Origin of the sequence: Rhizobium nepotum 39/7 (assembly GCF_000949865.1) — a bacterium.
Classification (GTDB): domain Bacteria; phylum Pseudomonadota; class Alphaproteobacteria; order Rhizobiales; family Rhizobiaceae; genus Agrobacterium; species Agrobacterium nepotum.
Genome location: NZ_JWJH01000009.1, coordinates 1 through 212,269 on the forward strand (window position 1 = coordinate 1; position 212,269 = coordinate 212,269).

General features: G+C 59.3%; 206 protein-coding genes, 7 pseudogenes and 1 riboswitch. Of the genes and pseudogenes, 83 read left to right on the forward strand and 130 right to left on the reverse strand.

All coding sequences use genetic code 11. From position 1 onward, the window contains the following. The 5 genes and pseudogenes from istB to RS75_RS10860 form a co-directional block, all read right to left on the reverse strand. Nucleotides 1-733: IS21-like element helper ATPase IstB (gene istB, locus RS75_RS10840; RefSeq protein ID WP_045020245.1), on the reverse strand; the 733-nt coding region annotated here is incomplete at its 3' end. 5 nt (nt 734-738) lie between these two features. Next, nucleotides 739-2,232: pseudogene (gene istA / locus RS75_RS10845) on the reverse strand (IS21 family transposase); the annotation flags it as partial. A gap of 70 nt (nt 2,233-2,302) precedes the next feature. Continuing rightward, entirely contained in the window at nt 2,303-2,719 is a 417-nt protein-coding gene (locus tag RS75_RS10850; RefSeq protein WP_045020250.1) for a hypothetical protein, read from the reverse strand. A gap of 405 nt (nt 2,720-3,124) precedes the next feature. Then, nucleotides 3,125-3,748 carry a pyridoxamine 5'-phosphate oxidase family protein gene (locus RS75_RS10855; RefSeq protein WP_045020252.1) on the reverse strand — a complete coding sequence of 208 codons (624 nt, stop codon included), beginning with the start codon at nt 3,746-3,748 and terminating at the stop codon, nt 3,125-3,127. A 120-nt stretch (nt 3,749-3,868) separates the two neighbouring features. Further along, on the reverse strand, nt 3,869-4,855 hold the full coding sequence (locus RS75_RS10860; RefSeq protein WP_045020253.1) for an MBL fold metallo-hydrolase: 987 nt from the start codon (nt 4,853-4,855) through the stop codon (nt 3,869-3,871). 133 nt (nt 4,856-4,988) lie between these two features. On the opposite strand from RS75_RS10860, the gene RS75_RS10865 reads away from it, so the two are divergent. Further along, nucleotides 4,989-5,885 (forward strand): LysR family transcriptional regulator, encoded by an 897-nt coding sequence (locus RS75_RS10865; RefSeq protein WP_234704246.1) that lies wholly within the window; start codon nt 4,989-4,991, stop codon nt 5,883-5,885. A gap of 361 nt (nt 5,886-6,246) precedes the next feature. On the opposite strand, the gene RS75_RS10870 is transcribed toward RS75_RS10865, so the two are convergent. From RS75_RS10870 to RS75_RS10980, 23 genes are all read right to left on the reverse strand, one after another. Continuing rightward, nucleotides 6,247-7,701: an NAD-dependent succinate-semialdehyde dehydrogenase gene (locus RS75_RS10870; RefSeq protein ID WP_045020255.1), complete on the reverse strand. Its 1,455-nt coding sequence runs from the start codon at nt 7,699-7,701 to the stop codon at nt 6,247-6,249. Nucleotides 7,702-7,711: 10 nt separating this feature from the next. Continuing rightward, the gene (locus RS75_RS10875) at nt 7,712-8,794 is read right to left on the reverse strand and encodes an ABC transporter ATP-binding protein (RefSeq protein WP_045020257.1); all 1,083 of its coding nucleotides are present in this window, start codon (nt 8,792-8,794) and stop codon (nt 7,712-7,714) included. Beyond that, nucleotides 8,791-9,591, reverse strand: coding sequence for an ABC transporter permease (locus RS75_RS10880; RefSeq protein ID WP_013761889.1), 801 nt, complete (start codon nt 9,589-9,591; stop codon nt 8,791-8,793). Before RS75_RS10880 ends, RS75_RS10875 begins: the two co-directional genes overlap by 4 nt. Nucleotide 9,592: 1 nt before the next feature. After that, nucleotides 9,593-10,420 (reverse strand): ABC transporter permease, encoded by an 828-nt coding sequence (locus tag RS75_RS10885; protein ID WP_407691534.1) that lies wholly within the window; start codon nt 10,418-10,420, stop codon nt 9,593-9,595. Between the two features lie 109 nt (nt 10,421-10,529). After that, nucleotides 10,530-11,540: an ABC transporter substrate-binding protein gene (locus RS75_RS10890; RefSeq protein WP_045020263.1), complete on the reverse strand. Its 1,011-nt coding sequence runs from the start codon at nt 11,538-11,540 to the stop codon at nt 10,530-10,532. 55 nt (nt 11,541-11,595) lie between these two features. Continuing rightward, the gene (locus RS75_RS10895; RefSeq protein ID WP_045020265.1) at nt 11,596-11,910 is read right to left on the reverse strand and encodes an NIPSNAP family protein; all 315 of its coding nucleotides are present in this window, start codon (nt 11,908-11,910) and stop codon (nt 11,596-11,598) included. 4 nt (nt 11,911-11,914) lie between these two features. After that, nucleotides 11,915-13,381: an aldehyde dehydrogenase gene (locus tag RS75_RS10900; protein ID WP_045020574.1), complete on the reverse strand. Its 1,467-nt coding sequence runs from the start codon at nt 13,379-13,381 to the stop codon at nt 11,915-11,917. 4 nt (nt 13,382-13,385) lie between these two features. Continuing rightward, nucleotides 13,386-14,426: an LLM class flavin-dependent oxidoreductase gene (locus RS75_RS10905; protein ID WP_045020268.1), complete on the reverse strand. Its 1,041-nt coding sequence runs from the start codon at nt 14,424-14,426 to the stop codon at nt 13,386-13,388. Further along, the gene (locus RS75_RS10910; RefSeq protein WP_045020271.1) at nt 14,423-15,361 is read right to left on the reverse strand and encodes a flavin reductase family protein; all 939 of its coding nucleotides are present in this window, start codon (nt 15,359-15,361) and stop codon (nt 14,423-14,425) included. The genes RS75_RS10905 and RS75_RS10910 overlap by 4 nt, the downstream gene beginning before the upstream one ends. Then, nucleotides 15,358-16,203, reverse strand: coding sequence for an alpha/beta fold hydrolase (locus RS75_RS10915; protein ID WP_045020273.1), 846 nt, complete (start codon nt 16,201-16,203; stop codon nt 15,358-15,360). The genes RS75_RS10910 and RS75_RS10915 overlap by 4 nt, the downstream gene beginning before the upstream one ends. Nucleotides 16,204-16,214: 11 nt before the next feature. Beyond that, nucleotides 16,215-16,817, reverse strand: coding sequence for an amino acid synthesis family protein (locus RS75_RS10920; protein ID WP_045020276.1), 603 nt, complete (start codon nt 16,815-16,817; stop codon nt 16,215-16,217). A 118-nt stretch (nt 16,818-16,935) separates the two neighbouring features. Beyond that, entirely contained in the window at nt 16,936-18,114 is a 1,179-nt protein-coding gene (locus RS75_RS10925; protein ID WP_045020278.1) for an iron-containing alcohol dehydrogenase, read from the reverse strand. A gap of 97 nt (nt 18,115-18,211) precedes the next feature. Then, entirely contained in the window at nt 18,212-18,943 is a 732-nt protein-coding gene (locus RS75_RS10930) for an amino acid ABC transporter ATP-binding protein (protein WP_084686795.1), read from the reverse strand. A 29-nt stretch (nt 18,944-18,972) separates the two neighbouring features. Next, the gene (locus RS75_RS10935) at nt 18,973-19,662 is read right to left on the reverse strand and encodes an amino acid ABC transporter permease (protein WP_045020282.1); all 690 of its coding nucleotides are present in this window, start codon (nt 19,660-19,662) and stop codon (nt 18,973-18,975) included. Between the two features lie 76 nt (nt 19,663-19,738). Further along, entirely contained in the window at nt 19,739-20,599 is an 861-nt protein-coding gene (locus RS75_RS10940; protein WP_052679671.1) for a transporter substrate-binding domain-containing protein, read from the reverse strand. A 183-nt stretch (nt 20,600-20,782) separates the two neighbouring features. Next, on the reverse strand, nt 20,783-21,478 hold the full coding sequence (locus RS75_RS10945) for a GntR family transcriptional regulator (protein WP_045020285.1): 696 nt from the start codon (nt 21,476-21,478) through the stop codon (nt 20,783-20,785). 144 nt (nt 21,479-21,622) lie between these two features. Then, the gene (purU, locus tag RS75_RS10950) at nt 21,623-22,507 is read right to left on the reverse strand and encodes a formyltetrahydrofolate deformylase (protein WP_045020286.1); all 885 of its coding nucleotides are present in this window, start codon (nt 22,505-22,507) and stop codon (nt 21,623-21,625) included. A gap of 91 nt (nt 22,508-22,598) precedes the next feature. Further along, nucleotides 22,599-23,906, reverse strand: a complete 1,308-nt coding sequence (gene glnT / locus RS75_RS10955; protein ID WP_045020288.1) for a type III glutamate--ammonia ligase — start codon at nt 23,904-23,906, stop codon at nt 22,599-22,601. Nucleotides 23,907-23,992: 86 nt separating this feature from the next. Next, nucleotides 23,993-25,321: an FMN-binding glutamate synthase family protein gene (locus RS75_RS10960; RefSeq protein WP_045020290.1), complete on the reverse strand. Its 1,329-nt coding sequence runs from the start codon at nt 25,319-25,321 to the stop codon at nt 23,993-23,995. Between the two features lie 16 nt (nt 25,322-25,337). Continuing rightward, on the reverse strand, nt 25,338-26,024 hold the full coding sequence (locus RS75_RS10965) for a GltB/FmdC/FwdC-like GXGXG domain-containing protein (RefSeq protein WP_045020578.1): 687 nt from the start codon (nt 26,022-26,024) through the stop codon (nt 25,338-25,340). Nucleotides 26,025-26,059: 35 nt separating this feature from the next. Beyond that, nucleotides 26,060-26,965, reverse strand: a complete 906-nt coding sequence (locus RS75_RS10970; RefSeq protein ID WP_045020292.1) for a class II glutamine amidotransferase — start codon at nt 26,963-26,965, stop codon at nt 26,060-26,062. A gap of 95 nt (nt 26,966-27,060) precedes the next feature. Then, the gene (locus tag RS75_RS10975) at nt 27,061-27,726 is read right to left on the reverse strand and encodes a helix-turn-helix domain-containing protein (protein ID WP_045020295.1); all 666 of its coding nucleotides are present in this window, start codon (nt 27,724-27,726) and stop codon (nt 27,061-27,063) included. 48 nt (nt 27,727-27,774) lie between these two features. Continuing rightward, nucleotides 27,775-28,749 carry a GlxA family transcriptional regulator gene (locus RS75_RS10980; protein ID WP_045020297.1) on the reverse strand — a complete coding sequence of 325 codons (975 nt, stop codon included), beginning with the start codon at nt 28,747-28,749 and terminating at the stop codon, nt 27,775-27,777. Between the two features lie 90 nt (nt 28,750-28,839). Between RS75_RS10980 and RS75_RS10985 the strand changes: the two genes are divergently transcribed. Genes RS75_RS10985 through soxG form a run of 4 tightly spaced genes read left to right on the forward strand, consistent with a single transcriptional unit; the run spans nt 28,840 to nt 33,876 of the window. Continuing rightward, nucleotides 28,840-30,090: a sarcosine oxidase subunit beta family protein gene (locus RS75_RS10985; protein WP_045020299.1), complete on the forward strand. Its 1,251-nt coding sequence runs from the start codon at nt 28,840-28,842 to the stop codon at nt 30,088-30,090. A gap of 24 nt (nt 30,091-30,114) precedes the next feature. Next, nucleotides 30,115-30,390, forward strand: a complete 276-nt coding sequence (locus RS75_RS10990) for a sarcosine oxidase subunit delta family protein (RefSeq protein ID WP_045020301.1) — start codon at nt 30,115-30,117, stop codon at nt 30,388-30,390. Next, nucleotides 30,387-33,350 (forward strand): sarcosine oxidase subunit alpha, encoded by a 2,964-nt coding sequence (locus RS75_RS10995; RefSeq protein ID WP_045020302.1) that lies wholly within the window; start codon nt 30,387-30,389, stop codon nt 33,348-33,350. Before RS75_RS10990 ends, RS75_RS10995 begins: the two co-directional genes overlap by 4 nt. After that, complete coding sequence (soxG, locus tag RS75_RS11000) at nt 33,343-33,876, forward strand: sarcosine oxidase subunit gamma family protein (protein WP_045020304.1); 534 nt, start codon at nt 33,343-33,345, stop codon at nt 33,874-33,876. Before RS75_RS10995 ends, soxG begins: the two co-directional genes overlap by 8 nt. A gap of 220 nt (nt 33,877-34,096) precedes the next feature. Here soxG and RS75_RS11005 read toward each other — a convergent pair whose 3' ends face one another. Both RS75_RS11005 and RS75_RS11010 read right to left on the reverse strand, forming a co-directional pair. Further along, the gene (locus RS75_RS11005; protein WP_045020580.1) at nt 34,097-34,699 is read right to left on the reverse strand and encodes a class I SAM-dependent DNA methyltransferase; all 603 of its coding nucleotides are present in this window, start codon (nt 34,697-34,699) and stop codon (nt 34,097-34,099) included. 245 nt (nt 34,700-34,944) lie between these two features. Further along, complete coding sequence (locus RS75_RS11010; protein WP_045020306.1) at nt 34,945-36,324, reverse strand: enoyl ACP reductase FabMG family protein; 1,380 nt, start codon at nt 36,322-36,324, stop codon at nt 34,945-34,947. Nucleotides 36,325-36,666: 342 nt separating this feature from the next. Between RS75_RS11010 and RS75_RS11015 the strand changes: the two genes are divergently transcribed. The 3 genes and pseudogenes from RS75_RS11015 to RS75_RS27075 form a co-directional block, all read left to right on the forward strand. Beyond that, nucleotides 36,667-36,975: a type II toxin-antitoxin system TacA family antitoxin gene (locus tag RS75_RS11015; protein WP_045020308.1), complete on the forward strand. Its 309-nt coding sequence runs from the start codon at nt 36,667-36,669 to the stop codon at nt 36,973-36,975. Between the two features lie 152 nt (nt 36,976-37,127). After that, nucleotides 37,128-37,514, forward strand: a complete 387-nt coding sequence (locus tag RS75_RS11020) for a GNAT family N-acetyltransferase (RefSeq protein ID WP_234704247.1) — start codon at nt 37,128-37,130, stop codon at nt 37,512-37,514. Between the two features lie 64 nt (nt 37,515-37,578). Continuing rightward, nucleotides 37,579-37,737: pseudogene (locus RS75_RS27075) on the forward strand (AraC family transcriptional regulator); the annotation flags it as partial. 13 nt (nt 37,738-37,750) lie between these two features. Here the strand turns inward: RS75_RS27075 and RS75_RS11025 are convergent. Further along, entirely contained in the window at nt 37,751-38,515 is a 765-nt protein-coding gene (locus tag RS75_RS11025; protein WP_045020309.1) for a helix-turn-helix domain-containing protein, read from the reverse strand. A 91-nt stretch (nt 38,516-38,606) separates the two neighbouring features. Here RS75_RS11025 and RS75_RS11030 point away from each other — a divergent pair, with 91 nt between their 5' ends. Beyond that, nucleotides 38,607-39,323 (forward strand): class I SAM-dependent methyltransferase, encoded by a 717-nt coding sequence (locus tag RS75_RS11030; RefSeq protein WP_045020310.1) that lies wholly within the window; start codon nt 38,607-38,609, stop codon nt 39,321-39,323. On the opposite strand, the gene RS75_RS27435 is transcribed toward RS75_RS11030, so the two are convergent. Further along, a complete protein-coding gene (locus tag RS75_RS27435) occupies nt 39,225-40,049 on the reverse strand; it encodes an alpha/beta fold hydrolase (RefSeq protein ID WP_084686775.1) in 825 nt (274 codons plus the stop codon). The genes RS75_RS11030 and RS75_RS27435 overlap by 99 nt on opposite strands. Nucleotides 40,050-40,207: 158 nt before the next feature. Continuing rightward, a riboswitch (FMN riboswitch) is annotated at nt 40,208-40,357 on the forward strand. A gap of 119 nt (nt 40,358-40,476) precedes the next feature. Here RS75_RS27435 and ribB point away from each other — a divergent pair. Further along, complete coding sequence (ribB, locus tag RS75_RS11035) at nt 40,477-41,118, forward strand: 3,4-dihydroxy-2-butanone-4-phosphate synthase (RefSeq protein ID WP_045020311.1); 642 nt, start codon at nt 40,477-40,479, stop codon at nt 41,116-41,118. A 206-nt stretch (nt 41,119-41,324) separates the two neighbouring features. Here the strand turns inward: ribB and RS75_RS11040 are convergent, their stop codons facing one another. The 4 genes from RS75_RS11040 to RS75_RS11055 form a co-directional block, all read right to left on the reverse strand. Then, nucleotides 41,325-42,113, reverse strand: coding sequence for an SDR family oxidoreductase (locus tag RS75_RS11040; RefSeq protein ID WP_045020312.1), 789 nt, complete (start codon nt 42,111-42,113; stop codon nt 41,325-41,327). Nucleotides 42,114-42,127: 14 nt separating this feature from the next. Continuing rightward, a complete protein-coding gene (locus RS75_RS11045) occupies nt 42,128-43,606 on the reverse strand; it encodes a sugar ABC transporter ATP-binding protein (RefSeq protein ID WP_045020313.1) in 1,479 nt (492 codons plus the stop codon). A gap of 120 nt (nt 43,607-43,726) precedes the next feature. After that, nucleotides 43,727-44,656: a sugar ABC transporter substrate-binding protein gene (locus RS75_RS11050; protein WP_045020314.1), complete on the reverse strand. Its 930-nt coding sequence runs from the start codon at nt 44,654-44,656 to the stop codon at nt 43,727-43,729. A gap of 127 nt (nt 44,657-44,783) precedes the next feature. Continuing rightward, nucleotides 44,784-45,764: an ABC transporter permease gene (locus tag RS75_RS11055; RefSeq protein WP_045020315.1), complete on the reverse strand. Its 981-nt coding sequence runs from the start codon at nt 45,762-45,764 to the stop codon at nt 44,784-44,786. Nucleotides 45,765-45,995: 231 nt separating this feature from the next. Between RS75_RS11055 and RS75_RS11060 the strand changes: the two genes are divergently transcribed. The 5 genes from RS75_RS11060 to RS75_RS11080 all read left to right on the forward strand — a co-directional run bounded on the left by RS75_RS11060 (nt 45,996) and on the right by RS75_RS11080 (nt 51,165). Continuing rightward, the gene (locus RS75_RS11060) at nt 45,996-46,805 is read left to right on the forward strand and encodes a transketolase (RefSeq protein WP_045020316.1); all 810 of its coding nucleotides are present in this window, start codon (nt 45,996-45,998) and stop codon (nt 46,803-46,805) included. Further along, the gene (locus tag RS75_RS11065) at nt 46,805-47,761 is read left to right on the forward strand and encodes a transketolase family protein (protein WP_045020317.1); all 957 of its coding nucleotides are present in this window, start codon (nt 46,805-46,807) and stop codon (nt 47,759-47,761) included. Before RS75_RS11060 ends, RS75_RS11065 begins: the two co-directional genes overlap by 1 nt. A 146-nt stretch (nt 47,762-47,907) precedes the next feature. Then, nucleotides 47,908-49,377: an FGGY family carbohydrate kinase gene (locus tag RS75_RS11070; RefSeq protein ID WP_045020318.1), complete on the forward strand. Its 1,470-nt coding sequence runs from the start codon at nt 47,908-47,910 to the stop codon at nt 49,375-49,377. Nucleotides 49,378-49,397: 20 nt separating this feature from the next. Beyond that, the gene (locus tag RS75_RS11075) at nt 49,398-50,351 is read left to right on the forward strand and encodes a sugar-binding transcriptional regulator (RefSeq protein WP_045020319.1); all 954 of its coding nucleotides are present in this window, start codon (nt 49,398-49,400) and stop codon (nt 50,349-50,351) included. A 28-nt stretch (nt 50,352-50,379) separates the two neighbouring features. After that, entirely contained in the window at nt 50,380-51,165 is a 786-nt protein-coding gene (locus RS75_RS11080) for an SDR family oxidoreductase (RefSeq protein ID WP_045020320.1), read from the forward strand. A 90-nt stretch (nt 51,166-51,255) separates the two neighbouring features. On the opposite strand, the gene RS75_RS27305 is transcribed toward RS75_RS11080, so the two are convergent. After that, nucleotides 51,256-51,384: a hypothetical protein gene (locus tag RS75_RS27305; protein WP_267884611.1), complete on the reverse strand. Its 129-nt coding sequence runs from the start codon at nt 51,382-51,384 to the stop codon at nt 51,256-51,258. A 372-nt stretch (nt 51,385-51,756) separates the two neighbouring features. Then, nucleotides 51,757-52,911, reverse strand: a complete 1,155-nt coding sequence (locus RS75_RS11085; RefSeq protein WP_052679672.1) for a multidrug effflux MFS transporter — start codon at nt 52,909-52,911, stop codon at nt 51,757-51,759. Between the two features lie 128 nt (nt 52,912-53,039). On the opposite strand from RS75_RS11085, the gene RS75_RS11090 reads away from it, so the two are divergent. From RS75_RS11090 to RS75_RS27310, 3 genes are all read left to right on the forward strand, one after another. Beyond that, nucleotides 53,040-53,924, forward strand: a complete 885-nt coding sequence (locus RS75_RS11090) for a LysR family transcriptional regulator (protein WP_045020321.1) — start codon at nt 53,040-53,042, stop codon at nt 53,922-53,924. A gap of 146 nt (nt 53,925-54,070) precedes the next feature. Then, complete coding sequence (locus RS75_RS11095; protein ID WP_045020322.1) at nt 54,071-54,610, forward strand: NADPH-dependent FMN reductase; 540 nt, start codon at nt 54,071-54,073, stop codon at nt 54,608-54,610. A 181-nt stretch (nt 54,611-54,791) separates the two neighbouring features. Continuing rightward, complete coding sequence (locus tag RS75_RS27310) at nt 54,792-54,923, forward strand: hypothetical protein (RefSeq protein ID WP_267884612.1); 132 nt, start codon at nt 54,792-54,794, stop codon at nt 54,921-54,923. 272 nt (nt 54,924-55,195) lie between these two features. Here the strand turns inward: RS75_RS27310 and RS75_RS11100 are convergent, their stop codons facing one another. Continuing rightward, a complete protein-coding gene (locus RS75_RS11100; RefSeq protein ID WP_045020323.1) occupies nt 55,196-56,095 on the reverse strand; it encodes a LysR substrate-binding domain-containing protein in 900 nt (299 codons plus the stop codon). 167 nt (nt 56,096-56,262) lie between these two features. On the opposite strand from RS75_RS11100, the gene RS75_RS11105 reads away from it, so the two are divergent. Both RS75_RS11105 and RS75_RS11115 read left to right on the forward strand, forming a co-directional pair. Further along, on the forward strand, nt 56,263-56,808 hold the full coding sequence (locus RS75_RS11105) for a hypothetical protein (RefSeq protein WP_045020583.1): 546 nt from the start codon (nt 56,263-56,265) through the stop codon (nt 56,806-56,808). 352 nt (nt 56,809-57,160) lie between these two features. Then, a complete protein-coding gene (locus RS75_RS11115) occupies nt 57,161-58,000 on the forward strand; it encodes an MBL fold metallo-hydrolase (RefSeq protein WP_045020324.1) in 840 nt (279 codons plus the stop codon). 155 nt (nt 58,001-58,155) lie between these two features. Here the strand turns inward: RS75_RS11115 and RS75_RS26775 are convergent, their stop codons facing one another. Together RS75_RS26775 and RS75_RS25580 are read right to left on the reverse strand one after the other, a co-directional pair. Continuing rightward, nucleotides 58,156-58,539, reverse strand: a complete 384-nt coding sequence (locus RS75_RS26775; protein WP_045020325.1) for a hypothetical protein — start codon at nt 58,537-58,539, stop codon at nt 58,156-58,158. 10 nt (nt 58,540-58,549) lie between these two features. After that, nucleotides 58,550-58,997 (reverse strand): annotated as a pseudogene (locus RS75_RS25580) (MFS transporter); the annotation flags it as partial. Between the two features lie 398 nt (nt 58,998-59,395). Between RS75_RS25580 and RS75_RS25585 the strand changes: the two are divergent. Then, nucleotides 59,396-60,165, forward strand: a protein-coding gene (locus RS75_RS25585) for an IS5 family transposase (RefSeq protein ID WP_152643122.1) whose coding sequence is annotated in 2 segments (ribosomal slippage) — nt 59,396-59,707 and nt 59,710-60,165 — 768 coding nt in all. Because the reading frame shifts where the segments join, the coding sequence is not laid out codon by codon here. Between the two features lie 25 nt (nt 60,166-60,190). On the opposite strand, the gene RS75_RS11135 is transcribed toward RS75_RS25585, so the two are convergent. Continuing rightward, nucleotides 60,191-60,841, reverse strand: coding sequence for a LysE family translocator (locus RS75_RS11135; RefSeq protein WP_045020328.1), 651 nt, complete (start codon nt 60,839-60,841; stop codon nt 60,191-60,193). A gap of 123 nt (nt 60,842-60,964) precedes the next feature. Here RS75_RS11135 and RS75_RS26245 point away from each other — a divergent pair. From RS75_RS26245 to eutC, 12 genes and pseudogenes are all read left to right on the forward strand, one after another. Next, nucleotides 60,965-61,093, forward strand: a pseudogene (locus RS75_RS26245) (IS5/IS1182 family transposase); the annotation flags it as partial. Between the two features lie 238 nt (nt 61,094-61,331). After that, nucleotides 61,332-62,915, forward strand: coding sequence for an ABC transporter substrate-binding protein (locus RS75_RS11140; RefSeq protein ID WP_045020329.1), 1,584 nt, complete (start codon nt 61,332-61,334; stop codon nt 62,913-62,915). Nucleotides 62,916-62,986: 71 nt separating this feature from the next. Further along, on the forward strand, nt 62,987-63,967 hold the full coding sequence (locus RS75_RS11145) for an ABC transporter permease (protein ID WP_045020330.1): 981 nt from the start codon (nt 62,987-62,989) through the stop codon (nt 63,965-63,967). Then, nucleotides 63,967-64,884 (forward strand): ABC transporter permease, encoded by a 918-nt coding sequence (locus tag RS75_RS11150; protein WP_045020331.1) that lies wholly within the window; start codon nt 63,967-63,969, stop codon nt 64,882-64,884. The genes RS75_RS11145 and RS75_RS11150 overlap by 1 nt, the downstream gene beginning before the upstream one ends. Beyond that, the gene (locus RS75_RS11155) at nt 64,884-66,719 is read left to right on the forward strand and encodes a dipeptide ABC transporter ATP-binding protein (protein WP_084686783.1); all 1,836 of its coding nucleotides are present in this window, start codon (nt 64,884-64,886) and stop codon (nt 66,717-66,719) included. The genes RS75_RS11150 and RS75_RS11155 overlap by 1 nt, the downstream gene beginning before the upstream one ends. Before the next feature lie 56 nt (nt 66,720-66,775). Further along, on the forward strand, nt 66,776-67,537 hold the full coding sequence (locus tag RS75_RS11160) for a DeoR/GlpR family DNA-binding transcription regulator (protein ID WP_045020585.1): 762 nt from the start codon (nt 66,776-66,778) through the stop codon (nt 67,535-67,537). Then, nucleotides 67,530-68,819, forward strand: a complete 1,290-nt coding sequence (locus tag RS75_RS11165) for a Zn-dependent hydrolase (protein ID WP_045020332.1) — start codon at nt 67,530-67,532, stop codon at nt 68,817-68,819. The genes RS75_RS11160 and RS75_RS11165 overlap by 8 nt, the downstream gene beginning before the upstream one ends. Then, a complete protein-coding gene (locus tag RS75_RS11170) occupies nt 68,816-69,781 on the forward strand; it encodes a phosphotransferase (protein WP_045020333.1) in 966 nt (321 codons plus the stop codon). The genes RS75_RS11165 and RS75_RS11170 overlap by 4 nt, the downstream gene beginning before the upstream one ends. Before the next feature lie 48 nt (nt 69,782-69,829). Then, complete coding sequence (locus RS75_RS11175) at nt 69,830-70,765, forward strand: choline/ethanolamine kinase family protein (RefSeq protein WP_045020334.1); 936 nt, start codon at nt 69,830-69,832, stop codon at nt 70,763-70,765. After that, a complete protein-coding gene (gene hisN / locus RS75_RS11180) occupies nt 70,765-71,553 on the forward strand; it encodes a histidinol-phosphatase (protein WP_045020335.1) in 789 nt (262 codons plus the stop codon). The genes RS75_RS11175 and hisN overlap by 1 nt, the downstream gene beginning before the upstream one ends. Before the next feature lie 7 nt (nt 71,554-71,560). Further along, nucleotides 71,561-72,952 carry an ethanolamine ammonia-lyase subunit EutB gene (locus RS75_RS11185; RefSeq protein ID WP_045020337.1) on the forward strand — a complete coding sequence of 464 codons (1,392 nt, stop codon included), beginning with the start codon at nt 71,561-71,563 and terminating at the stop codon, nt 72,950-72,952. Between the two features lies 1 nt (nt 72,953). Beyond that, entirely contained in the window at nt 72,954-73,784 is an 831-nt protein-coding gene (gene eutC / locus RS75_RS11190) for an ethanolamine ammonia-lyase subunit EutC (protein ID WP_045020338.1), read from the forward strand. A 518-nt stretch (nt 73,785-74,302) separates the two neighbouring features. Here eutC and RS75_RS11195 read toward each other — a convergent pair. Further along, nucleotides 74,303-74,860: a TetR/AcrR family transcriptional regulator gene (locus RS75_RS11195; RefSeq protein ID WP_045020586.1), complete on the reverse strand. Its 558-nt coding sequence runs from the start codon at nt 74,858-74,860 to the stop codon at nt 74,303-74,305. A gap of 172 nt (nt 74,861-75,032) precedes the next feature. Here RS75_RS11195 and RS75_RS27440 point away from each other — a divergent pair. Together RS75_RS27440 and RS75_RS11205 are read left to right on the forward strand one after the other, a co-directional pair. Then, nucleotides 75,033-75,281, forward strand: a pseudogene (locus tag RS75_RS27440) (alpha/beta hydrolase); the annotation flags it as partial. Nucleotides 75,282-75,395: 114 nt separating this feature from the next. Next, nucleotides 75,396-76,145 (forward strand): SDR family oxidoreductase, encoded by a 750-nt coding sequence (locus RS75_RS11205; protein WP_045020341.1) that lies wholly within the window; start codon nt 75,396-75,398, stop codon nt 76,143-76,145. 193 nt (nt 76,146-76,338) lie between these two features. On the opposite strand, the gene RS75_RS25595 is transcribed toward RS75_RS11205, so the two are convergent. The 3 genes and pseudogenes from RS75_RS25595 to RS75_RS11215 all read right to left on the reverse strand — a co-directional run bounded on the left by RS75_RS25595 (nt 76,339) and on the right by RS75_RS11215 (nt 79,040). Then, nucleotides 76,339-76,716 (reverse strand): hemagglutinin repeat-containing protein, encoded by a 378-nt coding sequence (locus RS75_RS25595; protein WP_324607183.1) that lies wholly within the window; start codon nt 76,714-76,716, stop codon nt 76,339-76,341. A 52-nt stretch (nt 76,717-76,768) separates the two neighbouring features. Beyond that, nucleotides 76,769-78,682 (reverse strand): Ti-type conjugative transfer system protein TraG, encoded by a 1,914-nt coding sequence (traG, locus tag RS75_RS11210; RefSeq protein ID WP_200893627.1) that lies wholly within the window; start codon nt 78,680-78,682, stop codon nt 76,769-76,771. Between the two features lie 50 nt (nt 78,683-78,732). Beyond that, nucleotides 78,733-79,040, reverse strand: a pseudogene (locus tag RS75_RS11215) (TraC family protein). A 27-nt stretch (nt 79,041-79,067) separates the two neighbouring features. On the opposite strand from RS75_RS11215, the pseudogene RS75_RS25600 reads away from it, so the two are divergent. Next, nucleotides 79,068-79,714, forward strand: a pseudogene (locus RS75_RS25600) (AAA family ATPase). Here RS75_RS25600 and RS75_RS11225 read toward each other — a convergent pair. Next, nucleotides 79,671-80,666, reverse strand: a complete 996-nt coding sequence (locus tag RS75_RS11225; protein WP_234704249.1) for an aromatic alcohol reductase — start codon at nt 80,664-80,666, stop codon at nt 79,671-79,673. The pseudogene RS75_RS25600 and the gene RS75_RS11225 sit on opposite strands and share 44 nt — an antisense overlap. 24 nt (nt 80,667-80,690) lie before the next feature. Here RS75_RS11225 and RS75_RS11230 point away from each other — a divergent pair, with 24 nt between their 5' ends. Both RS75_RS11230 and RS75_RS11235 read left to right on the forward strand, forming a co-directional pair. Next, nucleotides 80,691-81,137 carry a winged helix-turn-helix transcriptional regulator gene (locus tag RS75_RS11230; RefSeq protein WP_234704250.1) on the forward strand — a complete coding sequence of 149 codons (447 nt, stop codon included), beginning with the start codon at nt 80,691-80,693 and terminating at the stop codon, nt 81,135-81,137. Nucleotides 81,138-81,489: 352 nt separating this feature from the next. After that, nucleotides 81,490-81,777: a hypothetical protein gene (locus RS75_RS11235; RefSeq protein WP_045020349.1), complete on the forward strand. Its 288-nt coding sequence runs from the start codon at nt 81,490-81,492 to the stop codon at nt 81,775-81,777. Here the strand turns inward: RS75_RS11235 and RS75_RS27080 are convergent. From RS75_RS27080 to RS75_RS11255, 5 genes are all read right to left on the reverse strand, one after another. Next, the gene (locus tag RS75_RS27080) at nt 81,771-82,103 is read right to left on the reverse strand and encodes a DUF72 domain-containing protein (protein WP_234704251.1); all 333 of its coding nucleotides are present in this window, start codon (nt 82,101-82,103) and stop codon (nt 81,771-81,773) included. The two genes, RS75_RS11235 and RS75_RS27080, sit on opposite strands and share 7 nt — an antisense overlap. Continuing rightward, nucleotides 82,022-82,378: a DUF72 domain-containing protein gene (locus RS75_RS27085; protein ID WP_234704252.1), complete on the reverse strand. Its 357-nt coding sequence runs from the start codon at nt 82,376-82,378 to the stop codon at nt 82,022-82,024. Before RS75_RS27085 ends, RS75_RS27080 begins: the two co-directional genes overlap by 82 nt. Nucleotides 82,379-82,539: 161 nt before the next feature. Continuing rightward, nucleotides 82,540-83,235 (reverse strand): superoxide dismutase, encoded by a 696-nt coding sequence (locus RS75_RS11245; protein ID WP_045020351.1) that lies wholly within the window; start codon nt 83,233-83,235, stop codon nt 82,540-82,542. Nucleotides 83,236-83,362: 127 nt separating this feature from the next. After that, complete coding sequence (locus RS75_RS25100) at nt 83,363-83,689, reverse strand: GCG_CRPN prefix-to-repeats domain-containing protein (RefSeq protein WP_052679674.1); 327 nt, start codon at nt 83,687-83,689, stop codon at nt 83,363-83,365. Nucleotides 83,690-83,852: 163 nt separating this feature from the next. Further along, a complete protein-coding gene (locus tag RS75_RS11255) occupies nt 83,853-84,242 on the reverse strand; it encodes a winged helix-turn-helix transcriptional regulator (RefSeq protein WP_045020357.1) in 390 nt (129 codons plus the stop codon). A 167-nt stretch (nt 84,243-84,409) separates the two neighbouring features. Here RS75_RS11255 and RS75_RS11260 point away from each other — a divergent pair, with 167 nt between their 5' ends. After that, nucleotides 84,410-84,808, forward strand: a complete 399-nt coding sequence (locus RS75_RS11260) for a DoxX family protein (protein WP_045020359.1) — start codon at nt 84,410-84,412, stop codon at nt 84,806-84,808. Between the two features lie 20 nt (nt 84,809-84,828). After that, nucleotides 84,829-85,575: an SDR family NAD(P)-dependent oxidoreductase gene (locus RS75_RS11265; RefSeq protein ID WP_045020589.1), complete on the forward strand. Its 747-nt coding sequence runs from the start codon at nt 84,829-84,831 to the stop codon at nt 85,573-85,575. 94 nt (nt 85,576-85,669) lie between these two features. On the opposite strand, the gene RS75_RS11270 is transcribed toward RS75_RS11265, so the two are convergent. Both RS75_RS11270 and RS75_RS11275 read right to left on the reverse strand, forming a co-directional pair. Beyond that, on the reverse strand, nt 85,670-88,780 hold the full coding sequence (locus RS75_RS11270; RefSeq protein ID WP_045020361.1) for an efflux RND transporter permease subunit: 3,111 nt from the start codon (nt 88,778-88,780) through the stop codon (nt 85,670-85,672). Beyond that, nucleotides 88,780-89,892: an efflux RND transporter periplasmic adaptor subunit gene (locus RS75_RS11275; RefSeq protein ID WP_045020363.1), complete on the reverse strand. Its 1,113-nt coding sequence runs from the start codon at nt 89,890-89,892 to the stop codon at nt 88,780-88,782. The genes RS75_RS11270 and RS75_RS11275 overlap by 1 nt, the downstream gene beginning before the upstream one ends. A gap of 98 nt (nt 89,893-89,990) precedes the next feature. On the opposite strand from RS75_RS11275, the gene RS75_RS11280 reads away from it, so the two are divergent. Both RS75_RS11280 and fabF read left to right on the forward strand, forming a co-directional pair. Next, nucleotides 89,991-90,578, forward strand: coding sequence for a TetR/AcrR family transcriptional regulator (locus RS75_RS11280; protein WP_045020590.1), 588 nt, complete (start codon nt 89,991-89,993; stop codon nt 90,576-90,578). A gap of 126 nt (nt 90,579-90,704) precedes the next feature. Beyond that, on the forward strand, nt 90,705-91,985 hold the full coding sequence (gene fabF / locus RS75_RS11285) for a beta-ketoacyl-ACP synthase II (RefSeq protein WP_045020365.1): 1,281 nt from the start codon (nt 90,705-90,707) through the stop codon (nt 91,983-91,985). 310 nt (nt 91,986-92,295) lie between these two features. Here fabF and RS75_RS11290 read toward each other — a convergent pair whose 3' ends face one another. After that, nucleotides 92,296-93,483: an MFS transporter gene (locus tag RS75_RS11290; RefSeq protein WP_045020367.1), complete on the reverse strand. Its 1,188-nt coding sequence runs from the start codon at nt 93,481-93,483 to the stop codon at nt 92,296-92,298. After that, on the reverse strand, nt 93,480-93,818 hold the full coding sequence (locus RS75_RS11295; protein ID WP_045020369.1) for an antibiotic biosynthesis monooxygenase: 339 nt from the start codon (nt 93,816-93,818) through the stop codon (nt 93,480-93,482). Before RS75_RS11295 ends, RS75_RS11290 begins: the two co-directional genes overlap by 4 nt. 106 nt (nt 93,819-93,924) lie before the next feature. Between RS75_RS11295 and RS75_RS11300 the strand changes: the two genes are divergently transcribed. Then, nucleotides 93,925-94,812, forward strand: a complete 888-nt coding sequence (locus RS75_RS11300) for a LysR family transcriptional regulator (protein ID WP_045020371.1) — start codon at nt 93,925-93,927, stop codon at nt 94,810-94,812. Between the two features lie 174 nt (nt 94,813-94,986). Here the strand turns inward: RS75_RS11300 and RS75_RS11305 are convergent, their stop codons facing one another. The 9 genes from RS75_RS11305 to ampC form a co-directional block, all read right to left on the reverse strand. Next, nucleotides 94,987-95,394, reverse strand: coding sequence for a low affinity iron permease family protein (locus RS75_RS11305; RefSeq protein WP_045020374.1), 408 nt, complete (start codon nt 95,392-95,394; stop codon nt 94,987-94,989). Between the two features lie 301 nt (nt 95,395-95,695). After that, nucleotides 95,696-95,878, reverse strand: a complete 183-nt coding sequence (locus RS75_RS11310; protein ID WP_045020376.1) for a hypothetical protein — start codon at nt 95,876-95,878, stop codon at nt 95,696-95,698. A gap of 119 nt (nt 95,879-95,997) precedes the next feature. Continuing rightward, nucleotides 95,998-97,809, reverse strand: a complete 1,812-nt coding sequence (locus RS75_RS11315; protein ID WP_045020378.1) for an ABC transporter ATP-binding protein — start codon at nt 97,807-97,809, stop codon at nt 95,998-96,000. Between the two features lie 4 nt (nt 97,810-97,813). Next, a complete protein-coding gene (locus RS75_RS11320) occupies nt 97,814-99,598 on the reverse strand; it encodes a gamma-glutamyltransferase family protein (protein ID WP_045020380.1) in 1,785 nt (594 codons plus the stop codon). A 22-nt stretch (nt 99,599-99,620) separates the two neighbouring features. Further along, complete coding sequence (locus tag RS75_RS11325; RefSeq protein ID WP_045020383.1) at nt 99,621-100,493, reverse strand: ABC transporter permease; 873 nt, start codon at nt 100,491-100,493, stop codon at nt 99,621-99,623. An 11-nt stretch (nt 100,494-100,504) separates the two neighbouring features. Then, nucleotides 100,505-101,452: an ABC transporter permease gene (locus tag RS75_RS11330; RefSeq protein WP_045020384.1), complete on the reverse strand. Its 948-nt coding sequence runs from the start codon at nt 101,450-101,452 to the stop codon at nt 100,505-100,507. Between the two features lie 67 nt (nt 101,453-101,519). Then, nucleotides 101,520-103,028, reverse strand: a complete 1,509-nt coding sequence (locus RS75_RS11335) for an ABC transporter substrate-binding protein (RefSeq protein WP_045020386.1) — start codon at nt 103,026-103,028, stop codon at nt 101,520-101,522. A gap of 91 nt (nt 103,029-103,119) precedes the next feature. Further along, on the reverse strand, nt 103,120-103,893 hold the full coding sequence (locus RS75_RS11340; protein WP_045020591.1) for a FadR/GntR family transcriptional regulator: 774 nt from the start codon (nt 103,891-103,893) through the stop codon (nt 103,120-103,122). 249 nt (nt 103,894-104,142) lie between these two features. Next, nucleotides 104,143-105,300, reverse strand: a complete 1,158-nt coding sequence (ampC, locus tag RS75_RS11345; RefSeq protein ID WP_045020388.1) for a class C beta-lactamase — start codon at nt 105,298-105,300, stop codon at nt 104,143-104,145. 133 nt (nt 105,301-105,433) lie between these two features. On the opposite strand from ampC, the gene gcvA reads away from it, so the two are divergent. After that, nucleotides 105,434-106,324, forward strand: coding sequence for a transcriptional regulator GcvA (gene gcvA, locus RS75_RS11350; RefSeq protein WP_045020390.1), 891 nt, complete (start codon nt 105,434-105,436; stop codon nt 106,322-106,324). On the opposite strand, the gene chrA is transcribed toward gcvA, so the two are convergent. The 22 genes from chrA to RS75_RS11460 all read right to left on the reverse strand — a co-directional run bounded on the left by chrA (nt 106,319) and on the right by RS75_RS11460 (nt 129,103). After that, entirely contained in the window at nt 106,319-107,548 is a 1,230-nt protein-coding gene (chrA, locus tag RS75_RS11355; RefSeq protein ID WP_045020392.1) for a chromate efflux transporter, read from the reverse strand. The two genes, gcvA and chrA, sit on opposite strands and share 6 nt — an antisense overlap. Before the next feature lie 172 nt (nt 107,549-107,720). Continuing rightward, the gene (locus tag RS75_RS11360; RefSeq protein WP_045020394.1) at nt 107,721-108,944 is read right to left on the reverse strand and encodes a DUF1501 domain-containing protein; all 1,224 of its coding nucleotides are present in this window, start codon (nt 108,942-108,944) and stop codon (nt 107,721-107,723) included. A 2-nt stretch (nt 108,945-108,946) separates the two neighbouring features. Further along, nucleotides 108,947-110,452 carry a DUF1800 domain-containing protein gene (locus RS75_RS11365; protein ID WP_234704253.1) on the reverse strand — a complete coding sequence of 502 codons (1,506 nt, stop codon included), beginning with the start codon at nt 110,450-110,452 and terminating at the stop codon, nt 108,947-108,949. A 76-nt stretch (nt 110,453-110,528) separates the two neighbouring features. Beyond that, entirely contained in the window at nt 110,529-110,978 is a 450-nt protein-coding gene (locus tag RS75_RS11370; RefSeq protein WP_045020398.1) for a periplasmic heavy metal sensor, read from the reverse strand. Continuing rightward, nucleotides 110,975-111,388: a hypothetical protein gene (locus RS75_RS11375; protein ID WP_234704254.1), complete on the reverse strand. Its 414-nt coding sequence runs from the start codon at nt 111,386-111,388 to the stop codon at nt 110,975-110,977. Before RS75_RS11375 ends, RS75_RS11370 begins: the two co-directional genes overlap by 4 nt. 20 nt (nt 111,389-111,408) lie before the next feature. Then, nucleotides 111,409-111,954 (reverse strand): RNA polymerase sigma factor, encoded by a 546-nt coding sequence (locus RS75_RS11380; RefSeq protein WP_045020402.1) that lies wholly within the window; start codon nt 111,952-111,954, stop codon nt 111,409-111,411. Between the two features lie 205 nt (nt 111,955-112,159). Next, entirely contained in the window at nt 112,160-112,918 is a 759-nt protein-coding gene (locus RS75_RS11385) for an aspartate/glutamate racemase family protein (RefSeq protein WP_045020403.1), read from the reverse strand. A 12-nt stretch (nt 112,919-112,930) separates the two neighbouring features. After that, nucleotides 112,931-113,749 (reverse strand): ABC transporter permease, encoded by an 819-nt coding sequence (locus tag RS75_RS11390; RefSeq protein ID WP_045020405.1) that lies wholly within the window; start codon nt 113,747-113,749, stop codon nt 112,931-112,933. 3 nt (nt 113,750-113,752) lie between these two features. Continuing rightward, complete coding sequence (locus RS75_RS11395; RefSeq protein ID WP_045020407.1) at nt 113,753-114,664, reverse strand: ABC transporter permease; 912 nt, start codon at nt 114,662-114,664, stop codon at nt 113,753-113,755. A 240-nt stretch (nt 114,665-114,904) separates the two neighbouring features. Continuing rightward, the gene (locus RS75_RS11400; protein WP_045020409.1) at nt 114,905-116,194 is read right to left on the reverse strand and encodes an ABC transporter substrate-binding protein; all 1,290 of its coding nucleotides are present in this window, start codon (nt 116,192-116,194) and stop codon (nt 114,905-114,907) included. A gap of 30 nt (nt 116,195-116,224) precedes the next feature. Beyond that, nucleotides 116,225-117,310: an ABC transporter ATP-binding protein gene (locus tag RS75_RS11405; RefSeq protein WP_045020411.1), complete on the reverse strand. Its 1,086-nt coding sequence runs from the start codon at nt 117,308-117,310 to the stop codon at nt 116,225-116,227. Nucleotides 117,311-117,520: 210 nt separating this feature from the next. Beyond that, a complete protein-coding gene (locus tag RS75_RS11410; RefSeq protein WP_045020413.1) occupies nt 117,521-118,246 on the reverse strand; it encodes an amino acid ABC transporter ATP-binding protein in 726 nt (241 codons plus the stop codon). After that, a complete protein-coding gene (locus RS75_RS11415) occupies nt 118,224-118,883 on the reverse strand; it encodes an amino acid ABC transporter permease (RefSeq protein WP_045020415.1) in 660 nt (219 codons plus the stop codon). The genes RS75_RS11410 and RS75_RS11415 overlap by 23 nt, the downstream gene beginning before the upstream one ends. After that, nucleotides 118,880-119,551: an amino acid ABC transporter permease gene (locus RS75_RS11420; RefSeq protein ID WP_045020416.1), complete on the reverse strand. Its 672-nt coding sequence runs from the start codon at nt 119,549-119,551 to the stop codon at nt 118,880-118,882. Before RS75_RS11420 ends, RS75_RS11415 begins: the two co-directional genes overlap by 4 nt. 72 nt (nt 119,552-119,623) lie before the next feature. Further along, the gene (locus tag RS75_RS11425; protein ID WP_045020417.1) at nt 119,624-120,409 is read right to left on the reverse strand and encodes a transporter substrate-binding domain-containing protein; all 786 of its coding nucleotides are present in this window, start codon (nt 120,407-120,409) and stop codon (nt 119,624-119,626) included. Nucleotides 120,410-120,412: 3 nt separating this feature from the next. Further along, complete coding sequence (locus tag RS75_RS11430) at nt 120,413-121,159, reverse strand: GntR family transcriptional regulator (RefSeq protein ID WP_045020418.1); 747 nt, start codon at nt 121,157-121,159, stop codon at nt 120,413-120,415. Between the two features lie 166 nt (nt 121,160-121,325). Further along, the gene (locus RS75_RS11435) at nt 121,326-122,306 is read right to left on the reverse strand and encodes a 3'-5' exonuclease (protein WP_045020419.1); all 981 of its coding nucleotides are present in this window, start codon (nt 122,304-122,306) and stop codon (nt 121,326-121,328) included. A gap of 208 nt (nt 122,307-122,514) precedes the next feature. Then, nucleotides 122,515-124,314 (reverse strand): NAD(P)/FAD-dependent oxidoreductase, encoded by a 1,800-nt coding sequence (locus RS75_RS11440; protein WP_045020420.1) that lies wholly within the window; start codon nt 124,312-124,314, stop codon nt 122,515-122,517. A gap of 66 nt (nt 124,315-124,380) precedes the next feature. Further along, complete coding sequence (locus RS75_RS11445; RefSeq protein WP_045020421.1) at nt 124,381-125,454, reverse strand: 2,3-butanediol dehydrogenase; 1,074 nt, start codon at nt 125,452-125,454, stop codon at nt 124,381-124,383. 189 nt (nt 125,455-125,643) lie between these two features. Continuing rightward, nucleotides 125,644-127,515: a sigma-54-dependent Fis family transcriptional regulator gene (locus RS75_RS11450; protein ID WP_045020422.1), complete on the reverse strand. Its 1,872-nt coding sequence runs from the start codon at nt 127,513-127,515 to the stop codon at nt 125,644-125,646. Nucleotides 127,516-127,617: 102 nt separating this feature from the next. Then, the gene (locus RS75_RS11455) at nt 127,618-128,031 is read right to left on the reverse strand and encodes a hypothetical protein (protein ID WP_045020424.1); all 414 of its coding nucleotides are present in this window, start codon (nt 128,029-128,031) and stop codon (nt 127,618-127,620) included. A 154-nt stretch (nt 128,032-128,185) separates the two neighbouring features. Beyond that, nucleotides 128,186-129,103, reverse strand: a complete 918-nt coding sequence (locus RS75_RS11460) for a transglycosylase SLT domain-containing protein (RefSeq protein ID WP_234704256.1) — start codon at nt 129,101-129,103, stop codon at nt 128,186-128,188. A gap of 180 nt (nt 129,104-129,283) precedes the next feature. Between RS75_RS11460 and RS75_RS11465 the strand changes: the two genes are divergently transcribed. From RS75_RS11465 to RS75_RS11505, 9 genes are all read left to right on the forward strand, one after another. Continuing rightward, nucleotides 129,284-129,757: a VOC family protein gene (locus RS75_RS11465; RefSeq protein ID WP_045020426.1), complete on the forward strand. Its 474-nt coding sequence runs from the start codon at nt 129,284-129,286 to the stop codon at nt 129,755-129,757. 260 nt (nt 129,758-130,017) lie between these two features. Beyond that, on the forward strand, nt 130,018-131,361 hold the full coding sequence (locus tag RS75_RS11470) for an extracellular solute-binding protein (protein WP_045020428.1): 1,344 nt from the start codon (nt 130,018-130,020) through the stop codon (nt 131,359-131,361). Nucleotides 131,362-131,437: 76 nt separating this feature from the next. Beyond that, nucleotides 131,438-132,328 carry a carbohydrate ABC transporter permease gene (locus RS75_RS11475; protein ID WP_045020429.1) on the forward strand — a complete coding sequence of 297 codons (891 nt, stop codon included), beginning with the start codon at nt 131,438-131,440 and terminating at the stop codon, nt 132,326-132,328. A gap of 10 nt (nt 132,329-132,338) precedes the next feature. Then, entirely contained in the window at nt 132,339-133,226 is an 888-nt protein-coding gene (locus tag RS75_RS11480; protein WP_045020432.1) for an ABC transporter permease subunit, read from the forward strand. 34 nt (nt 133,227-133,260) lie between these two features. Next, nucleotides 133,261-134,382, forward strand: a complete 1,122-nt coding sequence (locus RS75_RS11485) for a sn-glycerol-3-phosphate import ATP-binding protein UgpC (protein WP_045020434.1) — start codon at nt 133,261-133,263, stop codon at nt 134,380-134,382. A 468-nt stretch (nt 134,383-134,850) separates the two neighbouring features. Continuing rightward, on the forward strand, nt 134,851-136,176 hold the full coding sequence (locus RS75_RS11490) for an LLM class flavin-dependent oxidoreductase (RefSeq protein ID WP_045020436.1): 1,326 nt from the start codon (nt 134,851-134,853) through the stop codon (nt 136,174-136,176). Nucleotides 136,177-136,328: 152 nt separating this feature from the next. Continuing rightward, complete coding sequence (locus RS75_RS11495; RefSeq protein WP_045020438.1) at nt 136,329-137,324, forward strand: aliphatic sulfonate ABC transporter substrate-binding protein; 996 nt, start codon at nt 136,329-136,331, stop codon at nt 137,322-137,324. Then, complete coding sequence (locus RS75_RS11500) at nt 137,321-138,190, forward strand: ABC transporter permease (RefSeq protein WP_045020441.1); 870 nt, start codon at nt 137,321-137,323, stop codon at nt 138,188-138,190. The genes RS75_RS11495 and RS75_RS11500 overlap by 4 nt, the downstream gene beginning before the upstream one ends. Beyond that, nucleotides 138,187-138,921: an ABC transporter ATP-binding protein gene (locus RS75_RS11505; RefSeq protein ID WP_045020444.1), complete on the forward strand. Its 735-nt coding sequence runs from the start codon at nt 138,187-138,189 to the stop codon at nt 138,919-138,921. The genes RS75_RS11500 and RS75_RS11505 overlap by 4 nt, the downstream gene beginning before the upstream one ends. On the opposite strand, the gene RS75_RS11510 is transcribed toward RS75_RS11505, so the two are convergent. The 7 genes from RS75_RS11510 to RS75_RS11540 all read right to left on the reverse strand — a co-directional run bounded on the left by RS75_RS11510 (nt 138,922) and on the right by RS75_RS11540 (nt 147,157). Further along, entirely contained in the window at nt 138,922-139,749 is an 828-nt protein-coding gene (locus tag RS75_RS11510) for a carbohydrate ABC transporter permease (protein ID WP_045020445.1), read from the reverse strand. It lies immediately after the preceding gene. After that, on the reverse strand, nt 139,746-140,630 hold the full coding sequence (locus tag RS75_RS11515; RefSeq protein ID WP_045020447.1) for a carbohydrate ABC transporter permease: 885 nt from the start codon (nt 140,628-140,630) through the stop codon (nt 139,746-139,748). Before RS75_RS11515 ends, RS75_RS11510 begins: the two co-directional genes overlap by 4 nt. A gap of 71 nt (nt 140,631-140,701) precedes the next feature. After that, nucleotides 140,702-141,976: an extracellular solute-binding protein gene (locus RS75_RS11520; protein ID WP_045020449.1), complete on the reverse strand. Its 1,275-nt coding sequence runs from the start codon at nt 141,974-141,976 to the stop codon at nt 140,702-140,704. Between the two features lie 74 nt (nt 141,977-142,050). After that, nucleotides 142,051-143,124 (reverse strand): ABC transporter ATP-binding protein, encoded by a 1,074-nt coding sequence (locus RS75_RS11525; RefSeq protein ID WP_045020451.1) that lies wholly within the window; start codon nt 143,122-143,124, stop codon nt 142,051-142,053. Nucleotides 143,125-143,131: 7 nt separating this feature from the next. Beyond that, a complete protein-coding gene (gene arfA, locus RS75_RS11530; RefSeq protein ID WP_045020453.1) occupies nt 143,132-144,643 on the reverse strand; it encodes an arabinosylfuranosidase ArfA in 1,512 nt (503 codons plus the stop codon). Between the two features lie 121 nt (nt 144,644-144,764). Next, nucleotides 144,765-145,694, reverse strand: coding sequence for an ArsR/SmtB family transcription factor (locus RS75_RS11535; RefSeq protein ID WP_045020455.1), 930 nt, complete (start codon nt 145,692-145,694; stop codon nt 144,765-144,767). A gap of 170 nt (nt 145,695-145,864) precedes the next feature. Beyond that, the gene (locus RS75_RS11540; RefSeq protein WP_045020457.1) at nt 145,865-147,157 is read right to left on the reverse strand and encodes an ABC transporter substrate-binding protein; all 1,293 of its coding nucleotides are present in this window, start codon (nt 147,155-147,157) and stop codon (nt 145,865-145,867) included. Between the two features lie 112 nt (nt 147,158-147,269). On the opposite strand from RS75_RS11540, the gene RS75_RS11545 reads away from it, so the two are divergent. From RS75_RS11545 to RS75_RS11560, 4 genes are read left to right on the forward strand one after another with little or no spacing between them, the layout of a single operon-like run. Beyond that, nucleotides 147,270-148,334 (forward strand): LacI family DNA-binding transcriptional regulator, encoded by a 1,065-nt coding sequence (locus RS75_RS11545; protein WP_045020459.1) that lies wholly within the window; start codon nt 147,270-147,272, stop codon nt 148,332-148,334. Then, nucleotides 148,327-150,204: a DUF2264 domain-containing protein gene (locus RS75_RS11550; protein WP_045020461.1), complete on the forward strand. Its 1,878-nt coding sequence runs from the start codon at nt 148,327-148,329 to the stop codon at nt 150,202-150,204. The genes RS75_RS11545 and RS75_RS11550 overlap by 8 nt, the downstream gene beginning before the upstream one ends. Next, nucleotides 150,201-151,217 carry a hydroxyacid dehydrogenase gene (locus RS75_RS11555; RefSeq protein WP_045020468.1) on the forward strand — a complete coding sequence of 339 codons (1,017 nt, stop codon included), beginning with the start codon at nt 150,201-150,203 and terminating at the stop codon, nt 151,215-151,217. Before RS75_RS11550 ends, RS75_RS11555 begins: the two co-directional genes overlap by 4 nt. After that, the gene (locus RS75_RS11560; protein WP_045020470.1) at nt 151,214-152,014 is read left to right on the forward strand and encodes a sugar phosphate isomerase/epimerase family protein; all 801 of its coding nucleotides are present in this window, start codon (nt 151,214-151,216) and stop codon (nt 152,012-152,014) included. The genes RS75_RS11555 and RS75_RS11560 overlap by 4 nt, the downstream gene beginning before the upstream one ends. 228 nt (nt 152,015-152,242) lie before the next feature. Here RS75_RS11560 and RS75_RS11565 read toward each other — a convergent pair whose 3' ends face one another. The 4 genes from RS75_RS11565 to RS75_RS11580 all read right to left on the reverse strand — a co-directional run bounded on the left by RS75_RS11565 (nt 152,243) and on the right by RS75_RS11580 (nt 156,520). Then, nucleotides 152,243-153,319, reverse strand: coding sequence for an ABC transporter ATP-binding protein (locus RS75_RS11565; RefSeq protein ID WP_045020473.1), 1,077 nt, complete (start codon nt 153,317-153,319; stop codon nt 152,243-152,245). A gap of 83 nt (nt 153,320-153,402) precedes the next feature. Continuing rightward, nucleotides 153,403-154,278, reverse strand: coding sequence for a carbohydrate ABC transporter permease (locus RS75_RS11570; RefSeq protein WP_045020474.1), 876 nt, complete (start codon nt 154,276-154,278; stop codon nt 153,403-153,405). After that, complete coding sequence (locus RS75_RS11575; protein ID WP_045020476.1) at nt 154,271-155,224, reverse strand: carbohydrate ABC transporter permease; 954 nt, start codon at nt 155,222-155,224, stop codon at nt 154,271-154,273. Before RS75_RS11575 ends, RS75_RS11570 begins: the two co-directional genes overlap by 8 nt. Before the next feature lie 6 nt (nt 155,225-155,230). Beyond that, on the reverse strand, nt 155,231-156,520 hold the full coding sequence (locus RS75_RS11580; protein ID WP_045020478.1) for an ABC transporter substrate-binding protein: 1,290 nt from the start codon (nt 156,518-156,520) through the stop codon (nt 155,231-155,233). Nucleotides 156,521-156,638: 118 nt separating this feature from the next. Between RS75_RS11580 and RS75_RS11585 the strand changes: the two genes are divergently transcribed. The 13 genes from RS75_RS11585 (at nt 156,639) to RS75_RS11640 (ending at nt 165,376) form a co-directional block, all read left to right on the forward strand. Continuing rightward, a complete protein-coding gene (locus RS75_RS11585) occupies nt 156,639-157,337 on the forward strand; it encodes a TetR/AcrR family transcriptional regulator (RefSeq protein WP_045020480.1) in 699 nt (232 codons plus the stop codon). A 246-nt stretch (nt 157,338-157,583) separates the two neighbouring features. Then, nucleotides 157,584-158,726 (forward strand): Gfo/Idh/MocA family protein, encoded by a 1,143-nt coding sequence (locus tag RS75_RS11590; RefSeq protein ID WP_045020481.1) that lies wholly within the window; start codon nt 157,584-157,586, stop codon nt 158,724-158,726. 10 nt (nt 158,727-158,736) lie between these two features. After that, a complete protein-coding gene (locus RS75_RS11595) occupies nt 158,737-159,900 on the forward strand; it encodes a dihydrodipicolinate synthase family protein (protein WP_045020593.1) in 1,164 nt (387 codons plus the stop codon). A 43-nt stretch (nt 159,901-159,943) separates the two neighbouring features. After that, nucleotides 159,944-160,765, forward strand: coding sequence for a sugar phosphate isomerase/epimerase family protein (locus RS75_RS11600; RefSeq protein WP_045020595.1), 822 nt, complete (start codon nt 159,944-159,946; stop codon nt 160,763-160,765). Nucleotides 160,766-160,785: 20 nt separating this feature from the next. Then, complete coding sequence (locus tag RS75_RS11605; RefSeq protein WP_045020483.1) at nt 160,786-162,021, forward strand: Gfo/Idh/MocA family protein; 1,236 nt, start codon at nt 160,786-160,788, stop codon at nt 162,019-162,021. 386 nt (nt 162,022-162,407) lie between these two features. Then, complete coding sequence (locus tag RS75_RS11610) at nt 162,408-162,617, forward strand: cold-shock protein (RefSeq protein ID WP_003517872.1); 210 nt, start codon at nt 162,408-162,410, stop codon at nt 162,615-162,617. A 110-nt stretch (nt 162,618-162,727) separates the two neighbouring features. After that, nucleotides 162,728-163,018 carry a hypothetical protein gene (locus tag RS75_RS11615; protein ID WP_045020485.1) on the forward strand — a complete coding sequence of 97 codons (291 nt, stop codon included), beginning with the start codon at nt 162,728-162,730 and terminating at the stop codon, nt 163,016-163,018. Nucleotides 163,019-163,044: 26 nt separating this feature from the next. Continuing rightward, nucleotides 163,045-163,281, forward strand: coding sequence for a 30S ribosomal protein S21 (gene rpsU, locus RS75_RS11620; protein ID WP_003517876.1), 237 nt, complete (start codon nt 163,045-163,047; stop codon nt 163,279-163,281). Nucleotides 163,282-163,315: 34 nt separating this feature from the next. After that, complete coding sequence (locus RS75_RS11625; protein ID WP_045020486.1) at nt 163,316-163,531, forward strand: hypothetical protein; 216 nt, start codon at nt 163,316-163,318, stop codon at nt 163,529-163,531. Between the two features lie 148 nt (nt 163,532-163,679). Further along, nucleotides 163,680-163,955, forward strand: coding sequence for a hypothetical protein (locus RS75_RS11630; RefSeq protein ID WP_045020487.1), 276 nt, complete (start codon nt 163,680-163,682; stop codon nt 163,953-163,955). An 87-nt stretch (nt 163,956-164,042) separates the two neighbouring features. Beyond that, entirely contained in the window at nt 164,043-164,180 is a 138-nt protein-coding gene (locus RS75_RS26880; RefSeq protein ID WP_167341582.1) for a hypothetical protein, read from the forward strand. Nucleotides 164,181-164,761: 581 nt separating this feature from the next. After that, nucleotides 164,762-165,052, forward strand: coding sequence for a hypothetical protein (locus RS75_RS11635; protein ID WP_045020495.1), 291 nt, complete (start codon nt 164,762-164,764; stop codon nt 165,050-165,052). A 12-nt stretch (nt 165,053-165,064) separates the two neighbouring features. Continuing rightward, the gene (locus RS75_RS11640) at nt 165,065-165,376 is read left to right on the forward strand and encodes a hypothetical protein (RefSeq protein WP_045020498.1); all 312 of its coding nucleotides are present in this window, start codon (nt 165,065-165,067) and stop codon (nt 165,374-165,376) included. A 267-nt stretch (nt 165,377-165,643) separates the two neighbouring features. Here RS75_RS11640 and RS75_RS11645 read toward each other — a convergent pair whose 3' ends face one another. Next, nucleotides 165,644-166,741, reverse strand: coding sequence for an acyltransferase family protein (locus RS75_RS11645; protein WP_045020500.1), 1,098 nt, complete (start codon nt 166,739-166,741; stop codon nt 165,644-165,646). Between the two features lie 308 nt (nt 166,742-167,049). Between RS75_RS11645 and RS75_RS11650 the strand changes: the two genes are divergently transcribed. Continuing rightward, nucleotides 167,050-167,286 carry an acyl carrier protein gene (locus tag RS75_RS11650; protein WP_045020597.1) on the forward strand — a complete coding sequence of 79 codons (237 nt, stop codon included), beginning with the start codon at nt 167,050-167,052 and terminating at the stop codon, nt 167,284-167,286. 83 nt (nt 167,287-167,369) lie between these two features. Here the strand turns inward: RS75_RS11650 and RS75_RS11655 are convergent, their stop codons facing one another. The 6 genes from RS75_RS11655 to RS75_RS11680 all read right to left on the reverse strand — a co-directional run bounded on the left by RS75_RS11655 (nt 167,370) and on the right by RS75_RS11680 (nt 174,324). Then, nucleotides 167,370-168,464, reverse strand: a complete 1,095-nt coding sequence (locus tag RS75_RS11655; protein ID WP_045020502.1) for a glycoside hydrolase family 88/105 protein — start codon at nt 168,462-168,464, stop codon at nt 167,370-167,372. An 8-nt stretch (nt 168,465-168,472) separates the two neighbouring features. Beyond that, on the reverse strand, nt 168,473-170,026 hold the full coding sequence (pglA, locus tag RS75_RS11660; RefSeq protein ID WP_084686791.1) for a polygalacturonase PglA: 1,554 nt from the start codon (nt 170,024-170,026) through the stop codon (nt 168,473-168,475). A gap of 111 nt (nt 170,027-170,137) precedes the next feature. Next, nucleotides 170,138-171,406, reverse strand: coding sequence for an ABC transporter substrate-binding protein (locus RS75_RS11665; RefSeq protein ID WP_045020504.1), 1,269 nt, complete (start codon nt 171,404-171,406; stop codon nt 170,138-170,140). Nucleotides 171,407-171,449: 43 nt separating this feature from the next. Further along, entirely contained in the window at nt 171,450-172,550 is a 1,101-nt protein-coding gene (locus tag RS75_RS11670; protein WP_045020506.1) for an ABC transporter ATP-binding protein, read from the reverse strand. A gap of 3 nt (nt 172,551-172,553) precedes the next feature. Beyond that, a complete protein-coding gene (locus RS75_RS11675; RefSeq protein WP_045020508.1) occupies nt 172,554-173,438 on the reverse strand; it encodes a carbohydrate ABC transporter permease in 885 nt (294 codons plus the stop codon). A gap of 4 nt (nt 173,439-173,442) precedes the next feature. Beyond that, a complete protein-coding gene (locus RS75_RS11680; protein ID WP_045020511.1) occupies nt 173,443-174,324 on the reverse strand; it encodes a carbohydrate ABC transporter permease in 882 nt (293 codons plus the stop codon). 213 nt (nt 174,325-174,537) lie between these two features. Here RS75_RS11680 and RS75_RS11685 point away from each other — a divergent pair, with 213 nt between their 5' ends. Next, complete coding sequence (locus RS75_RS11685; protein WP_045020514.1) at nt 174,538-175,494, forward strand: helix-turn-helix domain-containing protein; 957 nt, start codon at nt 174,538-174,540, stop codon at nt 175,492-175,494. A gap of 8 nt (nt 175,495-175,502) precedes the next feature. Here the strand turns inward: RS75_RS11685 and RS75_RS11690 are convergent, their stop codons facing one another. From RS75_RS11690 to kduI, 8 genes are all read right to left on the reverse strand, one after another. Next, a complete protein-coding gene (locus tag RS75_RS11690; RefSeq protein WP_045020516.1) occupies nt 175,503-176,783 on the reverse strand; it encodes a TRAP transporter large permease in 1,281 nt (426 codons plus the stop codon). After that, nucleotides 176,784-177,305 (reverse strand): TRAP transporter small permease, encoded by a 522-nt coding sequence (locus tag RS75_RS11695; protein ID WP_045020518.1) that lies wholly within the window; start codon nt 177,303-177,305, stop codon nt 176,784-176,786. It lies immediately after the preceding gene. Between the two features lie 76 nt (nt 177,306-177,381). Next, nucleotides 177,382-178,359: a TRAP transporter substrate-binding protein gene (locus RS75_RS11700; protein WP_045020520.1), complete on the reverse strand. Its 978-nt coding sequence runs from the start codon at nt 178,357-178,359 to the stop codon at nt 177,382-177,384. Between the two features lie 142 nt (nt 178,360-178,501). After that, nucleotides 178,502-179,380, reverse strand: coding sequence for an amidohydrolase family protein (locus tag RS75_RS11705; protein ID WP_084686793.1), 879 nt, complete (start codon nt 179,378-179,380; stop codon nt 178,502-178,504). Beyond that, on the reverse strand, nt 179,377-180,513 hold the full coding sequence (locus tag RS75_RS11710; RefSeq protein WP_045020521.1) for a mandelate racemase/muconate lactonizing enzyme family protein: 1,137 nt from the start codon (nt 180,511-180,513) through the stop codon (nt 179,377-179,379). The genes RS75_RS11705 and RS75_RS11710 overlap by 4 nt, the downstream gene beginning before the upstream one ends. A 34-nt stretch (nt 180,514-180,547) precedes the next feature. Next, entirely contained in the window at nt 180,548-181,459 is a 912-nt protein-coding gene (gene kdgD, locus RS75_RS11715; protein ID WP_045020601.1) for a 5-dehydro-4-deoxyglucarate dehydratase, read from the reverse strand. A gap of 113 nt (nt 181,460-181,572) precedes the next feature. After that, nucleotides 181,573-182,316, reverse strand: coding sequence for a 2-dehydro-3-deoxy-D-gluconate 5-dehydrogenase KduD (kduD, locus tag RS75_RS11720; protein WP_045020523.1), 744 nt, complete (start codon nt 182,314-182,316; stop codon nt 181,573-181,575). Further along, nucleotides 182,313-183,137, reverse strand: coding sequence for a 5-dehydro-4-deoxy-D-glucuronate isomerase (gene kduI / locus RS75_RS11725; protein ID WP_045020526.1), 825 nt, complete (start codon nt 183,135-183,137; stop codon nt 182,313-182,315). Before kduI ends, kduD begins: the two co-directional genes overlap by 4 nt. Before the next feature lie 178 nt (nt 183,138-183,315). Between kduI and RS75_RS11730 the strand changes: the two genes are divergently transcribed. From RS75_RS11730 to RS75_RS11740, 3 genes are all read left to right on the forward strand, one after another. Further along, a complete protein-coding gene (locus tag RS75_RS11730; RefSeq protein ID WP_045020528.1) occupies nt 183,316-184,113 on the forward strand; it encodes an NAD-dependent epimerase/dehydratase family protein in 798 nt (265 codons plus the stop codon). Between the two features lie 134 nt (nt 184,114-184,247). Further along, nucleotides 184,248-184,985 carry a FadR/GntR family transcriptional regulator gene (locus tag RS75_RS11735; protein ID WP_045020603.1) on the forward strand — a complete coding sequence of 246 codons (738 nt, stop codon included), beginning with the start codon at nt 184,248-184,250 and terminating at the stop codon, nt 184,983-184,985. 39 nt (nt 184,986-185,024) lie between these two features. After that, complete coding sequence (locus tag RS75_RS11740) at nt 185,025-185,342, forward strand: cupin domain-containing protein (protein WP_045020530.1); 318 nt, start codon at nt 185,025-185,027, stop codon at nt 185,340-185,342. Nucleotides 185,343-185,354: 12 nt separating this feature from the next. Here RS75_RS11740 and RS75_RS11745 read toward each other — a convergent pair whose 3' ends face one another. The 6 genes from RS75_RS11745 to RS75_RS11770 form a co-directional block, all read right to left on the reverse strand. Further along, entirely contained in the window at nt 185,355-186,587 is a 1,233-nt protein-coding gene (locus RS75_RS11745; protein ID WP_045020532.1) for a M24 family metallopeptidase, read from the reverse strand. A gap of 335 nt (nt 186,588-186,922) precedes the next feature. Continuing rightward, on the reverse strand, nt 186,923-188,926 hold the full coding sequence (locus RS75_RS11750; protein ID WP_045020605.1) for an aldo/keto reductase: 2,004 nt from the start codon (nt 188,924-188,926) through the stop codon (nt 186,923-186,925). Between the two features lie 66 nt (nt 188,927-188,992). Continuing rightward, a complete protein-coding gene (locus RS75_RS11755) occupies nt 188,993-190,078 on the reverse strand; it encodes an ABC transporter ATP-binding protein (RefSeq protein ID WP_045020534.1) in 1,086 nt (361 codons plus the stop codon). A 10-nt stretch (nt 190,079-190,088) separates the two neighbouring features. Beyond that, nucleotides 190,089-190,925, reverse strand: a complete 837-nt coding sequence (locus RS75_RS11760) for a carbohydrate ABC transporter permease (RefSeq protein WP_045020536.1) — start codon at nt 190,923-190,925, stop codon at nt 190,089-190,091. Beyond that, nucleotides 190,922-191,782 (reverse strand): carbohydrate ABC transporter permease, encoded by an 861-nt coding sequence (locus RS75_RS11765; protein WP_045020538.1) that lies wholly within the window; start codon nt 191,780-191,782, stop codon nt 190,922-190,924. Before RS75_RS11765 ends, RS75_RS11760 begins: the two co-directional genes overlap by 4 nt. Nucleotides 191,783-192,043: 261 nt before the next feature. After that, nucleotides 192,044-193,315, reverse strand: a complete 1,272-nt coding sequence (locus RS75_RS11770; RefSeq protein ID WP_045020540.1) for an ABC transporter substrate-binding protein — start codon at nt 193,313-193,315, stop codon at nt 192,044-192,046. 86 nt (nt 193,316-193,401) lie between these two features. Here RS75_RS11770 and RS75_RS11775 point away from each other — a divergent pair, with 86 nt between their 5' ends. Further along, nucleotides 193,402-194,298 carry a helix-turn-helix domain-containing protein gene (locus RS75_RS11775; RefSeq protein ID WP_200893629.1) on the forward strand — a complete coding sequence of 299 codons (897 nt, stop codon included), beginning with the start codon at nt 193,402-193,404 and terminating at the stop codon, nt 194,296-194,298. Here the strand turns inward: RS75_RS11775 and RS75_RS11780 are convergent. After that, the gene (locus tag RS75_RS11780) at nt 194,295-195,149 is read right to left on the reverse strand and encodes an AraC family transcriptional regulator (RefSeq protein WP_045020607.1); all 855 of its coding nucleotides are present in this window, start codon (nt 195,147-195,149) and stop codon (nt 194,295-194,297) included. The genes RS75_RS11775 and RS75_RS11780 overlap by 4 nt on opposite strands. Before the next feature lie 123 nt (nt 195,150-195,272). Between RS75_RS11780 and RS75_RS11785 the strand changes: the two genes are divergently transcribed. Together RS75_RS11785 and RS75_RS11790 are read left to right on the forward strand one after the other, a co-directional pair. Continuing rightward, nucleotides 195,273-196,469: an MFS transporter gene (locus tag RS75_RS11785; protein ID WP_045020549.1), complete on the forward strand. Its 1,197-nt coding sequence runs from the start codon at nt 195,273-195,275 to the stop codon at nt 196,467-196,469. Nucleotides 196,470-196,559: 90 nt separating this feature from the next. Continuing rightward, nucleotides 196,560-197,456 (forward strand): LysR substrate-binding domain-containing protein, encoded by an 897-nt coding sequence (locus tag RS75_RS11790; protein ID WP_045020550.1) that lies wholly within the window; start codon nt 196,560-196,562, stop codon nt 197,454-197,456. Between the two features lie 25 nt (nt 197,457-197,481). Here the strand turns inward: RS75_RS11790 and RS75_RS11795 are convergent, their stop codons facing one another. The 10 genes from RS75_RS11795 to RS75_RS11840 all read right to left on the reverse strand — a co-directional run bounded on the left by RS75_RS11795 (nt 197,482) and on the right by RS75_RS11840 (nt 207,753). Beyond that, nucleotides 197,482-198,762, reverse strand: coding sequence for a TRAP transporter large permease (locus tag RS75_RS11795; RefSeq protein ID WP_045020551.1), 1,281 nt, complete (start codon nt 198,760-198,762; stop codon nt 197,482-197,484). Nucleotides 198,763-198,765: 3 nt separating this feature from the next. After that, nucleotides 198,766-199,317, reverse strand: coding sequence for a TRAP transporter small permease (locus tag RS75_RS11800; RefSeq protein WP_045020552.1), 552 nt, complete (start codon nt 199,315-199,317; stop codon nt 198,766-198,768). 141 nt (nt 199,318-199,458) lie between these two features. Then, nucleotides 199,459-200,454: a DctP family TRAP transporter solute-binding subunit gene (locus RS75_RS11805; RefSeq protein WP_045020554.1), complete on the reverse strand. Its 996-nt coding sequence runs from the start codon at nt 200,452-200,454 to the stop codon at nt 199,459-199,461. 21 nt (nt 200,455-200,475) lie between these two features. Next, nucleotides 200,476-201,399 carry an NAD(P)-dependent oxidoreductase gene (locus RS75_RS11810; RefSeq protein ID WP_152643124.1) on the reverse strand — a complete coding sequence of 308 codons (924 nt, stop codon included), beginning with the start codon at nt 201,397-201,399 and terminating at the stop codon, nt 200,476-200,478. After that, a complete protein-coding gene (locus RS75_RS11815) occupies nt 201,390-201,692 on the reverse strand; it encodes a putative quinol monooxygenase (RefSeq protein WP_045020612.1) in 303 nt (100 codons plus the stop codon). The genes RS75_RS11810 and RS75_RS11815 overlap by 10 nt, the downstream gene beginning before the upstream one ends. A gap of 17 nt (nt 201,693-201,709) precedes the next feature. Further along, nucleotides 201,710-203,068 carry an NAD(P)H-dependent oxidoreductase gene (locus tag RS75_RS11820; protein ID WP_045020555.1) on the reverse strand — a complete coding sequence of 453 codons (1,359 nt, stop codon included), beginning with the start codon at nt 203,066-203,068 and terminating at the stop codon, nt 201,710-201,712. 263 nt (nt 203,069-203,331) lie between these two features. After that, complete coding sequence (locus tag RS75_RS11825; RefSeq protein ID WP_045020557.1) at nt 203,332-204,345, reverse strand: LacI family DNA-binding transcriptional regulator; 1,014 nt, start codon at nt 204,343-204,345, stop codon at nt 203,332-203,334. 116 nt (nt 204,346-204,461) lie between these two features. Continuing rightward, entirely contained in the window at nt 204,462-205,472 is a 1,011-nt protein-coding gene (locus RS75_RS11830; protein ID WP_045020614.1) for a D-altritol 5-dehydrogenase, read from the reverse strand. Nucleotides 205,473-205,488: 16 nt separating this feature from the next. Then, nucleotides 205,489-206,259, reverse strand: coding sequence for a galactitol 2-dehydrogenase (locus RS75_RS11835; protein WP_045020558.1), 771 nt, complete (start codon nt 206,257-206,259; stop codon nt 205,489-205,491). A gap of 180 nt (nt 206,260-206,439) precedes the next feature. Further along, entirely contained in the window at nt 206,440-207,753 is a 1,314-nt protein-coding gene (locus tag RS75_RS11840; RefSeq protein ID WP_045020560.1) for an ABC transporter substrate-binding protein, read from the reverse strand. Nucleotides 207,754-208,063: 310 nt separating this feature from the next. Between RS75_RS11840 and RS75_RS11850 the strand changes: the two genes are divergently transcribed. From RS75_RS11850 to RS75_RS26255, 5 genes are all read left to right on the forward strand, one after another. Continuing rightward, nucleotides 208,064-209,071: a tagatose kinase gene (locus RS75_RS11850; protein ID WP_045020562.1), complete on the forward strand. Its 1,008-nt coding sequence runs from the start codon at nt 208,064-208,066 to the stop codon at nt 209,069-209,071. Beyond that, nucleotides 209,068-210,345 carry a D-tagatose-bisphosphate aldolase, class II, non-catalytic subunit gene (locus RS75_RS11855; protein WP_045020565.1) on the forward strand — a complete coding sequence of 426 codons (1,278 nt, stop codon included), beginning with the start codon at nt 209,068-209,070 and terminating at the stop codon, nt 210,343-210,345. The genes RS75_RS11850 and RS75_RS11855 overlap by 4 nt, the downstream gene beginning before the upstream one ends. Before the next feature lie 71 nt (nt 210,346-210,416). Next, complete coding sequence (locus RS75_RS11860) at nt 210,417-211,289, forward strand: carbohydrate ABC transporter permease (protein WP_045020567.1); 873 nt, start codon at nt 210,417-210,419, stop codon at nt 211,287-211,289. Nucleotides 211,290-211,301: 12 nt separating this feature from the next. Continuing rightward, on the forward strand, nt 211,302-212,126 hold the full coding sequence (locus tag RS75_RS11865) for a carbohydrate ABC transporter permease (RefSeq protein WP_045020568.1): 825 nt from the start codon (nt 211,302-211,304) through the stop codon (nt 212,124-212,126). 12 nt (nt 212,127-212,138) lie between these two features. Continuing rightward, the coding region (locus tag RS75_RS26255; protein ID WP_152643125.1) for an ATP-binding cassette domain-containing protein at nt 212,139-212,269 on the forward strand (131 nt) is incomplete at its 3' end.

The following is a 212,269-nucleotide window of genomic DNA, read 5'->3' on the forward strand; positions in this document are numbered from 1 at the left end:
AGCTTTGAGAGCGGTTCTTGAAGCGCCAGGATGCATTTCCGGTTTCGACGATCTCGCAGTGATGTGTCAGGCGGTCGAGGAGTGCCGTCGTCATCTTGGCGTCACCAAACACCGACGGCCATTCGCCGAAGGCAAGGTTCGTCGTGACGATGATCGATGTGCGTTCGTAGAGCTTGCTGATCAGATGGAAGAGGAGCTGGCCCCCGGCCTGAGCGAACGGCAGATAGCCGAGTTCATCAAGAATGATGAAGTCGAGGCGCGTGAGGTAATCGGCCATCCGGCCCTGCTTGCCGTTCCGGCTTTCCGTTTCCAGTCGGTTGACCAGATCGACGACGTTAAAGAAGCGTCCGCGCGTTCCGTTGCGGATAAGCGCACGCGCAATTGCAATGGCCAGATGGCTTTTGCCCGTTCCTGTGCCGCCGACGAGGACGATATTGCGCTGATCGGCGACGAAGGTGCCGGTGGCCAAATCCCGAACCAGAGATTCATTGATGGGCGTATCGGCAAAATCGAAGTCATCGATGTCCTTGGCCAGCGGCAACTTGGCGATGGTGAGCTGGTAGCGAATGGACCGGGCCTGCTTCTCGGCGATCTCCGACTGCAGGAGGTCCCCAACGATCTGGGGCGGTTCGTGCTGACGCTTGATACCGTTGCCCATGACCTCGTCGTAGGCGCTGCGCATTCCATAGAGCTTCAGCGTGCTCATCAGTTCGAGAACCTGCGTGCGTTCCATCAACTTGCCCTCCTGAGCCTGTCGTAACGGGCGCAGTCGGCGACCGGCTCATGGGTCAGCCGCAGCGCATCCGGGATTTGCAGGGTTGCGGCTGGAGCCGGATCGCGGCTTCGCGCCAGAATGTTGATGATCACCGACGCGGAGCAGACGCCGTGATCGAGAGCCTCCTGACAGGCCGTCTCGACAGCCGTCAGCCCGTCAACGGGCACGCATGCAAGGATGGTGACCATTTGCCGATCACCATCATCGGCGTTCTTTAGCCGCTTGCGGACCTTCTCCATCGCGGCTGGCAGAGCCCAGTCTCTAAATGGCGCGCCGTTACGCAAAGCACCGGGTTTGCGAGCCAGAACAGGGACATAATGCCAGGGATTATAGGTGGTCTCGCCCCGTCCAAAGCAACGCTCGTGCTCACCGACACTGATCCCATCCTGCTTTATGACGATCCGGTCGGCATAGGCATGAACCTCGACGGGGCGGCCAACGGCAGTCGATAGAACCGAGTATTTGTTGTTATCGAAACGGACGGTGCATGTCTTCGACACCGAGGCCGGAACGCTGTGGAAACCATCGAATGGGCCGACGTAGCGCACGAGGCTTCTGCGTTCGGCTTCGAACATCTGCCAGATGGTCCGTCCCGTCTGTTCGGGATGGCTATGGGCCTTGGCATAGGCAACGCATTTATCGACCAGCCAGGCATTCAGTTCCTCCAGACTCTTGACCCTGAGGCGTGGCGTAAAGAAGCGCTCGCGCACCAGCCCGACCTGGTTCTCGACCTGCCCCTTCTCCCAGCCTGATGCTGGCGTGCAAGCAACCGGCTGGACGAGATAATGGCTGCACATCTGCAGGAAACGGCGATTGTAGAGCCGCTCCTTGCCGACAAACACGGCCTCGACCGCCGTCTTCATGTTGTCGTAGATGCCGCGTGTGCAGGTGCCGCGGAAGAAGGCGAAAGCCTTGTCATGCGCGTCAAAAACCATCTCCTGGCTCTCACGCATATAGGCTCTCGCAAACATCATACGGCTGTGGCAGAGGCGGACATGAGCGACCTTCACGGTCGTCGTCACCCCGTTGATCAGGACGATCTCGTGGCTCCAGTCGAACTGATAAGCCTCGCCGGGTGCATAGTAGAGCGGAACGTAAGCCTCGGATGTGACCGTTCCACGTGCCTTGGCCCAGGACCTGGCGTAACGACGGACAGTATCGTAGCTACCATCATAGCCAAGCGCCCGGACCTCCTCGTAAATCCGGATCAGCGTCAGCCGTTCGCGAGACGCCTTGCCTTCGTTCGCAATCAGGAACCGCTCGACATCGCCTCTCCAGGCTCCGATCCGGGGCAACGGCTGATGCTCGCGCTTGTAGGTAAACTCGGTGACATCGGAGCGCACAATTTTGCGGACCGTGTTCCGCGAAACATTCAGCTCTCTGGCGATCTTCTTTACCGACCAACCCTGAACATGGAAGGCTCGCCGGACACGCGCAATCGTATCCACTCTCTTCAACTCCCCACTCCATCCGCTCAAAAGCCGGATGGTCTGATGAAATCAGCGAGGGGTCAAAATTGGATAAGTATCACCCCGCCAGTGGGGTCAACATTCCATGCTTAAACACAGCTAACGGGAGCAATTGATATGCGTCCAGGCGTATGCCGGCACGGAAAGGTGCCTGAAAGAGCTTGCGATCCGCCGCAGATGAGGTTCTCCACTCCGTTGCTCGGAGAAACGCGCCGAGGCGCTCAGGACTCTCAAACTTGGTTTGGAACAGCGCGGACCAGTCGTTGGGATCGATTACCTGTTGATCAACCTCGGACGACAGTGTGACCCGAAGCGCTTCGCCTTGTGCATCGTCTTCAACGGATATGAGGTCCACAAAACGTATCGACCCAATCTTTCCGCTCTGCTCGACCACCCAGTTTTTGGAACGAATGCGGACAAAAGTGCCGGGCAATATGTCTTTGTGAGAGTCCAGAATGGTCGTTGTGTTGCTCAAGTCTAGCTCCAGATACTTTTCCGTTGTCGGAACCGACTGTTCTCAGCCGATTCAGGCACCACGGTTTTTAACGGAACTTTTCACAAATGGCTTACGATAACTTAAACGTGCCGCGACTTCGTTTCGCAACTCCAGGAGAGTTCAATGGCTACTTTCGATTGTCATTTTTCGATTCCACTGCAAACGGCGTGATCAGGAGTAAAGGGGAGAAGACGTTGGGAAAGAATGGAACGCCGTTTGCGGAAGGAAGTGAAGCTATATCTCGAAGCCCTTGCGACCACTAGAAGATTGTGGAGTAACAACGGTCTGCCGATCTCGGTTAAGGTGACGGTTCAGAAGAATCGGCGGTGAAGGCGACTGCGCTTCCGAACGTAAAAGGCGGAAGGGGTGATCGTTGAGCTTCGGTCATCTTTCAGGGTTCTCCAACCGTGCGCGCAATGTCGCGTTTTCGGTTTCCAATCTTTGCAATTGTTCACGAAGAGGAGCGACAGCCTGTTCAACCTGCTGTTCGGTGTAGCGCGGGATGATGTGCTGTGGGCAATTCCAATCGAACGCCTCAAGCCGAAGCCTGAAGATCCGTTCCGCCCTTCCTTTGTAGGTCGGGTCGGACACCAGTTCCGTGAGTTCCTGGTCCGCATCAAGCGCCAGTCGCTCCACATAAGCGTAAATTTTGAGCCGTGCCCGTCGCACATAATCCATCAAGAAAAGGCAGGCCCGATCGTTAGCGGCAAAATTGCCGGCGCTGATGTACTGGCGATTGCCCCGGTAGTCGGCAAAGGCCAGTGTTCGGTGATCAACGACCTTAAGGAAGCCCGTTTTTCCTCCACGGTGTTGAACGTATGGCCAACCCGTTTCGGAAACCGATGCGATATAGAAGCTGTCGCGTGAGGCGATGAAGGCGATCTCGCCTTCGGTGAGGATATCTGAAGGGCGGTTGTCAGCCCCCAGCCATAGCTGCTCCACCCCCATGTTCGCCTGAGCGGCTCTGACGCTCGGCGTCACGGCAACCTCAAGGAAATGATATGGCATCAATAATCCCCTTGTTCGGGCAAGCTCGCATCGTTGTCTTACGGTGCGAGCCGGATCTATCTTTGTCCAGCCCGATTTAGTGCTTGGCAAATTTATCCTTCAGATCGCTGAGCGTGGACATCAGTCCTGCATGGCCCAATCCGCGACCTGCCAACGCATCTCCCCACGATCGGCAACGATACGGCCAAGGCCGGGAAAAGGCATATGCGTGGCAGCGATGAGCGCGCCCTCCGACGCGGCAAGCGGAAAGAAGCGATCGCGCATGGCTTTCGCAGCGGCACGATCCTGCTCAAACAGGAAGAACACATTGGTCGCAGCAGGATGCACGACCGGAAAAATCATATCCGAAACCATGATCAGGCTCTTCCCGCCATCCTCGATCCGCACGCCGATATGGCCGGGCGTATGGCCGGTCAGGTCGACGATTGAAACGCCCCGCATGATCTCGCGCTCTCCATCGATCGCCTGGAGCCTCGGGTATAACCGCACGACTTCCTCGGCCATTCTGAAGCTGGTCTGCAGATATTCAGGGGCGCCGTTGCGCTTGGCTGGATCGGTCCAGTGGGTGACGTCGCGACGATCGATATAGAGATCGGCCTCGGGATAGTTGTTCTTGCCTCCCAGAACAAGTCCGCCCATGTGGTCCTGGTGCATATGCGTTACAATGACCGCGTCGATCTTGTCGGGCTGCAGACCGAGCAGGGCGAGTGCCTGTGGTAAGTGCCCGGTCTGCCCGATCGAACCTGCCGCACCGGCATCGATCAGGATGCGGCGCTCGCCATCGTCGACGAGATACTGGTTAAAGAGGAACCGAACCCCGCTCGGCCGCGCGGTCAACTGTGCGCTTGCAGCCCTCTCAACCTCGGGTGCCGAGCGTCCCGGAAAGTAGTCATACGGCATGTCTGCATACCCATCCGTCAGCGCCGTAACGGTGAACCGGCCAATGCGGATCTGTGCCAACGGGTTCACTACAACAGGCGTCCTGTCAGCGTTCTGCGTCGCCGCACGGGCGAGAGAGCCGCCGAGCAGGCCTCCACCGAGGAGGCTTCCCCCGACGAGGCCGAGAGGCAAAGCGCTGGCAAAGGCGCGACGTGAAATTTGAGGCATGACATCTTCCTCTGGATCATTAGCACGATGGGGCTTTGGCAAGCCCCTTGACGACGCGAAGGCTATGACATCCACAAACAACAGGGTATCTTGGCATTGTGGAAACATTCCTCTCATTTTATGGAAGGCTTCGATGGATCGTTTTGACGCGATGACGGTGCTATTGGCGGTAGTCGACGCTGGCAGCCTATCTGCCGGGGCACGGCGGTTGAGTGCGCCGCTAGCCACGGTCAGCCGCAAAGTGGCGGATCTGGAAAAGCATCTTGGCGTTCGCCTGGTCGTGCGCACCCGTCGCGGTCTGGCCTTGACCGAGGAGGGGCGCGCCTTCGTTGCCGCGTCACGTCGAATCCTCGATGAGCTGGACGCGGCCGAACGGCAGGCCAGCGGCGACTATGGAGCGCTGCGTGGCGGGCTGCACGTTACCGCGCCGATTGCCTTCGGCGAGCGCCATCTCCTGCCTATTGCGCTCGAATTCCTCAGGGAGCAACCCGATATCAACCTGCGGCTGACCCTGACTGATCAGCAGCTAAGTCTGGCGGATGAGCACGTCGATGTTGCCCTACGGATCGGGCACCTCCCGGACAGCGCGATTATCGCAACAAAGGTTGGCGCCGTACGCCGGGTGATCTGCGCAAGCCCCGACTATCTCGCCCGCCGAGGAGTGCCACGTCAGCCGGAAGATCTCGGCCCGCATGATGGCATAAGCTTCCAGGGGTTCGCGACCGCCCCGGAATCGCGATATCGCCGGGACGGCGTGGCCTTCGCTGTCGAGCCGCGCCTCAAACTCGCGGTCAACACCACAGAGGCTGCCATACAGGCCGCATTAGCTGGCATCGGCATTATTCGCGTGCTTTCTTACCAGATCGACGAACATTTGCACTCTGGCGCTCTGCAGGAATTGTTGGCGGAGTTCGCACCGGAACCGCTGCCAGTAAATGTTCTTCACGGACCAGCAGATCCGCTGCCACTGAAGGTCCGGCGCTTCCTTGACTGGATCGGCCCTCGCCTGCGCGCTCGAATGGCAACCTAGCGTTCCGCCTGTCAGACGCATCTTGATGGCGGTCAGGCTGAGTGGTAGTCGATCGTCCTGCATTGACGACCTTTCGCCCTTGCCGACTGGAACGGACATCTGTCACCGGCTAGTTGATTTCCGCTTTGGCGCACAGGCGATGAGACGCGGCGGCCAGGCCGATATCCGCATGCAGGCGGGCCGAGGATTTGCCTCTATGATCGGTATGACAGCGCGTTGCCGCCGGAACTGCCGAGCGCAGATGAAGGACACCTTGCCATGGGCAGCCACACGAAACCTGCTAGATCGCTGCAGGCGTTCTCAAGGTTCATCGCCACGTGCTCGTGGGCTGCTGGCGTAACGGGCATCTCCAGACCCGCTCTCAACCGACCCCGCCAATGCAGACATATTTGAGTTCGGTATATTCCTCGATACCGTGACGTGACCCCTCCCGGCCAAGACCCGACATCTTGACGCCGCCGAACGGCGCTTCAGCAGTGGAAATCGCCCCCGTATTGACGCCAACCATGCCGTACTCAAGCGCTTCGGCAACCCGGAATACACGAGAGAGATTACCCGCATAAAAATAGGATGCCAGACCAAAATCGGTATTGTTGGCCTGCGCGATCACATCCGCCTCATTCTCAAAGCGGAAAAGCGGAGCGAGCGGCCCAAAGGTCTCCTCACGCGCCACCTGCATGGTGGCATCGACGTTGCGCAGGATCGTCGGCTCGAAGAAATTCCCACCGAGTGTATGTCTCTTGCCGCCCGCAGCGATTTCGGCGCCTTTAGAAAGCGCATCGGCAATGTGCGCCTCTATTTTCGCAACGGCGTTTCCGTCGATGAGGGGCCCGAGAACACTTTCCTCCTCAAGCCCGTTGCCAACCTTCAATTGTGAGACGGCAAGCGTGAATTTTTCAGAAAAGGTATCATAGACGCCGCTCTGCACATAAAGACGGTTGGCGCAGACGCAGGTCTGGCCATTATTGCGGAACTTGGCGAGGAGCGCGCCTTCCACGGCCGCATCGAGATCGGCATCGTCAAAGACGATAAACGGCGCGTTGCCGCCGAGTTCCAGCCCCAGTTTCTTGATAGTTGGCGCGCATTGCCGGTAAAGATGTTCTCCCGTGCGCGTCGAGCCGGTGAAAGTCAGAAGGCGAATATCAGGACTTGCCGTCAGCGCGCCGCCGATTTCCACGGCGGGGCCAGTGAGGATGCTGAAAAGCTCAAGCGGCAGGCCGGCGCGCTCGGCAAGGATGGCAAGCGCGATCGCCGAAAACGGCGTTTGCGGCGCGGGTTTCAACACCACCGCGCAGCCGGCGGCCAGTGCCGGGGCGACCTTGCGGGTGATCATGGCATTGGGGAAGTTCCAAGGCGTGATGGCCGCGACGACACCGACCGGCTGGCGAAGAACGAGTATACGTTTGTCTGCCTGGTGGCCCGGTAACGTCTCGCCATTGATGCGGCGCGCCTCTTCGGCAAACCATTCGATGAAGCTTGCTCCATAAGCGATCTCGCCTTTGGCCTCGGCAAGCGGTTTTCCCTGCTCCAGCGTCAGGATCATGCCGAGATCGTCACGGTTTTCCATGACAAGCCGGAACCAGTATTTCAGGATGTTCGCGCGCTCAACGGCGACGCGGTTTGCCCAGGCCTTCTGCGCAATCACGGCTGCGGCAATAGCTTCCTGTGCTTCCGCGGCACCAAGTTCGGGAACCCGTCCGACGATCTCCCCCGTAGCCGGATTGCGGATCGTCGCCATTTCGCGGCCATCGCAATCGACCCAACGGCCGGCCACTGGCACTTTCTCACCAAAGAGCGTGGGATCATTCAGATGCATATTCCACCCCTCAACAGAAAACCTGCGCTGACGCGGGATCGAAGGCCAGATGCACGAGATCACCACGGCTGAGGCCCGAAATCGCGTCATGGCCAAATGGCAGACGCACGGCAAAGGGCTCTCCCGAACCTGTATGGGCCACGACATGGACGTTGTTGCCGAGGAAGGTGATGTCGCTGACGGTGGCCTGAAAACCGACAGAGGAGCCGGGCTTGTTGCGGCTAAGCTGCAAACGCTCCGGACGCAGCATCAGCGCCGCCTTTTTTCCCGGTGCAGCTTCACCATGAACTGGAATATGGTCGAAGACGATATTCTGCCCGAGCGAAACCGTCGCCTTGCCACCCGAGGAGGCGAGGAGATCGCACGCGATGAAGTCGCTGTCACCAATGAATTCGGCCACGAAGCGGGTGGTAGGGTGAGCGTAAAGCTCTGGTCCCGTACCGATCTGGTCAATCACGCCTTTTGAAAACACCGCGATCCGGTCGGAGAGACGCAAGGCCTCTTCCTGATCGTGGGTGACGTAGAGGATCGTCACTTCCGTCTGCTGGTGGATGCGACGGATTTCGAACTGGATTTCTTCCCTGAGTTTCTTGTCGAGCGCCGAGAGCGGCTCGTCCATCAGAAGAACCGGCGGATCATAGGCGAGCGCCCTCGCAAGCGCCACGCGCTGCTGCTGACCGCCCGACATCTGCGTTGGCTTTCTGTCCTCGAAACCTTCGAGACGAACGAGCCTCAGCATCTCCTTCACCTTCGCATCGATTTCCGCCTTGCTTCTGCGGCGCACTTTCAGCGGAAAGGCGATATTCTCGCCAACAGACAGATGCGGAAACAGGGTGTAACGCTGAAAAACCATGCCGATATTGCGCTGGTGCGACGGCGTGGAGAGCAGGCTTTCGCCGTTCAGCAGGATGTCGCCCGCCGTCGGCTGTTCGAAACCGGCCAGAATGTAGAGCGTCGTGCTCTTGCCAGACCCGGATGGCCCGAGAAATGTCATGAACTCGCCCGGCTGCACCTCGATATTGACGTCCTGAACGGCGACCACCGGTCCGTATTGCTTGCGGATACCGCGAATTTGCAGGAGCGGTTTGGTCATGTTTTCAGTCCTTTTCGCACAGCCGCGACAAGCAGCATGAGAATGATGGTCACCGCGATGAGAAGCGTCGATGCGGCGGCGATCACCGGCGTCAGATCCTGCCGCAACGTCGCCCAGATTTTCACCGGCAGCGTCTGCAACGTCGGGCTTGCCATGAAGATCGCCAGCACCACCTCATCCCAGGAGGTGAGGAAAGAAAAAATCGCGGCTGAGAACAGGCCGTGGCTGATGGCCGGCAACGTGATGCGGATTTTGGCCTGCAGCGGGCTCGCGCCGCATAGCACTGCCGCATCTTCAATGGATTTGTCGAAACCCTCAAGCGCGCTGGTCAACGCCAGAATGGAGAACGGCAGTGCCACGACAAGATGGGCGATGACGAAGCCGGTGGTGGTGCCCGCAAGGCCGAGCTTCAGGAAAAAAGCATAAAGCGCCACCGCAAGCACCACGACGGGCAGGATCATCGGCGTCATGAACAACGCCCGCAGGCCCTCGCGCCCGATGAAACGCCCACGCACCAGACCAAATGACGCCACGAGGCCGATCAGCACCGACAGAACTGTCACCATCACGGCGATGCGCAGGCTTGTCCAGGCGGCATCCAGCCACCTCGGATCAGCGAAGAAATCCGCATACCATTTCAGCGTCCAGCCGGGTGGCGGAAAGATCAGCCATTGCGACGAGCCGAAGGACAAAGCAGCGATGAAGACAATCGGCAGGATTAGGAATGCCGCCGTCAGCACGGTGATGAAAAGGAGCAACCACTTCCATGCGCCAAGACTGTTGTAGTTCAAAAGCATATCAGCGCCCCCCTGCCCCGGCCGCGCCGAAGAATTTCAGCTGGACTGCGTAAAGCGTCAGCGTCACCACCAGAAGCACCAGTGCCGCTGCCCCGCCCATGCCCCAGTTGACGAGCGACTGCACGAATTGCGCGATAAGCTCGGCCAGCATCATGTTCGCCGTGCCGCCGAGCAGTGCCGGCGTGACGAAATAGCCAAGCGACATGACGAACACCATCAGCGCGCCGGAGATCATACCCGGAGCGGCAAGCGGAATGAGAACACGGGTCAGCGCCTGAAAGCGGGTTGCCCCGCACAGCGCCGCCGCCTGGAGAACGGCGGGATCGATCTTGCGGATGACGCCATAGAGCGGAATGATGATGAATGGCAGCATGATATAGGTCATGCCGATCGTGACGCCGGTCAGGTTGTTGACCAGTGCAAGCGGCTTGTCGATGATGCCAAGGCCCATCAGCGTCTTGTTGACGACACCCGTCCGCTGCAACAGCACCATCCACGCATAGGTGCGTGCCAGAAGGTTGGTCCACATGGACAGGAGCAATATTGCAAAGACGATGGAGGCAAGCCGCGACGGCATGATGGCAAGCGCCCACGCGACAGGAAAACCGATGACCAGCGTTACGAGCGTGACCAGCGCCGACACCGCGAAGGTATTGAAGAAAATCTTCAGGTAGGTGGAGCTGCCCAGCAATGCGGCGTAATTTCCGAAGCCCGGCACCGGCTCGGTAACGCTGCGCGACAGCAGGATGATAACCGGCACGACGAAGAACAGGGCAAGCAGAACGAATGCCGGCAGGGTGGCGGCAAAATTGCCGGGCCGGAAGGGCATCCGCACCTTCCTCTTCGGGCTTTCTGTTTCATCGGTAAGCGAGACCATGCCCAAACCTCCCCGGAGGTGAAAAATTGCGCGGGCGCTTTTGGCTGCCCGCGCGGTTGCCTTACCTGGCCTGCCAGGCGTACCAGCGCTCACCGATCTCGTCGCGATGTTGCGCCCAGTAGCTCATGTCTGCATTGACCTGGCTTGCCGTCTGCTGGTCAGGCAGGGCCTTGGACGTTTCCGGATCCATCAACTTTGCGGATTCGACGTTGACCGGGGCATAACCGGTGGCAGACGCCATATCCGCCTGCGCCTGAGCGGAGGTCGCAAGAGCGATGAACTTCATCGCCGCGTCCCTGTTCTTCGTTCCCTTGGGAACGACGAGGGAATCCGCTGCCGTGATGTTCTGCTCCCAGGAGGTCTCCACCTTCACGCCGCTTTTCTCAAGCGCCGTCATGCGGCCGTTCCACACGCTGCCGAAGGGTGCTTCCGCAGAAGCGATCAACTGCTGCGATTGCGCGCCGCCAGACCACCAGATGATATCGGATTTGATCGTGTCCAGCTTCTTGAAGGCGCGGTCGAGATCGAGGGGGTACAGCTTGTCGGCGGCAACACCATCGGCCAGCAGGGCTGCTTCGATCACACCCGGTGCGGACCATTTGTAGAAGGTGCGCTTGCCGGGAAACTTTGCCGTATCGAAAAGGTCGGCCCAGCTCTTCGGGCAAGCGGCCACGGCATCGACATTGCAGCCGATGACAAAGGAATAATAAAAGCTGCCGACGGAATAGTCCGTGACGAAACGGGGGTCGAGCTTCGTTTTGTCTATGACGGCGAAATCAAGCTTCTCCAGCAGGCCCTTCGGTCCGGCCTGCGCGGCGTAGTCACCCTCGACGTCGACCACATCCCATGTCACGCCGTTCGCTTCGACCATGGCTTTGAGCTTGCCATAGTCCGTCGGGCCGTCCTGAAGCACGTTGATGCCGGTCGCCACCATGAATTTTTCGGCCCAGGCCGCCTTCTGCGCGTCCTGCGTGGTTCCTCCCCAGCTGGAAAAAACCAGATCATTCGCCTGCGCGGATGCGCCTAGGGCAAAAATTGCAGCGCATGTCATCAATACCAGTTTCGATCTCATGTTCCCTTACTCCGTTTTAGAGCTTGTTGTTGGCATGCACTTCGCGCCGGTACATTCACTTCAGCGGTGAAAAACGCGCCGGCTTCATGATCTTGTTTTCGGCGACTTCGATGAGGTCGCGGATTTTCGGCAGGAAGGATAACCAGCGCGGATCGGCCATCAGCTTGGCGCGCCGCTCCTCGCGGTCATCCAGACTGGAAAAGGCCCAGATATGGACGATTTCGTTGATCGGGCCGATCTCAGAAAAGAAGTAACCCACCAGCTCGCCGAGATGGCTTTTCTGGATTTCGATGCCTTCCTCCTCGACCACCCCAAGGTAGGCGGGAATAGCCCCGTTCTTCAGTCGGTAGGTGCGGATTTCGTAAAACATCGGTTCACCGCATCACGAAAGGATCGGGGATCGGGTCGTCGGAGGTGCGCAGCCATATGGTCTTGGTGCGCGTATAATCGAGCGCTGCCGCAAGCCCGCCTTCGCGGCCATCGCCCGACAGGCCAAAGCCGCCGAAGGGCGCAATCGGCGAGACGGCGCGATAGGTGTTCACCCAAACCACGCCAGCGCGGATCGCCTTCATCAGCCGATGGGCGCGCGTCAGGTTCTGCGTGAAGACGCCCGAGGCAAGGCCATAGACCGTGTCATTGGCCAGTGTGATCGCTTCCGCCTCGGTTTCGAAGGAAACGACCGAAAGGACCGGGCCGAAGAATTCCTTTTCCATGGAGGGCGAGCGAATGCCGTCACAATCGAGAATGGTCGGCTGGTAGAAATAACCAGGACCATCCACCGCCACGCCACCCGTCACCACCTTCGCACCGGCTTCTTCGGAAGCAGAGACCAGAGAGACGATGTGTTTGCGCTGCCGCTCGGTCGCGAGCGGCCCCACTTCCGTTGCCATATCCAGCGGCGAGCCGATGCGGATCGCCTCGGCTTTCGCCTTCAAAATCCCGAGGAAACGATCCTTCACGCTTCTCTCGACAATCAGCCGTGATCCGGCAACACAGCTTTGACCGGTCGCGGCGAAAATTCCCGCAACCTGCGCATTGGCGGCGCTTTCGAGATCGGCGTCAGCAAAGACGAGGATCGGTGATTTGCCACCGAGCTCGAGCGACGTGGAGGCAAGGTTTTCAGCCGAGTTGCGGACGATGTGACGCGCCGTCTCAGGTCCGCCGGTAAAGGCGATATGGGCCACCTTCGGGTGTGTGGTGAGTGCCGTGCCGCAGGACGCGCCGAAACCAGTGACGATATTGACGACGCCAGCAGGAAAACCTGCCTCCTGCACCAGCCGGGCGAACTCCAAAAGCGGCGCCGGTCCGTCTTCCGAGGCCTTGATGACGATGGTGCAACCGGCAGCAAGCGCCGGGCCGATTTTAACTGCTGCCAGAAAAAGCTGGCTGTTCCACGGGACGATCGCGGCCACCACACCCACAGGTTCGCGCCGCAGCCAGACATCCATGTCCGGTTTGTCGATCGGCAGGTAAGCGCCTTCGATCTTGTCAGCCAGGCCCGCATAGTAACGGTAATAGTCCGCGACATAGGTAACCTGGGCCGAGGTCTCGCGGATGATCTTGCCGGTGTCGCGGGTTTCGAGTTCGGCAAGCGTCTTTGCATTTTCGGCAACCAGATCGGCAAGCCGATAGAGCAGCTTGCCGCGCTGCGTCGCCGTCAGTTTCGACCAGGCGGCATCGTCATAAAGCGCCCGGTGTGCGGCCTCGACGGCGCGACCGATATCCGCTTCGCGGCTTTCCGGCATTTCTGCCCAAGCTTCACCGGTTGCCGGGTCGAGGCTCGAAAATCTCGCCTCGCCATCCTCGAAGCGCCCGTCGATATAACATTGGAAACGGCGCATCATCTTACTCCTTGAAAGCCGGCATGACATCGGAAAGGAAGCGTTCCAGCGAGGCCTTCTTTCGCTCGAAGCTCATGCCGGTATCGATCCAGAAGGAATATTCGTCATAGCCCATGGCCTCGTAGGCCTTAAGCCGGGCAATGACTCCATCGGCATCGCCGACAACGTTATTCTTGCGCATGACATCACCGGAAAGCGTGGCGTTTGCTGCAATATCCTCCGGCGGAATGCGCTCGATCAGCCCCTGATGAACAGGCTTTTCGTTTTTGAACCATGCGAAGAAGTAGTTGTAATAGACGCTCATCTCATGAGCTGCGTGGGCAATATCGGCTTCATCGGAGCCGACATAGGTGTGGCGCAGCAGCATGATTTTCGGCCGCTGTTTATCCGGATTTTTCGCGCAGGCATCGTTGAAGCGGCCCATCAGGGTTTCCACCTCGTCATCGCCTTGCCACAACGGTGTCACCTGAACGTTGCAATCATTGGCGACAGCGAATTCGTGCGAATTCGGATCGCGCGCCGCCACCCAGATGGGCGGGAAAGGCTGCTGCAGCGGTTTGGGAGCCGAGGTGGTGGCCGGAAACTTGAAAAATTCCCCGTCATGGGCGTAGTCGCCCGCCCACACGCCTTTGACGGCGGGAATGAGTTCACGCATCCGCTGGCCGGCGCCCCAGGCATCAAGGCCGGGAAGCAGCCGCTCATATTCGAACGAATAGGCGCCGCGCGCGATGCCGATATCGAGGCGGCCATCACAGATCAGATCCGTCATCGCCGCTTCACCGGCAAGCTTGATCGGGTGCCAGAACGGCGCGATCACCGTTCCCGTACCCAGACGTGCCGTCTTCGTGCGGCGCGCGAGATCGGCGATCGTCACGAAGGGGTTGGGCGCAATGGTGAAATCCATGCCGTGATGTTCGCCGGTCCAGATGGCATGCATGCCACCGCGATCAGCGATTTCGCAGAGCGTCACGAACTCCTCGTAGAGCGTCTTGTGGTCCTGCGAGGCGTCCAGCCGCTCCATGTGAACGAAGAGGGAAAATTTCATGGGTTTGGCCCCTTCATGGAGATGGGATGAACCTTGCCGGCGGTCTCGTTGCCGACATAGACGCCGAAATTGCCGATGGAGCTTTCCAGCGCGAAACGATTGACGATATCCGCCGTCGCGCCGGAATCGAATTTTGCCGAAGCCAGCGCGCCGGGCAACAGAAAACGGCCCTCGCGCGGCGCTTCATCGCCATCGGCAAGCGCGTGATAGACGACGTACTGGCGCCCATCCGTCTTGTTCTCATAAACCGAGTAGAGAAAGCCGGTTTTGACGGAGAGACCGGTCAGTTCTTCGAGACGCGATGTCAGCGCCGCGACCGGATCGCCGCTTGCCATGACACAGCCGGGAAGCGACAGCACGTCGTCGCCAACGAGGTAAATCTCACCACGCCGTTCCAGAACGGCGCCCACGACGATATCGCCCTCTGCCGCTGCCGACACCGCCTTTCCAGCCAGCATCGGCGTGAAATAACCGCCACGTGCATAACCGAGACCGTTCAGGCCGCTATTGTCGAAAGCCTCGATACGGCCAAGCAGAATGACATGATCACCCGCCTCGATAACCTCCTGCATCGTGCATTCAAACCAGGCCGCGACATCGGCAAAGACCGGCGAGCCCTGTGGCGCATCCGACCAGCTGGCGGTGGCGAAACGGTCTTCGACCGGCCGGGCGAAGGTGTTGGAAAGGTCTTTCTGGCTTTCCGACAGAATATTGACAGCAAAGTTTTTGGTACCGGTCATCGTCGCGAAATTGCGCGAGGTGCGGGCAAGGCAGATCAGCAGCAACGGCGGATCGAGCGAAACAGAGGTGAAGGAGTTGGCGGTAAAACCGATAGGCTTTCCCGTGTCGTCCCGTGTGGTCACGATCGTTACTCCCGTCACGAAAGCGCCGAATGCATCGCGCAAGGCGCGCGGATCAAGGGTTGCAACAGTCATTGCGGCTCCTCCTCTAAAGCCAGCCATTCGGCCATCATTGCATTGACGGTTTCAGGCGCGGTCAGATTGACCATATGCCGGTGCGCCTCAACGATGCGGGCGTAACCGCGCGGTGTGATCGCCGCCATCTGCTCGGCCATCAAAGGCGTCGAGTTGGGGTCGTCCGAACCAGTCAGGAAAAGAGCTGGACAGGTGACCGAGGGCCACCGATCCGCATAGGTTTCGTCCCCGCCCGCAAATGCGGTATAGGCAACCGCGTAACCTTCGGGATCGACCATTTCCAGCCAGTCCCGCGTCAACTCCCGCGCCTGCTGGCTCTTTGGATCGTCGCCGAACCAGCGTAGCAAAGGGCCTTCCTTGTCCACGCCGGCGGTCCGGATGGCAGCCGCGCGTGCAAGAACCGCAGCCTTCGCGGCCGGATCACGGCGATAAACGCCGTTCAGATAACCGACGCGCGCAATTCGATCTCCAAAGGTTGCCGCAGCACCGCCGGAAATCAGCGCACCCATGGAATGCCCGGCCACATTGGCACGCGCGATCCGCATATCGTCAAGAAACCGGCCGAACCAGCCGACAAAATCCTTGAGCGTGCTGCCCGCCGGCAGACGTGCACTGCCGCCATGCCCCGGCATATCTACCGCGATGACACGGTGCGTCCTGGAAAAGATTTCGATCTGCGGCTTCCAGGCTTCCAGCCGCATTCCCACGCCGTGGATGAGGATCAGGTCTTCACCCGCGCCTGCCTCGAAATAGGCCGTCCGGCCCTCGGTCACCTTGCGAGGGAGCGCGGCAGCACCTGCCTTTGCAGCATGGACCCGTGACGTGGTGGCGGCCTCCTGCATTTCTATCACCCTCAAACGCCGGCCGGGTTGGCGACATCCTGACCGAGATCCTTCAGATCCTGATACCGGTCGCCGATGCGGTGATGAGGCCTGCCGCCAACGGAAGCACCGAGCGCGACGACGATCTCGTCGGCAGCTGGGGCATCGGGAACGGAGGTCTGGATGGTCAGGTAATGCGAACGGCGGCCTTCATCGTTCTTGTCCATCAGCGGGATCATGATAGGCGCATTGCCGGGACCGCGCGTATTACAGAAGGCCAGATAGGACTTGGCACCCACAGCCTGACGATAGTGATTACCGAAACGCAGCGTGTGAATGAGCGCGGACGCATGTTCGATCTCACCATCCAGTCCGACGACCGCCGCCTTGCCATAGGCTTCCACCGCTTCCCCGGAACCGACGGCATCAAGGATCATCTTCGTCAGCAACTCGCCCAGCACCGGCGCCCCGGCATGGATTTCCGGTTTGAGATCATCCACGAAGCCTTTTCCAGCCCAGGGATTTTTCACGACCGCAATTGCAGTGAACAGCTTCAAAGGTGTCGCTGCAGCCTTGCCTCCTTCAATCAACGTCGTTTCGACCTGCAACAGGGTCTTGCGGATCTGGATGGACATAGGCGTTCTCTCCGATAAATATGATGTCTTATGGTATGCCATAATAGGATACTGTCAAGTGGTGGAAATCTGTGGCTTGAAGTCACGTAAAATGGCAATTCTTACAGGGCGTTATGGCTCAGGACTCTTCCGTCCGGCCGTCAAAGGCCAGTTCGTAAAGGCGCGTCATTTCAGCTGTCGTCGGAACCCGTGGGTTATTTGCCGGCGTGCCGGAGGCAAGGCCTTGCCGCACCATTTCCGGCAGGAGATCGAGATAGCGGGTTCTATCGATGCCGAATTCCTGCGGGGTCGGCACCTTCAGCCGCCTGTTCAGGCCGATAAAAGCTTCAACCAGCTTTGCACCAGCAATCTGGTCGCTGTCCGTCGAACTTGCGCAACCAAGTGCGCGGGCAGCGGCGGCATACTGCGGCAGAGCGGAATTCAACGAAAACTGCGTGACCAGCGGCAGCACCATCGCATTCGACATACCGTGCGGAACATGGAAAAAGGCGCCGATCGGCCGGCTGAGGCCATGGATCAACGCGGTCGATGTGTTGGAAACAGCAAGACCCGCATGGGTCGCCCCGAGCATCATTGCTTCACGCGCTTCGCGGTTCTGCGGGTCGTTCGCCACTTTTTCGAGATTTGCACCGATCAGTTTCAGCGCGGAAAGCGCCAACGCCTCGGAATGGGCATTACCGTTGCGGTTGACCAGCGCCTCCAGCGCATGGGTCAGCGCATCTATGCCGGTATCGACCGTGACGCGGTAAGGGCAGGTCAGCGTCAGCTCGTAGTCGATGATGGCCGCAACGGGCAAAGCGGCGGTGCCGAGGATAAGCATTTTTTCGCTGGCAGCCGTATCCGTCACGACGGCGGCGCGCGTCACTTCCGATCCGGTTCCGGCGGTTGTGGGTATGGCAATCACCGGCATGACGGCGAAATCCACGATCCTCGGAACTTTCAGCACCCGCAGCTCTTCGCCACTGGTTGCGACGATGGCGCCTGCCTTCGCCGTATCCATGGCGCTGCCTCCGCCGAGTGCGACAAGACCGTCATGGCCGCCATCGGAAATGCATTTCACCAGGGTGGCAACGGATATGTCCGTCGGGTCTTCCACGACATCCGTAAAAATGGCGGCATCGATGCCCTCGCCGCCAAGCGCCCGCAAAAGCGCATCCGCATGGCCAAGTTTCTGCATGACGGGATCGCAGACGAGCAGAGGGCGTTTGACCCCCAGAGATTTCAGTACCGAAGGCAATCGGAAACGGCTGCCACCGCCGATGAGCATTTCGCGAGGCATCAGGACACGGTTTATCATTGCGGTTCTCCGCCACTATCATTCTGCATTGTTAGGAACGGCCGAAGGCACACGATCTGAAGCGGGATTTTGTCGTCCCACTACGGTCAACGTAACCTTAATGAGCCAGGATTTTCGACAGGAACGAGCGGGCGCGATCCGTCTTCGGATTGGTGAAGAAGCTGTCACCCTCGCCGATCTCGACGATCTCGCCGCCATCCATGAAGACGATGCGGTCCGCAACCTTGCGGGCAAATCCCATTTCATGCGTCACCACCATCATCGTCATGCCCTCTTGCGCGAGCGAGACCATGACGTCGAGCACCTCGTTGATCATTTCCGGATCAAGCGCGGATGTCGGCTCGTCAAAAAGCATGGCGACCGGATCCATCACCAGCGCGCGGGCGATTGCGACACGCTGCTGCTGACCGCCGGAAAGTTGGCCCGGGTATTTCTTGGCATGCGCTGTCAGCCCTACCCGTTCGAGAAGCGCATTGGCTTTGACCAGCGCCTCCGCCGGGGAGCGGCCGAGGACCTTCTCCTGCCCGATGCACAGGTTTTCGAGGATCGTCATATGCGGGAAGAGTTCGAAATGCTGGAACACCATGCCCACTTTGGAGCGCAGCTTCGGCATATCGGTCTTGGGGTTGGTCACCTCAACCCCGTTGACGGTGATGATGCCGTTGCCGATCGTCTCCAGCGCATTGACGCACTTGATCAGCGTCGATTTGCCCGAACCGGACGGCCCGCAGATCACGACAACTTCGCCCTTGGCGACATTCAGGCTGCAATTGGTCAGAACCTGGAAGGTCGGGCCGTACCATTTATTGACGGATTGAAGTTCGATCATGCTGGTTGCCTGAGACATGGGACTTCTCCTTAGTGTACGTCGGTCGACATCGGGCCGTAGGCCTTGCCGAACCGTTTCTCGATACGGCGCTGGATGAGTTCCCATGCGGTCGTCATGGCGAGGTAATAAAGGGCCGCGACCATGAAGAGCTCCAGAACGAGAAACTTTTCCTGGATGAGGACCTGCGTGCGACGCAGCAGTTCCTCCATGGAAATGATGGAGGCGATCGACGTTGTCTTCAGCACGCCATTCACGGAATTGCCAAGCGGCGGAATGATGATGCGGAAGGCCTGCGGCGCAACGATGTAGCGCATCACCTGCGCCTCGGTCATGCCAATGGCGCGCGCCGCATTGATCTGGCCTTTCGGAACCGCTGCTATACCTGCCCGGACGATTTCCGAAAGATAAGCGGCTTCGCAGAGCGAAAGGCCGATCAGGGTGGACTGGAGAACCGTCAGCTTGATGCCGAGCTGCGGCAAGCCGGTATAAATGATGATGAGCTGCACCAGCAGCGGCGTGCCGCGAAAGATCCAGATGTAGAAATAGGCCGGCCCGGAGAGGAACCGGTATTTCGACATGCGCATCACCGCGATGACGAAACCCAGCGCAAGACCCGCCGTCATGGCAAAAATCGTGAGGCCGAGCGTGACCATAGCCCCCTCGAAAAGATAATAATTCGTCAGGTATTCGAAGAAACCTTCCCAGTTCCAACCCTTCACGTCTTTCTCCAATTCATGCGGGAATGGTCGCGGCGAGAACTCTCCCGCCGCGCTGACAGTTCAGATCGAGTGGATTTCAGCCTTCCGGGCCAAGAACGGCGAGATCACCGGGCGAGATGCTCACACCATAACCACCCATCAGCTTTTCAAGCGAACCATCGGCCTTCATCTCCTTCAGAGCAGCAGAGACGGCAGTGGCGACGTCCTTGCTTCCAAAGGAAAGTGAACCGGGCGTGGGATACATGCCGGAAAGTGCATGCGTGAACTCACCGCGATCCTGGTACTGCTTGGCGACAGGATCGATGGAGACTGCCGCCTGAACCTGGCCTGCCCGCAGCGCCTGATAGACGGTCGCGTAATTGTCGAACAGATTGATGGTCATCGGCGCAAGACCGCGTTTCTTGAAGTCCTCGTTCAATTCCTTGATCTTGCGCTCGGCATAGCCACCGATATCGGTGCTGACGGCCTTGCCGGCCAGATCATCCACCTTGGTGATGGGCTCGGACGCGCCGACGGCCGTTGAAATGCTGATGGCAAGATTTTCATAGGGGATCATGAACAGGATCTTGCGACGCTCTACCGTCACGAACAGGCCGGCATTGATCATGTCCCAGCGGCCGCCCTGCAGGCCCGGCACCATGGTCGCATATTCAGTGCTGATATATTCTGGCTTCAGGCAGAGGCGCTTGGCGATTTCATAACCCAGCTCGACACGAAGGCCTTTGAGTACACCCTGTTGGTCGGCATAAGCCATGGGCGGCAATGTCGGGCTGGTCGCCATCACGAGATGGCCAGGCTTGATGAGGTGATCGTTCGATATTTTCGGCGTGCAGTCCTGAGCAACGGCGGCACCGGCAAGAAGAGTGATGGCAACGCCCGCCAGAGAGGTTTTGGCGCGCACGGCTATGCATTTCCGGGAAATCGGATTCCAGTTCATATTAAGCTCCGCTCTTTATATTATTTATTATGGCATACCATCACACCAAACGGATTGCCCTGTCAATAAGCGGTTATTTGTTTTTCTAAATTATTGTAAAACAACAACAAAATCAAAAATCGACTGCTTGCGGCCACCAACTGGGCAACCGCAAGACAAACAATATGGAGCGCCAAAAAACCGTTAATCAGCCGTTTTTTGCGCGGTGAGAACGGCTTCGGCGATGGCACATGCGCTGGTGACATGATCGAGAGCGGCTTTATAAGCGGCGTCCCCATCACCTTTCCGGATCGCATCGACGATCTTTTTCATCTGCGCGGGACCTTCGGTGTCACGGCTTTTCGTCTTGATCGTCATGGAGCGAAGATGGTTGATCCGCACCGTCAGCAAATTGACAACGCCCCAGGCGATATGTCGGTCGATCTTGCTGAACAGCGTCTGGTAAAAAGACGAGGTATGCGCGAGAACACTGGGCATATCCCTGGCGACGTAACTTTCGCGAATATGTTCGAGTGAAACCTCAAGCGCCTCGACAATGGCGGGATCGCGACGTTCCGCACAAAGGCGCGCCGCCATTCCCTCCAGCGCACCGCGGATTTCGTAGATCTGCTTGGCCTCGGCGAGATCGAGCAGCGCAACCATCGGCCCCTTGTTCGGCAAATTCGCCACCAGCCCCTCGGACTCCAGATGCCGCAGGACTTCGCGTACGATAGTGCGGGAAACGCCCAGCTGGGCGCAGAGATCGCGCTCCACCAGGCGGTCTCCCGGACGGAAGTAACCGTTCACGATGGCGTCGCGCACCTTGTCGAGCGCAAGCTCCCTCAGCGTCTTGGTCGGACGCTCAACGCGAATGGCATTTCCCTGCAAAGCACCGGTCATGGTATCACCTCGTTTGGCACATCCCGCTTCCGCTCGCCGTGCGTGAAAACAGGTTCTGGCTCTTTATATTATGGCGTACCAACTTATTTAGCCGCGCACCATGTTTATGGCAACAGCGCGCGGACGGCTTGTCGCAATGGCGCGTCACCCCATTCGTTCCGATGCATAGGCGCCCGGGCCTGGCGGGAAGACCACGGTACGGTTACCGTTGATGAAGGTACGGTGGTGGATATGGGCATGGATGGCGCGTGCCAATACCTGCGCCTCGACATCCCGGCCGAGCGAAACATAATCTTCGGCGCTCTGGGCATGGGTAATACGTACAATATCCTGCTCGATGATCGGACCTTCGTCGAGATCGGCGGTGACATAGTGGGCCGTCGCACCGATCAGCTTCACGCCACGCTGATAGGCCTGCTTGTAAGGGTTGGCGCCCTTGAAGGACGGCAGGAAAGAATGGTGGATGTTGATGATCTTCCCCGACATCGTCTCGCACATCCTGTCGGAAAGCACCTGCATATAACGCGCGAGCACGATCAGTTCGGTTCCGGTGCTTTCGGCAATATCCATAATCCGGGCTTCAGCCCGCGGCTTGTTTTCCTTCGTCACCGGAATGTGGTGAAAGGGGATGTCGTGATTGACGACAACCTTCTGGTAGTCGAAATGATTGGAGACAACGCCGACAATATCAATCGGCAAGGCCCCGATGCGCCAGCGATAGAGCAGATCGTTCAGGCAATGGCCGAAGCGCGAGACCATCAGCAGGACCTTCATCCGCTCGGACTGATCGTGCAGCGCCACTTCCATGCCGAATTTCTGCGAGATCGGCATCAGTCCGGCCATCAACTCGTCGCGCTTGGCTCCCTCTTCGGAAATAAAGCCCACGCGCATGAAGAAACGGCCCGTACCGAGGTCATCGAACTGCGAACTATCGACGATGTTGCAACCTCTTTCAGCGAGAAAGCCTGAAAGGGCAGCGACGATGCCACGGGTGGACTTGCAGGTTACGGTCAGGACGAAGTTCGTCATCCGGCACTCTCTCTGTCATCGATATTGGAAAAACCCCGCGCTGTTTGACGAACGCGGGGAAAAGCCGCGAGGGCGGCGGGGAAACCCGAACTCAAACGTCGAGCGTGGTCTGGTGCTCCCAGGCGGTGAATTGCGCGCAATAGGCGCTCCACTCGCCCTGTTTGAGCTTCAGATAGGCCTTTGAGAACTCCATGCCCAATGCCTGCTGCAATTCCTCATCCTTCTCGTATTCGCGCAGCGCATCGAGAAGATTGAGCGGCAGTTTCGGCGCATTCGTCACGGTATGACCTTCGCGATACATGTCGATATCGTAATGCGGACCAGGATCAGCCTGCGAGCGGACACCCGAGAGGCCGGCCGCAATGATGATGGCCTGCAGCAGGTAGGGGTTCACGGCGCCATCCGGCAGACGCAGTTCGAAACGCCCCGGCCCTGGCACGCGCACCATGTGGGTGCGGTTGTTCCCGGTCCAGGTGACCGTGTTCGGCGCCCAGGTCGCACCCGAGATGGTCCGCGGTGCATTGATACGCTTGTAGGAGTTGACCGTCGGGTTGGTGACGGCCGCAAGAGCGGAAGCGTGTTTCATGATACCGCCCAGAAACGTCTTGCCCTTTGCGGAGAGCCCGAAAGGCATTGCCTTGTCGGCAAACGCGTTGACCTTGCCCTCCAGGTCCCAGACCGAAATATGGGCATGGCAGCCGTTGCCGGTCAGCCCCTTGAAAGGCTTCGGCATGAAGGTAGCGCGCAGCCCGTGCTTTTCAGCAACCGACTTCACCATGAACTTGAAGAAAGAATGCTTGTCGGCCGTCTGAAGCGCATCGTCATATTCCCAGTTCATCTCAAACTGGCCGTTCGCGTCCTCATGGTCGTTCTGATAGGGCTTCCAGCCCAATTCCAGCATGTAATCGCAAATCTCGGCGATCACGTCGTAGCGGCGCATCACCGCCTGCTGGTCGTAGCACGGCTTTTCCGCCGTATCGTATTCGTCGGAGATTTTCGCGCCGTCCGGCGAAATCAGGAAAAATTCCGGCTCTACGCCGGTTTTGACCCGCAGCCCCTCTCCGGCCGCTTCCGCAATGAGCTTTTTCAAGACCACGCGCGGCGCCTGTTCCACCGGCTGGTCTTCCATGACGCAATCGGCAGCAACCCAGGCTACATCCTTTTTCCATGGAAGCTGGATGACCGACGAGGCGTCGGGCATGGCGAAAAGATCCGGATGGGCCGGCGTCAGATCGAACCACGTGGCGAAACCGGCAAAACCCGCCCCGCCCTTCTGCATATCTGCAATGGCTTCTGCGGGGACCAGCTTGGCGCGCTGGCCACCGAAGAGATCGGTATAGCTGATCATGAAATATTTGACGCCTTTTTCGGCAGCAAATTTGGAGAGGTCCAGTGTCACGTCATTCCCCTTTTTTTGGTATCAGACACTTCATCAAAAAAGACGGACACATCCTCCCAAATGCGTCCGTCCGTTCTTCGTGTTTTTTAAAAGCTGCCCTTCCCCGGAAACCAGTTTGTTCCCGCCAGCGGAACTTGCGCCATCGCGGCGGCCTCCATCGTCAGCGCAACCAGATCTTCCGGCTCCAGATTGTGGAGATGGTTCTTGCCGCAGGCGCGCGCGATGGTTTGCGCCTCCAGCGTCATGACCTTGAGATAGTTGGCAAGGCGGCGCCCGGCGGCGACTGGATCGAGACGCGCGGCAAGTTCCGGGTCTTGCGTTGTGATGCCGGCGGGGTCTTTGCCCTCATGCCAGTCATCATAAGCGCCGGCCGTGGTGCCGAGCTTCCGGTATTCGTCTTCCCAATGCGGATCATTGTCGCCAAGCGCCACCAGAGCCGCCGTTCCGATGGCGACCGCATCGGCACCAAGCGCCAGCGCCTTGGCGACATCCGCACCCGAACGAATGCCGCCGGAGACGATCAACTGCACCTTACGGTGCATGCCGAGATCCTGCAGCGCCTGCACGGCGGGGCGAATGCAGGCAAGCGTGGGCATGCCGACATTTTCGATGAAGACATCCTGCGTCGCCGCCGTACCGCCCTGCATGCCATCAAGCACCACCACATCGGCACCGGCCTTCACCGCCAGCGCAGTGTCGTAATAGGGGCGTGCGCCGCCAACCTTGATGTAGATCGGCTTTTCCCAATCGGTGATTTCGCGCAGTTCGAGGATCTTGATTTCCAGATCGTCCGGACCGGTCCAGTCTGGATGGCGGCAGGCGGAACGCTGATCGATGCCCTTCGGCAGGTTGCGCATATTGGCGACACGATCGGAAATCTTCTGGCCGAGCAGCATGCCTCCGCCGCCCGGTTTTGCGCCCTGGCCGACAACGACCTCAATAGCATCCGCGCGGCGCAAATCCTTCGGGTTCATGCCGTAACGCGATGGCAGATACTGGTAGACCAGTGTCTGGCTGTGGCCGCGCTCCTCATCCGTCATGCCGCCGTCGCCCGTCGTGGTGGATGTGCCGGCAATCGTCGCGCCACGGCCAAGCGCCTCCTTGGCATTGCCGGAAAGCGCGCCGAAGCTCATCCCGGCAATGGTGATCGGCGTTTTCAATGTGATCGGCTTCCTGGCGAAGCGCGTGCCGAGTGTCACGGTCGTATCGCATTTCTCGCGGTAACCTTCGAGCGGGTAACGCGAGATAGACGCACCGAGAAACAGCAGGTCATCAAAATGCGGGACCTTCCGTTTGGTGCCCGCACCGCGAATGTCATAGATGCCGGTCGCCGCCGCGCGGCGGATTTCCGCCAGCGTGTGGTCATCGAAGGTCGCGGATTTACGCGGCGGGGTGAAGGGGTTGTGATAGCTCATCGGAATATCCCTCGCCTCAATACGCGTCGGCGTTGTCGATGTTGAAATTGTAGAGCGTGCGGGCCGAACCGTAGCGTTTGAACTCGCTTGGGCTGACATCGGAGACGCCGGCTTTTTCAAGAAGTTCGGCAAGCTTCTCCAGATGTTCGGGCCGCATTTCCTTCTCGATGCAATCGGCACCCAGGCTTTTGACCGAGCCGCGCACGAAAAGCTTCGCTTCATAGAGGGAGTCACCCAGCGCATCACCCGCATCACCGCAGACAACGAGGTGGCCGGACTGGCCCATAAAAGCGGACATGTGGCCGATATTCCCCTTCACGACGATATCGATGCCCTTCATGGAAATGCCGCAACGGGAAGCGGCATTGCCCTTGATGACCAGAAGCCCGCCGCGACCGGTGGCACCTGCATATTGCGAAGCGTCACCCTCGATGACGACGGTGCCGGACATCATGTTTTCTGCAACACCTGGGCCCGCTGAACCGTGGACGGTGACGGTGCCGCCATCATTCATGCCGGCACAATAATAACCGACCGAGCCGCGAACATCGACGATGACGGAGCTGTCGATACCGACTGCGACGGCGTGGTGGCCGCGCGGATTGACGACTTCGAATTCGGTGTCGTTTGCGCCCGAGGAAAGGCCGTGGAGCGCGCTGTTGAGTTCACGCAAAGGCGTGTGGGAGAGATCGAAAACTGGCATGGATATGACTTTCGCAATATGCGCCGATGACGGTTTCACGCGGCCTTTTCATGGTCCCAGAAATAGACGGTCGCCGGCTCCGGCTCCCAGACGCGGGCATTTTCGATACCGGGCAGATTGACGAGCGCGCGGTATTCGGAGCCGAAAGCGACATATTGATCGGTCTCGGCCATCACCGCCGGCTTGCAGGCGATGGGATCACGCACCACGCCAAAGCCGGATTTCGTGCCCACGACGAAGGTGAAGAACCCGTCGAGATCATCGAGTGCACCGGTCAGCGCCTCGCCCAGATCCTTGCCCTTGGCCATCTCAGCCGTGAGATAGGCAGCGGCCACTTCCGAGTCGTTCTGGGTTTCGAAGGTCATGCCCTCGCGCACCAGTTCCCGACGTAGATTGTTGTGGTTGGAGAGCGAACCGTTGTGTACCAGGCACTGGTCGGCACCGGTGGAAAAGGGGTGCGCGCCAAGCGTCGTCACAGCCGATTCCGTTGCCATGCGAGTATGGCCGATGCCGTGGCTGCCCGCCATGGAGCGCACGCCAAAACGGGCGACGACATCTTTCGGCAGGCCGGTTTCCTTGTAGATTTCAACGCTGTCGCCGGAGCCCATCACCCGTACATTGGGACGAATGGCAGCAAGGACCGAGCGAATTTCCGTGAGCTTTTCCGATGGAATATCCAAGACCGCATGGGTGCTTTTCACCACAACCGAGGCTTCAACGCCATTTTCCTTCAGCGCTTCGGCGAGGCCCGAAAAATCAGCCGTGGGATCGGCCGACTGGATGGTCACTTTTGCCCGGCCATCGGCAGCGCCTCCATAGATCGCGATGCCAGCGGAATCCGGTCCACGATCCGTCATGGTCACGAGCATGTCCGAAAGCAGCTCACCCAGCTGCGATTCAAGGCTTTTGTCTTTCAGGAATAGTCCAACAATGCCGCACATCGACAGGCACCTCCATTCGTTTCTGAATGAAGAGCTAGCATATGGAATTCCGTTCCGTCAACTATCAGGAATATTTTTTTCTTCTAAGGCAACTTTTAATCGTTGTTCTGCCGCCGTTGCGGATAGGAAATGATCGACAGATAACGCGCGGGAAGCTTCACCAGTTCTTCCGGCCCATGCGGCGCGTCGGCATCGAAAAACAGGCTGTCGCCGGTCTGCATGGTGAAAAGCTGCTCTCCGTGGCGATAAACCACCTCGCCTTCCAGCATGTAGAGAAACTCCATTCCCTCGTGCTGGAAAGTCGGGAATACATCCGAATCTCTAGTCAGGGTGATGAGATAGGGCTCGACGGTGACGCCGCTGGTATTGTTGTCGATATGGCCAAGCAGGCTGTATTGATGGCCGGCGCGAGTGCCTCTGCGGTCGATGTTCACGCCTTGGCCCGCTTTGACGAAGGTTGCGCTGCGCGGCTCTTCGAAGCCGCGAAAGAAGGCCGTGATCGGCACGCCCAAAGCCTTTGACAGCGTCTGCAGCGTGGTGAGTGATGGGGAGATATTACCGTTTTCGATTTTCGAAAGCATGCCAACGGAAACGCCGGTGGCCGATGCGAGATCGGTGACCGTGATGCCGAGTTTCTTGCGATAGGCCCGCACTTCATGCCCTATCGCCATTTCCAGATTATTGACCCTCGGCTCGCGAACGGCATGCGGGTCCTGCGACAGGAACTGCGCTTGTTCGGTCTTGGTGGTGTCCTTTGCCATGGGTCCTCCGGCAATATCGTGTTTTCTCTTCCTTACAGGAAAACTATCTTAACTCGGAGGAAATTTTTGCCGCGCCGCATTCGGCGTGTGGCCAAAACGCGCCTTGAAGCTTCCCGAAAAATGACCAGCGCTGGAAAAGCCCGTGGCGAAGGCAACTTCCGCGATGGATAGTGGACTTTGCTCGAGCAGGCGGCGCGCGTGATCGAGGCGGATCGCACGGTAGGTTTCGAGAAACGTCGTTTTGAGATGGGTCGCGAAAAGCCGATCGAGATGCCGCGCGCTTGTCCCCGCCAGTTTCGCCATGGTTCCCCGGTCGAGCGGGCTTTCGATGGTCGTTTCCATTTTCTCCAGCACGGTCAGCAAAGCCGGGTGGTTGATGCCGTAGCGTTCCGCCAAGGAGCCGCGTTGCGGCGCGCCGGGTTCGGCGACGGCCGTGTGCAGATACCAGTCGCTGACACGTCTTGCGAAATGAGCTCCCATCCTTTGCGAAATCATCGCATGCATCATGTCCAGCGGCGCCACGCCGCCGGCGCAGGTGATGCGGTCGCCATCGAAAACAAACCGCGCCTGCCGGGGCGTGAGATGGCCAAAGGCTTCTCTTAATACCGGCGCGTGTTCCCAATGGATGGTGAAATTGCGGTTGTCCAGCAATCCGGCCGCCGCCAGCACATACGCGCCGCTGGAAATGCCCCCTATCCTCACACCCTGCCGCGCCAACCGTCGCAACGTCCCGAAAGAGCTCTCCGCAACCGCCCAGTCCTGCGGTCCGCCGCCAGCGCAGACGAAGATCGTATGGCATCGCTCGCCCGCGTCGGCGAGTGCCTCGCAGTTGACAGTTATGCCGGAAGAGCTTCCCACGGCCTCGCCATTGAGGGACAGGGGAACGACCTCGTAGAGATCGGTTCCGGCGATCAGATTGGCGGCCCGCAGCGGTTCTGCTGCCGAGGCGTAAGACATCAGCGCGAAATTCGGAACAAGGACAAAACCGATGTGCTGGACGTTTTTCTGCTCAATAGTGATCATGTCCCTTTTCTATATCAAAACGTCTCTTTCTTGCAATTCTATATTGGATGACGCAGTTAAACTCCTGCGATATCGTTCGAGGTACGCCAGATGCGTTATTCCGCTTTTTCCATTTTCATGAACGGCCTTTTCGGCAACAAGGCGTGGAAGCCTGCGTGGCGGGATGTGTCGCCGAAACCGCATTACGACATCATCATCGTTGGCGGCGGCGGGCACGGGCTGGCGACGGCCTATTACCTCGCCAAGGAATTCGGCGTCACCAATATCGCGGTGCTGGAGAAAAACTATATCGGCTCCGGCAATGTCGGCCGCAATACAACGATTATCCGCTCCAACTATCTGCTGCCGGGCAACAACCCCTTCTACGAGCTTTCGATGAAGCTGTGGGAAGGGCTGGAGCAGGATTTCAACTTCAATGCCATGGTCTCTCAGCGTGGCGTGTTGAACCTCTTCCATTCGGATGCGCAGCGCGACGCCTATACCCGGCGCGGCAACGCCATGCGACTGCACGGTGTTGATGCCGAATTGCTGGACCGCACCTCGGTAAAGGCAATGTTGCCATTTCTCGATTTCGACAATGCCCGTTTTCCCGTTCAGGGCGGCCTGCTGCAAAGGCGCGGCGGCACCGTCCGTCACGATGCTGTGGCCTGGGGTTATGCGCGCGGCGCCGATCAACGCGGCGTCGATATTATCCAGGGCTGTGAAGTGACCGGCATTCGCCGCGAAGGCGGCAAGGTCGTAGGCGTCGAAACCAGCAGGGGCTTCATAGGCTGCGGCAAGCTGGCGTTGGCGGCGGCCGGCAATTCCTCACAGGTTGCCGGCATGGCCGGGCTGAAGCTGCCGATCGAAAGCCATGTCTTGCAGGCCTTCGTTTCAGAAGGGCTGAAACCCTTCATCGACGGTGTCGTCACCTTCGGGGCGGGCCATTTTTACGTCTCGCAATCGGATAAGGGGGGCCTCGTCTTTGGTGGCGATATTGACGGTTACAATTCCTATGCCCAGCGCGGCAATCTGGCGATAGTGGAACATGTCGCCGAAGCCGGCAAGGCAATGATACCGGCGCTTTCCCGCGTCAGGGTTCTGCGCTCCTGGGGCGGCATCATGGACATGTCGATGGATGGCTCGCCGATTATCGACAAAACGCCGATCGACAATCTCTATCTGAATGCCGGCTGGTGTTACGGCGGGTTCAAGGCAACACCAGCCTCCGGCTTCTGCTTCGCCCATCTTCTCGCACGTGGCACGCCGCAGGAAACGGCAGCGGCCTTCCGGCTGGACCGTTTCCGGCGCGGTTATCTTATCGATGAAAAGGGCCAGGGCGCCCAGCCCAACCTTCACTAATCCGGCGGACCAAGGACATCTGAAATGGCTAGTCTCGTGCCCTGCCCGCATTGCGGGCCAAGACCCAGGGAAGAATTCACCATCAAGGGCGCGGCCCTTCAGCGACCGACGGCAGATGCCGACGCCGCGGAATGGTTCGATTATGTCTATCTGCGCGACAATCCGCGCGGAGCCTATGAGGAATATTGGCATCACACATCCGGTTGTCGCCGCTGGCTGGTCGTCACGCGCGACACGGTCACCCACGAGATATCCACATGCCGCGACGCAGCCGGGAAAAAGGAAGTGACAGGCGCATGACGTCCAACCGCTTGAAAACCGGCGGCCTGATCGACCGCTCGCAACCGCTTTCCTTCAGCTTCGACGGCAAGCCGATGGTGGGTTTTAAGGGCGACAGCCTCGCCTCTGCCCTGCTCGCCAATGGCCAGAAACTCGTCGGCCGCAGTTTCAAATACCATCGCCCGCGCGGCATATTGACGGCGGGCGCAGCAGAGCCGAACGCCTTGGTGACCATTGGCAGCGGCGGCCGCACGGAGCCGAATACCCGCGCCACCATGCAGGAGCTTTATGCCGGGCTGGAGGCGAAAAGCCAGAACCGCTGGCCATCCCTCGATTTCGATATCGGCGCGCTGACCGGTCTCCTCTCGCCCTTCCTCGGCGCGGGTTTTTACTACAAGACCTTCATGTGGCCCGCCGCCTTCTGGGAAAAGATCTATGAGCCTTTCATCCGCAAGGCGGCCGGCCTCGGCAAGGCAAGCTATGAGGCAGACCCGGACACCTATGACAAATGCTGGGCGCACTGCGATCTGCTGGTGATCGGTTCGGGCGCGGCAGGCCTTGCCGCAGCCCTTACCGCAGGACGCAGCGGGGCGCGCGTCATCATTCTCGATGAACATTCCGTCGCGGGTGGTGGGCTTTTGTCCGAGACCGCGACCATCGACGGCAAGATCGCTGCGGATTTCGCCGCGCAATGCATTGCCGAACTTGAAGCCCTGCCGAATGTGACTGTGCTTACGCGCACCACAGCCTTTGGCTGGTACGACGGCAATGTCTTTGGTGCCGTGGAGCGGGTGCAGAAACACCTGCCCGACCCGCAAGCTCATATGCCGGTGGAGCGCCTGTGGCGCATCGTCGCCAAGCGGGCGCTGCTTGCCACGGGCGCAGAAGAGCGGCCGCTGGTCTTCGGCGGCAACGACATTCCGGGTGTGATGATGGCAAGCGCCATGCGCAGCTATCTCAACCGCTACGCCATAAGCCCCGGCAAGGCGACGGCAATCTTCACCACCAATGACAGCGGTTACGCTCTGGCCCGCGACCTGGAAGCAAAGGGCGTTAATCTGTCCGCCATCATCGACAGCCGTGAGCAGGGTAATCTCAGCTACAACGGCAAAGCCCGTATCATCACGGGAGCCGTCGTTTCAAATGCGAGGGGCGGCAAGGCGCTTTCCGCTATCGAGATTTATTCGAATGGCCGCAGGGAGAGCCTTGATGTCGATGCGCTGGCAATGTCGGGCGGCTTCAGCCCCATTATCCATCTCGCCTGCCACCGCGGTGGCAGACCCGTCTGGTCGGAAGACGAGGCCGCTTTCCTTGCACCCGGCAATCTCAACGGGCTCGAACTCGCCGGCGCTGTTTCCGTTGTAAACGGCATCGCCGCCTGCCTTGAGGACGGCGCGAAAAAGGGAGCGGCACTCGTACAGAATCTCGGCTTTTCCGCGACCCCAGCCATATTCGGCGTGGTGGAAGACAATATCGTGGCCTCGCCGGCAAAGCCGCTCTGGTCAATCCCCGGCATCAAGGCGAAAGCCTTTGTCGATTACCAGAACGATGTTCATCGCAAGGATCTCGGCCTCGCCGTCAGCGAAGGTTACGGCCATGTCGAACTTGCCAAGCGTTACACGACGAACGGCATGGCGACGGATCAGGGCAAGCTGTCGAACGTCAATGCCATCGGGCTTCTGGCCGAGGCGCGCGGCGTTTCACCGGCGGATGTGGGCACCACCACCTTCCGGCCCTTTTATACGCCCGTCTCTTTCGGCGCACTGACCGGGGCCTATCACGGTCATCATTTCCAGCCGGTGCGCAAATCGCCGCTGCACGGCTGGGCGGAAAAAAACGGTGCAATCTTTGTCGAAACCGGACTCTGGTACCGCTCCTCCTGGTTTCCTCGCAAAGGTGAAAGCGGCTGGCGGGAAAGTGTCGATCGCGAGGTTCTGAACGTGCGCAAAAATGCCGGACTCTGCGACGTATCGATGCTCGGCAAGATCGAGATTTGCGGTAACGACGCCGCCGAATTCCTTAATCGGGTCTATTGCAACGCTTTTCTCAAGCTGCCGGTCGGCAAGGCTAGATACGGCCTGATGCTGCGCGAAGACGGCATGATCTATGACGACGGCACCACCAGCCGGCTGGAGGAAAACCGCTTCTTCATGACGACCACCACGGCCTATGCGGCGGGTGTCATGAACCACCTGGAATTCTGCGCGCAGGCGCTCTGGCCGGACCTCGACGTGCGCCTTGCCTCCGTCACCGACCACTGGGCGCAGATGGCGATCGCCGGTCCCAAGGCACGCACCATCCTCCAGAAGGTCGTTGACGAGGATATCTCCGACGATGCCTTTCCCTTCCTTGCGGTCCGGGATATCTCGCTCTTCGGCGGGCAACTGCATGGTCGCCTGTTCCGGATTTCCTTCTCCGGCGAACTGGCTTACGAGATCGCCGTTCCCGCCGGTTATGGCGAAAGCGTTGCAGATGCGCTGATGGAAGCAGGCAAATCCGAGAACATCATGCCCTATGGCGTCGAGGCGCTTGGCGTGCTGCGCATCGAAAAGGGCCATGTCACCCATAACGAGATCAACGGCACCGTGGTGCCCGCCGATCTAGGCTTTGGCAAAATGGTCTCCACCACGAAAGCGGATTTCATCGGCCGGCGAATGCTGGAACGCGAAGGGCTTTCCGCGAGCGACCGGCCAGGCCTCGTCGGTGTGATGCCGCTTGATCCCAACCAGTCCTTCCGCACCGGCTCGCACATTCTCTCAGGGGATGATGCGGCGACGCTGGAGAACGATCAGGGCTATGTGACCTCAAGCGCGTTTTCCCCGCATCTCGGCTCAACCATCGGTCTCGCACTCGTCAAGAACGGCGCACGCAGACACGGCGAGGAAGTCATTGTCTGGAACGGCCTGCGCAACGAATTCACCGCCGCCCGCCTTTGTCACCCGGTTTTCTTCGACCCTGAGAACGAGAAGCTTCATGTCTGATTTCAAATCTGATTTCCGGCCGACACTCCGCCCGGTACTTGGCACGAAGGAGGAGATTTCCTCCGCCGCTGTCAAACTCTCACCCATGCCGGAGGGCGCAATCATCCATGTTCTGGCTGCGCCAGACGCCTCGGATATCGAGACCCGTCTCCGCAGCCTTGCAAAAGGCGATGTGCGCGCCGTCTCTCCCGATCAATGGTTCATCGTTGGCGAGCCCTTGTCTCACGCGGAGATGAAGGCACTTTTTGCCACCCTTGAGCCGCAGGCAACGGGTGTCGACCAGAGTCAGGGGCGCGTGCGCATCCGCATCGAAGGCAAGATGGTCGAACGGGTGCTTGCGAAGGGCACGGCGGTAGATCTTTCCCTCACCGCTTTTCCGGTGGGACATTCCGCCACAACGCTGATCGGCCACATCGCCGCCCACCTCACCCGCCTTGACGCGCAGGTCTTCGAAGTCATCGTGCTGCGCGGTTTTGCGGAGAGTATGTGGGACGACCTTGTCCGCATGAGCCTCGAGTTCAATTGAGGCACGTTGTTTTTAGGGATGCCCCGAGACAAAAGTCCCTTTGCCTCCGTTCAAGACCATGCTGGAGAAGGTCTAGGAGGTTGGGCGCAGGCCACGCCTAGATAAGATTGGTGGGCAAGTGCCGCTTCGTCAAGCCGCAGCAAAATGTCAAGGTTTGTCCGGCATGTTAGCCAGACTTTCGCGACGGTCAGAATTCAGGATTTCCGCGATACCCTCACCGCTACCGCTGACGCGCCAACCAGACCGTGTGCCCGCCACAGTCAGGGTCTTCCGCAACATGAGCCACAACATCAAAGCCATTCTGGTCGAGCAGCAGGCGGTATTCGTCGGGGTCGAGGCTGGCATGATAGAGGGGCTCCCCTTCCAACGTGCCGATAGCTTCGTCGAAGTTGGGACCGCTCGTGAACAGTAATGGTGCTTCCGGTTCGACATGGTCGCGGAAGATGGGGAACATCATGCGCTGATCGTGAGGCGCAAGGTGAAAGAAGCTGTCCCAAGCGATAAGCCCGCCATATCTCCGATCCAGTTTCAGCGAGCGCATATCCGCCACTTCCGCTGTCTCGCCGGGCAGATTGGCTCGAAATAGGGCGATCATCTCGGGCGAACCGTCCACACCGGTAACCGGATGACCTCTGCCAGTAAGGTAACGAGCGATAGGCTCGCCCGATCCGCATCCAATGTCGAGCACCGTCGCCCCTTGCCGCACCATGCCGGAAAACCGCTCGATCCACGCGCGCTCCGACAGCACCGTACCGCGCACGGTTGTCCATACGACAGCATGGCGACGATAAAGGTCTATGATGCGGGCAGCTGCATCGATCATGGTCTTACTGTCGATTTCCTGTCTCCGGTGTCGCAAATACCCCAAGTTTTGCATCGGTTTTGCGCCTGATATTTGCGGCAGCCAACAATAAAGAGTTTCGCGACGAGCGAAAGCCCCGCTCAGAGCGGCTGCTTTCGGGATGCGTAACTGGCAGATTGATCGACTGATTTGACGGCGCATTCCTGTTGCAAGATTCGTCGTTTCATAGCCAAAACACCCAGCTTCCAGGCTAAGCTGGGAAGCCTTCACGTCATCTCAAGGTGCGAGGATTCCATTCCCTGCGCGACAAGCGGCGCGGGAGACTTCGAGCGCGGGTGGGAAGCGTTAAGTCGCCGAGCCACGATATCGTGGTTGAGCCACAGGACGGGACCGGAGGGTTCGGAAGATTCGCCGAAAATCAGCTGCCCGGTTGCCTTCACAACGAGACCGCTCAGGAGGTCGCTGATCATCAACTTGTTATTCCGATGCATCTGGGTGATCTCGTTGGACGTGCCGATGGTCAAATCGGCCTGTGCCTGGCTGTTCGCCATGGGCCAAGCCGAAAAGTCATAGAACGGACGCATGACCTCGCTGGCCTGCATGTCGGTAATCTTCCGGAAAACATCGTTCATGGTTAAGCCGTCGGCCAGAAGCTGCTGGCAGGCCTGCCATTGTTCGTCTGCCCACTGGCCACCGTTTTCTTTCTTCAACGCAAGCAGCAGCGGTATCAGGGGCAGTTCGATACCCGTGAACACATCAGACGAATTGGTCCGGATTTCGGGACAGTTATAGACAGTTGCCTTGATCCCTGTCGCCCAGGCTTCCTCTGCAATGCCTTCGAGCCGCATCTTCGCGTAACCCTGGGTGTAGTTGGTGTAGGTCTGCCAACGATAGCTTCCGTCAATGAGGACCGCCGATCCGTGGTAACCATAGGCCGTATATCTCACTAGACCGCCCGAGGCTTCCACGCGCTCGCGGATCGCCGCGCTGAAATCAATGAGATGACGAAAGGTGTTTGCGGAGACGTCGTCAAAATTCTGCAGGATGAGTTTTCCCAGGTCACTGTCGAGCAAGGTCTGCGACGACATGTGGCGGGTTCCTGTCCCCTTGTAGATTCGATTGGCGACGACCAGGAATACCTTCGCCTTCGGGATGCCCCCGGCCATTGTGTGGGCGAAGAAAACATTGCGGCCAGCGGCGATCATTCCGTCGAGAACGGCCATGACTTTTGAAAGCGACTCCGTAAAACGTGCCGTGGCGATGTCGCGGCATTGCTCGACATAGTCCCAGTCGAGCTTGTCGTGTTCCCAGCTCTCAAGCGTCATCTTTGCCAGGAGATCGGTGGGCGTTGGGCCGCCTGCGGGCGCATCGAGATCGAAACCCGCCATAAGAGGTATGTTGATGATCCGGCCGCCCAGCTGGGCCTCCGCCGAAGACAGTTCCTCGGCGTCGAGCGGCCGCAGTGCGTTGTTCTCGTCGCGCCGCCCGACGGTGATCCCCACAATCTCCATTCCAGCCCTTCTTGCTTCGTCGAGCAAGCCGGTGGCGTATCCGCGGCCGAACAGTTCGCCGAAGAGTACGAAAACATCGCCTTCACGAAAGACCGTGTTCTCGGAAAGACTATTCAGTGCAACCGGGTTTTCCATGCTGTCAGCTCTTTGGTTCGTGTGTCGTCGAGCAATGGCTCATACGAACTTTCACAAAGACATGACCGCACAAGCACGGAATGGGAACTCATTTTCGGTGACCGTTCATTTCAAAACGTGAAGTCGGTCTCTGTTGAGCGCCACGCACGCCTCCAGCGTGAGCGAACTGCAAGGGAATTTCCCCTCCCCCTATTTTCTCCATTTCCTGCATTCGTTTCAGAAACGGTCATGAACTAAGCGGCTCTTGAACCGAACCCAACTTTGAGCATGGGCGCGCTATGGCGTGGGGCATAGTTTGACGTACAGCCATACAAGAAAATACAGAACAAAGAGGAGGCGACCATGCTTACGTTTAAAGACGTCACCGCCGAAATCGATGAGCCCAATACCGCACGGATGAATTTCCGAACCAAGGAACGTATCAAGAATGCGATCCATAGAGCTGCGGCTTTGTCCGGCGTCGATGATTCTGCGTTCACAATCAACGCCGCCTATCAATCGGCCATCGAGACGATCGCGGCGCATGAGACGACAACCCTGAAGCCTGTCGATCACCAGTCGTTTTTTGATGCGCTTGACAACCCTCCGGCCCCGACAGAGCGACTGAAGGCAGCATTCTACCGCCACGGCGAAACTGTCGTTTCGAAGTAATGACGGACCACGGTGCGCGGCATATCATCGAGCTGCTCGATTCAGACAAACATGATCGGGTGGCTTTTTCCTATGGCATTGCCTAGGTCGATAATTTCCTCAAGAGGACAGCCAGCAAGCTGTCCAAGGCTGACAATCTGTGCGTTTATGTAATGACCGAAGACGGCAAGTCTATCATTGGGTTCTACGCCATCAACAGCCACTCGATCAACTACCGGGATCTTCCCGAAAAATATGCGCGCAACCGGCCAGGCCATGGAAACATACCCGCCGCTTACATCTCCACGATCGGACGCGATGAACGTCATAAGGGTGGCGGCTACGGCGATGATCTCCTGGCACATTGCCTCAAACGCATCGTGGCCGTCGCGGACCAGATCGGGATAGCAGTCGTGATCCTCGACGTACTCGATTGCGGCAATGTCGAAAAAACCAGACCTCGCACCGCGTTATACGCCGGCTATGGGTTTCAGCCGCTGCCATCAATGCCACTGCGGATGTTCCTGTCTGTGGCAACAATCAGGAACCTTTTTGAGTGAACTCGGGAAAATGGGCCAACAAACCTTGGCCCACTGAAAACAAGGTCTTTTCAGGCCGCCGGGTCTGTCGCGTATGCCAGTAGAAAATCTGCATCTGCCCCTTACAGATGAACCTCGGCCTGGACGCATCGCAGCGGCATTGGTCGATGATCCTTCCGATCGAAGCGCCATGGCCGATTGGGCGGTGCGAGTGACCCAAAGGCCAGACGCCCTGTTGAGAATTGAGATCTTCTGCCTTAGGGCTGGTGTTTGCTCCGGATCGGGGGCGAGCCGAATTTGCGGGAATAGGCGCGGGAAAACGCGGCGGCGCTGCCGAAGCCTACCCCCGCGGCGACCGATTTGACACTCCGTCCGGCGCGCAGTTCGGCTCGTCCGAGCGCCAGGCGCCAGCCATTGAGGTAGGCGATAGGCGACTGGGCAACCGTTTGCGTGAAGGTAGAAATGAACTGTCCGCGCGACATATCCGCTATGGCAGCAAGGTCTGCAATCTGCCAATTTCGCGCCGGATTGTCATGTATGGCGACAAGGCTGGGATGCAGTCTGGGATGCGCAAGGCCCGCCAGTAATCCGGCATCGACCGTCCCGATCGCTATCGCCTTGCGGACCGCAAGCACAACGATGATCTCGCATAACCGCGCCTCGATCGTGCCACCACCACAGCGGGCGACCTCGACTTCGGCCACCATCAGTTCGCACAAGCCGCGCAATTGCGGTTCGTTGGCCAGTGAAAAGCACAACTCGTCGGGCAGCGCACCGATCAACGGATTGGCACTGCCGCCAAAATCCACTGTTGCTCCAGCGCGTATAGCTGCGCCATCCGGCAGCGAGGCCGTGGATCGGGCGCGGTAGAGCAGATGGGTCGGTTCGCCTGCACCATGGGCATCTATGATGAGGAGGTTCGCAGCTTCAGCAAAATCGCAACGTGAGGCGCCAAGATGAAAGGCTTTCAGGAAAGCCGTCAGCCGATCATGTTTTCGCCCGGCATCTGAACTTTCAGTCATGTATTTCTTCCCTTTCCTGATCCTGAATCCTGTATCCTGTATCCTCCCGGAACGAAGCACGCCAGCCCGCCGAAAACGGACAAGAGACAGCATGACACAGGATTCCGCAGCCAAATTCGACGCCTCCCGCGCCAGCGAATACGCACGACAGAGCCGGATCGCGCTGGCCGGATATGATGCCTGCCACGAGCTTTCAGCCTGCATGCTGTCGGCAGCTTTGGGTGAAGGAAAGGCGGCACGGGTTCTGGTCGTCGGGGCCGGCGGCACGGCGGGCGAAATCATCGCCGCCGCACGGCTGGAGCCGCAATGGTCCTTTGTCGCCGTCGATCCTTCATCACCGATGCTTGACCTTGCACGCGAACATCTGGTCAGGGCCGAAGTGTCTGACCAGGTGGAGACGGTTCTCGGAGCCGTCGTCGATCTGGATACAGCTCCATCGTTTGACGCAGCAATCATGATTGGCGTGCTGCACCATTTGCCGGGGAACGCCGCGAAACAGGATGTTCTGGCGCAGATTGCAACGCGGCTGTATCCGGAAGCGCCCTTGATTGTCGCGGGGAATTACCGGGATTACGCATCGCAGCCCCTGCTCATGGCAGCCTGGGCAGCACGCTGGCGTATGAATGGCGCCAGCCCCGAAGAGGTCCAGGCGAAAATGGGCAAGATACTGCAGGGTGCGGAACCACCCCGATCGGAAGACGAAGTCATCTCACTGCTGGCCGGCGCGGGTTTCAACGAACCACTTCGGTTCTTCGCAAGCCTGTTTTGGGGGGCATGGCTGGCCCGACGCATTGATAACGCAAAATGAGTGCCACAATTCGCTCCTAGCTCCGGTTGCCGACAGTTTGGATCGGGTTGGCACAGAGATCGTCCGGATTTCGTCTTCAGTTACGCCAGGTCCGCTCATGGTGATTGCTGTTAGCAAGACAGACGTTACCGGTATGGGCAAGCGAGTGAAAAATCCGCGGGCTGCCGATAGGTTGTCTGGACTTTGTTCAGCGAGACCTCTCGCAACCGCCGACGCCTCAAATCGACTTAGAGCGTCTTGAGGATCGGATTGTGAGAGCAATTGCCCCACAAAAAGGTTTGGATATGCGCTCTTCGGCGCTTCGTTGGTTAACCACGCAGGGCGGGCTACGATCAGCGCTCTTATGATATGCGGCCAACGTATCGCCATTTGAAGAGATATCGCGGCCCCCATAGAGATGCCGCCAATAACGGGTCGGCTCAAGTGTTGTATATATCCAGCCACGTCGTCAGCGAACATAGGGATTGATAGATCGTGAAGCGGATCAGCCTCGGATTGCCCATGTCCCCGACATTCGACCATCAAGCACCGATATCCAGTGTCTTCAGGGAAGACTTGGATAAGCTGGTCTGCGTCTCCGCACAGGCCGTGTTGAAATACGAACGGCTTTCCCTCTCCATGCTCAGAAACGGAAAGAGAAACTCCATGGCTTTTAAATATCGACCTTAGTTTCTCTCGCCTTGAACAGATACGAACCGCCGATCTGGCATCGAGGAAAATCGCCAAATTTCCCGAATGAGATCAGAAAACTTGTTCAGCTCGCGCCTCCACAACAGCGCAAAATTCAAATACCCGTAGGCGGGATTTGAGATATTCTTTCTACTCCTCCCCGATTTGGCAGACCATTGCCGCTTGCTTCCCTCCCATGTGATAATTTATGTTGGCAATGTTCTCAGGGCGGGGTGCAATTCCCCACCGGCGGTATCGGGAGTTTCCCGGAGCCCGCGAGCGCTTTCGGTCTCCACAGCCGAAAGGTCAGCAGATCCGGTGAGAGGCCGGAGCCGACGGTATAGTCCGGATGGAAGAGGACAAGGCATAGGACACCCGCGTTTCGCGGGCTTCGCAGTGCATTGTTCGCCCAAGGGATATTTGGCGCTTCTTGAAGCGCGAAAATGCCGCAAAACGGCATAACCCTTGAAAGGCCAGAAAGAAAATGACCATTGCTAAAATTGAAGACGCGATCGCAGCCATATCCCGTGGCGAGATGGTGATCGTCGTTGACGACGAGGATCGCGAAAACGAAGGCGATATCATCGCCGCCTCCGACAGCATCACACCGCAGCAGATCGCCTTCATGATGAACCATGCGCGCGGGCTGATCTGTGTCGCCATGCCGGGCGAGCGTCTGGACGCACTCGACATTCCGCTGATGGTGTCGCGCAATACCGAATCCCTCAAGACGGCCTTCACCGTCTCCGTGGACTATATTCCCGGCACGACCACCGGCATTTCGGCGGCGGACCGGGCAAAGACGGTGCGTGCGCTGGTGTCGGAGGGCTCGCGCCCGGAAGACTTCGCCCGTCCCGGCCATATCTTCCCGCTACGCGCCAATCCTGAGGGTGTGCTTGGCCGCACCGGCCACACCGAAGCGGCTGTCGATCTGTGCCGTCTTGCCGGGAAGTTCCCCTGCGGCACTATCTGCGAGATTGCCAATGACGACGGCACCATGGCCCGGCTGCCCCAGCTCGAAGTCTTCGCCGAACGCCACGGCCTGCTCATCGTGACAATCAAGGACCTCGTCTCCTACCGGAAGGGCGAGATTGTGGAAGAAGTGGCGCAGAAGCAGGTCGCCTGATCTTTTGCGGATACGAAAAGCGCTCGGTGCAAGCCGGGCGTAAGCCACAAACTCGACCTTATCATCCGGCTTGACCCGAAGACCCACAATGCGGGGCGACCATGGATCCTCGGATCAAGTACGAGGATGGTGAAACGCTGGCTGATCCCGAGCGTTTGGTCGATCCAACAATAAATCTCGACGCTCCCGCGCCTGAACCGCAAACCCTACCAGCAGCAGAAACCACCGTCGACCAACAGGTCGACGCCCGTCACGAAGCTCGCTGCATCGGATAGCAGGAAGATCGCCGGGCCGACCATCTCGTCGACACCCGCCATACGCTGCATCGGTGTCTGCTCTTCGAAGAGCTTGGTCTGGTGCACCATTTCCGGCCGCGTATTCATCGGCGTCGCCGTATAACCCGGCGAGATGGTGTTGACGCGGATACCACGGCCTACCCATTCCATCGCCATGGATTTGGACATGTGGATGACGCCCGCCTTCGACGCATTGTAATGGCACTGCATCAGACCGCGATTGACGATGACACCGGACATGGAGGCAATGTTGACGATCGCGCCACGTCCGTTTTTCAACATGGCGTTGGCTTCCGCCTGGCACGACAGGAAAACGCCCTTCAGGTTGATGTCCATCATCGTCTGGAACTGGCTTTCCTCCATCTCCTCCGCCGGATTTGCATTGGCAATGCCGGCCGCATTGACGGCGAGAGAAAGCGCTCCCAGCTCGGCCTCAGTGCGGGCAACCGCGTCGGTCAACGCCTGCTTGCTGGTAACGTCGGCAGCGATCAGGATCGACTTGCGCCCGGCCCTGGCAATGAGGTCGGCCGTCTGCGCCAGACCGTCATCGGTGCGACGGTCGAGAAGCGCGACGTCGGCGCCGGACTGGGCAAGCCCCATGGCGATCCGCTGGCCGATGCCGGAGCCGGCGCCGGTGACGAGCGCCACCTGGCCGGAGAGATCGAACAGTTTCGGCGCGTTGAGCGTGATGGTGGACATCGATATTTCCTTCTTCAGATGGTTGCCAGTTCCATGACCGACACGTCGTTTGCTTCGTCGCGGTTGAGGATGCCGGCCTGTTTTCCCTGTGCAAGTACGAGGATACGATTGGAGACGCCCAGTACCTCCTCGAGATCGGAACTGACGACGATGACGGCCACGCCGTCTTTCGCCAGACCGACAATGATATCGTAGATGCCAGCCCGCGCGCCGACATCGATGCCGCGCGTCGGCTCGTCCAGCACCACCACCTGCGGGTTGCGGGCAAGCCATTTGGCGATGACCACCTTTTGCTGGTTGCCGCCGGAAAGGTCGGATGCGGCCTGTTCGCTGCGGCCCTTCACCCCGAATCTGGCGATTGCCTCCCTTGTGAAAGCGCGCTTGATGCCGGGTGTGATCCAGCCTGTGCCGAGACGGTCGAGATTGGCGTAGATCAGGTTTTCACCGATCTCGTGCTCCACCACCAGCCCCTGCAGCTTGCGGTCTTCCGGCACCATGACGATGCCTTTCGCGATGGCGTCCGCCGGGCTTTTCAGCGTCAGCATCTTGCCGTCGAGCAGAATCTCACCAGCGCTCGTTGGGTCGGCGCCTGCGATCGCGCGCACCAGTTCGGTTCGGCCGGCGCCGATCAGACCGGCAATGCCGAGGATTTCACCGGCACGGACGCCGAAGCTGATGTCTCGGAAAGAATTGCCCGTGCCAGTCAGCCCCTTGACCTCAAGCACCGTTTTTTCCTGTGGTTCGGGCAATGCCGGGAACAGGCGCTCCAGCGAGCGGCCGACCATGCTTTCGACGATGGTGCGTACCGGCGTCGCGCTGTCGGCAAATTCATGCACGCGCTCGCCGTCGCGCAGCACGACGATGCGGTCAGTGATCTGCCTGATTTCTTCCATACGGTGGGAAATATAGACGATGCCCACGCCCTCGGCGCGCAGTTTGCGCACCTGCTCGAACAGCGCCTGCGTTTCCGCGCCACCCAATGCCGCAGTCGGCTCATCGAGGATAAGAAGCTTCGCGTCCAGCGCCAGCGCCTTGGCGATCTCAATCAGCTGCTGGTTCGCAGTTGAAAGGCCCGCCACCTTCCGGGTGGCGGGAATATGCAGGTTGAGCCGCGCCAGTTGCTGCTGGGCCCTTCGCACCATCTCGGCGCGGTCGACAACGCCGTTTTTCATCAGCCAGCGACCGATGAACACGTTTTCGGCGATGGAAAGCTCCGGTAAAAGCTTCAGTTCCTGATGGATGAGCACGATGCCCTTGTCGATCGCCTCGCGCGGAGATGTCGGTGCATAAGGTTGACCAAGCCATGTCATCCGGCCTTCGGACGGCTCGCGGGAACCGGCGATGATGCCGGAAAGCGTGGATTTGCCCGCACCGTTCTCGCCTAGCAACGCCACCACCTCGCCTGGATAGACGTCGAGATCGACGTTTTTCAAAACCTCGAGCGGACCGTAACGTTTGCTGATGCCACGGAGCGAAAGAACCGGCTCGCGCATGACGGGACCTCCTGGGAAGCAGTCGCAGCGGACATAGGCCACGACTTTGCGTCCGAAATTGCGTAAAGATAAATCAGGAAAGACCCCCGCGCCTCCGGGCGGAGGCGCGGGGGCATCGGATTACGGATGGTTGGCGATAAAGCCTGCGACATTTTCCTTGGTCGTCAGCGTCGCATCGCTCAGCTGCACGGCCGGAACCTTCTCGCCTCCAACAATCTTGACAGCCATCTCGACAGCCGTGCGGCCCATCTTCTGGGTCTGCTGCGTCGCGGTCACGTCGAAGACGCCGTTCTTGAGTGCTTCAAGGGCCGCCGTATCGCCATCGAAGCCGCCGACGACGATCTTCTGCGAGGGGTTGGCGACCTTGATCGCCTGGGCCGCGCCAAGCGCCAGACCATCGGCCTGCGCGAAGACGATGGAGACATCGGGATTGGCCTGCAGCATGTTCTGCATGATCTGGAAGCCTTCGTCCTGGCTCCACATGCTGGACCATTGTTCAGCGACGATCTTCACGCCCGAATTGGCCTTGACCGATTCCATGCAGCCCTTGGTGCGATCGACTTCCGGCGTCGTACCCTTCTGGCCATGGATGATAACCATCTTGCCCGCGCCGCCTGCCTGCTTGATGATGTAGTCGCACACCGATCTGGCCGATGCGACGGAATCGGTAGCGAGGAAGGTGTCGCCAGGCGCGCCGTCGGCATTGCGGTCGATGTTGATGACCGGCACGCCGGCGGCCTTGGCAAGCTTCACCGGAACCGTCGCAGCAGCAGCCCCGGCCGGGATATAAATCAGCGCGTCGATGTTCTGGGTCAGCAGATCCTGAATCTGGTTGACCTGGGTCGGGCCGTCGCCCTTGGCGTCGACGGTGACGACGGCAATGCCGCGCGTCTTGGCTTCGGCTTCGACGGCCTGCTTGATCTGATTGAAGAAGTTCGCCTGCAGATTGGCGACGGCGAGACCGATCTTCTTGACTTCGGCGGCGTTGGCCGAGCCGAGCGACATGGCGAGAAGGGCGGCGGATGTCAGCAGAATGCGCGAAAGTTTCATGATTATTCCTCCATTTGTTGATTTTTGACCTTCGGGCAGACCTCCTCCCCTCCGGCCATTTTCCACGCCTCCCGTGTCGGGAGGATCGTTTATTGCGCGGGCGGCGGATCGCCGTCCGCAGGCAAACTCAGCTTCTGCGGCGACGCAGCGTTTCGGCGCCCACGGCCAGCACGATGACCACACCGATGATGACCTGCTGCAGAAAGGGAGAGACGTTCAGGAGATTGAGGCCGTTACGCAGTACGCCGATGATCAGCACGCCGATCAGGGTTCCGCCGATGCCACCCGCACCGCCCGAGAGCGATGTCCCGCCAATCACGACGGCCGCAATCGTATCCAGCTCGTAACCGAAGCCGCTCGACGGCTGCACCGAGTCGAGACGCGCCGCCAGCACGATGCCGGCCAGGCCCGCAAGAACCGCGCAGGCGACGTAAACACATATCGTGACCAGCGGCACGTTGATGCCGGCGAGACGCGAAACCTCCGGGTTACCGCCAACGGCATAGACCGTACGGCCTTCCGAACGGAACCGCAGGAACGCCCAGGAAATCACCACGACGACCAGCATCAGAAGCACTGTGGCCGTCAGGACGCCGAAATGGCGGTCGATCGCCAGCATCATGAACCAGTCGGGAAAACCGACGATCTGCTGGCCGTCGGTGATCATATTGGCAAGGCCGCGCGCCACCGACATCATGGCAAGCGTGGCGATAAAGGCCGGCACCCGGAAGGCGGTGACGAGAATGCCGACGACGAGGCCACAGGCCGCCGAAGCGACGAGCGCCAGCGCAATCGCCATGCCCATAGGCATCCCGGCAACGTTGGCCGTCCAGCCCATGATCATCATCGAAAGCGCCAGAACCGAGCCGACAGACAGATCGATGCCGCCGAGCAGGATCACAAAGGTCATGCCGACGGCCATGATGCCGAGAACGGTAATCTGGTCGAGAATGTTCAGCCCGTTCCTGAGTGACAGGAAGTTTTCGCTGGCGAAGGTCAAAAACACGCACAGCAGCATCAGGCCCAAAAGAGGCCCTGTCGCGCCGCTCAGCCAGGCAAGCGGGCTCCTGGCGTGATTGACCCCCTCATTGCGTTCTAGCGCGGACATGGCTCCTCCCGATGACTGTCTTGCATTTTTTAAACCGATTAGAATAATTATTCATCATCGGTGAAACATGCATAGTCCACCTGAGAGAAGCTTGTCAATAGGGGCGTTTATGGTGAGACGCTCCCGCCATGGCCACCAACAAATGGCAATTCCAGCTTGACAGAAACTTCATATCTGCAATTATATAAACAGATGCATAAATATTCACACGCATGTTTTGAAGAGGATTCCATGCAGCCCAAAGAGCTAGAGCGCATTGCGCGCCAGATCCGCCTGCGCGACGTCCAGGCTGTTTTTGAAGCGGGCGCGGGCCATATCGGCGGCGAAATGTCCGCCATCGACATCATGACCGCCCTCTATTTCCGCGTTCTGCGCATCTGGCCGGACGAGCCGAAGAACCCGGCCCGCGACCGTTTCGTGCTTTCGAAGGGACACACGGCCTGCGCGCTGTATGTGACCCTGGCCAAGCGCGGCTTCATTCCGGAGGAAGAAATCTCGACCTTCCTGCAGCCGAATTCCCGCCTTAACGGCCATCCGAACTGTAACAAGGTTCCAGGTGTCGAAACCAACACCGGCCCCCTCGGCCACGGGCTTCCCGTTGCCGTCGGCATGGCGAAAGCGGCCAAGCTTTCCGGCGCGGATTACCACACCTATGTGATGACTGGCGACGGCGAGATGCAGGAAGGCTCCAACTGGGAAGCCATCATGGCGGCGGCGCAATTTGGCCTCACCAATCTGACGCTGATCATCGATCATAACCGTTTCCAGCAGGGCGCCGCCATTGCCGACACCAACGATGTCGCGCCGCTGCGCCCCAAGCTTGAGGCTTTCGGCTGGGAGGTGAGCGAAATCAACGGCAACGTCATGGCAGAAGTGGTCCCGGCGCTGGAGCATCGCGGCAACCGCCCGCATTGCATCGTCGCCCATACCAACAAGGGTCATGGCATCTCCTTCATGCAGGACCGCGTCGACTGGCACCATAAGGTCCCAAGCAGGGAACAATACGAAATCGCCGTCAAAGAACTTTCGGAGGCATTGTGATGAACGCGCCCGTAACCGTCGCCAAACTCCATGATTGCCGCGACGCCTTCGCGGAAACGCTGGAGGCGCTGGCAGCCGTCAACGACAAAGTAGTTGCTGTCTGCAACGATTCGGTCGGTTCTTCGAAACTCGGCGGCTTCAAGTCGAAATTCCCCGAGCGCCTCGTCAATGTCGGTATTGCCGAACAGAACATGGTCGGCGTCGGCGCCGGTCTTGCCAATGGCGGCCAGCTGCCCTTCGTCTGTGGCGCATCCTGCTTCCTCACCGGCCGCGCGCTGGAGCAGATCAAGGCCGACCTCGCCTATTCGAATGCCAATGTGAAACTCATCGGCATCTCCTCGGGCATGGCCTATGGCGAACTTGGGCCGACACATCATTCCATCGAGGACTTCGCCTGGACCCGCGTTCTGCCGAACCTGCCTGTCATCGCCCCCTGCGATCGCATAGAAACGGCTGCCGCCGTCAAATGGGCGGCAGAGTATGCCGGCCCGTGCTTCCTGCGTCTGTCGCGCGTCGGCGTTCCGGACCTTCTGCCGGAAGACCACGTTTTCGTACCAGGCCGCGCCAACTTGCTGCGCGAGGGTTCCGACCTGACGCTGATCGCCAACGGCACGCTGACGCACCGCATCGTCAAGGCCGCCGATATTCTCGCCAGCCGCGGCGTCAAGGCACGCGTGCTGAACATGGCCACCGTTCGCCCCATCGACGAGGCGGCCATTGTCGCGGCGGCCAATGAAACCGGCGCGATCCTGACCGCCGAGGAACATTCGATCTTCGGTGGTCTCGGTTCCGCCATCGCTGAAGTCGTGGTCGATCAGGCGCCCGTGCCGATGAAGCGGCTCGGCGTTCCCGGCGTCTTCGCCCAGACCGGTTCAGCCGAATGGCTGCTTGATGAATTCGGTATGGCGCCCGACGCCATCGCTGACGCGGCTGAAGCGCTGATCAAGCGAAAATAAGTCTCCTCCCAGGGTCGTCGCGTATCTTCGGATGCGCGGCGACACCCTTTTTTTCAGTAAAGCAGACGCCTTTTTCTTTGAACCGCCCAAGCCTAGGACAAAGAAATTGTGCGAAAATGACCGCCGCCGACGAAAGAACTCAAGTGATGCGCGCAATTCTGTCCATCGATCAGGGCACCACCAATTCCAAGGCCATTCTCGTCGCGGAAACCGGGGAGTTGCTGGCGCGCGGTTCGTCACCTGTCGGGATCGCCTATCCGCAGCCCGGATGGGTGGAACAGAACCCGAACCGCATCTGGGCCTCGGTTTGTGAAGCGATTTCCGCCTGCCTTTCAGCCGCACCCTCTGACGTCAACGTCGAGGCCGTCGCCATTTCCAACCAGCGCGAATCGGTGACGATCTGGGACGGAGAAACCGGCGAGCCCCTCGGCCCGGTCTTAAGCTGGCAGTGCCGTCGCACGGCGCAGGACTGCGCCGACCTGATCGGCAGGGGACATTCCGACCGTGTCATGGCGCTGACCGGTCTGCCGATCGACCCGATGTTTCCCGGCGCGAAGATGCGCTGGCTGCTGGAGCGCGCGCCCGAGGGCCGCAAGCTCCGCCTCGGCACGATCGATAGCTGGCTCATCCATTGCTTCACAGGCGGCAAGGTGCATGCCTGCGATGCCTCCAATGCCGCCCGCAGCCAGGTGCTCGATCTCAATCGACAGGTCTGGAGCGAGGAGCTTTGCGAGCTCTTCTGCGTCGATATCGACGCGTTGCCGGAACTGCGCGACAGTAGTGGCGATTTCGGCGTGACGTTTGGCGTTCCCGGCATCAAGGACGGCACACCGCTTCTCGCAGCCATCGGCGACAGCCATGCGGCTCTCTTCGGCCACGGCGCTTTTTATCCCGGCGACGGCAAGGTGACCTTCGGCACCGGATCCTCGGTCATGACGACCCTGCCCCATTTCATCGCGCCTGAACGTGGCATCACCACCACGGTCGCCTGGCGGCTTGGCGGAAAGCCGACCTTTGCTTTCGAAGGCAATATTCTCGTATCCGCCGCCTCGCTGCCATGGATGACGGAAATCCTCGGCCTGCCCGATGTCGCCGCGCTTGTCGAACTTGCCGCCACTGCCGAACCAGACGGCCCCGGTTTCGTGCCGGCCTTTGTCGGCCTCGGTGCGCCCTACTGGTATTCGGACGCACGGGCGCTATTTTCACAGATCAATTTCAGCACCACCCGCGCGCAGATGGCCCGCGCCGTCACCGATTCCATCGCCCTCCAGGTTCGTGACGTCTTCGCGGCCATGCGCGCGCAATCGCCGACCGGTTTTGGGCGGCTGTTCGTGGATGGTGGTCCAAGCCAGAACCGTTTCCTGATGCAATGCGTCGCAGACATGCTGGAACATCCTGTCATCCAGCACGACGCGCCGGAAGCATCGGCACTCGGCGCCGCCTATCTCGCGGGTCTCGAACTCGGTGTCTGGAGCGATCTCGATGCCATCGCGGCGCTCAACAGCCAAGGCAACGTCATTACGCCGTCAGGCGGTGACGGCAGGCGGCGGCTCGGGGTCTGGCGCGATGCGATTGCCCGCTCGACCTTACCTGTAACCTCGGGTAATGGTGAATAAAAATTCACCATGGAGGGCTTATGGGCAGGCTAAACGAACTTCGGATGATATCCCGCGTGGCGCAGATGTATTTCAGCGAGCACAAGCGACAGGCGGAAATCGCCCAGCATCTCAATCTCTCGCAGGCAACCGTGTCGCGCATGTTGAAGCGTGCCGAAGCGGAAGGCATCGTCCGCACCAGCATCATTCCGCCGCCCGGCACCTATGGCGATCTGGAAGCGCAGCTACGCGAGCGTTTCGACCTTCCGGAAGCCATCGTCGTCGATTGCAGCGAGGATCGCGACGGCGCCATCATGGCCCGTATCGGTGAGGCGGCGGCGCATTTTCTCGAGGTGACGCTATCGCAGAACGAGATCATCGGTGTTTCCAGCTGGAGCCAGACAATCTTCAAGATGGTGGAAAACATCCACCCTCTGAAAGGTGCAAAAGCGCGCTATATCGTCCAGACCCTGGGGGGCATGGGTGATCCCTCCGTGCAGACGCACGCCACCCAGATCACTACCCGTCTCGCGCGACTGACGGAGGCCGAACCGAAACTGCTGCTCGTGCCGGGCGTCGCCACCTCGCGCGAGGCGAAGCTTTTGATGCTGGCTGATCCTTTTGTACGCGAAACCATCGATCTTTTCGGTTCGATCACACTCGCCATCGTCGGCGTCGGCGCTGTCGAGCCGTCGGAGCTTCTCGCCCGGTCCGGCAATATCTTCTCCGCCAAGGAGCTTGCCGATCTCGCACAGGCGGGCGCGGTCGGCGACATATCGCTGAGGTTCTTTGACAGGCAAGGCAAGCCGGTCAAGACACCGCTGGACGACCGGGTCATCGGATTGCCGCTGGAGAACCTCTCGAATGTCGACCGCGTCATCGCGCTCGCGGGCGGCTCGAAAAAGACCGAAGCGATCGCCGGCGCGCTCAGAACCGGCGTGATCGACGTGCTCGTCACCGACAAATTCACCGCCGAACGACTGGTCGGCACATAAACATGGCATTATCCCGTAAGGAGGAGACATGAGGCGCTTTGAGGGTCAATCCGTATTCGTGACTGGAGGCAACAAGGGCATCGGTTACGGCATCGCCCGCCGTTTTGCCGAGGAAGGCGCGAAAGTCGCCATCGCCTCCGTCGACAAGGACACGCAGGATACCGCGAAGAAGCTGGCCGATGAGACCGGCTCGGTCACCCATGGCGTCATACTCGATGTGCGGGATGCGGCAGCCGTTCGTGACGCCTATGGTGCTGCGGAAGATGCCATCGGGGCGCTTTCCGTCTCCATTCAGAATGCCGGCGTCATCACCATTTCCAGGATCGAGGATCTGACGCAGGAGCAATGGGATTTAAATCTTGACGTCAACACCAAGGGTGCGTTCCTCTGCTGTCAGGAGGCGATCCGCCGCTTCCGCGCAAGCGGCATCAAGGGCCGCCTGGTCAACACCGCTTCCGGCCAGGCCCGGCAGGGGTTTATCTACACGCCGCATTACGCCGCGTCCAAATTCGGCGTTGTTGGCCTCACCCAGAGCCTTGCCAAGGAACTCGCGCCGGAAGGCATCACCGTCAACGCTATTTGCCCCGGCATCATCCATACCGAAATGTGGGATTACAACGACCGCGTCTGGGGCCAGATGCTCGGCGATTACAAGCCCGGCGAACTGATGGCCGAGTGGGTGCGCAACATCCCGATGCGCCGCGCCGGCACGCCCGCCGAAGTCGCGGCACTCGTCGCGTTCCTGGCATCCGAAGACGCCACCTATATCACCGGTCAGACGATCAATGTCGATGGCGGTTTGATTATGTCGTGAAGGGTCTCTTGTTCAGGCAACAGGCTTCGGAGGCACCTGCGTTCCTCAACACTGCGATTGTAACGCAGATGGTGGCATCGGCTCACAACATCAGTTGCGCTCCCCGCAGATCAGCTTCATGAAGGGATCGGAGATCGTGCTGTCGGCGGTTCCTATGATGCTGAAAATGGCCGCCATCCAAGGCATTTCGGTCAGGCACAGGCGAGCGTTCGAGGACATGAACCTGCTATCGACAAACACGGCATTTACCCGGGGATCGACAGGGTCTACGCCTTTGAGGATGCACGAACGGCGTTCGATAATCTCAAACGTGGGCCGTTCGGGAAGGTGGTCGTTCGATTCGAGAATGAAGTTAAGCGTTGATTTTCAATTCCGCCGTGCTCTGCCATGACGTGCGGTTATTGGCAGCGTGTGCGCACCAATCGCGCGGAATATCGTGCCTTGGCGTAGAATCGGCAGGGCTGGCGGACCATGCCCTATGAAGATGAACACTACATCTACGCTATAGCCCTCTAAGGCCGCATTTTACGGAGATTACGTGTTGCGGGGGTATCTTCTGTTCACCGGCCCACTGCCGCTGTTGGAACGTCCTCATCGCTTGCCGGACGCCAGCGCCCCTGCCGCGATCACACCGAGCAGCAGGACGGAACATCCAAGGACGGCAGGGCTCGTGCCGAATGCGGCGCTGACCGCGAGGGCGACGATCCCGGCACTCCCAATCTGGAAGAAGCCGACAAGACCTGAAGCCGTTGCAGACTTTCCGTGATCGCCAGCAATCGCGCCCGATACGGCGAGCGACAGGGAAGAGCCATTGGCGAGGCTGACCAGGCACATCGGCAATATCACGGCCCAGATGCTGGATATTCCAAGGACCGCCAAAAGGATGAAGCAGGCGCCTCCGAGCATGAAGCTGGCAATCCCGGCACCTGTGATCCTGTCATAAGGAATACGACCGAGCAGCTTCTTGCTGAGGATGTTGGCGCCGATGATACAGGCGCTGAGCGGCAGATAAAGCCAGCCGCTTTCCGCCTCGCTCCAGCCGGAGCGCTCGAACAGGAACGGCGATTGGGTGAGATAGACGAACCACGCGCAGTAGATCGCGCAGACAATGAGGGCATAGCGGCGAAAGCCTGCATCGCGTAGTACCACGCCGAAGTCCGACAACGGCAGGCCATTCCTGTGACGCCGACTTTCCGGGTGTGTCTCCGGCAGGAGCACAAGCACCATCACGAGCGCTGCCACGCCGAACAGAGCGACGAACAGGAAGTCGGCCCGCCATCCCCATGCGGCAGCGAGATGCCCGCCCACGGCCGGCGCCAGCGCCGGTGACAGCGACACCAGCGGATAGATAATGGCATAGACACGCGCCGAGCCGGTCTTGTCGCAAAGATCGGCGATGATGGCGCGGCCGATCACGAGTCCTGCTGCGGCCCCGATCGCCTGGAGTATCCGCCACACCAGCAGCATCTCGAAACCGGATGACGTAGCACAGCCGATCGAAGCAGCGATGTAGATCAATATGCCTGCCACCAGCACGGGCTTGCGGCCATAACGGTCGGACAGCGGGCCATAACCGAGTTGGGCCGTGGCCAGTCCGAAGAGATAAACCGATATTGTGACCGACATGAGCCGGTCGGCAACGGAAAGATCGCCGGCCATGGCCGGCATGGCGGGGAGAAAGATATCGGAGGCGATGAGGCCGAAGGCGCTGAGCATCGCCACGACCGCGATATGGGTGGGGCGCATAATGATCCGGGGAATGAGTGTGTCAGGGAGCGGTGGAATGGTTCGGCCAGATCCTATCGCTACCATGCCTATGTATAAATGCATCGAAATGCACTATCATGCTGCGAATACGCAGCATGAGGATTTTGATGAATTGGGATGATGTACGCCTGTTTCTGGCGGTCAGCCGGGCGGGAACGTTGCGCGCGGCGGGACAGGAGCTAAGCATCGACCAGACGACGGTCGGTCGGCGCATTGGTGTGCTTGAGGATGCGCTCGCAAGCCGGCTGTTCCTGCGAACGAAGACGGGTCTCATTCTGACAGAGAGCGGTCGCGAGGTGCTCGGCGTGGCGGAAGACATGGAGCGTCTGGCCGTGTCCTTCGCGCGTCGTTCCGAAGGTAATGATGCGAAAATCGAGGGCGAGGTGCGCGTCAGCACCACAGATTCTCTGGCTATGGACTTCGTCATGCCTGCAATCGAAACGCTGCGAAACAGCTATCCTGATGTACGCATGATCCTGAGCACGACGACACGCCTTCTCGACCTCGGGCGGCGTGAGGCCGATGTCGCGATCCGCACGCGGCGCCCCGAGCAGCCGGACCTCATCGCTCGTCGTCTGGCGACATGGCCGGTTGGGCTCTTTGCCAGCCGCGATTATATCGAACGTCGCGGCCTGCCGAAACCTGGTGACGGTTTTGCTGGCCATGACATCGCCATCTACAAACCGGGTGTCACGGATCGGCAGGATCATACGTTGGCTGGCGAGCGACGCGACAGTGGTAGGATCGCCGCCGAACTGGATTCCAGCCTGATGCTTGCGACGTTCATCCGCGCCGGTATGGCGCTCGGCGAACTGCCAGAATATTTCGCGCAGAAGGACGCCAATCTCGTGCGCATCTGGCCCGATCTCAAGCGCGAGCAAACTTATGACGTTTGGCTGGTGCTGCATCGCGATCTCGCTGCCACGGCGCGAGTGCGCGTCGTCGTCGAGGCCATCGTTCAGGCGTTCGTCGCGCTAGGACGCAATATGTGACCTGCGCGGAAATTGGTGGTGATTGGTAAACACGGCTGTCGGCAAAAAGCGTTGGATCTCTCAAAATGACAGGCCGCGCTCAACCACGATAAGCACCTCGAGAAGTGGCCGTTGATGTTCAATAAGAGAAATACTAGCAAAGTCTGATGAAAATCTTAGCAATATCCGGAAGTGGGCGCGCAAGCTCGACGAATACGGCGATGCTGCGGGCTGTTGCCGAGATCGCTCAGCCCAAACACGAAGTCACTGTATTTGACGGCACCGCTGGCTTGCCGGTTTTTTCGCCCGACTTTGAAGTGGGACCTCTTCCAGTCGAAGTTCAAGCCTTCGTGGATATGATTGGCGAAAGTCACTGCGTGATTATATCAAGTCCAGAGTATGTCAGGTCGATTCCCGGCGGTTTGAAAAATGCCATAGACTGGCTTGTATCGCGTGACGAGATCGTCCAAAAACCAATCGCGCTGATGCACGCCTCTCACCGTGGGGAGGATATGCTGGAGCAACTCAGGCTGGTTCTGTCCACCGTCAGCCAGAAATTTGCGCAAGACTTATTCCTAAGGTTTGAGTTTATGAAGCTGTCGCCCGAGGAAATTTCAGATCGACTGGCGGTGCCGACAAATCGAGCCGCTGTGGCTGATTTTTTGCGTGACCTCACCAATTCCACGGTAACTGCGGGCTCGGAGTGACGTCCCCGGCCCTAACCGGACGTTGAACTTTAGCTGCGCGCCTTTCTGCGGCTTCCCCGAATTTGCCATTTTCACGCGGCCTCGTCTCGTTTGACGCCATTACTGAGGGAGGCGACGACGCTTGTTGAAGCCAGGTCGGACTCGAGCAACAGGGCCCGGTCCGTTCGGTTCTGACCATGGCATGGAAATCGGCGACGATGTGACGTGCTTCGACAAGTGCCGGCACGGCATTCTCAATGGCCGCGATCATGACGATTCGGCTTTGGTGGAGTTGTCTCGACCAATGGTCATCAACCTCGCAATCGCGCGCTGACAGAGCGTGCGTCAGGCTACTCCCATCTGCCTTCACCCCCGGCGGCGGTGTGTTACCTATTCCGAGATCACCTGGGGCTTCCTTAGAAGCCCCGTTTCCTAATCCTGCACCAGAGAGCCGCTACATTTCGAGCTCCAGCATCCAATTGTGCATCGAGTCAGGCAAGTACGCATCCTGGGACTTTGCCAGGACCGGGGCGGGCCGGATAGGATGTGAACCCACGACCCGTCATCGCAATCTGCCGGCGCAAGGCTGGGCGAAAAGGCCCGCTTTCAAGGTGTTGGATTCGACGATCGCGCCTCTTTGAGAAGCCAATTCGCAAACATCTGGATAGGACCGTCACTCAATCGAATCGGCTCCGGCAGGATGAGGCAGAAGGTCTTCGATATCGACTCACCATCAGGCCAAGGTGCTACCAAACGACCTTCCGCCAACTCCGTCTCGATATAGAGACGCGGCACAAGCCCAACGCCGAGGCCAGCCAACGCGGCTTCGATTTGCATGGAGTGAAGATCGTAACGAGCACCAACCGCAGGATTGGTCAGTACGATTCCGGTTTCCTGCGCATAGCGATGCCAGGCGTCCGGGTTCTGGCGGCGATGGAGCCGCGGCAGCTCATCAAGGGCTGTGGCAGCGTCTCGGCCCCTGATCAGCGCCGGATGGCAGACCGGAACTAGCACCTCATGCAGCAAGCGATGCGTCCGCATTCCCGTCCAGGCAGGATGCTCAAAATGGATGGCAGCGTCGAACCCGCTACCAGTGAGAACAAATGGCTCCATCCGTTCCGCAAGATGCAGGGTGATATGCGGATGCCGCTCCTGGAACGGCTTCAGACGCGGGATGAGCCAACGCGTGGCGAAGGTCGGCAAGATTGCGATGTCGAGGCTCGCGCCGTCGCTCGGCTGCCCCATCAGATATTGGCTGTCGCGCTCCAGCCGGTCGAGTGCCTCGCGGACCTGGGCGGCATAACGCTCTCCATTCTGCAAAAGCCGAACACGATTGCCGACCCGCTCGAACAGCGTAACGCCAAGGAAAGCTTCCAGCCGGCCGATCTGGCGGCTGATCGCCCCTTCGGTCAGGCCCAGTTCGTCGGCAGCGCGAGCGAAGCTCCCATGACGAGCCGACGCCTCGAACGCCATGAGTGCGGAATTGCTGGGAATTTTGCGGCGCATGGCGGTTCCTGACAGGATGCTTCGGCATTCCATACGCCGTCACCTTGATATTCGGTCACTGAAGCATGATCCGTTGTCGTTATACAGGAAATAACTGGAGGTCTATCATGATAAAATATCAACGAAAGACAATGCCGGAAGCCCCGCTTTCGGTCGAAGGTGGTGTGATGATTTATACGGTAGAATGCAGCTTTGCCGATCCGTCCAGCGAAGCGCAATGGAACGATTTTTACAGCCTGGACAAGCTGCCAGCCCTCATTTCGGTAAGCGGCTTCCACACCTCGCAGCGATTCAAGGCGTTGAGCCGTGGCTGCTCGGTCTATCTCGCCCTTCATTCGATAGACGGCCTCGACATCCTGACGGGTGAGGAATACCGCCATAAGGGCGGCGGCAATTTCGCACGCTGGCAACAGCACATCACCGACTGGCACCGGAACCTCTATGGCGGCATCGACCGCGCGCCGGGCATTGGTGAGGGCGAATGTCTGGCGTTGAGCGCAGCAGGCCCCGAACCTCTGATCCGGCTGGGCCTCACCCCATATGCGATGCAGGCGGTCGCTATGGAGAAGTTCCCCGAACACCGCTGGCTCGCCAAGGTGGAGCGCGGCAGCGTGCCTGACATCGAGCATCTACCAGAAGGCGTCCATGTCTATGCGCCGATGACGGCACAGTTGACGAATGACGATGACGCTGCCTCCGCGAAGGCACGGTAGGTCCCATGCCGAATGTCACGATATACATTCCGGCGGGCAAGATGCCGCCGGACGAGGCACTCGCAGACCTCACAGAGCAATGCACCGAACTCTGCACCGGCATCCTCCGTGCGGCATTGGTGAATGTGCATATCGTCTATGTCGCGGTCCGGCACGGTCGCGGACACCCGGCTTTGCGGAAATCCAATATCGACTTGAGTCCTTTCGGACGCCGCCGGTCATGCAACGGTTCATGGAAAGGCTGGACGACGCAATAAGGCGCAATACCGGCGTCACCGCGCGCATCCGTTGCTTTGGCTATGCAGCGTCGAGCATTCACGCGCGAAATTAAGCTGATACCCGGAGAAAACCAATGTCTAGTTTCACATTTCCCAGCCAACACGTCGGTGACTTAACAATCACGGCAATCAGCGATGGCTATCTCCACGCCAGTTTCGACTTTCTTGCGAATATCGACCCGGCCGATGCCTGCCGTATGCAGGAAAATGCGGGGATAAAGGACCACACCTCGATCCATATCAACTGCTACCTTGTCCGTGGAGGCGGTCGCACGATCCTGATCGATGCTGGCGCTGGTGGTTTCAAGCAATGGGGCGGTCGAGTAACTGCCAACCTGCTGCTCGCCGGCATTCACCCTTCCCAGATTGACGCGATTCTATTGACCCACGCCCATCCCGATCATGTCGGGGGGCTGATGGACGCTTCAGGAGCAGCTGTCTTCCCGAACGCGGAGCTTGTCGTCCACCATCGGGAAGTCGCATTCTGGCAGGACGACGGCAATCTGAGCCGGGCGCCCGAGCGCGTCCGCGGCAACTTCCTATTGGCGCGTCAGGGCTTCGACGGATATGGCGACAGGCTGCGCACTTTTAAGGGTGGCGAAGTGCTGCCCCGCATCACAGCGATGCCGCTGCCCGGCCACACCGCCGGGCATACCGGCTATCGTCTCGAATCCGGCGGCAAGAATCTGCTTGTGTGGGGCGATATTGTCCACTTCCCCCACGTTCAGATACCGCAACCCGAGGTATCGATCGCATTCGACCAGGACGCACAGCTTGCTGCGGCAACACGGTCGCAGCTGCTTGATCTCGTCAGTTCCGAGCAGGTGATGATAGCCGGCATGCATCTGGGAGAACTCGGCTTCGCACAGATCGAGCGAACAGGAGCGAACTATGCTTTGGTCTATGAGGAATGAGCGTTTTGAACACTCGACGTCTTTCTGCCCACCACGGGAAAGTATCAAGGCTCTTGATGCAATAAAGTGATATTTTCCAATGCATTAGACGATTATCCTGATCGCAATTAAAAAGGAGGCCCGGTGACTTCAAAAGCTGTCGTCAACGCCCAAACTCAACGGCAGCGCTTGTAGAGTACCGCCTTGCCCATCCCGAACCCTTCGGGATTGTAGATCATCTGATCCTTGTCGGCCGCATACTCGAAGTTGTCGACGTTCCCCTCCTCCACATAATGGATCGCGCCGTAGCCACGAAGGCTTTCCTCCGGCGCAAAGTACACCGCATCTGGCTTGGCGCCCTTGTACTGGAGCATGTTGGCGGTGATGGTCACGGTCGAACCGCTGCATTTACCGCCTTCGGCCCAAACGCCCTGCGCTGCTTTTGGAATTTTTTGCTTCGTCGGCGAAAGCCGCGCTCGTGAGCGCCGTTCGATACGCCGCGTCGAATGGAAGAACTGATTGCCTGGCTGGATGAGCAAGGGCGAGAAAAGCGGCTCCATCCACTTTTGGTCGTCGCGATCTTCCGTCCGTCGCAATATCCTGCACGGAGGAGACAAGCGTGATCGATATGCAGATCGCAAACAGGATCGTGGCATTGCCCGGATCCACCAGCACCATCGAAGCGATACCGGCGCTCACGAGAAGCTGGGTCGGCACCACCCAGCCTCGGCGATGACCGAGCTTGGGAAACGGAGATCATCGATCCACCAACGGTGCGACCGCAAATTTCAGGATGAGCGGCAGCATCAGCAACGAAAATAGCCCGATAGTCGTGCGCGATGCCCCACTCTCGCGCATGATCGGCGGCAGGACCACCAAAAGCAGATAAGTCGGTATGCCCTGAGCGAGATACAGACCCGCCCAATACATACATCAACCACCGCTCGAAGGTCGTGGTCGATGCGGGACTACCGGGGATCGCGTCGTCGACTTGGGCCATTGCAAGAACCGAATTCATGAGCCCCGAGCACCACAGACCCAAGTAAGGTTTTCAGCGCTTCAAACGCCGGTCTGTCCCGAAGTATTAAACAGGAGTTTTTTTATCATCTATATCTCGCCTGCAAGGAAATGCTTGGATATGGACGAACCCGATTAGGACAATTGCGAACGGCAGTCCGATGCCTCGAGGCCGCGGCGGATACAGACTGCGTCTCCATGATCATCGCAGGCCGTGCCTTTTGTCGCACAATCCCTGAACCAGTCCATCAGGGAAATCTGCAGGCGCCCGCGATCTTTGCCGCACATGCCGTCTCGCCATGGGCCGACACCGGACAGACGCTCTAGGTCACATACCCATAAAATCGCTTTTGTTTTTAAGTGATTGTGATTCACTGTCCTCGTTATTTGGAGGCATTGATGGCACGCTTTGATTTGACGGATTTCGAATGGTCGGTGATTGAACCACTTCTTCCGACCAAGGTGCGTGGCAAGGCCCGGGTTGATGACCGGCGGGTATTGAATGGTATCTTCTGGCGTCTAAGAACCGGTGCGCCTTGGGCGGATATTCCAGCCCGATACGGCCCTTATACGACCTGCGTAAACCGCTTCAATCGATGGCGCCATGCGGGTCATTGGTCGCGTATTCTCAACGCAATAACAGAAGCTTACGATGGCGATATCCAGATGATCGACAGTTCGTCGATCCGCGTGCATCAACACGCCGCTAACGGTCAAAAAAAGACGAGCGATCCAATTGCATGGGTCGCTCGCGTGGCGGGCTGACAACCAAAATCCATGCTTTGGTCGATGCAGACGGCCGTCCAATCCTACTGAAACTGACAGCAGGCCAGGCTCATGACGGACGCTCGGCAGCCGATATGTTGGAGACCGTTCAGGCTGGAAACATCCTTCTGGCCGATCGCGCTTATGACAGTGACCGGTTGCGGCAGGACCTCAAGGCCGTTGGAGCATGGGGTTGCATCCGCCCCATGCCGAACAGGGTGAATATCCCCGTCTTCAGCCAATGGCTCTACAAGAAGCGCAATGCAGTCGAGAGGTTTTTCAACCAACTCAAACACTTCCGTGCAGTCGCAACCCGATACGACAAGCGCGATGATAACTTCCTCGCCTCCGTCCACCTCGCATCAATTCGTATCTGGTTGCGATCTTATGAGTCGGTCACCTAGGGCGACTTCCAAGGGAAGACGGGGTCTATTTCTTTTGATTACCAGCAAAAGCGGCCGTCAAGCCAAGGCCGATATATACGAAACCACTGACCCAACGTTCGGCCTTCAGATACACGGGGCTGCGCTTCAGCCACTTGCCGGCCGTGCCGGCGGCAAGTGCGTAGGAGCTGTCCGTCAGAACACCAATCGCTGTGTAAATAATCCCGAGGAAAGCAATCTGCATTGCCACATGGCCACGACTGACCTCAACGAACTGCGGCAAGAAAGCCAGAAAGAACAGCGCTGTCTTCGGATTGAGGAGGTTGACAATAAAGCCCTCACGAAAGAGGCGCATGCGGCTTCGCGTCGGTAAACCGCCCTCGACGTCGGGAATGTCCGAGGCGCCGAAAAGCTTCTTGAGGCCAAGCCAGATCAGATAGGCCGCGCCGGCATACTTCACGACGCTGAAGGCCAGCGCGGATGACGCCAGGAGCGCCGACAATCCCACAGCGGCGGCGACGACATGAACGAGCGTGGCCGTATGGATGCCAAGGATCGAAACGAGCCCGGCAGAGCGACCCTGCTCGACCGAGCGCGCGAAGATGTAAAGAACTGCCGGTCCCGGTACGAGAAGCAGCACCAGTGTGGCACTGACGAACAGGCTGAGATTCGTTGCGCTGGGAATTACCAAATCCATGATTGTCTGCCCCCTTTTCTATTGCACTAACAATAGCATTGGGCTGCCTCCAATGCGAGGTCATCTTCTATTTTTATGCTTTCACGTCGCGCCGATTTCTGGTTCAGGGTCCACCATGCATGACTGTACCGTGAGCGAAACTTCATCGAACGTTTCTTCTCTAAGCTGCAGCACTTCCGCAGGGTTACCACCCGATACGACAGGATAGCCGAGAACTTTCTCGCGATGGTCCAGCTTGCCTCGATCCGCCTTGGCTCCGAGTTTATGAGTCTACAGCCTAACGCAAAACACCGCCGCACCGACTTCAGCGATCACACTTGTCGATTAATTCCTTCTCATTCGACTAATAAATGGTCAAATCCCACAAATTGAACTGGCCAAAAAGCGCGTTTTTCGCCTGAAATTCGAATTGGCACGCGCTTTGCTTGTGACTGATTTGACCGTTTTGACTGATTTGACGGTTTGTTCAAAAATAGAAAAGGGGAACTCGATGGGTTCAGAATTCAGTCGTCGTCGCTTCCTGCAAGGATCCGCGGGCGCAGCCGCGGTCGCTGGCTATATGCAGATCAATCCTGATTTCTTCATCTCGTCGGCCTTCGCGCAGGCTGGCAAGACCATGACCTTCCTGTCGGCCGAAAACATCACCGGCAACTGGGACCCGACCGCTCATACGACACTTTCCCAGAAGAATATCGAAGGTTTCGTCATGGGCTTTCTTACCCGCACGCCGATGAAACTCGATGATCCCGGCGCGGTCGTTTACGAACTGGCGACCGACATCAAGCTGCTTGACCCACACCGACTACAGATCAAGCTGCGCGAAGGCATCGTCTTCCATGACGGCAAGCCGTTCAAGGCGGAAGACGTCAAGGCAACCTTCGAATACGGCTCCCAGGCAGATCGCCCGGCGCAGTGGTATCCCGGCCCGACCGAGACGCTGACGATCGAAACACCTGACGATTACACCGTTATCGTCGACACATCCAAGGGCGGCTATCCGGCTCATCTCTTCATCTTTCTTGCATCCTTCCTGCCGATCATGTCGGCCAAGGATGTCGCCGGTGGCCCCGGCGGTCCGCTCTCCCAGCGGCTCAACGGCACCGGTCCTTTCAAATTCGTCGAACAGCGCGGCAACGACACCGTGATGCAGGCCTATGACGGCTACTTCAAAGGCAAGCCGGTCATCCCCAGCATCAACTTCACGTTCACCGGCGATTCCACAACCCGTATGCTGTCACTGATGAACGGCCAGGCTTCTATCGTCGAACGTCTGGAGCCAGAGCAGGTGGACTCGATCAAGGACAATCCGGCGATTTTCATCAACAAGGTCGTTTCGGTAGAGAACAAATATCTCTGGTTCCGCTGCTCGAAACCGCCATTCGATGACCCCCGAATCCGTCTTGCCGCCTGCCATTCGATCGATCGCGACATGATAATGGAACTGATGGGCTCGGCCGGCTATGCCTCGTCAAACTTCGTCTCACCGGTCAAATTCGGCTATGTCGATCTGCCGAACTACCCAAAATTCGACCCGGAGAAGGCCCAGGCCTTGCTCGCCGAAGCCGGTTTCCCAAACGGCAAAGGCCTGCCACCGCTTGAATACATCACTTCCGTCGGCTTCTATCCGAAGACCAAGGAATATGGCGAAATGCTGACCGCCATGTTGCAGGAGCAGGGCTTCAATGTCAGCCTGACCGTGCTTGAACCTGCCGCCTGGAACGAGCAGCTGTACCATCGCCCCGGCGGTGGGCCCGGCCACATGGTCGATTGCGGCTGGTCGACAGCTTCTCCTGAACCGGATCTGGTGCTGCGCACCCATTTCCATTCCACCTCGCACCGCATCTGCGGCATCGAGGACAAGGAAATCGATGCCAGCCTCGACAAGGAACGTTCGGCACCGACCTTGGAAGAGCGCAAGAAGATCCTTCAGGAAGAGACCATGCCTCTCATCACCTCCAGGATGCCGGCACTCTCGCTGTTCACATCCGTGATGATCCACGCAATGCAGAAGGACTTTGAGGGCATGTACATCTATCCCGACGGGTCAATCGACGCCGCCAAACCTGCTGCCTGACCGTGATCAGCCACACGCCGCGATCAGGCGGCGTGTGGACTTGCCCGTGACTTTTAAAGCGGAGTGACTGAATGTTTGCCGTGAACTTCCTGATGCGGCGCCTCGTGCAAGGCGCCATCATCATATTCCTTGTGTCCCTGCTGATCTTTACCCTGTTGCGGGTGGTGCCAGGCGACCCGGTGCGCCTCATGGCGGGCGGCATGGCGCCCGAAGCACTGATCGAAAAGATCGCAACCGACATGGGCCTTCGCGATCCTATCCTCGTGCAATTCGGTCGCTACATGGGTGGTGTGGTTCGCGGCGATCTTGGCCAGTCCTTCGTGCGCCCGGCAAACGGCGCCTCGACCGGTGGCGCGACATTCAACGACACTACCCGCGGCGAACGAGCAAAAGTCTTCGACCTGATTTTCGACACCCTGCCGATGACGCTCCAGCTTGCGGCCGTCACACTGGTGATCGCGCTGATCTTTTCGGCAATTGTCGGCATTGCCGGCGGGCTGTCGATCGGCAGGTGGCCCGACAAGCTGGCATTCTACATATCCTCGATCTTCATCTCGCTGCCGAATTTCTGGCTCGGCATCGTTCTGGCATTGCTCTTCTCGGTGAAGCTCGGATGGCTGCCTGCAATTGGCTATCAGGGCTTTGCCTACACAATCCTGCCAGCAATAGTGCTGGCGGTCGAACTGTCTCCGGTGCTGATCCGCACGCTGGTCAGTTCGGTATCCGGCCAGATGATGGAGCCCTATGTGTCGGTCGGACGCGTACGTGGCTTGAGCCGTTCGCGGATCATCTCCAACCATGTCCTGCGCAACGCCTCGGTGCCGCTTCTCAACCTGCTCGGTGTGCAATTCTCCAGCCTGCTCGGCGGAGTCATCATCGTCGAATATATCTTCGATTATCCCGGGCTCGGTCTTCTGACCATCAATGCCGTGCTGCAGCGCGACTTTCCGTTGATCCAGGGGATCGCGATCGTCACGAGCGCCATCTTCGTACTGATCAACATTGTCGTCGATCTCGTCGCAACCACCATCGATCCGAGGCTTGAATACTGATGTCCATCACATCCGCACTCGATACCCCGATCATATCGAAAATGGCAAGCCGCTCGATTGCGCGTCGCATATTCGATCGCGCCGCATCGACGCCCGGTTTTCGCATCGGTCTTGCGATCTTCCTGCTGCTTGCGGTTGCCGCCGCGCTCTATCCGGAAATCAGTGGCGTCGACCCGACCAAGATGGATGTTAAGGCCCGCCTTCTGCCGCCACTCTTCTTCGGTGACAACTGGAGCTGGGGTCACCCGCTCGGCACCGATCAGATCGGCCGCGACATGCTGGTGAGGTCGCTTGTCGGCCTGCGTTACTCCTTCCTGATCGGTATTGCGTCGGTTGCAGTGACACTCATCATCGGCTGCGCCCTCGGCACGATCGCAGGTTATTTCGGCGGCCGCATCGACATGCTGATCATGCGCCTGACCGATGCGCAGCTCTCTATCCCCATGATCATTCTGGCGATCGCCGTTCTCGGCGTGTCGCGCCCGACAATTCCGGCCATCGTCCTTGTGCTCGGTCTGTCAAGCTGGCCGGTCTATGCGCGGATCATGCGCAGCATAGTGATGACGGAAAGGCAGCGGGAATATGTGCGCGCTGCGAAACTTGGAGGCTCGACCGATTTCCGCATCATCGTCAGCCTGCTTCTGCCGCTGCTCCTGCCGCCGGTGATCTTCACCTCGGTGCTCGATGTGGCACGCATGATGATCTTTGAATCGACGCTCGGTTTCCTCGGTCTGGGCGTCCAGCCGCCGACGCCGACTTTCGGCAACATCATCGCCGATGGCCGCAAATATCTTCTGAACGCATGGTGGATCGCCACCATGCCCGGCATCTTCCTCGGCCTCACGCTAACCAGCATCAATCTCATAGGCGCTTCGCTGGAGCGGGCCCGTAACGCCATCCACGGAGGGTCCGAGTGATGATCAAACCACTTCTTCAGCTGAAAAACCTCACCGTTAACGCCGGTCGCTCGGACAAGGCGAAGATTATTCTGGACAATATCTCCTTCAGTCTCGCGCCGCGAGAGATCGTCGGTGTCGTCGGGGCCAGCGGAGCCGGCAAAACGGTGCTGTCGAAGGGAGTCGTCAACTGGCTGGAACCGCCCCTTTCCGTCAGTTCCGGCAACGTCCTCTTCGAAGGCAAGGATATTTACGGCATCTCCGAGAACGAGATGCGGACCCTGCGCCGCCGGGTCGCCTATGTCGGCGCCAATCCGATGGGTGCACTCGATCCGACGCTGCCGGTCGGCGCCCAGATTGTAGAGAAGCTGCGTGCGGTCGTTCCAGGCACTTCGCGGCAGGAGGCGGAAAAGCGTACGATCGAGCTTCTGGAGGCCGTCCGCATTCCGTCGGCCCGCAGCCGTTTCAGCGACTACCCCTCGCAGTTTTCCGGCGGCATGATGCAGCGCGCATTGATCGTTGATGCGTTGGTGACGAACCCGGCGCTGTTGATTGCAGATAACGTCACCCAGCCGCTCGACGTCACCGTCGCAGCCCAGGTCATCCGTCTGATGAAGGAACTGACCGACAGTTTCGATACCGCTGTGCTGTTCGTCTCCTCCTCACTTCCCATTGCCCGCGAAACCTGCAATCGAATTTTGGTAATGGAGAAAGGCCGCATTGTTGAGGAACAGGAAACCGAAAGGCTGATCGCTACCCCTGCATATGCCTATACGAAGGAGCTTGTCGAACAGACGCCAAAGATCTGGATCGAAAAGACCGAGATGCCGCGTCTCAACGACAAACGTGACGTTGTCTTGAGCCTGCGCGACGCCTCACAGGTCTACAGGGTAAAGAAAAGGACCGGTTTCGGCGGTTTCAACCATGTGCGTGCGGTTCGCAACGTCACCTTCGACGTCCGCCGCGGCGACAGCTTCGCTATTGTCGGTGAATCCGGTTGTGGCAAGTCGACGCTCATGCGGCTTCTGAGCAGGCTGGAGCTGCCGAGCTCCGGCCAGGTCCTGTGCGGCACGGATGACATCGCGATGCTCGGGGGCAAAAACCTTCTCACCTTCCGCAAGAAGCTGCAAATGGTACTGCAGGATCCTTTCGGCTCGCTGCCGCCACGTACATCGGTCGGGAAGATGCTCGAAGGCCCGCTTCGCACGCACGGATGGAAGGACAGCGCCAGGATTCGTGAGCGGGTGCTCAAGGTCATGGGCGAAGTCGGCCTCTCCGCCGATCTCTACGAAGAACTGCCGCTCGGCCTCAGTGCCGGCCAGCGCCAGCGCATCAACGTTGCCCGTGCGCTGGTTCTGGAGCCTGAAATCCTGATCATGGACGAAACGCTTTCTGCTCTCGACCAGACAGAACAGTTCAAGCTTCTCGATCTTTTCCAGAAACTGCAGAAGGAATACGACCTCACCTACATCTTCATCTCCCACGACCTTGCAATGGTTCGCAAGGTCTGCAACCGGGTGGCGGTGATGTATCTCGGCGAGGTCTTCGAACTGGCCGATAACGAGCGGCTGTTCTTCGATCCCGGACATCCTTACACAATGGCGCTGCTCAGTGCGATGCCGACACTTGAAGAACGCCGCTACCAGCCGGAAGACTGCCTTCTGGAAGGTGAACCGCCAAGCCCGATCGATATTCCTCCAGGTTGCAGCTTCAAGTCGCGCTGTCCGCGTGCGATGGAGAGATGCGGCAGCCTGCAGCCCGCTCTTACCTCGCGTGGCAGCCAGGATTTCGCCGCCTGTCATCTCATCCAGCCACTGGCTCTCGATGACGAAACCCGTCAAATGGCTTCGGCCTGAACATGGTTGCGGGCCACCGAAAGGCCGCAACGATCACTACAATCCAGGGTGCATTCATGAGTTTCACCGAACATCGCCTCAAGCTTATCCTCGACATGCTGAAGCAGACCCAGCGCGTCAATGTGAGGGAGCTTGCCGATCATCTGCAGGTCAGCCAGGAGTCGATCCGGCGCGACCTTAAGGAACTTGAGATGCGCGGTTATGCCCGCCGCGTCTATGGCGGCGCGGTCCTCGATCAGCAGGAAAGCGATCAGCCATTTACCGATCGACTGCGCGTCAGCTCCCGCGAGAAAGCCAAGATCGGCGAGGCCGCAGCGTCGCTCGTCGAAGACGGCATGAAGGTCTTCATCGATACGGGCACCACAACGATTGCCTGCCTGAAACATATTGAGACACGCAAAGACTTGACCGTTGTCAGCAATTCGCTGGCGGTCGCCGCCCATTTTTTCAATCTGCCGCAGGCAAGTGTGCGGGTTCTCGGCGGCCGCATGCGCCCCGACTATCAGGCGACATACGGCCATGAGACCGTGGCCGCGCTGAAGGAGCATTTCTTCGATCTCGCGATCATCGCCATCAGCGCCATTCACGCGGAACGCGGGTTCATGGATTTCGGCGAGGACGAGGCGATCCTGCGCCGCGTCGCCAAGGCTCAGGCAAAACGTTCGATCATTGTTGCCGACAGTTCCAAGTTCGGTCGCCTCGGTTCCATCCACACATTCGGCCTCAGCGAAATCGACGCTGTGGTGACCAGCGGCGTCATCGCGCGGGAATTTTCAGATCAATTCAATCAATCCAAAGTGGAAATCATACATGCCTGACGTTCCCTCCTCCTCTGCCCCGATCAATGCCGAGCGGCTCCAGTTGCTTATGGAGACGCTCTCCACTTTTGGCGGAGGCCCCGATGGCTCGATGACCCGCCTGACACTTTCCAGGGAAGACGGCATGGCGCGCGACTGGCTGGGGCGCTGGTTTACCGAAAACGGCTTCGAGCAGGCCGTTGACGCGATCGGCAACCAGTTCGGCAGGATGAAGTTGGCAGGCGCAAATGCGCCCGTCATCATGGTCGGTTCCCATATCGACAGCCAGCCAAACGGCGGTCGTTTCGACGGAGCGCTCGGCGTCATCGCCGCCTGCGAGGCGGTTTTATCCGTCAGCGAACGTCTCAAGGCGGAAGGCAGGTTGTCCGCCTGCAACTTTCAGATCGTCAACTGGACCAATGAGGAGGGCGCCCGTTTCCAGCCGAGCCTGCTCGGCAGCAGCGTGTTTACCGGCGCCATTGAACTCGAATGGGCGCTGGAACGGACAGATGGTGATGGCATTACGGTACGCCAGTCGCTGGACGAGATCGGTTATGCTGGCAAGGAAAAGGTGGAAATTCCCGACGCATTGATTGAGCTGCATATAGAAGGTGACACGACGCTCAGCCGTGCCGGGGAGCGGTTCGGTATCTTCACGCGGTTCTGGGGCGCCACGAAATATCGCCTCGCCTTCCATGGGCGCCAGGCGCATACCGGCGCAACCCCGATGGCAGATCGCAAGGATGCGCTGCTTGCTGCTGCCTATCTGATCGCCGATCTCAAGCAGATCTCGACGGAACACGGCCTCGACCTGCATACGTCGGTTGGCCGCCTGGAAGTCTTCCCCAATTCACCCAATGTCGTGCCGGCCGAAGCCGTGCTGTTCATCGAGCTGCGCTCAGGATCGCCAGACGTTCTGACGGAGGCGGAACGCAAGATGAAGATCAAGATAGAGAAGGCGGCGCTGAAAGCCGGCGTAACCTCAGAGGTCCGCTCCATCGACCGCCGCAAGGCCGGAACGTTCGCGCCGGGTCTGGTGACGCTTGCGGAAAGTGCTGCGGCGCATCTCGGCCAGACCGCCCGCCACCTCGATACGATCGGCGGCCATGATGCCGTTGCCGTCTCCGATGTCTGCCCTGCGGTAGTTCTGGCGGTTCAGAGCCGTGACGGCGTAATCCACCACCCGACCGAATACACCTCGCCTGAAGATCAGGCCCTTGGCGCGCAGATATTGGCGGACATGCTTTACAAGATCGCCTGCGAAGGTTTGAAGGTCGCCGAACTCAGCGAGGCTGCCGAATGAAGAAAACGGGTTCTCCTGAATCACCGATGGAAGCCCGCGCGGAGAAGGCGCTTTCAGTCTTTTCCGCAGTGATTGGCGACACCCCTTCCTATGCGTCCGGGACGGCATCTGTCGCATCGCCGTCCTATCATGCCGTCGAATCCTGTAATTTCGTGGTCGCGCCGGCAGACGGCGAAGCACGTTATTTCCTGCGTCTCTGTGCCGATGAGGTAACCGATCTCGTGGATGCCGAGGCCGCTAATGCTGCGGCAAACCATTTTCATAACCTTGGTCTTTCGCCTCAGCCCCTTGGTTACGATGCCGGGACGCGCAGCACGCTGTTTGCCCGACTTGGTCACGGCTGGCGAGCGGCAAGGATCGACGATCTGATGCAGCCGGCAGGTGTCGTCCGACTGATCGAGATGCAGACGACGATCGCACAGAGTATTTCCACCGGCCGAACATGGTCAGTCTTCGATGGTGTCGATCAGCTCTGGGCGATCGTGACTGCCGGTGACACCAGCCTGCCCGGCGATGCCGAATGGATGCTCTCCTGGATGACGCCGATCCGCGAAGCTGTTTCAGCCGCTGGCATGGACCTGAAACCGGCCCACGGTGATCCGCAGGCTTCGAATGTCATGCTGGGCCCAGACGGATCAATGCAGCTCGTGGACTTCGACATGGCCGCCGACATCGACCCTTATTACCAGCTCGGCGTTCAGATGAACGAACTCTACCAGTTCGAAAGCCAGATGAGGCCGTTGCTGGAAATGCACGACGGCAGTTTCAGCGAAAGAACCTTCAATCGCTGCCGTGTCTATGCTGCGGCAGACGACCTCTACTGGGCCTTGCGCAGCCTCGTGCTGGAGCTTCGTTCGCCGCCGCGGGGTGTCGAATTCCTGAAATATGCCGGCTGGCGTTTCCTGCGTTGCCGGATGCTGCTCGGCCAACCGGACTTCGAAGCCAGACTACGGGCGCTTTAAGCATAACCATAATGACAACGGGCTAGAAACAATAACGGGAACAAGCCTATGAACGAACTGGGAATGGCACGATCCGATGCCGAACGGGCAGTTGAGGCCGCAATCATCCAGGTGACACCCTGGCAAGGTCGGCGACTGCGCTATCGTCCGGTCTCCGGAGGCATCAGTAACACCAATTTCCGCATTGAGGTCGAAGGTGAGGATCGGGCATATTTCCTGAAAATCCCTGGCCGCGGTACCGAGATGTTCATCGACCGCAAGGCCGCAGCCGCAGCAAGCAAGCAGGCCGAGGCGATCGGCGTCGGGCCGAAGACATTCGACTACCTCAATCACCTCGATATCGAAATCGCCGAATTCATCGACGGTCGCCGCGCCTCGACACATAGGGATTTCGCAGACCCGGCAATCCGTAACGAAGCGGTGCGCGTCTACCGGCAGTTTCACGATGCCCCTGCCCTGCCGCTGACGAAAACCGTTTTCGATATGATAGAGGAACATTTTGATCAGGCGCGCCTGCTTGACGGCCACTGGCCGCTCGACCACGACTGGCTCTTCCGGTCCTACAGGCAGGCACGCGCCGCACTTGAGGCTTCCGGGCTTGATCTGGTTCCCTGCTTCAATGATCCGATGCCGGGCAATTTCCTGATCGGCGACGACAAGTCGATCAAGCTTATCGATTTCGAATATGCATCGAACAATGAAAGGCTCTACGATCTGGCGATCTGGAGCGGCGAGATGTTCTATTCGGAGGACACCGACTGCGAGATCATCGAGGAATATTTCGGTTTTTATAACAAGGCGTGTCACGCCCGCTTCATCGTCCACAAGGCGCTGGCCGATATCAAGTGGAGCACCTGGGCGATGGTGCAGAACCGGATTTCGACGCTCGACTTTGATTTCTACAAATACGGGATATGGAAGCATATGCGCGCCCGCTCGATCATCCGCGATCCCCGTTGGCCTCTGTTCCTGAAAGCGCTTTGATGACCATTACCGATATCAGCCCGCAACAGGCTGCGACCTATACCGCCTTCGCCGAAGAGCTTGCCGATGCCGCGCGTCCGCTGGCGCTCTCCTATTTCAGGACCCCGCTCGACGTGGTTTCAAAACTCGACGAAAGCCCGGTGACAATCGCCGACCGGGCAATCGAAAAACGTCTTCGCGAGATGATCGAGGCGCGTTTTCCCGACCATGGCATCTATGGTGAGGAGTTCGGCGTAAAGGAAGGCAATGCCTTTACATGGGTACTGGACCCGATTGACGGCACCAAGAGCTTCATCACCGGTTTCCCGTTGTTCGGTACGCTTGTCTCACTGACTTTTCAGGAAAAGCCATTCTGTGGTCTGATCGATATCCCACCCACCGGCGAACGGTGGCTGGGACGGCCGGCAGAGACATTATTTGCCGGCAAGTCGGCCCGCACCAGCGGCTGCGAAAGCATGTCCAGCGCACGTTTTTATACAACTTCGCCGGACATGTTCGTGGACAGCGAAGCCGAAAGCTTCGAGCGTCTCTCCCTTAAAGCCAGGCTGCGGCGTTTCGGCGGAGACTGCTATATCTATGGTCTGATCGCTTCCGGCCATTGCGACATCGCTCTCGAGACGGGACTTCAACCTTACGACTACATGGCTCTCGTGCCTGTTGTCACGGGTGCCGGCGGATGCATTACCGACTGGCAGGGCAATGCGCTTTCGATACATTCCGACGGACGGGTTCTGGCGTCGGCCACCCGGAGGCTTCACGACGAAGCCCTGGCACTCCTCAACCGGTGACGTGAAAATGCCCTATACAACGACAATCGAGCAGACTGTCTTCCGCTTTGATGACCTGAAAATACTGCTGGCGAAAGCAACGCCGGAACGCTCCGGCGACCAGCTGGCTGGCATTGCGGCGGAAGGCCCGGTCGAGCGCTTGGCAGCCCAGATGGCGCTGGCCGATCTGCCCTTGAAAGCATTTCTCGGCGAGGAGCTCATTTCGTCGGAGGATGACGAAGTTTCCCGACTGATCGCGCAGCAGCACGATCCGGCAGCCTTTTCCGCAGTCTCCTCGCTTACTGTCGGTGAATTCCGCGAATGGCTGCTCAAGCCCGAGACGACGCATGAGCGGCTGGAGGCGGTGACCTGGGGACTGACCCCGGAAATGGTCGCGGCCGTATCGAAGATCATGCGCCTGCAGGACATGATGGCTGTTTCCGCCAAGCGACATGTCGTGACAAGGTTCCGCAACACGATCGGGCTTGCCGGGCGGCTTTCCACCCGCAACCAGCCCAACCACCCGACGGATGACAGCCGCGGCATCATAGCGTCTGCCATCGACGGCCTGCTGATGGGGTCGGGAGATGCCGTGATTGGTGTCAATCCCGCGACCGATGCGACGGATGACTATATCCGCATCGTTTCCTTGCTCGACGAATTGCGGGAAAAGCTTGCGATCCCGACCCAGACCTGTTGCCTTGGCCATATAACGACGGCGATCCAGGCAATCGAACGCGGTGCGCCGGTCGATCTCGTCTTCCAGTCGGTAGCGGGATCGGAAAAGGCCAATCGCGGCTTCGGCGTCGATCTGGCGCTTCTGAAGGAGGCACATGAGGCAGGGCGGTCGCTGGGTCGCGGCATGCCGGGTGCAAACGTCATGTATTTCGAGACTGGGCAGGGCGCGGCGCTTTCGGCCGATGCGCATTTCGGCGTAGACCAGCAGACGATGGAAGCACGGGCCTATGCCGTGGCGCGCGAGTTCGATCCACTGCTCGTCAACACGGTCGTCGGTTTCATCGGGCCGGAATACCTGTTCAACGGCAAGCAGATCATCCGTGCCGGCATCGAGGATCATTTCTGCGGCAAACTCCTGGGCCTGCCGATGGGCGTCGACGTTTGTTATACAAATCACGCCGATGCCGATCAGGAGGATATGGATACGCTGCTTACCCTGCTTTGCGCGGCTAATGTCAACTTCGTCATCACTGTTCCTGGTGCCGACGATATCATGCTGAATTATCAGTCGCTGTCGCATCACGATGCCGTCTATTGCCGCGAGACGCTGAAGCGGCCACCCGCACCAGAGTTCGAGAAATGGCTTTTCGAAATCGGCCTGACCGATCGCAATGGCGCGCTGGTCGGCGAGCCTGTCGCCCTTTCCAATTATGTCCGCAACAGCGCATTGATCGGAGCCTGACATGGTAAAGGTGCCAGAATCCACTGCTGCCGGAAAAAACCTGACCATCAAGGACATGACCGATGCGCGTGTTTCGCTCGGCCGTCATGGCGCAGGTCTTCCGACACGCGCGCAACTCGCTTTCCTTCTCGACCACGCGCGGGCCCGAGAAGCGGTCTGGACGAGCGTCGACCGGCCCTCACTGGCGGACAGACTCGATCGTCTTGGCCTTTCGGCTGTGAATGTCGAGAGCATGGCAAGTGACCGCAGCATCTATGTGCGGCGGCCGGATCTCGGACGGCAGCTTGAGGCGGAATCCGCCACACGGCTGAAACATGAGAGAACGATCAATGGTTATGATGTCGCGATTGTCGTTGCGGATGGCCTGTCATCCAGCGCAGTCGATCTCAATGCGGTGCCGCTGATCGAGGCGCTTGTTCCGAAGCTCTCGTCCCTGAACCTGACGGCTGCACCAATCGTGCTGGCAAGCCAGGCGCGCGTCGCACTCGGCGATCCTGCCGGTGAGGCATTAGGTGCAAAACTGACGATCGTGCTTGTCGGCGAACGTCCGGGGCTTTCAGCCGCCGACAGCCTCGGTGCTTACATCACTTACGGTCCAAAGTCGGGAAACCTGGATTCCAGCCGCAATTGTGTCTCCAATATCAGGGATGGTGGTTTACCGGTCTACGAAGCTGCCGAGATCATTGCCGCGCTGACCAGGGATATGATGAGGACCCGCGTCAGTGGCGTGGCGCTCAAGGCTGCCATGGTGGAGTTTCTCAAAAACCATGACAGTTCGCCTCCACCTAAAGTCTTCGGGGTACGAAACCTTATTGAACCTATTGGCTCCTAAGGATTGCATATCCCGAGGGATCGTAGTTTGGGTGGTCTATCATGCCGCCGCGCTCGTTGCGGCGCAGAGTTTCATCTTAACTTTCTATCATCGCAGCCGCCCAATGCTTTATTAAAAACTCTTATTACTGGCGACCGCAGCGGCTTATTGCGGACGGTAGCGTAGGCCGATATCTTTCGAGGGGACCGAACCAGACACGCTCTTGCGAGACGCAGATCCCGGAATCAGGCCGATTCAACAAGTTTCGGTCGTCGTCGTAGTAGTAGTGTGGCATGCAGAAGCGGGAGAACGGCGGCGAAGGCCTCATCTTGACGGATTACTCGCTACGATTGTTCGCCGATTGCGTGTGAAAAAGCCGGCGGCGATTCGGCGGCCCTTGCAAAGGCAGCGATTGGGTGGAAACCGGTAAGGCTTCTTTTGGGAAGGAAAGCACCGAAAGCTTCCATCGGTGAGTGTCGTTGCCCCCGGAAGCGATGGAGTTCTGGTATCTGTCCTATCGCGCCTCCTGGCAGCCGCGGCTATTTCGGCTTCGCCGCACCATAGCGCAGTCCATCCAGCAACAGCATGAGCATTCGTTCGGTATGGGCCGGCCCATCTTCCCCCGAGGCCACGGCGAGGTTTCCGATCGCGCGCAGCAGATCGTAGGGTGCAACGTCAGCTCGAACTTCTCCCGCACCGGCAGCGGCACTCAGCAGCGTCGACAGAGCAGGTTCAAATCGGCTTCGGAAATAGTCCGGTAAGGTGGCGAATGCCGGATCGCCGGAATGGAGCGCGGCGGCCAACCCTTGCTTGGTGGCCAGGAAGCGCGTGTAGAGCTTCAGCCAGGCTGCCAGCGCATCGGCTGGCCCGTGCTCAGCGGCAAGCGGCGCTGCCGCATCGGCGCAGGCATCAACTTCGCGACGGAACACCGCTGCCACCAGGTCAGCACGGGTCGGGAAACGGCGGTAGAGTGTACCCAGCCCAACGCCCGCTTGTGTCGCGATCTCCCGGATGGGAGCATCCACCCCCGAACGGGCGAACACGATCTTGGCGGCTTCCAAAACTGCTTCCTCGTTCCTGCGAGCATCGGCACGCATTCGCGGTGCGAGCGCTTCGGCATCGCCAGGAGCCGGTGACGCGGCCTCGACTGCATTCCGAAATTTGGTTGACAACATTTTCCGCGATCCTCCTTGTTAAGTGGATCATTGATCCGTATTTATAGTATAACGGATCAATGATCCGCTTGCCAGTTCGGAGGTTTGCAGTCCCATGTCCAGCTCGTTCGCTGAAGCCTGCGCGCATGCCGCCGGCTTACCCTCCATTGTCTCCACCGCTCCCATTGCCTTGCCGTCCCCGGGGCGGGGCGTTGACCTGTACGTCCGGGTTTCCGCGCCGGTTGCAGGCGACGTGCTACCCGTCATCATCTTCTCACACGGCAACGGCCAGTCGCTTCACGCTTATGGCCCCCTCGCTGATTATTGGGCGACGCACGGCTTTGTTGTGATCCAGCCAACGCATTTGGACTCATCGAGACGAAGTAGGCCGCCGGACGCGCCTGTTCCGGCTCCTCGTAACGCGCGCCCAGCCATATCCACGGTCGCGCTATACCATCACCACAAACAGGAGTTTCACATGAACACGATCCTCATCACCGGCAGCTCGTCCGGCTTCGGACTTGAGACTGCCCGCTATTTCCTCGATCGCGACTGGACTGTCATTGCCACAATGCGCACGCCTCGTAGGGATCTGTTGCCCGCATCCGAACGGCTGCGCGTCGTTGCACTCGATGTAACCGACGCTGCCAACATCACTCGTGTTCTGGATGAAACAGGGCCGATCGACGCCCTCGTCAACAATGCCGGTGCCGGCCTGATGGGTGCTCTGGAAGGCGTGCCGATGGACGCAACACGCCAGCTTTTCGAGCTGAACACGTTCGGTACCATGGCGATGTCGCAAGCGGCAATGCCCGGCTTCCGCGCGCGTGAAACGGGCGTGATCGTCAATGTGTCGTCCGCCGTGACGCTCAAGCCGCTGCCAATGTTGTCCGCCTATACGGCCAGCAAGGCGGCCGTGGAGGCATTCAGCGAAAACCTCGCGTTGGAGGTGGAGCCGTTCGGGGTACGCGTGCGCCTGGTCATCCCCGGTCGAGCGCCGGAAACGTCTTTCAGCGCGACCGCCCGTGCCCGCTCGCAGAACGGCATACCCGAGGCCTATGCCGACTGGGCGAAACAGGTGTTCGTAGCAACGCCGCCTCAGCCGGCCGAAATCACCACTGCGGGCGACGTGGCAAAAGCGGTCTGGCAGGCAGTAACCGATGTGTCTTCTCCGTTTCGCATCCTGGCCGGCGCGGATGCCATAAAGCTTGCCGCACAGGTCGCATAACGGCTCACTTCTGCCTCTTCACCGGCCGGATCGTTCGATGAGATCCGGTCGTACCGCCCGGAAGAGTCCAATGAGCTGATGCGCTCCGTCATCCCAATTTCACCAGCTCCTAAGAGACACTGAGCGATGACGGGTGGCTGGATTCCTCGATCCATGACGCGGGGGCCGATCGACGGAAACCGTGTTGGGCGAGTTAAATGCCGCTAGATGCGCCGGGAGGAACGGAGAGTATCGTGAGATCACCACCGACATTTGCAGTGACGGTGTCTCCATAAACCACCGCACCACCGAGACGCGTATCGTTTCCTGGCGCCAGAGTGATATCACCGGTTCCGTTGACGTGACTGTTGACCTGCGTGGTCCCATCACCGCTAGACCTGCCGGCCGATACATTAGCGCCACCCGTTAGTCTGGCGGAAACGCCGAAGCTTGCGCCTCCCGATGTTCTGCTTGTCGATGAACTGTTCGTCGCCTGGGCGCTTTCTCGAATGATATCCTTATCGGACTTGAGCATAATATCGCCGGCTTTGTCGTTGTCGGAAATGTTGATTTTTCCGTCTGAATCCTGCAGCGATTTGCGCCCCCTGACTCGTCAGACCCGCGCTTCTCTCCGGGATCGGCGCCTAATTCCGGTGGAACCTGTTTGTCTCGACGCATGCCTTCATGTCCTTGCGGCGAAACCAGATGGCACGTCCGCATCTGAGCGGTGCGTTTCCCGCGGTGAAGACGATCTGTTCGTCGGCCCGCATGCACAGAACTTCGTGTGGCTGGATGAGCGGTCGGGAAGCGAGCTGTTTCGAGCGTGTTCGCGACGACCCCTTTGCCTGGAAACTGCGGCTGACCTGGTCGATCTCGACTGTGGTCATACCACAGCGTCGGGCGATGTAATCGGCGGTCTCGGGATCGTTGATCGCGGCAAATGAAATCCAACTGGCACTCTCGAACCACTTGCTCGTTGCGTCGCGTCCACCATAGGTCTCACGCATCTGGCCAATCGACTGATAGATCATCGTGAGCGTGATCCCGTATTTGCGACCAGCGTCGCGCGCGGTCTCGATGATCCGCATGTAGCCGAGGCGGGCGACCTCATCGAGCAGAAACAGCGCGCGCCCCTCTATCTGGCCGTCGCGATTGTAGATCGCGTTGAGAAACGAACCGATGATGACACGGGCAAGACCCGAATGGGTTTCCAATGTCTTGAGGTCGATATTGATGAAGACGTCCGTGTTCCCTGCCGCGATGTCGCTGGTCGAAAATTTCCGTCCCGACACGAGTGCTGCGTAGTTTGGATAGGAAAGCCAGTGTGTCTCCTTGACCGCATTGGCATAGACGCCGGAGAAGGTTTCCGGCGTCATGTTGACGAAGGCTGCGACATTTTCCTTCACGAACTCCGAACCCGAATTGTCGTAGATGTCCTGCAGCCGCTTGCGCAATGTCGGCTCGGGCTCGGAGAGGTTCATGCGCACCTGCCGAAGCGTCTGGTCCTTCTCATCCGTGTGACCGGACAGGCAGACATCGGCGATCAGCGCTGTCAGCAGCTGCAGCGCCGAGGCGCGAAAGAAATCGTCACGGACGCCGCGCGCGCCGCCGCTATCGCTCATGATCCATGAGGCGACGGAGGCAATATCCTCTTCCTTCGTTCCTCCGAAACGCCCGACCCAGTCCAGGGCGTTAAAGCCGATGTCCGGCTTCTTCGGATCGAGAACGAACGCGTCCCTTCCCGCTCGGCCGCGATGGGCGCAGACCATCGGCGCGACCTCGTTCGATGGATCCAGGACGATCAGCGTGCTGCCCCATGTCAGCGCCGTCGGGATCGTCACCGACGTCGTTTTAAAGCCGCCGGAGCCGGCAAAGACAATCCCGTGCGATGAGCCGAACGAGCCATCGAAGCACAGCAAGGGCGACTTGCCACCGGCGCCCCATGTCTTTGCACTGTCGGCTCGAAACGCTCGGGCACCCACACTGTCTTTGTCGACGCGATAGCGCTCGCCGATGACGATACCGCCAGTCTTCGCAAACAACGTCGCGGCTTCCGTCAGTTTCATCCAATCCGCTTCACCGTAGAGCGCTCGTCTGCCGTGGATGCGCTTCGGCTCCGCGCTTGCGAATGCCGCATTTCCGATGAACGCCACGCGGAGTGCGAAGCAGGCACATAAGAGCACTGCACTCGCTCCGATCGACGTTGCCGGATCGAGAAGGGCCAAGACTGTCTTGTCGGCGGGTGCAGTCTTCATGAAAGAGGACAGGCGCGTTGTTTCGCGGACTGCTGCGACTGCGAGCGTCCCGCTCGATCCCGCGACGACACCCCACCCCGCCTGCCTGATGTTGATTGAGCCGACACTCGCGAACAGGAACAAGATACCGACCGCCGCACTGGCAAGATAGGGCAAGGCGATACCCGCCCGCCCCCATACCAGTCGTGCGGCCCCAGTCTTGCCGAAACTGGAGAGCCACTGTTCGATCCCTGTCATTCCGATGATGACCAGGATCATCAACGCCGCTGGCACGACGACGAGCGCAATCCTACTGATCGTCATTGCCGAAGGCCTCCACGCCGATCACCATGAGCCTGGAGCGCTCGGGTTCGTCACCCTTGATGCGACGCGCTGTCTCCATCAAAGCGCCCAGCAGCAGGCGTGTCCGGAGTGGTCTGCGCCTGTCTGCTGCTGTCGCGGACATCCTTTCCCCCTCCGGTCGTAGCGCCCTGCCCTCCGCGAAACCGTCTGACCACATCCGCAAAGGCAGCCTGCAGTTCCCCTTCCCCGATTTCGATCTCTCCAAGTCCGGCCTTGAGCACGACCCTGCCAATCCACTCGACCTCCCGGTCTCGGCTAGTTTGAACTGCTCCTGCAGCCTAGCGATTTCGTCGCGGATTTTGGAGGATGATTTCTTCATGTCCGATCGTCTCCTGGGTGAGAAAGCTTGTCTTTCGAAGCCATTTTTCCGGAGCGGAGTACGGAATGCACTACTGTAAATCCTACAATCGCCAAGGGCATTGCTTTTGTCATCGGCCGCGCCGGCGCCGGCAAGACGGCAATGATGAAGGCTGCCCGTGAAGCGTGGGAAACGGCCGGCTATCGTGTGGTCAGCGGAGCGTTGGCTGGCAAAGCTGCCGAAGGTTTGCAGAAGGAAGCTGGCATCGCTTCGCGCGCACTGTCGTCGTGGGAGCTTCGCTGGAACCAAGGGCGCAACCAGCTCGACGACAAGACTACTTCGTGCTCGATGAGGCTGGCATGGTCTCGTCCCAGCAGATGGCGTTGTTCATCGAAATGATGACGAAGGCTGGGGCAAAACTGGTTCTGGTCGGCGATCCGGAGCAGCTTCAGCCGATTGAAGCCGGAGCCGCCTTCCGGCCGATCGCCGATCGGATCGGCTATGCCGAACTCGAGACGATCTATCGTCAGCGCCAGCAATGGATACGCACGCGTCGCTCGATCTGGTCGAAGCGCCTCAGATGCTTTTTCATTCTGCAATCTACATTAAAGCGCTCGGCGCGGCCCCTGAACCGGTCGAGCTGCAGCGCTATCAGGAATGGAGGTTTTCGCGCATCCACTCTTCAGCAGTCGTGACATTGATGCCATTTCGCTCGTTGAAGCTGCCGCGCTTCGGCCATGCCACACCTTTGCCTTCAGCAAAGACCGCCCGATATTTCTTGATGTGGTTGTCGGGGTCCTGTGCAAGTTCCGACTTGAGCTGTGGAACTGTCCATTCCGCTTTCGTAAATGGACGCCCAAGCACCCTCTGAAGCTTGTCGGCAACCTCGCCATAGGTCACCGTGTCACCGGCAAGGTAGACGATCTCGTTGCGGATCGTCGGTTGAGCAAAGACCACCTCTGCGGTCAAGGCACCGATATCGTCAGGGGTCGTCAGCGTGACTTCCGTATCCAGGCTGCCCAGTGCATTGACCAGGTTCTTTTCGAGATCGACGACGTCAAATATCGGTTCGAACAAAAAGCTCGTGAACATTCCCGTGGAAATCACCACCCAGTCCGTTTTGTCCTGTCCACGCAGGAGGTCACGCACGTCGATCTGCGCGTCGAACAGGTCCTGAGGGCTGCCACGACCGATGACGTCGAAATCGACGCCGAACTGCCATGGAAAATACCGTTTTAGGTTGGCTTCGAGCGCAGCTCTGGCGAGTTTCATTGGTGTGTTTCGACCAGCGGAAAAGCCTGCACATCCGATCAGCGTATCATAAGGCGCAAAGATCGCTGCCAGCTCGCTTGTCGAAGCGGCAAGGATATCGCCGGTAACGACCTCTATCCCCAGTTCGCGTATTTCGGAGACATCGCGCTGTTTTACCGGGTCGTTGGATTCGACTGTCGCCGCTCGTAACAGGACGCTGATCATTGTCCCTTCGTAGTTTTTGGCTTTACGCGCTAGATTGCGGAGAACCGGCATGCCAAGTTCTCCGGCGCCAATGACCAGAATCGACTGTGCTTTTACTGTTTGCGAAGAGTTCATTTTGGAAATCCTTCTTACTCTCATCGTTGATGTGACCGGGTAACTGGCATATTTCAAAAGCGGTCGTAAGAAGGTACACGCGTGATACCGGAGGGCAGGACACTGACCAGAGATGAAATCCTGAGCTATTCTCAAGCGGTCTGCGATGGTCTTCGCGAGGACGAGGACGGCGTAAGACGCGAAGTTCTCACCCATGCAGGAAACAGATGGTCGCTGGGTGTTATCCATACGTTGGGTGTGTATGGCAGACTACGCCATGCCGATATTGGCCGTAGAATGCACGGCGTTACCCAGAGGATGCTGACACGCACCCTCCGCCAGCTTGAGAGAGATGGGCTGGTCACACGCTATGATCTTTCGGAAATGCCGCCACGCGTGGAATACGAGCTTACCGAACTGGGAATGGGGTTGCTGATCCGGATGATTCCGCTTTGGACATGGGTGGTTGAAAATTCGGATCAGTTTCGAAATTCGCGTAACGATTACGATTCCCGACCGCATGAGAAACCGTCGTGGCAGACATTTTGAGACGTGCGTCAATTGCCCTTGGGCATGGATGAGACCGACTGCGTTCCTGTGTTCATTGGTTGACGTTCCGAAATTGTTTCATTGCCAAACGACCGAAACAGGTCCACTCTGGTTACTCCAGCAGCCATATCACGGGCGCTGCTGTTTAAGGGTTGAAGACCCTGGCCCCGACGAAGGAGGACGCCATGTCTTCCATATTTCACCATCCGACGAAACACGATCTCGCAACTCTGGCGGGCTATGCCTTGTCTGCGGCAAGCCTTGCGCTGATCGTTTACATCCTCATCGGAACGTAGTTGCGATACCGGCTGTAAATGCGCCGGTTACAACGTAACGGAAAGCAGTGATCCACATGATCGAAAGAATCACAGAGACCGAAATCACATTCACGCATCCATTTCGTCTGGAAGCCCTTTCGGAACTCTTGGGAGCGGGCACATATCGCCTGGTCGTAGACGAGGAGTTGATAGAAGGCTTGAGCTTCACGGCATATCGCCGGGTGGCAACTCACCTTGAGATTCCCGCGATTTCCATCGCGGTGGCCCGACGCCAGTTCCTTCAGGTATCATCAACCGAGATAGATGAGGCATTGGCTCTCGATGACGCAAACGCAGAGGTCAGTCCGCGTGCCGTTCAGTAATTACGCCATGGTCGAGCATTGCCATCGTATTCTGAATTGGGGCAGCAAAGGCCGTGTTGTCGAAAACGCACCAGGGTTCGGCGGAAAGACGTTTTTTTGAAAGAGCGGATTTCGTCCGCGCTGTAGTCGGAATAGTAAATTCTGGGCGCGCCGTGCAGCCGGAGATATTGGGGCGGCTCGGAAAAATCACCCACGGACCAGACCCGTGCCGGATCGGCCAGAACGCGATCAATGGCGTGACGGCTTAAAACCTCTTCCGCCTGCTGCGTGGCCCAACTCGTGTGGCATGGTTCGAGCACGAGCATGCCTGAAAAAAACTCACGCATGGCTTTGAACGCGGCGCTGCTTCATGGACATCGAACTCAAGAGTGGACGGCGACTGGCACAATAATGGCCCAAGCTTGCCGTTCAGCGCCGGGAGTTCTTCCACAAATGTCTTGAAGAGTTGTCCGATGGCTCGCAACCGATGCTCCTGCGTTATTTCGCGGGGCAGTTTCACAGCAGAGCGGAAGTCATCCGGCACCGCACTTGTCCAGCACTCGAACGTCGTCGTCCTATTGCGGCGATAGAAAGTGGAATTGATCTCGACGCCGTTGAACACGGCGGCATAACGGCTGAGCCCACTTCCCGTTTCGGGAAAAACGGTACGCGACGGTCTTTGGAATCCATCATCCAGCTGTTGCGATAACAGGCACTTTCCTCCGCCCTTGTGGATCTGAAAAAGAAGGCCGGCGCATGACCTTCGGCGCCGCCTGCGCGGGCTCAGGCACTCATACGCTCTTCAACAACCCGCCAGTTGACCAGTTTCTCGAGCACCGAACGGATATGCTCTGCCTTGCGATTTTCATAATCGACGTAATATGCGTGTTCCCAGATATCGATACCGAGATAAGCGGGGCGGCCGACAGCGACCGGGTTGTTACCGTCCTCGTATCCGATAAGCGCAAGCTTGTTATCGTCGTCGCGCGTCAGCCAGACCCAGCCTGTACCAAATACCGTATCGGAAACATCGACTGCCCGCTTGATGAGGCCATCATAATCGCCGAAAGTCTCGTTTATCCGGGCGCCAAGATCACCCTCCGGCCGGTTCGGCCCGCCTGGAACGAATTGATCCCAATAGGCGACGTGGTTCCAGGCCTGGGCGGCGTTGTTGAAGATTTTGATATCTTCCGCCGCTTCGGATTTAGCGGCCTCTTTGACGATCTCGACTAACTCCATGTCGGCGTAACGGGTGCCGGCGGCCAGTGTGTTGAGCTTGTCATAATAGGCTTTATGGTGCTTTCCGTAATGCAAACTTACCGTTTTCTCCGAAATGACGGGCGCCAGATCGGCCTGCGCGAACGGAAGGGCCGGCTGCGTCAAAGGCAGGGCGGCATGTGCGACATGCGGACGGGGAAAGACGGTTGCGACAGCGGTAACCGCACCGGCTGCGAGGATGGTGCGTCTGGTGATATGCATGATTTTCTCCTTTGAATGACGGGTTCGTGGACTAACCCACAACTTCGCCTCAGGTTTCCTCACGCTTATTTGAAACGAGCCGCATATGAAAAAGGCCCTCCCGGTTGAGAGAGGGCCCCAGCACTAACTACCAACGATAATCGCGGCGGTCTCGCCATTCGCGCTGTTCGCGCCAGTCTCTGCGCTCCCGCCATTCTCTGCGAGCCTGACGATCACGCCACTCCCTGCGGCCTTCCCAATGATCACGCCTGTCCCAGCCGCGCTCATATCTCGGCGGTCCATTGGGCCGGCAATATCCGCGCGGCGATAGATGAAAGCCGCGTCCGCAGGCATAGTCCACGCTATGAATGTTGGATGCCAGGGGCGTGGACGGTTGACCGACAGGCATGGCGTTCGCGCCGCTGCCGAACAGGGCACCGAGAATTATTCCAGCGCTTAAAATCATCTTACGCATTTCATCTCCCTCCTTTTGGGATGGAGGGATTTAGCGCCCTGGCCGGTGAATTGCAGCTGAATGAACCTTGGTGTTTTCGTGGCAATGCTGCCCAATTATGGCCCAGATCCGTGACGTCCCGATCCAGACCGCCCCACCAGAAGTTTGCGCCCGATAAAGCCTTTCAACGGGTACGCTTCGCAACGGAGGGGACGTCATTCGGCTTGCGCCCCCGTAGTGCGGGTTTGGCAGGAACGGTCTTGCCATGCTCTTCCCACCAGACGCTCAAAGCCTCCATCGTCGGCCCAAGGCCACGCGCCTTTTGTGTCATCTCATATTCGACACGTGGCGGCACCTCAGCAAACACGGTGCGCGAGACCAGGCCGTCCGCCTCCAGCTCGCGAAGCTGCGCCGATAACATGTGCTGCGTGATGCCCGGAATAGCCTTGCGCAACTCCCCGAAGCGGTAAATCCGCTGGTGCAGCAGCCACATGATTTCCAGCTTCCATTTTCCCGACAGCATCGCAAAGGCGCGGCGCATCTCGTTCTGCATCGTGAAATCGTTCTCGGTCATTAGTCAGGTTTTCCATACTTAGTGATCGAAATTCATCCTACTTGCGAAAATTCATCATAAGCTACAATTTCAATACAAGCTCTTGGCCGCCGGTGCAACGCAGCACCCGAAAAGAGCCCGGCTTTCGCCCAGTCCCGCCACCACGGTTCGACGATCAAGGATATCTCATGACCGCGATTTACACATACTGGATCAGCACGGCGCTCCTGTCGCTGCTGTATCTGTCATCCGCCCTCCTATACGTAACCAAGCCGGAATTCGTGCGAAAGGTCCAGGCCGACCTTGGCTATCACGCCGCCAATCTGGTGCCGTTCATGATCGCGGTGAAGGTCTTCGGACCGCTGGCGATCCTGTCACGGATCAACGTGCCGCTCAGCGATCTCGCCTATGCGGGCATGTTTTACCACCTGATCCTGTCGGGACTGGCCCATCTCGGTGCGCGCAGTCTGAAAGGTGCGGCGCCCGCAGCCATCGGCCTTTTGTTTCTGGCCGCATCCTTCGCAACACAGAATGACGCGCGCGACGTGCCGTCGCCCTATGCGCTCGAAGCAATGACGTATCGATAAACCGAAAAATGGAGATGAACATGAAAAGACTTGAGGGCAAGGTTGCCATCATCACTGGCGCCGGCCGCGGAATTGGTCGCGCCACGGCCAGGCTCTTTGCGGCGGAGGGCGCAAAAGTTGCGGTTCTGTCGCTCACTCCCGCCAATGTGGAAGCCGTCGTGGCCGACATCGAGGCAGCGGGCGGAACCGCGCTGGGCATTGCGACCGACGTCAGCAAGACCGATCAGATCAGGGTAGCGATCGACAGGGTCGCCGCAACCTGGGGCGGCATCGATATTCTCGTAAACAACGCCTTCGACCCCTCGGTGGTGCAGTCTTCGGTGCTCGATCTGTCGATCGATCAGCTGCAACGCAACTTCGATATGGGCCCTATCGCCTTCCTGCGGATGATGCAGGCGGCGTATCCGTATCTGAGGGCCAGTGGAGAGGGCCGCGTCATCAATTTCGGCTCGCTGGCCGGCATTACCGGCCTGTCGCCCTACGCCCCCTACAATATGGCGAAAGAGGCAATCCGGGCGCTGACCCGTAGCGCGGCCCGCGAATGGGGCATCGACAAGATCACGGTCAACAACCTCCTGCCGGTTGCCGATACCTGGGGCGCTGCCGAAGCCAACATGCCGGCGCCCGACAATGCGCTTGCCCGGTTCGGCTCGCCCGAAGAGGACATCGCGCCCGTCGCGCTGTTCCTCGCCAGCAGGGATTCCCGGTTCATCACCGGTTACAGCCTCACGCCCGATGGCGGAATGATTATCGACGCCGCGCGTTAATATGGCGAAGGATTGCCGCCCTTCCACTGCACCCGGCGGATAAAAGAGGCTATCCGCCGGGCGAAACAGGAGCAACTCCCGATCTGAAAACGCCCTATTCGGCGGCCATTGCGGGTAGTGGCTCCAGAGGTTCAACCATGTCCTCGTGGCCGTTTCCCGCCGTTGGCTTGATCCGGAACCACACCGCGTAGAGGGCTGGAAGGAACAGCAGGATCATCACGGTACCCGCCGCCGTACCACCGATCAGCGTATAGGCCATCGATCCCCAGAATACAGAGTGGGTCAGGGGTATGAAGGCGAGGACGGCAGCAAGTGCCGTCAGAATGACGGGACGCGTCCGTTGCACCGTGGCTTCGATGACTGCGTTATAGTCATCAAGTCCGGCAGCCTGGTTTTCCTTGATCTGCTCCGTCAGGATCAGCGTGTTGCGCATCAGGATACCCGCCAGTCCGATCAGGCCGAGAATGGCGTTGAAGCCAAAGGGCTGATTGAAGAGAAGCAATGTCGGCACTACCCCGGCAAGGCCAAGCGGCGCCGTCAGCATAACCATCGTCATCGTCGACAGACTGCGAACCTGCAGGATGATGACGATCAACATCGCCGCAATCATCAGCGGGAAGACCTGGACCAGCGCGACATTGGCCTTGAGCGACTCCTCGATGTTTCCGCCCATCTCAATGCGGTATCCGACCGGCAGCGATGCGATGAGCGGTTGCAGCGCCTTCATGACCTGCTGCGAGACCTCCGGCGGCTGCGTCGCCTCGTTGATATCGGAGCGGATCGTGATTACCGGCGTGCGGTCGCGGCGTTTCAGGATCGGCTCCTCGAACCGGATCTCGGAATGGCCGATCTGATCGAGCGGCACCTGCCGGCCATCCCGGCTCATCAGCGAAAAATCGCCCAGCCTTGATGGATCGAGCCGGTTGTCGCCGGCGCTGCGCGCGACCACGGGAACGTTACGGATGTTGTCGCGCACCTGCGTCACCGGAATGCCGCTCAGCAGCAATTGCATCTGCTGGGCTGCTTCGGAAGAGGAAAGGCCAATAAGATTGAGGCGATCCTGATCCGGAACGAAACGCAATACCGGCGTTCGGTTGCCCCAGTCCCGGTTAGCCTGGCGGACATCGGGCACAGTTTTCATAATGGCCAGCGCCTGCTCGGATATTCTGTAGAGTTCGTCCTGATCCGGTCCCATGATCCGGAACTCGACCGGGAACGGCGTGTAAGGTCCGAATACCAGCTGCGTCACACGCACGGACGCCTCAGGAACGAGGCCCTCCGATATGGCGGCGCGAAGGCGGTGCTTCAGTTCTTCTCTTGCATGGGCATCGGGCGTCAGCACGACGACCTTGGCGAAGGCGGGGTCGGGCAATTCGGGCGCCATGGCGAAGAAGAAGCGGGGAGCGCCCTGCCCTACATAGCTGGTGACTATTTTTGTTTCCGGCTGGGTTTGCAGCCAGTCTTCGACTTTCTTCACCGCAGCCGTCGTCGCTTCGATACTCGTGCCTTCCGGCATGCGGACTTCCACCAGCACCTCCGGGCGATCCGATGTCGGGAAGAACTGTTGCTTCACGCCGCCCATGCCGACGACCGAGGCGGCCATCATGATAGCGACCACCGCGCAGGTGACGAATTTATGGCGTACCGCAAACTTGATGATGGAACGCAGACGACGATAGTTGGGCGTATCATAGATGGCATGGTGCCCGCCTTCGACCGGCTTGATGTCAGGCAGCATCTTTACCCCCAGATAGGGGGTAAACGTCACAGCGACGATCCAGGACACGATCAGGGCAAAGCCTACCACCCAGAAGATGTTGCCGGCATATTCGCCAGCCGTTGATTTGGCAAAACCGACCGGCATCAGCCCGATGATCGTGACGAGGGTTCCCGACAGCATCGGTGCCGCCGTATGGCTCCAGGCATAGGCGGCCGCCTTGATGCGGTCCATGCCCTCTTCCATCTTCACCACCATCACCTCAATGGCAATGATGGCGTCGTCCACGAGAAGCCCCAACGCAAGGATCAAAGCGCCGAGCGTGATACGGTCGAAGAACCGGCCGGTTTCCAGCATGATCAGGAAGACGACGGCGAGCGTCAGCGGCACGGCGAGCGCGACAACGATGCCGACCCGCCAGCCGAGTGCGACCAGACTGACGAACAGAACTACACCAAGTGCCATTGCGAATTTGAGCATGAATTCACCGACAGCCTCATCGATGTTGACGGCCTGATCGCTGACTTTGGTCAGTGTCATCCCCAGAGGCAGCGTCTGCGCGATCGCGGCGGAGCGCGTTTCCAGCGCCTTGCCGAGTTCGAGACCGTTCCAGCCCTGCTGCATCACCGCGCCCAGCATGATCGTAGGCTCACCCTCATGACGGATGATATAGGTCGCTGGATCCTGATAGCCGCGTCGCACATCTGCGAGATCGGAGAGCTTCAAAGTCCGGCCAGCAGCCACGATCGGCGTATCGGAAATCGCTTGCACACTATTGTAGGCACCGTCGAACCGAATGAAGACCTGTGGTCCCCGCGTGTCGATAGAGCCGGCCGGGGTAACTGTATTCTGCCTCTGTAGAGCAGCAGCGACGTCTTGCGCAGATATGCCGAGTGTCGCGAGTTTTGCATAAGAAAACTCAACGAAAATCTGTTCGGGTCGCTCCCCGACGATGTTGATTTTCTTGACGCCCGGAACGTGCAGGAGGTCCTGGCGGATCACCTCCGCCTGCCGCACGAGGTCGCGCATCGGCATTCCCTTGGCCTTCAGCGCATAAAGCCCGAAGCTGACATCGGAATATTCATCGTTGACGAACGGCCCGATGACCCCCGGCGGGAGATTTCGGGCTTCATCCCCGAGCTTCTTGCGGGCCTGATAGAATTCTTCCGCGACGGCACTGGCCGGCGTGTTATCCTTCAGCGTGACCGTGAGGAAGGCATATCCCGGCCGCGTCGTGGTTTCGACCCGGTCATACCAGGTGAGTTCCTGGATGCGCTTCTCAAGCGGCTCGGCGACGAGATCCTGCATTTCCCGTGCAGTGGCACCAGGCCAGACCGATGTGACCGTCAGGGTCTTGATGGTGAAGGATGGATCTTCGGCGCGTCCCAGCTTGACGAAGGCGTAGGCACCGGCTGCGGCCAGCAGCACAATAAAGAACAGGGTGATGGCGCGTTCGCGAACGGCAATGGCGGAAAGATTGAAGTTCATTACTTCGTCACCTTTTGCTGCGAGGCAATCCTGACGGCCGCGCCATCGGCGAGGAGATGCGCGCCCAGTGCTACAACCTGCTCCCCAGTTCCAATTCCCGTGACGAATGCCGTCTCCTCGCCAATTTGCTGAACTTTGACCGGGGTGAACTTCACCGTTGATGTGGTGCCGTTGACGACCCACACGCCTGTTCGATTTCCGTCGTCCAGAATTGCGCCGACGGGTACGGCGACTTCCGACTGGCGGTCAGCATCAAGAATTCTAATCGTCACTGTCGAGCCAAGCGGGGCGGAAGCCGCATCGCCGTCAAGAACATAACGCGCCTCGTAGGTACGGGTTTGCGGATCGGCGGAATCCGAGATTTGCCTAAGTTTGGCCTTGCCGCTGAGACTTCCGCCACCGTAGACATTGGCCTGCGCTTCCGATCCGATCTCCGGCCGGAAAGTTTCCGGCAGCCAGACAACAGCCTCACGCGGGCCGGCCTGTGCCAGCTGCACGACGGTCTGGCCAGCGGCCACGACCTGTCCGGAATCTCCAAGGGTATTGACGACTGTTCCGTCGGAGTCAGCGAGAAGAGTTGTGTAGTTTGCTGCGTTTTCAGCAACCTCCGCATCCGCTTCGGCAGCAGCAAGCTGTGCTGTTGCCGTATCCAGAGCTGCCTTTGCCTGCTCGTAACGCTGCGGAGTGGCGGCGAGCCCATTTTTCACCAGAGCGGCATATCGTTTCTCGTCGGCCTGCGCCTGTATCAGGACGGCGCGCGCCGCCGTAACCGTATTGCGTTTCGCCGTCAGCGCGAGCTGGAGATCGGTTTCATCGATACGCATCAGGGCCTGCCCCTGCCTCACCTGCTGACCGACATCGACCAGCCGCTCAACGATTTTGCCCGGAACCCGAAAGCCGAGATTGCTCTGCACCCGCGACGCCACCGTGCCGGTGAACGAGCGTTCCGCCGTTTCAGTCTTCTTCGCCTGCGCCACCCGCACCAGCGGCGAAACAGTTCGCGGATCTTTAGCCTCCGCTTCGGGTTTGGGCATTTCAGACAGCAGGAAGATGGCGGCGGCTCCAGCCGCTGCCACGAGACCCACGGAGGTCAGTACATGTTTGCGTTTCATTTCAGGTTCTCTTCTTGACCAGCGACCGATATAATTTAGATTGCGATCTAACTCTATTTCGGTTATAGATGTCAAATGAAATCTAATTGGAGATCATCATGAGAGTGAGCCGCGCACAGGCCGAGGCAAATCGGGAAACAGTCATCGACGTCGCCAGCCGCCTGTTTCGGGAGCATGGTTTTGACGGAATCGGCCTGAAAGATCTGATGAAGGGTGCCGGTCTCACGCAGGGTGGCTTCTATAAGCAGTTCGCCTCGAAGGACGATCTTGCCGCGCTGGCATCGAGGCGCGCGATGGAAAGCGCGACACGAAGATGGTCGGAAGCGGCTGCGGATAATTCCGACCCTCTCGAAGCCGTCGTGCAATTTTACCTCTCGCCGGATCATCGCGGTGAAAAGGCCGAAGGCTGCCCGTTGGTGGCGTTGGGGTCGGATGCGGCGCGACAAAGCGAAGGGGTCAGACGTCCGTTTGAGGACGGTATCCGGGCGCACTTCGAAGTTCTTGATGAGCTGATGGACAATCCCGAGAGGTCCGGTCCCAGCGACAAGGCGATGGCGATACTGTCCCTGATGGTCGGCGCCGTCACGATATCGCGCATCATGGAGGACGAGAAGCTGTCGCAGGGCATCCTCGACGCGGCCGCCGGTGAAGTCAGGCGCATCGCGCGCGGCGATGACGCCGCCTGAAGACTATCGGCAGGTCCGATGATCCGGAGCCGACAAGGGCGTGAGGTATGTCGCCAACCCGGGATGCTGAAGCCCGGGGCACTCAAGGCATCTCAATTTTTACTGTAAAGACAGGTGGAAAAGATTATGCGTCGTATCGTTGTGACAGGAATGGGAGCTGTAAGCCCCCTCGGGAAGAATGTCGACATCTCCTGGTCGCGTCTTATTGCGGGCAAAAGCGGCATTCGTCGGCTGGGCGACGATATCGTCGGGGACCTGCCCTCGAAAGTCGGGGGCGTTGTGCCCACCTTCATCGAGGATCCGGAAGGCGGCTTCGATCCCGATACGGCCGTTGCTCCGAAGGACCAACGCAAGGTCGACCGGTTCATCATCTTCGCTCTCGCGGCCGCTGAGGAGGCGCTCGCGCAGGCGGGCTGGAAGCCCTCCTCGAACGAAGACCGCCTGCGAACAGCGACGATCATCGCGTCGGGCATCGGCGGCTTTCCCGCAATCACCGAAGCCGTTCGCACCGTAGATCAACGCGGCGTCCGCCGTCTCTCGCCCTTCACCATACCGTCGTTCCTCGTTAACCTCGCAGCCGGACAGGTCTCGATCCGCCATGGCTTCAAAGGCCCGCTCGGCGCGCCGGTGACCGCATGTGCCGCCGGTGTCCAGGCAATCGGCGATGCCGCAAGGCTTATTCGATCCAATGAAGCCGACATTGCGATTTGCGGCGGAACAGAGGCCTGCATGAACATCGTCAGCCTCGGCGGTTTCGCCGCGGCCAGATCGCTATCGACCGATTTCAACGATACACCGAGCGAAGCATCGCGTCCCTTCGACGTGTCGCGTGATGGGTTCGTCATGGGCGAAGGGGCCGGCATGCTCGTCATAGAGGCGCTGAGCCACGCCCTTGCCCGCGGCGCCACACCGCTTGCCGAACTCGTCGGATACGGCACGACGGCCGACGCGCATCACATCACCTCCGGCCCGGAAGACGGCAACGGCGCGCGCCGCGCCATGGAAATCGCCATCGCGCAGGCCGGAATAACGCCTCGGGACATTGGTCACCTCAATGCGCATGCCACCTCCACGCCGGTCGGAGATCTCGGCGAGATCAGGGCCATCAAAAGCGTCTTCGGTTCTGACAACGGCGTAGCGGTCAGCGGGACGAAATCCGCAACCGGGCATCTGCTCGGTGCAGCCGGTGGGCTGGAAGCGATCTTCGCGATCCAGGCACTCAGAAACCAGATTGCGCCGCCGACCCTCAACCTCAATGCACCGGATCCGGAAGCCGAAGGTGTCGATTTCGTCGCCAACGAAGCGCGACATCTCGCAACGGAATACGCAATATCCAACGGCTTCGGCTTCGGCGGGGTCAATGCAAGCGCGATATTCCGGCGCTGGGACGGCGGCAGCGCGATATGAACACGACCGAAAAGAGACCGGGGAACAGCCGGCAAAAATCCACCCTCACTGTTCTTGCATAGCTGCACTGCACAAAATTTGTTTGCATGCCGCACAAATTTTAGTCATTAAGCCCACAGCTGATGCACGCGATGGTGTCCTCCCAGTTCCATCGCATCAGCTGTTCCCCTCTGGAGGTTTTTAACCTTCATACCTAAGGGCCTCGGTTTTCCGATGGCCCCTTTTTTTTGCCTGCACGGCATCATCAGGCAGACTGCCCCGGCAAGCGCCGCGTCCCACGGCAACCAGACGGCAAACGCGACTGCGAGTTTCAGTTCGGAGACGACAGGCCGACAGCCTGGCATTCGGTATCGGCGCGTTTCATGCAGACTGCTGCTGCGACAGCCCCTGCGAGCAGGACGATGGCGATGCGAGGTAATCCCTCCGCTCCGGCGGTATCGAGAACGAAGCCGCCCGCAGCTGCGCCACCGAAAATGGCAACATTCCATGCCGTGACGATCATTGCCTGAGCCACATCGGCCACCGGGCCTGTCGCACGCGCCGATGCGGTCTGGAACAGCGTTGCCGCCCCGCCAAACGCCAGCCCCCAGATAAGCGCGGCACAATAGATGGCCAGGGGCGCGCCGGTTGCGAACACAAAGACCAGCGTGGCAACGAGGAACAGGCCGATGCTGACGAATGTCATTGGTCGCAACCACCTGTCGATCAGGGCTGCCGTCAGGCCGATACTGACCAGTGCGGCCCCACCAAAGACCAGAAGGATGCTGTCGATCCGGGCAGCCATGCCATGGCTGGTCAGAATGGGCGCGATATAGGTGTAGAGCAGGTTGTGGGCCAGCACGAACAAAAGTGTCACCGCCAGCACCGGCCTTATGCCCGGAACCACAAAGACCTGCGATAATGAAGGCCTCTCCGTTTCACGCTCGCCGGCAAAATCCGGCACCTTCGCAATAATCCAGCCGACCAGCAGCAGGGCAATGACACTGAGCAGCCCGAATGTCAGCCGCCATCCCACAAGCATGCCGACAAACGTCCCGCCAGGAATACCGATTGAGAGCGCAAGCGGTGTGCCCGCCATGGCAATTGCCATGGCGCGTCCCGCAAGGTGCGACGGCACCATCCGGACCGCGTAACCCGCAAGCAACGCCCAGAGCAAGCCGGCCGACAGGCCCGCGACGAAACGCGCCGCCATTGCCACAATGAAGCTTCCCGTCAGGGCGGTGACCAGATTGGCGAGCGCGAAACCGACCACGGCCCCAAGCAGAAGCGGCCGTCTGCGCCAGCTTCGGGTAGCGGCCGTCAGCGGGATGGCGGCAAGCAGCGACCCGAGCGCATAGATGCTGATCCATTGTCCGGCCTGGGCTTCGCTTACACCCAGCGATGCCCCGATCTGCGGGAGCAGCCCGGCCGGCAGGGCCTCTGTCAGGATCGTCACGAAGCCGGCTACCGCGAGAGCGGACAAGCCCGCAAGCGGCAACGAATCGTCACGCGTCCTCACGACGGCACCTTAGGCAGCACCAGATCGCCGACGGTATAGGTGTGAAACTCGCTGTTCGACACGGTATCGAGCCGGCCGAACTTCTCCAGAAATACCGGATCGGAAAAGAAGATCTCGACATCGCCGGGATCGGAGATAGCTTCGATATTCACGACGGTCAGACCATCGGTGCTCTTGGCGAGGTTGCTCCACAGAAAGCCGGGCTTCCGCTCCGCGACATAGTGCACGACATCCTGGATCAGCTGGAACGCTTCCTCCTGTTTGCCGGGGTGAACGTGAATGACGTTGACGATGAAAGTCGTTGGCAATGGCTGGGTCGTGAAAGCGGGGATCATGGTCGTCTCCTTGGTTGCGGAGACCCGGATATAGCCGAGGGACTTTCCCGGAAAAATAAGCCTCTATTCCGATGACTAAGGACAAAAGTTCCGCTATCCATTCGCTATGGAAAAATTCGCGGCACTGAACGCCTTCGTGCAATCGGCGGAAACCGGCAGTTTCGTTGCAGCTGGACGGAAGCTCGGCCTCTCGGCTTCGGCAATCGGCAAAGCCGTGGTGCGGCTTGAGCAACGGCTGGATGTGCGGCTGTTTCACCGCAACACCCGCAATATGGCATTGACCGAGGAAGGACGGATATTCCTCGAGCGCTGTCGCCGCATCTTCGAGGAGGTCGAGGCGGCCGAAGCCGAGCTTGCCCATTCCGCGCGAACGCCGAAAGGCAGGCTTCGCATCAGCCTGCCGCTGGTGGGCATGCTGCTGACACCGGTAATGGCAAGCTTCATGCGCAGATGGCCCGAAGTGCAACTCGACCTGGATTTCACCGACCGGCTTGTCGATGTCGTGGAAGAAGGATTCGATGCGGTCATTCGCACGGGATATCCGTCAGAGAGCCGGCTGATGAGCCGCAATGTGGGGCGGTTTCGACTGAAAATAATCGCCTCACCCGCCTATCTCGCGCAATACGGCACACCGAAAGTCCCTGATGATCTGATGCAGCATCAGTGCCTCCTGCAACGCTCTCCGAGTACGGGCAAGCTGCGGTCCTGGCCGCTGGCACGTTCGGAAAATCAGGAGAAGATCATTCTGCCGGAGCGGATGAGCGCGACGGCGGTCGACCCATTGATCGCGTTGGCAACCGAAGGGCTGGGAATAGCCTGCCTGCCGCCATTTGCGATCCGTGCTGAAATCGCTGATGGCCGTCTTGTCTCCATCCTGGAGGAGTTCGTGGCGGAGACCGATCAATTCAGCGTCCTGTGGCCGGCCAGCCGCCAGATCACGCCCAGGCTCAGGGCATTCATCGACTTCATGGCCGAACACCTGCAACCACAATAGGCGTGCCCTGGTCGTGTGATCCACCTTGATTTGGCATGTCTCGTCCTCTTGCTGTGAGGGTATTGAGGTCCGGATCGGACACCTTCCGAAGTGCACGGGACTTCTCCCTCGAGGCCATATCAGGTCAGCGATCCAAAGGCCGTCGCGGCAGTCTCCTCTGGCGAGGCATCGGGTCTAACGCCGGGAAAGCAGGCGAGCCACGGTGTGATGGGGAGGAGGCTTGTCGCTTTCCTGCCCATTGTCATTTTCAAGGCGCGCGCGGATTTCCTCGATTTCCTCCGCCGTGAGGTGCTCGATCCCGATGAAATCTCCGCGTGCCTGCTCCACCGCCCTCAGCAGCTCGTCCAGCTTCGCTTCCATTGCGGCGGAATCCCTGTTCTGCGAATTCTGCACGAGGAAGATCATCAGGAAGGTGACGATGGTCGTGCCTGTATTGATGACCAGTTGCCAGACCTCTGAAAAGCCGAATAGCGGCCCGCTCATCCCCCAGACGAGAACTGTCCCCAGCGCCGCAACGAAAGCGATCGGGGAGCCTGAAAAAGACGCGATACCGCCTGCGAGGCGAGTGAACAGCCTATTCATAACGCTCTCCTGACGGGTCCTACCCCGCAGCTCAAGCGAACACATCGCGCCGGATAAGGGGTATAGGGTCCGGAGGTGCGTGTTCGGTTCCGGTGAAACTAACAAAGAACGTCGATGATTGTTCCAAGGGGTGGGACGAGAGCAAGGGAGATCGAACGATCCGGGTCGCCGGTATTGTTGCGGCCGCTTCCACCGGAAGGATAGCGCGCGCAGGGGCATCAATGACTGGTACGGTCGTCAGTCATAGTGACGGGAAACCCGCTTCGGGTTTTTTTTTTCGCCTCAGGCCGCGAGCCTGAAGCTACGACGCAGCAGCCAGAACGAGGGCGATCACGAGCAGCAAAGGACCCATCCACTTGAAATGACGAACCACCGGCGGCTGGTTCGCCTGGTTTTTTGACAGGCGCAGATAACCAAACCCCACCAGCGTCATCCACAAACCGGCAAAAAACATGATGATTTCATCAATATAGGCTGCGATCATGGCTCTCCCCTTCGAAAGATGTTGCGACGACTCTGCATAGCAGAACCAGGGATGATGTTCACGCCTCCACGCCCGACATCAGAGGATGCCGGGCGCATCGTTCCGGAGTGCGGCCGGGCTCAAGCCATCTGAACCAGGTGGCCGGGCGAAACGGTCCTGTAGTTCCGCTCCGGCACCTCATACCCCATCGCCCGTATAGGGCTTTTCAGTTCGTCGTTGGATATGCCCCGCTTTATCCCGCGCCTTGCCGGATCAGGCACCGGCACCGCCGCCATCAGCTTCTTCGTATAGGCATGTTGCGGATTGTCGAAGACGGCCGCACGCGGGCCGATTTCTACGATTTCGCCGAGATACATAACCGCGACGCGATGGCTCACACGCTCCACCACCGCCATGTCGTGGGAAATGAACAGGAAGGCCAGATTGAGGCTCTGCTGCAGGTCGAGCAACAGGTTGCAGACCTGCGCCTTGATCGATACATCGAGCGCCGACACGCTTTCATCTGCAACGATGACCTTCGGATCGAGGGCAAGCGCACGGGCGATTGCGATGCGCTGGCGCTGGCCGCCCGAGAATTCATGGGGGTAGCGACTGGCCATGTCGGCGGCCAGGCCAACCTTCTCCAGAAGATCGGCCGTCTTTTCCTTTGCCTGCCTTGCAGTGCCCAGCCGGTGTTTGATGAAGGGTTCGGAAATCGCGGTCCCCACCGTCATGCGCGGATTGAGCGAAGAGAACGGATCCTGAAAGATCATCTGCACGGACTTGCGCATATTGCGCAGACCAACGGTATCGAGCCGCATCACATCGTAGCCGTCGAGCGACACTTCGCCCGCCGTCGGCTCCACAAGGCGCATGATCGAGCGGCCGGTGGTGGACTTTCCGCAACCGGATTCACCGACAAGTGCCAGCGTCTCCCCCTGAAACAGATCGAAGGAGACGTTTTCGACGGCATGAACCGCGCCCGTCTGGCGCGCCCACAGGCCGGAGCGGATGGGAAAACGGGTCACGAGGTTCTTGACCGACAGAACAGGGGTCTGGCCGCTCGCCACCGTTTCGGCCACTTCCACCGGTTCGGTCGACAGGCCGGTTTTCATATCGAGGACCGGAAACCGCGTCGGCCATTGCCGGTCACGCATCGAACCGAGCTTCGGTACCGCCGAAAGCAGCGCCCGCGTATAGGGATGTTTGCCGCGCTGGAATATATCCTCTGTCGGTCCGGTCTCGACCTCGTCACCCCGGAACATGACGATCGTGCGGTCGGCGATCTCAGCCACCACGCCCATGTCATGGGTAATGAAGAGGACCGACATGCCCTCCTCCTCCTGAAGCAGCTTGATCAGATCAAGAATCTGGCCCTGAATGGTGACGTCGAGCGCGGTTGTCGGTTCATCGGCGATCAGCAGTTTCGGCCGGGAGGCGAGCGCCATGGCAATCATCACGCGCTGGCGCATGCCGCCGGAAAACTGATGCGGATATTCATCGAAGCGGCCCGACGCATTGGGAATGCGAACCTTTTCCAGCAGGCGGACCGTCTCCACCCTTGCCTGCTGCCTTGAAAGGCCCTTGTGCCGAACGAGAACCTCGGAAATCTGACGGCCGATCGTGAAGATCGGGTTGAGAGACGTCATCGGTTCCTGAAAGATCATCGAGACGTCGTTGCCACGCACGCCCCGCATTTCCTTTTCGGAGAGCGCCAGAAGATTGCGGCCGTTCAGCAGAACCTCACCTTCGATCCGGCTGGAAGCGGCGTTAAGCAGGCGCATGATAGACAGCGAGGTGACGGACTTGCCCGAGCCGGACTCGCCGACAATGGCAACGGTTTCGCCGGGAGCAACATCGAAGGAGACGTTACGGACGACGCTCCTCCACACGTCATCGACGAGAAAAGAGGTGGTCAGGTTTCTAACCGATAGGACAGGTGTCGTGTTCATGGCTCTATCGTCCCACAGCATAGGCCTGCATCAGCCGGGGTGTTGCAGCAGCCCGCAGCAGGCCATCAGCATCCCGTCGTGCGGCGGTCAGACGCCCCACCGTCCACGCATCGGCAACCGTGACCTTGTGCCCACGACGGCGAAGCTCCTGCAACGTGACGTCTCCGACGGTGCTTTCCACCATGATCTCACCCGGCGAGCTGGTGCGCGGGTAAAACGAGCCCGGGAAATGCGAGGTATGGAACAGCGGCATGTCGATGGAGGCCTGCAGGTTCTTGCCGTGATGGGCGTAGCGCAGGAAGAAAGGCAGCTGCCACTGATCCTGCTGGTCGCCGCCGGGCGTACCGAACACCATGGAGGGGCGTCCCTGATGCAGTGCGAGGGACGGCGTCAGCGTGGTGCGTGGGCGTTTTCCCGGCGCAAGCGAAGTCGGCAGACCTTCCTTCAGCCAGAACATCTGGGCGCGGGAATTGAGCGCAAAACCGAGGCCCGGCACGATGGGCGAGGATTGCAGCCAGCCGCCCGATGGTGTGGTGGAAACCATGTTGCCCCAGCGGTCGATGACATCGATATGCACGGTGTCGCCGCGTTTCTCCGTCAGATGCGACATGGTCGGTTCGTAGACGGTGCCCTTGCCGCTCATCTCGGCCAGCATCGCCATGGTGGCATCCACCTGCTTTTCGTAACCCGGCACAGTGCCGGGACGCAGATCAAGCGATGCCTCGCTGCCGATCAGTTTACGACGCCCGACATTGTAGCCTTCGGAGAGAAGATACTCCGTCGGAATCTGGCCGAACTCCGGATCGCCGTAATAGACCTCACGGTCAGCAAAGGCGAGTTTCATGGCTTCGACAATGGTGTGGATGAAATCGGGACCGGACGGATCCATGGCCGCGAGATCGAAGCCTTTCAGCAAAGCGAGCGACTGCAACAGAACCGGACCCTGCCCCCAGGCGGGAGTCTTCGCAATCGTCCAGTCATGATAATCGAGCGTCTGCGGCGCTTCGACGGTCGCATGCCAGTCCGCCATATCCTGCGCCGTCAGCACGCCTTTGTGCTTGGTGCCGCTTGCATCCATGACTTCGGCGGTCCTGACGTAAGTGTCGATAGCTTCCGCTACGAAACCCCGGTAGAAGGCGTCGCGCGCCGCTTCAATCTGGTTTTCGCGACCGGAGCGGGCTTCGGCTTCCGCGACGATCCGCTTGTAGGTTTCCGCAAGAACCGGGTTCCTGAAAAGAGCATGCGGCTCGGGTGCGGCACCGCCCGGCAGCCAGGTCTCATGGGAGGTCGGCCATTCCTTTTCAAAGAAATCCGCCAACCCCTTGATGGTGGCGGAAACGCGCGGCAGCGTCGGGTGTCCATATTCGGCGTAATAGATGGCGGCCTCCAGCACCTCGCGCACGCTCATCGTGCCATAGTCGCGCAGCATCAGCATCCAGCCGTCGAAGGCTCCGGGAATGACGGTTGCGAGCAGACCATCGCCGGGGATCAGCTTCAGCCCTTCCGAAGTATAGTGCTCGATCGTGGCACCGCTCGGAGCAGGCCCCTGCGCGCAGATGACTTCGACCTTGTCCTTCTTCTTCGAATAAAAGACGGCAGGCATGTCGCCGCCCGGGCCGCAGAGATGCGGTTCGACGATCTGCAAAACGAAGCCCGTGGCGACAGCAGCATCGAAGGCGTTGCCTCCCTTTTCGAGGATCGCCATGCCCACGGCCGATGCGATCCAGTGCGTCGAGGTGACGACGCCGAATGTGCCGAGGATTTCGGGGCGTGTGGTAAATTCGGTCATTCAGTCAGTTCCTTATGAGAAATCATGCTTCGCGCGGATCGAGCGCGTCACGCAGGCCGTCGCCCAGTAGATTGAAGCCTATGACGACGAGGAAAATTGCAATGCCGGGCCACATCGTCATCCATGGCGCCTGGCTCAGAAAGTTCTTTGCGGTGTTCAGCATGGAACCCCATGACGGCGCCGGCGCCTGCTGGCCAAGGCCGAGGAAGGAAAGGCTCGCTTCCGCGATAATGGCGGTCGCAACCGTCAGCGTTGCCTGCACGATGATGGGAGCAAAGACATTCGGCAGGATGTAACGGGTCATGATGTCGATGTGGTTGAGGCCGATCGACCTTGCACCTTCGACATAATCCTCCATTTTGACCGCCAGCACCTGACCACGGGTCAGCCGTACGAAAATCGGCATGGCTGAGAGGCCAATGGCGATCATCGCGTTGGTAAGGCTCGGGCCGAGGAAGGCTGCAAGGGCAATTGCCATGATCAGGAAGGGCATGGCCAGCAAGGCTTCGATGATGCGGGATATGACCATATCGACCCAGCCGCCGAAATAACCGGCGATCAGGCCGAAGGGCACGCCGATGACCACCGCGATCATCACGGAGACGACCCCCGCCATCAGCGAGGCGCGTGCGCCATATATCATGCGCGAGAGAATATCGCGGCCGAGATCATCGGTGCCGAGCCAATGGGCGGCGGACGGGGCCTTGCGGATGGCCGACCAGCTGGTCGCAATCGGGTCCGCGATCGGCAGGATCGGTGCTGCAACGGCAAGAATTGTGAAGAACAGCACGATAACCAGACCAGCCATCGCCGATTTGTTGCGCTTCATTTTCTTCCAGGCGCGGCTTTCCTGCCTCGGCACCGGTACGGACAGGTTTTGATCGAGAGCGGTCATGATATCGGGCCTCAGATCGTCGCCCTGAGGCGAGGGTTAAGCAGGACGTAGGCGATGTCGGCCAGCAGGTTCATGAGGATGAAGCCGACCGCAGTGCAGAGTACGATGCCCTGTACGACCGCGTAGTCGCGGGTGAAAACCGCATCGACGGTCATCTTGCCGAAGCCGGGGATCGTGAAGATCTGCTCCGTCAGAACCGCGCCCGCCAGTAGTTCCCCAAAGAGCAATGCCAGCAGCGTGATGATAGGCAGAAGCGCGTTGCGAAAGCTGTGTGACAGGATGACCTCACGCGGCGAGAGGCCCTTGGCGCGCGCGGTGCGGATATAGTCGGAATTCAGCACCGCGATCATTGCCGACCTTGTGTGGCGCATCAGCGTTGCCGCAAGCGCATTGCCGAGTACGAAGGCGGGCATGATCATCGTTTCGATGGAGCGAACGGGGTCGACAAAGATCGATTCATAACCGGATGCGGGCAGCCAGCCGAGTTTGACCGAAACCAGCAGGATCAGCATGATGCCGAGCCAGAAATTCGGGATCGACAGGCCCGAAAGCGCCACGATATTGGCCGTGTAATCAATCCACGTATTCTTCTTGACGGCGGCCAAAATGCCGATCGGTATGCCGATGACCATCGCGAAGAACATCGCCATGACAGCCAGCTGGATGGTAACCGGCAGCTTCTGGCCGATCAGTTCCAGCACCGGCTGGTTGGTGCGCAGCGAAATACCGAAATCACCGGTTACAACGCCGCCCAGCCAGTTGATGTACTGGAGGGGCACCGGGTCGTTCAGCCGGTATTTCTCACGCAGGAATTCTATCGTTGCCGGATCGCGCTCCTCACCCGCCATGGCGAGGATCGGGTCGCCCGGCAACAGTTTCTGCAGCGAGAAGACGAAGATGGAGATGATCAAGAGCGTCGGGATAGCGACCAGCAGTCGCTTGCCGATGTAGACAGGCATGGTATTGCCCCCGTTCGTACACGTTCTGGAGGGCCGCACGGCAAGCCGTGCGGCGGATTTGAAGCACTTAGTCCTTGCTGACGCCGAGAAGGCGGATCATGCCATCCGGCGATGGCGCCCAGTCCTTGACCTTCTTGGAGATGGCGTAGGCATAGGGCTGGTGGCCGAGATAGATGATAGGCATGTCATCGTTGAGGATGACGCTCGCCGCATCGTATTTTTCCTTGCGGACCGAATCTTCGGTCGAGGCGCGTGCTTCGTTCAGCAGCTTGTCGACCTCAGGATTGCAATATTTCACGTCGTTAATGCCGCCCTTGCAGGTGACGAACTGATGAAGATTGCCGTCCGGATCGATACGACCAGACCAGTCGGAGCGGCTGAGCTGATAATTGCCGGCCGTCTGTTCGGAAAGAAGCGTCGCAAATTCGGTGGCCTTCAGGGTCACATTGAAGCCGGCCTCCGCCACCATGGACTGGATCACCTGCATCATCTGCGTCTGCGTGGTGTTGTTGGCGTGCTGAAGCTCGATATCGAGCTTCTCGTAGCCCGCCTCTTTCATCAGCTGCTTGGCCTTGTCGATATCGCGGGCAGGCACCGGCAGGTTCTGGTTGAACCAGGGGCTTGTCGGCGGGAATGACTGGTTGCCGGCCTTGGACGTACCCTCGAAAACGATCTGGCCGATCGCTTCGCGGTCGATCGCGTAAGAGAAGGCCTGACGCAAGCGCTTGTCCTTGCCGAGCGGATTGTCAGCGCGCGCACCATTGTTGATATTGACATACATGGCCATGTAGCCCGGACCGATCACGTCCGCATAGGTCAATTTGGGGTCGTTCTTGACGGATTCCGCGTCGGATGCCGAGATGCGCTCGGCGATATCAAGATCGCCTGAACGCAGGTTTGCAAGCTTCACCGTGGTATCGGGGATCGGCAGGTAGACGATCCTGTCGACCTTGATCTTGTCCTTGTCCCAATAATCCGCGAATTTCTCGAGCACGATACGGTCCTGCTGGATGCGTTCGACGAACTTGAACGGCCCGGCGCAGACCGGTTTGGAACCGAAATTCGCGCCCAGTTCCTTGGCCGCCTTCGGCGCGACGATCATACCGGCGCGGTCGGAAAGCTGCGCAAGCAGCGTGACGTCGGGCGTCTTCAGCGTAAATTTGACTTCCAGCGGCGCGGTGGCCTCGACCTTTTCGACCGAAGACAGCTCGCTCTTGCGGCGGGATTCCGGCAGGGTCATGTTGCGCTCGATGGTGGCGACGACGGCTGCGGCGTCCAGCGTTTCGCCGTCGTGGAACTTCACGCCGTCGCGAATTTTCATCGTCAGCACCTTGCCGCCCTCGGACCAGGCCCATTCGGTGGCAAGTTGCGGAACAATCTTCATGTCCTGGGAAATGTCGACCAGCTTGTCGCACATGGCAGTGTAAACGATACGGCCGACGAAGGTGCGCGATTGCGCGGGATCAAGGACATCCGCGTCATCGTTGAGGCCGATACGCAATTCGGATGCCATGGCTGGTGCAGTCAGGAACGCACTGGCCAACAGGGCCGCAGTGAGTGTGTAGATTTTCTTCATGTTCGATCCTCTGGTCTGGTTTTCTTTGTTTTTCGTCTTTGTTTTTTAAAATTGGCCAGCCCCGAAAGGCCGGCGGATTTTGGCCCGCAGCCTATGAGGCCGGGGTAAGCGGGTTGTCGGCTTCGTCCACGCTCTTCGCCGCACTGTCTTCCGCAGCTTTCTCTTCCTGAAAACCGAGCGAAGTGGCGCGGATCAGCCTTTCCTGATGCATGAGAAGGTGCTGGCGCATCGCTTCTCCGGCTCTCGCCGGATCGCGATCGGCAATGGCATCGACGATGGCCATATGCTGTTCGAAAGAAGCCCTGCCATTCGTGCCGCTGCGCCGGGCAAGCTCACGTATCGACTGCCAGGCATCGTCCTGGCGAATGCGGTTGACGACATCGAAAATCGACAGGAAGAGCTTATTGCCGGCGCTCTGGGCGATCTGGCGGTGGAGCGAACCGTCCCACAATTCCTTGGCGTCGGCATCCGTGCTCTCGCCGGTCTTCTGGACAAGCGCGCGCATACGTTCCACCTCGGCGGGCTTGGCGCGCATGGCAGCAAGCTGCGCCAGTTGCGGTTCGATGCGCAGCCGCACTTCCATGATTTCCATGATATCGGTGCCGGCGACCAGTTCAGTGACCTGAGCGGACCAATCATCCGGTTTTTCACCGACAAAGGTCCCCGCCCCCTGACGACGCCAGATCAGGCCTTCTGATTCCAGAACCTCCAGAGCACGGCGAACTGCACGTCGGCCGACATCGAAGGTCTCCGCAAAGGCCCGCTCCGTCGGCAAACGTCCGTCTTTCGCAAGATTCGGCGCCTGAATGTACTCGCGCAACTTCGCCAGAGCGTAATTCGAGTTGTCGTTAGGGCCTGTCGCCACATCGCACCATTCGTGAACCAATCTGATATTGGTTCATTTGGTGAGAAAATTTCGCAGACGTCAAGCCCAATTTTGAGCTGCTGTTTCAATAGCTCAAAATATAGGCATTACGCTGATTTTCAGGAAGAGAACTGCATCCTATCAGGGCAGGAATGACGATCCGAGCGGAGAACCGCGCGCCGAGCCTGCTGGCACCTCACAACCGGAATGCCGCCGCTCCCAACGCGCAAGCTCATAGCGGCCCGGGCATCATTCGGAAGCTCTAAGCGCCGTCAGAATCCGATAAGCTGCGGAAACACGATCCTCATTGGGATAGTTTTTATTGGCCAGAATGACGATGCCGAGTTTTTGCTTCGGTATGAACGCGACATAGGCACCGAAGCCGTTGGTGGAGCCGGTCTTGTTGATGAGGACATCCGGGCCCGGCTTCATCGGCGGCGTGATTTCCTTGACCGGCACGGTCTTCAGCAAGGCGCCGGAGTTCATATCAACCAGCGTTTTCAGTGCGACGGTTTGAGGATATTGCTCCCAGATCATATCCTGCGTCATGGCGCCGACGCTGAAATATCCCGTATGGGTGTTGGTGATCGCCTGCTGGATTTTCCCGTCCAGCTTTTCCAGACCCATATTCGCGCTGACGAAGCGGATCATGTCGGTCGCTGTCGATCTGACGCCGTACGCCTCCGAAGAGAGAATGGCCGGCGTCACGCGGGCCGGCTCGCCGGTTCTCTTGTAGCCCTGCGCATAATCGGCCATCTTCGCTTTGGGCACCACGGTGAAGGTGCTCTTCAATCCAAGCGCGGGAAACAGCACGTCCTGCATGGCGCTGTCAAAGCCCTGGCCCATGGCCTTTGCGGTGACGTATCCGAGCATTCCGATGCTGGGATTGGCGTAGGTTCTGTTTGTCCCAGCCTTGTAAGAAGGCTTCCAGGCCTTCAGATAGGCCAAAAGCTGCCGTTCGGTTTTCACATCATCCGGCACCTGCAGCGGAAAACCGCCGGCGGTGTGGGTGCCGAGCTGCATCAGCGTGACATCGCCGAAGGGCCTGCCCTTCATGGACGGAAGATAATCTCCGACCTTGCCGGACAATGACAGCTTGCCCTGCGCCTCCGCATAAGTGCTGAGCGTGACCGTGAATGTCTTGCTGATGGAGCCGAGTTCGAAAAGCGTCTGCGGGGTGACCGGCTGGCCTGTGCTTGTGGACATGACGCCATAGGTGAAGACGTGGTTTTCGCCGTCGACGCTGATGGCAACGGCCAGACCCGGAATACCGTTTTTCTCCATGACCGGCTTGATCGCGGCGTCCGTTATCGCTTTCAACCTCGTCTCGTCGGCGGCGAAAACCTGCGTGAACAGGCTTATCGAGAGCAAAGTGGCCAGTGCGACGTGTCTGCGATTAAGTTTCATCTTTCGCGTTCTCCAGAACCTCAGGTGGGTTTTCGGCACATGCGCCGTCCCCAGCGAAAGACGTTTAACCGCCCTACTTTGCACGAACAAATCATGATATCTCGGAGCAGATGCAAGAAAATCTAGGTCTTGAATGGTTCGGCAATTTCTTCCCCTGAATGGCTTGCGGGCCTTCGAGGCGTCAGCCCGGCACCTCAGCTTCACCCGTGCGGCCATAGAGTTGTGCGTGACGCAGGCGGCTGTGAGCCAGCAGGTGAAGGGGCTGGAAAAACGGCTCGGGGTTTCACTTTTTCAACGGCTTCCAAGGGGGCTGAAAATCACTGCGGAAGGTGAGGCCCTGCTGCCAACGGTGACCAGCTCCTTCGACCAGATGGCGACCACGCTCGACAGGATCGAGGCCGGACAGGTGCGCGAGCTGCTGTTTCTGGGGGTTGTGGGAACCTTTGCCGTTGGCTGGCTGCTGCCCCGACTAAGGGAGTTTCAAAAGCAGCACCCATTTGTCGACGTGCGCGTTTCCACCAATAACAACCGGGTAGACATGGCCGCCGAAGGGCTGGATTTCGCCATTCGCTTCGGCCAGGGCTCCTGGCATGGCACGGATGCGTTCCGGCTTTTCGAAGCGCCTTTGTCGCCCCTTTGCACGCCGAAACTGGCGGAGACGCTGAAATCGCCCGCCGATCTCGCGGAGGCAACGCTGCTGCGCAGCTACAGGTCAGATGAGTGGAGCACGTGGTTTACGGCGGCTGGCGTGACGCCGGTGGCGCAGGTGAATGCCGGGATCGTTTTCGATACTTCGCTCGGCATGATGGAGGCCGCATTGCAGGGGCTGGGCGTGGCGCTCGCCCCACCCTCGATGTTTTCGCGGCATCTGGCATCCGGGGAGATCGTGCAGCCCTTTCCCATCACCATATCGCTTGGGAGCTACTGGCTGACGCGGCTGCAATCAAAGCCGCAGACCGCAGCCATGCAGGCCTTTTCCGACTGGATGTTTGCCAATATCGGCCCTGCGCAGGACGGCCTATGACAGGGCCAGCAGAACGCCGCCGGCAGCGCAGATGACCACGACGATCCATGGCGGTGTTTTCCACACCGTCAACAGGATGAATCCCGCAAGCGCGAGCGCGAAATCTTTTGGGGTGAAGATGGCGCTTGTCCACACCGGGTCATAAAGAGCTGCTCCGAGAATGCCGACGACGGCGGCGTTTGCGCCGCGCATGGCGGCCTGCGCCAGAAGGTGCTTGCGGAACCCCTCCCAGAAGGGAAGCGCGCCGACGAGCAGCAGCATGCCCGGCAGAAAGATCGCGATGAGGGCAATGGCCGCCCCCGCAATGCCGTTCGGCTGCGGCCCGACCACCGCGCCGAGATAGGCCGCGAAGGTGAACAGCGGACCGGGAACGGCCTGGGTTGCGCCATAACCGGCGATAAACGCATCTTCCGTCACCCAGCCCGTTGAAACGACTGCCGATTGCAGCAATGGCAGCACGACATGACCGCCGCCGAAAACAAGAGCACCGGCACGATAGAACGCATCGAACAGCGACAGGCCCTGCGATCCGGCCACCGCCGCAAGGAGCGGCAAGAGGCCAAGCAGAAGGACGAAGGCGACGAGTGCGATGTATCCGACGCTTTTCGGTACCCGGAATGCGAGATGAGTGGCCTGCCGAACCGCATCTGTGCGGCAAAAGATGAGACCCGCGACGGCACCCACGGCGAGCGCCAGAATTTGCCCGAAGGCGCCAGCAAGGAAGACGACACAGATAATACCGGCAAGCGCGATGCTGGCGCGTTCACGATCCGGGGCCAGACTTTTTGCCATGCCCCAGACCGCCTGCGCCACTACGGCGACGGCGACGATCTTCAGGCCATGCAACAGGCCGGTGCCGATCGGCCCTTCGATGGATGCGGCAACCGTGGCGAAGAGCAGGAGGAGGATGGCGGATGGCAGAGTAAACGCCGTCCAGGCCGCAAGCGCGCCGAACGGCCCTGCCCGCAGCAGCCCAAGGGCAAAACCCACCTGGCTGGAGGCCGGGCCGGGCAGAAACTGGCAAAGCGCCACGAGATCGGCATAACCCGCCTCGTCTATCCATTTGCGCCGCACGACCAGCTCATCGCGAAAATAACCGAGATGGGCGATGGGGCCGCCGAAGGAGGTGACGCCAAGCTTCAGGAATGCCGCGAAGACCTCGGCGGGTGTTCCGTTGCGAGGGGTTGCGGTTTCAGTGCGAATTGTTTCCGTTGACGACTTCACGAAAAAGCTCCCTGAGCGTGCAACGGCTGTTCGTCTACACAATGTCGATATCTTAAAACGATATCGATATCAGATACTACTATGACAGGGATATGAAGAGACCGGAGCGCGTCCTCTATAAAACGGGATCGTTGGCCGCGCTCCACATCTTCGGTTCAGGTATTCCCCAACCTCAGACGATCAGCCCCTTCATGGGCCGGATGGCCTCCGAGCCGGGAAAGACCGCCTTGTCGAGCATGGCAGCGCTTGCGCCGAGATGATCGACCGCGAGACCCTTGATGATTGCGCGAATATCGGTGGTGGGTGCAAGGTCCCGCCCATCCCGCAGCTGTGCGAGCTTGAGGCCGGGCCAATCAGCGATGACACGCCCGCCGCGGATACTGCCACCGGCGAGAAAGGCCGTTGTTGCCGTTCCGTGGTCTGTACCTTCCGTGCCGTTGATACGGGCGGTGCGGCCAAACTCCGTGGCGACCAATATTGCCGTGTCCTTCCAGACCGGCCCCAGTTCCTGCTCGAAGGCGGCGAGCGCATTGTCCAGCCCACTCAGCAACTTCGCCAGACGGTCGACCTCATGGGCATGTGTGTCCCAGCCCTCGAAGGCGAGCGCCGCCACGCGCGGGCCTTCGGGGTGGGCGATCAGCCGCGCGGCACCGCGCGCCATCTGCTCCATGCCGACGGGATCACCCGGACCACCACGCGCCTTGATGTCGACGCCGGAGGCGATCCTGCCGGTTTCGATGCCCTCGGCAAGCAATGCCGCCAGCACCGGGTCCGTCTGGCCGTAGAGATCGGCGAGGCGCGGGGCCAGATCGCCATCGGCTGGCTTGAGAACGGATGGCGCCCATCCGAGTATCGGCGCCTTGCCGCGAATGACCAGCGGCGCGCTGGCGCCAACGGCAAGGCCGCTCACCCGCTGCCCAGCGGCCGGATTGATGGTTTCACCCGCCGGCAGCTGTTCGAGCAGGCGGTTCAGCCAACCGGTCTCGACATGGCCGGGGGTCGGAAAACCCGATTCCAGCACATCCTGCCCGTCAAAATGCGAACGGTCGCGATAACCGGTGGCGCTGGCGTGGACGATTGCCGCCTCGCCCTTCCGGTAGAGCCGCTGGAAATTACGAAGAGAGGGGTGGAGCGCAAAGAAACCGTCCAGCGCAAGGGCAGGATTGTCGCCCTCGGTGCGCATGGCAATCTGTTGCCGCAAGGCCTCATAATCGGGGTCGCCGACCGGAGGCACGGCGGTCAGCCCGTCGAGCGCGCCGCGCAGGATGATGGTGACGAAACGCGGGTCGCGTCCGCCGGCGGCAAAAGCAAAGCGCGGCATGAAAGCCCAGGCGAAAAGCGCACCGCCTGTGCCGAGAAGAGCACGGCGGGTGGGGGAAAGATGTTCACACAGCATGGTCAACGCCTCTGGAATTCGGGGGAAAGGAATGCGATCGTCAGTCCCTGCGGTTTGCTCTCCGCCCGCTGCACGGCCTTTTTCGTCTCGTCGGACAAAAGCGGCCCCAGCCGGTCTGCGACGAAGTCGCGCGGGTCAATTGAACCGGCAACCTGATGGGCGAACAGGCTGGCGGCATCGATGCGCGTCGCCAGTCCTTCGGAAGAACCCCAACTGTCGGTGACATCGGCAAAGCCGTTCGGGCCGGAAGGGTTCCACAGCGGCTGGCCCAATGCGTTGAGCACGGAGACGACCTGTTCGGGTTTCGGCTCGATGCCGCTCGCCCTGATGACGGCCGTCACAAAATCGAGCGGCGGCCTGAGCTTGGTCAGGGCCGGGTTCCACGACTGTTCGGCCTCGATCAGCGCCATATAGGTGGCGGAAAGATCGCCATGGCTCTTGGTGTAGGCGGCGGCAAGTTTCGCCACCAGTTCCGGCGGCGGATGGTCGCTGACGAAATGACGCACCAGCTTATAGGCGAGATGGCGGGCCGTGGCCGGATGATGCGCGAGATCGCGCAGCGCCCGACGCCCCTGCTCCACCCCGGCTTCGCCGTAGGTGATGCCCATCACCGCATGGTCACCAGGTTCATGGTTGCTGGCGTTGAAGGAAAAGCGGCCAAGCGGGCCGGAACGCTTCTCGTCGCGATAAACGCTCCAGCCGGTGATGATGCGGGCAAGTGCTGTCACATCGGTCTGATTATAGCCGCCGTCCACCCCGAGCGTATGCAGTTCCATGATTTCGCGCGCGAGGTTTTCGTTGAGCCCGCGCTTGCCGTTTCTGTTGGCCTGCGAATTCGGTCCGACCGATTGCTGGTTGTCGAGAAAATACAGCATGGCGGGGTGGGTCTCGACCGCAAGCAGCATATCCTCGAAATTGCCGAAGACATGCGGACGGATCGCCTCACGCTCGAAAGCTCCGGCGAGAATGTGCACATCGCCGCCCTTGCCGGTCGCGACCGCGAAGTGATTGGCCCAGAACATCGCCAGCCGTTCGCCAAAGCCGATCAACGGCTGGTGTATCGTGCCGTTGAAGCGGGCGTCCGCCTCCGCAAGCAATATCTGCTGGGGAAAATAGGGGCGCTTTAAAACCGCCGCTTCCGGTTTCTTTTCCGGCTGGCCGCCGGTGGGCGGCGTCATGCCCGCCTTGTCCATTGCATTTGCGGCCGCCCCCATTTCCGGCGACGGGCGATCCATTGCTCCTGCTCCGCCGGTGCCTGCAGAAACAGCAAGGACAGCCGGTTTTTCACGCTCGGCCTTGATCTCCTTGTTATACGCCAGCAGCGATACCAGAAGATCAGCGCTGGAATGCAGCTGCGCGCCGACAGGAATTGGTGTGGCGCGTTCGGTAATTTCCAGCCGCAACAGATCGCGCGGATCGTCTCTGATCGCCTGGATATCGCCTTCGCGCGCGCCGAGGCCGAAACGCCACAGACAGAGGGCTGCATCCAGTTCCTTGGAATTTGACATGGCCGATACGAACTCCGTTTCGTTATCGACCATTCAACGGGAGCTAGGGCCAAAATCCGTCGTTGTTGAAATGTGATTATTTCGTGGCAGGCTTTGGCGCCTCACGGGCGAGCAACCCTTCCGCCAGCCGCCGCCGCGCCTCGAGCGACAAGGTGCGGGCAAACTCCGCCGCCTGAAGCTCGGTTGCGGCACGCACCTCATATTCAGCCTTGCGGGCGCGTTCGAGCGCTGCGGAAAGCGCTTCCGGATCAAGCGTTTCCGCGCCCATCAGAGACGCCGCCTCGATGCGCGCCTGACGCGCCTCGGCGGAGGTTTCCCGCATGGTCCTGCGCGCGTCGCTCAGGCTGCGCCGAAAGGCTTCCCTTTCGGCCTTTGGCAATTGTTCGCCCGCAAGCGGCATGCGGGCAGCGACGGCGGCGGGGTCATTCTTCAGATAAACGAAACCCGCACCAGCAAGTGCGCAGACAAGAAACGTGTTCACGACGAGTAGGACAACGACTATCCAGCGGAAATTCTGATCGCTCATTTCGTCTCCTCGGCCATTTCACTATCGTTTTGCAGGTTTCCGAAGGCCGTCAAAGTATCGCCCAGTGTCAGGGCCGGCGGCGGCATGAGGTTGATGACGGCAACCGCTCCCGTCAGCGCGCCGGCAAGGCTGATGCCTATCATGCCGGCACCCAGCCCGTATCGGACGATCCACCTGCGTCTGGCCGTCTGGGTTCTTGCCTGTGCCACGATCTTTGCGTTGAGGATGGCCGATGGGTCCCGAAGACGATACGTCGACAGCACGGAATCGAGACCGGCCGCCTGCGCGATCAGGCGTCTGCCGTCTTCCGTCTCCGCGTAAACCATGGCCTCTACCCGCCGATCCTGCGGCCAGCGCTCGGGATCGGCACCATAGGCCGACACAAGTTCGGAAAAAATCTGGCTATCCATGAGCGTTTTCTTCGCCCCGTTCATCTGTCGCCCTCGTTCAAAATCGCATGGAGTGCCCGGCGCCCCCGCGCCAGAAGGCTCTCCAGCGCATCCACACTGACATGCATGACGTCAGCCGCCTCGCGGTTCGACATCTCCTGATAATAAACCAGAACGATCGCCTCCCGTTGCCGGGCCGGTATGGCCTGCAGGGCGCGCGCCACGGCACCGCTCTCGTCGCCATCATATGGCAGGTCGGCATCGGGCAGCGCGCTGTCGTCTATCTGTTGGGGCGGCTCCGCTACCGATATTTCCCGGCGTTTTCGCAGCCGGTCGTAACAGAGGTTGAGCGCCACCCGGTGGATCCAGGTATCGAACCGCGCTCGTCCCTGCCGCCAGGTGCCGGCGTGTTTCCATATCCGCAGGAACGTCTCCTGCGCGATGTCTTCCGCCTCTGCCGGATCACCCAGCATACGCGTGGCAAGCGCCATGATCCTTGGCAGTTTGGCCGTCACCAGAGCCTGCATCGCGCGGACATCTCCCGCAGCGACATCCTCCACCAAATCTGCATCCGGATCGCTTACCATGTATCAGGCTTTGTCTCCGTACCGTCCTGCCGGACAGGGGAAAATTCCATGCGGATTGACAGCGGCTTCAGTGACGGCGTTCCGCACCTTGCCACTTTAACGCAGACCCGCGCAAAATCCGTCGCTGATTTCTGGGATATATTCGCGTGCATTTTACGGCAGGCCGCGTCACCACCCGAAACACACACATATTGGAACGGCTGTTTCAACCGTCCGCAGACACCCCGGCAAGCCTCTCCGGCCCGAACGCTTCGAGCAATCCGCGATAGGGTTTGGCAACCGGTGTGGCATAGGCGCCGCGTTTGGCGGTGGAAAGCCCCATGGATACCAGCGATTCCGCCTGTTTCACGGCCGCGGCAACACCATCGATAACAGGCACGCCGAATTCGCGGCGCAGTTCGGCAGTAAGGTCCGCCATGCCGGCACAACCGAGCACGATCGCTTCGGCGCGATCTTGTTTCAGCGCCAGCGAAATCTCTTCGCGCAACCGCTCGCGGGCATTCGAGCCCGGCTCTTCCAGCGACAGGACGGGAATATCGGCGGCACGGACGTTGCAACGGGCAGACATGCCATAACGATGGACAAGGTGCTCGAGCGGCAGCCGCGAACGTTCCATCGTCGTTACGATGGTGAACCTCTGTGCAATGAAGGCGGTGGCGGAAACCGCCGCCTCACAGATGCCGATCACCGGTATATCGGCGAGCGCGCGGGCCGCATCGAGCCCGGTATCGTCGAAACAGGCAATGACAGCCGCCCTGGCACCGAGCGCCGGCGCCCTGGCAAGCTCGAGCAGCAGGCCGGGCACGGCGAAAACCTCATCGTAATATCCTTCGATGGAGACAGGCCCCATGGAAGAGGTAACGGCGAGGATTTCCGTATTGCAGCTGGCTGCCCGCGTCGCCGCGTCGGCGATCGTCGCCGTCATGGATTGCGTCGTGTTCGGATTGATGACGAGAATGCGCATTTTTACATTTCTTTATCCGCGCGAATGGCGGCGGTTCAGGGTAACGATCAGGCCGAGCGTGGCCGCAATCACCAGGAAGGAGAACAGGGTCGTGACGGCCCCAAGCGCATAAAGCACCGGCGTCGTGACGTTGGTAGTCATGCCGTAGATTTCCAGCGGCAGGGTGTTGTAGGTGCCTGACGTCATCAGCGTGCGGGCGAATTCGTCATAGGAAAGCGTGAAACCGAACAGGCCGACGCCTATCAGGCTCGGCGCAATCATCGGCAGCACCACGTGGGCGAAGGTCTGCCAGGCGGATGCACCGAGATCGCGGGCCGCCTCCTCATAGGATGGCGAAAAGCGGTTGAAAACGGCCAACATGATGAGAACGCCGAAGGGCAGCGTCCAGGTCAGGTGCGCGCCGAAGGCTGATGTATACCATGAAGGTTCCAGCCCAAGCTGTTGGAAAAGAACACCAATACCAAGCGAAATGATGATCGACGGCACCACGAGGCTGGCGACGGCGAGATAAAACAGCGGCGTCGCGCCGATGAATTTGCGCCGGAAAGCAAGACCCGCCAGAAGCGAGACGAGCACAGTGACGACCATGACCATCACACCGAGGCCGAAGGAGCGGCGGAACGAGCCGCCGAAATCACCGACCGCCTGTTGCTCGAAAAGATTGCCGAACCAGTGCAGCGAAACGCCGTTCAACGGAAAGGTCAGTCCGCCATTCGGCCCCTGAAAAGCGAGGATGAGGATCGCCGACAGCGGACCGTAGAGGAACAGCACGAAGAGAAGAAAAAAGAAGGCGAGGACGTAGAATTCGCGGCCGCGTTTTTCCGAATGCATGGGTCACAGCTCCTTGCGGATATCGACGATGCGCAGGATGCCCGCGACCATCAGAAGAACGAGGATGAGCAGGATGACGGCATTTGCCGCAGCCGCCGGATATTGCAGCAGCGACATCTGGTTCTTCATCATCAGCGCCACCGACGCGCTCTGCCCGCCGGACATGACTTGAACCGTGGAGAAATCAGCCATGACCAGCGTCACGACGAAGATGCTGCCGATCGCCATGCCGGGTTTGGCAAGCGGAATGATGACGTTACAGAGGGTCTGCCAGCCGCTCGCACCGGCATCACGTGCCGCTTCGATCAGCGATTTGTCGATGCGCATCAGCGTGTTGAAGATCGGTGTGACCATGAACAGCGTATAAAGATGCACCATGGCCAGCACCACGGCGAAATCCGAATAAAGCAGCCATTCGATCGGCGCAGGTACGATGCCGGCGCTGACCAGCGCACTGTTGACCAGCCCGTTGCGCCCGAGAACGGGAATCCAGGAAATCATGCGGATGATGTTGGACGTCAGAAACGGCACAGTGCAGATGAGGAACAGAACCATCTGCATGGTGGTGGTGCGGATATGGAAAGCGAGGAAATAGGCGACCCAGAAACCGCAGAATAGCGTGATCGCCCAGACGATGGCGGCAAATTTCAGCGTGTTGATATAGGTCTGCCATGTGACCCAGGAACCGAGCGTTTCGGCATAGTTGAAGGTCACGAAGCCCGGATACATCTGGGCGAAATCATAATCCCAGAAACTGACGACGGCGATCATGACGATCGGCAAAGCCAGAAAAAAGCCGAGGATCAGGAAAAGCGGTGTGGCCTGAACATAGGACACAAGCTTTTGCGGCAGGGCGAAGCTGCGGGACGGCTTGTCCTTTTTTTCGCTCACGCCGATGAATCTGACTGTCACCATATCGGGGGCCTTTCCCTGAATTTGCGGATGCACCGGCGGCAAGGTCGCCGGCGAGCATGTTGAAAAGTCCTCCACACTCTCGACGTCATCCTCGGGCTTGACCCGAGGATCCAACCACCTCTGATGTGGTGGATCGTTAGATCCTTGGGTCAAGCCCGAGGATGGCGGTTGAGAAGTTGGGACGCCCTGCCGTTCTCAAGACTGGCGGTTATCAGCCGCCAGTCTTGTCTTTTGCATATATCAAGCCGCGATGAACTCGTTCCAGCGACGAACCATGTAACGGTCCTCGTCCATGACAGAGTTCCAGCAGGCGACTTTGCCCATGCGTTCCTGGAAGGAACCGCCGTCGCGCACCGCACCGGCCTTCTCCATGACCTTGCCATCAGGCGCGATGATGTCGCCCTGCGCGGGCTTGCCTTCGACCCAGTAACCCCACTCGTCGGCGGACATGTGTTCCTTCGCCGTATCCATGGCGGCGGAGTAGTAGCCCTGACGGTTGAGATAGGCGCCGACCCAGCCGGAGGTGTACCAGTTGATATATTCATAGGCCGCATCGAGCTTGGCGCCGGAGAGGTGCTTGGCAAGACCGAGACCACCGCCCCACGAGCGATAACCTTCCTTCAACGGCTGGTATTTGCAGGCAACGCCCTTGGAACGGACGGCAGCAACGGCCGGCGACCACATGGACTGGATGACGACTTCACCCGACGCCATGAGGTTGACGCTTTCATCGAAGCTCTTCCAGAAGGCACGGAACTGGCCGTCTTTCTTCGCCTTGATGAGGAAATCGATCGTCTTGTCGATCTCTTCCTTGGTCATGTTGCCCTTGTCGACATATTTGATGTTGCCCGTGGCTTCCATGATCATCGCCGCATCCATGATACCGATGGAGGGGATATTGATGATGGAGGCCTTGCCCTTGAACTTGGGATCCATGATATCGGCCCAGCTGGTGATATCGCGACCGACGAGATCGGGGCGGATGCCGAGCGTATCGGCATTGTAGATCGTCGGAACCATGGTGAAATAATCGGTCTCACCCTTGGCGAAAGTCTTGTCGCCGGGCTTTTCGACGAAACCGACCGTGTGCGGGGCTGTGCCCTGCGCCACGACGCTGTCCGGCGTCAGCTTGCCGTTTTTGAACAGCGGCACGATCTTGTCGTAATATTTCAGCTTCTTGATTTCCATCGGCTGGATGACGCCTGCCGGATAAACCTTCTTGAGGATCCAGTATTCGATATCGGCGATGTCGTAGGAGTTCGGCTGGGTGACGGCGCGCTGGGCGGCCGCATCCGAATCCGTCGCCGTCATCTCGAGCGTGATGCCAAGGTCGGCCTTGCACTTTTCGGCAATGGCGTTGAGGTTCGATACACCGGTGCCGAACTGGCGGATGGTGATCGGATTCTGCGCCCAGATGGTCGGGAAACCGGTGATGAGGCCGGAGCCGATCGCCGCACCGGTTGCGGCGGCACCCGCCTTCAGAAGGCCGCGGCGGGAAAGGCCAGTCTTGATCTTGGAGGTATCGGTCATTTCAAAGTTCTCCTCTGGTTATTATTGGGGTCACTTGTCTACCCGGCCGAGCACGATGGCATCGGCCGCATTCCATGAAAGCGGTATGGCGTCGCCGGTCTTTACCGGCTTTTCGAAGAAGGCGACGTCACTGAGGATGGCGTTGAAATCCTCAATGCCCGCGCCGGTCACGGCGATCTTCACGCTTGCACCGCGATATTCGACATTCGAGACGATGCCGGTAAAACCGAAACCGGGTTGATCCGCCTCACCGACGCGCACGCGGTCGGTACGAACGGCGATATCGACCGCGCCGTCATCCGGGACAATGCCGCTTGCGGTGAAGGCGCCGCCGCCTGCAACCTCCAGCGTAACGAGATCGCCGTTCTTTTCCTTGAAGCGTCCGGAAATGACATTGTGGTCGCCCATGAAGCGGGCGACGAAAGCGGTGGCCGGGCGCTCAAACAGCTCGCGCGGCGTCGCCGCCTGCTCGATGCGGCCGTCATTCATGACGACGATGACATCGGCCAGCGCCATGGCCTCTTCCTGGCTATGGGTGACGTGGACGAAGGTAATGCCGAGCGAGGTTTGAAGCTTCTTCAACTCGGCGCGCATGCGAATTTTGAGGAAAGGGTCGAGTGCCGAAAGCGGCTCGTCCAGCAGAAGCGCCTCAGGATCGGTGATCAATGCGCGCGCCAGCGCCACGCGCTGCTGCTGCCCGCCGGACAGTTGCGCCGGGCGTCGGGTCGCATAGGGCTCAAGTTGCATGAGCTGCAGCATCTCCAACGCCTTGGCGCGGCGCGTTTCCTTGTCCACCCCCTTCATCTTGAGGCTGAAGGCGACGTTGTCGACGAGATCGAGATGCGGAAACAGCGCATAGGACTGGAACATCATCGCCGTGCCGCGTCTGGCGGGCGGCAGATCGGTCACCACCACATTGCCAAGCCTGATATCACCGCTTGAAATGCTTTCGTGACCGGCAATCATCCGCAGCGTCGAGGTTTTTCCGCAGCCCGACGGACCGAGCAGGCAGCAATAGCTTCCAGCCGGAATCTTGAGGCTTATCGCGTGCACGGCTGTGGTGTTTCCATAAATCTTGGAAACGGAAGCGATGTCGATTGCTGCGGCTTTGCTCATGAACACTCTCCTGCGACGTCTTTGTTATGCAGGAGGCGTGCCAGTCTGCTTTGTCTTTGATATAAAATGGGAATTTTTATATGGCCGCTGGTCCGGCCATCGGGCTGCTCAAAATTGCAGCGATTGTTTTCGATTCGATGTAGAAATTGTATGCGATCTTGGCGATGCCGACACACGCACCGGGCAGGTGACATTGCGTCGGCACGCTGCTCAAAGCATGCCGAGGAACTGCTTGAGTTCCGGCGTCCGGGGATTGGCGAAAACCTCTTCCGGCGGGCCGATTTCGTGCACACGTCCCTGATGCATGAAGACGACGCGCGAGCAGACGTCGCGGGCGAACTTCATTTCATGCGTCACCATCAACAGCGTCATGCCCTCCTTTGCCAGCTCGCGCACGACAGCCAGCACCTCGGACACGAGTTCGGGGTCGAGCGCCGAGGTGATCTCGTCGCAGAGAAGGGCGATCGGCTGCATGGCAAGGGCACGGGCAATCGCCACACGCTGCTGCTGGCCGCCGGACAGTTCGTCCGGATAGGCATCGAACTTGTGCGCCAGCCCGACACGCTCCAGCATCTTGCGCGCCGTCACCTCTGCCTCCGGCTTGGTGACCTTCTTCACCACCATCTGCGAAAGCATGACATTGCCGCCGGCCGTCAGATGCGGAAAGAGATTGAACTGCTGGAAGATCATGCCGACCTTCAGCCTCAATGCCTTCAGATGCAGCTCGTCGTCCAGCAATTGCGCACCCGCCACCTGGATCGAACCGTTGCTGATCGTCTCCAGCCCGTTGATGCAGCGAAGCAGTGTCGATTTTCCGGAGCCGCTTTTCCCGATGATGGCGATCACCTCGCCGGGTTCGACATCCAGATTTATGCCCTTCAGTACCTCATTGTCGCCAAAGCTCTTGTGGACTTCAGTGATTTCGATGAGCGACATTGAGCTTCCTTTCGAGGAACTGGCTGGACTTCGACAGCGGCCAGCAGAGAGCGAAGTAGATGAGAGCGACCAGCCCGTAGACGGTGAAAGGCTGGAAGGTGGCGTTGGTAACGATCGTGCCGGCCTTGGACAGTTCGACGAAACCGATGATGGAGGTGAGCGCGGTACCCTTGACGACCTGTACGGAGAAACCGACCGTCGGCGGAATGGCGATCTTCATCGCCTGCGGCAGAATGACGTAACGCATCTGTTGCAGGCGGCCCATGGCGAGGCTGGCCGAAGCTTCCCATTGCCCTTTGGCAATCGCCTCCACGCAGCCACGCCAGATTTCCGCAAGAAACGCGGCCGTCCAGAGGATCAGCGCAACGCCCGCCGCAAGCCAGGCAGGAACATCGATCCCGAAGAGACCGAGACCGAAGAAGGCGATGAAGAGCTGCATCAGAAGCGGTGTGCCCTGAAAGACTTCGATATAGATGCGGGCCGCACGGTTCAAAGCCCGGCGCGGACTGATGCGCAGCCACAGAAGCACAATGCCGACCATGCCGCCGCCAATGAAGGAAACGAGCGAGAGCAGCAGCGTCCAGCGGGCGGAAAGCAAAAGATTGCGCAGAATGTCCCACAGAGTGAATTCGGTCATCGTGCCGCCCTCCTCGGAAAGAGAAAGCTGCCGAGCGCCAGCATGCCCTGCCGCAGCAGGATGGCGAGCAGCAGGTAGATGATAGTTGACAGGATGTAGGCCTCGAAGGCGCGGAACGTACGCGACTGGATGAAGTTCGCTGCAAAGGTCAGGTCTTCCACGGCAATCTGCGAGACAACCGCCGAGCCGAGCATGACGATCACCACCTGCGAGGAGAGCGCCGGCCAGATGCGTTGCAGCGAAGGCGTCAGCACCACATGGCGGAAGGTTTCGAAGCGCGTCATGGCAAGGCTCGCGCCCGCCTCGAACTGGCCCTTCGGCGTCGCCTGAATACCGGCACGGATGATTTCGCAGCTATAGGCGCCGAGATTTACGATCATCGCCAGATTGGCCGCGGTCAGCTCCGAAAGCTTGAAACCAAGCGATGGCAGGCCGAAGAAGATGAAGAACAGCTGGATGAGGAAGGGCGTGTTGCGGATGAGTTCCACATAGGTGCCGACCACGGGCTTCAGCCATGAAGGGCCCAGCGCCCTGGCCCAGGCGCAGGCGATGCCGAGCGAGACGCCGACCACGCCGCCGACCAGCGTAAGTTGGCTGGTAATGGCAATGCCTTTGGCAATTTGTGGCCAATATTCGCCAAGCCACAGGAAATCAAATTGATAGCTCAAGAAACTGTCCCCTTGCGCCGGTGGAGAAAGGCGTCATCCCGGCGGGTCCGGGATGACCAGGGTAAAGGGTGATCAAAGATCTTTCGGCAGATCCTGGCCGAGCCATTTGGCGGCGATCGCATTCAGCGAACCGTCCGCCTTGGCTGACGCGATGGTGGCGTTGACCTTTTCAAGCAGGGCCGTCTCGCTCTTGTTGAGGCCGATGTAGCAGGGAGAGTTCTTGATGAGGAACTTCATTTCCGGGCGCTTCGGCGGGTTCCTGGCGAGAATTGCGGCTGCGACCACATTGCCGGTCGCAACGACTTCCGCCTGGCCGGAAAGGAAGGCGGAGATGGTGCCGTTATTGTCCTCGTAGCGCTTGATGGTGGCGTCCGAAGGCGCAACTTTAGTCAGTTCCAGATCCTCGACGGAGCCACGGGTGACGGCGACGGTCTTGCCCGTCAAGTCCTCGGCCTTGGAGACCGCAAGATCGGTCGGGCCGAAAACGCCGTTGAAGAAGGGCGCATAGGCATCAGAGAAATCGATGACCTTTTCGCGTTCCGCGTTCTTGCCAAGACTGGAGATCACGAGATCAACCTTGTTGGTCTGGAGATAGGGAACGCGGTTGGCGCTGGTGACCGGCACGAGTTCCACCTTCACGCCCAACTTGTCGGCGATCAGCTTGGCCATGTCGATGTCGTAACCTTGGGGGGTCATATCAGCCGCAACGCTGCCGAAGGGCGGGAAATCCTGCGGCACGGCCACACGCAGCGTTCCGCGTGCAGTGATGTCGGCAAGGGCATCCGCCTTGGCGGGCGCGGAAAGACCAAAAGCGGTCGCCATTGCTGCGGCAGCGATGAGTGTCCGTCTGAAGATCATCTGTCATTCTCCTTTTGATGATTTTTGTTGCGTATGGATTTTGTCCGGATCGCCGGCATTCATTTCCGGCAAGGCGAGCGAGTGGCGAAGGCCCGCGAGTGGGTCCGGGCGGCGTGTGAGGTCGAGGCCGGTTTCCACCTCGTCGAGATGTTCTATGGAAAGTTCCGCCGCCTTCACGAAATCGCCCGCAGCCATGGCGTCGAAAATCCGGCAGTGCCCCTCATGGGACTGGAGGGCGTGGAATTCCGACTGGTAGAGCATGGAAATCAGAATTGTCCGGGCGGTGAGATCGCGCAGCAGCTCGATGAGCACGGCATTGCCGCAAAGCTCCGCGATGCGGATATGGAAATCGCCCATCAGGCAGGTAAGGCGCTGGCGGTCGGCAGCGGCTATCGCGACCCTCTCTTCCTCGAGATGCGCGAGGAGAACCTTGCGCCCCTCCTCCGACAGAACCCGCATGCTGCGCAGCAATCCGGATTCGATGATCCGCCGCGCCTCGTAGATGGTCATTGCCTCCTCGGCGGAAGGCTCGACGACGAACCACCCCCGCCGTGCACTGACATGGACGATGCCGCGCGTTTCCAGCCGCATCATCGCCTCCCGTACCCGGGTGCGCGAAACGGAGAAAAGTCCAGCCAGCTGATTTTCGCTGAGCCGCGTGCCCGGCCGGATGCGCGCCGAAAGAATGCCGGAAATGATGGCTTCTTCGATGTTTATCTGACGGTCCTGCCTGGTATGTAAATCTTGCATACAAGACTGAAAGCAAGGCCCATGCCAGAACGGATTATTCTTTTAAAATCAAAAAATACCTAAAATTGCCGCACCTGCTCGCTTAAAATTTAAGCAAGAAAATCGACATGCACCCAAAAAATGCAAAGCTATATAACCGCGACGGCCTTGCCAGGGAGCTTTCGTCTTAACCCGCCTTGAACCGGTCGAAAGCCGTGAGGTGTTTGACCGTGGGATCGGCGTCCCAGCGGTAAATCTCGGTTCGAAGGAAATGCAGCTCGTCTTCGAGCTTTTCTTCCGGCAGTTCCACCCACCAGGATTTCGGCCGGCCATCGGAACCATCCGACCAGCGGTAGCTCCGCTTTTTCAGATGATCCTTCATGTCGAACGGACTGTTTTCGGCATAAATGCGGACCCGGGAATGCTGGCTGGCCTCGTGGAGTTCCATGAAGGGCGTCCCGCTTTGGCCGGGGCGCTGCTGTTCCAGCACCTCCAGCAACGCAAAACAATCGTCGACGGCGCGATGGCCGTCGTGGAAATAGCCGGATTGCCCGATCAGATAGGCAAGCTTGCTGCCCTCGAAGCCCCGCGCACTCCAGTCAATCTCCGAAACCGAGCAGGCCCAGGCTTTGTCACGAAAGATCGGCGAGAAGGCTTCGCAAAAGGGACGGTCGAAGCCGGCATTGTGGGCGATGATCAAATCGGCATCGGCAATGAGAGAGGTCAGCAGGTCGATGTCTATCGCCTGCCCGGCAACCATCTCATCGGTGATGCCCGTCAGCCGCGTGATCTCCTCCGGAATGGCGATACCCGGCTGTCGCAACCCGCCATAGACGCCGGTGACATCGCCGATCGCCCCCTGATCGTCGAATGTGAAGGTGATGACGCCGATTTCGATGATCTCGTCAGTTCGGTGGTTAAGGCCCGTCGTCTCGGTATCGAGGATGACACCATGGCGTGGAAATCCCGGCCTGGGCTGCTCGCTGATCGCGCGCGGCTGCAGCTTGCGCAAGATGCGGTATTGGCCGGTGGATTCGAGATATGCGGCCAGAACCTCATCGTCAGGAACCGTCTTCTGCGCCGTTTCGCGGCCACCCGCTTTTCGCCCCCGTTCAGCCTGGGGAAGCCGCGCCGTCGCGGAAGCGAAAAAATCCAACTGGGAGGTCATTGTTCTGCTGTCCGCTTTGGCCGGAAATCGAGATTGAGTACTCCAACATATGCGCAGAGGCTCACACTAACAACACCGGTTGCGGCGATCCACAGAAACCGAACCCTGCCGCCCTAGCGTTCCTCGCGCCGCATTTCCGATAAAAAGCGAGGGCGGAATGTTCCGCCCTCTCCTTTCATCGTGTGTTTGCCGGGAATACCCAGTCCGCTCAGCGCGTGTGGTGAACCGGCTGAAGCGCATAGACCGGCGTTTTAATGCCCTCCATCCGCGCCTTCAACTGCAAGGCGAGATATTGCGAATAATGGCGCGACTGGTGCAGGTTGCCGCCGTGGAACCACAGCGCCTCCTGTTGCGTCGGCTTCCACATGTTGCGCTGCTCGCCTTCCCATGGTCCGGGATCCTTTGGCGTATCCGAGCCTAGCCCCCAGACCTTGCCGACCCTGTCCGCTGTTTCCTGATCGATGAGATCAGCGACCCAGCCATTCATCGAACCGTAGCCTGTCGCATAGACGATGACGTCAGCGGGAATCTCCCTGCCATCGGCAAGTTTTATCGAGTTCTCCGTGATCTCGTCCACCTGACCGGCGGCGAGCTTCACCTTGCCGTCGATGATGAGCTGCGAGGCGCCGATATCGATATAATAACCGGAGCCGCGCCGCAGATACTTCATGAAGAGGCCAGAGCCGTCCGCACCCCAGTCGAGCTGGAACCCGGTTTTTTCCAGCGCGGCGTAGAAGTCGGCATCACGCTCCCGCATCCTGTCGTAAAGCGGGATCTGGAACTCATGCATGATCCGGTAAGGCAGCGACGCGAAGATGAGATCGGCCTTCGCCGTCGTCACGCCATTCGCCAGCGCCTGTTCGGAATAGAGCGCACCGAGCCCTATATCCATCAACGTGTCGGATTTGACGATATGGGTGGTCGAGCGCTGGATCATGGTGACGTCGACACCCGCTTCATGGAGCGCGGCACAGATATCGTGGGCTGAATTGTTCGAGCCGACGACCGCCACCTTCTTGCCCTTATAACCATCCGGCCCCGGGTGCTGCGAAGAATGGTGCTGATCGCCGCTGAACCGGTCCCGACCCTTGAACTCGGGAATATTGGCCTTGCCGGACATGCCGGTGGCAAAGACCAGTTGTTTCGGCCGGAGCACCACCTCCTCGCCGTCGCGATCAACGACGATCGTCCATTCCTTCGCCGCCTCGTCCCATTTGGCGGACTTGGCGGTGGAGCGGGTCCAGTAATTCAGCTCCATCACCTTGGTGTAGAATTCCAGCCAGTCGCCAATCTTGTCCTTGGGCGCAAAGACCGGCCAGTTCTTCGGGAAATCGATGTAGGGCAGATGATCGTACCAGACCGGGTCATGCAGGCAGAGCGACTTGTAGCGCTTGCGCCAGCTGTCACCCGGCCGGTCATTCTTTTCAAGTATGATCGTCGGCACGCCGAGCTGGCGCAGCCGCGCACCCAGCGCGATGCCGCCCTGACCGCCACCGATGATGACGGTATAGGGCTGCTTGTCGTAGCCGAGCGTGCGCGCTTCCTCCTCGCGCTCCTCCTGCCACGTTTTTGCGCCAAGGTTCTGGCCATGCCGGGCGCCGAGCGGGCGGGTGAAACCCGACTTCTCCTCGTGGCCCTTCAGTTCGGAAAGCGCCGTCAGCAGCGTCCATATCTGCCCGTTCTTGAAGCGAACCAGACCGTAACCGCGCCCGGTTGCCGTTTCGAAGGTGATCCAGCTTTCCAGCACGCCGTCCGCTTCCGTTGCCTCCTCGCCGGTGGCGATGCGCCAGTGTGAGGGTCTGGCCGTCGAAAGCTGCGATTGCAGCATGTCTCGCACCTGATCGCGGCCCTCAACGGTCTTGATATTCCAGGTAAAGGCGACGAGATCGCGCCAGTAACAATCCTCGGCAAACAGATTGACGGCATCGTCGATGCGGCCGGCTTCGAGTGCTGCCCTGAACGTATCGAGAAGCGCCTGAAGGCGGGTGGTGGGGGTTTTTTCGAGCATGTGTTCCTCCTCCTGCTCAATGTGAAAACGGGACGGCTCCTCAACCGCCCCGCAAGACGGATCGGCCTATCGCGACAGGTCGATCAGGATTTTCAGATGTTTGCCGGCCGGGTCGAGCAACTGGTCGAACCCTTCCGTGACCGCTTCGCTGAGCGAGACATATTTGGTGACGATCCGGCTTGCCGGAATCTGGCCACTGGCGATCAGCCGGGCAACGCGCGGCCAATAATGGGTCGGATAGGCCCAGGAACCGCGAATATCGATGTCCTTGAAGGTCACGTCGAACCAGTTCAACGGGTTTTCGCCGGGGTGCAGGCCGGTCTGCACCACGACGCCCTGCTTGCGCACGGCATCGGCGCAGTTCTTCAGCGCATATTCATTGCCAACGCATTCGATGGCGACATCGCAGCCGACATTGCCTTCGGTCTCGGCCCGGATGACATCGCCGACCTTTTCCGTCTTGGGATTAATCGTGCGCACCTCGCCAAGCGCCTCCCGCGCCAGCGCCAGACGCGTATCGTTGAGATCGGAAAGGAATATCTGCGAGGCACCGGCCGCACGCGCCGCCATGGCGACGAGAATCCCGATCGGTCCGGCACCGGTGACAAGCACGCTGCTACCGGCCGTCACGCCGCCACGGTCGCAGGCATAAACGGCGACTGCCGTCGGCTCGATGAGGGCCGCTTCCTGATCGGTAAGCGTGTCCGGTATCGGCTGAACGTTATAGTCGTTGAGAAGAGCGGCCTGCGCCATGCCGCCGGAGTGCCAGGACAGGCCGGCGAGTGCGAGATTGGCGCTCAGGTGATAGAGACCGCGATCGGCATAATAATCGCCATGGCGCGGCATGATGAGCGGCTGGATCGACACCCGGTCGCCGGGCTTTACATGGCTGACGCCCTTGCCCACGGCCTTGACGACACCGCCGAATTCATGACCGAGAATTTGCGGACCGTATGCCCCGGTGAAAGGATGCGGCTCCTTCGGCACGAAGATCGGGCCATAGGCGTATTCGTGCAGATCCGTGCCGCAGATGCCGCAAAATTTGTTTTCGACGAACACCTCGCCCGGACCGGGCTCGGGCGGCGTATCCACATCTTCGATGCGTAGATCCTTGGCGGCGTGAAAGCGCAGTGCTTTCATTGCATTTCCTCCTGTTGTTCTTGCACAGGAAGTTCAGCAAGCGGCATGCCAGAATGGGATATGCTCTATTACGTCGTGTTTTCAACGGGTTGCGAAAACGCGATTTCATTCCGGCAGACGAATGCAACAGGTCGTGCGCAACAGGTGTTGCAGCAGTTGCGCCAGCTCGGGCACATCAGTCCAGACGCATCAGTTCAGGCGTTTGAGACGACGGTGGATGGTGGAGCGGTTAACGCCGAGGCTCCGCGCCAGCGCCGAGACATTATTGCCGCAGTCCTGCAGCGCCCGGCGCAGATCGTCGTCATTCCGAGACGTGTCGGTGGCAGCCTCGGTGAAAAGGTGTTCCGGCAGGCAACCGGGATCGATGGTGCCGCCATCGCAGAGTGCGGCTGCAACACGCAGGGCATTGAAAAGTTCGCGCAGATTGCCCGGCCAGTCATGGGCAAGCAGGATTTCCCGCGCCGCCGTATCGATCCGATAGGCCTCGCCGTTTTCCTTCTCGATGCGCCGGAGAAACTGGTCGATAAGCCAGCCGAGATCTTCACGCTCCCGCAGCGCCGGCAGCGTCACCGTTGCCGCATTCAGGCGATAATAGAGGTCCTGCCGGAAACGGCCTTCCTTCACCAGCTCGGCAAGATCGCGATGCGAGGCGGACAGCACCCTCAGACGAACCGGCTTCGCCTTCAATGCACCGACCGGCTGCACCTCGTTTTCCGAGAGCACACGCAGCAGGCGGCTTTGCAGGGAAAGCGGCATATCGCCGATCTCATCCAGAAACAATGTGCCGCCGCTTGCCTCTTCGATGAGGCCGCGTTTGCCCTTCTGGCTGGCGCCGGTGAAAGCGCCCGGCGCGTAGCCGAACAATTCGGATTCGATGAGATGCTCAGGGATTGCCGCACAATTGACGGCGACGAAATTGCCGCCGCTGCCGCAGCTGTCGTGGATTGCCCGCGCCAGATATTCCTTGCCGCTTCCCGTTTCGCCTTGAATGAGGATCGGAATATCGCGGGCAGCGAGCTTTGCGGCCCGTGCCTGCACCTTCTCCATCGCCATATCGCCGTCGCTCAGATCCCGGAGCGCCCGAGGCAAGCGTGGCTCCGGCGCAAGGGGTGTGCGAATGCTGACGGCGGGCGCGATGGCGCTGGCAAAAAGCACCAGACCATTGCGCGCGCGCAAAAGCCGTTCGCCATTCGGCCGCCCGCGCATGAAGCGCGGCAGGTCGTCCACGTCGATATCGAAGACCGAAGAAATCGGCTTGCCGAGAAAATCGCGGGTAGCAAGGCCGTGCATGTTCATGGAGCGCGCGAGCGCCCCGAAACCGCCATGGGTCATGCCGGTAATGCGCCCGCTGCCATCGAGGGCAATCGCCGCATCAGGATCGACATCGAGGAACTCAGGCGAACGGGCAAGACGCAACACCCAGTCATTGCGGGTGCGGGTCATCAGATTGGCAAGCTCGATACGCCGCGCGGTGGAGGCGACGAGATGCAGCGCCAGTTGCTGGCTGGCCTTGGCCGTCGGCGAGCGCAGCTGGGAAATATCGAGCACGGCGGTAAGATCACCCAGCGTGTCGAAGATGGGAGCCGCGGTGCAGGTCAGCCCGATATGGCTGGTGTCAAAATGGTCATCCTGATGGATGATCACCGGCTCGCCGGAAACGAGGCAGGCGCCGACGGCGCAGGTGCCGGCCCGATTTTCGGACCATTCAGAGCCGAGATAGAGCCCTGCCCGACGCAACTGGTTGTCGAAGGTCGGGTCGCCCATGAAATCGACGGTGACGCCGCGTGCATCCGACAGCAGCAGGACATAGTTCTGCTCGGCAATCTGATTGAACAGGGCTTCAAGACCGGAGCGGCCGATGCGGATCAACTCCTCGGCCTGCTCGCGATGCTCCCGAAGCTTCAGCTCCGGCACGATATAGGCTTCCTGCGCGATCGTGGGGTCAAGCTTGTAGTCGTTCAGACAGCGCAGCCATGACTGGATGACGGACGTATCACGCGGGCTGACCGCCCCCATGCCGACACGTTCGATCTCCCGTATATGCGACAGCGTCGATACCATGCATACTTCCTCCAGCACGGATGGTCGCATATTAGGAGACCGCTCACAATCCGGTTGTTACGGTGGTTTGGGCTGCCGGGGGAAACATCACCTTGACCTATCTCAAGAATGCGGACGATTTGTAATATTTTCGCAACTCGCCGGATTGCCGATGATTTCGCTCGTCTTGATGATGGAGGCAGCATCCGCAGTGACCTTGATGATGCAGTCGCGGCGATGCTCCTTGATTTTCATGCCCTCGGTTTCAGATATCTGCGTCTGCCCGTTCACGATACGGGCCTCCCGTCTGTTGCTGAGACCGGCATAGGTCTCGACCTCGACCTTCAGCCAATAGGACTCCGTTTCACCGTTCTCGATAATGACCTTGTTGGGGCGGCCAAATCTGGCGATAGCCGCCTCCCGGGGCTGACCCACGAGGCTTGCCACGGTGCGGGAAACCTCCGCCTGTCCGGTGCTGGCGCACGCCGAAACAATAGTAAGCATACCGACCAGACATCCCGTTTCGAGCCATCTCATTTTTTTCAGTTTCTTCCCTCACAAAATGCCACCGGCCGATGCGTTTTCGCCGCCGTGTCAGCGCAATCTAGGATCGATCATCTTGCGCTGAAAGAAGGAGCGGCCAAAATGCCGATCAACTTGTCATGATCGACGTCCACCATGCCGGCATTCTCTACCGGTTGCGAAATACGGTGCAGGAAACGCCGGCCTGCCGGATTTCACCGCAAAGCTCATTGGCCTCGCCGCGTGTGTCGCGGCCGATGCGGGCGGCATAACGTGGGCGCGAACCGAAATTTCCGCCTCGCTGCCGCACGATCAATGCCCGCTCGGCATTAAGCGGCCCGGACAACCGGCCTATCGCACGGGTAAAAAGCCGGTTTGCCACCGCCGGATTATAATGCGCGGCAAGCTGCACGCCCCAGGGCGCCCAGTCGGCTGATGAGATGAGGACGGGATCGTTCATCGTTCGTGTATCTGCCAGACGCAGGCAGGCATCGATGAAGGGCCGTTTGTCATCCAGCGCCGGGGCCGCCTTTTCCGGTGGATTGTCCTTCCATGTCTCCGCGGGATATCCCGTTATCGCGAACACGTAATCCCGGGTTTCCGTCGGCAACCGGCCGGTGGCGATGAATGTCCGCAATCCCGCCTCGCCGGCATTATAAGCCGCGGCTGCAAGGCCGAAATTGCCGAATTGCACATTCAGCTCCGAGAGATAACGGGAGGACGCCTCCAGCGCGGCGATGATGTTGAAGCTGTCTTTAAGGCCGCGCAGCCTTGCCGTTCCCGGCATGAACTGGGCTATGCCCTCAGCGCCTTTCGGGCTGACCGCATTGGCCCGGAACAGGCTTTCCCGCCAGATGAGCCGGGCGAAATAATCCGGTGGCACGGCATGGCGCCCGGCCAGAACCTCGATGGCGTGACACAGATCGTTATTGTAACTGCCAACGCGGATGCATAATTCCGGCGCAACATCATGGGTGTAGGTACAGGTCGGCTTTCCCGCAGCCGGCTCCTCAGCCCCGGCCGCGCCGCAGGCCAAAGCCAGAAACCAGAGAGCAAGGCCGATGTGGCCCGTCGATATCTCTGCCAAACGAATTTCCCCGCAAATTCCAGGCGCGATGCACCGATTATCAGGCGATCGAGAAGATTTTCCCAGACCTTCCACTGTTCTTCAATCGTAAAACTGTGCCTTTTCTCCGCTACTTTCGGAACGTTCGCCGCATAGTAGCATTCTATGCCGAATGGGGCCTGAATTTCGGAGGAGACGCAAATGAAGAAGAATGTGATCTGCATCTGGTACGACAAGGACGCCGAGGCAGCCGCCAGGTTTTACACCGAGACCTTTCCCGACAGCGCGGTGAGCAAGGTGTACTATGCACCGAGCGACTATCCCTCCGGCAAGGAGGGGGATGTGCTGCTGGTGGAATTCACGGTCGTCGGCGTGCCCTGCGTCGGCCTCAATGGCGGGCCGGAATTCAAGCACAGCGAAGCTTTTTCGTTCCAGATCCTAACCGAGGATCAAGCGGAAACCGACCGTTACTGGAACGCCATCGTCGGCAATGGCGGCGCAGAAAGCGTCTGCGGCTGGTGCAAGGACAGATGGGGTATCTCCTGGCAGATCACCCCGCGCGTGCTGATGGAAGCCATGGCAGTGGGCGGCGCGGAGGCCAAACGCGCCTTTGCGGCAATGATGAATATGACGAAAATCGACGTCGCCGCCATCGAAGCCGCACGTCGCGGTTGATGCTGGCGCACTATTCAGCAGCAAGTAGCGAAGTTGCTTCAAAACCGTAAGAGAATGTAAAATAAGTGGAAATCCGTCTCTACGGTTTTTATCCCGCCTGCTCCGCCGCGCAGATCTCCCTGCGCGGCCAGTCATCACAAAACGTTCAACAAAATGTAAGCTATCCGTCAAAAACGGCTGCTAGCAGAGCCCATGGCTTCGTGCTGAGGATGTGACGTCCTTGCCGATCATGCCATTATTCCATCAACGGGGCTCACCTCATGAAACCTTCCGCTCTGACCTCTTTCGTGGCCGGCGTTGCCATGGCCGCCGCCTTCGGCGCCACGGCTGCCCACGCAGAAAAGACCAAGTTCGAATTCTGGCACGGCCTTTCCGGCGATCTCGGCGACCGCGTTCAGGAAACCTGCAAGAAGTTCAACGACTCCCAGGCTGAATTCGAAATCGTCTGCACCTCGCAGAACGATTACGACGCCACGTTGCAGAACACCATTGCCGCCTACCGCGCCAAGAAGCAGCCCGCCATCACCCAGATCTACGATGCCGGCACGCTGGACATGATGCTGTCCAAGGCTTTCATTCCCGCCAAGAAGCTGATGGCCGACAACGGTTACAAGATCGACTGGAACAACTATTTCCCCGGCATCGCCAATTATTATGCGACGGCTGACGGCGAGCTGAACTCCTTCCCCTACAATTCCTCCACCGCCGTCTTTTATTACAATGTCGACGCCTTCGAAAAAGCTGGCATCACCTTCAAGCCCGACACCTGGGAACAGGTCGAAGAGGCCGCCAGGAAGCTGAAAACCGCCGGTTTCGAGTGCCCGCTGGCCTTTAATTTCGATACCTGGATGCTGATGGAGCAGTTCTCCGCCATCCACAACCAGCCGATCGCCACCAAGGGCAACGGTTATCAGGGTCTCGACGCCGAACTGACGATCAACAAGACGAAGTTCGTCGATCAGGTCAAATTCTTCAAGAAGATGCAGGACGAGAAGCTGTTCGTCGTCAAGACCAAGCAGCTCGGTATGGACATCCTGCCCGCCTTCACCTCGCAGACCTGCCAGATGTTCATGTCCTCGATCGCCGGCCACGGCACCGTCGGCAAGGCTATGCCGGAAGGCGTGAAGTGGGACGTTGCCATGCTGCCGATCTGGAAGGGCACCGAGCGCCACAACTCGCTGGTTGGCGGCGCCTCGCTCTGGGTCATGGCCGGTCGTCCGGACGCCGAATACAAGGGTGCGGCCGCATTCCTGAACTTCATCGCCCAGCCCGATATGGTTGAGTGGTGGTCGACCGTTACAGGCTACATCCCGGTTACCAAGACCGGCTTCGACGCCATGAAGGCCAACGGCTTCTACGACAAGGCTCCCTATAAGGGCCGTGAAAAGGCGATCGAAAGCCTGACGTTTACGCCGCCTTCCGAATACACACGCGGCATCCGCCTCGGCGGCTTCACGCAGATCCGCAAGGAAGTTTCGACCTCGCTCGAAGCCATCTTCATGCAGAACGCCGACATTCAGGCCGAACTCGACAAGGCTGTCGAGCGTTCGAACGCCAATCTGCGCCGCTTCGAAAAGACCTATGCCGGCGCCAAGCTGAACTAAGCCGGTCCTTTTCGCCTGGGTTTGCCCGTGTCCGCACGGGCAAACCCTTAATGCCATTTTCTGTTTCGGATATTTCATGGAAAAGCGCGCCGTTTTCAAAAGCACATGGTTGCCGCTGCTGTTCGCATTGCCGCAGCTGGCACTGATCCTCCTGTTCTTCTACTGGCCCGTGGCGGCGGTGATCAACTGGGCCTTCACCCTTCAACCGCCCTTTGGCGGCGCGGCGGAATTCGTCGGTTTCGCCAATTTCCAGGAAGTCTTCTCCGATCCGTTCTACTGGCATTCCGTTACTGTCAGCCTGATCTTCGCGACCGTCGGCCCCTTCGTCGCCATATCGATCGGCCTCGTTCTGGCTCTCTCCGTCGATCGCCAGCTTCCCGGCTCCGGATTTTTCCGGGTTCTGTATATCCTGCCCTTCGCCATCGCAGGCCCCGCCGCCGGCATGGCCTTCCGCTTCATCCTGTCGCCGGAGCGCGGGCTTGCCGCGTCACTGAACGCCACCTGGCCGGACATCTGGAACCCGGCCAAATACGGCGAACATGCACTGGCGCTCGTCATCGCCATCTTCATCTGGAAATGGGCGGGCTACACCTTCATCTTCCTGTTCGCCGGCCTGCAATCCGTACCCCGTTCGCTGACGGAAGCCGCTGCAATGGACGGCTCCGGCCCGATCCGCCGCGCCATAGACATTCAGGTGCCGTTGCTCGCACCCACGCTGTTCTTCCTGATGGTGACGATGATGACCGAGGGTTTCGTCGGCCAGGACACGTTCGGCATCGTACATTCGCTGACGGCAGGCGGCCCCAACCGCGCCACCGATGTGATGGTTTACCGCATCGTCACCGAGGCCTTCGAAGGGCTGAACTATTCCGGCGCCTCGGCACAAACCATCGTCCTGATCGGTCTCATCATGGTCTTCACCTTCATCCAGTTCCGCTTCATCGAGCGGCGCGTCCATTACAAGTGAGGCCTGAGAGATGATCCAGCGCACGCCCTATGCCGACGCCCTGACCTACGTGGTCATGGTCGCGGGACTTCTGCTTCTCATCGGCCCCTTCATCGTGGTGCTGGCAGGCGCCAGCCAGACGGTGCAGCAGGTCAACCACACGCCCTTCAGCTTCATGCCGCAGGGCGAGCTTTTCAACAATCTCGGCACCGCCTGGAACCGCGCCAATCTCGGCACCGCCATGTTCAACAGCCTGGTGATGGCCTCGCTCGTCACGGCGGGCAAGGTGGCTCTGTCCGCGCTCACCGCCTTCGCCATCGTGTTTTTCCGTTCGCCGCTGAAACACCTGTTCTTCTGGTCCGTCTTCATCACGCTGATGCTGCCGCTCGAAATTCGCGCCGTTCCGACCTATGCCGTGGCGGCGGATGTGTTCCAGCCGTTCCGCTACCTCATAGCGCTGGTCAGCGGTGTCGAAATCAATGTCGAATGGAACCTGCTGAATTCCTATGCGGGTCTGTCGCTGCCGCTTGTCGCCACGGCCACCGGCACCTTTCTCTACCGGCAGTTTTTCATGACCCTTCCGGACGAGCTTGCGGAAGCGGCGCGCATGGACGGTTCCGGCCCCGTGCGTTTCTTTTTCGACGTGCTGCTGCCGCTGTCGCGCACCAACATGCTGGCCCTCACCACCATTCTCTTCGTCTCATCGTGGAACCAGTATCTGTGGCCGCTGCTGATGGTCACCGACCCCTCCTACAAGACGGTGATGATGTCGTTGCGCGCGCTTTTGCCCTCCGAGGACGGCACTCCGGACTGGAACGTCACGCTTGCCGGTTCCCTCATCATCATCTTGCCGCCGCTTCTCGTCGTGGCGTTCCTGCAACGCTGGTTCGTCCGCGGTCTCGTCTCGTCCGACAAGTGACGGCGCGGTTTTCAACAACAAGGTTTTCAGTATCATGGCTCAGATCGATATTCGGCAGGTCCGCAAATCCTACGGCAAGACCCCGACCCTGCACGGCGTGGATCTCACTTTCGAAACCGGTGAATTCGTCGTCATCCTCGGCCCCTCTGGCTGCGGCAAATCCACGCTTCTGCGGATGATCGCCGGGCTGGAGGATATCACGTCAGGTGAAATCGCCATTGGCGGGCGTGTCGTCAACACGCTGGAGCCGCGCGAGCGCGGTTGCGCCATGGTGTTCCAGAATTATGCGCTTTATCCGCATATGACGGTGGCAGGCAATATCGGTTATGCGCTGAAAGTCGCCGGCGTCGCCAAGGCCGAGCGCCTGCGCCGCGTCGAGGAAACGGCAAAGATCGTCGGCCTTTCCGACTTTCTCGAGCGCAAGCCCGCCGCTCTTTCCGGTGGCCAGCGCCAGCGTGTGGCCATGGCCCGTGCAATCATCCGCGAACCGCAGGTGTTTCTGTTCGACGAGCCGCTATCCAACCTCGACGCCAAGCTGCGCGTGACGATGCGCGCTGAAATCCGCAAGCTGCACCAGCGCCTGTCCGCCACCTCCGTCTTCGTCACCCACGACCAGGTGGAAGCCATGACGCTGGCCGACCGCCTGGTGGTGATGAACAAGGGCAATGTCGAGCAGGTCGGCCATCCGCTCGATATCTATCACCGCCCGGCCAGCACCTTCGTCGCCTCCTTCATCGGCTCACCGGCCATGAACCTGTTCAACACGCGGGTGGAAGTCGAATCTCCTGCCGTGATGCTGGGCGGCACGCCGGTCAAACTCTTCCCCGAAACAGCACTGGAACTACGCGGCCGCGACGTGACGGTGGGCATCCGCCCGGAACAATGCCTGGTCAGCACCGAAGGTGCGGGCGTGCTGGCAACCGTCGATTTCGTGGAAGAACTAGGTTCCGGCCGCATCGTGCATGCGGATATTGCCGGCGAGACCTTCTCCGCCGCCATTGGCGAGGATCTGCTGGTCAAACCCGGCCAGCGCATCCACTTCGAACTGCCCCCCAACCACCTCCACTTCTTTGACCCCGCCACGGGCAAGCGGATCGAAATCGAAGGAGCCATCGTGGCTCCCCGCATCGGTAACGAGAAACTGCTGACGGTTTGACAGTGGGCGTTTGAGCGCGAAACAGTCCAGCGCGGTTTGGGAATGTTCCAACCGCGCCGGACGTGGAATCGACGTGTTTTTTATCGATCTCGATCAGCAAGCCCGAAAGAACAAACTACATTAACCACATCAGACAATATACTGAATTTACTTCGTTTTAGTGCATAAAATCCCATGTGAAAAATACGCTGCCATTCGTTTGACAGTCGCCACGGGTGGCACGTCGCCAGCCGGTTCCTGCGGCCAACAAGGCTAAGGCAAACCCGTTGCCGGCAAAGAGATCATGCGAAATGGATGATTTCAGGAAAAATCATTCGGTTTGAAAGTCACTATCGGAATAGTGTTTGCCGCGCCAATCCTCCGGCAGGGATATCGTCGCGATGAGGATCGGGCCTGCCTGCGGTTGTTCGCAGCAATCGACAAGACAAGCCGCCCGGATCAGAAACACCAATGAGAGAGTGAAGCCTAATGGCAAATGACCGCAAACTGCATCTCGGCGCCTTTATGCGGCCCGTCAGTCTCCACACGGGTGCATGGCGTTATCCGGGATCCTTCCCGGACGCCAATTTCAATTTCGCCCATCTGGCGCGCTTCGCGCAACAACTCGAAGCCGCAAAATTCGATGCGTTTTTCATGGCCGATCATCTGGCGGTGCTGAACATGCCGACGGAAGCCCTGCGCCGCAGCCATACCGTGACGTCTTTCGAGCCCTTCACCCTCCTTTCGGCGCTAGCAGCCGTCACTTCCCGCATAGGTCTTGTCGCCACCGCCTCCACAACATTCGATGAGCCGTATCATGTGGCGCGGCGTTTCGCCTCTCTCGATCACCTCAGCAATGGCCGCGCCGGCTGGAACATCGTCACCACGTCAAACCCGGATGCGGCGCTGAATTTCGGTCGGGAAGAACAACCTGATCACACGGAGCGTTATGGACGCGCGCGGGAATTTTACGATGTCGTCACCGGCCTCTGGGACTCCTTCTCCGATGAAGCCTTTATCCGGGACGTCGATAGCGGCCTGTTCTTCGATCCTGAAAAAATGCACGTTCTCAACCACAAGGGGCCTGAATTTTCCGTGCGCGGGCCGCTCAATATCGCGCGTCCGGTGCAGGGTTGGCCCGTCATCGTTCAGGCTGGAGCGTCGGAGCCAGGACGCCAGCTTGCCGCCGAAACCGCAGAGGTCGTTTTTGCGGCAACACCTACCCTTGCAGCGGGAAAGGTCTTTTACAAAGACGTCAAGGACAGGACCGTCGCGGCGGGCCGTTCCCGCGACGGCATTGTCATCCTGCCGGGCGCCTTCGTTCTGGTCGGCGATACCGTCGAGGAGGCAAAAGCCAAGCGCGCCCGGCTCGACAGTCTCGTCCATTATGAAAGCGCGATCGCTTCGCTTTCGATTGCGCTCGGCCATGATGTTTCCGGCTTCGATCCCGATGGTCCATTGCCGGACATTCCCGAAACGAATGCGAGTAAATCCAGCCGTGAAAGGGTGATCGAACTCGCCAGAAGCGAAGGCCTGACGGTGCGCCAGCTCGCCCAGCGGCTGGGCGGTTATGCGGGTCTCGCATTCGTCGGCACGGCGCAGACGATTGCCGATGAGATGGAGCAATGGCTCTACGAAGAGGGCTCGGACGGCTTCAACGTCACCTTCCCCTTCCTGCCCGCCGGTCTCGACGCTTTCACCACCCTCCTCGTACCGGAACTGCAAAGACGCGGTCTGTTCCGAAGGGACTATGAAGGACCGACATTGCGCGATCATCTCGGCCTGCAACGCCCGGTTAACCGTTTTTTCCCTTGATAACACAGCGTCGCGCCGATCCCGCCGCCGGTAGGGAGATTTTCCACGCCGGTCGCAAAGTTTGGCATGAGGTTCCAGAAGGGCGGATTGACCTCAAAAACACCGACCCATACCCTTTAAGTACACAAAATACATAAATTAGGTGCATTGCTATGAAAACTGAACATTCTCGCCGCCAGATCCTCAAACTCGGCATTGCCGGCGCTCTCGCAACACCACTGACCATGGGCAATGCGCTGGCCCAGAGTTCGCCGGAATTCCCTGCGGAGCTGAAGCTGGACTGGGGATTTTATTCCTCACACACACTGCTGATAAAGAACAAGGGCTGGCTTGAGGACGCTTTCAAGGATGTCGGTACCAAGATCACCTGGGTGCAGTCGCGCGGCAGCAATAATTCGCTGGAATTCCTGAAGGTCGGCTCGACGGATTTTGCCGGTTCGGCCGCACTTTCGGCCTTTCTGGCCCGTGCCAACGGCGTGCCGCTGAAAGTCATCTATGTGGCAAGCTGGGGCGGCTCCTCCATCATCCAGGTTCGCCCGGATTCGCCGGTAAAGACCGTCGCCGACCTGAAGGGTAAAACCATCGCGGTCACCAAGGGCACCGCGCCCTATTTCACCCTCCTCCGCGCCCTTGCCCAATCCAAGCTGTCGATCGATGATCTCAAGGTTGTGAACCTGCAACATCCGGAAGGCTTCAACGCGCTTCAGCAGGGTCAGGTCGATGCCTGGGTCGGCATCGATCCGCACACGTCCCAGGCAGAACTTGCCGGCGACAGAGCGATTTTCGACGAGCGCAGCTGGCGCGACGGCAGCGTCTTCAGCGTTTCGGAAGATTTTCTGGCGAAGTACCCGAAAGCAGTCGAACGCCTCCTCGGCGTCTGGGTCGAGACACAAAAATGGATCCGTGAAAACAACAGCGAATTCATCAATTTCGTCACGCAGGTCACGGGCAACGACCCCAAGATCACCAAGCTGACGATCGAGAAGCGTGACTGGAAGGATCCCGTTCCGGGTGAGGAATTGCTGAACTCGATCCGCGTTGTCACCCCGTTGCTCGGCGACGATGTTCTGCGTCCGGGCGTCAATGTCGATAGTGTCCTTTCATCGCTGATCGATCCGGCACCTGCGAAAAAGGCACTTGGCGCATGAACTCCCATCCACGCGAATTCCAGCGCGTGAAACAGACTGCGAAACAATTCCCTTCCCGATTGCCGTTCTTGCAGAGGACGGCGAATTTCCTTCGTCGGTTCGACCTGCGCGGCGCCATCGTGCCGGTCGGCTCACTGTTGTTGCTGGAGTTCTTTGTGCGCGTTGGCTGGGTGAGCCCCTATGTGCTGCCGCCCCCCTCCGAGCTTTACGATACGTTTCTGCGGCTTGCGGAAGGCCCGTTGTGGACGAATGTCGCTGCAAGCACCGCGCGGGTCTTCGTGGGCTTCGTCATCGGCTCTCTGCTTGCTGTCGTCGTCGGTTCGCTGGTCGGGCTGGTCGTTGCCGCCGAGCGCTATCTGGAGCCGACGTTTCAGGCGCTGCGAGCGGTTCCGAGCCTTGCATGGGTGCCGCTGCTGATGATCTGGTTCGGCATCGGCGAAACCTCGAAGATCGTTCTCATCGCCAAAAGTGCGTTTTTCCCGGTTTATCTCAGCCTCTTCTCCGGCATCAGAAATGTCGACCGCAAGCTGGTGGAAGTGGGCGAGATGTATCGCCAGCCGCTGTCTGTGCTGGTGTGGCGGATTTTCATCCCCGCCTCTTTGCCGCACCTGTTCACCGGTCTGCGTTATGGGCTTTCGCTGGCCTGGCTGAGCGTTGTCGCAGCCGAGCTTCTGGCCGCATCCGAAGGCATCGGCTACATGCTTTCCGACGGGCGGGAACTCTCCCGGCCCGATCTGGTGATGATCGCCATCATCTGCCTTGCGGTACTTGGCAAGATTTCCGACAGCCTCTTCAAGATCGTCGAGGACCGCTGCCTCAGATGGCGTGATACCTATCCCCTTCAGGAAGGAGGGCGTCTGCGATGAGTTTGCTCCATGTCGATGTGCGCGAAAAGGCCTTCGGAGACACGGTAATCCTTCAGGATATCCATCTGACGCTCGGCGACGGAGAAGCGGCGGTTCTTCTCGGTCCCAGCGGTTGCGGAAAGAGCACGTTGCTGCGCATCGCCGCCGGTCTCGACCGGCATTTTTCAGGCGCGGTCAAGGTTCAGCAGGCAGAGGACGATCAGGCATCGGACTCGCCGCCCATTGCCTTCGTCTTTCAGGAGCCGCGCCTGATGCCCTGGCTTACAGTTGCCGAAAACATCGGTTATGCGGCCGGCAAGAAATATGATGTCCAGCGGGTAGAGGGCCTGATCGACGATGTGGGCCTAAGCGGCCATGGCGGCGCGCTGCCGAAAGCGCTTTCAGGCGGCATGGCGCAGCGTGTCGCCATCGCAAGAGCGCTCTATACCCAACCGCGCATATTGCTTCTTGATGAGCCGTTCAGCGCGGTCGACGCTTTCACACGGATGAAATTGCAGGACCTCGTCCTGAAACTCGTCGAGCAGCGCGGGATTTCCTTCCTGCTCGTCACCCACGATATTGACGAAGCGCTCTATCTCGGTGACCGGATTTACATGATGGGCGCCCATGATGGTCGTATCCAGCAGCGGATAGAGGTGGACGAGCTGCGCCCGCGCGACCGAAGGTCGCCGCAGCTCGCCAGCCTCAAGAACGAAGTGCTGACCGCCCTGCACAACGCCCACGTTATCTAATCACCCTTTAACACCGGACGAAATCATGATGGCTTCCGTCACGCGTCGCTGGAAGATGACATAAGCGACGATGACCGGTAGCGCCGCCAGCATGGCAACGGCCATCAGGCGCGCATAGGCGACACCGAAGGCGTCGTTTACCTGCGTGATGCCGACCGGGATCGTCATCATGTTTTCAGAGGTGACGACGAGGAAAGGCCAGAAGAAGGCGTTCCACACCGTAATGAAGGTCACGATCGCCATGGCGGTCGTAATGCCCCAGTTCAGCGGCAGATACACCTTGAAAAGGATCGTGTATTCGCCGCCGCCATCCAGAACCACCGCTTCGCGCATCTCCTTGGGCACGCTGTCGAAAAACTGCTTGTAGACGATGATGACGATGGGGGTGATCAACTGCGGCAGGATGATGCCAGCCCAGGTGTTGATGAGATTGAGGTTCTTCATCAGGATGAACTGCGTGACGACAAGCGTCTGCGCCGGCACCATGAAACTCGCAAGCACGATGCCGTAAAGCAGCCGCCGCCCGGGAAAGCGGATCTGCGACAGCGCATAGGCGCATAACATCGAAATCAACAGGACGGAGACCGTCACGATGACCGCAGTGCCGACGGAGTTCATATACCAGTTCATCAACCGCGTATTGAAGATGGCGTTTACATAGGCGCCAAGCTGAAATTCGTCGGGCAGCAGAGATGTATTGCCGGCAACATTTTCGTCGGAACGAATTGACGTGACGAAAGTCCAGTAGAGCGGAAAAATCCATACGATCGCCGCCGAAAACGTCAGCAGGGTCAAAATGATGTTCTCGAGTTTTTTAGTCGGGCTCATGAATTCCTCCGGATGCGCAGCAACTGGAACTGGAGAACGGAAACGACGACGATCAGGAGAAAAAGCACCGTCGCAACGGCAGATGCATAACCGCCATTGTTCATCTGGAACGCTTCCCGATAGACCTTGAGCAGAAGCACGAAGCTGGAGTTGAAGGGACCGCCGCCGCTCAACAAATAGATCTGATCGAATATCTTCAGTTGCAGGATCAGTTGCAGCGTCAGGACAAGTGCTGTCACCGGCCACAGAAGCGGCCATGTAACCCGCCAGAAACGCTGCCAGGTCGTCGCGCCATCGAGTGCCGCCGCCTCATAAAGCTCGGTCGGTATGTTTCGCAGGCCAGCAATGAACAGCAGCACGTTGAAGCCGTTCGTCCACCAGATGGTGACGACGGCGACCATCGGCATGACCCAATTGGGGTTCTTGAAAACGGCGATGGGTTTACCCGCCAGCAATGATATGACCGGCTGGAGAATGCCGAACTGCAGATCGAGCATCCAGGCCCATATCTCGGTGACGACCGAAACAGGCAGGACGTAGGGCAGGAAAAACAGGCTCATGGCGATTGTCTGCTTGACGCCCGACAAACGGCTGACGGCCAGCGCAATCATCAAGGCGATGACCGTTGTCGGCACGACCGTCAACAGTACGAAATAGCCGTTGTTCTTGAGCGAGGTGAGGAACAGGCGATCGCTCAGCAATTTCGCGTAGTTCTCAAGGCCGACCCAGTTGCCGTCGCCGATCAGCGGCGCATCCGTGAAGCTGATGCGCACCATCTCGATCAGGGGGTAAAGAAAGAACGTGGTGAAGACCACGATGAACGGTGTCACCATCGACAGCGCGATCAGCGATTTCTTGCGCCGGTTTTCAATCATAGCCATGGAATGCCTCCGGGACCTCCCGCATTGCACGCTGCCCTCCGGCCTGTTTAGCGCCGGAGGGCAGTCACGGATTACTTGATCTTGCTTTGAAGCTCCGACTTGATCTGCTCGACCGCATCCGGACCGTTCATATAGCCCTGAATGGCCGGAGCGATGACGTTGAGCGCCGCGTCGTAAGCGGGAGAGGCAACCCCGGTAATCGTGGTCTTCGGGTCAAACACCGCGGCCTCCGCCAGCGAGGCATAGGTGGCATTCGGCTGCATCGCCTTGTATTCGCTGCTTTCGGTGATCGATTTATAGGCCGGGATATGCCCCGCATCGGCCCAGCTGATGGCGTGTTTTTCCATCCAGCCGATGACCTTCATGACGGCGGCGCGTTTTTCACCGGAAACCGTCTTGTCGCCTTCGTTCGGAATGGCAAAGGCGTGCGAATCCGCCCAGGTGGCGCGCTTGCCCATGAAAGGCGGCACTTCAACCGCATTCCATTTGAAGCCGAGCTTGCCGTTCTTTTCCAGATCCTTGTAGGTCGGCACTTCCCAGACGCCGTTGAGCTGGAAAGCGGACTTGCCGGCGGAAAAGAGGGCGACAGATGCCTCATATTCCGCCTGCTCGGGCGCCCAGCCGTTTTCCCGCCATCTGGACATCGTCTCGATGGCCTTTGCCGCCTTTTCGGCATTGTCGCCGGCGAGGACTTCATTGTTGGTGACCAGTTCGCCACCCTGTTGCGACAGGAGCGTATAGAACACGCGCCATACACCGCCCTCGCCACCCGACTGATAGGTAATCGGCGTCTGGACACCATTGTCCTTTGCCCAGGCCAGCGCCTTTTCGAAATCCTCCATCGTCTTGATGCCGGTCAGCTTGCCGTCGGCATCGAGATAGGGAGACCCCTTCAGCAGATCGGCATTGTAGTAGAGGACGAGGGCATGGATATCGAAAGGTACGGCGTAGAGCTTGCCGTTCTGGGTCGCCGCATCGAGGGGCGCGCTGAAGAAATCAGCCGCCTTCAGCTCAGCGTCGGCAAGGTCCTTTTCGGTGATTTCGCTCAGCACTTTTTCCTCAATGCCGAGCGGCGCGCGCGACAGGTGATAGGTCATGACATCAGGACCTTCGCCGACGGCGGAAGCCGTGCGCACCTTGGTATAAAAGGGAACGCCCCATTCGAGCGTGGTACCCTTGACCTGGATATCGGGATGTTCCTTGTTGAAAGCGTCTATCAGCGCCTTCATGCGCACGCCGTCGCCGCCCGACAGGAAGTCCCACCAGACGATATCCTGCCTCGCCAGCGCCGGCAGGGCGCTCAGGCCCAGAACCGTACCAACAAGCAATGTCTTGATCAGTCGCATCGTTCACTCCTCCCGTTTTTGGAACATCCCGGTTCAGGGGATGGCTTGCTGCATCGAAAGGCGCCTCCTCGCGCCTATCGCAACCTTCTGCCGTCGTTGTCGAACACCATGATGTGATCGGGCGAGGCGCTTAGAGAGACGGAGCGGCCATCCAGCCGCTCGCGCGAGCCCTGCCGTTGCACGACAAGCTCCTTCCCCGCCCTGGTGCGGGTGTAGAGATAGGAAAGATCGCCAAGCTCCTCGGCCACCTCGACGTTGACCGGCAATGCACCCTGCTCGACGATCACCAGATGTTCCGGCCTTATGCCGATCTCGACCCGCTGACCGGAGGAAACCGGCTGCGAAAGACGGGCTTCGAGCTGCTTTTCACCACCTTCAAACGTAAGCGTCACGATACCGTCCCGCTGCCCGACAATTTCGGCTGCAAGGAAGTTCATCGCTGGCGATCCGATGAAACCCGCCACGAAACGGTTGTCCGGATCGTCGTAAAGAGTGAGCGGTGCACCGGCCTGCTGCACGATGCCGCCCTTCAGCACGAAAATCTTGTCCGCAAGCGTCATGGCCTCCACCTGGTCATGCGTGACATAAATCATCGTGGCGCCGAGCTTGCGGTGAAGCCGGGTCAGTTCCAGCCGCATCTGGACACGCAGTTCCGCATCCAGATTGGACAGGGGCTCATCGAAGAGAAACACCTTCGGCTGCCGGACGATCGCGCGGCCGATGGCCACGCGCTGCCTCTGGCCGCCGGAAAGCTGCGACGGTCTTTTGTGCAGGTGATCCTCGAGCTGAAGGATGCGGGCAGCCTCCCCCACCCTCTCGTTCACCTCCGCTTTCGGCCGGCGGGCGAGGCGCAGGCTGAACGCCATGTTCTCGAACACCGTCAGATGCGGATAGAGCGCATAGTTCTGGAAGACCATCGCAACACCGCGATCCGCCGGTTCGACCGCAGTGACGTCGCGGTCATCTATGGCTATGTGACCGCCGCTGGTTTCCTCAAGACCGGCAATCATGCGCAACAGGGTGGATTTTCCGCAACCGGAAGGCCCCACGAAAACCGCGAAGCTGCCCGTCGGGATTTCCATCGAAACGTCCCGGATGGCTGCAAAGGAGCCGAAGGACTTGGCGACACTGGTGAGACGGACACCCATCACCGCCTCACTGAACCTTCACGCGCAGGACATGATAGGACAGCGCCGGCACGGAGCCTTTGAGCGCCCCATCCTCGACGCCGATGCCGCTGCCCGGCACCGGCACGACGCGATCAGGTTGATCCGGACCGTTGCCGACCCTCAGATCGTATCCCGCCATGGAAAGATGCAGGCTGAGTGCAACGGGCGAAAAACCGGTGAGGCCAACATTGAGCTCTGCTGCTTCGGTCAGGTGACGATTGAGGACGAACAGCGTCACCACACCCTCCTCCTCATCGAACACGCCGGCGACATCGAGATATTTAACGTCGTCGGCCGCGTTGCAATCATAGGTCGGGCAATCGACAGCGATGTTCAGCGCGACGCCACGGCCATAGAGCGAGGCGAACTGATAGGGATAATAGATCGTCTGCCGCCACGCCGGCCCGTTCTTTTCCGCCCGGATGGGGGCGATGACGTTGACGAGCTGGGCAATGCAGGCGATGCGCACGCGGTCCGAGCGACGGATGAATTCGTTGAGCAGACCGGCAACGAAGAGAGCGTCCTCGAAATTGTAGGTCTCCTCCAATAGTGCCGGCGCTTCCGGCCAGTCCCAGCTCTTGATACGTTTGCTGTCGTCTTCGCGGATGTGATACCAGACATTCCACTCATCGAAGCAGATGGAGACGTCGTTTTTGGCGCGCTTCTTGGCCTTCACATAATCGATGACACCGGCAATGGTCTGAATATAACGCCCGGTCTCCTCGATCTTGCCGAAGTAATTCAGCGTATCGCGGCTGTTATTGCCGAAATATTTATGCAGCGAGATGTGATCCACATTCTCGTAGCATTCTTCCAGCACCTCGCGCTCCCATTCGGGATAGGTTGGCATGCCGTCGTTTGAACTTCCGCAGACGATCGCCTCGATGGTCGGGTCGAAACCCTTGAAGGCCTTGGCGGTCTCGTTTGCCAGCCGGCCATATTCCACCGCCGTCTTGTGACCGATCTGCCAGGGGCCGTCCATCTCGTTGCCAAGGCACCACATCTTCACGCCGTGAGGCTTTTCCGTGCCGTGGCTGCGGCGAAGGTCGCTGAGTTCCGTGCCGCCGGGGAAATTCACGTATTCGAGGAAGTTGCGGGCATCGTCCAGACCACGGGAACCCAGGTTGACGGCAAGCATCATCTCTATGCCAGCCATCGAGGCCCAGTCCGCGAACTCATTGACGCCGATCTGGTTGGTCTCCTTGGAGCGCCACGCGAGATCGAGGCGGATCGGCCGCTTGTCGCGGGGACCGATGCCATCTTCCCAGCGATAGGCCGAAACGAAATTGCCGCCAGGATAACGGATCGCCGGGATTTTCAGATCCTGCACGAATTTCAGGACATCCTTGCGAAAGCCGTTTTCATCCGCCTGCGGATGGCCGGGCTCGTAAATCCCGCCATAGATCGCCCGCCCCATATGTTCGATGAAGGCGGAATACAGGCGATCGTCGATACGCCCAATCCGGAAGTCCCGGTGGACTGAAACCCGTGCTTTCATAAGGCTCTCCTCCCATGCGCACTATATCATAAAATATGATATAAACCATATTTACTGATATAGTTGCCAAGGGAATCCGCGCCTGTCAACCGCGAAAATCATACTTTTAAAAATGACTGGATCAGTCCGCTGTGCGCAGACGCAATACGATGTCCTGATCGTAATTTCCGAAACCACGGCCGAAGATGTTGAGCCCGCCCGGATGTTTCGCATCGGCCTTGACCTCGATGCGCAGCCGGATCGAACGATGGCTGGACAGATCGATATCCGCCAGCGTCACGCCCGAAATTCGCGTCCCGTCGACATAGGTTCCCTGGGCGGTGATACGCCAGGTTTTCAGCATGCCGTATTGGGAGCCGGACAGTTTCCACCAGTCCGGCGTAAACGTCCCCCGTTTGTCCCCGAAGTCGCCGGGCGAAGTCCAGACACCGATTTCCTTGCCGTTGACGGAGAGGGTAATGTCCGAAGGCCAGTTGCTGTGCGTTCCCGGCACCTCGGAACTGACCTCCATCGAAAACTCGACTTCCTCGACGTTTCGGCCCTGAATCTTGGCATTGTTGGGGAATTGATACTCGACATGTCCCGACGTGAACCACAAAAGCGCTGTCTTCATGCGGTCTGGGTCCATGAAGGTATCGGGCACATCGAGAAGCCCGATAATGCCCTCCGGCGAACAGATGCCGCAAGGCGCCGTTACCGAACTCTGCGTGTAGAGGCCGAGCGGCATAGCGACGGCAATGTAATTCGACGCCGCCGGCGCCTCGGGCCTTCGAAACGAAACGATGAGCTCGTCGCAGGTCGCAAAACAGATTTTCTGGCTGCCCTTGCGCGCCTTGCGCGTTTCGGTTCGCAGCAGCCCCGCCTCCTCAAGAACGGTCACACCTGCCGAAACCGTGGACTGTGGAAGGTCCAGCTTCTGTGCGATCTCATTGACATTCAGACCGTTGGCCTCGTGCAGCAGCTTCAATATCTGCACACGGATCAGCGACGAAGCCGCCTTCAAAACATCGAATTCTTTTTCTGCGTCAATAAGGAGGAAATTGGGGGCCATTCTCTAATCTTCAGATTTCTCGATCTAGATCAGAATTTCTGGCTTAAATAATTTATGCTGTCCAGCATTGTTTGTCGTGACGATATATTTGAAGCCTTGCCTCGCAAGGGTAACAGTCAACGGAGGCAGCGCCAACGGTTTCGATGCCGTATGCGCTGCCCCTTTTTTCCTTACCCGCGCTTGCGCAGGGTCCGGGTGCCAGTATCGACAAGGTTCTGCGCTGCCTCATCCACGCTGGCGCGGCCGAAGGCGAGCGAGTCGGCAATGGGGCGCATCACGCCGCGGTCGAACTCATTGGCGCCGATGGGGGCGGGCTCCGGATAGGTATCGAGTTTGCCAGACAGGCTCTCGATATAGTCCACCGTCTTGCGCTCGGTCTCGTTGAGGCTCGGCAACACCGCTTCGCGTACTTTCTTCGCCGGCGGCACGCCGCGCTCGACGCCGAGCACCTTGCCGGCGTCCTGATCGTTGACGAAAAAGTTGATGAACTTCGCCGCCGCTTCCGGATTGGTGGAGGTGGACGAAATGCACCAGATGAGGCCCGGCCGGTAATAATGCCCGGTCGGCTTGCCCGCCCCCTCACCCGGCAGCATGCCGATGGACAGCGTTTTCTTGTTGAGCGCCTGGTAACCCACAAGCTGGTTGGAATAGGCAAAGCCAATTGCCGAGTTGCCAAGGGTCAGTGCGTTGGACTCGATGGTATTGTCGTCACGCGTCTGGATATCGGCGGAAACACACAGCTTGTTCTCGCGCAGATCCTCCCAATAGGCGAACCATTCCTTGGCGTCTTCCTTGTTGAACCCGATGGTGCCGTCCTGAAACAGCAGCTTGCCGCGCTGGCGTAGCCAGACATCGAAGACATAGTGATAACGTGCGCCATAGGGCACAGCCCAGTAGTTGCGACGCGCCGGGGCGTTCTTCTTGAAATCGCGCGCCAGTTCCGCAAGCGCTTTCCAGGTGATCTGGTCCTTCGGCACGGAGATGCCGGCTTCCTTCAGCGTCTCGGCGTCATACATCATGCAGAAGGAATTCAGCCCGAGACCGACGCCGTAAAGCTTGCCATCGATGCGGCAAAGATCGACTTCGCTCTTGCCGAAAGTGGAAAGATCAAGCGACGAGCCGACGAACTGGTCCAGCTCCATGCAGGCGCCACGGCCGGAATAATCGGCAATGGTGGAAGGCTCGAGCTGGAAGATATCGGCGACATTACGTCCCGCCATGGATGTCGCAAGCTTGGTCCAGTAATCGGAACCGGCGATCATCTCGCCGCTGATCACCGTTTGCGGATCGGCCTTCTGGTAAAGGGCGATCACCTCATTGGTGCGCCTGCTGCGGTCAGCCGAACCCCACCATACGCAACGAATCCGGGTTTCAGCCGCCGCCGCGCGCAAACCGCCCGCCGCAACACCAAGACTGGCCAGTGCCGCCGTCACCATAAATCCACGTCTGTCGATAGTTTGCATCTGCTCCTCCCGCGTTATGCAAATTTTCTACTTATCGCTTAAATTCTTGCAAATTTTCTATATTTGCAATATTTGCATCATAATAGATTTTTTTGCAAGCGCAGGAGACGATATGAACGATATGCCCGACATCAGCCGCCCGCGTCAGTCGGATATCGCCCAGCGCGCCGGGGTTTCCATCAGCACCGTATCCCGGGTTCTCGCGGGAGAAAAAGGCATCAGCGCATCGATCCAGACCAAGGTTCTGGGTGTTGCGGCGGAACTTGGTTATCCGCTGCGGCCAGTCACCAGCCAGACCGGCGGCGTATCGCTGGAAGGCAAGAAAATTCTCGCCCTCATGTCCGCCGAGAGGGCGACCGGCGATATTGGCGCTTTTTATCACGATATTTTCGACATGCTGCGCAGCCTTTCCCAGACGGAGGGTTTCGAACTCGATATCCGGCTCCTGCACCAGAAGCAGATCGACGACGCGCTGACGCAGCGGGTCTGCGAGGTCGATGGCCTTCTTGCAATCGGCCTTGATCCTGAAGAAGAGATCATCGACCGGATCACGCAGGGTGTGCTGCAGCCGGTTCTGGTCAACAGCGCCGATCCATTGATGATGCTGGATTGCGTCTCGCCTTCCAATTTTTACGGCGGCGCGATGGCGGCGCGGCGGCTTCTGGAACTGGGCCACCGGAAGGTCGCCTATATCGGCCCACAGCACCGCCACACCATAAGAGAGCGCATGCGCGGCTTCCGGCAAACGATCCTCGAGGAGGAAGGAACCACCTATGAGGAGTTTCTGCTTTCCACAGTGGATAGCGGCTTCGGGCAGGCTGGCGATGCGGTTCGCCAGCTGCTGGCCAAAAACCCTGACCTGACCGGCATTTTCTGCATGAACGACGCGATCGCGCTCGGCGCGCTCGGTGCGGCGCAGGAACTTGGCCTTGGCGTGCCGGATGATCTTTCCATCATCGGCTTTGACGACCTGCCCTTCGCCGAGCTTTCCACCCCAAGGCTCAGCACGATCCGCGTTGATCGCCGCGAGATCGCCCGCGAGGCGGTGGAGCTGATGCGCCGCCGGTTGACGGAGCCATCGGCCAATGCCCGGCAGGTTCAGCTGAGCGTACAGCTGGTGGAAGGACAGACCGCCGGCCAGGTGAAACAGACGGGAAAGGCAGCGCGCGATGCATGATGCGACAAACCATGATCCGATGACGCGTTTCAATCCGCTACACGGCAATCCGCTCAAGACCCGCGCCGACGTCCGGCGGGCGCTGGACGACAGTTTTGCGCCGCTGCTTCCCTATTTTTCGCAAAGCGGCGCAAGGGTGACGCTGAGCGGCACCGCCGCGCATTTCGACCGGGCGGCGGCCGATCTGGAAGGATTTGCACGGCCACTCTGGGGCATCGCGCCGCTTGCGCTTAGCGGCGATACATTCGCCCATTGGCCGCTGCTGGCGAAAGGCATCGCCAACGGCACCGACCCCGCCCATCCCGATTACTGGGGCGACGTGCGCCAGAAGGATCAGCGGCTGGTGGAGCTGGCCGCACTCGGCTTTGCGCTTCGCCTTGCACCGCAGCACCTGTGGGAACCGCTGTCGAATGCTCAGAAAGACAATGTGCGACGCTATCTGCTGACGGCGCGTGAACACATCTATGCCGACAATAACTGGAAGTTTTTCCGGGTGATGGTCGATATGGCGCTCGATCATCTCGGTATCGAATTCGACCGGGGCCTGACGGAAACGTATCTGAAAGAGCTGGACGGGTTTTATATCGCCGATGGCTGGTATCGTGACGGCAATTACCGCCGCATCGACCACTACATCGCCTTCGCCATGCATTTTTACGGCCTGATCTACGCGAAGCTCAGCAAGCCGAGCGATGCTTACGCCGAACGTTACCGCGAACGCGCCCGTCTGTTTGCCGGGGATTTCGCAAGCTGGTTCGATGAGGACGGCGGCGCGCTGGCCTTCGGTCGCTCCATGACCTACCGTTTCGCCTGCGGCGGCTTCTGGGGTGCCCTCGCCTTCGCGAATGAGCAAGCGCTGCCCTGGGGCGAGATCAAGGGGCTTTATCTCAGGCATCTGCGCTGGTGGGCGAACAAACCGATTGCCGACCGGGACGGCGTGCTCTCCATCGGTTACGCCTACCCGCAGCTCACCATGTCGGAAAGCTACAACTCCGCCGGTTCGCCCTATTGGGCCTTCAAGGCCTTCCTGCCGCTCGCTCTGCGCGAAAGCCACCCCTTCTGGCAGGCCGAGGAAAAACTGCCCCATGCATCCGCGAAACCACGTCCACTCATTCATCCCGGCATGGTGATGATGCGCATCAAAGGTAACGTCACGGCGCTGACCAGCGGCCAGGAAAACCTGTCCATGCGCGGCGGGCCGGAGAAATACGCCAAATTCGCCTATTCCTCCCGCTACGGTTTTGGGGTGGAAGTGGACGAGCGCGGTTTCAAGACCAATGGTTTCGACAATATGCTGGCCTTCTCCGAAGACGGCCTGCACTACCGGGTGCGCGAAACCAACGACACGGTTTTACTGGCGGGGGAAAACCTGCGGACTACATGGAAGCCATTCCCTGATGTGGCTGTTGAAACGACACTGATTGCGGCCGGAGACTGGCATGTCAGGCTGCATCGGATCACCTCAGCCCGCCCCCTTGTCGTTACCGAAGGCGGCTTTGCGATCAACCGCAACGATGGCGACTGCGATACAATGAGCGAAGAGGCAGGCAAGGCGACGGCCGATTGCGGTACCGACATATCCGCCATCGTCGATCTCGGCTCAAGCATATCTCGCCGGGGTGTGGCGCTGAAGGCGTTGCCCAATACCAATCTCATCAACGCCAAAACCACCGTGCCGCAATTGCGGGGTAACATCCCCGCGGGCGAAACCCTGCTCGCCTGCGCCGTCTTTGCGGGACTGACAGGGCCGGAAGGCGAAAAAGCCGTGGCGACAGTTCCTGCACTTCCAGACATCGAGGCGCTCGACCGCCTGTTTGCGGAACACGGTGTTCCGGTCAGCAGCATGGCGGCGGCGGGAGAGCCGCAATGAGGAGCCCGCTTCCGCGTCTCAGCCTTGCCATGGACCCGGAGCGGACGCAGCATGTGCTGACACCGCAGGCGCTCGCGAGGCTGTCGCAGAGCGTCGATATTCTCGATGTCAGGCGGATCAGCGACTTCTACGATCCATCCCTGAGAGACCAGCTGGAACGGACGGATATTCTTCTGACCGGCTGGGGCTGCCCCGATATCGGCATGCGGGAACTGGCGCTCATGCCGCAACTGCGGCTGATCTCCCATGCCGCCGGCACGGTCAAATATTTCCTGTCGCAAGCGGTCTTCGAACGCGACATCACGGTATGCAGCGCGGCCGAGGCGAACGCGCAGCCGGTCGCGGAGTTCGCGCTGGCGATGATCCTGCTTTCCGGCAAACGCACTTTCGGTTTCCGGCGCATCTATGGCGATGATCGCGGACGGGACAACGTCGAACGCCTGCAATCGCAGGCCATCGGCAATCTCGGACTGACGATCGGCATCGTCGGAGCATCGCGCATCGGGCGTCGGGTCATCAATCTGCTGCAGCCTTTCGACCTCGACCTGACGCTTTTCGATCCGTTTTTGAGTGCTGTGGAGGCGGAAAAGCTCGGCGTGCGTTCGGTGCCGCTTGATGAATTGATGGCGGCGAGCGACGTCATTTCCCTGCATGCGCCTTCCCTGCCGCAGACCCGGCACATGATCGGAGCAGAGGCGCTGGCCCGGATGAAGGATGGCGCGACCCTCATCAACACGGCGCGCGGCGCGCTGGTCGACGAAGAAGCTCTTCTGGCGGAACTGAAAACCGGACGTATCGAAGCCGTCATCGACGTGACCGATCCTGAAGTGCCACCGCAGGATTCACCGTTCTACAGTCTGCCGAACGTGTTCCTCACGCCGCATATTGCCGGCGCCATTGGCCTCGAACGCGCCCGGCTCGGCGAGATGGCGATTGCCGAAATCGAACGTTTTTGCCAGGGCTTTGCGCTGCAACAGCAGGTACGACCGGAACATCTGGAACTGATCGCATGAGATTTTTCGCACCGGGCCTCTGCTCCGTAACCTTCCGCGCGATGACACCGCAAGCCGTTATCGATCTAGCCGCCGCAAACGGGATCAAGGCGATAGAATGGGGCGCAGACATCCATGTGCCGCCGGGTGATCTCGAAAATGCAAGGGATGTGGCCGAGCGAACTGCGAAAGCCGGCCTTACCGTTTCCTCCTACGGCTCCTACATCTTTGCGCCCGATTTTACGCCGGAGGATTTGACCTCCGTGCTGGAAACAGCCAAAGCACTCGGCACCGGCCATATCCGCATCTGGCCCGGCAGCCGCAAACGCCCCTCCGCCGATTATTCGCCCATGGAGCGCCGTGTGGCGACCGACGCACTGGCGATGTTCGCCCGGCGAGCGGATGATTATGGCATGACCATCGGGCTCGAATATCACCCCAATTCGCTGACAGACACGCTGCCTTCGGCCCTGCAACTCATGCAGGATTTGCCGATGCCCAACCTCTTCTTCTACTGGCAACCGGCCCCCGGCCTGCCGCTCGATGATGCTCTTGATGAAATATCCGTGCTCGGCTCGCGCATCTGCCACCTGCACGTCTTCGCCTGGCTCGCCGACGCCAGCCGCCTGCCGCTGCGTGAGCGTGCGGACTATTGGCGGGCCTGTGTCGATGCCTTGCCGGAAAGCGAATGGACGAAACCGGCCTATGCGATGCTGGAATTCGTCAAGGGTGACGACATCGGCCAGTTTGCTAAAGATGCGGTGATGTTACGGCAAATTCTTGGCGGTTTAGAGTGGCCAATTCTTCCACGAATGTAACCTCACACTCGACGTCATCCTCGTGCCTGACCCGAGGATCTACCAACGTATCGTAAAATCAATGGGTTGCAGATCCTCGGAACAAGCCAGCAGATAACGAAAGAGAATTTTACGGATTGTGTCGACAGCCCTGCGGCCGTTCACGGAACCGCCATGTCTTTCATCAAGGCGCGATGGGCATGTAAATAAATGACGGAGATGGGTGGAACGGCTCCACCCGCTACATCCTCATATCCGCCGCCCGTCCGATCCGAACAGATGCGTCTTCGCCAGATCGAACGCAAAGGGAATAGTCTCGCCTATGCGGATATGGCGCTGGCCGTCGAGAAGCACGGTGGCGGGCTGGCCGTCGGGTGTGCTGGTGTAAACCACGGTCGAGCCGCCGAGATGTTCGACGAGCTGGATCGAGGCTTCGCCCAGCGAGGCCGATTGGGCCTGCGGATTCACATGTTCGGGGCGCACGCCGAAGGTGAGTGGCTCGCCCTCTTGAGCCTCAACCGGCTTTTCCAGCGTGATACGCTGGCCGGCGACCTCGATGGTGCGGTTGGAGCTGTCGCCTGAAGCCACCTTCGCGGAGAGGAAGTTCATCTTCGGCGAGCCGATGAAACCGGCCACGAACTGATTGGCCGGATTGTTGTAGAGATCGAGCGGGCGGCCGACCTGCATGATGCGGCCGTCGCGCAGGACCACGATCCTGTCCGCCATGGTCATGGCTTCCACCTGGTCGTGCGTCACATAGATCATGGTGCTGCCAAGCGTCTGATGCAGCTTGGCGATTTCGACACGCATCTGCACGCGCAATTCGGCATCGAGGTTGGACAGTGGCTCGTCGAACAGGAAGATTTTCGGCTCGCGTACGATCGCCCGGCCGATGGCGACACGCTGGCGTTGGCCGCCCGAAAGCGCCTTTGGCTTGCGTTGCAACAGCGGGCCGATCTGCAGGATATCGGCGGCCTTCTGCACCCGCGCCTCGACTTCCGGTTTCTTGTAACCCGCCGTTTCCAGCCCGAAGGCAAGGTTCTTGTAAACACTCATATGCGGATAGAGCGCATAGGACTGGAAGACCATGGCGATGCCGCGCTTGGAGGCGGCGGTCTCGTTGACCCTTTCGCCATCGATGTGAAGATCACCCTCAGAGATTTCCTCCAGACCGGCGATCATGCGTAAAAGCGTGGATTTGCCGCAGCCGGAGGGGCCGACGAAAACGGTGAATTCACCCGGCTCTATCTTGAGGTCGATGCCGTGGACGACCGGAAAAGCGCCGAACCGCTTGACGATTTTTTCGAGCGTAATGCTGCTTGCCATGCTGTTTCTCCCGACCGTCGCGCCGCGCAGAGGGCGGCCGCGACAGTGTTGATGCTAAAATTCGTTCTCGATCCGGCTTCCGCTCAGCGTTTCATTCCTGTCGTGGCGATGCCTTCGATCAACAGCCGCTGGAAAAACAGGAAGAACAGGAAGACCGGCACCAGCGACAGGTTGGACATGGCGAAAAGCGAGGTCCAGTCCGAGCTGCCGGTGGAATCCACGAAGGATCTGAGGCCGAGCTGTACGGTGTAGGTATTGATGTCGTTCAGATAGATCAGCGGGCCGAAGAAGTCGTCCCACGTCCAGATGAAGGAAAAGATGGCGGCCGTGGCCAGAACCGGCAAAGACAGCGGCAGCATGATCTTCCAGTAGATGCGGAAGGGCGAGCAGCCGTCCATCACCGCCGCCTCGTCCAGTTCGCGCGGAATACCCCGGAAGAACTGCACCATGAGGAAGATGAAGAAGGCGTCCGTCGCGAGATACTTCGGCACGATCAGCGGCAGTGAGGTATTCACCCAGCCCATTTCCAGAAACAGGATATATTGCGGGATGAGCACCACATGATAGGGCAGCATCAACGTGCCGAGCATCAGCGCGAACCAGAAATTGCGCCCGCCGAACCGCAGCCGGGCGAAAGCGAAGGCGGCAAGCGAACAGCCGACCACATTACCGATGGTGGCGAGTACCGAGATGAAGAACGAGTTCCAGAAGAACTGTCCGAAGCTTACCTGAAGCCCGGTCCAGCCACGGATATAGCCGCCGAAATCGACCGACGAGGGAATGAGCGAGGAAGAGCCGAACAGCTCGTCCTGCGGGCGGAACGAACCCGAGATCATCCATAGGATCGGATAAAGCATCGCAAAGGAGGCGATGATCAAAGCCGTGTGCAGCAACACCGACATCAGTGGCGAACGTTGCGGGCCTTGTCCCGGCCGGGGAGCGGTAACAGCGTCAGTCATCGTAATGCACCCAGTATTTCGCGCTGAGGAACGAGAAGGCCGTGAACAGCGCGATGATGATCACAAGAATCCAGGCAAGTGCCGAGGCATATCCCATGCGGAAGAAACCGAAGGCTTCCTGGTAGAGATAAAGCGTGTAGAACAGCGTCGAATTGATCGGCCCGCCAGTGCCTTCGGAGATGATGAAGGCAGGCGTGAAGGCCTTGAAGGCGTCGATCGTCTGGATCACCGCGTTGAAGAAGATGACCGGCGTCAGAAGCGGGAGGGTAATGCGGAAGAACTGCCGTACCTTGCTCGCACCGTCGATATCGGCGGCCTCGTACATATCCTGCGGGATTTGCCGGAGCCCTGCGAGGAAGATGATCATCGGTGAACCGAACTGCCAGACGGACAGAATGACCAGGGTGTAGATCGAATAATCCGGATTGGAAATCCAGCTCGGGCCTTCGTAGCCGAATGCTTGCCACAGGATCATGTTGACGAGGCCATCGGAGGCGAAAAGCTGACGCCAGAGAACGGCGATCGCCACGCTGGAGCCGAGCAGCGACGGCAGGTAGAAGATCGCCCGGTAAAGCGTCAGGCCCTTTATGCCACGATTGAAGGCGAGCGCTACCAGCAGTGCAAAGATCAGCTTCAGCGGCACCGACAGCAGCACATAAGTGAAGGTGACCTGCATGGCGGCGGCGAATTTGGGATCTGCGGTGGCGATGCGCACATAATTGGCGCCCCCCACCCAGTCCGGAGACTGAAGCAAGTCATAATTGGTGAACGACAGATAAAGCGACACCAGCGCCGGGCCGAGGGTGAGGCCGAAAAAGCCGATCAGCCAGGGTAGCAGAAACAGGTAGGCGTGGATGTTGCGGTCAAAAATCCGCTTCACGCCTGCCCGCCTCGGGAGAGCCGCGCCACGGCTCTCCTCCACGAGAGTTTCAGATCGAAAGGCCATATGCCATCACTTCCGCTTGATAACGGTTTCGGATTCCTTGACGAGCCGGTCGCCGCCCTCTGCCGGCGAAACCTTGCCGAAGCCGATCTCTTCCGCCGTGCGTTTCAGGACGAAGGCGAATTCGCCAGCACCCGGAGGCGGTGCCGGCGGCAGATCACCGACACCGGGGGTAATCTCGGCAATATATTGCACCATGCTCTTGCTGACCTCGTCGAGCTTGGGGGTCAGCGCGTTGCGCATGGATTCCGATGCCGGAACGCCACGTTCCACACCGAGAATATCGATGCCCTGCGGTTCAGCGACGAGAAAGTTGATGAAGCCGATCGCCTGCTCGATGCCGGCGCTGCCATTGGCGACACTGATGAGCATCGAGGGTTTCAGGTAATGGCCGGAAGGGCCGTCCTTGGCGCTCCTGGGATAGGAGGTTATCGCCAGTTTGGCTTTGTTGAGCGCCTGATAACCGACGAACTGGTTGGAATGGGCAAATGCGGTTGCCGCCTTGCCCGTAGTCAACGCATTGGTTTCGATGTTCAACTGGTCCAGCGCCTGAATATCGGCTGGCACGCAGGCGCCGCTCTTGCGCAGATCCGCCCACATGGTGAACCACCTGGTCGCGTCGGCAGGATCGAAACCGATGCCGCCATCCTGCGTATAAAGCGATTTGCCGTTCTGGCGCAGCCAGTTCTCGAAGCTCGGTTCCACGCCGCTGGCATCGGCTGTCGCGTAATAGCCGGGCTTCGGCTTGTTCTTGCTGAGCTTGGCGGCGTTTTCGGCAAATTCTTCCCAGGTCTGCCCGATCGACGGCGGCGTCGCGCCGGATTTTTCCCAGGCCGCCTTGTCGAAGAAGACAGCACTTGAATTGACCCCGAGATTGATGCCGTAAAGCTTGCCGTCGACCCGGCCGGAATCGATGTTCATCTTGCCGAAATCTTCGATCTTCAGGCCCTTGCCGACATAATCGTCGAGGGGCGCAAGCGCGCCGCGCCGGCCATATTCGAAGATATAGCGATAATCCATCTGGATCAGATCAGGCGCATTGCGGCCCGCCACCTGCGTGGCAAGACGCGGCCAATAATCGCTCCAGCCGGCGAATTCCCCGGCGATGTCGAGATCCGGTTTGACCTGCTTATAGGCTGATATCGCCTTGTTGGTGCGATCCGCACGCTCCTGCGACCCCCACCACAACATACGCAGCCGCGCGGCCTGAGCCTGCGCCGAACCACCCCCCAATGTTGCAAGTGAAAGGGCCGCAAGGCCCGCTGAAAGCACACTTCTCCTGTGAAGCATCACGGACATTGGCAACTCCTCCCTGTTGACTGCCAAATTGATGATGAGCGTAAACGACTATTGCCGTTTTATAACTAATTGGTTACATGGGAACACTGATCGCAAACATTGTCAAGCGGGTGCTGAAATGGAAGAAACGACGAAAAACCATCAGCCCGATCCGGCTCTTGAGGAAACGCCTGCCCCCAAGCGCAAACGCGGAACGGCACAGGTGCGAAACCCGGAAAGAACGCGGGCAGCCATTCTCGAAGCCGCCCGTCGCGAGGTGGCCGCCAAGGGGCTGGCGGGCGCGAGAATCGACGTCGTGGCGCGGCGTGCCGGCACCAACAAACGGATGATCTACCATTATTTCGGCGACAAGGATGCGCTTTATCTCGCCGTGCTGGAAGACGCCTATCGCCATATCCGACACACCGAAAGGCGGCTGGACCTCGCCCGCAAGGCGCCTTCGGAGGGCTTGAGGGAACTTGCGCTTTTCACCTGGCATTATTTTCTCGACCATCCGGAATTCCTAAGCATCCTGGCCACCGAAAACCTTAATAAAGCCCGTTATCTCAGGCAATCGGCGACGATCGCGGCGATGCATTCGAACTTCATTTCCGAGCTGGAAGACGTGCTGCGGCGCGGCCGCGACACCGGAGAATTCCGCGATGGCCTCGATCCTATCGACATCTATCTGACGATTGCCTCGCTCGGCGCATTCTATCTGTCGAACCGGTTCACGCTCTCGACGATCTTCCAGCGCGATCTGACCGATCCTGCAGAACTGGAACGCTGGGGACAGCACATCGTCGACACCCTGCTTGCTGCAGTGCGGCCGGTCTGAGCCGCAAAAACCGAATTCCCCTTTAACAACAGCGACGGCGCGCCATTCGCATCCGCGAAGCGCGCCGTTTCGTTTTGCGATGCGGCACGAAGCTGTGATTTCGTCCGCCGTCATGACATGTATTTTTCCTGCCAAAAACACCTTGACAGATCGCGTCCTTCACGGTCACAAATAACCAAATGGTTACAAATTGCCGTGTTTGACGGAAGCGGCCTTACGGGAAAGGGCCGCCTTGGGAGGAAATTCATGAAACGTATCGGCGTCATCATGCACGGCATCACCGGCCGCATGGGTTACAACCAGCATCTCGTACGCTCCGTTCTCGCTATTCGCGATCAGGGCGGCGTGCTTCTGAAGAACGGCGAAAGGGTTATGCTCGACCCCATTCTGGTCGGCCGCAATGGTGCGAAAATCGAGGAAATTGCCAAGAAGCACGATGTTGCGCGCTGGACGACCGACATCGACGCCGCCCTTGCGAACCCGGATGATACGCTGTTCTTCGATGCCGGCACTACGCAGATGCGCGGCAGCCTGCTTGAGAAAGCCATCAAGGCGGGCAAGAACGTCTATTGCGAAAAACCGATTTCCGACACGATGGAAGAGGCGCTGGCGATTGCGCGGTTGGCCGAAAGCGCCGGTATCAAACACGGCGTCGTGCAGGACAAGCTGTTCCTGCCCGGCCTTCGCAAGCTGGCAATGCTGCGCGACAGCGGCTTTTTCGGCAAGATCCTCTCAGTGCGCGGCGAGTTCGGTTACTGGGTTTTCGAGGGCGACTGGCAGCCGGCGCAACGGCCTTCCTGGAATTACCGCCTGAAGGATGGCGGCGGCATCATTCTCGATATGCTGTGCCATTGGCGCTACGTGCTCGACAATCTGTTCGGACCGGTAAAGTCGGTGAGCTGCCTCGGCGCCACCCATATTCCGGAGCGTTTCGACGAACAGGGCCGGGCTTATGTGGCGGATGCGGACGATGCGGCCTATGCCACCTTCGAGCTGGAAGGCGGCGCCATCGCCCACATCAACTCCTCATGGGCAGTGCGCGTGCGCCGCGACGACCTCGTGACTTTCCAGGTGGATGGCACACATGGTTCGGCGGTGGCGGGGTTGACCAAATGCTGGACCCAGCACCGCACCAACACGCCGAAACCGGTGTGGAACCCGGACCAGCCGCAGACGATCGATTTCTACAAGACCTGGCAGGAAGTGCCTGACAACGTCACCTATGACAACGGCTTCAAGGTGCAATGGGAAATGTTCGTGCGCCACCTCGTCGACAACGAGCCATGGCCCTACGGGCTGATGGAGGGCGTGAAGGGTGTGCAGCTTGCCGAACTGGGTCTGAAATCCTGGAAGGAGCGCCGCTGGCTCGACGTTCCGGCCATTTCCTGAGGAGGCGATGGTGAGCGAACTCAAGCTTCCGAAAGACGACCGCAGCATCGAGGTCTACAGTCTATCAGGCACGCCGGTCGCCGTTGAAAAACGAAGTGCGGCCGATTTCAACCGCATCGCTTTCGCCGCCGCCCATGTGGTGGCCGATCCCCTTGCCGACAACGACCCGTGGCTGACGCCCGCCATCGACTGGGACGCCACCTTGCGCTTCCGTCACCGCCTGTGGGACCTCGGCCTTGGTGTCGCCGAGGCCATGGATACGGCCCAGCGCGGCATGGGGCTGGCTTGGCCGCAGGCGCAGGAACTGATGTCCCGTTCGCTGAAGGAAGCGGCCACCCGCAAGGATGCGCTGATTGCCTGCGGCGTCGGCACTGATCATCTTGATAGCGGCAGTTATGAGCTGAACCAGATTATTGACTCTTACCTCGAACAGATTGATTTTGTTCAGGGACAGGGCGGACGTGTAATCCTGATGGCGAGCCGCGCGCTGGCCGCTACCGCCCACTCCCCGAATGACTATCTGCGCGCCTATGCCAAGGTTCTTTCCCGTGCCGAGAACAAGGTGGTGATCCACTGGCTGGGCGAAATGTTCGACCCGGCGCTTGAGGGTTATTGGGGGTCTCGCGACCACATGGAGGCAATGGAAACCTGCCTTGCAATGATCGAGGAGAATGCCGACAAGATAGACGGCATCAAGATTTCGCTTCTCTCCAAGGAAAAGGAAATCGTCATGCGCCGCCGCCTGCCTGCCGGCGTGCGCATGTATACCGGCGATGATTTCAACTATGCCGAACTGATCGCCGGCGACGAAAAAGGTCATTCGGACGCGTTGCTGGGCATTTTCGATGCCATTGCGCCAGCGGCATCCAAGGCACTCGCCAGCCTGAAGCGCGGCGCGGACAATGAATTCTTCGACATTCTGGAACCGACGGTGGCGCTTTCGCGCCATATCTTCAAGGCGCCGACCCGCTTCTACAAGACCGGCGTCGTGTTCCTCGCCTATCTCAACGGCCTGCAGGACCATTTCACCATGGTCGGCGGGCAGGAAAGCGCCCGCTCCACGCAGCATTTCGCCGAGCTTTTCCGGCTGGCGGACAAGGCCAATGTGCTTGCCGAACCGGATCTCGCCACGCACCGCATGAAGGCGTTTCTCGCGGTCCGGGGCATCGATTGAGATGGCCGCGCCGGTTGCGGACAGAAAAAGGGGAGATAATGATATGAGCCTTGAAGGCCTTTCCATCAATTTCGCGACCGTGCGGCAGGGCGGTTCGTTCGGCGCGATCGTCGATGCCTGTCTTGCGCAAGGTATCACCACCATCTCGCCCTGGCGCGATCAGGTGCACGGCACCGGCCTTACCGAGGCCACCCGCATCGTCGAACGGAACGGCCTCCGCCTCAGCGGCCTCTGCCGTGGCGGCTTTTTTACCGCCCCCGATGCGGAAGGCCGCCGCCGCGCCATCGAGGACAATAAACGCGCCGTGGATGAAGCCGCTGCCATGAAGGCCGATTGCCTTGTGCTGGTCGTCGGCGGCCTGGCCGCCGGCTCGCGCGATCTCAAAGGTGCGAGACAGATGGTGGAGGACGGCATGGCCGAACTTCTTCCCTATGCCAGAGCCGCCGGCGTGCCGCTCGCCATCGAGCCGCTGCATCCTTTTTATGCCGCCGACCGGGCCTGTTTCAACACGCTGAAGCAATCGCTCGATCTCTGCGACCGGCTGGGAGCCGGAACCGGCGTGGCCATCGACGTCTATCACGTCTGGTGGGACCCGGAGCTGGAGGAACAGGTGGCGCGCGCCGGAAAGAACGGGCAGATTCTGGCGCATCATATCTGCGACTGGCTGGTGCCCACGACCGATCCGCTCAACGATCGCGGCATGATGGGCGACGGCGTGATTGACCTGAAGGCGTTTCGCGCCATGATCGAGGCCTCCGGCTTCCACGGCCCGCAGGAAGTCGAGATTTTTTCGCATCGCTGGCAGGCGCGCCCGATGGACGAGGTTCTGTCCACCGTGGTGGAGCGCTTCAAGACTATTTGTTGATAATGTCCGGGAGAGAGGAAATGCCTGAAAAGGTGAAACGCAAACGTTATGCGCTGGTCGGCACCGGCAATCGCGGCACCACCATGTGGGGACGCGAGCTTCTGGCCGGGTGGAGCGACTATGTCGAACTGGTCGGCATTTGCGACCTGAACCTGATGCGCGCCGAACGGGCCCGCGCCATGATGGGATCGAGCGCACCGCTTTACGACGATTTCGACCGGATGATGACCGAGCAGCGCCCGGAACTGGTGATCGTCTGCACGCCTGACGACACCCATGACGACATCATCATTCGCGCCCTTGAAGGCGGAGCGGATGTCATCAGCGAAAAACCCATGACCACCACCCCGGAAAAGATCGACCGCATCCGCGCGGCGGAGGCCAAAAGCGGCCGCCGCGTCGACGTTTCCTTCAACTACCGTTTTTCGCCGACGGCCGCGCGCATCAAGGAACTGATCGATGACGGCGCGATCGGCACCGTTACCTCGGTCGATTTCCACTGGTACCTCGATAACCAGCACGGCGCGGATTACTTCCGCCGCTGGCATGCCTTCACCGAACATTCGGGCAGCCTCTTCGTGCACAAGGCCACGCACCACTTCGATCTTCTGAACTGGTATCTCGATTCCGATCCGGTGGAAGTGAAGGGCTTCGGACAATTACTGCATTATGGCAAGAACGGGCCGTTTCGGGGAACGCGCTGTCGCACCTGTCCGCACAAAAGCGAGTGCGACTATTTCATGGATCTCGGTGCCGATCCCTTCCTCGATGCGCTTTACGAGGACCCTTCGGCTGTGGACGGTTATATGCGCGACGCCTGCGTCTTCCGCGAGGAGATCGACATTCCCGATACGATGAGCGCCTCGATCCGTTATGCGAGCGGCGTACAGGTCTCCTATTCCCTCAATACCTATATGCCGATCGAGGGACACCACATCGCCTTTAACGGCCATAAGGGCCGCATCGAGATGCGCCAATATGAAAAGCAGCCCTGGACGGAGCCGCCCGCCGACGAAATCCTGCTGGTGAAAAGTTTCGGTGGCGGCGTCGAGCGTATCTGGGTGCCACATGAGCCGGGCGGCCATTACGGCGGCGACAATCGCATGCGCGACATGATCTTCAAGCCCGGCTCGAACGACCGGCTGCGGCAGCGGGCGGGTTCGCGCGCCGGTGCCATGTCGGTTCTCTGTGGTGTTGCTGCGCTGAAAAGCGCCCGCGAAGGCGGCATGGCAACGGTGAAATCCCTGCCCCTCTAGACAGCCGGGCATGCGGCCCCTGGACAGCGAGGCCGCATGCCGCAATTGTCGCCAAGGAACGGATAACGTTCCGCTTATCATCATCGCCACAGGCCCGATCGTTTCTGCAAATGGGTGGCGCACGGCATGAACAGGGGCAAAAAAAGCCGAAATCTCGCCCTGACGGCCAAAAAAAGGCCTGTCCGGCGCAGGCGATCACAGGGCGGTGCATTTTTCCGGTTGGCCCATTGCAAAATCAAAAATTGAGTCTATATTCTGCAAATCGACAATTGCTTGTGACGTCGCTCCTGGGACTCTACGTTCCCGTCGGATTTCCTCTCAAATAATCGATCTAATCCCGCAAGGTATCGCGGGAACCACAACGATTACTACGAAAGGAAATCGTTATGAACACTGGTACTGTAAAGTGGTTTAACGCCACCAAGGGCTTCGGCTTCATTCAGCCTGACAACGGCGGCACGGACGTTTTCGTTCACATCTCTGCTGTTGAGCGCGCAGGTCTGCGTTCGCTGAACGACGGCCAGAAGATCACCTACGACATCGTGCAGGACCGCAAGTCCGGCAAAAGCTCCGCTGACAATCTCCGCGCAGCTTGATTTGTCATTTGCCCCGCCGACCACGGATGTACTGGGTAGCGGAGCTGAGTGATTGTGAGAGGTCGGGTTAAAGCCCGGCCTTTTGTTTTTTTGGCCATGGGGAGGCTCTCATGCGCAAAAATCTTTATCGTTCCGGCGATGCGATCTTTCTTAAACCGGGTGTACTTAAGGGCGATCAGCCCAAAGGTCCCGGCCGGGTCGTATCGGCACTGCCCGAGACACAAGGCGCGGTTCGCTACAGGGTGCGTTTCCAGCACGAGAACTTCGAACGCAATATAGCGCTCGATGAAATCGATGTGGCAGCGTCATCGTCGTCGCGACCCGTGGAAGTCGAAGGTTCGTCCTCGCGCGATGCGGGAACGAGCTGGATCAATTCGAATACGATCAAAATCAGAAAATAGCAGCATGGCTGCGTTAAGGAGATATGTTGCAGGTACTCGTCAGGGATAACAATGTTGAGCAAGCCCTCCGCGTCTTGAAAAAGAGGATGCAGCGCGAGGGTATCTTCCGCGAGATGCGCGCGCGGGAATCTTATGAAAAGCCGTCGGAAAAGCGCATCCGTGAAGAAGCGGAAGCCGTGCGCCGCCACCGCAAGATGGCGAAGAAAAAATTGCAGCGCGAAGGATTGCTTCCCGCTCCTAAAAAGGTTGCCCGCGCTCGATAACCGTCAATCTGGCGCATCCGTGAAGGAGAATGTCATGACCGCGACAAAAGAGGCTTTTTTCAAACCTGGAAAATTATCCTCGCAGGACAAGGCATCTCTGACGGACAAGGCGGCGAAGCAGATCATAACTGCCGAATCCGACCAGCGCGCCAAGAAGACGGAACGGCTTCGCCAGCTTCGTGAAGCCCAGGAGGCGGCAATCGTCGTCCCCGCGCCCACCCGCACCAAAAGGCCATCCGGGAAGAAATAGCCCGGGTGGGCCTTTTGATGCCACCACCCCGAAAAACTTCTTGAACCTTATACGCAACAGGCGCACGCTTCGCCTGTCGGCACCTTGGCTGAAGTGCACTGATGATTGAGGGCAGAGTGTCCTCGCCCCCAAACGAAAGGAGGACGAGATGTCTTCCGATTTTTATTCATCAAGCCTTTCACGCAATCTCGTCCGCACCGGCGGTGCGGGTTATCGGGAAAACGTCTCGCTTCGTTTTCTTCTGAATGCAGCCGAAGAAACGGCTATGCGCCTGGATCGCGGCGCGCCCATCGGCTTTGCGGCCTTTCCGGACTTTGGCCTCCAGGCAGACTTTGCGCGAAGCGTCCCCGCAGGGCGTATTCGCCTTTCCCAAGGGACCCTTCCCTTCGGGAAACATCCGCTGGCCGGACCGCCTTTACCCTGACGATGAAACCGCTTCCCGCAGCGGTCTGCGGCGGGCGATCATGCACCGGACCACACCACCGACATCAGTTAATATCAGGAGGACACCATGGCCAAGGGTCAAGTACGCAGCAACAAGGAAATCCGCAAACCTAAGAAGGACAAGACGAAAACTCCGGACGCACCGCCCGTCGGTACCCAGGTCAAGTTCGCAAACTCCACGACGGCTGACGGCAAAAAGAAATAGAATAATGGCGGTCCGAAACTCGGGATCGTGACGAATAAAGCAACTCTTCAGAACCCGGACTTGTTTTGGCCACATTGCCTCTCTATATAGCTCATGTAGCAGCTGCTGGTGAGCGCAAAAATGTCGTTCGCAGTTGTTTTAGTCGCTTCAGACTTTTGACCACGGATGTACTGGCACTGGTGTTAAGAGCGATATGAGGAAGGTCGGTGCAATATTGCCCCGGCCTTTTTTGTTGTCTGCAACCACCCTTTGGTGTTGGTGCCGTACCGGTCACATACTCACCATGAGCAGTGGAATTAGCTTGCCTATTTCGCGCAAAGAGCGCACGCTTCCCCATCGGTAATTAAAGGGCGCTGCCGCTGTCAGGCTTGTCTGCCGTCTCTAGCCCCGCTTGCACATGCCTTCAATCGACAGGGCGGCTTCTGGAATTTACCGGGGCACGCATGAAGGCGTCTGCCCGAAACCGGCAGGTCCATCGACCGCCCGGCATATCGTTTCAAAGCGTTGGAGCGTCCCCGTGCAACCTTTAAAAGGAGCGCGCGAGGCTTTGGCTTTCTGAACCAGCAAGAAAGGAGGACTTCATGTCTTCCGCATCCAACAATTTTTTAATCTCCTCTCAAGATCTCAAAATGCTCCAGGCCGTTCTCGAGAGCGTGGGTTTTAATCACCGTACTGAGGATCGCGACAAGAAGCTGCACAACAGAGCTGCCCGCAAGGTAATAGAATTGTATCTGGAAGGGTTGACCGACCCGACGAAACTCACGACCGAAATGCGTTTCCTGTTCGGCGTGCAGAAGCACGATCACGGCACGCCGTGGAAGCCGCTCCCCCGATACGCGATCCAGGGCCTGCCACTGCTTTACCGCCATTGAGGGAGAGCACAGATGCGCGAATATATCATGGTCAGCACCGGCCTCTGGATGGGACTGTTTCTGACCTGGTACCTCGTCACCATGTACGATACGGCGGATAGCGCTTTTACAGCAAATACGGTCGCGTCGCTGCCGCTCCTGATGACGTCATCCGAATGCGAGGCCCAGTTCGGTATTCTGTTTTCGATGAGCGACAAGCTTTTGAAGGCCGGCGGCCCGACCGTTCCCGACGACCTGCGCAAGAACATAGAGCATTGCATTTCTTCCGACGAAGCAAGCCGCCTGAAGCTGAAAGACAATCAACTCATTCGGCTTTTTCCCTGAAGCGCTGCTGCTGCGGGGCCATACCACCAAAATCACTGGTAAAAATAACGGCTTGGCAAATGGGATATATAAGAAGACACTGAATTGGTTGGACATCATGTCCAAGAGTTTGCGTCTGCGTGGAGGGTGAGTATGACGTATGACTGGAGCGGCCGCAGAATGCGCCGCATGCGTGCGGCGAAATTCACGATCATCAGCATCGTCGCGGCCTTCGTGCTGACGGCTCCGATTTTCGCTCATTACTGACGTTCCGCAGCGACGGTCCAATCACACCGGCTGTCTGATTTCCGCCCGTTTTTTCAGACGGTCTTTCAGCCATTTCTGGACTGGCTGATCGTAGTGGACAGTCAGGTACCATGACAGCCACGTCGTTCCGATCAGGAAAACGACGCCCGCCGGCAAGGCGACGTTCTCTCTATCCACAGCCGGAATCAGAAACTCCGTCCAGGCCAGCAGCGGAATATGCAGCACATAGACAGCGTAGGAAGCCGTGCCGAGAAACGCCGACAACATTCCGACCCTGCGGCCCGGAACCGTATTGCTGGCCGCGAACAGCAGCAGCGGCCAGACGAGCAGGACGACGGCAAGATCGAAAAACGGTCGAAGTTCACGCGAAACCGGAACGGCGAGAATGAAGCAGACCAACAGAAGACAGAGTGCCGCACGGATGGGCCTCAATACCGGCACGCGGTTGCGGAAACGGTAAATCAGCACGCCGGCGAAAAACGAGAAGAACACCCTTCCCATGCCGGCATACATTTCGTGCCAGCGAAAACCCGCATGCAACCTGCCGAACTCGGCGGCCGCCACCGCGAGCACACCGGCGCTGACGGCCAGCACCGCGATCGTCTGTTTCGTTGTCGCCCGCACGCCCCAGCGGGCGTAAACCGCATTCACGACCAGTTCGTTGAAAAGCGACCATGCCGGGCTGACGAGAAACAACGCGCCGTTCAATGTGAGCGTGAAGGGTGCCGGGACGAAAAGAAGCCCGGTCAGCAACGCGATCGCAAGCTCACCGGGGTCGACAAGACGATGAAGATCGTCAATCGGTGTTGGCAGGCCCAACACATAGAGGCAGAGGAAATAGGCCGCCATCAACGCCAGCCCCAGCACATAGAGCGGATAAAGACGCGCAAGGCGCGCTTTCATGAAAAAGCCTGATGTGATCGCCCCCTCACGCAGTTTCGCACTGTAGGCGTGCGCCAGCACGAAACCGCTCAAGGCGAAGAACAGATCCACGGCGAGATAACTCGAAGCAGCGCTTTTCCCGAAGAGCTGCTCGGCATGGCGATGGACGATGAAGAGCGCGGCCACGCCCCTTATGCCATCGAGCAATATGAAGCGTTCCGGGGGCGACTGGACCATGGGGTTTAATGCTCGACGAGACTGGATTATATTCACTCCACAAAAACAAGTTTACCGCGCAGTGGTTCATCGCTTCCAGTCACAAACTGTTTAGCGCCATACACACCCCGCATTCTTATGGGCATTTACCCATGGCCGCTACTCTTTCGCAGCCGTCAAAGGCGTGCTACGTCCGGATGTCATCGATGCTTTGGCCTTTTGACTCTGCGTATCATCCCTTGCGAAAACCGGTTTCGGTTTTCGTATCTGCCCTGGGCGCAAATTCAATCCGGCGGCTCGGCGGCAAGCAACTTTCGCGGAGTCCCACCATGTCCACCATCGCAGACCGTATCAAAAAAATCATCGTAGACCAGCTGGGGACAGATCCGGCCGCGGTTGTCGACGACGCCAATTTTGTTGACGATCTCGGTGCCGATTCCCTCGAGGTCGTTCAGGTCGTCATGGAAATCGAGGAAGAGTTCGGAGTGGAAATTCCAGATTCCGCCGCAAACACCATCCTGACCGTCGGCGACGCGATCCGCTTCATCGAAAAGAACAAGGCGTAGGCAGCAACGGCGGGATTAACGACCCGGAAGGCTCGCCGACCCAAAAGGGGCGGAACAGTATTTCCGCCTCTGCCCAGCAGCGGTCATTCAAGACAAAGATATTCGGCATAGGCCATCATCAGCGGCCCAACCCCCTTTGCGTCGTCGGACACCACCGGCTCGGTCAGGTAATATTCCGGCGAGCCGTCACGATAATTGCCCTCGAAGCCACCGAGCCCGGCGACATGGACGATGCCGGTAAGGCGGGTGACGCCTTTTTCGTCGACCTTGAGCCGTGTTTCAAGAAGTGCCTCCAGCGCGCGGCGACCCGCCGAAATGGCAGCATTTGCCTCCTCGTCCTGCAAAAGCCCCAGCCGGGCCGCGCGCAGTAAGGCATAAGCGAACATGGCCGAAGCGGAAGTTTCCTCGTAGTTGCCGGCAAGCGTCGGATTGTCGAGTACCTGCATCCAAAGGCCGGTTTCCGTCTGCCGCGCGACGATACCGGCCAGAAGCAGACGTGCGCGTTCCCGAAGCGGTGCTGTCGCGCCGTCATCCGGCAAGACGACCAGCGCATCGACCAGCGCCATGGCCAGCCAGCCGACAGCGCGCGCCCAGATGGCCGGCGACTGGCCGGTCAAGGGATCGGCCCAGCGCTGGCTGCGGCTGTCGTCATAACCATGGACATAGAGCCCGCCGACATCTGCCGTCAGGGCCAGTGCTGTCGAAAATTGTCGCAGCGCGTCGTCGATCAAATCAGTTTGGCCGGTCGCCTGCGCATATTCGATCTGGAAGGGCAGGCCCATATAAAGCCCATCCAGCCAGACCTGATGGGAATAACGCTTCTTGTGCCAGTAATTTCCAGAAGCAATACGCGGATGAGTGCGGAGTTGACCCGCCAGATGTCCCGCCGCGGCGAGATAACGCGGATCGCCCATTTCCACCGTCAACGGAAAGAGAATGCGGCCGGCGAGGATGTGATCGATGTTATATTCCTGCGGATCATAACCGGCGAGCGTCCCATCCGGCGCTATCTGTACATCGGCCAGGCGATGGACATGATCGTTCCAGCGCCTGTCACCGGTCGCCTGGAACAGATGTTGCAGACCCCGATATACGCAACCATCCTCATAACACCAGCTTCCGCCCTTATAATGCCTGTAACGGCTGGAGAATTGATCAAAATAATCAGTTGGTTTCATGGATTTTCTCAATCGAGGTCTGATGAAATGGAAACGGAAGCGCCGCTCAGCAAGGCGGGATTGTCGCAGACGATTTCCGCCTGTTCAAAAACGATCGTCTCATGCAGCATGGGCCGCACCCGGTCCGCCATGATCGGCGGCGTGGCGACGGCCGAGGGATCGTGTGAAACGATGGTGAGATTGCGAATGGCGATGTTGCGGATAGGGGCTTCGGGAAGACCGAGAAAGGCGCCGGCAGCATGGGCCAGATTGCGGATTTCGACATCTTCCACGGTAATTCCGTCGATGAAAGGTGTGCCCTTGTCGGCTGGAGCCGGGTTTCGCGATTGCACCCATTCGTCATGCCCGTCGGCATCGCAATGGTAGTGGGCATTGGCGGAAAGCGCTGTCTGCACGCCATTCAGCAATACTCTCCGCATGGCGATGTTAGTGACGTAACCGCCGCGCCCGCGCCGCGTCTTCAGACGCAGGCCGCGATCCGTGCCGATCATCTCGCAATTCTCGACCGTCACATCATGCACACCGCCCGACATTTCCGAACCGATGACCAAACCACCGTGGCCGCGCTCCATCAGGCAATGGCGCACGCGGACGCCGCGCGTTTCCGCCAGATGGTCGTCCTCACCATTCGGTCCGCGTTTTCCCGCCTTCACCGCGATGCAATCATCACCCACCGAAAAACGCACACCGGTTATCGTCACGTTGCGGCAACTTTCAGGATTGAAGCCATCTGTGTTCGGACTGTCATGCGGGGCGATGATGGCAAGACCGGCCGCCGTCAGATTGTCGCAACCCTGTGGGTGGATCGTCCATGACGGCGCGTTGCGGATGGTAAAGCCCAGAAGCGTGACGTCACGGCAGGAAACGAGGTGGAGGCCGCGTGGACGGCGGGCGCCATCGCGCGTTTCCTTCGGCCAGTTCCACCAGTCGCCCCTGTCGCCGGATCCATCCAGGACGCCCCTGCCCTCGATCACGAGATTATCCGCGCCTATGGCGTGAACGGGCGCGGCGAAACAGGCATCCGGCAGTCCTTCCCAACTGCCGAGCATGCGACCGGCCCCATCCCGGGCGGGCATTCTCGGCCAGCCCCTGCGGGTAGAGGGTGCGCGCAGCACGGCTCCCTCCGCAAGATGGAGCGTCATCGCACTTTTCAGCCGCATCGGAAAAGCGGTCCAGAGGCCGGCGGGAAGGTGCAACGCGCCACCCTGCGGCACAGCGGCAACGGCCCTTTCCAGCGCCTGTGCATTGGCGCGTGCGCCCTCTTCATCATCGAGCGCAACATCCGGCATCAGGGAAAACGCCGCCGCCTCGACAAGTCCGGTGCAGGGCGCGGTCTTGAAGTTCACGCTTCCGAACCGATCCGCTTCGAACATATAGTGCGTATCCGGGCGGAGATCGTGCAGCAGCGTGAGGACAGCGGCGGTTTCTCCGCGCTGCTCATCGCCATCCTTTGAAGACAGACGCCATGCCGTCTGCGATGGCAGATGATACCGCGCACCGGGTGCTGCAAGGCAAAGCGCTGCCATCCGCGCCGAACGCGCGATGATAAAGGGTCGGTTCATGCTCTCTTCTCGCCTTGTGCGCTATCCGGTGTCACCCATCGGCGGACGTGCTTCCTGTCATCCGGCAACCGGATAAAAGGCCCGCCGCACCACTGCGGCGGGCTTTGGTCATCAATCGAACTTGGCCAGGACATCGTTGGTGGAATCGATGATCTGCTCGGCCGCCTCGTCAGCGCTCAGCTGGCCATAGGCATATTCCTCCAGCGTATCGATGAAGCCAGAGCGAATTTCCGGGTGTTCGTTGAAGGGCGAAACCACCGGCCCCGACGCCGCCATGACAATGGCATTGGCGGCGCGCACTTCCGGCTCGCCCTTGTTTCCGAGACGCGTCGCCGCAGCCTTGGACGCAGGCAACCCGCGCGACGTGCCGAGCGCATCGATACCTTCCGGCTCGTTCAGCAGGCAGTTCAGGATTTGCGCGGCCGCTTCCGGGTTCTTCGAATTCTTTGAAATCGAAAATACCATGGAGGGTTTGCGATAGACGCCTTCGGTCACGGCGTCGGCGAGCTTCAGCATCGGCACCGGTTTTAGGACCTGGCCTTCCTTCAGTGGATCTGCATATTTCGAATAGGTCGAATCCCATTCATAGGAGCCGGCGATGCGGCCTTCAGACCAGGACGGCTTTTCATAAAGATTGACGTTGCCATCGGCCGCTTCCTCTTTCTGGGAGCGAATGGAGCCGGTCTCGACGAGTTTTCCGACGAATGAAATACCTCCTGCCAGTTCCTCGGGCGTCCAGGCGACACGGTTGGTCTTCGGGTCGACCAGGTCCTTGCCGGTCTTCTGCACGACGGCGAGCGTCACGAGAAGCTGGGCGGTCTCTTTCACCGCATTGAAAGTATAGTGGTCCTTGCCGAGCTTTTCCTTGATGATTTTGGTTGCCGCGAAGAACTCATCCCACGTCTCGGGGATTTCGACGCCCGCCTTTTCAAAGGTCGTGGCGTTGAAGAAAAAGACGCGACCGGTCGTCGAGACCGATAATCCCTGCAACACGCCGTTCATGGAGCCCGCGTCAAGATCGGACGCCGCCCATTGGGAAAGGTCCAGCGGCTTCAGCTGACGCAGATCCGCAAACCCCTCACCGTTTTTGGAAAACAGTGGCAGCCATGGCCAGTTCACCTGAACGATATCGGCCTCCGTCTTGCCCGCCATCTGCGTGGTGAGCTTTTCCAGATATCCGTCGAAACCGGTGAACTCACCCTTGACGGTGTGACCATATTTTTCGCCGCACGCGGCAATCGCCTTCTGTGTGGCGACGTGGCGGCTTTCGCCACCCCACCAGGACATACGCAGTTCAGCGGCGGCAGCCGCCGGGGCCATCGCCATTGCGGCATAAGCGGCACCTGCCAGCATCGCCATCGTTCTTGTCATTGTTTTCATTGCTCTTCTCCTCCTCGAAAAATCAACCGCACTGGTCCCCTCCTCACAGCGAGACGTTGCGGCCATCGGCCCTGTCGAAAATATGCAGCTTTTCAGGATCGGGCCGCAGGCGAAGATTGCCGTCGCGACCGAGCGCCTCGAATTCGGCCGCCCCGACCACGCTCACCAGTTTCTGGCCACCAAGATCGGCATGCAGATAGACCTCGTGCCCCATGAATTCCGCATTGGTCAGCTTCGCCTGCAACGCCGGGCCATCCGTGTCGCCCGCCAGCGAGAGATGCTGCGGGCGGATGCCGATGACGGCCTCTTCCGGCTTGACGATGAGACGCCTTTCCAGATGGTCACCAATCGGAAGACGCTGCCCGTCGATGACAAACTCGGCTCCGTCGATGGAGACATCCACCAGGTTCATTTCCGGCATGCCAATGAAACCGGCCACGAACAGATTGGCGGGGCGGTTATAAAGCTCCTTCGGCGTCGCGACCTGCATGATACGCCCGGCCTGCATGACGCAGATGCGATCGCCCATGGTCATGGCTTCCGTCTGGTCGTGCGTCACATAGATGACGGTTGAAGACAGGCCTTCCGCCTTCAGCTGCCGATGTAGATCGGTGATGCGTACCCGCATGGAGGCACGCAGCTTGGCGTCGAGATTGGAAAGCGGCTCGTCGAACAGGAATACGCCGGGTTTCTTGATAAGCGCGCGGCCGAGGGCCACACGCTGCGCCTGCCCGCCGGAAAGCTGCTTCGGCAACCGGTCCAGCAGCGGTTCGATTTCCAGAATGCGGGCGACATTGTCGATTGCCTTCGCGATTTCGGGCTTGGCGACACCGGCGATTTTCAGACCGAAAGCCAGATTGCCGCGCACCTTCATATGCGGATAAAGTGCATAGTTCTGAAACACCATGGCGATGGAGCGCTTGCCAGGCGGTAGGTCATTCACACGCTGGTCGCCGATGAGGATTTCGCCACCGGTGATTTCCTCAAGACCCGCCACCATGCGTAGCGTCGTGGATTTGGCACAGCCGGACGGGCCGACGAATACCATGAACTCGCCGTCCTCGATTTCGAGGTCGATGCCATGCACGGCCTTGAAGCTGCCGCCGTAAATCTTCTCAAGGTTTTTAAGTTGAACGCTTGCCATTTTTCAGCCCTTGACCCCGCCAGACGAGATCCCTTCAATGAAATACCGTTGCGCCGCGAAGAAGACGATCAGCGCAGGCGTGATCGTCAGCACCGACATCGCCAGGATGCGGTTCCATTCAAAGGCTTCGGTGGTGTCGATGGAGAGTTTGAGCGCAAGGCTCACCGGATATTTGTCGACCGAGGACAGGTAGATCAGCGGACCGAGAAAATCATTCATCGTCCACATGAACTGGAACAGGCAGACCGAAATCAGAGCCGGCGCCAGCATAGGCACGACGATGTAGACCAGCGTCTGCAGGCTGTTGGCGCCATCCACGCGGGCGGCTTCCTCCATGTCCGAGGGCAGCGAGCGCAGGAACTGCACCAGCATGAAGACGAAGAACGCATCGCCGGCGAGTGCGGAAGGTACCCAGAGCGGCAGGAAACTGTCCAGCCAGCCGAGATCCCGGAACAGGATATATTGCGGAATGCGGGTGACGACATTCGGCAAAAGCAGGATGGCGATGACCGAACCGAACAGGATTTTCTTCAGCGGAAAATCAAATCGCGCGAAGGCATAAGCTGCCATTGTGCAGGAAATAGCCGTGCCGATGACCTTGGGCAGGATGATCAGGAACGAGTTCCAGAAAAACCGGCCGAAAGTATAGGGCGTGGACGTCTGCCAGCCACGGACATAGCCGTCAAGCGTCGGATTTTCGGGGATGAAACCGGCGCCGGAGAAGATTTCCGAATTCGTCTTGAAACTTGCGCCCACCAGCCAGATCAGCGGATAGAGCATGACGAAGCCGACCGCAAACAGCAGCACGTAGCGGACCGACGTCGATAACATCCTCAGCCTTGCCCGACGGGCGGCCTGAATGTCGTTTAAGGTAGCGATATCCGTCATGACCTCAGTTCCGCTTGTCGCCGGCGTAATAGACCCATTTCTTCGAGGACCAGAAGGCCACGAGGGTCAGCACGGTGATGATGGTGAAAAGAACCCAGGCAATGGCAGAGGCATAACCCATGTTGAACTTCTTGAAAGCCTCGTCGTAAATGTAGAGAGGCAGCAGATAGGTGGATTTCAAGGGGCCGCCCTGGGTGATGATGTAGGGTCCGTTGAACTCCTGAAACGCCTGCACCATCTGCATGATGAGATTGAAGAAGATCACCGGCGTCAGGAGCGGCAGGGTGATGAAAAAGAACGTCCTGATCTTGCCCGCACCGTCGATGGCGGCCGCCTCAAAGAGCGACTTGTCGATGGATTGCAGGGCGGCGAGAAAAATCACCATGGCTGAACCGAACTGCCAGCAGCGCAGCAGCGTGATGGTGAAAAGTGCGTTGCCAGGATCGCCGAACCAATCCACCGGCGACAATCCGATCGCAGCCAGCGCCATATTGGCCAGCCCCTCGCTTGCGAAGATGTAACGCCACAGAACCGCGATGGCGATGGAGCCACCAAGGATGGACGGCACATAAAATGCGGTGCGGAAGAAATTGATGAATTGCAGCTTGTAATTGAGTATTGCCGCAATGAAAAGCGCGAAGGCAAGCTTCAACGGCACGGTCAGAAACACGTAGAACAGGGTAACGTTCAGCGATTTCATGAAGGTGCGGTCGCGGGTGAACAGGCGCTCGTAATTTGCCAGTCCCGCCCAGATGGGATCGCTCATCAGGTCGTAACGGGTGAAGCTGAGATAGAGGGAACCGAGAAACGGGATCGCCGTGAAAACCAGAAGCCCGATAATGTAGGGCGTCAGATATCCCAGCCCCAGGAAGCGCTGAGATTTCATGACGTCCCTCCCCGCGCCTCGGCGAGACGCGAATTCAAGAATACAATTTCGTGCAAGTGGTTCTCCTGGAACGGCACGCGGCAAGCGCATAGTGGCGCAGTTTATTTGCCGCGACCGATCTCCTCCCTCATTGATACGGCGCGCATAAGCGGTCTATAGGGTGACAAAACCAAATTTCCGCGCCAAGGTGAATTAACAAAGACGAGGAAAAAGATGGATGAAATCGAAGATGGCATTCTGTCATCCATTCCGCCTGCCGCGCTCACGCTCAATCTGACGCGCGCGACGATCAAGATGGAGCATTCCCGCACCTGGCAGATCGACAAGTCCAATCAGGTGGACGACCTCGTCATCTGCATCGAGGGACGCGGGCACTATCTTGTGGACGGCGAGGCGCGGGTGCTGGAACCGGGCGATGCCATGCTGATTTTCAGAGGCCAGCGTTTCGTCGGCTGGAACGAACAGGCAGCAACCTACCGAGGTGTCGCACAACATTTCACGCTGGATATTTACGGCCGCCACAACCTGATCGCGCAGATGGATCTGAAACCGAAACTGCGGCTGAGCCGCTGGCCGCTTCTGGAGCCGCTTGTCCGCCACTATCGGCAAAGCGCTCCGCCCTCCTCCGTCACGCTTGGCCAGCATCACCTGTTCATGGTACTTTTGATCGCCTTCATCGATGATGCCTTCCTGGGCTGGGTCGACCGCCCGAGCTTCCAGCCTGAGGGCGCGGAAGCCCTCGATCTTGCCGTCATGAAAGCGATCACGATGATTTCGGCAAATCCGCTCGATCCCGAAATTGCCGGAAGGGCCACGGACGCCGCCCCCTATAATCGCGACTATTTTTTGCGCGAATTCCAGAAGCGTGTCGGACGCACACCCAGAAAATATCAGGAGTTCAAGCGCATGGAGCGGGCCATGCATTTTCTGGAGGCCGGCCTTTCAGTCGCGTCCGCGGCGGCGGAGGTGGGTTATGCCGATCCCTATTATTTCTCGCGCATGTTCAAACGCACACTGGGCTTGAGCCCGCGCGACCACATGAACAAGGTGCGTCGAAGCCGGCATGGCAATCTCATGGCTTTCGATGAGCACGAACAGCAAAGGCTGCTCTCCACTGAGCCTCAAAACGAAAAGGCCCCGCTGGAACAGCGAGGCCCTGTTTTGGCATGATTGAAGGATTACCGGAAGAGTGACGGCAACCACAACGAAAGTGACGGAATATAGGTGACCGCGAGCAGCACCGCGATACTGGCCCCGAAGAACGGCCAGATCGTCCGCATCGCCTCCCTGATCGTTATGCCGCCGACCGCACATCCGACAAAGAGCACCGTTCCGACCGGCGGCGTGTTGAGACCGATACCGGCATTGAGGATCATGACGACGCCGAAATGCACCGGGTCGATGCCGAAGGCCTTCACGACAGGCAGAAGCACCGGTGTGGAGATAATGACCATCGGCGCCATGTCCATGAAGGTGCCGAGCAGAAGCAGAATGACGTTGATGACCAGAAGCACGATGATCGGGTTGTCCGAAATCGCGCTGATTGCCGCAATCATCAGCGTCTGCACCTGCAGGAACGCCATCAGCCAGCCGAAGGCCGCCGCCGTGCCGATGACCAGCAGAACCATGGCCGTCGTCCGAACCGCCCCCATCACCGCTTCCACGAAGCCGCTCCAGTTGAGTTCGCGATAGACCAGCATGGCGACGAGGAAGGCGTATAGAACCGCGATGCAGGAGCTTTCCGTCGCGGTGAAGATGCCCGAACGCACGCCGCCGAAGATGATGCCGATCAGCAGGATGCCTGGGAACGACGCCAGAAGATAATACATCAGCTTGGAAAAGCCGGGGAACGGCTCGGAGGGATAACCCTTGCGCCGCGCGACGATATAGGCGGTGACCATCAGGGCGGCGGCAAGCAGCAGGCCCGGAATGATGCCGGCGGTGAAGAGATCGGCCACCGAGACATTGCCGCCCGCCGCGATCGAATAAAGGATCATGTTATGCGAAGGCGGGATCATCAGCGCGATGATGGCTGCATTGACCGTGACGTTGACGGCGTAGTCCCTGTCATAACCACGCTGGGCCATTTGCGGGATCATCAGCCCGCCGACGGCCGATGCATCGGCAACGGCTGAGCCGGAAATACCGCCGAACAGTGTGGAGGCGACGATATTGACCTGGCCGAGGCCGCCGCGCAGATGGCCGACCAGTCCAGCCGCGAAACGGATGAGCCGATGGGCGATGCCGCCGCGCACCATGAGGTCGCCGGCAAAGATGAAGAACGGGATCGCCATCATCGCAAACACATTCATGCCGGAATTCATCTGCTGGAACACCACGATGGGCGGCAGGCCGAGATAAAGAACGGTGACGAAGGAGGCGATGCCGAGGCAAAACGCGATCGGCGTGCCGATCAGCATCAGCAGGGTGAAGACCCCGAAGAGGATGGTATAAGCCATTTACACGGCCTCCTGCACGAGCACATCTGCCGCGGGTTCCTCGCCGAGGGCGAGATCGATGAAACGTTCGGCCGCAAATAGCGCGATGAGAAAACCGCCGCCTATCAGCGGGAAAAAGTCCGTGCCGCCCGGCCAGCCGAGAACGGGGATCGTCGCCGTCCATGTGCCCATGGAAAGCGAGGTTCCATACCATGCCATGCCAACACCGAAGAAAAAGATCAGGGCAAGGCTGGCAAGGTCCATTCCCTTCTGGATGCGCGGCGGCATCATGTAACGCAGGATATCCAGCCCCAGATGCACGCTTTCACGCACACCCACCGCCGCCCCCAGCATGATGAACCATGACATGAGGTGAAGCGACAGCGGCTCCGACCAGCTGGGAGAATCATTCAGGATATAACGGGCAAACACCTGCCAGCCGACGATAAGGGTCATGGCGACCATGCCGATACCGGCAATATAAAGCGACGCGTGGCTGAGAGCGCCGAGAAATGGGCGAACCGCCCGCATGAAGTTTCGCATTTGCCTTCCTCCTCCAACTTCAGACCAAATGACGACAAAAAAAACGGCCCTGTTGCCAGAGCCGGTTTCCCCTATGTCACTTGACCGCTTTTACCCGTTCCAGAAGGTCCTTCATCTTCGGGTCGGTCACGAACTTGTCGTAGACCGGACCCATCGCGGCGGCGAATTCCTCCTTGTCGACCTTGATGACATTGACGCCACCGGCGCGTACCTTTTCTTCCGATGCCTTTTCGCGGGCGCTCCACAGTTCGCGCATCTTGCCGACGGAATCCTTCGCCGCCTGGCGCACGAGCTTCTGGTCTTCCGGCGAAAGCTTGTCCCAGGAGACCTTGGATATCACGAGGATTTCCGGGTTGAGGGAATGTTCCGTCAGCGAATAATTCTTCGCGACTTCGTAATGACGGGCGGATTCGTAGGACGGCCAGTTGTTTTCCGCTCCGTCGACCACACCGGTTTCAAGTGAGGAATAGACCTCGCCCATCGGCATCGGCGTCGGGTTCGCGCCAAAAGCCTGCATCATCGAAATCCACAGATCCGACTGCTGTACGCGGATTTTGAGACCCTTCAGGTCCGCCAGTTTTTCGATAGGCTTTTTGGTGGTGTAGAACGAACGTGCGCCGGAATCGTAAAAGGCAAGACCGATAAGGCCATGCGGTTCGAAGGCCGCGAGAACCTCGTCACCGATCGGGCCGTCAACGGTATTGTGCATGTGTTCCGTCGAACGGAACAGGAAAGGCAGACCGAGAACGGTGGTTTCCTTCACCAGATTGTTGAAGGGCGCGGCGTTGACGCGGTTCATGTCGATGACGCCGAAGCGGGTCTGCTCGATGGTGTCTTTCTCACCGCCGAGAACCGAATTGTTCATGACCTGCACCTTGATGCGGCCCTTGGAGCGCTTCGACAGAAGCTCGCCCATATATTTCACGGCTTCGACCGTTGGATAACCGTCGGGATGGATGTCTGCCGAGCGCAGGGTAATTTCCTGCGCGCTGGCGGAAACGCCTGACAGCGCGATCCCCATCGCGACGCACATCATGCTTGCAATCTTTTTCATGTTTTCCTCCTCCGTTGTAACAGCGGCCCAGCCCCTCCAAGGCTATCGGACCGTATTTTCACGCCCGTCCGGGCCGGCATGCAAAGACCTTTCACTTATAAGGACGATGGGGCCTCCCTTCCCCAACCATCCCGAATTGAAACTATGCCGCCTTGAATGGCGGCAACTTGAACAGAGCCTCAGGGTTTTCCACCAGCGCGCGATGACGCGCCGTCTCATCCGGCAACCAGCCGAGAACCAGTTCAGCAAGACGCGCATCGTCAGGATAGGCGGCGGTCTCGCGAATGGAATTATGCGGCCAGTTGGTGCCCCAGATGATGCGTTCCGGCGCATGCGCCGCGATCACCCGCGAAAAGGCGGCCACATCTTCATAAGGCCAGCTTTCACGCGAACTTTCATAGACACCGGCGAATTTAAACCAGAGATTGCCGCGGTCGATCAGCTTCAAAAGCACCGCCATCTCCGGGCCATCAGGGTCGATGCCCTTAAAGAACTTGCCGTGATGATCGAATACCCAGCGCGAGCGGATTTTCTCAAGTCGCGGCAAATGGTCGAGAAGCGTGTTACCGTCGAACTGTAGCGCCACCATCCAGTCGGCTGCATGAGCGCGCTCATCCACCGCCTCAAGTTCGGAAAGGTTCACCGCGCCGCCCGGCAGATCCATGATGCGTGCGCCAACGGCACCGGCGGCGGCAAGGTGTTCCATGTCCTTTTCGGTCGTGCTTGTGTCGATGATTACCACCGCACGCGCCGCCTCGCCCATCTCCGCAACGCAGGCGAGCGTATTGGCATTGTCGCGCTGGTGGGCATTGCCCTGGGTAATGATGACGCGGTCTATACCGAGCCATTGCATGAGCTGGTGATAGTCGTCCGGCCCCGGCAACGTGCCCGGCGGAAGGCCCGGCCCACCCGGCAAGGCAGGATAACCCCGCAGATACATATGCATCTGCGTATCGATGGCCCCCTTCGGAAAAGGCGGCTTCGGAGGCGTGCCCGTCAACTGGCGTTCAAGCGTGCTCATGCCTCTGGCATCCTGTATTCGACAAGTGCGTCGCGGTTGATCTCGATGCCGAGGCCCGGCCCGTTGGGGATGGCGACAACGCCACCCACCGCCTCAAGCGGCTGTTTCAGCACGGCCTGCCGGAACGGATTGGGCGTGCGGTCGAATTCCATGATCGGTTCGATGGGGTTGACGCGCACCGGATCGGGCGTCATCGCCGCCATGAATTGCAGGGCAGCGGCGATCTGTACGCCGGTGCCCCAGACATGCGGCACGATGCGCACGCCGTGGAGCGTGGCCAGCGTGGCAATCTTCTGCGTTTCGGAAAAGCCGCCGCAGCCACAAAGATCGGGCTGGAGAATATCCACAGCACCTGCGGAAAGCGCCTGCCACATGCCGTGGCGCCCGTGCCAGGTCTCGCCGCCCGCAACGGGTATTGGCTGGCCTGTCCGCACGCGCTGATAGGCATCGAGCTGTTCAGGAACCACCGGCTCCTCGAACCAGTCGATGCCATATTCGGCGGCGCGGTTGCCGAGGATGATGGCTTCCGTGACGGTATAACCGTGATTGGCGTCGATCATCAGCCGCATATCCGGCCCAATCGCTTGGCGCACGGCGGCGATGACCGCAAGATCCTCCTCGAGGCCGAAACCGATCTTGATCTTGCAGGCGTGGAAACCTTCCGCACGGCGTTCCGCCATCTCAGAGGCATTGTCGGAGACCCGATCAACGCCGTCACGCTTGAAGCTACCGGTGGCATAGGCGCGCACGCATTCGCGCCAGCGCCCGCCGAGCAGCATAGAGACGGAGGTGCCGTAATGCTTTCCCTTGATGTCCCACAGCGCGATATCGATGCCGGACAGGGCCGTGATGCTGAGGCCGCGCTGGCCCTGATCACGCAGGGCATTATAAAGCACGGCCCAGATTTTTTCAGTCTGGCGCGGATCCTGGCCAATAAGCCAGCCGGAATAGGCCTGAACCACGGCGGCGTTCGGTCTCGCCGGACCGAGGCATTCGCCCCAGCCGACGGTTCCGTCATCGCATTCGATTTCCACCAGAATATGGGCGCGCCGGTCGAAGCGCATGGATGCGCTTTCAAACGGCGTGTCCAGCCGATGTTCGAGCAGATGCGTGCGCACCGCTGTGATCTTCATCGCTCCCTCCCGTTATGCCCGGATCAGGCCTTGATCAGACCTTGCGCTTGTACGTGCCGATCAGGGCGTCGAGCATGCCAACTTCCTCATTCGTCAGATCCTTCAGCGGCGCACGCACCGGACCGGCATCGAAGCCCTGCAGGCGAACGCCAGCCTTGATGGCGGCGACGGCATAACCCTTGGCGCGGTTGCGGATCGCCATGAACGGATAGAAGAACTCCGTCAGGATGCGTTCGCAGGTGGCACGCTCGCCGGCACGCAGCGCCGCGTAGAACTCGTTGGCAAGGCCGGGGACGAAGTTGAAGACGGCCGAGGAATAGGTGGTGAATCCGGCACCGAGATAGGCTTCGGCAAACAGTTCCGCCGTCGGCATGCCGCCGAGATACATCAGGCGGTCGCCCATCTTCGCGGTGATCTGGCGAACGAGACCGATATCGCCTGTGCCGTCCTTGAAGCCGACGAGGTTCGGGCAATCGTCGCAAAGACGCGCCAGCGTATCGGCCTGAAGCACGGAGTTGTCACGGTTATAAACCATGACTCCGATGCCGACCGACTGGCATACTTTTTTGATGTGCGCGTAGAGGCCTTCCTGCGGCGCATCGATGAGGTAATGCGGCAGAAGCAGGATGCCGTCCGCACCGACCTTTTCGACGGAACGGGCGATATCGACCGCGACTTCGGTGCCGTATCCGCAGCCGGAAACGATTGCCGTTTCGCCGGCCACTTCCTTGGCGGCGGAAACAATGGTCGGGATTTCATCCGGCTTCAGCGAAAAGAACTCGCCCGTGCCGCCGGCGGCAAACAGCACCGGCGCCTTGTAACCGGCGAGCCATTCGACATGCGCCCTGTAGCTATCGGCCGCAAAACGGCCCTCGGAATCGAAATGGGTGACCGGGAAGGAGAGCAGGCCGGAGCCGAGCGCCGCCTTGATTTGTTCAGGGTTCATCATCGGTATTCCTCTGCAAGTTCGATGGATTGGCCACTACCTAATCCGCCAGCCATGTCTTTGTCAACAACTCATCATACATGTTGTATGATGAATTTTATGAATTTGCACAATCAGCGCGCCAACCAGCCACCATCAACATTGAGAATGGCGCCATGCACGTAGTCGGCAGCCGGCGAAGCGAGGAAAACCGCCGCCCCGGCAATGTCTTCGGAATGACCCCAGCGGCCGGCCGGAATGCGCTCGATAATGGCCTTGTTACGGGCCTCATCCGCGCGCAGCGCCTCGGTATTGTTGGTTTCGATGTAACCGGGCGCGATGGCATTGACGTTGATGCCCTTTGCGGCCCACTCATTTGCCAGAAGCTTTGTGAGACCTGCCACGCCATGTTTCGCCGCCGTGTAGGACGGCACGCGGATGCCGCCCTGAAACGACAGCAGTGAGGCGATATTGACGACCTTGCCGGAACGCCCCTTCGCCAGCAGTTCCTTTGCGAAGGCCTGCGTGGTGAAGAACAGCGCCTTGAGATTGACGTCCATCACCTCATCCCAGTCGAGTTCGGAGAACTCGACGGAATCAGCGCGACGGATGATGCCGGCATTGTTGACGAGGATATCGAAACCGGCGTCAGTGAAACTGTCCTTCGCCGCCAGTGGATCGGCGAAATCGATCGACAGCGCGCCGGCCTTGCCTCCCGCCTTAGTTATCATTTCCAGCGTCTCGTCCGGCGCACGGCGGGCAGCGCAGACGACTTCCGCGCCAGCGGCGGCAAGGCCAACCGCGATTGCCTGGCCAAGCCCCGTATTGGCGCCCGTCACCAGCGCCTTGCACCCTTGAAGCGAAAAGGGATTTTTCATTTCAGATCCCCCGGCTGGATGAAGTCCATGTCGGTATAATCGACATTGTCTCCCGCCATTGCCCAGATGAAAGTGTAAGAGCCGATGCCAGCGCCCGAATGAATGGACCAGGGCGGCGAAATCGCGCCTTCCTCATTGGAAATGAACAGATGTCGGGTCTCCTGCGGCTCACCCATCAGGTGCAGAACGCGCGACTTTTCATCCATGCCGAAATAGAGATAGGCCTCCATGCGGCGATCATGAATATGCGAAGGAATGGTGTTCCACACGGAGCCGTCCTCCAGCATGGTATAGCCCAGCACCAGCTGGCAGCTTTCCATGACGAGCGGGTGAATGAACTGGTTGATGGTGCGCTTGTTGGAGGTTTCCGTCGCGCCGAGTTTTACTTCCTTGCTGTCGGCAAGGCTGACGAGCTTTGCCGGCAGGCTGCGATGCGCCGGGCAGGAGGTGATGTAGAACCGGCCCGCACCGTCAAAGGTGACGGCACCACTGCCCGCGCCAAGATAAAGCACATCGCCGCGATTGAGCGTGTAGGTCTGCCCTCCCGCGCTGACGGTGCCGGTCTCGCCGACATTGACGATGCCCATCTCGCGCCGATCGAGGAAGGAAGGCGTCTTCGTCTCTTCCACCTTGTCCAGCGTCAGCGGCGCACCATCAGGCACCGCACCGCCCATCACGAAGCGGTCGTAATGGGTATAGATCAGCCTGATTTCGCCGGAACGGAACATGTCGTTTGCAAGGAAATGTTTGCGAAGCCCTTCCGTATCGAGCGTTTTTGCAAATTCCGGGTTGACGGCCTGCCTTGTTTCGACGGTCAGCATCAAACTCATCCTTCATGATTGTTGCGTATAGGACATAATATATGTTATCCACTTTTTGTACGATCTGTATGACAAGGTCAAGAGGTGCCGGCACAACTCGGCCGCTGCGGAGACGTCGGCCACGGGTTTTCCCGCAGCTTTAAATGACCCGCAGTCCATTCGTTTAGGGAGAATTGCAATGAAACGGCTTCTTGTTACCGGTGCGGCAGGCCAGCTCGGCCGCGTCATGCGCAAGCGCCTCGCACCGATCGCCGAGATATTGCGTCTTGCCGATCTCGCGCCGCTCGATCCGGCCGGGCCGAACGAGGAATGTGTGCAATGCGATCTGGCCGATGCGGGAGCCGTCGATGCGATGGTCGCCGGTTGCGATGGCATCGTCCATCTCGGCGGCATATCGGTGGAGCGGCCCTTCGAGCAGATCCTTCAGGGAAATATCATCGGGCTTTATAACCTCTATGAGGCGGCCCGCGCCCACGGCCAGCCGCGAATCGTTTTTGCCAGTTCCAACCACACGATCGGTTATTATTCCCAGACCGAACGGCTTGGCCCCGAAGTTCCCGTCCGGCCGGACGGTCTTTACGGCGTATCCAAATGTTTCGGCGAAAGCCTCGCCCGCATGTATTTCGAAAAATTCGGCCAGGAGACGGCGCTGGTCCGCATCGGCTCCTGCACGCCGGAACCGCAAAACCACCGCATGCTGTCGACATGGTTTTCGCATGACGACTTCGTTTCGCTGATCGAGGCGGTTTTCCGCACGCCCGTGCTCGGCTGCCCTGTCGTCTGGGGCGCATCGGCCAACGATGCCGGCTGGTGGGACAATTCCCATCTCGGCTGGCTGGGCTGGAAACCGAAAGACAATGCCGAGGCCTTCCGACAGCATATTGCCGAGACAACGCCGCAACCGGACCCCAAGGACGCTATTGCGCGGTTCCAGGGCGGCGCTTTCATCGACAATCCGATCTTCAAGGCGACGTGAAATGCCATATGAGACCGACAGGCACGACAACCGGTCCATCCTGCGCGAGTGTCGGCATTGCAAGCCGGGCCACGAATAACGTATCGAGGGAAACCGGACGCAAACCTGCACTCTTTTTTAGAATGGCGACGAAGATGACAAGAACGACAACCTCCGAACCGGCAGCCCCGCAAGGCAGGACACTTGTGGTGAAGGTTTCTGAAGAACTGCGAAGCCAGATCGCCAAGGGTCGTTACAAGACGGGCGAACGCCTGCCCTCCGAAGCGCAGATGACGCAGGAATTCGGTGTGAGCCGCACCGTGGTGCGTGAGGCCATCGCCTCACTCAGGTCCGATGGGCTGGTCGAACCGCGTCAGGGTGCCGGGGTCTTTGTGCTGGAACCCGCACCTGTCGAGCGGCGTCCCTTTCACAATATCGATCTTGCCCGCGTCTCCTCGCTGATCGAAATGCTTGAACTGCGCACCGCCGTGGAAGGCGATGCCGCTGGTCTTGCGGCAATCCGCCGCTCGCCGGGGCAAGAAGAAAAGATCATCGAGGCCTTCGATGCCTTTCGCGCCAGCGCAGCCAAGGGCATTCCGACAGCCGAGGCCGATTTCGCCTTTCACCTCGCCGTTGCCGAGGCCACCAACAATCCGCGCTTCAGCGAGTTTTTGCAGGTGCTTGGCACAACCCTTATTCCGCGCCGTGCGGTCGCTGAAAACGGCAAGGAAACCGTGCTTTCGCCCGCCGACCTCAACCGGCTTGTCGGCGAGCATGAAGCGATCCTGATCGCGATACAGGACGGTGACGAAGAGGCGGCACGAAGCGCCATGCGTCACCACCTGAAAAGCAGCCAGACGCGTTACCGCTCCATGCTGCGCGCACCGCGTTGAAAACGACCCGCATAACGACATTGCACGACTGGAGACAACATGCAGCAACTTCCGACATTCCCCACCGTTTCGCCTGACGATGGCGTCGAACGCACCGTGCTTTCCGAAGCGCCCGAACTGATGGTCGTTTCCTTCCGCTTCAAAACCGGTGCGGAAGGCAAGTTGCATAGCCATCCGCATGTGCAATCCACCTATGTGGCGCGCGGTAGCTTCCGCTTTTACCGCGACGGCGAGGCCTATGACCTCGAAAAAGGCGACAGCCTGATTGTGCCCGGCCATGTCGAACACGGTTGCCTGTGTCTGGAAGAGGGCGAACTGATCGACTGCTTCACCCCGCGACGCGACGATTTTCTCTGAACTCACCGGTACTCAGGTCCGGAACAAATCCCGCAGGGTGCGTGGCAGGTTGTTCATGCACTCTGCCCCGGACGGCGCGACGAGAAACTGGTCCTCGATCATCAGCGCGCCCAGCCCTTCGCCATAGAAGGGCGCTTCAAGTGCGACGACCATGCCGGGAAGAATGATTTCCGGATTTTCATGCGAAAAGAACGGCCATTCCTCGATACCTACACTGCCGCCAACGGAATGGCCGAAATGGCCGCGATAATATTCGCTGAAACCTTGGCCGCGCATCGAAGCCAGCATGGCGGCGTGCACCGCGCCGAATGTATTGCCGGGGCGAAGCGCTTCCAGCCCGCTGGCAAAGGCTGCTTCCAGCGCCTTGAAAATATCGGCCGCCAGCGGAGAGACAGGCCCCCATGAAAAGGTCCGCGCGCCATCCGACGAATAACCGTCGACCAACGTGCCGACATCGGCCTTGATCAGCGCCCCCGGCGTGACGACAGCCGCCATATCCGACAGGGTCGGACCGACCGATATGTAATCCCAATGACCGCTCAGCGAAAAACCCGATTTCAGGGCATGCGTCTGCGCGCCCGATTTCCAGGCGGCTGAAAGCTGGCCAAGCGCCGCTCCCGCCCGCACGGTGGCCGCCATCTCCACCAGCCCGGCCTCTGCAGCGGCGGCTGCGCGTCTTAGAAGCTCGATTTCGCGTTCGGATTTCACCGCGCGTAGACGTTTCAGTACCGTCGAACCGTCCGCCCAGTTCACATTGGGTAGCGCCTGACGCAGGGCGAGGAAATCGGCGGCGGGCATGAATTCGAGGTCCGCGCCGATGCGCGCCGCAGACAGGCCGCGCTCCCGCAGAAGGTCGGCCAGCAGGTTGAAACAGGCTGTGCGATCGAATGTCTCGGGCCTCGGGCCGCCGGAATTGTTGCGGCGATAGGCATCGTCCACCTGCGCAACACCTGAGGCGCCGCCAAGATCGACCATATCGATCCAGATACGGTGGCGGCGCAGATCGACATCCGGCGCGGCCATGGCGACGAGAGGAGCGGCATGGTCGCTGACGACGGCGGCCAATCTCGCCCCGGCATCGGCCGGCACCAACGCGATGGCCGAACCCGCCCTGCCCCACATCGTCGCAACACCGGCATGAGCACCGACAGCATAGCGGAAGGCTTCCGGCTGGAAGAGCGCCAGCGCATCCATGCCCGCCTCGACCATCAATTGCTGCGCACGGCTTCGATCGATATCGCCCATAAGAACCCCGGTAGATTGTTTCACCCGCTTTATTTTTGGTGCAGGCAGGTTTCATTACAACTTCGCTTTATCAGCGGCCGGGTGAGGAAAGAAGCAGGAAAACAGGATTAGGGCCGGAGGTCGGGATTAGCCCCCCGACCCAGTGCTTTTTTACAGGTCGCAACATCCACCCTCCGTCACCCCGGACTAGATCCGGGGTCTAGCGCGATCAAGTCCCTGATCGCAAAAAACTCTTTTCACCGCGCGGACGCGCCGTGGCTGGATGCCGGATCAAGCCACGGCATGACGGAGGTGAAAAACGGAAACGGCGGGAAAACCCGCCGTCCCGTGGCTGCTCAAGCCTCAAGCCATTTCAGCTGCTCATCCGTCAGCTTGATATCCAGCGCCGAAAGGCTGTCCTCCAGCTCCGCTATCGTGCGCGGCCCGATCAGCGGGATGACCGGGAAGGGCTGGGCGATGACATAAGCGAGCGCAATGTGGATCGGGTGACGGCCGAGTTTCCGGGCAAGCTCGTTCGCCCGGTCGCGGCGGTCGAAATTGCGGTCGGAATACCAGACGCGGACGATTTCCTCATCGTCGTGTTTATCCCGTCCGGCGCGGTCGGTGAAGAAGCCACGCCCCTGGCTGGACCAGGCGAAATTGGGGATCTGGCGGGATTTTAGCCAGTCCTTCCAGTCATCGTCCGATGCCGCCACGCATCCCGCCCAGATGGGATCGAGCATTTCGGCAAGCGAAAAATTGTTGGAAAGTGCCGCCGGGGCCTGTTTACCGTTTGTCCCGGCATAGGCGGCAGCCTCGTCCATGCGCTCGCGTGTCCAGTTCGAGCCGCCGAAAATGCCGCGGATGCGCCCGCGCCGGACTTCGGCATCCATCGCATCGACAAATTCACCGACCGGCACATCGGGATTATCGCGATGCATGAAATAGGCATCGACATAATCCGTCTTCAGCCGTTCCAGCGACTGATCGAGCTGCTTGGCGATCATGTCCGGATAGCAAAGTGGCGAATGCGCGCCCTTGCCGATCAGAACGATCTCTTCGCGCGGCACGTTACGGCTGGTATGCCAGTCGCCAAAAATCGCCTCGGTCTTGCCCCCTCCATAGACGTAAGCCGTATCGAACAGATTGCCGCCCGCCTCGTAAAAGGCATCGAGCGTCAGGGATGCGGAGGCGAAATTGGGGAAAAACTCGAAACCGAGCGCGACCACAGAAGCCGGTTTGGCGATGCCCGGTATCTGGCGCTTGGGAACAGCGTTCCCAGCCACGACCTTTCCGCCTACAATATTGGCGATGCGCGCGGTTGCTTTCTCGACGCTGTATTCGAGGCCGACGGAAGCGCGCCACTGATCCATGACGCGCAGATTGCCGAGACTGTCGGCCCAGGCCATGCCGGGTGCGTCGAATTCCCGCTTGCCCTGACGGATCGCCTCGCCGGCCGCATCGACCTCGAAGGAATAGAGCCAGCGATCCTCCGGTATCTCGATTGTTTCGGTCTTGTCGCCCCTGAAAATATCGATCCGGCCGGTACCGCCCTTGTGGCCGGCGGCGTACCAGAAATCCTTGACCTCGATACGGCCTTCCGAGCCGATGATGCGCAGCACGTTGTCCTGCCCCGCCATGATCGAGCAGGACACTTCGGCGACGATGCCGTTTGAAAACTTCAGGACGGCCGAAGCCCATTCATCAACGCCCGACTGGCCGAGATGGGCGGCACCGACAACCTTTTCCGGCTCGGCAAAGGGCTTGCCATCCACGGCACCGGCAATCAGCCGCACCATGGAAACCGGATACCCGCCGACATCGAGAATGCCGCCGCCCGCCGTCTCGTTGGCGAAAAGCCGGTGGTCGGCCCGGAAAGAACCCATGTTGAAACCGAAACTGGAGCGGATGATACGGACATCGCCAACCGCACGGCTTTTAATCAATTCCACCAGTTTTGCCGTCTGGGGATGCAGACGATACATATAGGCCTCGCCCACAAAGACTCCGGCCTTTTTCGCCTCGTGAAAAATGGCGTCGGCATCGTAGGCGGAAAGCGCGATAGGCTTTTCCACCAGCACGTTTTTACCCGCCCTTATCGCCTTGATCGCCCATTCCGCATGGCCGGTATGGGGCGTAGCGATATAGACGGCATCGATATCGGGATCGGAAAGCAGCGCATCGTAGCCATGGATAATGCGCGCGCCGGCAAAGGCTTCGGCAAGACCCGGTTTGTCCGGATTGCGGGTGGCGATGGCCTCAAGCCTCCCGGTGCGGGAATGGGCAATGCCGTCCGCGAAGGTCCTGGCGATGGTGCCCGGGCCGATGATGCCCCAGCGGATCGGTTGGTCGGTCGTCATGAAAACCTCGTCTTTCATGTAGGTGTTTGGCATGTAGGTGTTTGGCATGTGAGAGCTTGGGAAGTTTCAGCGCAGGCGGTTGCCCTCGCTGTCGAAAAGAAATGCCTTGCGGGCGGAGAGACCGACAGTCAGCCGGTCGCGATTGACAACGTCGCGCGATTCCGGACGTTCGATAATGAGCTGCTCGTCGCCTTGCGTGCGGGCGTAGACATAGCTGGTATTGCCAAGATGTTCGGCGACATCGACATGAACGGTAAGATCGGCATCGCCCCTGCCCATCTCCGTGAAATGTTCAGGCCGGATGCCGAGCGAGACCCGGCTTCCCTCGTTGAGCCGGTCCTTGAGCGGCAGGGTCAGCCGCACTGCGGGATCGCTGTCGAGCGAGAGCGTCGCGCTCTCCGCGCCGGCACCGATAATGGTGGCCTCGAGAAAATTCATCTTCGGCGAACCGACGAAACCGGCAACGAAACGGTTGGCGGGATCGTCATAAAGATCGAGCGGCGCGCCGACCTGCTCGATATTGCCGGCCCGCAGAACCACGATCTTGTCGGCAAGCGTCATCGCCTCGGTCTGGTCGTGGGTGACATAGATCATCGTGGTGCCGAGTTGCTTGTGCAACCGCGATATTTCCACCCGCATCTGCACCCGTAGTTCCGCATCGAGGTTCGACAGGGGTTCGTCGAACAGAAAGACCTGCGGTTCACGCACGATGGCGCGGCCAATGGCGACACGCTGCCGCTGGCCGCCGGAAAGCTGCTTCGGCCTGCGTTCCATCAACTCGTTGATCTGCAGAATTTCGGCGGCGCGGCTGACGCGCTTTTCGGTATCGGCCTTTGGGTTGCCATTCATCCTCAAGCCAAAGGACAGGTTTTCGGCAACCGTCATATGCGGATAAAGCGCGTAGGACTGGAACACCATGGCGATGCCGCGATCGGCCGGATCGGCATCGTTGACCGTCCTGCCGCCGATGCTGATATCGCCGCCCGATATATCCTCCAGCCCGGCTATCATACGCAGAAGCGTGGATTTGCCGCAGCCGGATGGGCCGACGAAGACGACGAACTCGCCATCGGCAATATCGAGATCCGCACCATGGATAACTTTCAGTGCACCATAGCGCTTGACGACATTTTTGAGCGAAAGTTCCGCCATGCGGCCTCCCTTACTTGACTGCCCCGGCGGAAATGCCGGCGATGAAGTGACGCTGCAAAGCGACAAAAACCACGAGGATGGGCGCAGTGAGCAAGACCGCACCGGCCATGATGCCGCCCCATGACACTTTGGTGAGCCCGATAAGGGTGCCAAGCGCCACGGGTGCGGTCATCATTTCCGGGCGGGAGTTGATCAGCAGCGGCCAGAGATAATTATTCCACGAGGCGAGGAAGAGAATGATCGACAGCGCTGCCATGGTGGGCCGCGCCAATGGCAAAGCAATGCGCAGGAAGATTTGCCATTCCTTGACACCTTCCACCCTTGCCGCATCGAAAAGCTCCGTCGGCATCATCGAGAAGGACTGCCGCATGAACAGCACGCCGAGCGAATTGAACAGCGGCGGCACGATGAGCGCCACCCAGCTATTGGCGAGCTTGAATTCACGCGCCACCATGATGAATTGGGGAATGACGACAACCGCGAAAGGCAGGGTGATGGTGCCGAGAATGATGGCGATCACCACTGAGCGTCCTGCGAAACGATAACGCGCCAGCGCCCAGCCCGCCATGGAGGTCAGGAACACCGAGAGAACCGTGTAGATGATCGCAACGGTGATCGAGATGAACATGGCCCGCAGGAAGTTGGTATCCGCCTGAAGGTTGCTGAAATTCTCGATGAAGTTGGTGGAGGGCACGAGCACGATATCCGGGCTGAAAATGCCGAAATCGGGCATGGTCGAAAATACGAACATCATCCACAGCGGAAACAGCCAGATGATGGCAAGCGGCGTCAGCGTCGCATGCAGCGCAATCTTCTGCCAGAGAAGCGATCTGGATTTCGATCTCATTTCGGCTCCCTCCCGACCCAGAGATTAAGAAGCGAAATGGCGATGGCGAGCGCCGCCATGGTGTAGGCAATGGCCGAGGCGTAACCGAAATTGAGCGAGGTGAAGCCCTGCCGGTAAAGGAACAGCCCCAGCGTCTCCGTGCCGCCGCCCGGTCCACCGCGATTGGTGATGAGGAAAGGTTCGGCGAAAAGCTGCATGGTGCCGATCACCGACAGGACCACGCAGAAGAGGATGATGGGTTTTAAGAGCGGCAGGGTGATGTGGAAGAATTGCTGCCGCTTGTTCACCTTGTCCAGCGTCGCCGCCTCGTAGACATCACCGGGGATGGATTGCAGGCCGGCAAGAATGATGATGGCGTTATAACCCGCCCAGCGCCAGGTGACGGCGATGATGACCAGCGCCATGGCCGCATTGGCATTGTCGAACCACGAGATCGGTGAAAGACCGACGGACGTGATGAGCTTGTTGATGATGCCGAAATCGGCACTGAACATCAGCCGGAAGACCGCGGCATAGGCGACCTCCCCAACGACAACAGGCGCGAAGAAGGCGAAACGGTAAAGCGGGCGCACCTTTAAGAGCGGCGAATTCAGGAGCACCGCCATAACGGTGGCAAGCGCGATCATGACAGGCACCTGAATGACGAGAATGATCAGCGTATTATAGAGCGCGTTATAAAACGCCGGATCGGAGACGAGCCGTCCCCAGTTCATGGACGGCGCGAACCGCCAGGGATTGATACGGGTGTTCTGGAACGACAGCATGAACGAGCTGATGATCGGCCAGACCCAGAATGTCGCGAAAATCAGAAGATAGGGCGCAAGGAACGCATAAGCGATCCTGTTCCTTGACGGCATGACGACCTCCAGATGCCGGATGGTGCACCGGATAAATGGAAAAGCTTGGAAGAGGCCCGCCCCGTTTCAGGGGCAAGGCCATCGCAAGGCGGTGCCGCATGTTTCTTCTCCCCATCGGGGAGAAGGTGGCCCAAAGGGCCAGATGAGGGGGCAAGCTCTCGGTCTAACGCTGACGTCGCCCCTTCATCCCGCTGCTGCGACCTTCTCCCCGGCGGGGAGAAGAAACACGCGGCACCACTCGTTCCCTCGACAGCAGACGGGCTACTCAGCTACCGGAAGACCCGTGGCCGTTTCGATCTGCTTTGCCGCATCGTCGAGTGCCGCTTTCGCATCGGGATAACCGCCCGCGAAGTATTTGGTCTGCGTCGCCTTGTAGATCGCATCCGCATCCGACTGGAACGCGGTGCCGCGGCTCGGCACGATTTTCGGCAGGGTTGCCAGAATATCGGTCCAGACAGCCTGCCCGCCCCAATAAGGCTGCTTTTCCTTGACGAAAGGATCATCGACGGCGGAGAGAAGCGAGGGAACGAGGCCGAAGGATTTCAGCATCGTTACCTGCCCCTCATTGGTGGTGAGCGCGTAATCGATGTATTTCCACGCCGCTTCCTTGTGCTTGGACGTCGAACTGATGGCCAGCGAAGAGCCGCCGAGATTGGCCGCATGCGGGCCGTCGGGCGTGAGGCTCGGCATCATATAGACGCCCCACTTGCCCGAAAGATCGGGAGAGCCGGATCGGATCGTGCCTTCATACCAGGCGCCAAACATCTGGCTCGCCGCCTTGCCGGCCGTATTGGACTGGATCTTCTCATCCCAGATCGCGGCCGTGATGATGCCAGCATCCTTCATCTGCTTGATCTTCTCAAGCGTGGCGACACAGGCAGGTTTGTTGATGGTGATGTTTTGGCCGTCGGTCGAAAAGTAACCGCATCCTTGCTCGTTGGCGATCATGCGGAACCATTCGCTGTCGCCGTTGAAATCGGCCTGCGCCATCACCGTGCCGGGGTTCGCAGCCATGACCTTCTTGCCCGCCGCGATGAAATCGTCCCAGCTCTTGATGGTTGTCGGATCGATGCCCGCCTTTTCATAGAAGTCGCGACGATAAAAGATCGCAACCGGACCGGAATCCCACGGAACCGCATAGGCAACGCCGTCAATTTCCAGTTCCGTGCGCTTGAAATCGGGGAAAAGTGCCTGTTTCTCAGGTGTATAGCCAAGTGCGGTCAAATCGGCAAAGCAATCGGGAAAACGGCTCCAGAACAGCTCCGCCTCGAAATTCTCGACGGTTACGATATCCGGAAGGCCATCGCCACCGGCTGCACAGGCCGCCAGCGTCTTGTCAAAAACCTGATTGTTTCCAAGGTCTTCAACGACGATCTTGATATCCGGATTTTGCTTGTTGAAGCCTTCGACCGTGGATTTCAGCGCCGAGGCGGCGACATTCCAGCTCCAGATGGTAACGGTCTCGGGTTGCGCCATTGCCGGTGCTGCAAAGAGCACCAAAGCCGTCGACGCGCCAAGAAATTTAAAGCACATTGAAAACCTCCCTTTTCCAATTGCCGTTCTTTAGCGAACATGGGCACATTATCGGCGGCAGGAAATCTGTCTCGTACAAAGGGAACATCGATTTGGCGGAAAGTAAGATTGCCGAAAGAGCCTTCTACCAGCCAGGCGCCAGCAGCATTGAAGGCATGCCGACGACGCTGCAGCTTTTTCACAACCACCCGCCCATCATGCTGCGGCCGCACTGGCACGCGCAGGTGGAGGTGAACTACGTCATGTCCGGGTCCGTGCATTACCGCATGGGCGACCACGACCTTTCACTCCATGCCGGCCAGATGTGCATTTTCTGGGGCGGACAGCCGCACCAGATGGACCGCTCCTCCGACGATTCCTTTTATACGGGCGCACATCTGCCGCTCGTCCATTTTTTCCGCATGCGGCTGCCGGCTGCGGTTTCCAGCCTGCTGATGGGTGGCGCAACAATGGTGAGCGCTGAGACCGACCGGGCCGACGAGGAAAACTTCGGCCGCTGGTTCCGTTACGTCACCTCGGGCGATCCCGCCAAGGCGCAGCACGCGGTGGAGGAATTGCTGCTCAGGGTCGAGCGGATGTTCCTCGAGCCCTATTCCGTCATATCCTCCGCTATCAACGGTAAACGCGATAAAGACGACGAGAGCATTGCGCCTTCCATCGGGGTGGTGCGCATGTGCGATTTCATCGCCGCGAATTTTCTCGACGACATCGACGCAACCGAGATTGCCCGGGCCGCCTCGCTTCATCCGAAATATGCGATGAACCTCTTCCGCAAATCCACCGGCATGACGTTGATCAAATATCTCACCCTGCTCAGGCTTTCCCGTGCGCAGGCGATGCTGATGAACGGCAAGGACAATATTCTGCAAATTGCCATGGAAAGCGGCTTTGGCTCCGTTAGCGCCTTCAACAAGGCATTCCGCCAGATCGCCGGCATGTCGCCTTCCGATTTTCGCCGCGACATGCGCGCAACCGCCGCCTAGTTCTCGATTTCTCCAAAGTCGGCGAAACCGACACCGCGCTGGCTTGCCGCCTTGCGATAGGCGCGGGGTGAGTTGCCGAGCATCCGCCGGAACATGGTGGTGAAAGCCGGGATGTTTTCATAACCGGCATCAAGCGCCACATTGGTCACCGCCTCCCCGGCCGCAAGTCTCGGCAGCGACGCAAAAATGCAGGCCTGCTGGCGCCACGTGACGAAGCTAAGCCCCAGTTCCTTGCGGAACAGCCGTGTGAACGAACGCCGGCTGATACCCATGGCCGCCGCCCAGTCGTCTATCTCCACCCGCGCAACCGGCTTTTTCAGAAAATCGCGACAGAGAGCGGCCAGACGCTGGTTGTTGGGAAAGGGCAAACCGAGCGGCCGCTCCGGCAGGCGGTTGACCTCATCCAGTAAAAGCGCCCGCACCAGACCCTGCCGATGAAAGGCAACGGGCTGAATCTCCTCGCCCAGCAATTCCGAAATCAGGCTGGAGGCGAGATCGGTTATTTCCACCACCCTTGGAGCCCCGGCGTGAAACAGATCGGGGTGAACGTAGATCGAGTGCATCTCCACCGTAGAGATGATCTCGGACTCGTGTTTCAGCCCGGCGGGAATGATAAGTCCATGACCGGGCGGTATCATCCAGCGCCCGGCAGCGGTGCTGACCAGCACGACGCCCTGGCGGGCGCACCATATCTGCACCCGGCCATGGCTGTGGATCGGCGTGCGGTGTCCCGTGGGGTAGGCACGGTGAAGCGCCAGCACCGGCTCGTTGGTGCCGTCGATCAATTTCAGGCTGCGCTCATGGTCGTCATCCGCCAGACGGGCGGGCTTTAGCGATTTGATTTTTGCCATTTGGCCCATTCACAAAGAAATTCGTCCAGAACACGAAAGCAGGCCAGAAACAATATGAATAAAAGCGGGAAGAAAGAAAGACACATTTCCCGTCTCCCGCCGGGAATCTGGAGAGGATACATCATGGCCACCGTCACCAGCGCCGGGTTCAACCCGCAACGCACGGCGTTTTCAATCATAGCAGCCGCCAGCTTCTGCCACATGCTCAACGACATCATGCAATCGCTGCTGACGTCGCTTTATCCGCTGCTGAAGGCCAATTATGCGCTCGACTTCATGCAGATCGGGCTGCTCACCTTCGCCTTTCAGGTAACAGCATCGCTGCTGCAGCCAGTCATCGGGCTGGTGACCGACCGGTGGCCCATGCCGTTCTCCCTGCCCGTCGCCATGCTTTCCACCTGCGCCGGCCTCATCACGCTCGCTTTCGCTCATAGCTTTGCCGTTCTGGTCGCAGGCGCCTGCCTCATCGGCATAGGTTCGGCCATCTTCCATCCGGAAGCCTCCCGCGTCGCGCGCCTGGCATCGGGCGGACGCCACGGCCTTGCGCAGTCGTTCTTTCAGGTCGGCGGCAATACCGGCACGGCCATCGGCCCGCTGCTGGCCGCCTTCATCGTCATCCCGCTCGGCCAGTCTAGCCTCAGCTGGTTTTCACTGATCGCCCTCGTTGGTTTTATCGTGCTGTCCTGGGTCGGCGTCTGGTACACGCGCCACCGGCGTGCAACGGTCGGCAAGGCTCCCGCCAGCCGTACCCTGCCGCTCGCACGCGGCACCGTGGCGATGACGCTTGGCGTGCTGGTGGTTCTGACCGCCACCAAGAATGCCTATCTCGCCAGCCTCTCCAGCTACTTCACCTTCTACACCATCGAAAAGTTCGGGCTGGGTGTGCAGGATGCGCAGGTTCTGCTGTTCCTCTTCCTCGGCGCTTCGGCAGCCGGCGTTTTCTTCGGCGGCCCGATCGGTGACCGTTTTGGCTCACGCGTCGTCATCTGGTTCTCGATCCTCGGCGTCATTCCCTTCGCGCTGATGCTGCCCTATGCGAACCTGTTCTGGACGACTGTTCTCGTCGTCGTCATCGGCTTCGTGTTCTCCTCCGCCTTCTCGGCCATCGTCGTGTTCGCGCAGGAGCTGGTTCCCGGACGCGTTGGCCTGATCGCCGGCATGTTCTTCGGTTTCGCCTTCGGCTTCGGCGGCATCGGAGCGGCTGTTCTCGGCGTCTATGCGGATAAGGAAGGCATCGAGTTCGTCTACCGCATCTGCTCCTACCTGCCGCTGCTCGGCCTGTTGACCGTGCTTTTGCCAAAATTGCCAAGCCACCGGTAAACGCCCTTTGCTCTCAAGCGTTTCGTCACGGCAGTCACCTGTGTTAATCAACAGGTGACTGCCGTAATTCGTTGAGCGAAGACCAGCCTTATGCAGATACCGATAAAATCGATCCTCGTTTTTCATGCTGCGGCAAGGGCGGGCAGCATTTCGCGGGCAGCGGAAGAACTGAGCGTTACGCCTTCGGCCGTTTCCCAGCAGATCCAGTTGCTGGAGGGCCAGCTCGGCACGACGCTGATGGCACGGACCGGCCGCAAGGTAACGCTGACCGAGGCGGGCGAACGGTATTTCTCGATGATCACCGCCCAGATCGAGCAGATCACCGATGCCACCGACAGCATTCGCGGCTTCCGCTCGGTGACGACGCTGACGATACGGGCAACGCCGACCGTTTCCAACAAATGGCTCCTGCCGCGTCTTGGCTCATTTCTGGAAGAACACCCCGAACTCGAAGTGCGTCTCGACGGCACCAACGAACCCACCGACTTTTCGCAGGAGCTTGTCGATATAGAACTCCGCCACGGTGATGGACGCTGGCCCGGTCTGTTCGTGGAAGGGCTGGTGGAGGAGGAGTTTCTGCCGGTCGCTTCTCCGGACTATGCAGCACCCGCAAGCCTTCGGGCCGACGATCTTCTCGACTATCGGCTCATCCATTCGGTCAAGGCGCAGGCGCAATGGACGCACTGGTTTCCAATGGCTGGCGTTCACTCCGACAAGAGATGGCGGCGCGTACTGTTCGACCGCAGCCACATGGCGATAGACGCGGCAGCGGGAGGCATGGGTATTGCGCTGGAAAGCACGCTGATGATGGAGCGCGAACTCAGTACCGGTGCGCTCGCATGTCCGGTCATCGATGCGCCGCGCATCCGGCTGGTGACGCAATGGATCGTCTGCCCGCATGTTCACCTGCGCCAGAAGAAGGTGCTGGTGTTTCTGGAGTGGATGCGAAAACAACGCGACGAGTGGCGTACCCGTCGCGTTGTCTGAATTCTCAGGCCTGCATTTTTGCGCTTCAGTAAAGACCCATCAGCCGTATCGGCCCGAGCGTCAGCACCGGGAAAAGCACCAGCGCGAAGATGGCGAGCGTCAGCACCGTCATCGGCGCCAGCGAACCGCGAATGACGTCCTCGATCTTCATGTTCGCCACCTGTGCTGCGGCAAACAGGCAGACCCCGACCGGCGGCGTCACAAGCCCAAGCGTCAGCGTCATCACCGTCACGATCAGGAAGTGGATGGGGTCGATACCCAGCGCCTGAACCGGCGGCATCAGCACCGGTATGAGGATGAACATCGCGGGGATAGCCTCCATGAAGATGCCGATGATCAGCAGGAACACGAAGATCACCAGCATTCCCGTCATAGGCCCGAGGTTCATCGCTTTCAAAAGCTCAGCGACCTGCTCCGGCAGACCATCAAAGGTAAACACCCAGGCGGCCAGCTGCGAAGTGGCGGCGATGAACAGGATGGTGCCCGAGATGCGCGCCGTGGAGATCAGTATTTCCGGCAGCTCCCGAACCGGCAACGTGCGATAAACCAGCACACCCAGAACGGCCACATAAACGACTGCGATGGCTGCCGCTTCCGTCGGCGTGAACAGGCCGCTGGCGATGCCGATGATCAGGATGAGCGGGGTGAGCATCGGCAGGACTGCGCGGAGACCCGTGACGACCACCAGGCGGAAGTTGAAGGGCGTTGGCGGGTTATAGCCGTAATGCACCGAATAAAAGTGATTGAAGACCAGAAAAGCCAACGCGATGAAGAGGCCGGGTACAAGCCCCGCAATGAGAAGCGTGCCAATCGACACGTTGGCGATGGAGCCGGCAATCACGATCAGGATGGATGGTGGAATGATGGAAGAAAGCGTGGAGGTGCAGAGCGTCATGCCGACGGCGTAACCCTTCGGAAATCCATGCCGCTCCATGGCCTTGATCTCGATTGCGCCCACCGAGGCGATATCGGCGACTGACGAGCCGGAAACGCCGGAGAAGATAACCGACGAGATGACGTTGACGTGGCCGAGACCGCCAGGAAGCCAGCCAACCATCGCCTCTGCGAAATCGAAAATGCGCTCGGCGACACGCCCTCTCTCCATCACCGTACCGACAAGAATAAAGAGCGGCACCGCAACGAGAAGGAAGGAGTTCATCGACGAGAACATTGTCTGTGAAAGTAGGTCCATGGGCATGGAGGTGAAAAGCCACAGCGTTCCGACGCTGGCGAGCGCCAGTGCAATGGCAAGCGGAACACCCAGCATGCTGAGACCGAAAAAGGCGATGAGAAGAAAGACCGACATGGCTCAATGTCCTGCTGAAATGGAGATATCGGCGTGAGCGATCTCGTCCGCGGGGATACCGATCTCGGGGAGCGCGATCAGGTCCCGCCTGCTGCGCAGCGATTCGATGATGGCCAGCACGGCGATGACGGCCGAGACGGGTAGAACCATGCCGATGGTCCACATGGGGATGGGCAAGGTGGCGGCGGTTTCGTTCATCATGATCTGCTGGCGCACCAGGGTCAGGCCTGTCCAGCCCATCATGCCGAAGAAGAAAACCGACGACCCTACATAAATCGGTACCGCCAACCGCCGGAACAGCCGGTGGAACAGCACCAGAAAAACCACGACCCGTGCGCTTTCAACGGTGCGGAAACCGGCCGCAAGGCCGAGGAAAACCATCCAGATGAAGAGAAAGCGCGTCGCCTCCTCGGTCCAGGGAAGCGGGCTTCCGATGAGGCGGCCGATCACCTGAAGAAGAACGACGATGAGAATGCCGGCACAGGCTGCCCCTGCTGCCACATCGGCGATGACTTTTACGATGGTGCCGAGCACCGACGGTTTCGTATCGCGCATGACAATACCCTTCCACTGCTGAGACCGGATATCCGGTAAAACGAATGCCACCCCGCCGTTAAGACAAAGCAACCCCTGCTGACGTCGGGAACGGCCGGACTGCCAATCGATGCAATCCCGGCCCTCCGTTTGCGTAAAACGTCAGTTCGTCTTGAGGAAAGACTGCGTCTTGTCGAAGAAAGCCTGATCTTTCACGAGCGCGGAGAACTTCGCCGAAAGACCGGTCGCGACAGCTACGAAAGCCTTGCGCTCGTCATCGGTCAGCGTATTGACCTCCATGCCGTTTTTCTTCAGCGTTTCAAGCGACTTGTCGATATCGGCTGCGTCGTTGCCGGCCTTCCAGGTCTCGGTTTCGACAGCGGCTTCCTTGAGCGCCGTCTTGAAGCCCTCTTCAAGGCCTTCGTAGCGGGCCGGGTTCATGCCCAGCACCCAGGCATCTGCGATGTGGTTGCTGATCGTCAGATACTTCTGAACCTCATAAAGCTTGGCGCTGACTGGTACGTTGACCGGATTTTCCTGCCCGTCGACGACCTTGAGCTGGAGAGCATTGTAAACTTCGGCAAAGGCCATCGGCGTCGGGGCAGCACCCATGGCGCCGAAGAACTCCACCCACAGCGGATTATTCGGCACGCGCAGCTTCATACCCTTCAAATCAGCCGGCGATTTGATCGGCGCCTTAGAATTGGTGATCTGACGCAGTGGACGCGACCAGAGATCAAGCCCGAGAATGCCGATCTTGCTCAGATCGCTGGAAAGCTCCTTGCCGAGATCGCTGTCGAGATAGACCCGGAGCTGTTCGATATCGCGGAACTGGTAGGGAATGGCGATGGCGGTGAATTTCGGATTGAACGTCGCGTAAAGCGATGTTGAGTTCAAGAGCATGTCCAGCGAACCGCCCGCCAGCTGCTTGACACCCGCCGAAGGATCGCCGCCATAAAGCGTGCCGTTCGCAAACACCTTGATCTTGAGCTTGCCGCCGGTCTTTTTCGAAATGATCTCGGCGAACTTGTTTGCCGCAAGCGTGATTTCGGAATTGTCGGCATCCGGCGTCGAAAGCGTCAGCGTTTCGGCCTGTGCAATCGATGCGACAAGCATGGTGGCGGCCAGAGCCAGCCCGTAAAGTTTTGAAATTTTCATGTGTTCCTCCCTTTGTTGTCTCTAAACAGTTTCCAGCGTTCCTCCGAACGCATTCATGCGTTTGATTTCAAGAATCACGCCGCTGTGGTCAAGCTCGCCCGCACCATGCTCGACCATGGAGCGGAACAGCCGGTCAACCTCCTCGCTGACCGGTAGTTTAAGGCCCCGGCTTCTGGCAAAAGCCAACGCCGTGGACGTATCCTTCACCTGATATTTCGCCGGCCCGCCAGGGCGGAAATCACCCTCCACCATGCGTTTGCCGTGCTGGCGGAAAACGGTGGAATCGGCAAACCCTCCAAGCAGTGCGTGGCGAACCTGCGCCGGATCGGCTCCACCCTCTTCAACAAGAGTAAGTGCCTCCGCGACCGCGCATATTGTGGACGCAACGATCAGCTGGTTGGCAAGCTTGGCCAGCGAGCCGCAACCCACCGGACCGACATGGGTGACGCGGCCAAGGCAATCGAATAGCGGCCGTAGCGTCTCCACATCCGCCTGCTCTCCTCCGGCCATGATTGCGAGCGTTCCTTCGATTGCCCCTTTTTCACCGCCGGAAACAGGCGCATCGACATATCTGATGCCGCAGGCTTTTGCCGCCTCTGCCTGTTCCACCGCGCTATCGACGGGAATGGAACTCATCACCAGCAGCACCGCGCCGGGCTTCATATCTGAAACGCCCCCCGAAGCCCCGAGCAGGACCTCGGCGCAAACCGGAGCGGAACTCAGCATGCAGAGCACGACATCCGCATGCGCCGCCGCATCAGCCGCCGTTGCCGCCTGCGTCACGCCTTTTTCGGCCAGGGCAGCGGCTTTCTCACTGCTGCGGTTCCATGCTTTGACCGAGAAACCGGCTTCTGCCAGACGCGCCGCCATGGGAGCACCCATGATACCAGTGCCGATGACTGCGATGTCGCGGATGCCCTGCATGGTTGCCACCTTCAAAACCATTGCCGGTTCAGGAAACGTACCGGCAATTCTTCTTCGATGAGTGCGGGAAACGCCTCGCGAAAGCGGTCGAGATGTGGTGTTTGCAGGTGGTCTTCGAATGCCTGTCGGCTATCGTAGACCTCATAGAACACGACATTGTTTCCGGCCTCAGGACGCACGACGTCGAATTGGCGGCAACCCGGTTCATCCTGAAGCGAATGTGTCGCGTCATCGCGCGCGGCGTCGAGAAAGGCATCCATAGAACCCGGCTTCACCCGGAATTCCGCGATGACTACGAAAGCTCCATTTGACATGTCCCGTTTTCCGTCCATCACGCAGCAGCGCCCTTTTCCGGACGGAAGCGATTTTCCATGTCCTGACGAAGTTTCACCACGTCAAGGTCACTCACCAGCTCAACATCGTCGAAGCTGACGATCTGGTCCTTCTTGATGGCGCGCTTCAGCTTGACATTATGGGCAAGGCCGATCGGCAGCGCCTTCATGTCGAGACTGCGGGTTGCCGGAATGGCGTTCGCCCAGACAGCGTAACCGCCCTCACCATCCAACATTTCGCCGGGCTGCATGTCCTTCTTCGCGGTCGCAACCGCATCGCCGCGAAACTCCTTTGAGCAACCCGTGGCCTCGTTGCGCAGGACGGCGGAAAGCACGCTAATTGATGTTTCGAGACCAATGATGTGGAACGGACGCCACATGGAGGCATACCAGCCGGAAGGGTCGGTCAGCAGGCCATATTGCTTGAAGCAGGCGCGGGCATATTCATTATGCGCTTTGAAGGTGACGAAGACGCCGTAGCGGATGTTGTTGAACACCTCGCGCCCATCCGGTTCCTGGCTCGCTGCAATATCCACCAGACCGGAGCGCGACATGCGGCCGCCATCGGCAGCAGGGCGAAACACCCGGGCAAGATCATGTAGACCGGCAGGCGGAAACGCCAGACCGTCATCCGGGCAATCGAGACCGGTTCCGTTGGCAACCGCAGCCATTTCGATGGCCGCCTTGGTACCGTCAGTAAAGGAATTGTACATTTTCGGATTGAAATCGCCCTTGGCCACTTCCTCATCGGTCCAGCCGAAGTAGCTCCAGACTGTATCCGGTGTCGAATAGCGATAGCGAGGCTCGAAATTCATGCCCTTGCCGGCAGAAACAACCTCAAAGCCGGTGGCCCGCGCCCAGTCGACCAGTTCGCAGATCAAAGCCGGCTGGTCACCATAGGCCATGGAATAGATCAGGCCCTTGGCCTTCGCCTTTTCCGCAAGGATCGGCCCGACCATAACGTCGGCTTCCACATTGACCATGACGACATGCTTGTTGTGTTCGATGGCGCCAAGGGCATGACGCGCGCCGGCAAGCGGGTGGCCAGTCGCCTCGATGACGCATTCGATCTCGCCGCAAGCGAAAAGCTCGTTCACATCATCAGTCACATAGGTCTTGCCGCTCTTCAACGCTTCTGTGCAGCTCGCCGCGTCATAACGCTCCTTCGGCCAGCCGACCCGATCCAGCGATTCCTTTGCCTTGCCGACATTGAGATCTGCGACGGCGACCATATGGAAACCGGCGATGCGCTGCGCCTGCGCCAGCACCATGGAGCCGAATTTGCCCGCACCGATGAGGCCGACCCGCACAGGTTTACCACCGGCTGCACGCGCTGACAGAAGAGAATAGAGATTCATGTTTTGACATCCTTCGCTGGGGATAATCCTGGCGAGAGATTCCAGTCTGCCCGGCGAAGGCCATGCGATACCACCGCTGCAAAGGCTAAATACCCTCGCGGCACCGGCAACATGACGTTTCTGCGTTCCTCCCGGATCCCGGCACGCCTTTGCGCCGGCTCTCGCGGTCGCCTCCCAAAGCAACCTTGGGAATAGAGTAGGAGCGTTCAAATATTAGTTCTATTTAGAAAAATAGATTTTTTGTTTAGTTTTTCTACAATTCACTAGGCCGATTTGCGTAACATCAGATCGGCGCTAAGAAGAATGCGCTCGCGCATCCGGGTGGTGCCATCCACCTCCTCATTGAGCTTCTGCAACAGAAGCTCGATCGATAGCCTGCCGATCTCGTTATAATTCTGCGCCACCGTGGTAATCGGCGGGCAGGCATAGCGCGACAGCGGATGATCGTCATGGCCGGCGACCCTGAGGTCGTAATCCGCGCCATGACCGACCTTGATGCCCTTCTGAAAGGCGGCAGCAATGACGCCGAAGGCGATACGGTCGTTTGCGCATAAAATGGTGCGCGAAGGCAGAAGCCCCATCCCGTCCAGCCGTCGCGTCGCTTCATCAAAGGCGAAACGCTCGAAATCCCAGGTGACTATGTCCGGAACGTCGATGACGTGGGGTTCGAAACCGAGGCGCTGCATAGCCTCCACGTAGGCAGTGCGGCGTGTTGCAGCGTTGGTATTGACCTGCGGCATGTCGAAGAAACAGGGCGGCTCGCCCGAACGGCACAGGTAGTCAACCATGAGCCCGACACTCTGGCGGTTGTCGGTACCGACGAATGCCGAGGTCTCGTCGAGTGGCGAGTCGACATAAACGATCGGAATACTGGCCGCGAGCTGCTCGAGCGTTGCGCGGTGGGATTTGACGCCGAGCGGGGCGATGATCGCGCCTGCGACATTCATCGACTTGAAGGTGCGGATGGCACGGTCTTCGATTTCCGCCTTTCCATCAGACGACAGCACGAAGGCGAGGAACCCCGCTTCGTTGGCGATCAGTTCGATACGGCTTGTCAGCGCCATGTAGAACGGGTCGGTCGAGTTGGGAATGATGATGCCGATGATATTGGAGCGGCGGCGGTTGAGGTTGACGGCGAAAATATTGGGCCTGAACCCCGATTTCTTCAGCGCATCCTCGATGGCATCCCGCGTCTTCTTGCGGACCGAGGCCGGATCATTGAAGTATTTCGACACAGTCGGGCGGGAAAGGCCGACGAATTCCGAAAACTCTTCCATCGTCCTGATAGATTTGGCCAAAGTGCTTGCCCCCATGAAATATTACATGTGGTACTCTATATCGACCGGCCTTCGCACGAAAAGCCGGTCGAATGCGGTTATCAACGGCCAAACGATCATTCGGCTGCAAATTGCACTTTCATCGTGGCGGGATCGGACGGCTTCTTCGTAAAGAACGGCAGCATATCCGAAAGCGGCAGCCGGTGCGACACCAGCCGCGCCATGACATCGCCATCCGTTTCCAGAATGGCAAGCGCCTGCGGTATATTACGGTTCAGCGAATGTGAGCCGACAAGCTTCAGCTGCCGCCGGAAGATTTCGAAAGGCGCAATCGAGATACAGGCATCCGGCGCGCAGACGCCAAAAAACAGCGCCGTGCCGCCATCCGCGACCAGCGGGACCATTGCTTCCGCAACAGCTGCGATGCCGGTCGCATCCGCTACGAAATCGAACGACTTCTGTTGCCGCAGCAGCGCCTCAGACCCGGAAACCGTTGTCTGCAGCCCGAGACTTTCAGCGAAGGCCAGCCTGCTTTCGTTGATGTCCGCGATCGTCACCGTCGCGATGCCGCGTGATTTCAGCGACAGGGCGAGCAGCAGGCCGATGGGGCCGGCACCGAAAACGAGCGCGTTACCCGGCACCGCCCCATTCTCGCCAATGCCCGCGCTCTGCATACCGTTGACGACGCAGGCGAGCGGTTCGGCCAGCGCCGCAACATCGTAGGGCATGGAACCGATGCCGTGCAGTTGGTCGGCGCGCACCACGCTGAATTCCGCAAAGCCGCCATTATGGGAAACGCCATAGGCCTTCAGCGTGCTGCAAAGGTTGGCAAGCCCTTTCCTGCAACTGGGGCAGGTGCCACAGGGCAGATTGGGATCGACGACAACCCGGTCGCCGACCTTGATGTCCGTGACATTAGAAGCCACGGCCGCAACCTCGCCAGCATATTCATGCCCCGGAATGACGGGAAAGGCACCGTCACCGTAACGCGCGTGCAGCACGTCGATATCGGTATGGCACAGCCCCGAAGCCTTGACCTGGACAAGGGCATGCCCCGGCGGCAGATCAGCGACGGGCACGTCCGTAAGCACGGCATGTCCCTTCTCGACGAATTGAATGGCATGCATGGTCATCTCCGGCTTTTCAGCTCATCCAGTTGCCGCCGTCGACATTATATGTCTGGGCGAGAATATAGTCGCTGTCGGAAGAGGCGAGGAAAACTGCAAGGCCCTTGATATCATCCGGCGTGGCGAAACGGCCAATCGGCACGGATCTGGCCACCGCCGCCTTCTTCTCACCCGGCTTCAATCCTTCCCATTTGGCGAAATGCGCATCGACCACTTCCCAATGCTCGCCATCCACGACACCAGGTGCAATCGCATTGACGTTGATGCCGTGTTTGACCAGCGCCAGCGCCGCCGACTGCGTGGCGGAAATAATCGCCGCTTTGGAAGCGCAATAAAGCGTGACGAGCGCCTCCCCGCGCCGACCGGCCTGGCTCGCCATGTTGATGATCTTGCCGCCGCGTGCGCGCGCGATCATGACATTGGAGACGGCCTTCATCATGAAAAGCGGCCCCTTGAGATTGATGTCGAAAACCCGCTCATAACTCTCTTCGGTAATGCCGTTGATCGGCGCCATATCGAAGATCGCGGCATTGTTGACGAGAATATCAATGCCGCCGAATTCCTCATCCACCGCCTTCACCGTGGCATTGATCTGACCAAGGTCAGTCACGTCCAGCCGCATGGCCTTGGCGGAAGGGCCGATGGCGGCTGCAGAAGCGGTCGCCCGGGCAATATCGATATCGGCGATGATGACCTTTGCACCCTCAGCGACGAAAGCCTGTGCAAAACCAAGGCCGATGCCGCGGGCGGCGCCGGTAATCAGCGCGACCTTGTTCTTCAATCTCATGTCGATCTCCGTGATGCATGGCGGGCAACTCGGCCATGCTCGTTTGTTGTTAGATGCAATTTTTACCATCTCCTCATTCCTGTCTTGTCACAGGAATGAGGAAGCAGGCGCTGCGGCCCACACCCCGCCCATACCGCCCGCCGCCGGAAAGCGAACGGGCGGCACGCCGGGAGGACGCGGCTACTTGATGTAGCCCGCGCGGGTCATGTCACGCTCAACCTGTTTCTGTGCGCCTTCGAGCGCCGTATCGACGGTCTGCTGGCCGGAGAGTGCTGCCGCAATCTGCTGGCCGACAATCGTACCGATGGACTGAAATTCCGGTATGGCGACGAACTGCACGCCGGTATAGGGAACTGGATCCTTTGTCGGCTTCGACGGATCGGCGGACATGATGGCTTTCAGCACCGTATCCGCAAAGGGCGCAGCCTTCTTGTATTCCGGCAGCTCATAGGTGGATTTGCGCGTGCCCGGCGGCACGGCGACCCAGCCTTCGCTTTCGCCGACCGTCTTAACATAGTTCTTCGAGGTCGCCCATTTGACAAATGACTTGGCGGTTTCGAGCTTCTTCGTGGTGTTCGGAATTGCAAGGTTCCATGACCACGACCAGCTCGACCCGTTCGGCGTTGCCTCTACCGGAGCACGCGTGAAAGCGGTCTTGTCGGCTACCTGGCTCTGCTTGGGATCGTAAATGCGTCCCGCAGCCGAGGTCGCGTCGATCCACATGGCGCAATGGCCGGATGCGAACAGTGTCTGGTTCTCGTTGAAGCCGTTGGTGGCTGCACCGGGGGGGCCGTAAGATGTCATCAGCGCCACATAGTCCGAGATCGCCTTTTTCCACGGCTCGCTCGTCAGCTGCGGCTTCCACTCCATGTCGAACCAGCGCCCACCATAGGTGTTGATCATGGTTCCGAGGAAAGCCATGTTCTCGCCCCAGCCCGGCTTGCCGCGCAGGCAAATGCCATATTGCTGTTTCGACTTGTCGGTCAGCTTGGCCGCAAAGTCCTTGATCTGGTCGTAGCTCGGATTATCAGGCATCTTCAGGCCGCCCGCGTCGAACAGGTCCTTGCGGTAGAGAGTGAACGAGCTTTCGGTATAAAACGGCACGGCATAGAGCTTGCCGTCCACCGTCAGGCCTTTCTTGATCGGATCGAGCAGATCGGCGTAATCGTAATCGTCGCCGAGATCATCAACTGGTGCCAGCCAGCCCTGCTTGCCCCAGATCGGTGCTTCATAACCGCCGATGGTCATGATGTCGAACTGGCCGCCATTGGTGGCGATATCGGTGGTGACGCGTTCGCGCAGAACATTCTCTTCCAGCACGATCCAGTTGATCTTGTTTCCTGTTTCCTTCTCCCAGGCGCTGGAAAGCTTCTGCATGATGATCATGTCGCCATTGTTGACAGTGGCGATGTTGATTTCTTCCGCCTGCGCAAGTCCGGCCAAAAGGCCCGCTCCGACCACAGACGCCGACAGAATTCCAATGAATTTTCTCATGAGACCCGCTCCTCCTTTACGGATGTCCACGCATAACAATACATGCGTAAATTTTTATCTCGCAAAATCTCGCCACTTGTCAACATCCCAATATAAACGGTGACGTGAGAAAGCTTGGATATATTGCTATAACTCGCTGTTTTAAAGCCTATAATGTCATAAAAAATAAATACATAACCCACTTTACTTGCTGCATCGCAACAAAACTTTCGTCAATAAATATCTTGACGCGCGTAAATTTTAACTGATATCCGGAAAATAACAGAGCCGGGATGCCGGGATTCGCACCCACCGGAAAGATGGGAGCCGAATGCATATGGAGGAGACGATGAGGCAGGTATCCGCACTGGCGCCGCATACGAAAGGCCCGACCATTACGGCGGGTGAAATCCTCGTGGAAATCATGGCGACGACAGTGGGGGATGGCTTTCTCGAGCCGCAAGCACTGATCGGCCCCTTTCCGAGCGGCGCTCCCGCCATCTTCATCGATCAGGTTGCACGTTGCGGCGGCAGCGCCGGCATTATCGCGGCGGTGGGTGATGACGATTTCGGCCGCCTCAACATCGAGCGGCTGCGCCGTGACGGCGTGGACATATCGGCGATCGCCACCATAGCTGACCGGCCGACCGGCAGCGCTTTCGTCCGCTACAGGGAGAACGGCGCGCGGGACTTCGTTTTCAACATCGCCCATTCCGCAGCGCGCGAAACGCACATGACTGATAAAGCGCAGGCTCTCATCGAACAGGCAGGCCATGTGCACGTGATGGGATCGGCGTTTGCGATTGCCGGTATCGGCGAGATCATTCTGGAGGCGATCAAAAGCGTCAAGTTGCGCGGTGGTTCGGTGTCTTTCGATCCGAACATCCGCAAGGAACTGGTGCAGGATGACGAGGGCCGCAAGCTGATCGATGATCTCCTTGATGTCACTGACCTTCTGCTGCCTTCCGGCGAAGAACTTCAAGCCGCCTCCGGTCTGGATGACGAGGACGCAGCGATAGAAAAGCTCCTCGCCTCCGGTATCAGTGAGATCGTGCTGAAACGCGGCGCAGGCGGGGCAAGCCACTTCAGCCGCGCCCATGGCCGCATCGACGCTCCCGGACTGATGGTCTCCGAAATCGACCCGACCGGTGCGGGCGACTGTTTCGGTGCAACCTACCTCACCTGCCGCCGCCTCGGCATGCATCCCGAACAGGCGCTGGCTTATGCCAATGCATCAGGTGCGCACAACGTTATCAGGCGCGGCCCGATGGAGGGCGCCGCCAGCCTTTCCGAACTCGACGCCTTCATGGCCGCACAAATTTCCGGAGAAGCCAGATGACCGCCATATTGGAAAACCTCGCCGCCGCGCGCCGTGCCGGCAAGCCCGCAGGCATCACTTCGGTCTGCTCTGCCCACCCCGTTGTTCTGCGCGCTGCAATCCGCCGCGCAGCTGCCAGTCAAACAGCCGTGCTAATCGAGGCCACCTGCAATCAGGTCAATCATCTCGGCGGTTATACCGGCATGACGCCGCGCGACTTCGTTGCCTTCGTCAACAGTATTGCGCAGGAAGAAGGACTGCCCGGCGAACTCATGATTTTCGGCGGCGATCATCTCGGCCCCAATCCCTGGCGCAGGGAGAAAGCAGAGGACGCGCTGACAAAAGCAGCCACCATGGTCGACGCCTATGTAACAGCTGGTTTTTGCAAGATTCATCTGGATGCGTCGATGGGCTGCGCCGGTGAGCCGGCCGCACTGGATGACGTGACGATTGCCAACCGCGCCGCGAAACTCGCGGCTGTCGCCGAAAAGGCCGCCGCCGAGGCTGGCCTGCCAAAACCGCTTTACATTCTCGGCACCGAAGTGCCGGTGCCCGGCGGCGCCGATCACGTGCTCGACACGGTAGCGCCCACGGAGCCTCAGGCGGCGCGCCAGACCATCGACCTTCACCGTGAGATATTCGCGCAGCACGGTCTTTCCGATGCGTTCGAACGGGTCATCGCCTTTGTCGTGCAGCCCGGCGTGGAATTCGGCAGCGACAATGTCGTCGCTTACAATCCACAGGCGGCCACGGCACTCAGCGCAGTGCTGGACGGCGAACCGCAACTGGTCTTCGAGGCACACTCGACGGATTATCAAACGAGGCCTGCACTTGCCGCCCTAGTACGCGATGGATATCCGATCCTGAAAGTCGGTCCGGGGCTGACCTTCGCTTACCGCGAAGCACTTTACGCTCTCGATATGATCGCATCCGAGATGGTCGGCGACTATGGCGACCGGCCACTGGCGCGGACCATGGAACAGCTGATGCTCGGCGCGCCCGGTCACTGGCAGGGTCATTACCATGGTGATGACATCACGCTCAGATTGCAGCGTCACTACAGCTACAGCGACCGCATTCGCTATTACTGGACAAGGCCCGAGGCGCTCGCGGCCGTTTCCGCCTTGCAGAAGGCGCTTGATGGGAAGACTATTCCCGAAACCCTGCTACGCCAATACCTCGGCGAGTTTCCGCTCTCCATGGTTGCAGGTAAGAATATGGAGGAGGTTCTGGTCGCGGCGGTGGATCAGGTGCTTGCGACCTACCATGCGGCGACGGGCGAAGGTCGCCACTGAGACAATCCTCAAGTTAAATTCGGATGCCCCGGCGGAGGCGTCGCGGGTATTGGTCAGGGAGGGGACTACAAATGGCAACACGAAACACGAGCGGCTTGGCGCGGGTGATGCTTGCGCCTTCGGTGCTGCTGCTTCTGGTGTGGATGATCGTGCCCCTGGCGATGACTTTGTGGTTTTCGTTCCAGAACTACAATCTCCTCAACCCCGCCAATGTCAGCTTCGCGGGCCTGTTCAATTACCAGTATTTCTATACTGATCCCGCCTTCTTCCAGTCGATCTTCAACACGCTGGCCATCGTCGGCGGCGTGCTTCTGATCACGGTCATCGGCGGTATTGCCATTGCGCTTCTGCTCGACCAGGACATCTTTGGCCAGGGCATCGTGCGCATCATGATCATCTCGCCCTTCTTCGTCATGCCGCCTGTCGCAGCACTGGTGTGGAAGAACATGATCATGCATCCCGGTTACGGTGTGCTGGCCGATCTGTCCCGCTTCTTCGGCCTGCAGCCGATCGACTGGTTCGCGCAGTTTCCGCTGCTCTCCATCATCATCATCGTCGCCTGGCAATGGCTGCCCTTTGCAACGCTGATCCTGCTCACCGCCCTGCAGTCGCTCGATGGCGAGCAGAGGGAAGCGGCCGAGATGGATGGCGCCAATTTCATCAACCGCTTCGTCTATCTGACGCTGCCGCACCTGTCGCGCGCCATCACCGTCGTCATCCTCATCCAGACGATCTTCCTGCTCGGCGTTTATGCGGAAATCCTTGTCACCACCAATGGCGGCCCGGGTTATGCCTCGACCAACCTTGCCTTCCTGATCTATCGCACCGCACTTCTCGGTTACGACGTCGGCGGCGCATCGGCCGGTGGCATCATCGCCGTCGTGCTCGCCAATATCGTCGCCATCTTCCTGATGCGCGCCGTCGGCAAGAACCTCGACCGTTAAGGAGACACAGCCATGGCCCGCAGGACAACGACACGCGCAAAGATCGGCTTTTCCATCGCGGCATGGGCGGTGGCGCTTCTGCTGTTCTTCCCGATCCTTTATGCCTTCCTTACCTCGATCAAGACCGAGCCGGAGGCGATCTCAGGCTTCAGCCTCATTCCGTCAGGCACGCTCGAAAACTACATCACCGTGCAGACCCAGCGTGATTACTTCAAGCCGTTCATGAACTCGGTCGTGCTGTCGCTCGGCTCGACGATCATCGCGCTGATCATCGCCATTCCCGCCGCCTGGGCCATGGCGTTCTCGCCGACCAAACGCACCAAGGATATTCTGATGTGGATGCTTTCCACGAAGATGATGCCGGCCGTTGCCGTGCTGGTGCCGATCTACCTGCTTTTCCGCAATGCCGGCCTGCTCGATACCCGCATCGGGCTCACCGTCATGCTCACCTTCATCAACCTGCCGATCGTGGTGTGGATGCTTTACACCTACTTCCGCGAAATCCCCGGTGAGATCCTTGAAGCCGCGCGCATGGACGGTGCCTCGCTCTGGAACGAGATCGTGCATGTGCTGACCCCGATGGCGGTTCCCGGCATTGCCTCGACGCTGCTTCTGAACGTCATCCTCGCCTGGAACGAATCCTTCTGGACCATCCGGCTGACGACCACCAATGCGGCACCGCTGACGGCCTTCATCGCCTCCTTCTCCTCACCGCAGGGGCTGTTCTGGGCCAAGCTTTCGGCCGCCTCGATGATGGCGATCGCCCCCATTCTGGTCATCGGCTGGTTCTCGCAGAAACAACTCGTGCGTGGCCTCACCTTTGGCGCCGTGAAATAAGGAACGACAATCATGGGCAGCATTTCCCTTCAGAACGTGTCCAAGCTCTTCGGCGAGGCCAAAGTCATCCCGTCGATCGATCTCGATATCCATGACGGCGAGTTCGTCGTCTTCGTCGGCCCGTCCGGCTGCGGCAAGTCGAC

Bases quoted from the DNA above. Each gene is read 5' to 3' on its own strand.
- RS75_RS10855 (WP_045020252.1), bottom strand. From the start codon at position 3,748: ATGCCATATCATTTCCTTGAGGTTGCCGTGACGCCGAGCGTCAGAGCC.
- RS75_RS10860 (WP_045020253.1), bottom strand. From the start codon at position 4,855: ATGCCTCAAATTTCACGTCGCGCCTTTGCCAGCGCTTTGCCTCTCGGC.
- RS75_RS10865 (WP_234704246.1), top strand. From the start codon at position 4,989: ATGGATCGTTTTGACGCGATGACGGTGCTATTGGCGGTAGTCGACGCT.
- RS75_RS10870 (WP_045020255.1), bottom strand. From the start codon at position 7,701: ATGCATCTGAATGATCCCACGCTCTTTGGTGAGAAAGTGCCAGTGGCC.
- RS75_RS10875 (WP_045020257.1), bottom strand. From the start codon at position 8,794: ATGACCAAACCGCTCCTGCAAATTCGCGGTATCCGCAAGCAATACGGA.
- RS75_RS10880 (WP_013761889.1), bottom strand. From the start codon at position 9,591: ATGCTTTTGAACTACAACAGTCTTGGCGCATGGAAGTGGTTGCTCCTT.
- RS75_RS10885 (WP_407691534.1), bottom strand. From the start codon at position 10,420: ATGCCCTTCCGGCCCGGCAATTTTGCCGCCACCCTGCCGGCATTCGTT.
- RS75_RS10890 (WP_045020263.1), bottom strand. From the start codon at position 11,540: ATGAGATCGAAACTGGTATTGATGACATGCGCTGCAATTTTTGCCCTA.
- RS75_RS10895 (WP_045020265.1), bottom strand. From the start codon at position 11,910: ATGTTTTACGAAATCCGCACCTACCGACTGAAGAACGGGGCTATTCCC.
- RS75_RS10900 (WP_045020574.1), bottom strand. From the start codon at position 13,381: ATGCGCCGTTTCCAATGTTATATCGACGGGCGCTTCGAGGATGGCGAG.
- RS75_RS10905 (WP_045020268.1), bottom strand. From the start codon at position 14,426: ATGAAATTTTCCCTCTTCGTTCACATGGAGCGGCTGGACGCCTCGCAG.
- RS75_RS10910 (WP_045020271.1), bottom strand. From the start codon at position 15,361: ATGACTGTTGCAACCCTTGATCCGCGCGCCTTGCGCGATGCATTCGGC.
- RS75_RS10915 (WP_045020273.1), bottom strand. From the start codon at position 16,203: ATGCAGGAGGCCGCCACCACGTCACGGGTCCATGCTGCAAAGGCAGGT.
- RS75_RS10920 (WP_045020276.1), bottom strand. From the start codon at position 16,817: ATGTCCATCCAGATCCGCAAGACCCTGTTGCAGGTCGAAACGACGTTG.
- RS75_RS10925 (WP_045020278.1), bottom strand. From the start codon at position 18,114: ATGATAAACCGTGTCCTGATGCCTCGCGAAATGCTCATCGGCGGTGGC.
- RS75_RS10930 (WP_084686795.1), bottom strand. From the start codon at position 18,943: ATGATCGAACTTCAATCCGTCAATAAATGGTACGGCCCGACCTTCCAG.
- RS75_RS10940 (WP_052679671.1), bottom strand. From the start codon at position 20,599: ATGAACTGGAATCCGATTTCCCGGAAATGCATAGCCGTGCGCGCCAAA.
- RS75_RS10945 (WP_045020285.1), bottom strand. From the start codon at position 21,478: ATGACCGGTGCTTTGCAGGGAAATGCCATTCGCGTTGAGCGTCCGACC.
- purU (WP_045020286.1), bottom strand. From the start codon at position 22,507: ATGACGAACTTCGTCCTGACCGTAACCTGCAAGTCCACCCGTGGCATC.
- RS75_RS10960 (WP_045020290.1), bottom strand. From the start codon at position 25,321: ATGAGCTATCACAACCCCTTCACCCCGCCGCGTAAATCCGCGACCTTC.
- RS75_RS10965 (WP_045020578.1), bottom strand. From the start codon at position 26,024: ATGCCAGTTTTCGATCTCTCCCACACGCCTTTGCGTGAACTCAACAGC.
- RS75_RS10970 (WP_045020292.1), bottom strand. From the start codon at position 26,965: ATGTGCGGCATTGTTGGACTATTCCTGAAAGACAAAAGCCTTGAATCG.
- RS75_RS10975 (WP_045020295.1), bottom strand. From the start codon at position 27,726: ATGGCAAAGGACACCACCAAGACCGAACAAGCGCAGTTCCTGTCGCAG.
- RS75_RS10980 (WP_045020297.1), bottom strand. From the start codon at position 28,749: ATGATCACTATTGAGCAGAAAAACGTCCAGCACATCGGTTTTGTCCTT.
- RS75_RS10985 (WP_045020299.1), top strand. From the start codon at position 28,840: ATGCGTTATTCCGCTTTTTCCATTTTCATGAACGGCCTTTTCGGCAAC.
- RS75_RS10990 (WP_045020301.1), top strand. From the start codon at position 30,115: ATGGCTAGTCTCGTGCCCTGCCCGCATTGCGGGCCAAGACCCAGGGAA.
- RS75_RS10995 (WP_045020302.1), top strand. From the start codon at position 30,387: ATGACGTCCAACCGCTTGAAAACCGGCGGCCTGATCGACCGCTCGCAA.
- soxG (WP_045020304.1), top strand. From the start codon at position 33,343: ATGTCTGATTTCAAATCTGATTTCCGGCCGACACTCCGCCCGGTACTT.
- RS75_RS11005 (WP_045020580.1), bottom strand. From the start codon at position 34,699: ATGATCGATGCAGCTGCCCGCATCATAGACCTTTATCGTCGCCATGCT.
- RS75_RS11010 (WP_045020306.1), bottom strand. From the start codon at position 36,324: ATGGAAAACCCGGTTGCACTGAATAGTCTTTCCGAGAACACGGTCTTT.
- RS75_RS11015 (WP_045020308.1), top strand. From the start codon at position 36,667: ATGCTTACGTTTAAAGACGTCACCGCCGAAATCGATGAGCCCAATACC.
- RS75_RS11020 (WP_234704247.1), top strand. From the start codon at position 37,128: ATGACCGAAGACGGCAAGTCTATCATTGGGTTCTACGCCATCAACAGC.
- RS75_RS11025 (WP_045020309.1), bottom strand. From the start codon at position 38,515: ATGACTGAAAGTTCAGATGCCGGGCGAAAACATGATCGGCTGACGGCT.
- RS75_RS11030 (WP_045020310.1), top strand. From the start codon at position 38,607: ATGACACAGGATTCCGCAGCCAAATTCGACGCCTCCCGCGCCAGCGAA.
- ribB (WP_045020311.1), top strand. From the start codon at position 40,477: ATGACCATTGCTAAAATTGAAGACGCGATCGCAGCCATATCCCGTGGC.
- RS75_RS11040 (WP_045020312.1), bottom strand. From the start codon at position 42,113: ATGTCCACCATCACGCTCAACGCGCCGAAACTGTTCGATCTCTCCGGC.
- RS75_RS11045 (WP_045020313.1), bottom strand. From the start codon at position 43,606: ATGCGCGAGCCGGTTCTTTCGCTCCGTGGCATCAGCAAACGTTACGGT.
- RS75_RS11050 (WP_045020314.1), bottom strand. From the start codon at position 44,656: ATGAAACTTTCGCGCATTCTGCTGACATCCGCCGCCCTTCTCGCCATG.
- RS75_RS11055 (WP_045020315.1), bottom strand. From the start codon at position 45,764: ATGTCCGCGCTAGAACGCAATGAGGGGGTCAATCACGCCAGGAGCCCG.
- RS75_RS11060 (WP_045020316.1), top strand. From the start codon at position 45,996: ATGCAGCCCAAAGAGCTAGAGCGCATTGCGCGCCAGATCCGCCTGCGC.
- RS75_RS11065 (WP_045020317.1), top strand. From the start codon at position 46,805: ATGAACGCGCCCGTAACCGTCGCCAAACTCCATGATTGCCGCGACGCC.
- RS75_RS11070 (WP_045020318.1), top strand. From the start codon at position 47,908: ATGCGCGCAATTCTGTCCATCGATCAGGGCACCACCAATTCCAAGGCC.
- RS75_RS11075 (WP_045020319.1), top strand. From the start codon at position 49,398: ATGGGCAGGCTAAACGAACTTCGGATGATATCCCGCGTGGCGCAGATG.
- RS75_RS11080 (WP_045020320.1), top strand. From the start codon at position 50,380: ATGAGGCGCTTTGAGGGTCAATCCGTATTCGTGACTGGAGGCAACAAG.
- RS75_RS27305 (WP_267884611.1), bottom strand. From the start codon at position 51,384: ATGTCCTCGAACGCTCGCCTGTGCCTGACCGAAATGCCTTGGATGGCG.
- RS75_RS11085 (WP_052679672.1), bottom strand. From the start codon at position 52,911: ATGCGCCCCACCCATATCGCGGTCGTGGCGATGCTCAGCGCCTTCGGC.
- RS75_RS11090 (WP_045020321.1), top strand. From the start codon at position 53,040: ATGAATTGGGATGATGTACGCCTGTTTCTGGCGGTCAGCCGGGCGGGA.
- RS75_RS11095 (WP_045020322.1), top strand. From the start codon at position 54,071: ATGAAAATCTTAGCAATATCCGGAAGTGGGCGCGCAAGCTCGACGAAT.
- RS75_RS27310 (WP_267884612.1), top strand. From the start codon at position 54,792: ATGGAAATCGGCGACGATGTGACGTGCTTCGACAAGTGCCGGCACGGC.
- RS75_RS11100 (WP_045020323.1), bottom strand. From the start codon at position 56,095: ATGCGCCGCAAAATTCCCAGCAATTCCGCACTCATGGCGTTCGAGGCG.
- RS75_RS11105 (WP_045020583.1), top strand. From the start codon at position 56,263: ATGATTTATACGGTAGAATGCAGCTTTGCCGATCCGTCCAGCGAAGCG.
- RS75_RS11115 (WP_045020324.1), top strand. From the start codon at position 57,161: ATGTCTAGTTTCACATTTCCCAGCCAACACGTCGGTGACTTAACAATC.
- RS75_RS26775 (WP_045020325.1), bottom strand. From the start codon at position 58,539: ATGGAGCCGCTTTTCTCGCCCTTGCTCATCCAGCCAGGCAATCAGTTC.
- RS75_RS11135 (WP_045020328.1), bottom strand. From the start codon at position 60,841: ATGGATTTGGTAATTCCCAGCGCAACGAATCTCAGCCTGTTCGTCAGT.
- RS75_RS11140 (WP_045020329.1), top strand. From the start codon at position 61,332: ATGGGTTCAGAATTCAGTCGTCGTCGCTTCCTGCAAGGATCCGCGGGC.
- RS75_RS11145 (WP_045020330.1), top strand. From the start codon at position 62,987: ATGTTTGCCGTGAACTTCCTGATGCGGCGCCTCGTGCAAGGCGCCATC.
- RS75_RS11150 (WP_045020331.1), top strand. From the start codon at position 63,967: ATGTCCATCACATCCGCACTCGATACCCCGATCATATCGAAAATGGCA.
- RS75_RS11155 (WP_084686783.1), top strand. From the start codon at position 64,884: ATGATCAAACCACTTCTTCAGCTGAAAAACCTCACCGTTAACGCCGGT.
- RS75_RS11160 (WP_045020585.1), top strand. From the start codon at position 66,776: ATGAGTTTCACCGAACATCGCCTCAAGCTTATCCTCGACATGCTGAAG.
- RS75_RS11165 (WP_045020332.1), top strand. From the start codon at position 67,530: ATGCCTGACGTTCCCTCCTCCTCTGCCCCGATCAATGCCGAGCGGCTC.
- RS75_RS11170 (WP_045020333.1), top strand. From the start codon at position 68,816: ATGAAGAAAACGGGTTCTCCTGAATCACCGATGGAAGCCCGCGCGGAG.
- RS75_RS11175 (WP_045020334.1), top strand. From the start codon at position 69,830: ATGAACGAACTGGGAATGGCACGATCCGATGCCGAACGGGCAGTTGAG.
- hisN (WP_045020335.1), top strand. From the start codon at position 70,765: ATGACCATTACCGATATCAGCCCGCAACAGGCTGCGACCTATACCGCC.
- RS75_RS11185 (WP_045020337.1), top strand. From the start codon at position 71,561: ATGCCCTATACAACGACAATCGAGCAGACTGTCTTCCGCTTTGATGAC.
- eutC (WP_045020338.1), top strand. From the start codon at position 72,954: ATGGTAAAGGTGCCAGAATCCACTGCTGCCGGAAAAAACCTGACCATC.
- RS75_RS11195 (WP_045020586.1), bottom strand. From the start codon at position 74,860: ATGCGTGCCGATGCTCGCAGGAACGAGGAAGCAGTTTTGGAAGCCGCC.
- RS75_RS11205 (WP_045020341.1), top strand. From the start codon at position 75,396: ATGAACACGATCCTCATCACCGGCAGCTCGTCCGGCTTCGGACTTGAG.
- traG (WP_200893627.1), bottom strand. From the start codon at position 78,682: ATGACGATCAGTAGGATTGCGCTCGTCGTCGTGCCAGCGGCGTTGATG.
- RS75_RS11235 (WP_045020349.1), top strand. From the start codon at position 81,490: ATGATCGAAAGAATCACAGAGACCGAAATCACATTCACGCATCCATTT.
- RS75_RS27080 (WP_234704251.1), bottom strand. From the start codon at position 82,103: ATGCGTGAGTTTTTTTCAGGCATGCTCGTGCTCGAACCATGCCACACG.
- RS75_RS11245 (WP_045020351.1), bottom strand. From the start codon at position 83,235: ATGCATATCACCAGACGCACCATCCTCGCAGCCGGTGCGGTTACCGCT.
- RS75_RS25100 (WP_052679674.1), bottom strand. From the start codon at position 83,689: ATGCGTAAGATGATTTTAAGCGCTGGAATAATTCTCGGTGCCCTGTTC.
- RS75_RS11255 (WP_045020357.1), bottom strand. From the start codon at position 84,242: ATGACCGAGAACGATTTCACGATGCAGAACGAGATGCGCCGCGCCTTT.
- RS75_RS11260 (WP_045020359.1), top strand. From the start codon at position 84,410: ATGACCGCGATTTACACATACTGGATCAGCACGGCGCTCCTGTCGCTG.
- RS75_RS11265 (WP_045020589.1), top strand. From the start codon at position 84,829: ATGAAAAGACTTGAGGGCAAGGTTGCCATCATCACTGGCGCCGGCCGC.
- RS75_RS11270 (WP_045020361.1), bottom strand. From the start codon at position 88,780: ATGAACTTCAATCTTTCCGCCATTGCCGTTCGCGAACGCGCCATCACC.
- RS75_RS11275 (WP_045020363.1), bottom strand. From the start codon at position 89,892: ATGAAACGCAAACATGTACTGACCTCCGTGGGTCTCGTGGCAGCGGCT.
- RS75_RS11280 (WP_045020590.1), top strand. From the start codon at position 89,991: ATGAGAGTGAGCCGCGCACAGGCCGAGGCAAATCGGGAAACAGTCATC.
- fabF (WP_045020365.1), top strand. From the start codon at position 90,705: ATGCGTCGTATCGTTGTGACAGGAATGGGAGCTGTAAGCCCCCTCGGG.
- RS75_RS11295 (WP_045020369.1), bottom strand. From the start codon at position 93,818: ATGATCCCCGCTTTCACGACCCAGCCATTGCCAACGACTTTCATCGTC.
- RS75_RS11300 (WP_045020371.1), top strand. From the start codon at position 93,925: ATGGAAAAATTCGCGGCACTGAACGCCTTCGTGCAATCGGCGGAAACC.
- RS75_RS11305 (WP_045020374.1), bottom strand. From the start codon at position 95,394: ATGAATAGGCTGTTCACTCGCCTCGCAGGCGGTATCGCGTCTTTTTCA.
- RS75_RS11310 (WP_045020376.1), bottom strand. From the start codon at position 95,878: ATGATCGCAGCCTATATTGATGAAATCATCATGTTTTTTGCCGGTTTG.
- RS75_RS11315 (WP_045020378.1), bottom strand. From the start codon at position 97,809: ATGAACACGACACCTGTCCTATCGGTTAGAAACCTGACCACCTCTTTT.
- RS75_RS11320 (WP_045020380.1), bottom strand. From the start codon at position 99,598: ATGACCGAATTTACCACACGCCCCGAAATCCTCGGCACATTCGGCGTC.
- RS75_RS11325 (WP_045020383.1), bottom strand. From the start codon at position 100,493: ATGACCGCTCTCGATCAAAACCTGTCCGTACCGGTGCCGAGGCAGGAA.
- RS75_RS11330 (WP_045020384.1), bottom strand. From the start codon at position 101,452: ATGCCTGTCTACATCGGCAAGCGACTGCTGGTCGCTATCCCGACGCTC.
- RS75_RS11335 (WP_045020386.1), bottom strand. From the start codon at position 103,028: ATGAAGAAAATCTACACACTCACTGCGGCCCTGTTGGCCAGTGCGTTC.
- ampC (WP_045020388.1), bottom strand. From the start codon at position 105,300: ATGAAACTTAATCGCAGACACGTCGCACTGGCCACTTTGCTCTCGATA.
- gcvA (WP_045020390.1), top strand. From the start codon at position 105,434: ATGGTTCGGCAATTTCTTCCCCTGAATGGCTTGCGGGCCTTCGAGGCG.
- RS75_RS11360 (WP_045020394.1), bottom strand. From the start codon at position 108,944: ATGCTGTGTGAACATCTTTCCCCCACCCGCCGTGCTCTTCTCGGCACA.
- RS75_RS11365 (WP_234704253.1), bottom strand. From the start codon at position 110,452: ATGTCAAATTCCAAGGAACTGGATGCAGCCCTCTGTCTGTGGCGTTTC.
- RS75_RS11370 (WP_045020398.1), bottom strand. From the start codon at position 110,978: ATGAGCGATCAGAATTTCCGCTGGATAGTCGTTGTCCTACTCGTCGTG.
- RS75_RS11375 (WP_234704254.1), bottom strand. From the start codon at position 111,388: ATGGATAGCCAGATTTTTTCCGAACTTGTGTCGGCCTATGGTGCCGAT.
- RS75_RS11380 (WP_045020402.1), bottom strand. From the start codon at position 111,954: ATGGTAAGCGATCCGGATGCAGATTTGGTGGAGGATGTCGCTGCGGGA.
- RS75_RS11385 (WP_045020403.1), bottom strand. From the start codon at position 112,918: ATGCGCATTCTCGTCATCAATCCGAACACGACGCAATCCATGACGGCG.
- RS75_RS11390 (WP_045020405.1), bottom strand. From the start codon at position 113,749: ATGCATTCGGAAAAACGCGGCCGCGAATTCTACGTCCTCGCCTTCTTT.
- RS75_RS11395 (WP_045020407.1), bottom strand. From the start codon at position 114,664: ATGGTGACAGTCAGATTCATCGGCGTGAGCGAAAAAAAGGACAAGCCG.
- RS75_RS11400 (WP_045020409.1), bottom strand. From the start codon at position 116,194: ATGACCGATACCTCCAAGATCAAGACTGGCCTTTCCCGCCGCGGCCTT.
- RS75_RS11405 (WP_045020411.1), bottom strand. From the start codon at position 117,310: ATGAGCAAAGCCGCAGCAATCGACATCGCTTCCGTTTCCAAGATTTAT.
- RS75_RS11410 (WP_045020413.1), bottom strand. From the start codon at position 118,246: ATGTCGCTCATCGAAATCACTGAAGTCCACAAGAGCTTTGGCGACAAT.
- RS75_RS11415 (WP_045020415.1), bottom strand. From the start codon at position 118,883: ATGACCGAATTCACTCTGTGGGACATTCTGCGCAATCTTTTGCTTTCC.
- RS75_RS11425 (WP_045020417.1), bottom strand. From the start codon at position 120,409: ATGATCTTCAGACGGACACTCATCGCTGCCGCAGCAATGGCGACCGCT.
- RS75_RS11430 (WP_045020418.1), bottom strand. From the start codon at position 121,159: ATGCAAGATTTACATACCAGGCAGGACCGTCAGATAAACATCGAAGAA.
- RS75_RS11435 (WP_045020419.1), bottom strand. From the start codon at position 122,306: ATGACCTCCCAGTTGGATTTTTTCGCTTCCGCGACGGCGCGGCTTCCC.
- RS75_RS11440 (WP_045020420.1), bottom strand. From the start codon at position 124,314: ATGCTCGAAAAAACCCCCACCACCCGCCTTCAGGCGCTTCTCGATACG.
- RS75_RS11445 (WP_045020421.1), bottom strand. From the start codon at position 125,454: ATGAAAGCACTGCGCTTTCACGCCGCCAAGGATCTACGCATCGAAGAT.
- RS75_RS11450 (WP_045020422.1), bottom strand. From the start codon at position 127,515: ATGGTATCGACGCTGTCGCATATACGGGAGATCGAACGTGTCGGCATG.
- RS75_RS11455 (WP_045020424.1), bottom strand. From the start codon at position 128,031: ATGAGATGGCTCGAAACGGGATGTCTGGTCGGTATGCTTACTATTGTT.
- RS75_RS11465 (WP_045020426.1), top strand. From the start codon at position 129,284: ATGAAGAAGAATGTGATCTGCATCTGGTACGACAAGGACGCCGAGGCA.
- RS75_RS11470 (WP_045020428.1), top strand. From the start codon at position 130,018: ATGAAACCTTCCGCTCTGACCTCTTTCGTGGCCGGCGTTGCCATGGCC.
- RS75_RS11475 (WP_045020429.1), top strand. From the start codon at position 131,438: ATGGAAAAGCGCGCCGTTTTCAAAAGCACATGGTTGCCGCTGCTGTTC.
- RS75_RS11480 (WP_045020432.1), top strand. From the start codon at position 132,339: ATGATCCAGCGCACGCCCTATGCCGACGCCCTGACCTACGTGGTCATG.
- RS75_RS11485 (WP_045020434.1), top strand. From the start codon at position 133,261: ATGGCTCAGATCGATATTCGGCAGGTCCGCAAATCCTACGGCAAGACC.
- RS75_RS11490 (WP_045020436.1), top strand. From the start codon at position 134,851: ATGGCAAATGACCGCAAACTGCATCTCGGCGCCTTTATGCGGCCCGTC.
- RS75_RS11495 (WP_045020438.1), top strand. From the start codon at position 136,329: ATGAAAACTGAACATTCTCGCCGCCAGATCCTCAAACTCGGCATTGCC.
- RS75_RS11500 (WP_045020441.1), top strand. From the start codon at position 137,321: ATGAACTCCCATCCACGCGAATTCCAGCGCGTGAAACAGACTGCGAAA.
- RS75_RS11505 (WP_045020444.1), top strand. From the start codon at position 138,187: ATGAGTTTGCTCCATGTCGATGTGCGCGAAAAGGCCTTCGGAGACACG.
- RS75_RS11510 (WP_045020445.1), bottom strand. From the start codon at position 139,749: ATGAGCCCGACTAAAAAACTCGAGAACATCATTTTGACCCTGCTGACG.
- RS75_RS11515 (WP_045020447.1), bottom strand. From the start codon at position 140,630: ATGGCTATGATTGAAAACCGGCGCAAGAAATCGCTGATCGCGCTGTCG.
- RS75_RS11520 (WP_045020449.1), bottom strand. From the start codon at position 141,976: ATGCGACTGATCAAGACATTGCTTGTTGGTACGGTTCTGGGCCTGAGC.
- RS75_RS11525 (WP_045020451.1), bottom strand. From the start codon at position 143,124: ATGGGTGTCCGTCTCACCAGTGTCGCCAAGTCCTTCGGCTCCTTTGCA.
- arfA (WP_045020453.1), bottom strand. From the start codon at position 144,643: ATGAAAGCACGGGTTTCAGTCCACCGGGACTTCCGGATTGGGCGTATC.
- RS75_RS11535 (WP_045020455.1), bottom strand. From the start codon at position 145,694: ATGGCCCCCAATTTCCTCCTTATTGACGCAGAAAAAGAATTCGATGTT.
- RS75_RS11540 (WP_045020457.1), bottom strand. From the start codon at position 147,157: ATGCAAACTATCGACAGACGTGGATTTATGGTGACGGCGGCACTGGCC.
- RS75_RS11545 (WP_045020459.1), top strand. From the start codon at position 147,270: ATGAACGATATGCCCGACATCAGCCGCCCGCGTCAGTCGGATATCGCC.
- RS75_RS11550 (WP_045020461.1), top strand. From the start codon at position 148,327: ATGCATGATGCGACAAACCATGATCCGATGACGCGTTTCAATCCGCTA.
- RS75_RS11555 (WP_045020468.1), top strand. From the start codon at position 150,201: ATGAGGAGCCCGCTTCCGCGTCTCAGCCTTGCCATGGACCCGGAGCGG.
- RS75_RS11560 (WP_045020470.1), top strand. From the start codon at position 151,214: ATGAGATTTTTCGCACCGGGCCTCTGCTCCGTAACCTTCCGCGCGATG.
- RS75_RS11565 (WP_045020473.1), bottom strand. From the start codon at position 153,319: ATGGCAAGCAGCATTACGCTCGAAAAAATCGTCAAGCGGTTCGGCGCT.
- RS75_RS11570 (WP_045020474.1), bottom strand. From the start codon at position 154,278: ATGACTGACGCTGTTACCGCTCCCCGGCCGGGACAAGGCCCGCAACGT.
- RS75_RS11575 (WP_045020476.1), bottom strand. From the start codon at position 155,224: ATGGCCTTTCGATCTGAAACTCTCGTGGAGGAGAGCCGTGGCGCGGCT.
- RS75_RS11580 (WP_045020478.1), bottom strand. From the start codon at position 156,520: ATGTCCGTGATGCTTCACAGGAGAAGTGTGCTTTCAGCGGGCCTTGCG.
- RS75_RS11585 (WP_045020480.1), top strand. From the start codon at position 156,639: ATGGAAGAAACGACGAAAAACCATCAGCCCGATCCGGCTCTTGAGGAA.
- RS75_RS11590 (WP_045020481.1), top strand. From the start codon at position 157,584: ATGAAACGTATCGGCGTCATCATGCACGGCATCACCGGCCGCATGGGT.
- RS75_RS11600 (WP_045020595.1), top strand. From the start codon at position 159,944: ATGAGCCTTGAAGGCCTTTCCATCAATTTCGCGACCGTGCGGCAGGGC.
- RS75_RS11605 (WP_045020483.1), top strand. From the start codon at position 160,786: ATGCCTGAAAAGGTGAAACGCAAACGTTATGCGCTGGTCGGCACCGGC.
- RS75_RS11610 (WP_003517872.1), top strand. From the start codon at position 162,408: ATGAACACTGGTACTGTAAAGTGGTTTAACGCCACCAAGGGCTTCGGC.
- RS75_RS11615 (WP_045020485.1), top strand. From the start codon at position 162,728: ATGCGCAAAAATCTTTATCGTTCCGGCGATGCGATCTTTCTTAAACCG.
- RS75_RS11625 (WP_045020486.1), top strand. From the start codon at position 163,316: ATGACCGCGACAAAAGAGGCTTTTTTCAAACCTGGAAAATTATCCTCG.
- RS75_RS11630 (WP_045020487.1), top strand. From the start codon at position 163,680: ATGTCTTCCGATTTTTATTCATCAAGCCTTTCACGCAATCTCGTCCGC.
- RS75_RS26880 (WP_167341582.1), top strand. From the start codon at position 164,043: ATGGCCAAGGGTCAAGTACGCAGCAACAAGGAAATCCGCAAACCTAAG.
- RS75_RS11635 (WP_045020495.1), top strand. From the start codon at position 164,762: ATGTCTTCCGCATCCAACAATTTTTTAATCTCCTCTCAAGATCTCAAA.
- RS75_RS11640 (WP_045020498.1), top strand. From the start codon at position 165,065: ATGCGCGAATATATCATGGTCAGCACCGGCCTCTGGATGGGACTGTTT.
- RS75_RS11645 (WP_045020500.1), bottom strand. From the start codon at position 166,741: ATGGTCCAGTCGCCCCCGGAACGCTTCATATTGCTCGATGGCATAAGG.
- RS75_RS11650 (WP_045020597.1), top strand. From the start codon at position 167,050: ATGTCCACCATCGCAGACCGTATCAAAAAAATCATCGTAGACCAGCTG.
- RS75_RS11655 (WP_045020502.1), bottom strand. From the start codon at position 168,464: ATGAAACCAACTGATTATTTTGATCAATTCTCCAGCCGTTACAGGCAT.
- pglA (WP_084686791.1), bottom strand. From the start codon at position 170,026: ATGAACCGACCCTTTATCATCGCGCGTTCGGCGCGGATGGCAGCGCTT.
- RS75_RS11665 (WP_045020504.1), bottom strand. From the start codon at position 171,406: ATGAAAACAATGACAAGAACGATGGCGATGCTGGCAGGTGCCGCTTAT.
- RS75_RS11670 (WP_045020506.1), bottom strand. From the start codon at position 172,550: ATGGCAAGCGTTCAACTTAAAAACCTTGAGAAGATTTACGGCGGCAGC.
- RS75_RS11675 (WP_045020508.1), bottom strand. From the start codon at position 173,438: ATGACGGATATCGCTACCTTAAACGACATTCAGGCCGCCCGTCGGGCA.
- RS75_RS11680 (WP_045020511.1), bottom strand. From the start codon at position 174,324: ATGAAATCTCAGCGCTTCCTGGGGCTGGGATATCTGACGCCCTACATT.
- RS75_RS11685 (WP_045020514.1), top strand. From the start codon at position 174,538: ATGGATGAAATCGAAGATGGCATTCTGTCATCCATTCCGCCTGCCGCG.
- RS75_RS11690 (WP_045020516.1), bottom strand. From the start codon at position 176,783: ATGGCTTATACCATCCTCTTCGGGGTCTTCACCCTGCTGATGCTGATC.
- RS75_RS11695 (WP_045020518.1), bottom strand. From the start codon at position 177,305: ATGCGAAACTTCATGCGGGCGGTTCGCCCATTTCTCGGCGCTCTCAGC.
- RS75_RS11700 (WP_045020520.1), bottom strand. From the start codon at position 178,359: ATGAAAAAGATTGCAAGCATGATGTGCGTCGCGATGGGGATCGCGCTG.
- RS75_RS11705 (WP_084686793.1), bottom strand. From the start codon at position 179,380: ATGAGCACGCTTGAACGCCAGTTGACGGGCACGCCTCCGAAGCCGCCT.
- RS75_RS11710 (WP_045020521.1), bottom strand. From the start codon at position 180,513: ATGAAGATCACAGCGGTGCGCACGCATCTGCTCGAACATCGGCTGGAC.
- kdgD (WP_045020601.1), bottom strand. From the start codon at position 181,459: ATGAACCCTGAACAAATCAAGGCGGCGCTCGGCTCCGGCCTGCTCTCC.
- kduD (WP_045020523.1), bottom strand. From the start codon at position 182,316: ATGAAAAATCCCTTTTCGCTTCAAGGGTGCAAGGCGCTGGTGACGGGC.
- kduI (WP_045020526.1), bottom strand. From the start codon at position 183,137: ATGCTGACCGTCGAAACAAGGCAGGCCGTCAACCCGGAATTTGCAAAA.
- RS75_RS11730 (WP_045020528.1), top strand. From the start codon at position 183,316: ATGAAACGGCTTCTTGTTACCGGTGCGGCAGGCCAGCTCGGCCGCGTC.
- RS75_RS11735 (WP_045020603.1), top strand. From the start codon at position 184,248: ATGACAAGAACGACAACCTCCGAACCGGCAGCCCCGCAAGGCAGGACA.
- RS75_RS11740 (WP_045020530.1), top strand. From the start codon at position 185,025: ATGCAGCAACTTCCGACATTCCCCACCGTTTCGCCTGACGATGGCGTC.
- RS75_RS11745 (WP_045020532.1), bottom strand. From the start codon at position 186,587: ATGGGCGATATCGATCGAAGCCGTGCGCAGCAATTGATGGTCGAGGCG.
- RS75_RS11750 (WP_045020605.1), bottom strand. From the start codon at position 188,926: ATGACGACCGACCAACCGATCCGCTGGGGCATCATCGGCCCGGGCACC.
- RS75_RS11755 (WP_045020534.1), bottom strand. From the start codon at position 190,078: ATGGCGGAACTTTCGCTCAAAAATGTCGTCAAGCGCTATGGTGCACTG.
- RS75_RS11760 (WP_045020536.1), bottom strand. From the start codon at position 190,925: ATGAGATCGAAATCCAGATCGCTTCTCTGGCAGAAGATTGCGCTGCAT.
- RS75_RS11765 (WP_045020538.1), bottom strand. From the start codon at position 191,782: ATGCCGTCAAGGAACAGGATCGCTTATGCGTTCCTTGCGCCCTATCTT.
- RS75_RS11770 (WP_045020540.1), bottom strand. From the start codon at position 193,315: ATGTGCTTTAAATTTCTTGGCGCGTCGACGGCTTTGGTGCTCTTTGCA.
- RS75_RS11780 (WP_045020607.1), bottom strand. From the start codon at position 195,149: ATGGCAAAAATCAAATCGCTAAAGCCCGCCCGTCTGGCGGATGACGAC.
- RS75_RS11785 (WP_045020549.1), top strand. From the start codon at position 195,273: ATGGCCACCGTCACCAGCGCCGGGTTCAACCCGCAACGCACGGCGTTT.
- RS75_RS11790 (WP_045020550.1), top strand. From the start codon at position 196,560: ATGCAGATACCGATAAAATCGATCCTCGTTTTTCATGCTGCGGCAAGG.
- RS75_RS11795 (WP_045020551.1), bottom strand. From the start codon at position 198,762: ATGTCGGTCTTTCTTCTCATCGCCTTTTTCGGTCTCAGCATGCTGGGT.
- RS75_RS11800 (WP_045020552.1), bottom strand. From the start codon at position 199,317: ATGCGCGATACGAAACCGTCGGTGCTCGGCACCATCGTAAAAGTCATC.
- RS75_RS11805 (WP_045020554.1), bottom strand. From the start codon at position 200,454: ATGAAAATTTCAAAACTTTACGGGCTGGCTCTGGCCGCCACCATGCTT.
- RS75_RS11810 (WP_152643124.1), bottom strand. From the start codon at position 201,399: ATGGTTTTGAAGGTGGCAACCATGCAGGGCATCCGCGACATCGCAGTC.
- RS75_RS11815 (WP_045020612.1), bottom strand. From the start codon at position 201,692: ATGTCAAATGGAGCTTTCGTAGTCATCGCGGAATTCCGGGTGAAGCCG.
- RS75_RS11820 (WP_045020555.1), bottom strand. From the start codon at position 203,068: ATGAATCTCTATTCTCTTCTGTCAGCGCGTGCAGCCGGTGGTAAACCT.
- RS75_RS11825 (WP_045020557.1), bottom strand. From the start codon at position 204,345: ATGGAAGAGTTTTCGGAATTCGTCGGCCTTTCCCGCCCGACTGTGTCG.
- RS75_RS11830 (WP_045020614.1), bottom strand. From the start codon at position 205,472: ATGCATGCCATTCAATTCGTCGAGAAGGGACATGCCGTGCTTACGGAC.
- RS75_RS11835 (WP_045020558.1), bottom strand. From the start codon at position 206,259: ATGAGATTGAAGAACAAGGTCGCGCTGATTACCGGCGCCGCCCGCGGC.
- RS75_RS11840 (WP_045020560.1), bottom strand. From the start codon at position 207,753: ATGAGAAAATTCATTGGAATTCTGTCGGCGTCTGTGGTCGGAGCGGGC.
- RS75_RS11850 (WP_045020562.1), top strand. From the start codon at position 208,064: ATGCATATGGAGGAGACGATGAGGCAGGTATCCGCACTGGCGCCGCAT.
- RS75_RS11855 (WP_045020565.1), top strand. From the start codon at position 209,068: ATGACCGCCATATTGGAAAACCTCGCCGCCGCGCGCCGTGCCGGCAAG.
- RS75_RS11860 (WP_045020567.1), top strand. From the start codon at position 210,417: ATGGCAACACGAAACACGAGCGGCTTGGCGCGGGTGATGCTTGCGCCT.
- RS75_RS11865 (WP_045020568.1), top strand. From the start codon at position 211,302: ATGGCCCGCAGGACAACGACACGCGCAAAGATCGGCTTTTCCATCGCG.